We start from the raw sequence: 230,686 nt of genomic DNA, 5'->3' as shown, positions 1-230,686 counted from the left end.
AAAAACAACATTTATACGCCATTAACGACGAAGAATTGCGTCCATATTTTCCGGAAGAGCGCGTACTTAATGGCTTATTTGAATTAATTAAACGCATTTTCCATATTCGAGCAGTGGAACGCCATGGCGTAGAAACTTGGCATAAAGATGTGCGTTTTTTTGATTTAATTGATGACACAAACGAGGTGCGCGGCAGTTTCTATTTAGACTTATATGCCCGCGAACACAAACGGGGCGGCGCTTGGATGGATGATTGCATCGGTCGTCGCAAAACGATTGACGGCAATCTACAAAAACCGGTGGCCTATTTAACTTGCAACTTCAATCGCCCACTTGGCGATCAACCTGCATTATTTACTCATGATGAAGTCACCACCCTTTTCCACGAATTTGGCCACGGTTTACATCATATGTTGACTAAAATTGATGTAGCTGATGTTGCCGGTATTAACGGTGTGCCTTGGGACGCGGTGGAACTACCAAGTCAGTTTATGGAAAACTGGTGTTGGGAAGAAGAGGCTCTGCAATTTATCTCAGGGCATTATCAAACCAATGAGCCGTTGCCAAAAGAAAAATTAACCCAATTACTTAAAGCAAAAAATTTCCAAGCTGCAATGTTTGTATTGCGTCAGTTAGAGTTTGCACTGTTTGATTTCCGTTTGCATCATACCTTTGATGCCAATAAATCAAATCAAGTTCTAGACACGTTACACCAAGTCAAAGCCGAAGTTGCCGTAGTGCCAACGGTAGATTGGGGAAGAATGCCGCATAGTTTCAGTCATATCTTCGCCGGCGGTTATGCGGCGGGTTATTACAGCTACTTATGGGCAGAAGTGTTATCTGCCGATGCCTATTCCCGCTTTGAAGAAGAAGGCATTTTCAACGCCCAAACCGGTCAATCCTTCTTAGATGAGATTCTTACCAAAGGTGGTTCGGAAGAGCCAATGAAACTCTTTAAAAATTTCCGAGGTCGCGAGCCACAATTAGACGCGTTATTACGTCATAAAGGCATTGCGAACTAAAAAACGTTTGAAAAAATGACCGCACTTTCAGCCTTACGTTGGCCGAAAAAGTGCGGTCAGTATTAGAAATGTTTTTTTACGATAAATAAAAAAGGCTTACTTATTATAAGTAAGCCTTTTTCTTAACTAAATAGTTTATTTTTTCAAAACCAACACAACGGAATCACCGGCAACGACTTCACCGGATTTTTTCTCAATGTTGCTAATTTCGTCCATATTAGAAATCACTACCGGTGTCAAAACAGATTTCGCTTTTGCTTCTAACAATGGAAGATCCAATTCGATAATGGTGTCACCACGTTTTACACTTTGACCTTCCTGTGCAATACGGGTGAAACCCTCACCTTTTAACTCAACGGTATCAATACCGAAGTGAACGAACAATTCAACCCCTTCTTTGGATTCCATAGAAAACGCATGGTTGGTTTCAAAAATTTTACCTACCACACCGTCAACCGGGGCTACAAGTTTATTTCCTGTCGGACGAATAGCCACGCCATCACCAACAATTTTTTCAGAGAAAACAACATCCGGAACATCTTCAATATTCACGATTTCTCCGGAAAGCGGAGCATAGATTTCTACATCAACCGCTTTCTTATCTTTTGAGCCAAATAATTTATCAAATAAACCCATTTTCAATCTCCTGAAATATAAAATGTGGTCGTATTCTAGCCTAAAAATGAGAACTTGTATCTAATTTAATGCTTTTTCAGCTAAAAAATCAGAAATCAATTGTTCAATTTCCGCTGCGGTCGGCTGTTGTAATGCTTTTTCCGCTAATAATTTAGCATCTTGATAATTCACATTACGAATCAATTTCTTAATGCGTGGCACGGAAATCGCACTCATACTAAACTCATCCAATCCCATACCTAACAACAAGATTGTGGCGCGCTCGTCACCCGCCAACTCACCGCACATACTGGTCCATTTACCTTCGGCGTGAGATGCATCAATCACTTGCTTGATAAGATTTAGCACAGATGGGCTCATCGGGTTGTATAAGTGAGAAATTAATTCATTTCCCCGATCCACCGCCAACGTATATTGCGTTAAATCGTTGGTGCCGATACTAAAGAAATCCACTTCTTTTGCTAAGAATTTGGCATTTACGGCAGCTGACGGAGTTTCTACCATGACGCCGACTTGAATGTCTTCGTCAAACGCTTTACCTTCATTACGCAATTCAACTTTTAACTCTTCGATGACAGATTTCAATTCACGAATTTCTTCTACAGAAATAATCATTGGGAACATCACCGCCAATCTACCATATGCAGAAGCGCGTAACACCGCTCTTAACTGCGCGTTTAAAATTTCACGACGATCTAATGCGATACGAATGGCCCGCCAACCTAAAAACGGGTTCATTTCTTTCGGTAAATTCAAATATGGCAATTCTTTGTCACCACCAATATCCATGGTACGCAACACGACCAAATTGCCATTCATGGCTTCTACCACCTCTTTATAAGCAATAAATTGCTCTTCTTCACTTGGTAGCTGATCACGATCCATAAACAAGAATTCGGTACGATATAATCCGACACCTTCCGCCCCATTACGCTCTGCACCTTCCACATCACGAATCGTACCGATATTGGCAACAACATCAACTTGATGACCATCCAGCGTTAATGCCGGCAAATCTTTTAATTTTGCCAGTTCGGCTTTTTCTTCCGCCAATTTATCTTGCAACGTTTTTAAGCGTTGAATTTCTTGTTGGGAAGGATTGACATACACTGCATTATTGAGTGCATCAAGAATCAAGAAATCACCGGTTTTAACTTTTTCGGTGACGTTATTGGTCCCTACGATAGCCGGTAATTCAAGAGAGCGCGCCATAATAGAGGTATGAGACGTACGACCGCCGATATCCGTCACAAAACCTAATACTTTATCTAAATTCAACTGGGCAGTTTCTGACGGGGTTAAATCATAAGCCACTAAAATCGCTTCTTCATTGATCTCGCCTAAATCTACAATATGCATACCCAGAATATTTTTAATCAACCGATTACCAATATCACGAATATCTCCGGCACGCTCTTTTAAGTATTCATCATCAATTTCCGACAACATCGCTACTTGTTGGTCAATCACTACATTGGCTGCAACTGCCGCATTTACATGGTTTGAACGAAGGTAATCAATGATTTCTTCTTCCAACTCTTCATCTTCCAAAATCATTAAATGGCCTTCAAAGATAGCCGCTTTTTCTTCCCCTAAGGATTGATAAGCACGATCTTTAATTGAAGTTAGCTGCTCAACCGCAGCATCACGCCCCGCATAGAAACGCGCAATTTCGTTTTCGATTTGGCTGTCTTTAATTTTTTGTGTATCAAGTACAATTTTTTCTTCTTTAAGCACTAGTGCTTTACCAAAAACAATACCTGGTGAGGCTGGAATTCCTGAAATCATAGTAACCTTCTTGTAATAAAATTAACCGAAAATTCAAATTGATTAAAAATCAATCACTTATTAAATGGAATAAAAGCCATAATTTGTCACCTCAATTGCTTTAAACCAAAGCAATGCGCGTGCAAATTATGGCTATGTCATTATTCTAAGGTTGGAATTAACGCCACAAGATGTTCAACGGCTTTTTCCGCATCCTCACCTTCTGCTGAGATAGTAATTACTGTGCCTTGAGTTAACGCAAGCGTTTGCAACTTAAACAAACTTTTTGCACTGGCACTTTTACCCGCAGAAGACACGGTAATATCTGAGGCAAATGCCTTAGCTTCTTTGACAAATTGCGCAGCCGGACGAGTGTGCAAGCCATTAGGTGCTGTGATTTCAACATCTTTTGAATACATGTTACTTTCCTCTAAAAAGGTTAATCGAATTCAATTATTTCTCTTAGTATTTTGGTTAAATATTTATTTAAAACACTAAAATAAATAAGGTGCAGTATCCTGATAATAGCGTGGTTAAGCAAGGCAATTTAGCCAAAAATTTGAATCAGATCACAAAAAAAGAATGGAAAACTCGATTTCATTAACCTCTTTTTAACAAAACAGCCCTAAAAAATCAGAAATCCTCTCTATTCAGAAGAAAAATGACGCTGTGATTTCATCTCCTTACGACTTGCTAATAAACGATGATAATTTTCATAACGTACTGTGCTAATTTTGCCTTCCTCAACCGCTTGACGTAATGCGCAACCGGGATCACTCAAATGCTTACAATCACGGAATTTACAGGTACCAAGCACCGTTTGAAACTCTCGATAGCCTTTGGTAATTTGTTCCTCTTCCAAATGCCATAAGCCAAACTCGCGAATCCCCGGCGAGTCAATTAAACTTCCTCCTTGTGGCAAATGATATAAACAGGAGGAAGTGGTGGTGTGCTGCCCTAAACCGGAAGTCGCACTCACCTCCCCCACTTGCGCATCCACATGTGGCAAAACGGCATTAATTAAACTGGATTTTCCAACTCCTGACTGCCCTACAAAAATAGAGACACCATGGGATAAAAGTGCGGTCAATTTTTCCAGATTTTTTCCGCTCTGCGCAGACAACATTAAGGTTTGGTAACCAATTTTTCGATAAATCGCTAACAGCTCATCCGCCTCAAGCCACTGGGCTTCCGTCAACATATCTACCTTATTTAACACAATAATGGGTTCAATATTTGCTTCTTCACACACCACTAAATAGCGATCGATAATATTTAAAGACAGGCTGGGCAATACGGAAGAAATGATAATAATACGGTCAATATTGGCTGCGATAACTTTAATACCATCATAATAATCAGGGCGGGAAATCTCGTTTTTGCGCGGATGAATCCCTTCAATGACTCCGCTTACGCCTTGCAGTTGCTCATTGCCTTGACGCCAGATGACATGATCCCCCACCACAACGCCGGATAATGTGCGACGCAAGTTACACCGAAAAATCTCCCCCTGCGCATTTTCCACATCCGCATGGCGGGCATAGCGCGTCACGACTACCCCTTCTTGTGATTCGCCTAACATATCATCCCGCCACTCAATCTCCTTCTTTTGATGGCGATGTAACACCTTGTTATTATTAGATTGAATTCGACGTTTTTGATTTTGGGTTAATTTGGGTTTACTCATAAAAGTGCGGTCGTTTTTTATAGCGTTTTTCGCTAGAATAAGAAAAAATTTGCCATAGGATACCTTATATAATGGAATTAGATAAACAAAATCTGATCTGGATTGACCTTGAAATGACGGGGTTGGATCCGGAAAAAGAACGAATCATTGAGATCGCTACTATCGTTACCGATAAAAATTTAAATATCTTAGCTGAAGGGCCTGTACTAGCCGTACACCAACCTGATGAATTACTCAATAAAATGAGCGAATGGTGCGTAAAAACTCACACGGCAAACGGTTTAGTCGAGCGCGTAAAAGCGAGCAAATTAAATGAACGAGCTGCCGAATTGCAAACCCTCGATTTCCTCAAAAAATATGTTCCTAAAGGTACTTCCCCTATTTGCGGCAATAGCGTGGCACAAGACAAGCGTTTCCTGTTTAAATATATGCCTGAATTGGCTGATTATTTCCACTATCGTCACCTTGATGTCAGCACGCTTAAAGAATTGGCAGCCCGCTGGAAACCGGAAATTTTAAACGGTTTTACCAAACAAAATACCCATCTGGCGCTAGATGATATTCGAGAATCCATTAAAGAGTTAGCTTATTACAGAGAACATTTTTTGAACATTTAAGAGACATCAAATACGATTAAGATCGTTGAATATATAAGCAGGCATTTGATTTTCTCGATTTTATGCTTGCACTGCCTAAAAATATTCGTATAATTCCGTCTCGTTCATTTGATGTGAATGCGGGAATAGCTCAGTTGGTAGAGCACGACCTTGCCAAGGTCGGGGTCGCGAGTTCGAGCCTCGTTTCCCGCTCCATTCTCAACATCAAGCCATGCGGGAATAGCTCAGTTGGTAGAGCACAACCTTGCCAAGGTTGGGGTCGCGAGTTCGAGCCTCGTTTCCCGCTCCAAATTCATAATCCCTCGTTAAATAACGAGGGATTTTTTATCTATAATACTTATAAAGTGCGGTGAAAATTAGGCATGTTTTTTATAAGTAAAAACTGACAATTCTTTAATTTATCTTTACACAGATATACTCCTAACCTATTGAGATGCTAGATCGTTGAGTATAAAATTTGTGCTTTCATTTCTTCTATCTCATTTGATTCTCGAACCAATTATGTTTAAAAAATTTTTAAGTTATCTTAATAGCCGGATATTTTGGATTTGGCTATTATTTTTCTCTTTTATTACACTAATCATATCTCCTGAGAACAGCGCATATTATGGTATATTTGTAATATATATTATTTATTATTTAATATTTAGCTTTAACCAAAAAATATTTTGGTTATTTATTACTTTCGTTGTTATCACACTATCTCTTTATCAACCCATATATTCCTCCTACGGAAATTTAAATTCAGGTGTTGTCGCAGCTTTTTTTGAAACTAATCCTGCAGAATCTTTTGAGTTTTTAGGAAAACTCAAAATTGACCAGTTTATATTACCTTTTTTATTTTCACTATCAGCTTATATCTTATATAGATTAAGAGAGCAAGCAACCCCACAAGGGGAGATAACAGAAAAAGATATTAAATATAAAAAAATCCTAAATATCACTTTAATAATTGTTACAATATTTAGCATTATCTGGATACCCACAAAGTTCCATTTTGAAAATAGTTCTAAAGAGCAAATAGATTCACACTGGACATTAGCAAACAGTCCGGTAAATCTAATCTCATTTTATGCCAATATTATTGATAGTATTACTGATTATTATAATGATAAAAAAGATTTAGAAGCAGCAAAAGATATACTTCCTCCTTGGCATATCATTTCAACGCAACCTAAATATAAAAACTATATTTTGATTATCGGTGAAAGTGCGAGAAAAGATTATATGTCAAGTTATGGATTTAAGTTACCCACTACACCATTTTTAGATAAAACAAATGGATACATTAATGCAGGATATGTTTCTGCTGCACCGGCGACCTATCATTCATTGTTAAATACATTGCATTTCAAACCCAAAGATAAAGGCAAGAAAGATTATTCTTATAATATTATTAGTTTAGCTAAAGCAGCCGGCATTAAGACTTTCTGGTTATCAAATCAAGGTACTATTGGGAAATATGACACCTTGGCAAGTCGATTAGGCATAGGAGCAGATTTTCATTATTTTACAAAGAAAGGTGGATTTATTACAAATAATGCTGATGATTTTAAATTATTAGAGGAACTAAAGATAAAATTTAAAGAAAAAGCATATGAAAATGACACAAGATTATTTGTTATTCATCTAATGGGCTCACATCGTAATTTTTGTCAACGTATTACAGACAAAGAAAAGAAACTTGAATTTATTAATGAAAGTCTATCTTGTTATGTTAATACCATTTTAAAAACGGATAAGTTAATTGAAGAAATTGTTAATGTACTTAAAGAACAAAATGAGCCTTATTCATTAATTTACTTCTCAGATCATGGCTTATCCCATGTAAATAAAGAAAACAAAAAAGAAGTTGATTTAGATTTTGGTGAAGAACATAAACAAAACTTTGAAGTTCCTTTTGTAAAAATCTCTAGTGACGATACGTCTAGAGAAGTAGTCAATGTTAAACGAAGTGCATTTAACTTTATTTATGGTTTCTCTCAGTGGTTAGGAATAGAAACTAAAGAGTTAGATCAAGAATATAATTTCTTCTCAAATAAAAATGATGAAAATATTAAGGTATTTAATTTTAAAGAAAATATACCTTACAATACATTAAAAAATGATGATATTCCCAACCTTTAATTTATAACTAACTTAGGATGATACTATGAATAAATATGGTACTAAAACGGTAAAAACTGTCTTTTTTATGTCAGGATTTGCCGCATTAATCTATCAAATTGCATGGCAAAGGATGCTATTTACCGCCTTTGGTGTTGATTTAGAGTCAATCACTATTATTATTGCCGTGTTTATGGCAGGACTTGGAATCGGAGCTTATTTCGGAGGTCGAATTGCTGATAAATTTCCGAAGCATATTATTCTACTATTTGCTTTAACAGAGATAGGCATTGGTATTTTTGGCTTTGCAAGCCCAACACTTATTGAGTTAACAAAAAATCTATTCTTGCACTCAAGCATCATTACTATCGCTTTTTCTAATTTCGTATTATTACTCTTCCCTACTTTCCTTATGGGAAGTACGCTTCCATTATTGACTCAATATTTAAATCAACATTTTGATAATATTGGTAATAATATTGGTTGGTTATATTTTACAAATACGTTAGGCGCTGCTTTTGCTTGTATAACTACCGGTTTTTTCCTATTTAATTACTTAACCATCATACAAGTCATTTATCTGGCAGCAATTATTAATTGTCTTGTTGCTACAATTATTTTCTTAAAATATAGAAAAAGAGGAATGAATTATGACAATCACTAGAAAAGCAATGCTCTTGTCATTCCTGAGCGGTTTTTTAAGTTTAGGTCTTGAAGTTATCTGGATTAGACTTTTTAGTTTTTATGGAATTATATTACCACAAATATTTTCCTTAACACTTGCTTTATTTTTATTAGGGATAGCTTGTGGGTCGTTGATTGGAAAAAATCTCTGCCAATCGGGTAAAGGGAATATTTCCTATATTGGATATGCCTTTATTCTTTCTGCATTTTTTGACTGTTTGGCTATTACTATGATCATGTACTTTCCACTTGAAGGAATGCTTGGAATTTTTATTGTTTCCATATTCTTCTGTGCGTTAGTGCGCGGAATTGTATTCCCTATTGTTCATCACCTTGGCGCTGAACAAAAGAAAACAGGTGCAGCAATTTCGAATGTCTACTTTGCTAATGTACTAGGTTGTACAATTTCCCCAATCTTAATTGGTTTTTATCTTTTAGATACTTTTACCACACAACAAACTTATCTCATTATTATTTTAATTACGTTAATAACAGCAACATTTTGTGTACCAACAAAATGGTTGAAATCTGCAGTCTCTATTTTTGCAGTACTAGTTATGATGACAACATTCATATTACCGGAAAAAGTCATCCATGCACTGGCTCAAAAGAAAGATGAAAATGGGCAAGATCTTAAGTTAGAAAAACTCATTGAAAATAAACATGGCTTTATCCAAGTCTATTTAAATAGTAATAATGATGAACTTGTTTTTGGAAGTAATGTTTATGATGGAATGTTAAATACTAATCTCAATCATAGCCATAACGGTATTGAAAGAGCCTATTTATTACCTATAATTGCTCCTCATGCCAAAAATATCTTGGTTGTTGGTTTGAGTACCGCCTCATGGACCAAAGTTCTCACGTCAATGCCTGAACTAGAATCAATGACCGTTATAGAACTCAACCCAGGATATCCACAACTAGCGGGTATGTACCCTGAAATGCATAAGTTTTTACAAGACAAAAGAGTCAATCTTATTACCGATGATGGTCGTCGCTGGTTAAATAAAAACCCGGATAGAAAGTTTGATTTTATCCTAATGAACACGACTTTCCATTGGCGTAATTATGCAACCAATTTATTAAGTAAAGAGTTTTTAGAATTAACAAAATCTCATTTAAATCCTAATGGTTTTATCTATTTCAATACAACCAGTTCGTTTGATGCTTATTACACATCAAAAGATGTATTCCCACATGTTTATAGTTATGTAAACATGTCATTAGCATCATTATCACCAATACCGGAAATAACCAAAGAACAAGTTCTGCAAGGACTTGAGAAATTAAAATGGGAAGATGGAAATCGAGTATTTGACTCTTCTGAAGCATTGAATAAAGGTGTAAATAATATTCTTAATAGACCGTTTATATCCTATAAAAATATTGATTTTTCAAAATTAAGACGAAATGCTGAAGTTATTACTGATAACAACATGATTACCGAATATAAATACGGCTTTTTTAATCAGTAATCGCACCAAAGTGAATTAACTCACTACCTATAAGGAGCCTTGAAGGCTCCTTATTAGCTTAAAAACATAGCTAATTCTAACCGCACTTTAAGCATTCCCATCTAACCACTACATAAATCCCCCAAAGTGCGGTACAATTTGCCACTATTTTTTGCAAGCGAATACAGCGATGACAGAACGATTTACGCAATACATTCCTAATGAAAACGCTATGTGCGCCTTTGGTGAGAAGCTCATCAAGGCCATCTGCCAAATGTCGAACAATAAAAGTGTGATGCTTTATTTAAACGGAGATCTTGGTGCGGGCAAGACAACATTAAGCCGCGGAATGATTCAAGGATTGGGACACTCTGGCAATGTCAAAAGTCCGACTTATACCTTAGTGGAAGAATACAAAATCGGAGGGAAAATAATTTACCACTTCGATTTATATCGCTTAGCGGATCCGGAAGAATTGGAATTTATGGGAATTCGTGATTATTTTGCAGAGAATACCATTTGCCTCATTGAATGGGCCGAAAAAGGTGCCGGCCTGTTGGCATCAGCCGATCTGTTAGTCAACATTGCCTACGCCGAAAACGCCCGCAACATTGAATTACTTGCCGAATCCGAAACGGGTCGTCAAATTATCCAACAACTCAATTAGAATTCTATCGTACATGAAAGCCCAAAATATAATGAGATTTATCCTTATGCACGGACTTCTTTTTTTTGCCGTGCTCGCTTTTGCCGATAATACTTGGACGATTGCTATCGATCCCGGGCATGGCGGTAAAGACCCCGGAGCAATCGGGCGTAATCTCAAAATTTATGAAAAAAATGTCACCCTTTCTATCGCCAAAGAACTCAAAGCCTTATTGGATAAAGATCCACACTTTCGTGCGGTATTAACCCGCAATGGTGATTATTATATTTCCGTCCCTCAACGTTCGGAAATTGCGCGTAAATACAAAGCGAATTATTTAGTGTCTATTCATGCCGACTCCTCTGAAACCCCGAATTTACGCGGTGCTTCTGTATGGGTGTTGTCCAATCGCCGTGCCAATGACGAAATGGGACAATGGTTGGAAGATCATGAAAAACGTTCGGAATTATTAGGTGGTGCCGGCAGTGTGTTGGCTTCACATAATGAAAAATATTTAGATCAAACCGTCTTAGATTTACAATTTGGTCACAGCCAACGGGTAGGATATGAATTAGGCAATATTGTCTTACGACATTTCTCACAGATTGCGTCTTTAAGTCGCCCTACACCACGCCATGCAAGCCTTGGTGTTTTACGCTCCCCGGATATTCCTTCTATTTTAGTGGAAACCGGTTTTTTGTCTAACCAAGAAGAAGAACTAAAGCTGAGCACACCGGCTTACCGCAAACGGATTGCTAAAGCCATTTATAACGGCTTAGCGGAATATCGTCGTAAAAACGTCAAAGACGAACCTAAAGTCGCTATTGTCGACAAGAATGAAAAAACATCGGAAAAATCCACCGCACTTGAAGTGAAAGACAGTGGTATTCGCCATACGGTGAAATCCGGTGAAGGATTAGGTAAATTAGCAGAAAAATATCATGTTAGTACAGCTGATATTATTGCGTTAAATAAATTAAAACGAAAAGCATTATGGGTTGGGGAAACGATTAAAATTCCGGACAACGGAAAAAATATCCCGACAACTGAAGATAAATCTGTTAAAACTAAGGAAAACAACATAGTTGAAGTGAAAGACAGTGGTGTTCGCCATAAAGTAAAACGTGGTGAAACCTTAGGCAAATTAGCGGAAAAATATAAAGTTTCGGCAAACGACATTCTGACGTTAAATAAATTGAAACGAAAAGAGTTATTGATAGGTGAAAATCTTAAAATTCCGGCAATAGCTAAAGCGGAAACCTCTAATAAAACAGAAAAAGGAAAAGAGACCGAAACGCCTAAGCCAGTAGATAAATCGCCAAAAACACAAGGAAAAACCAAACCGGAAGTCAAAGAAGCGGTACCAAAATTCCACACGGTGAAGAAAAATGAAACCCTTTATTCCATTGCTCGCGAATATAAGATTGCGCCGAATAAACTGCTAAAATTGAATCCACAATTAAAAAATGGCAAAGTGTTGAGCGGACAAAAAATTAAGTTGACGGAAGACCAGGGTAAAAAATAATGACTATTCGCGTTTTATCACCTCAATTAGCTAACCAAATTGCTGCCGGAGAAGTAGTAGAACGCCCTGCATCGGTAGTAAAAGAACTGGTGGAAAATAGCCTAGATGCCGGCGCCGATAAAATTCAAATTGATATCGAAAATGGGGGGGCTGGTTTAATTCGTATTCGTGACAATGGCATCGGCATTGCTAAAGAAGAGTTGGCCCTTGCCCTTGCCCGCCATGCCACCAGTAAAATCGCCGATTTAGCCGATTTAGAAGCCATTTTAAGTTTAGGCTTTCGTGGCGAAGCTCTTGCCAGTATCAGCTCTGTTTCCCGTTTAACACTCACTTCCCGCACTGCCGAACAACATGAGGCTTGGCAAGTTTATGCTCAGGGGCGAGATATGGAAACCACCATTCAACCGGCCTCTCATCCTATTGGCACCACGGTTGAAGTAGCCAATTTGTTTTTTAACACGCCTGCCCGCCGTAAATTTTTACGTTCTGAAAAAACGGAATTTTCCCATATTGATGAAGTCATTCGCCGCATTGCCTTAGCCAAATTTAATATCAGCTTTACCCTCACCCATAATGGCAAAGTATTGCGGCAATATAAAAGTGCGGTAACAAATGAGCAAAAATTAAAACGCGTTGCGGCTATTTGTGGTGATGATTTTATCCAAAATGCGCTACAAATTGATTGGAAACACGATGATCTTCATTTATCCGGCTGGATCGCGTTACCACACTTTAACCGCCCACAAAATGATTTGAATTATTGTTATGTAAACGGTCGTATGGTGCGTGACAAAATTATTACTCATGCTATCCGTCAGGCCTATGCAGAATATTTAAGTAACGATCAATATCCTGCCTTTGTGTTGTTTATCGATCTCAATCCAAATGATGTCGATGTGAACGTGCATCCCACCAAACATGAAGTACGTTTTCATCAATCCCGTTTGGTGCATGATTTTATTACTCAAGGCATTAGCCATGCGCTAACCTCCGAATCATTAGATTTTTCCGCTACCGAAACAGAACGTAAAATTCAAGAACCGATGGGATTGTGGGAAGTATCAAGCAAACCGAATCGTTCTGCGGCAGGTCCGAATATGTTTACGCAACCAAGCACATATTCGACGGGTTACTGTGTTGAAAAACAGCCTTCTGAAGGCGCATATCATTCATCACAAAAACACCGACAAAATCCACCGCACTTTAACAGCGACAATATCACGCCAAGCGTGTTAGATGCGCATAAGTATTTGTGGATGGATTCAACCGCGCCGAGCCGATCGAAAATAACGATCAGCGAAGATAGCAAACCACGGTCCACTTGTTTACATGCCCTTGCATTAGTGGGCAATCATGCATTGTTATTACAGCAAGAGCGGCATTTTTATTTATTATCGTTGTCCCGCTTACAACGGTTAAAACTTGAGCTAAATTTAACCTTAACCGCAACGTCACAACCCTTGCTGATTCCGGTGATATTTCGCTTGTCGGAAACGCAATGGCAAGCTTGGCAACAGCAGAAAGCATGGTTTACGCAAGTCGGTTTTGATTTTTTGGCAGAGGACGCACAACGCAAAATCACCTTACAAAAGGTCTCTGCCCACTTACGTCGACAAAACTTACAACAGTTGATTATTGCCCTACTCAATGAGCCGGTTGAAAATCTATCGGAATTTTTGACCGCACTTTTAGCGCAATTAGATTTTCCACCGATTCAGGTTTTGGCGGATGCCGTCACAATGCTTACCGAAATAGAACAATTATTGAACAAACAAAGCCATATTCAGCTTTCCGACTTATTCTTAGAAATTAACTGGCAGCCTTATTTAACCCAATTAGCCGATTGATTATGATGCAACATTCCGAACATAAACCACCTGCAATTTTTTTAATGGGCCCGACAGCTTCCGGTAAAACGGATTTAGCCATCCAACTGCGCCAACAGTTACCCGTAGAAGTAATTAGCGTAGATTCTGCGTTAATTTATCGTGGCATGGATATTGGCACGGCGAAACCAACAGCGGAAGAATTGGCATTGGCGCCCCATCGTTTAATTGATATTTGCGATCCGGCAGAAAGTTATTCAGCCATGAACTTCTGTCATGATGCTCTTCGAGAAATGCAAGATATTACCGCGCAAGGTAAAATTCCATTGTTGGTAGGTGGCACCATGTTATATTACAAAGCCTTATTGGAAGGGCTTTCGCCATTGCCTTCTGCCGATGAAAAAGTGCGGTCGGAAATTGAAACAAAAGCCATGCAAATCGGTTGGAGCGGTTTGCATCAGGAATTAGCGAAAATTGATCCCATTTCGGCACAACGCATTAACCCCAATGACTCTCAGCGTATTAATCGCGCGTTGGAAGTATTTTATTTAACAGGTAAGACCTTAACAGAATTAACGGCACAAAAAGGCGAAGCCTTGCCTTATGACATTTTGCAATTTGCTATTGCACCGGAACAGCGAGAGGTCTTACATCTTCGAATTGAGCAGCGTTTTCATAAAATGATTGAACTTGGTTTTCAACAAGAGGTCGAAAAACTGTACCAACGTTCTGATTTAAAAGAGAATTTACCCTCCATTCGGAGTGTGGGTTATCGTCAAATGTGGGAATATTTACGCGGCGATTATGATCATAAAGAAATGATTTTCCGAGGAATTTGCGCCACCCGTCAATTAGCCAAACGTCAGATTACTTGGTTGCGAGGTTGGAAATCACCTATTCAATGGCTCGACAGCTTACATCCCACGCAAGCACTTGAAAAAGTTTTAGTTTCAGTAAATTCTTTGTCAGATAAACAATAAAAACACAAAGTACGCCTAGTGACTTTCTGCATAATTGTTGTTATATTGAATCTCGGAGGCACATACAGTTAGCTGTATTGTTTTAGTTAGTAAAATTTGTTTTTAAAAAATAGAAGGAAAGAAAAAATGGCAAAAGGACAATCTTTACAAGATCCTTATTTAAATGCGTTACGTCGTGAACGCATTCCCGTTTCAATTTATTTAGTAAACGGTATCAAATTACAAGGGCAAATCGAATCATTTGATCAGTTTGTGATTCTATTAAAAAACACAGTGAATCAAATGGTTTATAAACATGCAATTTCTACTGTTGTACCGGCGCGCTCCGTAGCACATCATAATGCAAACCAACAGCAGCAACACCAACAAGGTCAACAACAAGAAGCACCTTCTTCTGTAGAAACCAATACTGATGCTCAAACAGAATAATTAAGCAGAAAATATTGGATAATTTACTCGGTAATTTAACTCAAAGTGCGGTGGATTCCGGAAATGTTTCCACCGCATTTTCTATGCCTGAAAATTCAACTCAAACATCAGATCACACCATAAATAATGCCATTATTGTGCATTGTTTTTTTGAACAAAGTAAAAATACGGACGATTTAACCGAATTTCAATTACTCGCCAAATCTGCCAACGTACATATTCTCAATGTCATTACGGCAACCCGTAGTACACCACAAGCCAAATATTTCGTCGGCAGTGGAAAAGCGGAGGAAATTGCCGATGCAGTACGTCAATATAACGCTGCTCTAATTTTGGCCAATCACGGCCTCCCCCCCGCACAAGCGCGTAATTTAGAAACGCTGTGTGATTGTCGTGTTGTCGATAGGAACGGATTGATTCTCGATATTTTAGCTCAACGCGCTCGCTCTCATGAAGGGAAATTGCAGGTAGAACTGGCTCAATTAAAACATCTTTCCACACGATTGGTACGCCGTAAGACTGGGCTTGATCAACAAAAAGGTGCTGTGGGATTGCGTGGCCCTGGCGAAACGCAATTAGAAACCGATCGACGTTTAATTAAAGTGCGAATTAACCAATTACAAAGCCGCTTGGAAAAAGTCGCCAAGCAGCGTAATCAAAATCGTCAAACTCGACAAAAAGCCGATATTCCGACAATTTCCTTAGTCGGCTACACCAACGCAGGGAAATCCACCTTATTTAATTTAATTACCGATGCCAATGTTTACGCGGCGGATCAGTTATTTGCCACGCTCGATCCCACCTTACGACGTCTAACCTTACAAGATGTCGGCACAACTATCTTGGCTGACACTGTGGGCTTTTTGCGCGATTTGCCTCACGATTTAATTTCAGCCTTCAAATCGACTTTGCAGGAAACCACCGAAGCCTCTCTACTGCTTCATGTGATTGATTGTGCCGATAACCGAAAATTGGAAAATATTGAGGCGGTGAATCAGGTACTGGAAGAGATCGGTGCACAAGAGGTGCCACGATTGTTGGTTTATAACAAAATCGACCAACTGGAAAACGTTACGCCGTATATTGAATACGATGAAAAACACCTGCCAAGTGCGGTCTATATTTCCGCTAATTCCGGCAGTGGTCTTGATTTGTTGCTGGAGGCCATTCATCTCCGTTTAACGGAACACATTCTTAATTTACAGATCAGGCTACCGCCATCAGACGGTAAACTTCGCCATGCCTTTTATCAGTTAAACTGCGTGGAAAAAGAAGAGATTAATGAACAAGGCGAGTTTTTATTAAGCATTCGCCTTGAAAAGACAGAATGGCTGAAATTGGTAAAACGTTTTACGCAGTTAACGCCATTTAACCCAATTCAGCCCGACGAAAACTAAGATTTTCCAATGCCATATTGACGTAATTTATTGGCAATAGCAGTATGGGATACACCTAAACGGGTTGCCAGTTTTCTGGAACTTGGATATTTTGCATAAAATTTATTAAGCACCGCCGCCTCAAAACGCCCAACCATCTCATCCAAAGTGTCGCCTTCCGTTATAAACTGGTCAATGTCTTGAGAATGGGGTATTTGTGGTGCCAACCCTAAATCCTCAATCCTCAACTGATTGTTTTGACATAAAGAACAGGCACGATATAACGCATTATAAAGCTCACGAATATTGCCCGGCCAAGGATATTCTTGTAAATATCGCAAGACATTCTCATCAAAGTGCGGTGGAAAAACGCCGAGTTTTTCACTGATTTCTTGAATGAGTTGATAGCTTAAAAGCGCAAGATCTTCTTTACGCTCACGTAGCAAAGGCAAATTTAAACTCAATACATTCAGCCGATGAAACAAGTCACTGCGCATTTTGCCTTGCTCTACATAATGTTGTAACGGCTGTTGGGAGGTACAAATCACCCGCACGTTGGCATAACGTTCCTCTTCCTCCCCTACTCGACGAAAAGTGCCGTCACTCAAAAAACGCAACAACTTCGCCTGCAAGGTCAACGGCAACTCCTCTACCCCATCTAACAGCACGGTACCACCATCGGCATATTCAAAAAAACCGATAAATTCACCGTCTTTATTTCGACGCCCAAACATCTCCGTTTCTGCATCTTCCCCCGGAATGCCGGCACAATTGACAGCCAAAAACGCATGATCACGACGTTCGCTAAAATCATGACACGCTTTTGCAATGACATCTTTGCCCGTACCGGTTTCGCCTTGAATTAATAAGGGAACATTCAGCAAAGCAAACTTTTTAGCTTTCTCAATCATATCTTGCATTCGTGGATTTTTACTGACAATTTGTGCAAAAGGATCGGTGTTTTTTAACGTTGTCATATATGTCTCGGAAGTTGAAAAACTGCCTAATAATAACCTTATGAAGAAAAATCGCCAACGTCTTTGGCAACTTTTATTTACAGTTTGCTATATTATTTACACTTTATCTTTTTGCTTAAATTTTACTTGATCAAATACCGTGTTGCTTAAATGGCTTAGCAATTCTTTATGTAATTGTGATAAACGAGGCTTTTCATTTGATTGAAATGCAAGCGGGCGGCAAAACTCCATGGCTTTAATACCTAAACGGGCAGTCAATATGCCCACGCCAATACCTTGTGCGGCACGCGCTGACAATTTCGCCGTCAGATCTTGCGATAACCAATTCACGCCTAAATCCTGAATCAATTCCGTCGCTCCGGCAAACGCCATATTCACCAAGACCATGCGCAACAAACGAATGCGGCTAAAATAGCCCAACTCAATGCCATAAATCTGTGCAATTTGATTAATCAAACGGATGTTGCGCCAAGCAATGAAGAAAATATCCACCAACGCCAATGGACTAATTGCCACCAACGCAGCCGATTCCGTCGAGGCTTTGGTAATCAATTTTTTGGCTTGTTTATCTACAGGCTGTAGCACGTTTTGACTAAATAAATGCAAAATCTCACGGGCGGAATAGGCTTCATGAATTTGTTTTTGCCATTGCATAAAATCAGGGTTTTGCCCATCAATATGAACTAATTTGGTCACTTCTTGGCATAAGCTGACCGCCTGTTGATGTTCGGCAGATGAAAAAACATCTTTAAAATTGACCGCACTTTTCAGCAACTGTTGACTTTGCGTTTGGATTTCTGCCCGATGACGTAATTTCGCCAAACGTCGCCATTCGCCGACAATCGCCGATACGCCGAGTAAAATCACGGCACAAGCGACCAAGGAAAACGCAAAATAAATCCATTGATTTTGTTGCCAGGCATCCACCAGCCATTGCACCGATTGAGCCACAGAGGCGACAAAAAATAAGAGACTAACCCCACCTAATATTTTTTTCCACCAACGCGGTTTCGGTTGCAGACTTTGTTCAAATTGTTGTTCTAACAATTCGCCTTCAAAAATCCCATTCTGATCCTCTGTGTCAGGTACTGCCTGCTCTTCGTGAAATTCCTGTTTGGCGATAAATGCCGATTGCGCATTGAGATCCTCATTCATATCGCTTTCATTTTGTGTAAACACTTTTTTCTCCACGACCTGCCTCCTACAATTTATCGCCCAACAAAAATTGCAACACCGCATCCATTCGCAAGTGCGGTATATTTTCACCTTGTTCTAAACGGCGTGGTTCAAATTGGTCGAATTCAAATTTTTGATTTTGCCAAAAATCGGCACTCGGCAATCTTCCCGGCACACTGCCCGGATAAAGTGTCACTTTCTGCTTATCGGAAGAACGAATACCTTGCAACGCTTTAAATTGCTTACCGTTTTGATTCACCACCACTTGCTGTGTCGCACGGATAGACGCAATCGCGGTGTAATCCGTCACAATATCGGCAAATTCTACATAACGTCCGCCTTCTTGCACCAATTGACGCATCAAGCCGATTAAATTCGGCAGTTGGTCTGTAGTGATATGATCCGCCTTGGTCGCAATAAACATCAATTTATCAATTTTAGGTGAGAAAAGACGGTTTAAAAGATGCCGTTTGCCATAATGAAAATTACGAAATAGCTGCTGTAGCGCCTGCTGCATATCGTTAAAAGCTTGTCGGCTATGATTTAACGGTATCAAGCAATCCGCCAAAATGACTTGTCGATCAAAGGTCTCAAAGTAATTTTCGTAAAACCCTTTTACAATATGCTGACGATAATAGTCATAGCGTTTAGTCAGCACAGCAAAATAACTTTCACTTTTCGCTTCACGTTTCAGTTGTTGCCATTGTGACGCATTCAAATGCAATAACGGAAAGAATTGCAAGGCCGGAGCGCCTTCAAGCTCACCGGGTAACACAAATCTTCCCGGCTGAATAAAATGCAACCCTTGTTTCTTACATTGCCACAAATAATCGGTGTAATCTTTGGCCAACTGCGCCAAAATGTCTTCATCCGCCGAATCGGTCAGCTTAATTTTTTTCACTTTGTTTAACCAAGTCTGCGCCAACTCAGCGTGTGTACCGTTAAGTTGTCGTTGTAATTCCAACGACCACTGTTCAAACCCTAAATCCAATAACGGCAAATCCAACAACCACTCACCGGGATAATCAAAAATATCTAAATATAACGTGCCTTTTTCTTTCAAATGACGCAGCAAACCGTTGCTCCGTTGATAACGGATCGCTAAGCGGGTTTCACTCACGCCTCGAGTAGATTGCGGCCAAATCGGAGGTTCTTGAGACAAGGCGTTAAGATTACCTTCGTAATCAAAACGCGGGATCGATAAATCTAACTGGGGAACCCGTTGTACCGCCAGAATTCGGTGTTGACGGGCCGCATCAAATAGCGGCAAATGCCCGTTATCCACTCGATTAATGTGTAACATTTGATTCATTAAGCTAGTAATAAACGCAGTTTTCCCACTTCTACTCAACCCCGTCACGGCAATTCGTAAAGTACGATCTAAGCCACGATTAACCAGCTCGTTTAATTCTTTTTGCAGATGATTTAGCATACTCGTCTTCTTAATATATGACGTCAATAATTGGGGACATTATACCGAAAAAATGAAGATGGGCTTAATTTGCTTGGAAATAAAAGAAAAGTGCGGTCACAAAAAATATATTTTTGAGAATGGATTTTGCCAACAGCCCCCGAGGGGCGAATAAATCACATAAGTGATTTATGCATCATTTTCGTTACGTTTTTATTCTGCCAAAAAGCCATGTTGATACATAATGCGTTTTGCCGTATCGGACATTAAGAACTGGAAAAATAAACGGGTAATCACATTCTCGCTAAGTTGCGCGGCAGAATATGTCGCCTTGATATTAAATTCGGGTGGGAAATGATGAAAACGCAGATTCTCGTTTGCTAATTTGTGCATATAGTTAGCGTAACCAATCATCATGTCGGCATGATTATTCTGTAAGACATACTTGGAAGCAATTTCACCTTTAGGAATAACTACGGCACTATTTTCACCGCCGACCAACGGCATCGCACGCTGTTTTAATAAACTACCGGAAACGGGATAGGCTTGTTCTAACAGCTCAAACAGGTACCAAGTGTAATCCCCGCAAGGATCCGCAATAGGCGTGGAGGTTGCCAAACGCAATGATTCATCAAACAAAATATCTAACGTATTGCGATGTTGATAATGTTCGGTATTTAATGTGGTGAGAATAAGTTGATTAAAGGCGAGGATTTGCTGGTTATAAATACATTTCGTAGCAGATAAGATATTGATATTTTGCAAATTGGCACTAATAAAAATATCACAGTATTCATCGGCCTCAAGACGTTGTCGCAACAACCCCGCCGGCGCCAAATGTAAATGAACCTCCACCGGGTTTTTCTGCTTGAAAATCGTCACTAGCTCATTTAAGACATGACGAAAACTTCCTGCGCTAAAAATCGTTAAATTCAACATTTTTTGATCCTATGAAAGCCGCTTAATACGCTGTCGTACACGGGGACAAAATGCGTAAATCCATGGTTTTGATAGTGTGCTTCCTGCACCAACATGGGCAAATAAAATAACTGCGTAAGATTCTCGGCAGTCAACACGTCATCAGTGAGGCCAAATAAAACGTTTTGTTTATTCATTAACAAGACTTTGTTAGCCACTGCAACCGCATGATTAGGTTGATGCGTCGTAAATACAATGGTTAATTTATGTTCTTTCACCAACTGTTGCAATAACGATAATACAGTATTTTGATTCGCTAAATCCAAAGCGGAGGTCGGCTCATCCAACAGCATTAATTTGCATTCGGAAGCAATAGCGCGCGCAATTAAAATCAGTTGTCGCTGCCCGCCTGAAAGCGAAGCAAATTCGCGATTTGCCAAATGGGTCAAGTTCAAATAATCCAGTGCCTGCATGGCGATTTGATAATCATGCGGTTTTGGTTTGGCGAAAGTATTAATATGGATTAAGCGCCCCATTAACACGATATCCAACACAGAATAAGCAAAAGGCGAAGAAAAGAATTGCGGCACAAAACCGATAGATTGATACACCTCAATCTTGGATAAAAGATGAATTGGCCACAGGTAAATTGGTAGAAATGTTAAAAGTTCAGGCGATTGATTATGAGGGATATTACCTCTACTACCCAAGCCGCCGTCAAAACTCACCTCTCTTTAAAGCATTGGTTGATATGTTAAAACTTTAAGGTATTGCTTTTGCGCAAAGTGCGGTCATTTTCAGCGGAGAATTTGGATAAACGGCATATTTACTAGAATATGCATGGAATATATCTTACAATTCGGCATTATTATTTTAAGCATTCACCAATCTATTGTTATGTTGAATAAAAAAATCTTTGCGTCATTTTTTTTGCTCGCTGTTGCTGTCAATCAGGCAATAGCGGCACCGCGTGTGCCGGAAGAGCTAACCGACAATGGATTGATTTATTGCACCAACGCCACGGGCTTTTCTTTTAACCCGCAAACAGCTGATGCGGGAACCAGTATGAATGTGGTAACGGAGCAGATTTATAACAAACTTTTCGATATTTCCAACACTAGCGCTATTCCAACCCCCGTATTGGCACAATCTTATTCTGTTTCGCCCGATGGCACGGTAATTACCATTCATTTGCGTAAAGGGATTAAATTTCACCGCACTGACTGGTTTAAGCCGACCCGCGATTTCAACGCTGATGATGTGGTATTTTCGTTAAATCGCGTGCTAGGTTATGAAACCTATTTACCGACATTGGAACAAAGCTCGGTGGATTATAAAAATCCGCAGTATCGTATTTTCCATGAACAAGCGAAGAAAGTGCGCTTTCCTTATTTTGAAAGTATTAAACTGAACCAAAAAATCGAATCGGTGAAAGCATTGAATTCGCACACAGTGCAAATTACATTATTTAAACCTGACGCTTCCATTTTGTCTCACTTAGCCAGCCAATATGCCATTATTTTCTCGCAGGAATATGCTGTGCAACTTAATGCAGACGATAATTTGGTGCAATTAGATATATTACCGGTAGGTACCGGTCCGTATAAGGTCAAAAATTACTTCCGGAATCAATATGTACGGTTAGAAAAAAACGAGGATTATTGGAAAAAAGACGCGAAAATTAAAGATATTATTATTGATTTATCCACAGATCGTACCGGGCGTTTGGTGAAATTCTTTAATGGCGAATGCCAAATCGCCTCTTACCCGGAGGTGAGTCAATTAGGCCTATTGAAGGAAAATGACGAGCGTTATTATGTAAAAACCTCAGACGGCATGAATTTAGCGTATTTGGCCTTCAATTTTCAAAAAGTTGCTATTCAAGATGAACAATTGCGCCGTGCCATTGCTCAAGCCATTAATCGCCATCGAATTATTAAAACCATTTATCACAATACAGCAACCGTAGCCAACAACATTATTCCGAATATTTCTTGGGCATCGACTGTGAATACACCGGATTTTGCTTATGATTTTAATCCTGTAGAAGCGAAAAAAGTCTTACAGAATAAACAACTTAATTTGAATATGTGGGTAATAAACGAAGAGCAGGTTTACAACCCTGCGCCACTTAAAACTGCAGAGCTGATTAAAGAAGATTTAAATAACGTTGGGGTCAACGTGACAATTCGTTCGGTGACACGCACCTTTATCATTGATCAACTCAATAAAAAATCTGAAGACTACGACATGATTTTAACCGGCTGGCTCGCAGGTAACCTCGACCCCGATAGTTTTATGCGACCAATTTTGAGCTGCAGCTCCTCTAATGAGATTACGAATCTATCCAATTGGTGCAGCAAAAAATTCGATCAATTCATGGACGAGGCATTGGATAGTGCTAATTTGCGTGTACGCGCCAATGCATATAACCAAGCCCAAGAGCTGATTTTGTCAGAACTGCCGATTATCCCAATTGCCAACGTAAAACGGGTGTTGGTTGCCAGTTCAAGGGTACAGCACATTGAAATGAGCCCCTTCGGCAGTCTTAATTTTTCTACATTGTCGTTACGTAAAGGACAGAAATGATGCTTAATTCTTTAATTCGACAATGTATTTTCCTGCTTGTAACATGCTTTGTGTTGTCGCTGTTGAGCTACATTATTTTAATGCAGGATCCGTTGAATGCTGAGCTGGCTACGCCGCACTTTTATAATGGCTATATTTATTATTTAACTAGCCTCACCCAAGGTGATTTAGGTATTAGTTATAACGGTGGGCAACCTTTAAGATCGACAATTTTCACGGTATTACCACCCACCCTTGAATTATGTTTTTGTGCCATTTTACTAGCCGTAATTTTCGGTATTCCTTTGGGTTTAATCGGCGCCATTTACCAATCACATTTCATCGGGAAAGCCATCCGTACCTTATCTGCTGTCGGCATGGCATTGCCGGTTTTTTGGATTGCACCGATTTTGCTTTATGTCTCTGCTATTAATTCATGGGAAATTTCTGCTATCGGTCAATATAATTTACTCTACGAAATCAAGCCAATTACTGGTTTTCCAACTATCGACGTTTGGTTTGTAAACGTGCCTTATCGTCTCAAAATTATTCAGAACGTACTCCAACATCTGGCATTGCCAACATTAGTATTAACCATTTTACCAACAATGGAAATTGTACGTTTAGTACAACAACGGGCAGAAATAATTTTTCAACAAAATTATGTAAAAGTAGCCACCACCCGCGGTTGGTCAAAATTTAAAGTCTTACGCAAATATGTTCTGCGCAATACCTTACCATTATTAATTCCGCAAATGACTCGCCTCTTCACTTTAGTCATTACGCAATGTATGTTAGTTGAAAGTACTCTTGGTTGGCCGGGTATTGGTCGCTGGTTAATCGATGCGGTGACTCAGCAGGATTACAACAGTATTTCAGCTGGCATTATCATTATCGGACTTTGCATTATTTTTATTAAAATACTCTCCGAAGGACTGATCTTTATTTTAGATCCGTTAAATAAGAAGGGCTGGCATGCGAGATAGAGAACCTAAAGATTTTCGCGAAAGCGCGGCATTAAAGCAGATTTGGGACTTGTTCCGCAAAGATCGTATTGCGCTATTTAGTTTCTATGCACTTTTGTTGCTAATTTTGACCGCACTTTTTAGCCCGTTCATTGCGCCTTATTCCAGTGACACCCAATTTGTCGGACGGGAATTAATGCCGCCATCTTGGGCTAGTAATGGGGAAATAGCTTATTTCTTAGGCACGGACGATATCGGACGAGATGTACTTAGCCGAATTATTATTGGCACCAGTTACACGGTTGGAGCCGCTTTAATTGTTGTAGTTATTACAGCATTTATTGGTGGCGAATTAGGCATTTTAGCCGGAATGTCGCAGGGCATAAAGTCTCGTGTATTAGGTCATTTTTTAGACGCTTTTCTCACCATTCCTGTGTTGTTGGTCGCTATTATTATCGCCGCCTTAATGGAACCTAGCCTGTTTAATGCCATGCTTGCAATTACCTTGGCATTATTACCTTACTTTGTACATGAAATTTATCGCAGCATTCAGTTGGAATTAAAAAAAGAATATGTGTTAATGTTGCGCTTAGATGGGATTTCCAAATGGGTTCTGCTTAAAGACACTGTCTTGCCAAATATTGCTATTCAGTATATTCAAGAAATTTCACGGGCATTCACTATTGCGATTTTGGACATTAGCGCCTTAAGTTTTATTGAGTTAGGTGCACAGCGTCCTGCTCCAGAATGGGGAGCTATGATAAAAGATTCTTTGGAATTAATTTATTTGGCACCATGGACAGTGATTCTCCCCGGATTAGCGATTATTTTCAGCGTATTAATCGGTTTGGTTTTCAGCAACGGATTATGTCGCGCCATTACAAAATATTACGAGTAGGTAAACATGGCATTATTGGATATTCGCAATCTTCGCATCGATATTAAAACACCATCAGGTCTCATACGCATAGTTGATAATGTTAGCCTCACTCTCAACGAAGGTGAGATCTGCGGCCTTGTAGGAGAATCCGGTTCAGGCAAAAGTTTAATCGCCAAAGTAATTTGTAATGCCTTTAAAGATTCTTGGATTGTTACTGCTGATCGCTTCCGTTTTAACGATATTGAGCTGTTAAAGCTCACACCAACACAACGTCGTAAAATCGTAGGAAAAGAAATTTCCATGGTGTTTCAAGATCCGCTCACTTGTCTCGACCCTAGCCAAAAAATCGGCAAACAACTGATTCAAAGCATCCCGGGATGGACTTTTAAAGGACATTGGTGGCAACGTTTATTAGGCTGGAGAAAACGTCGTGCTATTGAATTGTTACATCGTGTAGGAATAAAAGAGCATAAAGATATTATGAGTAGCTATCCCCATGAACTCACCGAGGGGGAAGGGCAAAAAGTGATGATTGCCATTGCTGTAGCTAACCAACCGCGTTTATTAATTGCTGATGAGCCGGCCAATTCTGTGGAATCTATTACGCGCGTACAAATCTTTAAGCTATTATCCAGCATGAACCAAAACCAAGGTACATCCATCCTGCTTGCTAGCAATGACATTAACAGTATTAGCGAATGGTGCAATTCGTTTATTGTGCTTTACTGCGGACAAAACGCAGAATCCGGGCCAAAAGAAAGCATTCTGGAAAATCCACACCACCCATATACACAGGCTTTATTACATTCGATTCCGGATTTTACCCAACCCTTACCCTTTAAAGGCCATTTAGGCACATTAAAAGGTACGGTCCCTTTACTGGAACAAATGCCTATGGGTTGTCGCCTTGGACCGCGTTGCCCATTTGCTCAAAAAAAATGTATCGTGAAACCGACCGCACTTCGTATTAAACAACATGAATTTTTTTGCCATTTCCCAATAAATCTGCGGGAAAAGAAAATTAAAGAAAAAGAACTCATCCAACCGTTAATACTAAGTACTGATAAACCAGAATAAAGGAAAATAAACATGCCATTATTACAAGTAGAAGATCTGACAAAGTCTTTTAAAGACAGTTTCGGCTTGTTCAGTACCGGCCATTTTCATGCAGTGGAAGGAATTACTTTCACATTAGAAGCCGGCAAAACTCTTGCAATTATCGGTCGTAATGGCTCCGGAAAATCAACTCTGGCAAAAATGATCGTCGGTATAACTCAACCTACTTCAGGTAAAATTTTATTTAAAGACAAAGAATTAACATTCGGCGATTACAACTATCGAGCCAAACATATTCGTATGGTATTCCAAGATCCTAACACTGCATTTAATCCGCGCCTAAATGTAGGGCAAATATTAGATGCACCGTTACTGTTAACCACTCATCTGAATGAGCAACAACGCAATCAAAAAATTTTTGATATTTTAAAATTGGTTGGCATACATCCTGACCATGCGAATATCAAAATCAAAACGCTTTCTGTTAGCCAAAAACAACGTATTGCCCTCGCACGTGCATTGATTTTAGATCCGCAAATTATCATTGTTGACGACGCACTTGGCTCGCTAGATGCTACAGTTAAAACACAATTAACCAATTTAATGCTAGAACTACAGGAAAAATTTGGGTTAGCCTATATTTATGTAGGGCAACATTTGGGTATCATAAAACATATTGCCGATGACGTTTTAGTAATGGAAGACGGTAAAATGATTGAATATGGTAACACTTATTCCTTATTTACCACGCCTAAAACTGATGTCACCAAACGGTTGATCGAAAGCCATTTTGGTAAAATTTTAGACGAATCTTCATGGGGTGATAATCTCCTTGCAACACCATGACAGTGCAGTGAAAAATTTAGATTTTCTTTATCCGACTAAAACACTATACTTTAGCTCCATAAATTTCACCACTAGGAGCGAAATAATGAATCCCCTACCTAAGCCAATTAGCCAATTTCTAAAAGAAAAACATATCGTGAGCTTTACAGCACATTATCAAGAAGATTTTTGGCCAGCCAACTGTTTCTACGCTTTTGATGAGCAAAAAGTACGCTTAATTGTGATGACAAGAACGACAACCCGTCACGCACAACTTATGTTAAAGAATAGTCATATTGTGGGAACTATCGCCGGTCAACCGAACAAAATTAAGGATATGGAAGGCATTCAATTCACAGCCTTAGCGCACTTGTTGGAAAATCAAGAAGAACGCAAAAAAGCCTTTGATATTTACATAAAAAAACAGCCACTCGCCAAATTAGTCAATAGTGATATTTGGGAAATTTCATTTACCGAGATCAAACATACATCAAATAAATTGATTTTTGCCAACAAAACCCATTGGATAAGAGAAGAAATCAATAACCCACACTTATAAAAACATCTATAAAATCAACCGCACTTTGAATCTATTCCAAAGTGCGGTTTTCTTTTTCGCTAAATTCCCTTGTTATCTCTCCGTTATCTCTTTAATTGGTAACTTGTCATTCTCTTACTTTTTGCTCTCTTTCTTTGCCTTTAGTCTTTCTTCAACCTTTAACTTAATCCTGTTTATCCGCTTTGCCCAAAAACAAAACCCCCCGATGCATTCACATCAGAAGGCTACATTCAGCTTGGCGGTGACCTACTCTCACATGGGAACATCCCACACTACCATCGGCATTACGGCGTTTCACTTCTGAGTTCGGGATGGAGTCAGGTGGACCCACCGCATTATCGCCGCCAAAATTCGGTCGATGACTTAAAATCCGTCTTCTTTATCTTACTCTCTATCCTTCAAACCAAAACAAGCTGACTCTCAACTTTCTCTCTGTATCATCACCTCTATTCCCGGTGAATCACCTACAGTCTCTCTTTACTCTCTCTTAACTGCTACTCACCCAATTCCGCCCTCATGCCTCAGGTCTCCCCAAAAAACACTTGAGCGTTGTATGGCTAAGCCTCTCGGGCAATTAGTACATGTTAGCTCAATGGCTCGCACCACTTACACACCATGCCTATCTACGTCTTAGTCTTAAACAACCCTTACAGATTTATAATCTGGGAGAACTCATCTCTTGGCAAGTTTCGTGCTTAGATGCTTTCAGCACTTATCTCTTCCGCACTTAGCTACCCGGCAATGCGTCTGGCGACACAACCGGAACACCAGCGGTGCGTCCACTCCGGTCCTCTCGTACTAGGAGCAGCCCCAACCAATTCTCCAACGCCCACGGCAGATAGGGACCGAACTGTCTCACGACGTTCTAAACCCAGCTCGCGTACCACTTTAAATGGCGAACAGCCATACCCTTGGGACCTACTTCAGCCCCAGGATGTGATGAGCCGACATCGAGGTGCCAAACACCGCCGTCGATATGAACTCTTGGGCGGTATCAGCCTGTTATCCCCGGAGTACCTTTTATCCGTTGAGCGATGGCCCTTCCATGCAGAACCACCGGATCACTATGACCTACTTTCGTACCTGCTCGACTTGTCCGTCTCGCAGTTAAGCTTGCTTATACCATTGCACTAACCTGACGATGTCCGACCGTCATTAGCAAACCTTCGTGCTCCTCCGTTACTCTTTGGGAGGAGACCGCCCCAGTCAAACTACCCACCAGACACTGTCCGAGACCACGTTTCGTCATCTTCGTTAGAACATCAAACGTTAAAGGGTGGTATTTCAAGGTCGACTCCAACAATACTGGCGTATCATCTTCATAGTCTCCCACCTATCCTACACATCAAAATTCAATGTTCAGTGTCAAGCTATAGTAAAGGTTCACGGGGTCTTTCCGTCTAGCCGCGGGTACACCGCATCTTCACGGCGATTTCAATTTCACTGAGTCTCGGGTGGAGACAGCCTGGCCATCATTATGCCATTCGTGCAGGTCGGAACTTACCCGACAAGGAATTTCGCTACCTTAGGACCGTTATAGTTACGGCCGCCGTTTACTGGGGCTTCGATCAGGTGCTTCTCTTGCGATTACACCATCAATTAACCTTCCAGCACCGGGCAGGCATCACACCCTATACGTCCACTTTCGTGTTTGCAGAGTGCTGTGTTTTTAATAAACAGTTGCAGCCAGCGGGTCACTTCGACCGGTTCAACCTTCAGGGGTAAACCCTTACAATCTACGCCGGCGCACCTTCTCCCGAAGTTACGGTGCTATTTTGCCTAGTTCCTTCACCCGAGTTCTCTCAAGCGCCTGAGTATTCTCTACCTGACCACCTGTGTCGGTTTTCAGTACGGTTTAGATAAACCTGAAGCTTAGTGGCTTTTCCTGGAAGTGTGGTATCGGTTACTTCAGCTCCGTAGAGCCTCGTCATCATCTCTCAGTGTTAAGGAAGTCCGGATTTGCCTAAACTCCCCACCTACCAACTTAAACGTGCATATCCAACAGCACGCTAACCTAACCTGCTCCGTCCCCACATCGCAGTTTATCCAAGTACGGGAATATTAACCCGTTTCCCATCGACTACGCTTTTCAGCCTCGCCTTAGGGGCCGACTCACCCTGCCCCGATTAACGTTGGACAGGAACCCTTGGTCTTCCGGCGAACGGGTTTTTCACCCGTTTTATCGTTACTTATGTCAGCATTCGCACTTGTGATACGTCCAGCAGCCCTCTCGAGCCACCTTCTTCCGCTTACACAACGCTCCCCTACCCAACAGTATTGCTACTGATGCCGCAGCTTCGGTGCTATATTTGAGCCCCGTTACATCTTCCGCGCAGGCCGACTCGACTAGTGAGCTATTACGCTTTCTTTAAATGATGGCTGCTTCTAAGCCAACATCCTAGCTGTCTAAGCCTTCCCACTTCGTTTCCCACTTAATATAGACTTTGGGACCTTAGCTGGCGGTCTGGGTTGTTTCCCTCTCCACGACGAACGTTAGCACCCGCCGTGTGTCTCCTGAGTATCACTCTTCGGTATTCGCAGTTTGCATCGGGTTGGTAATCCGGGATGGACCCCTAGCCGAAACAGTGCTCTACCCCCGAAGGTGTCCACTCAAGGCTCTACCTAAATAGATTTCGGGGAGAACCAGCTATCTCCCGGTTTGATTGGCCTTTCACCCCCAGCCACAAGTCATCCGCTAATTTTTCAACATTAGTCGGTTCGGTCCTCCAGTTAGTGTTACCCAACCTTCAACCTGCCCATGGCTAGATCACCGGGTTTCGGGTCTATACCTTGCAACTACTCGCCCAGTTAAGACTCGGTTTCCCTTCGGCTCCCCTATTCGGTTAACCTCGCTACAAAATATAAGTCGCTGACCCATTATACAAAAGGTACGCAGTCACCCTTTCAGGCTCCCACTGCTTGTACGTACAAGGTTTCAGGTTCTATTTCACTCCCCTCACCGGGGTTCTTTTCGCCTTTCCTTCACAGTACTGGTTCACTATCGGTCAATCAGGAGTATTTAGCCTTGGAGGATGGTCCCCCCATCTTCAAACAGGATATCACGTGTCCCGCCTTACTTGTCGTTAGCTTAGTACCATAACCTGGACTTCGAGTACGGGGCTATCACCCTGTGTCGCCAAGCTTCCCAGCTTGTTCCTCTGCCTCTGTCATTATCACTAACAGGCTCCTTCGCGTTCGCTCGCCGCTACTAACGAAATCTCGGTTGATTTCTTTTCCTCGGGGTACTTAGATGTTTCAGTTCTCCCGGTTCGCCTCATTATCCTATGGATTCAGATAATGATAGTGGGTTCTTCACCCACTGGGTTTCCCCATTCGGACATCTTGGATTAAACGCCTCTTATCGACTCATCCAAGCTTTTCGCAGATTAGCACGTCCTTCTTCGCCTCTGATTGCCAAGGCATCCACCTTGTACGCTTTGTCACTTAACCATACAACCCCAAGTATTCTTATGATTAACTCAACCTTATGATTAACTCAACCTCATGAACTTAACATTAAATTGAAAATCCACTTAAAATCACAACATTGAATCGAAAAACACTTAACGCCGCTAAGCAGTAACAGTTAATTTATTAAGAGTAATCACCTTTTATCAATCACTCTCACTCAGACTTTCTTGAAAGTCTCGTTTTCAGCTTGTTTCCGGTTTGTTAAAGAACAGGTTTTATAAAGAAGATGAATAATCATCTTTATATGGCGTCCCCACGGGGATTCGAACCCCGGTTACCGCCGTGAAAGGGCGATGTCCTAGGCCTCTAGACGATGGGGACAACATATAAAGATGCTCTCTTTTCTTCCTTTGCTTTGTTCTCTCTTGTCTACAATCATCAGCCAAACTGTGTGGACACTTAAGTTCGTCTTTCGGTAAGGAGGTGATCCAACCGCAGGTTCCCCTACGGTTACCTTGTTACGACTTCACCCCAGTCATGAATCATACCGTGGTAAACGCCCCCCTTGCGGTTAAGCTATCTACTTCTGGTACAACCCACTCCCATGGTGTGACGGGCGGTGTGTACAAGGCCCGGGAACGTATTCACCGCGACATTCTGATTCGCGATTACTAGCGATTCCGACTTCATGGAGTCGAGTTGCAGACTCCAATCCGGACTTAGACGTACTTTCTGAGATTCACTCCACCTCGCGGCTTCGTCGCCCTCTGTATACGCCATTGTAGCACGTGTGTAGCCCTACTCGTAAGGGCCATGATGACTTGACGTCATCCCCACCTTCCTCCGGTTTATCACCGGCAGTCTCCTTTGAGTTCCCGACCAAATCGCTGGCAACAAAGGATAAGGGTTGCGCTCGTTGCGGGACTTAACCCAACATTTCACAACACGAGCTGACGACAGCCATGCAGCACCTGTCTCATGGTTCCCGAAGGCACTCTCATATCTCTACAAGATTCCATGGATGTCAAGAGTAGGTAAGGTTCTTCGCGTTGCATCGAATTAAACCACATGCTCCACCGCTTGTGCGGGCCCCCGTCAATTCATTTGAGTTTTAACCTTGCGGCCGTACTCCCCAGGCGGTCGATTTATCACGTTAGCTACGGGCACCAAGCTCAAAGCACAATCCCCAAATCGACAGCGTTTACAGCGTGGACTACCAGGGTATCTAATCCTGTTTGCTCCCCACGCTTTCGCACATGAGCGTCAGTACATTCCCAAGGGGCTGCCTTCGCCTTCGGTATTCCTCCACATCTCTACGCATTTCACCGCTACACGTGGAATTCTACCCCTCCCTAAAGTACTCTAGACCCCCAGTCTGAAATGCAATTCCCAGGTTAAGCCCGGGGATTTCACACCTCACTTAAAAGTCCGCCTGCGTGCCCTTTACGCCCAGTTATTCCGATTAACGCTCGCACCCTCCGTATTACCGCGGCTGCTGGCACGGAGTTAGCCGGTGCTTCTTCTGTGATTAACGTCAATTTGTTGCGCTATTAACACAACAACCTTCCTCGTCACCGAAAGAACTTTACAACCCGAAGGCCTTCTTCATTCACGCGGCATGGCTGCGTCAGGGTTGCCCCCATTGCGCAATATTCCCCACTGCTGCCTCCCGTAGGAGTCCGGGCCGTGTCTCAGTCCCGGTGTGGCTGGTCATCCTCTCAGACCAGCTAGAGATCGTCGGCTTGGTAGGCCATTACCCCACCAACTACCTAATCCCACTTGGGTTCATCCTATGGCATGTGGCCCGAAGGTCCCACACTTTCATCTCCCGATTCTACGCGGTATTAGCGACAGTTTCCCGTCGTTATCCCCCTCCATAAGCCAGATCCCCAAGCATTACTCACCCGTCCGCCACTCGTCAGCATAAGTACAAGTACTTACCTGTTACCGTTCGACTTGCATGTGTTAAGCCTGCCGCCAGCGTTCAATCTGAGCCATGATCAAACTCTTCAATTCAAAAAGTTTAATCGCTCAATACTGCTGACTTAATTAATCTATCTATAAATAAACGAATCTTCGTAGCACTATTCAGTTCAATTTTAAAATTCTTTTAAAAACGAATCTTCAAGTGCCCACACAGTTTGTCTGATTGATTGTTAAAGAACAAAAAACGACGCGCTGTTTAGTGCTTTACAACGGCGCGTCGTTGTGGGGGCGTATTATAGGCTTTTATCCAGACCTTGCAAGCACTTTTTTACAAAAAATTTAAAAATCTTTTCAATTGCTAATAAATTGAATTGACTAATAATTAACCACCCCATATTAGAACAAATCAATAATTTCGATTCTATTCAGACAAACCTATCGATTTCATTACATGAAACACAGGCTAATAAGGCATTTTAAGGTTGCTTTATCCACAAAGTGCGGTTATATTTTCAATAATTTTTTTGCTATACACAAAGATAGCTATCTTACTTAATAATCAACTTGTTTTTCCACTCTTTAAACAAAGGAATACATTATGACTAACCAGTTAAACTCTCTTCGCCAACTTACTGTTGTCGTTGCCGACACCGGCGACATTGATGCAATCAGACAATATAAACCGGAAGACGCCACTACTAATCCATCTTTAATTTTAAGTGCGGCCGCGCTTCCGCAATATGCATCATTAATTGATGAAGCCATCGCTTATGGTAAACAACAAAGCCAAGACAAAGCGCAACAATTGATTGATGCAGAAGACAAATTAGCAGTAAACATTGGTTTAGAAATTTTAAAATTAGTACCAGGTCGTGTTTCTACCGAAGTGGATGCCCGCCTTTCTTACGACACCAACGCCACCGTGGTGAAAGCCAGAAAACTTATTGCACTATATGAAGCGGCAGGCATCAATAAAAATCGTATTTTGATTAAAATCGCTGCTACATGGCAAGGTATTCGCGCAGCGGAAATCTTAGAAAAAGAAGGGATTAATTGTAACCTCACCTTATTGTTCTCCGAAGCTCAAGCGCGTGCTTGTGCGGAAGCCGGTGTTTACTTAATCTCGCCGTTTGTAGGTCGTATTTTAGACTGGTATAAAGCCAATTCCGATAAAAAAGAATACGCACCGGCAGAAGATCCTGGTGTGATTTCCGTCACCAAAATTTACAACTACTACAAACAATACGGTTACAAAACCGTGGTCATGGGTGCAAGTTTCCGCAATGTCGGTGAAATCATCGAATTAGCCGGTTGCGACCGTTTAACTATTGCTCCGCCATTGTTGAAAATCTTACACGAAACACCAAACGCCGTGGAGAGAAAACTCGATTTCCAAGGCGAGGTACAAGCCAAGCCACAACCGTTAACCGAAGCCGAGTTCTATTGGCAGCATAACACTGATGCCATGGCGGTGGAAAAACTGGCAGATGGTATTCGTAAATTTGCCATTGACCAAGGCAAATTAGAAGATATGTTACTTTCTAAATGGTAAAGGTTGGTACCCTATGAATTGAGCAAAAGTGCGGTGGAAATTTTCGGTATTTAAAAACACTGAAAAATCTGACCGCACTTTTTTATGAGCCCATCAAAATTATTGCAATATTGACATCTAATCAGGAGGCACAATGTCTAATCGTCAACAACTCGCTAATGTAATCCGTTTTTTAAGCATGGATGCCGTACAAAAAGCCAAATCCGGTCACCCGGGTGCACCAATGGGAATGGCAGATATCGCCGAAGTATTATGGCGTGATTTCCTACGCCATAATCCAACCAACCCACAGTGGGCCAACCGTGACCGTTTTGTATTGTCTAACGGCCACGGTTCCATGCTGATTTACAGCTTGTTGCATTTAAGCGGTTACGATGTATCCATTGAAGATTTAAAACAATTCCGTCAATTACATTCCAAAACACCGGGGCACCCTGAATTTGGTTACACACCGGGCGTTGAAACCACCACAGGCCCACTAGGTCAAGGTATTACTAACGCAGTCGGTATGGCGATTGCAGAAAAAACCCTTGCAGGTCAATTTAACCGTGACGGTCACAACATTGTAGATCACTATACTTATGCGTTCTTAGGTGACGGTTGCTTGATGGAAGGGGTTTCCCATGAAGCTTGCTCTTTAGCGGGCACCCTTGGTTTAGGCAAATTAATCGCTTTCTATGATGACAATAACATTTCTATCGATGGTCATGTTGACGGTTGGTTTACCGATGATACACAAAAACGCTTTGAAGCTTATGGCTGGCAAGTGATCCCGGCAATCGACGGCCATAACCCGGCGCAAATTATTGACGCCATCAAACAAGCGCAAGCGGAAACCAGCAAGCCGACATTAATTATCTGCAAAACCATTATCGGTTTCGGTTCACCAAACAAATCTAACTCTCACGATTGCCACGGCGCACCATTAGGCGACGAAGAAATTGCATTAACCCGCAAGGCACTCAACTGGGATTACGCACCGTTTGAAATTCCGGCAGACGTCTATGCGCAATGGGATGCGAAAGTAAAAGGTGCGGAGTTAGAAAAAGCATGGCATGAGAAATTTGCCGCGTATGCGAAAGCTTATCCGGAATTGGCTGCTGAATTTACCCGTCGCATAGAGAAAAAATTGCCGGCTGATTGGGCAAAAGAATCTCAAGCCTTCATTGACCATTTACAAGCTAACCCGGCAAGCATTGCAAGCCGTAAAGCATCACAAAATGCCATTGAAGCTTATGCTAAAGTGTTACCGGAATTACTCGGCGGTTCTGCCGACTTGGCAAGCTCCAACCTCACCCTTTGGTCCGGCTCCAAACCAATCCGCGCGACTCAAAACGTTGGCGGCAACTACCTCAACTACGGCGTACGTGAGTTCGGTATGGCGGCAATCATGAACGGTATTGCGCTTCACGGTGGTTTCATTCCTTATGGCGCAACCTTCCTCATGTTTATGGAATATGCCCACAACGCGATTCGTATGGCTTCATTAATGAAACAACGTAGCTTGTTTGTATTCACCCATGATTCCATCGGTTTAGGCGAAGACGGCCCAACCCACCAACCGGTTGAACAAACCGCAGCGCTACGCCTCATTCCGAACTTAGAAACATGGCGTCCTTGCGACCAAGTGGAGTCTGCGATTGCATGGAAAGCGGCGATTGAAAGAACCAATGGCCCAAGCGCGTTAATCTTCACCCGTCAAAATCTTCTTCAAATGGACCGCACTTCTGAGCAATTAGCTAACGTGGCACGCGGCGCTTACGTGTTAAAAGACTGTGCCGGCACGCCGGATCTAATTTTCATTGCGACCGGTTCTGAAGTGGAATTAGCCGTGAAAGCAGCTGAACAATTAACTGCGGAAGGCAAAAAAGTTCGTGTGGTTTCTATGCCAAGCACCAACGTGTTTGACAAACAAGATGAAACTTATCGTGAATCTGTTTTACCTGCGGCAGTGACAAAACGTGTAGCCATTGAAGCGGGCATTTCTGATGTCTGGTACAAATACGTTGGCTTCAGCGGTCGTATTGTTGGTATGAACAGCTTCGGTGAATCCGCACCGGCAGACCAATTGTTCAAACTCTTTGGCTTCACTGTAGATAACGTTGTTGCCAAAGCGAAAGAAATTCTCTAATTTCTGACCGCACTTTAACGTAAAAAAACCATCTCATAGGAGATGGTTTTTTATTACAGATTATTATTTGTAAGGCTCTTTGTATTTCGTAAATAAAAATTATTCAGCTGTGAACTCTTGGCAAATCAACTCTGTCTAAGAGCTGAATTTCATTTGTCATGGACAGGAGAATACTATGAAATTATTAAAAACCACTTTAATTACCACCTTGGCTTGCGCGTTAGCAACAATCTCACCTCAAGTCTTAGCAAAAAAAAAGCAAAGGTGCAGACGAAGTCACAAAAATTACTTATAGCTGTAAAGACGGCAAAAACTTGGAAGTTGTTTTTATCAATACGGGTAGCAGCTCTTATGCCGTTATTAATCAAATGGATGAAATGATTCCTATGGAATTGATGAAAATGGCTTCCGGCACAAATTATCAAGCAATCAGCAAAAATTATACCTATAAACTTTATACCAAAGGCAAAACTGCAGATTTAGTTGAAGGGGATGATAAACCGGTATTAAGTGAGTGTGTTGCAGGTTAAAAACACTAACGCACATTAACAATAAGCTCCCGTATTCGGGAGCTTATTTATTTCTGTTCAAACACGCTGAAAACTAGGCTCTTACAGCGATCGCTTCAATTTCCACACCAACGTCTTTTGGCAAACGAGCAACTTCCACGCAAGAACGTGCCGGGAAGCTCGGATGATTATTTTCTTTGAAAAAACGTTCATATTCTGCATTAACTGCAGCAAAGTCATTGAGATCTTTTACAAAAACCGTGGTTTTTACAATGTGGGCAACACTCAATCCCGCTTGTTCAACAATGGCTTTAATATTCTCTAAAGATTGACGGGCTTGTGCAACGATCTCTTTCGGCACTTCGCCGGTTGTCGGATTAACGGGAATTTGTCCGGACGTGAGAACCAAATTGCCTAAATCAACAGCTTGTACATAAGGACCAATGGCTGCAGGTGCTTTATCGGTATGAATTACTTTAGTCATTTTTTCTCCTTAATTTAACGTTATCTGATTGTCGGTAATTCTACGCCGAAATAAGGGGAATGTCAGTTTTCTCAGGTGCTATTTTAGTCAAATTCCTGAGATTCAGACCCCACATAATCGGCGAATTCATCAGAATGAAACCCATGCGATAACATATATTGCCAGATTTTCTGTTTCATCTTCGGCGGTTGTTTTTCCATGTAATTGGGAAATTTTTTGCGTAACACGTTTAACGCCAACGCTGACCAATCGATATCACATTGACTAAGCGCCACGTCAATGGTTGCACTTTCCACACCTTTCAGTTGACGTAATTCCTGTTTGATTCGCTGCAAACCATAGCCACGCTGTGAACGACTGTGCAAATAACTTTCGGTAAAACGCTGATCATTTTGCCAATTTTTTTGTTGGCAGTGGGCAATAACCTGTTCAATCTCCTCCTCGGTAAATGCCTTTTCTTGCATTTTGCAACGTAATTCAAATTCGCTATATTCTCGTCGTGACAGTAAATTCATCACATAACCTAATGCTAACGAAGACATATTCCGCCCCTTGTCTTTTTACCTCTGGAGATAACAAAAGTGCGGTCATTTTTGACCGCACTTTTTAGGATAACGCATTTATTCAAAATCACTCTCGATATTACCTTGCGCTTCGTTGTCAGAGTCAGCCGTAATCGCAGATTCCGGGTGAGCCAATAACTCATCACGCAACGTGCTTTCAATGATTTTCGCTTGTTCAGGGTTATCTTTTAACCATTTCATCGCATTGGTTTTGCCCTGACCGATTTTCTCATTCTGATAAGCATACCATGCGCCTGCTTTACTGATGAGCTTGTGTTTCACACCTAAATCAATCAGTTCGCTTTCTTTAGAAATACCTTCGCCATACAGAATTTGGAAGTCTACTTGACGGAACGGCGGTGCGACTTTGTTTTTCACCACTTTCACGCGGGTTTCGTTACCAATCACTTCATCGCCTTCTTTAATTGAACCGACACGACGAATATCCAAACGCACAGAGGCATAGAATTTCAGTGCATTACCACCGGTAGTGGTTTCCGGGTTACCAAACATCACGCCGATCTTCATACGGATTTGGTTGATGAAAATCACTAAACAGTTGGCATTTTTAATTTGTCCGGTTAATTTACGCAACGCTTGGGACATAAGACGTGCTTGCAAGCCCACATGAGAATCGCCCATGTCGCCTTCAATTTCTGCTTTCGGCGTTAAGGCTGCAACGGAGTCAACAATAATCACATCCACCGCACCGGAACGTACTAAGGCATCACAGATTTCTAACGCTTGCTCGCCGTTGTCCGGTTGAGAAACCAACAACTCTTTCACATCCACGCCCAGTTTAGAGGCATAAATTGGGTCTAAGGCATGTTCCGCATCAATAAAGGCACAGGTTTTACCCGCTTTTTGCGCTTCGGCAATAACAGAAAGCGTTAAAGTGGTTTTACCGGAAGATTCCGGTCCGAAAATTTCAACGATACGTCCCATTGGCAAACCGCCGATCCCTAACGCTAAGTCAAGACCGAAGGAACCGGTGGAAATCGCTTCAATATCCAATTTTTGGCTGTCGCCTAATTTCATGATAGCGCCTTTACCAAATTGTTTTTCGATTTGACCTAACGCGGCTTCGAGCGCTTTTTGTTTTTCTTCTTGAGTTGCCATGTTTATACCTCGGGGGAAAAATGCATTATCAAAATTTGCGCTTATAATAACTGTATCAATATACAGTATCAAGTGAAATTTTGATCTTTTTAAAAATAATGTGATACCGCTTCCAAAACACAATTATTTTTGCGTTTTATTCTGCTTGAGACATGATGTCTTCTATGCTTTCTTGTAGTGCCAACCAGTCGGCTTCTACGCTTTCCAATTGCTTTTTAACTAGCACTTGATCACTTAAAAGTGCGGTCAGTTTTGCTTTCATTTCTACGTCGTACAAACTCGGATCCGCTAAATCCATTTCAATCTGCTGTAATTGCGTACCCAGTTTTTCCATTTGATTTTCCAGCTGTGTGGCCTGTTTACGCAGTGGCGCCAGTTGTTGACGCAATTCTGCCTCTTTGCGTTTTTGCTCTTTACGGCTAGCGGCAGAATTTTCATTTTCGCTGAGCTCATTTTGTGCTTTTATCACTGCTGGCTGTGCATTCTGCTCGTTCAGCCACTTCTGATAATCCGCCAAATCACCTTTAAACTCTTCCACCTGTTTATCGTGCACCAAATAAAATTCATCCACGGTGCTGCGCAACAAATGACGATCGTGCGACACCAATACCAAAGAACCTTGATAATCCACCAACGCTTCGGTCAACGCCTGGCGCATATCCAAATCCAAGTGGTTGGTCGGTTCGTCCAGTAACAGTAAGTTCGGGCGTTGCCACACAATGAGCGCCAATACCAAGCGCGCTTTTTCGCCACCGGAAAAAGACGCCACTGGCTGATTGACTTTGTCGCCGTGAAAAGCAAATCCGCCTAAATAATCGCGCAGTTGTTGCTCCGTTTGTTGAGGCGCAATTTTTTGCAAATGCCACAAGGCGCTTTCATCCGCGCGTAACGTATCCAATTGATGTTGTGCGAAATAGCCTAACTGCACACCTTTTGCCAATTGAATCGTGCCGCCGGTCGGGGGGATTTCGCCTGCCAATAATTTAATTAAGGTAGATTTTCCTGCGCCATTTTTACCGAGCAAACCAATACGTGAACCGGGCACCAGATTCAGTTTAATTTTGCTTAAAATTTCCACCACACTTTCGCCCAAACCATACCCGGCAGAGACATTTTCCATCATTAACAAAGGGCTTGGCAGGGAGAGTGGCTCACGAAATTCAAAATGAAACGGATTATCCACATACGCCGGTGCAATTTTTTCCATGCGTTCCAATGCCTTAATACGGCTTTGCGCCTGTTTAGCCTTGGTGGCTTTGGCTTTGAAACGGTCAATATAACGCTGTAAGTGATCGATTTTCAGTTGTTGTTGGCGATACATAGCGCTCTGTTGAGCCAATTTGGTTGCCCGTTGCAATTCAAAAGAAGAATAATCGCCCGTGTATTCATTGAGTTTTTGTTGTTCAATATGCAAAATCTTGCCGACAATCGGATCTAAAAAGTCGCGATCGTGCGAGATCAGAATTAATGTGCCCTGATATTGTTTTAACCAACGCTCCAACCAAATCACGGCGTCTAAATCCAAGTGGTTGGTCGGTTCATCAAGCAATAACAAATCAGAACGGCAAATCAAGGCTTGAGCCAAATTCAAGCGCATCCGCCAACCGCCGGAAAACGCCCTGACCGGCTGCTCCAATTCCGCTTGAGTAAAGCCTAAACCGTGTAATAACTCGCCGGCACGGGCTTCTATCGTCCATGCATCAATGGTATCTAACCGGCTGTGTAAAGTAGCAATGGCATTGCCGTCATTCTCGGCATTCGCTTGCTGTAACGCCTGTTGTAAACGGGTATATTCGCGATCACCCTGAATGACATAATCAATGGCGCGACAATCTAGCGCAGGCGTTTCTTGATTCACCCACGCCAACGCCCAATTTGACGGAAAAGACACCTCGCCGCCTTCGGCGCTCATTTCATTTTTCAATAAAGCGAATAAGGAAGATTTTCCGCAGCCATTTTTACCGACTAAGCCGACTTTCTGGCCCGGATTAATGGTCGCATTGGCGTTTTCGAGGAGCGTAGTCAAGCCCCGTTTTAAGGTTAAATTTGTGAAAAAAAGCATTGGTTTATAACGAATTTAATATAAGATATCAGTTCATAAAAATACGCGCGTTATTTTCCACTTTTTTATCGGAGTTGCCAATGTTTGATTCTCTCGTCGTTCAATTTGTAGTGCTATGGGCGGTTATTGACCCAATCGGCTCCATCCCTGTCTATTTAACCAAGACAGTTGGATTATCAGTGGAAGATCGTCACAAAATCGCACGTAAAGCCGTTATGATTTCCGCCGGCATTTTGATTTTCTTCCTGCTTGCCGGGCAAGCTTTATTAGAAGCCATGCAAATCCCTCTCACCGCCTTCCAAATCGCCGGCGGATTGGTGTTATTGCTGTTTGCCTTAACCATGATTTTCGGCGAAGGCAAACCGGAACAGGAAATGAGACTCTCGTCCAATCTAAACGAACTGGCGGTTTACCCGTTGGCTGTGCCGTCCATTGCCTCACCCGGCGCCATGATGGCCATTGTATTGCTCACCGATAATCACCGCTTCAGCCTGTTCGACCAAACCATGACAACGCTAATCATGTTGTCCGTCTTGCTGATCACCTATTTCTTATTCCTCGCGGCCAACCGCATTCAACGCTGGATCAGCAATACCGGCGCGGCGGTTATCAGCCGTGTAATGGGGCTAATTTTAGCGGCGGTTGCGATTAATAATATGCTAGTGGGGATTCGCGATTTCTTTACGCAGATGAGTTAATTAATCGATTTGTTTTCTATAAAGTGCGGTCGAAATTTAAAATGAATTTTCACCGCACTTTTTGTTTGTATCCGGCTTTTAGTTTGAAATAAAAAGCGGCTTTAACGCCGCTTTTGTTTTTATCTGGAATCACTTACTTCGCACCAATAAACCCAATGGCATCATACACTTTTGCTAAAGTAGCCTGTGCGCGAGCTTTCGCTTTTTCGGCACCTTCTTTGGCGATTTGGAGAAGTAATTCCTCGTTGTTGCGGAAGTGGTAGTAACGTTCCTGCAAGGTAGTCAACATGGCGGAAACTTCGTCGGCGACAGCACCTTTCAAGTGACCGTACATTTTGCCTTCAAATTCCTGCTCAAGTTCTGCGATGGTTTTGCCGCTTACGCCGGAAAGAATGTCGAGAAGATTGGACACGCCCGCTTTGTTTTTCACGTCATAACGAATCACCGGCGGCTCATCGGAGTCGGTTACCGCGCGTTTAATTTTCTTCGCGACCGCTTTCGGGTCTTCCAATAAGCCGATAACATTGTTGCGATTTTCATCGGATTTGGACATTTTCTTTTCCGGCTCTAGCAAGGACATTACGCGCGCACCTGCTTTCGGGATGAACACTTCCGGCACAGCAAAGTGCGGTCCGTATAAGGAATTAAAACGTTGCGCGATGTCGCGGGTGATTTCCAAATGTTGTTTTTGGTCTTCGCCTACCGGCACTTGGTTGGCTTGATAAAGCAAGATGTCCGACGCCATTAACACCGGATAAGTGAACAAACCTACGTTGATGTTTTCTGCATAACGGGCGGATTTGTCTTTAAACTGGGTCATACGACCCATTTCGCCGAAATACGTATAGCAGTTTAACACCCAAGCCAGTTGCGCGTGTTCCGGCACATGAGATTGAATGAAAATCGTGGATTTTGCCGGGTCGATACCGCAGGCTAAATATAACGCCAACACGTCCAATGTGGCTTTGCGTAATGCCGCCGGATCTTGGCGTACGGTGATGGCGTGTTGATCCACGATACAGAACAGGCATTCGTAGTCATCCTGCATTTTCACCCACTGACGCAACGCACCGAGGTAGTTACCGATAGTCAATTCACCTGATGGCTGTACGCCGCTGAACACGATAGGTTTGGTCATTTTTACATCCTTAATTTTTAAATCTTATTATTGATAGCGCAAGCGTCCACGCTTGTGCTGTAGCCAAAATTAAATAAAGGCACAAACGTGGACGTTTGCGCCATCCATTCAGAAGAATCAATCAAACAATCGTCAATAACTCCGCAAAATCCTCAAACACCCAATCCGGATGGGATTCAGAGATTGGAATATTGTAGTTGTAACCGTAAGTCAACCCCACCACCGGGCAACCGGCATTATGGGCGGCAATAATATCGTTGCGGGAATCGCCGACAAACAGCACTTGTTTCGGGTATAAACCGAATTTACCGCATAAATAGAACAGCGGGCCCGGGTGCGGTTTGATGGCCGGTAACGATTGTCCGCCTAACACTTCATCGAATAAGTCTTCAATGCCGAAAGCCTTCAACACGGGGCGGGTGTGTTGGGTCGGTTTGTTGGTAACAACAGCCAAACGATAGCCTTTAGCTTTAAGTTTCTGCAAAGTCTCTTTCACGTGAGGGAATAAACGGCTGCGATTGCAGATGTTTTCACCGTAAAAGACATTAAAATGTTCCTTTAATGTGGCAATTTGAGCGTCCGTCAAGGTTTTGCCTGATTGTGCCGTTGCCCATTCTAACGCGCGGGCAATTAAAATCTGCGCGCCATTGCCAATCCAAGTAAGCACCAACGCTTCAGGCGCTTGTGGCAAATCGAATTCTGCTAACGCTGAATTCACGGATAGCGCCAAATCAGGCAGGCTGTCTACCAAGGTGCCATCCAAATCAAAACCGATTAATTTAAACTGTCCTGTCATGCTTATTTTCCTACTGCGGCTAACTGTTGACGCATTTCATCAATGACTTTTTTGTAGTCCGGTTGATCGAAAATCGCCGATCCGGCAACGAACATATCCGCACCGGCGCGAGCGATTTCTGCAATGTTGCTGACTTTCACGCCGCCGTCCACTTCTAAGCGAATATCCAATCCGCTCTCATCAATGCATTTTCTTGCCTGTTTGAGTTTATCCAAGGTCGCAGGAATAAAGGATTGCCCACCAAAGCCCGGATTCACGGACATTAGCAAAATGACATCCACTTTGTCCATCACATAATCCAGGTAACTTAACGGTGTTGCCGGGTTGAACACCAAACCGGATTTACAGCCGTTGTCGCGGATAAGTTGCAAAGTGCGGTCGATATGCTCGGAGGCTTCAGGGTGAAAGGTAATGTAGTTGGCGCCGGCTTTGGCGAAATCAGGGATAATGCGATCTACAGGCTTCACCATTAAATGCACGTCAATCGGCGCAGTGATACCGTAATTACGCAACGCCTTACACACGGCAGGGCCGAAGGTCAGATTCGGCACATAGTGGTTATCCATTACATCAAAATGAATCACATCACCACCGCACTTTAAGACATTTTCCACATCTTCGCCCAAACGCGCCAAGTCAGCGGAAAGAATGGAAGGAGCAATTAAATAGGGTTTCATAGGCACCTCACTGGCTGTTAAAAATTGCCTTATCTTACTACGATACAGCCCGATTTTTAAGAAATTATTCGGCGCAGAACGGCGCAATATCGCATTTTGACGCGATTCAAGGTAAACTAAGCACAATTTTTCTCGATTTATTATTTTTTATGCGTTTATTTATTTCTTTACTCATTGCGGTGTTATTGCTGTTCCAATATGATTTTTGGTTCGGTAAAAACGGTTATTGGGATTACAAAAACACCACCAAAGAAATTGCCGTACATCAACAGGAAAACGAAAAACTTTCCCAGCGAAATCAAATCATTGCCGCAGAAATCAAAGATCTCAAAGAAGGGGTGGATGCCATTGAAGAACGGGCGCGTTCGCAACATGAAATGGTGAAACCAAACGAAACTTTCTATCACATCGTCAAAGAACACAAATAATGATCTCAAATCGCAAGATTATCGCCGTTGTGCCGGCGGCCGGCGTTGGCAGTCGGATGCAGGCGGACAAACCGAAACAATACCTTCCTATTCACGGACAACCCATTTTGCAGCACACCTTAAACGTGTTGCTTTCTTATCCGCACATCAGCCAAATCGTGTTGGCAGTGGCTGCCGATGATCCTTACATTGCTCAACTTAATCTGACACAAAACCCGAAAATCACCTTAGTAGAAGGCGGTGAAACCCGCGCTGATTCGGTGTTAAACGGATTAAAAGCGATACAAAATGCCGGCACGGATGTTTGGGTAATGGTGCATGATGCGGCACGTCCTTGCTTAACGCATGGCGATTTAGACAAATTACTTGAAATTACTGATGACAACGGCGCGATTTTGGCGATTCCGGCGACGGATACCATCAAGCGTGCGCTGCCTTCACAACAAATTGCCCACACCGAAGATCGCAGCCAACTTTGGTTGGCGCAGACGCCGCAGTTTTTCCGCGCGGAGCTATTACGAAACGCGTTAATCCACGCCCAACAGCAACAGCTTGCCGTGACTGATGAAGCCTCTGCCATGGAACTTGCGGGATTTCAACCGCACTTGGTGGCGGGACGTAGCGACAATATTAAAGTTACCCGTCCGGAAGATTTGGCGCTGGCGGAATTTTATTTAATGAGGAAGACAAAATGATACGAATCGGCCATGGTTTTGATGTTCACGCTTTCGGCACCGACAATCCGCTCATTATCGGCGGCGTCACCATCCCCTTTGATAAAGGCTTTATCGCCCATTCCGACGGGGATGTGGCGCTCCATGCGCTAACCGATGCCTTACTCGGCGCTGTAGCTTTGGGTGACATTGGCAAATTATTTCCCGACACGGACATGCAATACAAAGGCGCAGACAGCCGCGTGTTACTACGGGAAGCGTACCGTCAAGTACAGGAAAAAGGCTATATCGTAGGCAACGTGGATGTGACCATTATCGCCCAAGCACCGAAAATGCGCCCGCATATTGATGCCATGCGCGCCCTGATCGCACAGGATTTGTCTGTTGACATCGAACAAGTCAACGTCAAAGCCACCACCTCAGAAAAGCTTGGCTTTACCGGTCGCGGTGAAGGCATTGCCTGCGAAGCAGTCGCCTTATTGGTACGCAAATCATGATGGATTTAGCCTATCTGCAAAAAACACCGCCAAAACAGACCGCACTTTTAAAAGCGGAATGTGCAGATTTTGTGGTCAAAGAACAGCTTGGCTACGACATGAGTGGCGACGGCGAATTTGTTGTCGTGAAAGTACGCAAAACCGATTGCAACACCTTGTTTGTAGGCGAGCAACTGGCAAAATTCGCCGGTATTTCTGCCCGCAATATGAGCTACGCCGGTTTGAAAGATCGCAAAGCCGTTACCGAGCAATGGTTCAGTCTGCAAATGCCCGGACAGCCAACGCCGGATTTCAGTCAATTTTCCCTCGAAGGGGTAGAAATTCTGGAAGTCACCCGCCACCAACGGAAAATTCGTATCGGTAGCCTACAAGGCAATCATTTTGAGATTTTGCTCCGCAACGCCGAAGAAACCGATGAACTCAAAGTGCGGTTAGATTTTCTGGTAAAAAACGGTTTCCCAAATTATTTCACCGAACAACGTTTTGGCCGAGATGGCAATAACTTAACGCAGGCGTTACGCTGGGCAAATGGCGAAATTAAAGTAAAAGATCGCAATAAACGTAGCTTCTATCTTTCTGCTGCACGCAGTGAGGTTTTCAACCTTATTGTGGCCAAGCGTATTGAACTTGGCTTGGCTCAGCAGGTCTTAAATGGAGATGTTTTGCAACTTAACGGCTCGCACAGTTGGTTTGTGGCGGACGCATCGGAAGATTTAACACAACTGCAACAACGCTTGATACAGCAGGATATTTTACTCACCGCGCCACTTATCGGCGAAGAAGATAAAAGTGCGGTCGATTTTGAAAATGAAATTTTCGCCCAACATCAAGCATTGTTTGATTTAATGCGACAAGAACGCATGAAAGCGGCACGGCGCCCAATATTAATGCAGCCACAGCAATTCCAATGGCAATTTGAACCAAACGGCTTACGTTTGAAATTTTATTTACCAGCAGGCAGTTATGCCACCGCTTTAGCGCGCGAGCTGGTAAACATCGCCGACGAATAACAAGAAGAAAAATAGGAAAAACATGAATATTTTATTAAGTAACGATGACGGCATTCACGCGCCGGGTATCCGTGTAATGGCACAAGCACTACGCAATATCGCCAATGTCACTATTGTGGCACCGGACAGCAATCGCAGCGCGGCTTCCAGCTCACTAACCTTAATTAAGCCACTCCAACCGTTACGTTTGGAAAGCGGCGACTATTGCGTCAACGGCACGCCGGCCGATTGCGTGCATATTGCGCTCAACGGTTTTCTTTCCGGACGCATGGATTTAGTGGTTTCCGGCATTAACGCCGGAGCCAATTTAGGCGATGACGTTTTGTACTCCGGCACCGTAGCTGCTGCCTTTGAAGGGCGCCATTTAGGCTTACCGGCCATTGCTGTGTCGCTCGATGGCCGCCAGCACTTTGAAACGGCGGCCCGCGTGGTGTGCGATTTAGTCCCTAAATTGCATTCGCAATTATTGGGTAAACATCAAATTTTGAACATTAACGTGCCGGATGTGCCTTACGAAGAACTCAAAGGTATCAAAGTCTGCCACTTGGGCTATCGCTCCTCAGCTGCTGAAGTGATTAAACAAAAAAGCCCACGTGATGAAGATATTTATTGGATAGGCCTAAGCGGATTGCCTGAATATGAAAGCGAAGGCACCGATTTTCATGCGGTAAAAAACGGCTATGTTTCCATCACGCCGATTCAAGTAGACATGACTGCACACCAGTCAATCAGCGCTTTACAACATTGGTTAGAAAGTGAATAATGCAGATTTTTGAAATTAGGGAAGCGAAATGAACCTGTTTGGTGCAATGTATGATAAAACCATGATTTGGTCGAAACATCGTTTCGCACCTTTTTGGTTATCTTTCGTGAGTTTTATCGAAGCCATTTTTTTCCCCATTCCACCCGACGTGATGTTAATTCCAATGTCTATGTCAAAGCCACAAAGCGCAATGAAATTCGCCTGGTTAACAGCTATTGCCTCCGTCTTGGGTGGCATGATTGGCTACGCATTGGGTTATTACGCCTTTGACTTGGTAGAACAATACATTACGCAATGGGGTTATCAAGAACATTGGCAAACGGCGATTCACTGGTTTGAAAAATGGGGCATTTTGGTAGTGTTTGTGGCAGGGTTTTCGCCAATTCCTTATAAGGTATTTACCATTTGCGCCGGCGTGATGCACATGGCATTTCTGCCGTTTGTTCTCACCGCCTTTATCTCTCGCGCAGCACGATTTATCTTAGTCGCGAAATTAGCCGCTTGGGGTGGTGAAAAATTTGCGGCGAAATTACGCAAATCTATTGAAATTATTGGATGGGCGGTGGTTGTTTTAGCCGTCATCGCTTATTTAATTCTACGTTAAGCAAGGTGATCAAATGAATAAACTGATTTTGTTATTGTCTATGATGTTAACGCTCGCGGCCTGTTCTTCGCAAGACGCGCCAAAAGATGAAAATGAACTTCCACCGGGGATTATGCAACCGGTAGAAGGCACAGGTGCAATCGCAGGGGGGAGCTGGATGCCTGAAATCCAACAACATAGTATGCCAACGAATATGAAATAATTAAGGAATCAAAAAAATGAAAAAATCTTTTTTACTTTTACCAATAACGCTCGCTGTACTTGCAGCTTGTAGCTCAAACTCACCGGCACCGGTAGAAAACGCCGACGGCACACTTTCTCCGGGCATGATGCAGGCAGTGGACGGTAGTTCCGATGGTGGCAATGCCACCTGGGAACCGCAAATTACTCAAAGTAATGTACCGAATTCCATGAATGGCCCAATGCAACAAGGTGGCAATATGCAAGGTACCGGTGCACAATCCACACCACAACCAAATTTCCAGCCGACCTATCAACAACCACAACCGGTACAACAGCCAGTGCAACAGATGCAACCACAACCTGTGGCACAAACACACCCTCAGCAGGCTTCACAGGATTTTACCATCCCGCGTAACCCAACCACTAACGCGCCGGATTATACCCAAATTAACAAAGGCTTCTATAAAGGGGAAACTTATACCGTACGTAAAGGCGATACCATGTTCCTCATTGCTTATATTTCCGGCTTAGATGTAAAAGAGTTGGCCGCGTTAAATAACATGAAAGAGCCATATAGTCTAAGCGTGGGGCAAACCTTAAAGGTGTCTAACGGACGCTCTGCCACCCCACAACCGACGGCAAAAACCACGCCGGTTCAGCCTATGCAAGCAACGACTCAACCGGGCGCAACCGAACCAACGATTACCTATACTCCAGGCGCTAACGGTACACAATATGGCTCTGATGGTACCATTACCGGTCCGATCAAAGCCGGTGTAGGCGGTACATCGCCGTCTAATGCGCCATTGACGACACAGGTGCAACAACCGACCACAGGCCAAGTAACACCAACAGAAACCGCGCCGGCCGTCTCTAACGTCGCTTGGCGTTGGCCGACCAACGGTAACGTTATCCAAGGTTTCTCAAACTCTGATGGCGGCAATAAAGGTATCGACATCAGCGGTTCACGCGGACAAGCGGTTAACGCGGCTGCCGGCGGTCGTGTAGTTTACGCGGGCAATGCGTTACGTGGCTACGGAAATCTGATCATCATCAAACACAACGATGACTTCCTCAGTGCCTACGCCCACAATGACAGCATCTTAGTGAAAGACCAACAGGAAGTGAAAGCCGGTCAACAAATTGCCAAAATGGGCAGCACCGGTACCAACGGCGTAAAACTTCACTTTGAAATTCGCTACAAAGGTAAATCGGTCGATCCAACCCGTTATTTACCTCGTCGTTAATCCATATAAAGGAAAAAGTGCGGTCAGAAATTTAAGTGTTTTTCTGACCGCACTTTTGTTTAAAGCACTTGTTCTTCCTCACCCAGCCACATAACGGAATTAGACAAATCCACAAAGCGTTTTTCGTCTTCCTTAAGAATAGCTAAAACCCTTCTGCCTTCCTCTGAATCTCTGGTACGCAAAAAATCATCTTTGCAACCATACCATAATTCGCCCATAGCATCGAACTTAAAAGGTAGCGTTTCCCTTTGCGTACTCAGTTGATTCCCACCGGTTAATGGAACGGTTTTACAATAACGCTGAATTCTCAATACTTCCTTAAAATCCTCGACTTTTTGGGAATGTAATCGCCATAACCGAGTAAATTCAGTTGTCGATAGAGACGCTTTTTTAGTAATTAGCATAATGATCTTAAACATCATCCCTCCTATGAAATTATTGTATGCATTGTTTAAGTGCCAACCATGCTTGTGGTAATTGAGTAAAGCCATCCGTCGCCAAAAAGTGTCCGCCCTTTTCCACATTAATAATTTGCGCGTGTAGTTGTTGTGCCAATAAATGGCTACTTTTCGGCACCACAATGTAATCATCGTCACTAATAACGCAGTAAATTTTCGACGTCATGGTTTGAATTGCAGCAAAATCAATTGTTGTTCGATCAACGTAGGCATCAATATTAAAATCATTAATTGTTGCCAGTCCCGGAATCCGCCCGGCAAAACCGGCTACTAGAATCATTCCTCCAATTCGCTTAGGACACATCACGCTCAAATAATGCAATAAACTAATCGTTCCCAAGCTATGAGCAACAAAAATACAACGCTCATCAGGCATACCGACATAATCTCGTAACGTTTGCTGCCAACGCTCAAAATCGGGATGTTCGCTATTTGGGAAAGGAATCATAACGGTCGAAATCTCGTATTGTGATGTTTGCTGTTTCAACCAAGGAAACCAATGATCCTGCGGCGTCGCGCCATAACCATGAATAATAAAAACTTTATACTGTTGCGTCGCTGAGGAACTCTGGCCAAATGCCATACTACTTACTACCGCCCCTGCACCAAGACTTAAATAACAAAATTGTCGTCTATTCATAAATCCTCCTTGTGTACTTAAACCGCTATAATATAAAGTGTGACACAATGTTAGGGTCAAGCAGGAGGAACAATGAAAATCGGAGAATTCGCCAAAGCCTGTGGCAGTAGCGTTCGCATGATACGTTTTTATGAAAAATTTAACTTAATCAATCCATTACGCAATGCTAATGGATACCGAAGTTATGACAAGCAAGATATTGATTATGTGAAAAAAGTAATTTTACTCAATCACGCAGGATTGGCGTTGAAAGATATTGCGCTGTTACGAACTTGCCTCAACGAAAAACCACAACATTTTTGTGATAGCTTGCGAAGCAAACTAAAAACTAGACTCACGGATATCCATGAACAAATAACATCCCTCAATCAATCCAAAAGGCTTATTGAACAATTACTGAACATGGAAGAGAAATAAAGTTGGGTTTAAAAACTGCTTATTTACAACAAAAGTGCGGTGATTTTTTTTATTATTTTGATTAGAAAGGATTTACTGGCGGAAGATCGTAGGAGTTGAACCTACCCGAGACTGCTGGCAGCCTCAACAGGATTTGAAGTCCTGCCGCCTCACCGGAAACGACGATCTTCCTTTTGGAAATTGATGCGAACTTTAGCGCAAAAGCTGGAGCGATTCAAGTAAGACAGCAAAATAATCGATTCATTTTATGTGGAATATTACATCTTTAGATGTTTGAGATAACGTTGATAAATCTATTTATACAGTATTTCCCATAATGGGATACTCGTTACTTTATTTAAGAAAGGATGAACAAATAATATCAAGGCATTTAATAGAGGAATAACCTTTCCCTAATTCTTTATTTTTCAGCAACCTATCACGATAACTTTTGTACCTATTTTCGATGAAAATTTCCCGCACCATCTTCCTTTTTAAGATAGCTCAGAACCCATAACAACAGGATGCCAAATAGCGCAGAGGTGAGGAAAGTGTAGTTGAAGGCTTGTTGTAATTGGTCACCTTGTTGGCCGATAACATGACGGTAAATATCGAGAATCACGGCAGAGACAGCGATACCCACGCTAATACCGACTTGTTGGATTACACTGAGGTAGGTGGAGCCGGCACTCGCATTTTGGTCACTTAACTCACTGATAGTCAAGGTATTGACGGCGGTGAAGATAATAGACATACAACTACCGTACCATGCCAAGATGCAGATAAGCAGCAATAATGACGTTTGTTGATTAAGCAGACTCATGGTCGCAATAGCAATTGTCATAGAAAGTGCGGTGAAAATTAGCGTTGTTTTGTAGCCAAAACGCGACAAAATTTTGCTGGCAAAGGATTTAGTGACAATGGAGCTAAGTGCAATAGGTGCCAATAACCAACCGGCAATTTCGGCACTGTAATGAAATACAAGTTGTAACATTAAGGGCATGAGAAAGGGGATACCGGAGCCGGTTAAACGAATAAAAACATTAGCAATAATACCTACGCGAAAGGTTCGAACAGTAAATAAATTTAGTGGTAATAAGGGGGTTTGTACGCGCTGTGCATAGAAACAATAAACAACAAAACTGAGAACCCCAATGAGCAAAATAAGAGCGGTGCTCCATTGACTAACCCTATCTTCCGAAAGTAAATCCAAACCAAGAGTAACGCCTGCCAATCCGCTAGCAAACAATACGAAACCAAACCAATCCAATTTATTAATTTTGCCTGTGCTGTTCGGCATATAACGCCCCGCAAACCAGATGCCTAGTAAGCCAATAGGAATATTAATTAAGAAAATCCAATGCCAAGTGGCATGTGTCACTAACCAGCCACCAACAATAGGCCCCATCACCGGGCCGATAAGCCCAGCCATTGCCATGGCGTTCCATGCAGCGACTAATTGAGTTTTCGGCACATGACGAATAATTGCCAAACGCGCCACAGGCATCATTAATGCACCACCGAAGCCTTGCAAAATACGAGACAAAATCAAAGCATTTAATGAATTTGCCATAGCGCAGGCAACAGAACCCAACACAAAAATGCCGACAGCAACACGAAAGACGTTTAGTGTGCCATATTTGTCCGCCACCCAGCCGGTAAGTGGAATGAATAACGCGACGGTGAGAGCATAACTGATAATTGTCATTTGCATTTCTAATGGCGATTCATTCAGGCTGGCGGAGATAGCAGGCAAGGCAGTGTTTAGAATAGTGGCATCAAGAGATTGCATAAATAACGCTATAGCAGCAATCCAAGCTAAGTTACGATAATTCTGACGCTCACTCATAAAAATACTCTTAATTTTAACCGCACTTTTGTTGATACCAAGTCACGATAAACTCAGCAACTTGGTCGATATGATTTATATCTAAAACTGGTTTGTCGCAGTCTAACGGATAATCAGTTGCCACTGCTAATACATGATCATCAATCACAGGCAATGGCTTCGTCATATCTCGGCGGTGCAGTAGAATTTTTTCAATCGGTTCCTGCTTAAAGCCTTCGACCAACACAAAATCGGTTAACGTGGCATCAAATTGTTGTGCCAAATAAGCTAGAGACGCACTTTGCGGTGTTTCTGTCATCAACGCCCAACGTTGATCACACGTCATAATCACTTGTGCAGATCCCGCCTCTTTCATACGCCAACTATCCTTGCCTTCTTTGTCAATTTGCGCGTTATGATGGCTATGTTTAATGACCGCAGGGCGTAAATTTCGCTGTTGTAATGCAGGTAAAAGCTTTTCTAATAATGTGGTTTTGCCACTACCACTGTGGCCGGTAATGCCGAGCATGGGGAGCATAAATGATCCTTAGAGAGGGTTGAATGGGTCTGATTATATACCAACCTAAACCAGAAAAGGAATCCGTTGTCGAAGTTATAAAACCCGTAATAATACGGGTTGATAAGTGGATTTATGATTAAGTTTTTTGGCATACCAACGCACCGCAAAAAATGAAAGTGCAGTCGCCAAAAAGATAAAAATAACGCTGACTAACTCGTGATCAAACACCCCGTCAAATAACCATGTGCTAAACAACAAAGTAAATAACGGCACGCAATACACCACCAACGCAGATTTAATCAACGAATGTTCCGATAATCCGATTTCTACCCGTTGTCCCACTTTCAGCGGCGTGATGGTTTCAACGGTAAAAATATGCTCACCACGGGCACCTGTACCAGCAAGGTCCGACAAGGCAGAAGTGCCACAGGCAGACTTTGCCGAGCAGGCTCCGCAAGCACTCTGAGCTTGGCATTTTACTTTTGCCCGACCGGACTCATATTCAATAACCACCGCACTTTCTGTCAACATGGCAACCTGCTTACTATTTTCTCAGCTTAATATCCTGCACTATACGTTTTGCTGTGGAAATTGGTACCTGACCGATAATCGTCACTTCTTTGTTATCCACACTTTCGCTATAAATCGTGTAAGCGCCCTGACGCCAAGTGCTATCTTGTTTATCAGTATCAGCAATTTTTGCAGAAACATATAGGGTGAAAGAAAATAAACCATCACTATAAAGCTGTGACTCGATTTTCTCTCCTGAATCAGTTTCAATGCTATGATTAACTAACTTGAATCCATTCGGCAACCAACCGGGCTGCCAACTAAATGAAGGCGTTTTATTGGCTTTTTTATCCAACAGTAATGGCGGTATAGTAACATGATTCAAATATTCAACCAAACCGGACAAACCATCACCGATATATAAATTCACTACACGGAACTGATCTAATAAATTACCATCACTATCCAACATATCGCTGCGAAGTAACAAATGGTTTTCTTCATCAATAAAAACTAAGTATTGATAACGAAAGTCATCTTTCGGCAAAATTCGAATAGTTTGTACAACACGATCTGCCACACGATTACGGCCGATATACACAAAGTCATAATATTTTTCTAGTGCGCTGAAATTGCTCTGCAACAATGGCGGCAAATTATCAATAATACCTTCGCCATTAATAGTAAAAGGCTGATAGTTCGCCTGGAAATAGCTGATTAAATCATCCCGCTGAACAATTTCCTGTTGTGCACCATCAAGCGTCACCAACTGAGCATAGGTTTTTCCATCTGCTTTAAAGTGGCGATAACGCAAAGAATCCATATTGGAAGGCGTGGTTTGAATGAAAGAAAATTCATAATTTAATTGATCGGAGGCTTTTTTCATCTCCTGTAAAAGCTGTTTTGGCGAGAGTGTTTCTTCCGCCAAAGAGGAAAATGAACAGATCAACAATAAGAAAAGTGCGGTGTTTTTTAGAAATGTTTTTAACATTGGCAAACTCTCAATAAACAAATTCACCACCAAAAGATGGTGGTGAATTCTACGAAAAACAGTCATACCGAAGTATATATCATTTATTGTGGTCTTGTCCCAAATTTATGGAATCCGCGTAAACTCGACGTTGTAATTCATAACTTTGCAACATAGCACCAATTCGTTTATTTTTTTGTTCAAGCTGTTCGGCTGTCATTACATCTTTGCTAGGTGCGTTATAGCTCACTTCTTGCACACCATTGTTAAAAGGTAATGTTTGCAATACCGGCGTATCTGTAGAGGCCGGAGAAACAGACTTAGTGTTAAAGGATTGAACACCTAAAACGGCCACTAAGCACACACTCGCAGCAACAGCGACTTGTGTCATAGGCACAAACCAAGCTTTAAGTTTCTTCATAAATGGAGATTTTTCAACCTCTTGTGGCAACGGCTGGGAAACCACCGGGTGTGCCACATGAATTTCTTCTTCAGCAATCAGACTTTCCATCTTAGTTGAGAAGTCTGCGCCTAAGAAAATACCAGTTTCTTGACGCATTACAGCGCGAATTGTGTGGAAATTCGCCCAACTTTCTTGCAAATCCGCATCTTGGCATAATTGGTCGGTGAATTCAGTACTAACTTCTTCACCATCAATGTATGCTGAAAGTAATTCTTTTTGCATTTTTATACTCCGACTAACCGTAGTTGTATTCCTGTTTTAAATTAACGCTGCAAAAGCGGCTTGACTTTGCTTTCAATGATTTCACGCGCCCGGAAAATCCGTGATCTTACGGTACCTACTGGACAATCCATTATTTCTGCGATCTCTTCATAACTTAATCCCTCGAGTTCACGTAACGTAATGGCTGTACGTAAATCTTCTTGTAAACCTTTGATGGTATCAAACACTATCTTCTTCAACTCATTGGATAACATTTCATTTTCGGGAGTATCCACATCCCGTAAATTTGTTCCCACATCATAGGATTCTGCATCTTCAGCCAAAATATCTTCATTTGGCGGGCGACGACCCTGTGCAGTTAAATAATTTTTTGCGGTATTAACCGCGATTCTATACAGCCAAGTGTAGAAAGCACTATCACCACGAAAAGAATCTATTGAACGATATGCTTTTATAAACGATTCTTGTACAACATCAGGAATATCATTCGGTGAAATATACCGAGTAAGTAATCCAGCCACTTTATTTTGATAACGTATTACTAATAAATTAAAGGCCTTCTTATCCCCTTGCTGCACTCTCTCTACCAAAGCCTGATCTGTTAGCTGTTCAGCCATATAACCTCATATATCACGTCTAACAGGCTTTCATTGCAAAGCCAGCAAGCTCTCGTACTGCGTTAGACGAAGTGAATGAAAAAAAGTTCATAAAATTAAGGGAAAATGAAATAAAATTTATGAACATTAAAAATCAAAGAGTTAAGTTTAACTTTTGTTGAATTTCCGCCACCATTTCAGCTAGTTCCGGATCATCGATTTTGCCATTATTAAAAAACCAAGAAAACAACTGCAAATCGGTACAAGTCAACAAGCGAACAAAAATCGCTTTTTTATACTCATTTAACTGCTCGAAATGCTGTTTGTAAAAGGGCATAATTACCTTATCCAACTCCAGCATTCCACGCCGACAATCCCACTCAACACGCAATGGATCATAATGTTTCATTCTGATCTCCAATTAACAAAAATCGGCCAGATTATATAAGTTAGTGTGCACTTTGTGAAAACAAATTAATCACCAAAACACCGAAAATAATCAATCCCATACCAATTAAGCCGGCAGTGTCGATTTTCTGACCAAATGCAAAATAAGCCACCACCGCCGTCAACACAATCCCTACCCCGGACCAAATAGCATACACTAAGCCGACGGAAAGTGTCCGAAATACGATAGACACACAATAAAAGGAAATTGCATAAAGCGTTAACGACGCAACGGTCGGTACCACCTTAGTAAAACCGTCACTGACTTTCAATAAATTAGTGGCAACAATTTCCAACGCAATGGAAAAAGCCAGAAGAATCCAAGGGTTCATGAGTTCACACATAAAAAGTGCGGTCGAAAATCCAACTAAAATTCCAACCGCACTTTATAACAATTACGCCTTAACCTGACTCTTCAAGAAATCCAATAACTGATCTTTGGCGATCATTTGTTTTTCACCCGTGCGGCGGTTTTTATATTCGATTTCGCCGTTGGCTAAATTTTTCTCACCAATCACCACCATGTGTGGTACACCGATAAGTTCCATATCGGCAAACATCACGCCCGGGCGTTCTTTACGGTCATCAAAAATCACTTCCACACCTTGCGCCAATAAAGTGCGGTATAAATCCTCAGCGAATTCTTGCACGCTTTCCGATTTGTGCATATTCATCGGCACGATAGCCACGGTGAACGGAGCCATTTCGTCGCAAGGCCAAATGATGCCGCGCTCGTCATGATGTTGTTCAATAGCGGCAGCCACCACGCGGGTAACGCCAATGCCGTAACAGCCCATGGTCAACACCATAGGACGGCCGTCTTCACCTTGCACGGTAGCGTTCATGGCTTTGGAATATTTGTCGCCCAATTGGAAAATGTGTCCCACTTCAATACCACGTTTAATTAATAACGTACCTTTGCCATCCGGACTTGGGTCGCCTTCAACAACGTTACGAATATCCGCTACTTTTGGCAATGCCACATCGCGTTCCCAGTTAATATTGAAATAATGTTTACCGTCTATATTGGCACCTGCACTGAAATCAGACATGATTGCCACACTGCGGTCAATGATCACCGGAATGTTTAAATTTACCGGCCCAAGTGAGCCCACGCCTGCGCCAATTTTAGCTTTAATTGCCGCTTCATCGGCAAATTCAAGCGGAGAAGCCACTTCTGCTAGTTTTTCCGCTTTGACTTCATTTAATTCATGATCGCCGCGAATGATTAACGCCACTAACGGTTGTTCTTCATTTGCACCTTTTACAATCAGCGTCTTCACGGTTTTCTCAATCGGCAAATTAAATTGCGCAACCAATTCTGCGATAGTTTTCGCGTTTGGCGTATCCACCAATTCCATCGCTTTAGTCGGTTGTGCTCGTTCACCTACGGCAACGGCTTCGGCAAGTTCGATATTCGCCGCATAATCGGACTCGGTGGAGAAAATCACATCATCTTCGCCGCTATTGGCCAACACTTGGAACTCATGAGACGCGCTACCGCCGATAGAACCGGTATCTGCCTGCACCGCACGGAAATCTAAGCCTAAGCGACTGAAAATATTGCTATAAGTTTGATACATCACTTCATAGGTTTCTTGCAGACTTTCTTTGGATGTATGGAAAGAATAGGCATCTTTCATCAAAAACTCACGACCGCGCATCACGCCGAAACGCGGACGCACTTCATCGCGGAATTTGGTTTGAATTTGATACAAATTAAGGGGAAGTTGGCGATAAGAACTCACTTCACGACGCACTAAATCGGTAATCACTTCTTCGTGAGTCGGGCCTAAAACAAAATTACGATTGCCGCGATCTTCAAAACGCAATAATTCCGGACCATATTGCTCCCAACGGCCGGATTCCTGCCACAATTCCGCGGGTTGCACTACCGGCATTTCCACTTCGATGGCGCCGCTTTTATTCATTTCATCGCGAATAATATTTTCCACTTTTTTCAGCACGCGCAAACCGGTCGGCAGCCAGTTATAAAGACCTGACGCAAGAGGACGAATCATACCGGCACGCAACATTAATTGGTGGCTCACCACCGCCGCTTCCGCCGGGGTTTCCTTTAAGGTGGAGAATAAATATTTACTTGTACGCATTGAATTACCTATAATTCTTAGAATTTGAAACTTGAGAAAAAAATTGGCGATAGTGTATCTAATGCGCAAGCAAAAGCAAGAAAGAAATCAGTTTTTGCACGCCATAACAGCGCATTGACACGGACAATTTAAGCTAAAGAAAAGGAATCATCATGTCAGCCCTTTATCAAGCCCTTCCCGCCGTTGACAAATTGCTCAAAACCCCGCAAGGCGAGCAATTTATCGCAGAATTTGGCCACACCGCCACCGTTAATGTTTGCCGTGACTTGTTGCAACAAGCACGCGAACACATAAAACACCATGAAAACCTACCGCACTTTTTGCAAACAACCGACGCCACCTTTCAACATATCCACCAACAATTATTGTTACAACAACAGGTGAACATTAAGAGCGTACATAATTTAACCGGCACGGTATTGCACACCAATCTTGGGCGCGCGTTGTGGTCACCGGCGGCACAACAGGCGGCGTTGGATGCCATGCAGGACAATGTGGCATTAGAATATGATTTAGCGGCTGGCGAGCGGAACCATCGGGACAACTACATCAGCGACTTACTGCAACAACTCACGGGCGCAGAGGCGGCCTGTGTAGTGAACAACAACGCAGCGGCGGTATTACTGATGTTGGCGACTTTCGCGCAGGGTAAAGAGGTGATCATCTCCCGTGGTGAATTGATTGAAATCGGCGGTGCTTTCCGCATTCCCGACATCATGGCGCAGGCCGGTTGCGAACTGGTGGAAGTGGGCACCACTAATCGCACCCATTTAAAAGATTATCGCAACGCAATTAACGAAAACACCGCCTTTTTAATGAAAGTTCACAGCAGCAACTACCAAATTTGCGGTTTCACGCATTCTGTTGATGAACAAGAACTGGCAGAATTAGGCAAAGAGTTTAGCATTCCGGTCATCACGGATTTAGGTAGCGGCGCGTTAATTGATCTGAAACAATTCAATTTGCCGGAAGAACCGACGGTACAAGAAAAATTGCAACAGGGTCTGGATTTGATTTCCTTCTCCGGCGACAAACTGCTTGGCGGGCCACAAGCGGGCATTATCGTGGGTAAAAAAGCATTGATTCAACAGCTACAAGCCCATCCGCTCAAACGTGTGCTACGTTGCGACAAAGTCACCCTTGCCGGACTGGAAGCCACTTTACGTTTATATTTGCAACCGGAAAAAATTACCGAAAAACTGACCGCACTTCATCTGCTTACTCAGCCAGTAGCCCAATTACAAGCACAAGCAGAACAATTGAAAGTGCGGTTGGAAAATCGCTTAAATACAGACTACCTTGTTGCTATCGAACCAAGCGAAGCGCAGGTTGGTAGCGGCTCCCAACCGTTGGCACGGATTCCGTCTGTCGCGGTAACCATTGCGCCGGCAACAGAAAAAATGCCGACAAAAACCACCGCACTTTTCGCCCGTTTATTGGCGCTACCACAACCGGTTATCGGGCGTATTGAACGGGATAAAATTTGGTTGGATTTACGCAGTTTGGCCAATCTCGAACGCTTGCTCAACACGTTGGAGGCACTATGATTATTGTCACATCCGGACACGTTGACCACGGCAAAACCGCGCTATTACAAGCCCTCACTGGCACGCATACGGCGCATTTACCGGAAGAAAAAAAACGCGGCATGACCATTGATTTGGGCTACGCCTATTTGCCGTTAAAAGATCAAATCCTCGGCTTTATCGACGTACCGGGGCACGAACGTTTTCTTGCCAATATGTTGGCAGGCTTGGGCGGCATTCATTACGCCATGCTTATCGTTGCCGCAGACGAAGGCGTGCAAGCGCAAACCATCGAGCACTTAAACATTTTGAGCTTGTTGCAATTGCAGGAAATCATGGTGGTGATCACCAAAGCCGACCGCGCCGATGCGCAACAAATTGACGCATTAGAACAACAGTTATGCGAACAATATGCCATCTTGGCGAACAGTAAATTCTTCGTGACCTCTGCCACCAGCGGTCAGGGTATTGAAACATTACGCGATTATTTGGCGCAGTTGCCGGAATTATCGGACACAGAAAAACCGTTCCGTTATGCCATCGACCGTATTTTTACCATTAAAGGTGCCGGCACCGTGGTGACGGGCACTGCATTTGCGGGCAAAGTTGCCATTGACGACGAATTGTATTTAAGCAATGGACAAAAAGTGCGGGTGAAAAATATCCACGCACAAAACGAACAAAGCACAGAAGGCTTGGCAGGGCAACGCCTCGCGTTAAATATTAACTTGGATTTCGACCGCACGTTAATTGAGCGCGGCGATTGGTTGTTCTCCCAACCGCCTGCTAAAGCGACAGATCGCGTCACCGTTTGGCTAGAAAACCAGATTCCACTGAACGAAAGCCAACCGGTGCATATTTATCACGCCGCCTCACACACCACGGGCAAGCTGACGTTATTACAACAACCCAAACTCGTACCTCAGCAACACGCGCTGGCAGAACTGATTTTAGAACAACCGTTGTTTTTGGCGCATGGTGACAAAATCATCTTACGCAACAGCAACTCGACCGCCGTACTCGGTGGCGCAAAAGTGATTGAAATCCATTCCCCGAAACGCCATAAGCGCACAGAAGCCCGTTTCGATTATTTACGCCAACTGATTCAAGCAGAAACAGCCGAAAAACGCACCGCACTTTATCTGCAAAATCATGCGGTGGAAGCCGAGCAGTTGATGTGGATTGAACAGCTGACAAACGCCCAACTGAACAAGATTCTTGAAAAAAACGGCGACATTCGCTTCCAAAGCTGGTGCTTTAATGCCGATTATCGCACGCAACAAACGTCAAAATTATTGACCGCACTTGCGCAATATCACGAACAACATCCCGACCAACTCGGCTTAGGTAAAGCCCGTTTATATCGCATTGCGGCACTGAACCAGCCGGAAAAACTGATTTATCATTTTATTGATGAATTATTAGCCGAAAATCAACTACAGCAAACCCGTGGCTGGCTACACACCGCCGATCATAAAATTCAATTTAATGAACAAGAACGCGCATTATGGCAGCAAGTTCTTGAACAATTTGAGCAACATAACGGACAAGCGTTGTGGGTGCGTGATCTTGCCGGCTTATTAGGACAGGAAGAAAGCGCTATGCGCAACTTCCTCTACAAAGCCGGTAAATTAGGCTATCTCACCGCCGTGGTAAAAGACCGTTTCTTCCTGACCGAGAACATTTATGCCACCGCACGCTTAATCAAACAGCTTGTCGCCGGGAAAGAAGGCTTTTCGGTCAACGAATTGCGAGACGTCTTACAATTCGGACGCAAAATGACCGTCCAACTGGTGGAATATTTCGACCGCTGTGGCTTCCTGCGTCGCAAAGGCAATATTCACGTATTGCGCGATGCGGACGTGTTTGATCTATAAAGTGCGGTCATTTTTGACAACGTTTTTTTAACACATAGGAGTTTCCATGAAAAAATTACTCATCGCCGCGTTAATCACCGGCAGCCTAACGCTCACCGCCTGTGACGATAAAGAAAAAAACGCGCTCATTGAGCAAACCCAAAAGCAAGCGCAGACGATCGAGCAGCTCAATACACAAGTGGATACGCTACAAAAACAAGTGGTAGATTTGGCTGAGAACCAAACGATTCGGGTGGAGCCGGAGGTATTGTTTGAAAAATCCGAAACCATCAAGTTTGATAAGACCCCTTCCAAATCCTCCGATGATTATGCGCCAGAAAGCGCCGAGGCGAAAGTCAGTGTGAAAGCCTTAAAAACCAACATGGATTGGTTAACAGATTTACTGGTAAACGAGTTAATCCGCCAGTTCACGGCAGAAGGTCAAATTAAAATTGAGAATAAACAACAACTCGTTGACTACTTACAAACCCTTTATGCCGATAGCCTCAAAGAGGTGAAAGAGAACAAACTGATTGGCATGACTACCAATTTCAACATGAAATACCTCGGGCAGCGGGAAAATATCGCGACTTTCACCATTGGTTATTATGGCTATTCCGGTGGTGCCCACGGCATGTATTCTACCCAATTCCTCAACATTGATTTAACGAAAAAAACCTTGTTGGATATTGATGATGTCATCAATCCGGATCAGCACGATAAATTAAAAGAACTGTTATGGGAGACTTACAGCAACGCGTCGAACAATGAAACATTTACGTCAAAAGCCGAGTTTTATGTGGAAAAAGATTTTTACTTCTCGCACGATGGCATTACCTTCGTTTATCCGCCTTATGCCATCGGCAGCTTTGCGGAAGGGGAAAAAGAACTGACAGTTTATTGGTGGCAGCTTAAAGAAAACAAATTGCTTAGCCCGCAATTTCAAAATTTAACGCAGTATATGATGGATATTGATTAATCAAGCTAGCACCCCACCAAGCTATCTATATCTACAAAAACAGGAGAAAAAATGACCGCACTTTTTCAATCTTATCGTTTAAATAACGGTGTTGAACTCAAAAACCGCTTGGTTGTGGCACCCATGACCCATTTTGGTTCCAATCCTGACGGCACCTTTAGCACACAAGAAAATGCTTTTTTGCAAGGGCGTGCAGAGGGCTTTGCGATGTTTATCAGCGCAGCGACTTTGGTTTCACGGGAAGGTAAGGCCTTTAACGGACAGCCTTACGCCTTAGATGAACGTTATTTGGACAGTCTAAAATCCGTCGCACAAAGCATTAAATCTCAAGGCGCCAAAGCCATTTTACAAATTCATCATGGTGGCAAATTAGCCATGAGTGAATTGTTAGAGGGTTTGGATAAAGTCGCGCCATCCGCTGACGAGGCAACCGGTGCACGCGCATTAACCGAAGCGGAAATTGAAAAATTGATTCATGCCTTTGCCAATGCGACGGAGTTAGCCATTCAGGCTGGCTTTGACGGCGTAGAAATTCACGGTGCTAACAGCTATTTAATTCAACAATTTGTCTCCGGTCACAGCAACCATCGCAACGACCAATGGGGTGGTTCCATTGAAAATCGTCTGCGTTTTTCACTCGCCGTCATCGACGCAGCAAATGCAGTGAAAGAAAAATATCAACGTGACGATTTTATTCTTGGCTATCGTTTCTCTCCGGAAGAACCGGAAGAGGACGGACTCACCATGGCAGATACTTTCGCCCTAATTGATGCCTTGGTGCAGAAGCCACTGCAATATTTGCACGTTTCTTTATGGGATTTTTATAAACTTGCCCGCCGTGGCGCCGACACCCACAAAACACGCATGGAACTCATCCACCAGCGCATTAATGGCAAACTTCCACTTATCGGTGTCGGTAATTTAATTACCGCCGAGCAAATGGAAGAGGCTTTCGCCACCGGCTGGGCGGAGTTTATCGCCGTGGGCAAAACGGTGTTGTTAAATCCAAATATTGTGGAATTAATTCAATCGGGAAAAACGCAAGAAATTTCCACCGCACTTGACCCCGAGCGCAAAGCGTTCTACCGCTTCCCGGATTATTTATGGGACCTGAACATGAAAGAATTAGCATTTTTGCCACCGGTGAAGAAGTAAAACCGTAGGTGACGGTCGCATTATGCGGCCGTCTCTCCCGTTCTCAGCAAAACAAAAGGGTAGATACCTCGATCTGCCCCTACACAAAAATTCTCTAATTTTCTTAGTTCAAATGCTTTAATTTTCCAACTCCAAACTCACCACATTCGGGTCGTTTTTTAATAATAAATACAACTCATGAATAGTGTCTTTATCGCTGATAGCACAACGAATATTGAGCTTGGTTTCGCCGTTAGCTTGATCTTTCATATTGATATTTTCAATAAAATGATTGTTGCTATGTAACAGTTGCACAAACTGTCCAACAGCCTCCGCCGAGGTCAATGTAGCATTAATTTTGGTCTTTTTCTTCTTATCGTGGCGACGAACCCAACGATGCACATAAGGACTAAGACGAATAGCGATGAGAATCATGACGGTAGCGATAATGGCATCAAAATAAAACCCAGCACCGGAAGCAATACCAATACCGGCGGCCGCCCAAATGATAGCAGCGGTGGTCAAACCAGAAATGGCGTCGTTGTGCTTACGTAAAATCACGCCGGCACCAAGAAAACCGATACCGCTGATGACTTGCGCCGCCAAACGCATTGGATCGGTGCGGATGTTTTCCGACACTTGAGCATAATGTTCAGCCGATTGAATGGAAACAATGGTGAGTACGCAAGTGGTCACCGCAATAATCATGCAGGTTTTTACACCTACGGGTTTGGCTTTTAACTCGCGCTCTAAGCCGATGATGCCACCCAGCACCATGGCAAATGCCATTTTAACGAAAATAAAGAAATGGCTGTCACGCGCCAAGGTTTCAAATAAAACAGATAGGTTACTCATAATATTAAATGGTTAATCCAAGTGATTGATAAAGTTGTTTTAGTTCATCTTGTGTTAAAGTGCGGTAAGTTTTCGGCGCCAAATGTTGCAGGCTAAACCCCGCCTGTTGATAACGAATCAAACGCAATGTCGGAAACCCGATATGTGCCGTCATGCGGCGAACTTGTCGATTGCGTCCTTCATAAATTTTAATTTCCAGCCACGCGGTAGGAATATTTTTACGTTCTCGAATAGGCGGAACCCGCGGCCACAGAAAATTCGGCTCGGAAATCAACCGCACTTTAGCAGGCAACGTCATGCCATCGTTTAATTCTACTCCGCGCCGTAACCGTTCCAAAGCGATTTCATCCGGCACGCCTTCCACTTGCACCCAATACGTTTTTTCCATTTTAAACTTGGGTTCCGCCAAGCGATGTTGAATGTCGCCGTTATTGGTTAATAACAGCAACCCTTCACTATCGCGATCCAACCTGCCTATGGGGTAAACCCCCGCCACATTAATAAAATCTTTTAACGTGCTGCGTCCTGCCTCATCGGTGAACTGGCATAACACGTCAAACGGTTTATTAAATAAAATAACCTTCGTTTGGGAAAAAGTGGTTTTAGATTTAGAAACGTTGCGAAAATTAAATGCTCGATTACGTGTTTTCGCCTTGTTCTTCATACAATGAAAAGACATGAATTGTATAAGAGTTAGGTAATTCAAAATTTATGAATACTTTACACCAATTGGATGAAAGTTTAAATTTTTCCCTTTTGATTCTGACGATTTAAGGAAAAATTTTTTATCTAGCTTTTTATTCGGCACTTTTCCCTATTTTTTAGCAGTTAAATTTAGTTTTATTTTAAATTCATCTTTTTATTCTAAAAACAAACAATAAAAACAGAACAAAAATCTACAAAACAATATTTATTTGCAGAAAAATAACGTAAATTTTATATAAATAGTGATTTATCTCTATTGACTAGCGTTTTTATTGATTTATATTGGCTCCCTAACATTTTTTAACTTTAACAGGTTGTTCCATGACTCAAACACATAAACGTGAAACATTCTCCGGACGCAGAGCCTTTATTTTTGCGGCGATCGGTTCGGCAGTCGGCTTGGGAAACATTTGGCGTTTCCCTTATGTTACTTATGAAAACGGCGGTGGTGCCTTTATTATCCCTTACATCGTGGCATTACTAACTGCCGGTATTCCATTAGTTTTCTTAGATTATGCCTTAGGCCATAAATTTCGTGCGTCCCCGCCATTAGCTTATCGCAAACTCAAAACCGCCTTTGAAACCTTCGGTTGGTGGCAAGTGATGATCAACGTGATTATTGGTCTTTACTATGCGGTTATTCTTGGCTGGGCTGCGAGCTACGCTTATTATTCCTTCAGATCCGCTTGGGGTAGCAACCCGGTAGATTTCTTCTTACATGAACACATTAAGATGGCAAGCGATGTGGCATTAAGCTTGGATTTCGTTGACACAGTTGTCGGTCCGTTACTTGCCGTGTGGATTATCACTTTGTTGATTCTTTCTTTTGGCGTACAAAAAGGCGTGGCGCGTTCTTCCGTTATCTTCATGCCAATTTTGGTGATCATGTTCATTACCTTAGTGGTCTATTCCTTGTTCTTACCGGGTGCAGAAAAAGGTCTTGATGCTTTATTCTCACCAAACTGGGAAAAATTAGCCGACCCAAGCGTTTGGATTGCCGCATATGGTCAAATCTTCTTCTCGCTTTCCATTTGCTTCGGCATCATGTTGACTTATGCCTCTTACTTGAAAAAAGAATCGGATTTAACCGGTGTAGGCTTAGTGGTTGGCTTTGCTAACAGTAGCTTTGAAGTCTTAGCGGGTATCGGCGTGTTCTCTGCGCTAGGTTTCATTGCTGTCGCGAACGGACAAGATGTCAGCGAAGTGGCCAAAGGTGGTATCGGCTTAGCGTTCTTTGCGTTCCCAACCATCATTAACCAAGCGCCGTTAGGTCAATTATTGGGCGTGTTATTCTTTGGTTCTTTAGTTTTCGCCGGCTTAACTTCTTTTATTTCCGTATTAGAAGTTATCATTGCGGCAGTACAAGATAAATTACGCTTACGTCGTGCACATGCCACATTCTTGGTTGGCTTACCAATGATGGTCGCATCTACCTTATTGTTTGGTACGGCAGCCGGCTTACCAATGCTTGATACCATGGACAACTTCGTCAACATGTTCGGTATCGTTGCCGTAGCGTTCTTCTCTTTACTCTCCATTATCGTTACCGGAAGATTAAAAGAACTTGGTGAACACTTGAACGAAACCAGTTCTTTCAAAGTCGGCGCAATCTGGAAAGCCTGCATTGTGATCACCACCGGCGTATTAGCGTTCATGCTTTACAAAGAAGCCTCCAAAGTATTAACAAACGGCTACGAAGGATATCCGGAATGGTTCGTTAACACCTTCGGCTGGGGCATGGCGATCGGCTTAGTGATCATCAGTTTCTTACTTTCCCGTTTACCGTGGAAAAATCTCACACAAACACAAGGAGAAAAATAAGATGTCAACCAACGCAATTTTCATGATGGCTATCGCGCTCATCATCATCTGGGGCGGATTATTGATTTCCGTAATCAGATTACCGAAAGAATAATTTAAGCAATTCAAAAGAAAATCCCATTGGTCATCCTGTGGGATTTTTGTTTGTATCGAAAAGTGCGGTGGGTTTTCTAATTGTTTTAAAAACATGCTGAAAATCTACCGCACTTTTCTCAAACAGAACCAATCGGTGAGAATACCTTCTAAAACTACATTAGGTTTGTTAGTCAAAAGAAGATAGCAATGAAAAAATACCTTACGTTAATCTATTTTTTTATTTTACTTAACGCCTTGTCTCCAGCCAACGCAGATACGCCAAAAAACCATTTTCAGCATACACAAATTTATGGCATTACCGTGGATGACAGCTGGGAAGGGGAAGAAAAAACCGTGCAAATTATAGAAGCCATCAAGGCAATGAAGGCAAAGCCAACAGTGCGAATTGTGATGTCAAAAGATGTCTCACCGAAAGAATATCAATCGCTATTTCAGCAAATTCATGACGTTGCTTACATTATGGCCACGCCGGTGGATTCTTATGACATGAAAAAATATAGCAAGGCCGGTTATTTAAAACGCTTTCAAGAGTCTTATGCCGCCCTCGCTGATTATGTGGATATTTGGGAAATCGGTAATGAAGTAAACGGCGACTGGCTTGGTAATGACGCCTTAGTTGCTGCAAAGATTTATGACGCCTATAAATTTATTCAATCCAAACAGGCGGAAAGCGCGCTTACTAGTTATTATTTCGCACCGGAAAAGCAGAAAGGCACTATGGAGGAATGGCTTAAACGGTACATTCCACAAGATATGAAAGAAAACTTGAATTATGTCTTGGTTAGCTATTACGAAGATGACAATGATGGTTACCAACCGAACTGGCAGGAAATCTTTGAAGGTCTTACAAAAATATTCCCTCACTCAGGGCTAGGCATTGGCGAATGTGGCAATACCAAAGAAAATGCCACGATCCAAAGCAAAGTCAAAATGGCGACACGTTATTATTCCATGCCGAAATATGTGGAAAATTATGTCGGCGGCTATTTTTGGTGGTATTGGGTACAAGATGCCGTGCCACATGAAGACAATAAAGTTTGGCAGGCGATAAATAATGCCATAACGGTAGATGAATAAAAAAGTACGGTGGATTTTCCTAGCGTTTTAAAACACCGCGAAAACCCACCGCTCTTTTATGTTCAAAAAGCCTTAACTATGACATTCGTCCGTTGGCGATAGGAATAACCTGATCACAAATTGCCATGGTAGAGGCGCGATGGCTCACTAGGATGATCAGTTTTTCTGCTTTCACGTTTAGCAAGGATTGCAAAATAATGGCTTCGTTTAAGCTATCCAGATTACTGGTCGGTTCGTCCAACAAAATAATCGGCGCATTGTGCAAGAAGGCGCGGGCGATACCGATACGTTGTTTTTCACCGTCGGAAAGGTTGTTCCCCATTTCAGTGATTTTGGTGTCGTAGCCTTCCGGTAAGCTCATGATAAATTCATGAATGGAGGCTTTTTTCGCCGCTTCAATCACTTGCTCTTTCGTTGCCTTGCGGTTTGCCAACACAATATTTTCATACACCGTTTCATTGAAAATATAGGTTTGTTGGGTGATGTAAGCGATATTGTCGCGCAAATTCACCGTATTAATGTTTTTTAAGTCCGTATCGTTAATGCGAATACGGCCTTGTTGCGGATCGTAAAAACGCATAATTAATTTCAAAAGGGTACTTTTACCGCTGCCGCTGCGACCATGAATACCGAGAATTTCGCCTTTATTGAGCTGCAAATTCACATCAGACAAAATTTGTTCGTCCGCATAAGCAAAGCTGACGTTTTCTACGTTAATTTGCTGCACATCAGCAATGTTCACGCCATTTTCTACGTCTTTTAATTCCGGTTGTTCTGCCAATAATGCCAAGACACGTTCGCCGCTGGCGAGGGTTTGCAATAAGTTGTTGGACAGGTTACTTAAAGCAATCACCGGGCCGTAACTAGACATCAATAAAATCACACCAATGAGCAAGCCGGCAAAATCAATGTAGTCGTAAGCAAAGAGGGTTAAACCCACCAATAAAATCAGGATATTGAAGAAAGACACCGCGATTTCGGTGAACGAACGCACGTTGCCTTCTTGTTGTTTGATTTTTAAAAAGGCTTGGTCGATTTTTTCACTGCGTTGGTGGATTTCCTGTAAGCGTTTTTCCTCGTTGCCGAAAAGTTGAATTTCTTTCATACCGCGAATGCTGTCGAGGAAGAAATCGTTCATTTCGCCGACCAGCTCACGGTATTTACGACCATCTTCACGCGCCATTTGGGTGGTGACGATAGGCAAAATAATGCCGATGGTGACATACGCTAAAAATGCCACTAACACAAACCACCAAGAAATATGAGCGAACACTGCCAACAAGATACCTGAGGTTAAAAAGGCAATGGCGATCGGCGCGATGGTGTGAGCATAAAACACTTCCAACAATTCAATGTCGTTGGTAACCAAAGAAAGCAATTGACCGGATTGTTTGTCCTGCAATTTCACAAACGCCAAACGACGCAATGCGCTGAATACTTTGTCGCGCAACAACGCCAATAATTTGAAGGCGATGTAATGGCCGGACATTTGTTCCAAATAACGCAAAATGCCACGCGCTACCGCAAGCACAATAAGTGTGGTCAAAATTTGCGATAAATTTAAATGGGAGTGGAAATTAAGCAATTCCGACAAACCCATCGCACCCAGCACCATAATGAAAATAGCGCTGAGGAAACCGAGGGTACCCATAATAATGGTGAAACTCATGATATGCGCCAATGGCGTCACCAATTTCATGAGCTGCCACATGACGACAAATCCATTCTTACGCATGATTTGCCCCCGTTCTGATATTTTCTAAATTCTTTTGTTGATTAAACATTTCTGCATAAATTCCGTTTTCAGTCATTAAAGAAGCATGATCGCCCGATTCTGCCAAGTGACCGCTTTGTAACACATAAATTTGATCGGCATTCACCGCATTCGCCAGACGGTGAGAAATCATGACGATGGTTTTTTCGTGTTTAAGCTGTTGAATAAATTGCAGAATGATTTCTTCACTTTCTACGTCGATGTTACTGGTGGCTTCATCGAAAACGTATAAGTCGGTATTGTGCAACAACGCTCGCGCCAACGCTAAACGTTGAATTTGACCGCCGGACAAGTTAGTTCCGCGACTTAATAAGGTCATATCCAACCCGCCGTTTTCACGGACGAAATTCGCCAAATTCACTTGTTCTAAGCATTGATAAATAGCGTCATCAGAAGCATCGGACAATGCCATTAACATATTTTCTCTGAGGCTGCCTTTGAAAATGTAACTGCTGTGGCTCACCAACGAAACATGACGATATAAGGAATGACGGTTAATTTGTTTAATATCGACACCGTTAAACAAAATTTCCCCTTGCTGTACTTGATAAAAGCCCATAAGCAAGGAAACCAGCGTCGATTTACCACAACCGCTTTTACCCACAAAAACCGTTAATTTCTTCGGTTGAATATTAAGGTTTAGGCCATTGATGGCCGGTTTTTCTACAGAATAGGCAAAATGTAAATCCTTAATTTGCACGGTGACTTCATTTTTAGCCGGAAAATCCACCGCACTTTTGTTTTCTTCCACCGGGGTATCCAACAAGGTAAAGATTTTTTCTGAAGCCGCCTTACCGTTCATTGCCACATGGAAGAAAGAACCCAGTAAGCGTAACGGAATGAAAAATTCGGAAGAAAGCAAAATGAATAAAATAACACCAAAAATGCTTAAATTGCCGTCTTGGTATTGTAAAAGTGCCGTCAAAATCCCTAGTGCCGCACCCCCGTAAGCCAATAAATCCATTAAAGAAACAGAGTTTAGCTGCATGGTCAGCACTTTCATGGTGATGGTACGGAAATTCTCCGCTTCGATATCCATTTGTTTGGCTTTGTAATCGTCATCTTGATAGATTTTTAAGGTAATCAAGCCTTGTAGGTTATCCAAAAAGCTACTGCCTAACCCGACATAAATAGACCAATATTTCGCCAATAAACGTTTCGCAATTTTATTTACCGTAATGATGGACATTGGAATTAACGGTACGCAAACCAAAAGAATTAACGAGGTCGGTGCGCTAAAAAAGACCAGGAAAACAAACAATGTAAGCGGCGCAAGCAGGCTATAAAACAACTGCGGAAGATAACGGCCGAAATAAATTTCCAGTTGTTCCACCCCTTCAGATGCCACTTGGATCACAGAAGAAGTAGATTGTTGGTTGACCTGATTTAGCGGCATGGAAGACAGTTTTTGATAAATCAGCGTGCGCAATTTATGCTTCACTTGCGTACTCGCTTTATAGGAGGCTTTCACCGCCATTTTTCCTGCCCAAGCACGCAACGCCAAACAAGCAACCAAAACGACAGTAAAAATGACCGCACTTTGTAGCGTAAGTGTGCGCTCAAACGCCCATTGCAAACAAATGGCAAATACCACCGCACTTATAATCCCGCCAATTAAGGCAACCCAGTTCCATAACACATTAATAGCAATCCATTTTTTGCTATCCTCGACTGTGTTTATCAGCCGTTTATCAATCATCATAACGTTTATTTGTCCTTAAAAATCACTTTAATGAAAGTGCTATATCATAACATCCTTATAACAAATGATAATTAATTTTATTCTAATTTTTAGTGATTTTATATTTGCTGTTTAAATTTAAAACAAAAAAAATAGCACCTTAAGAAAGGTGCTATTTGTATAAAATTCAAATTGGTTTATAGCAAGATATTGGCAAATAACAAACCAAAACCTAAGCAAAATGCCATACTTAATAAACCCGGTAGCATGAAACTGTGGTTGAAAATGTATTTACCGATTCGAGTAGTACCCGTGGTATCAAAGTCAAGTGAAGCGATGATTGGACCGTAGTTCGGGATAAAGAAATAGCCGTTTACCGCAACAAACACACCAATCAAGATTGCCGGTGGAATACCAAGAGCAATACCCAATGGGAACAAGGTCGCTACGGTAGCGCCTTGACTGTTTACGAGTACAGAAAGTACGAACAAGGCGAAGGCAAATGTCCAAGGTGCAGTTTCAACTAAACCTTTTACTAAACCTTTAACTTCGTCCATATGCGCTTGCATTAAGGTGTCACCTAACCACGCAATACCGAAGATAGCGATAACCGCACGCATACCCGCATGGAAAACAGAACCTTTGGTGATTTCTGTGCCATCCGGCTTACACGTTAAGATAATTAATGCACCGATAGCTAACATAATGATTTCAATGGTGTGCGCCATACCCATCGGTTTGCCGTCAAACACCGGGCGAAGAGAAGGCATTGCACCCATTAACACAACAAGCAATGCACCGAATAAGAAAAGAGAAACAGAAATTTTCGCTGTTTTGCTGATTTCAAGCTCTTTGCCGCTAACAGTTGAATTAAAGGCTTCAGCATATTTTGGGTCATTTAAACGACGTTGGTATTCTGGATCATCTTTTAATTCTTTACCCATTTTGTTCACAAATAAACAAGCACAGAAAAGACCAAGAACAGTCGATGGAATGGTGACCATTAACACGTCACCCAAGTGAACACCTTGTGGTTCAAGATAAGCCACAACAGCAACTACCGCAGCTGCAATCGGGCTGGCAACAATCGCAAATTGAGACGCGATAACCGCCATAGACATTGGACGTTCCGGACGAACACCGTTTTGACGACTCACTTCAGCGATAACCGGCAACACAGAATAAGCAACGTGACCTGTACCTGCTAATAAGGTAAACGTCCAAGTTACTGTCGGCGCCATAAAGGTAATGTATTTTGGATTACGACGTAAAATGTTGGTAGCGATTTTAATCATGTAGTCCAAGCCACCGGCTGCTTGCATTGCTGCTGCAGCGGCAACTACGGCCATAATCATAAACATAACGTCAATTGGCAAGCCTGCCGGTTTTAAACCAAAACCGAAAGACAAAATAGCAAGCCCCAAGCCACCAAAAACACCCAAACCGATACCGCCAACACGTGCACCGACCAAAATACAGAGCAACACGATGGCGAATTGAAGTAAAAACATAGCAGACATACTGCCTCCTTAGAGAATGAAAATAAAATCTGTGTAACGTATAAGAAATTATACTCAGTTATATTTTGATAGAGATGCCTTCCCAAGGCAATCGGGATTTAACAGCCCAAAATTCAGCTTAATTATATAAGAATGTTGTAACACTGAGTATGGCTGATTTCAAATGTTCTCATTAAATTATGATCCATATCAGGTTTTAAACAAAAATTTGATGATTATTTCAACAAAATCAACACCCTCCATAGAAACAATAACTTTTGATAAATAGTCAAAGTAAAGTTATACTTGAGCCCTTATTTTTAAACCTAATTATTGAGAAATATATGGAAGAATTTATGCCAATGGTAATTGAATTTGCCAAAAATCATTCTTTAATTGTTGTTGCTTGGGTCGCTATTTTTCTAATGGTTATCTACCACTTCATCAAATCAGCCACCAGCAAAACCAAAGTAATTGAAAATACTGAAGCTATTGCGTTAATCAACAACCAAAATGCTGTTGTTATTGATTTACGCTCAATGGATGACTTTAATAAAGGCCATATCATTAACAGTTTAAACCTGCTTCCTACCGAAATAAAAAATCACAATGTTGGCAAAATCGAACAACATAAAGAAACGCCTGTTATTTTAGTTTGTGCCAACGGCGTGACTTCTGCTTCTTCTGCTGAAATTTTGGCAAAACAAGGAGTTAGTCACGTTTATTCCTTGAAAGAAGGCATTGCAGGCTGGCGAGCAGCAAATTTACCTTTAGTTAAAAAATAAATAAGGACACAAAAATGACCGAAGAAAACAAAGATGTTGTAAACAACGAGGAACAAGAAGTCCAAGCAGTACTTCAAATTCAACGTATTTATGTAAAAGACGTTTCTTTTGAAGCACCTAATTTACCACACATTTTCAATCAAGAATGGAAACCAAAACTGGCTTTTGATTTATCCACCGAAACCGTTAAATTAGCCGATGATTTATACGAAGTTTGCTTAAATATTTCTGTGGAAACCACTTTAGAAGATTCCGGTGACGTAGCCTTCATTTGTGAAGTTAAACAAGCGGGTGTGTTCACCATTAGCGGTTTGGACGATATGCAAATGGCGCACTGCTTAACATCACAATGCCCAAATATGTTATTTCCATATGCCCGTGAATTAGTGTCCAACTTAGTCAATCGCGGTACATTCCCGGCATTAAATCTTTCTCCGGTAAACTTTGACGCTTTATTTGTTGAATATTTACAACGTCAGCAACAAGAGCAAGAATCTGCCGAACAACCAAGTGTTAATTAATCTCAAAAACCCGCTTTTCATTAAACCGTAAAGCGGGTTTTATCCTTTCGTTGTTACCGTCTTTTTCACCATTCAAGGAGTAAATGATGAATACGACCTTAACCCATTCTTCTATCACCGTATTAGGCGCAGGTTCTTTTGGTACCGCTTTGGCTATCACATTTTCGCGCAATGGGCACCCCACTTATCTTTGGGGACATAATCCGCAAAAAATGCAAAAACTGAACGCCGAACGACAAAATGCGGAATTTTTATCTGATATTATTTTCCCGGATGCGTTACACATAGAAGCAGATTTGGGAAATGCAATTCAAGCTTCACGGGATTTGTTATTGGCTGTGCCAAGCCATTGTTTCGGTGAAATTCTCTCGCAAATTCGACCGCACTTACGCCCCGATAGTCGAATTGTTTGGGCTACCAAAGGGCTAGAACGGAATACCGGGCGCTTGCTGGAAGAGGTGATTAAGGAAACATTAGGCAACACTTACCCGTTGGCCGTTCTTTCCGGCCCAACCTTTGCCAAAGAATTGGCTTCCGGTTTACCTACTGCCATTACGTTAGCCTCCGATAACGAAGAATTTGCGCGTGAATTTCAAGCACGAATCCATTGCAGTAAGCATTTTCGGGTTTATATTAATGACGATATGCTCGGCGTGCAGCTGGGGGGGGCGATTAAAAACGTTATTGCTATCGGCGCAGGGATTTCCGATGGCATGGGATTTGGCGCGAATGCCAGAACAGCATTGATTACCCGTGGTATTGCAGAAATATCCCGTTTGGGCACAGCATTAGGTGCCAATCCAAACACCTTTATGGGCATGTCAGGCTTAGGTGATTTAGTGCTTACCTGTACTGATAACCAATCCCGTAACCGTCGTTTCGGTATTATGCTTGGACAAGGTTTTTCCGCCCAAACTGCCATGGATAATATCGGACAAGTGGTGGAAGGTTTTTACAACACCAAAGAAGCTCATTTATTAGCTCAGCGTTATGGCGTTGAAATGCCTATTACGGAACAAATTTATCAAGTGTTGTTCTGTGGTAAAAATGCAAAAGAGGCTGCAGTCAATTTATTAGGCAGAGAACGTAAAGAGGAATAATCCATGTTGTTAGAAGTTTGGCAAAATATTCGTCAAGAAGCGAAAAAATTGGTAGATAACGAACCTATGCTTGCCAGTTTTTTTCATTCGACCATTTTAAAACATCATGATTTAGGCAGTGCACTAAGCTATATTTTAGCCAATAAATTAGCTAACACCATTATGCCGGCCATTGCCTTACGTGAAATTATCGAAGAAACCTATTTGGCAAAACCAAGTATTATCGAATGTGCCGCGTACGATATTTCAGCCGTACGTCAACGGGATCCGGCAGTAGAATTACTCTCCACACCATTGCTATATTTAAAAGGCTTTCATGCCTTGCAAAGCTATCGAATCACTCATTATTTATGGCAACAAAATCGCAAAGCTTTGGCGATTTACCTACAAAACCAAATTTCCGTGGCTTTTGATGTCGATATTCACCCCGCCGCCAACATTGGGCATGGAATTATGTTTGACCATGCCGCCGGCATCGTGGTAGGTGAAACTTCGGTAATCGAAAATAATGTGTCTATTTTACAAGGTGTTACTCTCGGCGGTACAGGCAAAGAATGTGGTGATCGACACCCAAAAATTCGCGAAGGCGTCATGATTGGTGCAGGTGCGAAAATTTTAGGTAACATTGAGGTGGGTAAATATGCTAAAATTGGCGCCAATTCGGTGGTGTTACAACCGGTTCCTGAATACGCCACCGCAGCCGGAGTGCCTGCACGCATTATCGGCAAAGACAGAGATGCCAAACCGGCATTCGATATGAACCAAAACTTTATTGATCTCGGCATGGAATTAAATATCTAGCCGCTATCATTAAATAAAAAGCATCATAAAAACCGACCGCACTTTATATTACGTTTTAAAGTGCGGTTAGTTTTTTTGTTATTTTTATAACCTAACACTAATTTTTAAAACGGATAAACCATGATACTTACATTAAAATTAAACAACCCTTTATTTTCAACTATCAAAAAACTTGGTATGTTTCTTATTGGCCTATTATTTCTGGCAGCTTGTGGAAACAATATCAATAAGTTAGCCGATGAATCTCTTGGTGAAATTAAATTAAACCAAGAATATGGCTATGTGATCGATTTAGATAAATTAGCTAATGGCAAATCCATTGAAACCTCTGTACGAGTTGTTATAAACCCAATAAACAATGGAATCAAAGCAGGTTATCAACTAACCGAAAATGCCGATGAAGCTAAAAATCAGGTAATCATTAGCGGAAAACCTATGGTTAAAGGTAATATTTCTGTGGATGTACAATGGGGAATTTATGGCAATATGTCGTATTCGCCAAAATTATTTAAGAAAAGATTTATTATTAACGTCGTTGAATAATCACATATAAAAAGCCGGTTATGTAAACCGGCTTTATTTTTGAACTTAAGCTTTAATTAAACGGGAAAGTGCGGTGTCTTTTCGGTCTAAATAATGGGTAGATTGAATGCGGCGAATGGTTCTAGATTTGCCACGAATTAATAAGGTTTCCGTGGTAGCTAAATTGCCTTTACGGTGAACACCTTTTAATAAATCACCGTTAGTAATACCGGTGGCGGCAAACACCAAATTGTCATCCCGCACTAACTGTTCCAATTGTAATACGGTATTCACTTCCACGCCCATGTCTGCACAACGGCGAATTTCTTCTGCGGCTAATGCCTTATTTTCCGGCGTATCGCCTTTTACCTGATCTCGCAGTAATAGACGGGATTGCATATCACCACCCAAGGCTCGAATAGCCGCTGCCGCCACAACACCTTCCGGCGCACCGCCAATGCCATAAACCATGTCAATTTCCGCTTCCGGCAAGCAACATAACACTGAGGCTGCTACATCACCATCAGGAATCGTAAATACGCGCACACCCAGTTGATGCATTTTTTCAATCACGGCTTCATGACGAGGTTTATCTAAAATCATCACCGTTAAATCGGATAATAGTTTGCCTAGCTTTGAGGCGACACGGCGCAAATTTTGTTCAAGTGGTAAATTTAAATCTATGATGCCTTTTGCTTCTGGACCAACTACCAATTTTTCCATATACATGTCCGGTGCTTTCAAAAAGGTATTTTTACCACCTGCCGCCAATACGGAAATGGCATTAGCTTGCCCCATTGCTGTCATACGCGTACCATCAATAGGATCCACGGCAATAGACACCAATTCGCCCATACCCGAACCTACTTTTTCACCGATATATAACATCGGCGCTTGGTCAATTTCACCTTCGCCAATGACAATTTCCGCATCCATATGAATCAAATTTAGCATATAACGCATGGCCTTCACGGCAGCATCATCAGCCGAATTTTTATCCCCACGCCCTAACCAAGCAAACCCAGCAAGGGCAGCAACTTCAGTTACTCTTGAAAACTCAATGGCTAATGATCTATTCATGACATAATCCTTAAAAAATGAGAAATAAAATTAGCTTATTTTAGCATTAAGCAAACGTTTGCTATAGAAAAAAAATACAAAGAAATTTTTAACAAAAAATCACGAATTCACAGATAATTTGATTCTTTGCTTTAATAAATCCGATTAACTATGTAGAATAGCCCACACTTTTATCCATTTGTTTTAGAGGAAATCACTATGTCATTCGAAGTTTTAGATCAGTTAGAAAACAAAATTAAGCAAGCTGTTGAGACCATTCAACTCCTTCAATTAGAAGTGGATGAATTAAGAGAGAAAAACGGCAGAGCACAACAAGAAAATGATGCATTACGTGGTGAAAATGAACAATTAAGAGGTGAACACCAAAATATCCAAGAGCGCTTACGTTCACTTTTAGGTATTACCGACAGCATCTAATACATATTATAAAACAAAGGCTTAGTTAATCTAAGCCTTCTTTTTAGGAGAAAAAATGCAACCTAAAATTTGCTTAATTACCGGCAGCACCTTAGGCAGTGCTGAATATGTTGCCGAACATTTGGAAAGTGTATTACAACAGCAAGGTTTTACTACCGAATTACATCATGGTCCGGCATTAGACGATGTTATCAATGAAAAATTATGGTTAGTTGTTACTTCCACACATGGCGCAGGGGAATTACCGGATAATTTAAAACCGTTATTTGAAACATTGAAAGACAGCAACGCAGATCTCTCAGATTTAAGATTTGCCGTGATTGGTTTAGGAAATTCCGATTACGACACATTCTGTTTTGCTGTAGATACCGTAGAAGAAGCACTACAAACTAAAAGTGCGGTTAAAATTGCCGATGCTTTACGCATTGATGTGTTAAATGATGCCGATCATGATCAATGTGCAGAAGATTGGTTACCCACCTTCATACAAAAAATTTAGTCCAGTCTTCTTAATAAAAATCTCTTTTATGATGAAAATTTAATCAAACTTATCAATTTATTCCTGTGTATAACTTTAGATTAAAACTGTTAAAAATCTGTTTTTATCACTATAACAACTTTTATGTATAGCTATTATGTGGATAACTAACGAAGATATACACAGGAATTAAGGTATAGGATCAGTAAGATCTTAACAGTTTGATCAATCTTTTATCTCTTTCATTTCATTATAAAAAAGGATCTTATTCAGAACAAAATAGGATCTTAATAATAGTAATAATAAACTTATTTATATATAAAGATCTTATAACTTATTAAACAGGGATCTTTCACATTGATCCTTGCCATCAATTCTCATAATCTTATCTTTCAAGCCCCTTCGTTTTTCAGTAGAATAGCACGCAATTTTTTTAAGGGATCAAGGGATCTCTTTTGCATTAGATCAGTACATCAGAGATAAATATTATTATGTTTTATATGGATACTTATGACGTCATTGTCATTGGTGGCGGGCATGCAGGAACTGAAGCTGCGCTTGCGCCTGCCCGTATGGGATTAAAAACCCTGTTACTTACGCATAATGTTGATACGTTAGGGCAAATGTCTTGTAACCCTGCAATTGGCGGGATAGGAAAAGGCCATTTGGTTAGAGAAATTGATGCCATGGGCGGTTTAATGGCGACAGCTGCGGATCAGGCCGGTATTCAATTTCGTACCTTAAACAGTAGCAAAGGCCCGGCCGTACGGGCTACCCGTGCGCAAGCAGACCGTGTGTTATATCGTCAGGCAGTTCGCATTGCCCTTGAAAATCAACCTAATTTAGATATTTTTCAGCAAGAAGTCAGCGATATTTTAATTGAGCAGGATCGTGCTACCGGTGTCGTGACGAAAATGGGGCTGAAATTTCATGCTAAATCCGTGATTTTAACTTTAGGTACATTTTTAGACGGCAAGATCCACATTGGTTTAGAAAATTACACCGGTGGACGCGCCGGTGATCCCGCTTCCATTACATTAGCGCAACGTTTACGTGATTTGAACTTACGGGTGGATCGCTTAAAAACCGGTACGCCGCCACGCATTGATGCACGCACTATTGATTTTTCCGTGCTTGCCGAACAGCATGGCGATGCACAGTTGCCAGTATTTTCTTTCATGGGATCGGTTGATCAGCATCCTCGTCAAATTCCTTGTTTTATTACACATACGAATGAAAAAACCCATGAAGTGATCCGTAATAATTTAGATCGTAGCCCAATGTACACAGGTGTGATCGAAGGGATCGGTCCGCGTTATTGTCCGTCCATTGAAGATAAAGTTATGCGTTTCGCCGATCGCAATTCTCATCAAATTTATTTGGAACCGGAAGGCTTAACCACAAATGAAATTTATCCAAACGGGATTTCTACCAGCCTACCATTTGACGTGCAAATGGGAATCGTCAATTCCATGAAAGGTTTGGAAAATGCCCGTATTATCAAACCGGGCTACGCTATCGAATATGATTATTTTGATCCGCGCGATTTAAAACCAACGTTAGAAACCAAATCCATTCAAGGTTTATTCTTTGCCGGTCAAATTAACGGTACTACCGGTTATGAAGAGGCCGCCTCTCAAGGTTTGTTAGCAGGAATTAACGCCGGTCTTTATGTGCAGGAAAAAGAGGCTTGGTTCCCACGCCGTGATCAGGCCTACATGGGTGTGTTGGTGGATGATCTTTGCACGCTTGGCACCAAAGAGCCTTATCGCGTATTCACGTCCCGCGCGGAATATCGCTTATTATTACGTGAAGATAATGCCGACATTCGTTTGACTCCGATTGCCCATGAATTAGGCTTAATTGATGAAGCCCGTTGGGCGCGTTTTAATCGGAAAATGGAAAATATTGAACAAGAACGTCAGCGTTTGCGCAGTATTTGGTTACACCCGCGTTCAGAATATTTAGAAGAAGCTAACCAAGTATTGGGCAGTCCGTTAGTGCGTGAAGCCAGTGGTGAAGATTTATTGCGTCGTCCGGAAATAAATTATCAAATTTTGACCGCACTTACGCCGTTTCAACCGCCGATGGCCGATAAAGAAGCTATTGAACAAGTGGAAATTGCCATTAAATATCAAGGTTACATCGAACATCAGCAAGAAGAAATCGAAAAGCAAAAACGCCATGAAAATACGGCAATTCCGCCACATTTTGATTATTCCAAAGTTGCGGGATTATCTAACGAAGTTCGTATCAAACTGGAACAACATCGTCCCGTATCTATCGGACAAGCCAGTCGTATTTCCGGTATTACGCCGGCGGCCATTTCCATTATTTTAGTAAACTTAAAAAAACAAGGCATGTTAAAGCGGGGTGAATAATGGCTAACCTTGATATGCAACTGGCAGATAAACTAAAAACATTATTAAAACAGACCGCACTTTCTGTTACAGAACAACAGCAACAACAATTAGTTAAGTTGGTTTCATTGCTCAATAAATGGAATAAGGCATATAACCTGACTTCTGTGCGTGATCCACAGGAAATGTTGGTTAAACATATTTTAGATAGCTTGGTAGTTAGCCCTTATTTACAAGGTGATCGTTTTATTGATGTGGGTACAGGTCCGGGCTTACCGGGCTTGCCATTAGCCATTATTAATCCGGATAAACATTTTGTGCTCCTAGATAGTCTTGGAAAACGCATTAGTTTTATTCGACATGCAGTGCGTGAGCTAGGACTAACCAATGTAGAACCAGTACTTAAGCGGGTGGAAGAATATCAACCCGATCACCAATTTGATGGTGTGTTAAGCCGTGCTTTTGCCTCTCTTAAAGATATGACTGATTGGTGTAGTCATTTGCCTACGGAAAATGGACTTTTTTATGCGCTAAAAGGGCTTTGTCGTGATGAGGAAGTGCAAGAATTAGACGGTAAATTCGCCATAAAAGATATTATAAAACTTCATGTTCCTGAGCTCGTTGGTGAACGGCATTTGGTCATTTTGAAATAAAGTTTACATGTTTGTTAAATATTTTTTTAAAAGTGTAATTTATTTAACATTTTTTATGTCTTTTTAAGTTGAAACTGTTTGCTGCAACGGTATAATTAAAACGTTTTTGTATTTTAAAAATAAAGTAATGTCTCAGGTTCTAACGCAAGCTAAAAATCGTTATCAAAAAGCTATATTGCTTGAAATGGGATTTATCCTCATTTTTGGTGCGTTAGTATCCATTTGGCAATGGAAAAGTGCGGTTGATTTTTGTCTTGGATTTTTTAGTGCTTTTTTGCCTTTTTGTGCCTTTACTTACCTTATTTTTTATCGTAAACAGAATTTATCAGCAAAACTGACCGCACTTTATCGTGGTGAAGCGATAAAGTTTATACTAACAATTCTTTTTATCGCGGTATCTTTCAAGTGGTTAGGCGTGAGTCGGTTTTTTTTGTTTTTTGCAGGTTTTTTTATTGCATTAGTGTTGAACAATTTAGTTCCATTTTTGCTAAACAGGTCTTAAGTTTTTCTATTTTTCAAAGGGTTAACTATGTCTGAACTCACTACTTCAGAATATATTAGTCACCATTTATCGTTTCTTAAAACAGGCGATGGTTTCTGGAATATTCACGTTGATACGCTCTTTTTCTCAATTCTATCAGCCATTATTTTCCTTTTTGTTTTTTCGCGTGTTGCGAAAAAAGCAACGCCAGGTGTACCGGGTAAGCTGCAATGTTTCGTTGAAATGGTAGTTGATTGGGTGAATGGTATTGTAAAAGAAAACTTTCATGGTCCGCGTAACGTGGTAGCGCCTATCGCACTAACCATTTTCTGTTGGGTGTTCATTATGAACGCTATCGATTTAATCCCTGTTGATTTTCTTCCTCAATTTGCCGGTCTCTTTGGTATTCATTATTTAAGAGCCGTGCCAACCGCAGATATCAGTGCGACTCTAGGTATGTCAATCTGCGTATTCTTTCTTATCCTTTTTTACACAGTTAAATCAAAAGGTCTTGGTGGTTTGGTGAAAGAATATACGCTCCACCCTTTTAATCACTGGGCATTTATTCCGGTAAACTTTATTCTTGAAACCGTAACCTTATTGGCAAAACCGATTTCTCTTGCTTTCCGTCTATTCGGTAATATGTATGCAGGGGAATTAATCTTTATTCTTATCGCTGTGATGTATTCTGCCAATATGGCTATCGCAGCATTGGGAATTCCATTACATCTCGCTTGGGCAATTTTCCATATTTTGGTTATTACGTTACAAGCATTCATCTTTATGATGTTGACGGTGGTTTACTTAAGTATTGCTTATAACAAAGCAGAACACTAATTTTTATTAACCGGCTCTAGGGCTAAACTTAACTTCTATTGGAGAACATTATGGAAACTGTAATTACAGCAACTATCATTGGTGCATCAATTCTTCTTGCATTTGCTGCATTAGGTACTGCAATTGGCTTTGCGATCTTAGGTGGTAAATTCTTAGAATCGTCAGCACGTCAACCGGAACTTGCATCTAGCCTATTAACTAAAATGTTTATTGTGGCAGGTTTATTGGATGCTATTGCAATGATTGCTGTTGGTATTTCATTACTTTTCATTTTCGCAAACCCATTCATCGGCTTATTACAATAATTGCCTTATTTGCTTATCAACGTAAAACAAGCATAGTAAGGAGGACGTTGTGAATTTAAATGCAACATTGATTGGTCAACTTATAGCATTCGCAATTTTCGTGTGGTTCTGCATGAAATTTGTTTGGCCGCCAATTATTAATGCGATTGAAACACGTCAAAGCCAGATTGCGAACGCTTTAGCATCGGCAGAAGAAGCTAAAAAAGAGCAAGCAGATAACAAAGCGCTTGCTGAGCAAGAAATTTCTAACGCTAAAATTAAAGCACAAGAAATTTTAGATGCTGCCAATAAACGTCGTAATGAAGTGCTAGACGAAGTGAAGATAGAAGCAGAAGAGCTAAAAGCGAAAATTATTGAGCAAGGCTATGCCGAAGTGGAAGCCGAGCGTAAACGTGTTCAAGAAGAATTACGTGTGAAAGTCGCCTCTTTAGCGATTGCTGGCGCAGAAAAAATTGTTGGGCGTACTGTGGATGAAGCAGCCAACAACGACATTATTGATAAACTAGTTGCAGAACTATAAGAAGGTTGAGCTTATGTCAGAATTAACTACCATAGCTCGCCCTTATGCTAAAGCAGCATTTGATTTTGCCGTAGAACAGAGTTCATCTGATAAAAGTGCGGTGGAAAAATGGAATAAAATGTTGGGTTTTCTTGCTGAAGTGGTAAAAAACGAAACCATGCAGGCTTTCTTAACAGGATCATTTTCCGCACAAAAATTAGCAGACACGGTGATTTCAATTTGTGGCGAACAATTAGATCAATATGGGCAAAACTTAGTTCGGTTAATGGCTGAAAATAAGCGTTTAACTGTGCTTCCGGCAGTTTTAAAAGAATTTCAACGCTATGTTGAAGAACATCAGGCTATTACGGAAGTTCAAGTCACTTCGGCTCAACCATTAAGTGTCGCGCAACAAGAAAAAATTGTTGCCGCAATGGAAAAAAGATTAGCTCAGAAAGTTAAGTTAAATTGCAACGTGGATAAGGCGCTGATTGCCGGCGTTATTATTCGTACTGAAGATTTTGTGATTGATGGAAGTAGCCGTGGGCAACTTGCCCGTCTCGCAGATGAGTTGCAATTATAAGAGGATTAGAAGATGCAACTAAATTCAACTGAAATTAGTGAATTAATAAAAAAACGCATTGCCCAGTTTAATGTGGAAAGCGAAGCGCGTAATACGGGTACAATCGTTTCAGTAAGTGATGGTATTATTCGTATTCACGGTTTAAGCGAAGTAATGCAAGGTGAAATGATTGCATTGCCGGGAAATCGCTATGCAATGGCATTAAACTTAGAAAGAGATTCTGTCGGTGCAGTGGTTATGGGCCCTTATGCAGACCTTGCGGAAGGGGTTGAAGTTCAATGTACCGGTCGTATTCTTGAAGTACCGGTTGGTCGTGGTCTATTAGGTCGTGTGGTTAATACCTTAGGACAGCCGATTGATGGTAAAGGCGAAATTAAAAATGACGGTTTTTCTCCCGTTGAAGTGATTGCTCCGGGTGTAATTGAACGTAAGTCCGTTGATCAGCCCGTACAAACCGGTTATAAGGCTGTTGACTCCATGGTGCCAATAGGCCGTGGTCAACGTGAGTTGATTATCGGTGACCGTCAAACCGGTAAAACAGCTCTTGCCATTGATGCGATTATCAACCAACGTAATTCAGGTATTAAATGTATCTATGTAGCGATTGGTCAAAAAGCTTCTACTATTGCAAACGTTGTTCGTAAATTAGAAGAACATGGTGCACTTGCCAATACTATCGTTGTTGCTGCATCAGCATCCGAATCTGCAGCATTACAATATTTAGCACCTTATGCCGGTTGTGCCATGGGTGAATATTTCCGTGATCGCGGTGAAGATGCGTTAATCGTTTACGATGATCTTTCTAAACAAGCCGTTGCTTATCGTCAAATTTCTTTATTATTACGTCGCCCACCGGGTCGTGAAGCTTATCCGGGAGATGTTTTCTATTTACACTCACGTTTACTTGAACGTGCTTCTCGTGTAAACGAAGAATATGTAGAAAAATTCACCAATGGTGAAGTTAAAGGAAAAACAGGTTCTTTAACTGCACTTCCGATTATTGAAACACAAGCGGGTGACGTTTCTGCTTTCGTTCCAACTAACGTAATTTCTATTACCGATGGTCAGATTTTCTTAGAATCTAACTTGTTTAACTCCGGTATTCGTCCAGCAGTAAACCCGGGTATTTCGGTTTCTCGTGTAGGTGGTGCGGCACAGACTAAAGTTATTAAGAAATTAGCCGGTGGTATTCGTACCGCACTTGCACAATACCGTGAATTAGCTGCGTTTGCGCAATTTGCCTCAGATCTTGATGATGCAACCCGTAAACAACTTTCTCATGGTGAAAAAGTAACCGAATTACTAAAACAAAAACAATATGCGCCACTTTCAGTTTCTGAACAGGCTGTTGTATTGTTTGCCGTAGAATTTGGTTATTTAGAAGATGTGGAATTGGCAAAAATTGGAAGTTTTGAATCCGCACTTTTAGATTATGCAAACCGTGAACATGCTGAATTTATGCAAGATCTCAACAAATCCGGTAATTATAATGATGAGATTAAAAATACATTAAAAGGCATTTTGGGTAGTTTCAAAGCCAACAATGCGTGGTAGTAACGGAGATACAAGATGGCAGGTGCAAAAGAAATAAAAACCAAAATTGCCAGTGTACAAAGTACACAAAAAATTACCAAGGCAATGGAAATGGTGGCTACGTCGAAAATGCGTAAAACGCAAGATCGAATGGCGGCATCTCGTCCGTATTCTGAAACTATTCGCAATGTTATCAGTCATGTGTCAAAAGCAAGTATCGGTTATAAACATCCGTTCTTAGTAGAGCGTGAAGTTAAAAAAGTAGGTATTTTAGTCATTTCAACCGATCGGGGAATGTGTGGCGGTTTAAATATTAATTTATTTAAAACCGTGTTAAATGAAATTAAAGCACGAAAAGAAAAAAGTATTACCGTTGAGTTAGGTTTAATCGGCTTAAAAGGTATCGGTTTTTTCCGTTCCCTCGGTTTAAATATTAAAGGCCAACACTCCGGTTTGGGTGACAATCCAACTTTGGAAGAATTAATTGGTGTGGCAAATACCATGTTTGATGCTTATCGTAATGGTGAAATTGATGCAATTTATATTGCATACAATAAATTTGTTAATACGATGTCGCAAAAACCAACCTTCCAACAATTGGTGCCTTTACCTGAATTGGAAAACGATCACTTAAGCGAAAGACAACAAGCTTGGGATTATATTTATGAACCTGATCCTAAAATGCTATTAGATAGCCTTTTAGTTCGTTATTTAGAATCTCAGGTTTACCAAGCCGTGGTGGATAATTTGGCTTCAGAACAAGCGGCTCGAATGGTAGCAATGAAAGCAGCAACAGATAACGCAGGTAATTTAATTAAAGACTTGCAGTTGGTGTATAACAAAGCTCGTCAAGCAAGTATCACAAATGAATTAAATGAAATTGTTGCCGGCGCGGCTGCAATTTAATAGAAGAGGAACGGTAATGGCAACAGGTAAAATTGTGCAAATCATCGGTGCGGTGATTGACGTCGAATTTCCACAAGATGCAGTACCAAAAGTTTATGATGCATTAAAAGTTGAATCGGGTTTAACCCTTGAAGTTCAACAACAATTAGGTGGTGGTGTGGTACGCTGTATCGCACTAGGTGCTTCAGACGGTTTAAAACGTGGTTTAAGTGTTGAAAATACCGATAAACCAATTTCAGTACCGGTTGGTGTAAAAACCCTTGGTCGTATTATGAACGTATTGGGTGAACCGATTGATGAAAGAGGTCCTATCGGCGCGGAAGAAGAATGGGCAATTCACCGCTCTGCACCAAGTTATGAAGAGCAGTCCAACAGCACCGAATTATTAGAAACCGGTATCAAAGTTATCGACTTAATTTGTCCATTCGCGAAGGGTGGTAAAGTCGGTTTATTCGGTGGTGCGGGTGTTGGTAAAACCGTAAATATGATGGAATTAATCCGTAATATTGCGATTGAGCACTCAGGTTACTCTGTATTCGCCGGTGTAGGTGAGCGTACCCGTGAAGGTAACGACTTCTACCACGAAATGACAGAATCTAACGTATTAGACAAAGTATCCTTGGTTTACGGACAAATGAATGAGCCGCCGGGTAACCGTTTACGTGTTGCTTTAACCGGTTTAACAATGGCAGAAAAATTCCGTGACGAAGGTCGAGATGTATTATTCTTCGTAGATAATATCTATCGTTATACCCTTGCAGGGACTGAAGTATCGGCACTTTTAGGCCGTATGCCATCTGCGGTAGGTTATCAGCCGACACTTGCAGAAGAAATGGGTGTGTTACAAGAACGTATTACATCAACCAAAACCGGTTCTATCACCTCCGTACAAGCCGTTTATGTACCTGCGGATGACTTAACCGACCCATCTCCGGCAACGACCTTTGCGCACTTAGACTCCACAGTAGTATTAAGCCGTCAAATTGCGTCTTTAGGTATTTACCCTGCGGTTGACCCATTGGATTCCACTTCACGTCAATTAGACCCGTTAGTAGTAGGCCAAGAGCACTATGATGTTGCTCGTGGCGTACAAGGTATTTTACAACGCTATAAAGAATTAAAAGATATCATCGCCATTCTTGGTATGGATGAGTTATCCGAAGATGACAAACTTGTGGTGGCACGTGCGCGTAAAATCGAACGTTTCCTATCACAACCGTTCTTCGTAGCGGAAGTCTTTACCGGTTCTCCGGGTAAATATGTACCATTAAAAGAAACTATTCGTGGTTTCAAAGGTATTTTAGACGGTGAATATGACCATGTTCCTGAACAAGCGTTCTATATGGTTGGTTCTATTGAAGAAGTGCTAGAAAAAGCCAAAAATATGTAATCACTTCAAGCTGATTCATCTCAATCTTGAAGGAGAAAAATATGGCAACGTTTAATTTAACCGTAGTAAGTGCAGAAGAAAAAATCTTTTCCGGCGATGTGAAAAGTATTCAAGCAACAGGAATTGAGGGTGAACTCGGTGTTTTACCGGGCCACACCCCGTTGCTTACTGCCATTAAACCGGGCATTGTTAAACTAACTTTAGAAGACGATAACGAAGAAGTTATCTATGTTTCTGGTGGTTTTTTAGAAGTTCAACCGACCATTGTTACCGTGTTGGCCGATGTTGCCATTCGTGGTAATGAATTGGATAGCGAACGTATTTTAGCCGCTAAAAAACGTGCTGAAGACAATATTCGTGAACATCATTCCGATGCTAACTACGAAGTGTTAACAGCGAAACTTTCTAAAGAGTTGGCAAAATTACGCGCTTACGAACTTACAGAAAAACTAGTGAAATCAAAACGCTAATTTTTTTGACCGCACTTTTAATCTGCACCTTAATCTCAGAAACTTTCTGATTATTAAAGTGCAGATTTTTTATATTCCACTTTCTATAAAATTAGGCACCAATCGGTGCCTAATTTATTTCTGTTAATGAGCTATCTTGCTTTCCAATAATGCTTTAAATTCATCACGTTGTGTAGAATCGCTAAAAGCATGGTCTGGTATGGCTAAAAATAAACCGGTACTAATTCGAATTGTTAAGTAGCCATATTTATTTTCAATGTTATGAATACACTGATAATTATACAAAGTTTGGCAGGTGTTTATTCCAATATACAGCCCATCGTCTTGAATACGTACGGTTGTCTTTTCTTTCTCTATTCTATTAAGTACTTGGCTTTGAATTGCTCGATTATTTAAATAAGGTCGAATTAAAACTGCATATATAAATGCTAATAGAGAAATGACAAGTAATATATATCCCACATAACAAGCCAAAATATTTTCATAATAATCATAAAAATATTCAGCCCAATCCATCATTACAAAGGCAATAAAACAGCTTGGAATCAAAAATAATAAATACAATAGGAAATCACCAATATGCATTATCTTACAAAATTTATTATGTTTATAAATATCACGACTTACTTTCCTAGCTACTTTAGAATAACTTTTATCTAATACAGGTTGATATGTAATTTCCATTTTATATTCTCATTTTGTTAGCACTTAAAAGTACGGTCAATTTTTCCAATACTTTTTCCGGCGTAATATCGATCAAACTTTGATGATATCCTTCAGTGCTGTCGGTACTTTTACGCACTTTAATCAAATCGCCTTCAATTAAACGGATGATTTCCGCTTTATCTGACAGTGGCGGCGTATACGTTGGGCTGGTTGGGCCGTAAAGCGCCACCAATGGGCGATCAGTAGCAGCGGCAATGTGCATTAAACCACTGTCGTTACTCACGATCGCCGTGCAGTGAGCAATTAAATCTACTGCCTGATTCAAGTTAGTTTGTCCCGCTAAATTTAAACAAAACGGTTGTAGCTCGGCAGGCAATGTGTTGCGAATTTGTTCGCCGGCTTCTACGTCTTTCGGTGAACCAAACAATTCCACGGCATAGCCTTTTTCAATCAGTATTTCCGCCAATTTAGCGTAATGATAATGCGGCCAACGTTTTGCCGGGCCAAATTCCGCCCCCGGACAAAAACCAATAATCGGGCGATTGCCTAAAAGTACGGTCTGTTTTTCAAATGTTTTTAAGGTTTCCGCCTGTTGGGCTGGTTCAACGGTTAAGTAAGGTTTTAAGACGGGGATATCTGCCGCTTTTGGCACCGCATTTTTTTCAAACGCCAATGCCACATAACGCTGCACCATCATTGGGTAATCCCGCTTATTGTTACGTAAGTCATTGAGTAAAAAATAACGACTCTCCCCTTTCCAACCACGACGCACGGCAATTTTCGCAAATAAAGGAATAAAAGCGGATTTTAAGGAGTTCGGCAAAACAATCGCCATGTCATACTGATGACGTAATGCTTTGCCTAAACGATAACGCTCACACAGCGCAAATTTGCCGTGTCCGAGCGGCATTTCAATGGCGTTACGCACTTCCGGCATGCGTGCCAGCAACGGCTTACACCAATTCGGTGCCATCACATCAATTTGGCAAGTTGGATATTGCAGTTTAAGTTGTTGATACAAACTGTGCGACATCATCATATCGCCGACCCAAGAGGGGCCGATAATTAGGATATTCATGTTTTGCCTTATGCTAAAAGTGCGGTTAAAAAACGTAATGAATTTTAACCGCACTTTATTTTTGTTTTGAATAGAGATGTGTAATTATTTATTCAACCACGCCATATATTCCGCCACCCCTTCTGCCACGGTTTTAAACGGTTTATCGTAGCCGGTAGCACGGAGTTTGGTTAAATCCGCTTGCGTGTATTCTTGATAGCGGGATTTTAAATGTTCCGGGAATGGGATGGTTTCTACTTCGCCTTTGCCGTGGAATTTAATCACGGCTTTCGCTACTTCAGCAAAAGATTCCGCGTTTCCGCTACCACAGTTGAAAATACCGGAAATGCCATTTTGCCAACACCAAATGTTCACCGCGGCGACATCGCCCACATAGACGAAATCACGGCGGAAGTTCTCACTGCCGGCAAATAATTTTGGATTTTCACCTTTCAGGATTTGGTTGTTTAAATGGAAGGCTACGCTTGCCATGGAACCTTTGTGCCCTTCACGCGGACCGTACACGTTGAAATAACGGAAGCCACACACCGGTGATTGGGCTTCCGGCAGAATGGCCCGTACATATTGGTCGAATAAGAATTTGGAATAGCCGTACACATTCAATGGACCTTCAAATTCACGTTCTTCGCGGAATTCGGTTTTGTCGCCGTAAGTGGCGGCACTGGACGCGTAGAGGAACGGAATTTGGCGATCTAAGCAGTAATGCAACAACTCTTTGGAATATTCGTAGTTGTTATGCATGATGTATTTACCGTCCCATTCGGTGGTGGCGGAACACGCACCTTCATGGAAAACGGCATCGATGTCACCTAAATCATCACCGGCGATAATGGAGGCGATGAAATCTTCTTTGTCGCAATAATCGGCAATATCAAGATCCACTAAGTTAATGAATTTTGTGCCGTCTTTTAAATTATCTACCACTAAAATGTCTTTGCGACCCATGTCATTTAATGCTTTGACGATGTTGCTGCCGATAAAGCCTGCGCCGCCTGTTACGATAATCATAGTTCTGTCCTTTTACTAAATAAAAAATTGTGATTCATTGTAATAGATTTTCACTCTCGCTAAAAGGTAAGGATAAAAGTGTAGTTAAAATTTTTACACCGTTGAAAGTTGTATTAGGTTTATAATTATTATGTTTTCTCATCACTTTAAATTACAATTTAATTTGTAGTATTTTTACGCTAGACTACCTCCTAAAGAGGTAGTTAAAATAACCTATCATTTCGGGTTATTGTTAAAACGTGAGGTTCATTCATGATTAAAAAAGGGATTCATTCAGCGTTATTTTTGTTCACATTTTTTTTGAGTATTCAAGGACAAACTATGCAAAATATCGAACACACAGACCAAAACCAATCTATACATGATGTAAAACAACAATTAGTCACTGCACTTGCCAGACAAGAGCAAAAACAAATTACCATTTTACAAGAAAGATTAACGTCGTTATCTTCCTTACCCCCACAACGACTTGCACAACAAATTCGTACCACAGAAAAAATTCTGACCCGCATTTTTAAAACCGAGAAAAATCTAACCCCGAAATTTATTGATTACCTATATTTTGAACCGATTGAAACGACCGATGATATACTAATGAAGGAGATGAAAAAAAATCTTCTGATCTCCTTCTTGGCAAATGAACACGCTCGAATCTATATTAAAGACATGCCAAACACCAATCAATTTGTTCAGCTTTTAACAGAAAAAGGAGCAAAGACTACACAAATATCTGTGTTGGCAGAACCTGCTAAAACCATTTTCCGGCGAATCCGCGAACAAATGCACCAAGACTTTCCTAATAAAATACAGTTTACTATCACTGAAAATCGAGTAAGTGTTATTGCCCCTTCTTCCGTTATTAAGCCGCGCCTTGCCTTAGCGGCTGCAATTTTTGATCAGCAGTTTAAAGGGGTTGAAGTTGATGATTTTTCTTACTTGGATCAACCGCGTGAAAATTTGCAACACAATAATGATACAACCCGTTATAAAACCTTTCAGGCGATGTTGGAAGGCTTAGAATAAGCTATTTAATAATCATAGGAGTTCTTATGTTTACACTTAAAAAAACACTTACTCACATTCTTAGTACTACGTTTGTATTTTGTTCAACCTCCGGTTTGGCGGCAAATCCGCCGGAAGATAACCACAAAGCTGTTGAATTGAGCATTCTGCATATTAATGATCATCATTCTTATTTAGAGCCCCACGAAGCCCGCATTTTATTAAACGGTAAAGAAACTAAAGTAAATATTGGCGGTTTTTCCGCAGTTAACAGCAAGCTTAATGAATTACGCAAAAAATATAAAAACCCGCTAGTATTACATGCAGGCGATGCTATTACAGGAACACTTTATTTTACCCTTTTTGGTGGTTCGGCCGATGCAGCGGTAATGAATGCAGGTAATTTTCATTATTTTACATTGGGCAATCATGAGTTTGATGCGGGAAATGAAGGTTTATTAAAATTACTTGAACCACTAAAAATCCCTGTTTTATCTGCTAATGTCATTCCTGATAAAGGTTCTATTTTGTACAATAAATGGAAACCTTATGATATTTTCTCGGTGAATGGAGAAAATATTGGCATTATTGGGTTAGATACAGTAAATAAAACCGTTAATTCATCTTCCCCCGGGAAAGATGTTAAATTTTATGATGAAATTGCAACAGCCCAAATTATGGCGAATGCTTTAAAAGCACAGGGTGTTAACAAAATTATCTTACTTTCTCATGCGGGTAGTGAAAAGAATATAGAAATTGCGCAAAAAGTGAATGATATTGATATTATTGTTACCGGAGATTCCCACTATTTATATGGTAATGACGAGTTGCGTGAATTGAAATTACCAGTGGTATATGAATATCCCTTAGAATTTAAAAGCTCGAATGGTGAACCTGTTTTTGTGATGGAAGCTTGGGCTTATTCCGCTGTAGTGGGCGATTTAGGCGTTAAATTCAGCAAAGATGGGATCGCTTCCATAATCCGAAAAACTCCACATGTATTAATGAGCACAAATAAATTAAAAGTTAAAAACAATGACGGTAATTGGCAGGAACTTAGTGGAGAAGAACGTCAAAAAGCAATTCAAAGTTTACAAAAGATGAAAAGCGTTTCATTGGATTATCATGATAAGAAAACGGATAAACTGATTAGTAAATATCGATATGAAAAGGATCAACTGGCAAAAGAAGTCATCGGCTCAATCGTTGGGCAAGCGATGCCGGGCGGCTCGGATAATCGCATTCCGAATAAAGCGGGTTCTAACCCTGAAGGTTCGGTTGCAACCCGTTTTGTGGCAGAAACAATGTATAACGAATTGAAAAATGTAGATTTAGTTATTCAAAATGCCGGAGGTGTGCGTTCAGATATTTTACCTGGTGACGTCACCTTTAATGATGCCTATACCTTTTTACCATTTGGGAATACTTTATTTACTTATAAAATGGAAGGTTCATTGATTAAACAAGCTTTGGAAGATGCTCTGCAATTTGCGTTAGTTGACGGTTCTACCGGGGGTTTCCCTTACGGGGCGGGTGTTCGTTATGAGGCCAATGAAACGCCAAATGCCGATGGTAAACGCTTAGTAAGCGTTGAGGTCTTCAATAAACAAAAACAACAATGGGAAGATATTGACGATAATAAACGTTATCTAGTGGGAACCAATTCCTATATTGCCAGCGGTAAAGACGGATATAAAACCTTTGGTCATCTTTTCAATGACCCGAAATATGAAGGTACAGATACCTATCTTCCGGATGCAGAAAGCTTCATTAAATTTATGAAGAAAAATCCGCGTTTTGAAGCGTTTACAACATCAAATGTGAAGTTTAATGCTGCCAGCGAAGCATTGCCGAAAAAATAACAAAAAATCGACCGTACTTTTATTTCTTTATGTAGAGTCGGACTTCGGAAAAACTGTAATTCATTGGTAAAGTGCTACGAGTCCGATCCTTGTATAAAATAGGGAGTATTATGCGGTTAGCTTGATAAGTTCAGTCGTGAAGTCAGGTTATTTTTTGCCTTTACGAAAGTAGTTGATGTTCTTTCGTAGGTTTTTAAAATAAGTGGGACTTATACTTATCCTTAGTTTCATATTTAGCTCCCTTCGCTAACATTCTTAGTTGTAAAATCAACCGATCTTTTAGATGTTCCCGCTCTAACCTGCTCATATCTAAGGCATTTGCACCAGCAGTAAAAACAATGGTTACCATTCCTTCCGCCTGCACATAAGCGATGTATTGGGAGTAATTGTTTTTACGCGCAATGTATTCCGAAAGTTCATCGGTAAAATGTTTAATTTCCCGTGCAGCTGCCGTACGGAAGGCTTGCGAGGTACCGGAACTTTCCCGTAATAACAGACGGAATACGTTTGGGCTGTTATTAATAAATTCAAAGAACGTTTCCACCGAAATCACAATCACGCTGCCACCGTTGGCAATGCGTTTACGCGCCTGACGCATGAGCTGACGGAGAGTTAAACCTGCTTCGTCCACCATAGTTAAGCCTAATTCGTCCATATCTCGGAAATGACGATAAAACGAGGTCGGCGCAATACCGGCTTCGCGGGATACCTCCCTTAAACTTAGATTGGAAAAACTTTTTTCCGCCGTAAGTTGGTTAAAAGCCGCATTAATTAATGCGCGACGGGTTTTTTCTTTTTGTTGCGCGCGAATACCGACCATGGAATACTCCGTTAAGATAAAATAGATCTAATCAAATTTGATATAGCGTCTGCAATACGTTCATAACGCTTACGTAAAGGAGAACCTGGGCGATAGACTAAAATTATGTCGCGTAATGGTTCTGGCGAATGGCATGGAAGGTATTTTACCCCAGTACGTGCACCTTCGCTTAATACTGCTAATTCAGGCATTAATGTGATTCCAGCATTAACTGCTACCATATTACGCAAGGTTTCTAAACTTGTGGCTTGGAAATGGGAATTTTCTTTTGCACCAGCGGTAAAGCAGTAACCAAGAGCTTGGTTACGTAAACAATGACCATCATCTAGCATTAAAACTTCGCGATCTTTTAGCATAGATATTGGCATTGAAATTTCTTTAGCCCAAGGGTGTTTTTCGGAAATAGCTAATAGCATTTTTTCTTTAAATAAGGGTACTTCTATAAATAGTTCAGTTTCACGTACGGATGCTACTATGGCGCAATCTAGGTGACCAGTTTCAAGGTGCTCCAACAATTGATGGGTTTGTGCTTCATAGAGAAACAATTCCAAATCCGGAAAGGCTTTTTGTAATGCTGGTACAATGTGTGGCATTAAATAAGGCCCTATGGTTGGGATTACACCGATGTGTAATGGACCAGCCATTTCTTTGCCTTGGTTGCTTGCCATTTCTTTTAATAACTTTACTTCACGCAATATGGTTTTAGCTTGCTCGACCAATAATAAACCCGATTGGGTGAATAGCACTTTACGACTGGTACGTTCTAACAGAATAATGCCAAGCTCTTCTTCCAATTTGCGAATTTGACCACTTAGAGTTGGCTGGCTGACGTGGCAGGAGTCTGCTGCACGTCGAAAATGCTTGTATTCTGCAAGGGCAACAAGGTATTCTAAGTCACGGATATTCATATGTCCTCATTATAGAAAGTAGCAATTAAAAAAATAGAATTAATTGATTGTGACTATATCACAAAATTACCTATAATTCATCGCATCTTTAGAGAGAGACAGCCTGTAATTTAAGCGAAGTTTCTAATTCACAGCAACACTTATAGATAGGAGAAAAATCTATGTCTACTATGGAAGGAAAAAAAGTTCCTCAGGTTACATTCCGTACCCGTCAAGGTGACAAATGGGTTGACGTAACAACATCTGAATTATTTGATAACAAAACCGTCATCGTATTCTCATTACCGGGCGCATTCACACCAACTTGTTCTTCTTCTCACTTACCACGTTATAATGAATTAGCACCAGTATTCAAAAAATACGGCGTTGATGACATTCTTGTTATTTCCGTGAACGATACTTTCGTAATGAACGCATGGAAAGAAGATGAAAAATCCGACAACATCACTTTTGTTCCGGACGGTAACGGTGAATTCACCGAAGGCATGGGTATGTTGGTAGGTAAAGAAGATTTAGGTTTTGGTAAACGTTCATGGCGTTATTCTATGCTTGTGAAAAACGGTGTAGTAGAAAAAATGTTTATCGAACCAAACGAGCCGGGCGATCCGTTCAAAGTGTCTGATGCAGACACTATGTTGAAATATCTTGCACCACAACACCAAGTTCAAGAATCCATTACGATCTTCACAAAACCTGGTTGTCCGTTCTGTGCGAAAGCAAAACAAATGTTACATGAAAAAGGCTTAAGCTTTGAAGAAATCGTTTTAGGTCATGATGCAACTATCGTGAGCGTACGTGCGGTTTCTGGTCGTGCGACTGTGCCACAAGTCTTCATCGGTGGTAAACACATTGGTGGTAGCGATGATTTAGAAGCGTATTTCGCAAAATAATCCAATAATCATAACTATAAAACTTTTCTTTTGGGGCGCTAATTTAGCGCCCTTTTTTCTTTTTGTTTAAAAATTAATTTCAACAAAATCTTTCTATAAATCCTTTGGGGGCAATGTCTTAAAAGATCTATACTATTGTCCTGATTTACTTTTTCGGAGTTGTTATGCCGGATCGTTCACCTAATATCACAACACATGATCCTTTCGGTAGCCTGTTGGGTTATGCACCCGGCGGCGTTGCCATTTATTCTTCGGACTACAACACGGCAGATGCGAAGGAATACCCTGACGACGCGGCTTTTCGTAGCTACCTTGGTGGTGAATATATGGGTTACAAATGGCAGTGTGTGGAGTTCGCCCGTCGCTATCTTTATCTTAATTACGGCATGGTGTTCACTGATGTGGGTATGGCTTATGAAATTTTTTCCTTACGTTTCTTACGCCAAGTGGTAAATGATGCTTTATTACCGTTACAAGCCTTTGCCAATGGCGGAAAGCGAGCGCCAGAATGTGGCGCATTGCTAATTTGGCAGGAAGGTGGTGAATTCAAACATACTGGTCATGTAGCTATTATTACTGAAGTGCTGACGGACAGAGTGCGCATCGCTGAGCAAAATGTAATTCATTCCCGTCTACCAAGCGGTCAACAATGGACCCGTGAATTGCCGATGACAGCTACAGAAGATGGTTATCGCTTACAGGATACTTTTGATGATACCCAAATTCTTGGTTGGATGATTCAAACGGATAATGAGGAATTTAGCCTGCCGCAACCCATGCCGGAACCGGATAAACTCAAAATTTATGCGGAACACATTGAAAATCAAGGACAGTTTTCAACAAACTGGCTTGATGAAACAAAACCGTTAGAGGCTGCTTACGTTAACGCAATGCAAGGACATATTGTGAATCATGGTGATCAATATCGTTATTTTACGCTTTCTGAAAGCGCACAACATGAACTGATTCGTGCCACCAATGAGTTACATTTAATGTATTTGCATGCCACCGATAAGGTGCTCAAAGACGATAGTTTATTACAATATTTCAATATTCCGAAACTGCTTTGGCCTCGCCTACGGTTATCTTGGCAAAATAGTCGTTATCAGACCATCAGTGGAAGATTGGATTTCTGTCTGGATGAACGTGGTTTGAAAGTGTATGAATACAATGCCGATTCTGCTTCTTGTCATGCCGAAGCAGGTGCAATCTTGTCACGTTGGGCAAAACAAGCAGGCCTTAGCGCAGGGCATGATCCGAGCGAAGGCTTACGCAATGCGTTAGCAGATAGTTGGAAACACAGCTGTGCCACGCCGTTAGTACACATTATGCAGGACCATGATGCAGAGGAAGAGTACCACGCTCTGCTTATGCGTGATGCGCTAACTCAAGCTGGCTTTAAAACGAAGATTATTCACGGTACAGAAGGACTACATTGGGATACGCGTGGACAATTATTAGACGATGAAACTCAACGAGTTCAAAGCGTATGGAAAACCTGGGCGTGGGAAACTGTGCTGGAACAATTACGCGAAGATACCACGGGTCGTGAAGTTGCTCCACCGATTCGTACTGGTTATCCGGAAGATAAAGTGCGGTTAATTGACGTGTTACTTCGGCCGGAAGTGTTGGTTTATGAGCCCTTGTGGACGGCGATTCCGAGTAACAAAGCCATTTTACCGGTGTTGTGGTCACTGTTCCCGAATCACCGTTATCTGCTAGAAGCAGGATTTGAAGTCACACAGGAATTAATAGCCAATGGATATGCTCAAAAACCGATTGCCGGTCGGCGCGGAGACAATGTGAAACTTATCGGTGAATGTAAAAGCGTGCTAGACAGTACAAATGGGCGTTTTAGTAAACAAGAGAACATTTATCAACAGTTATGGTGCTTGCCTAAAGTTGAAGAGCAGTATGTGCAAGTGTGCACTTTCACCGTAGGTGGGCATTATGCCGGCAGCTGTTTACGTTCCGATCCAACCCGTGTGATTGTCGGTAATAGCGATATGCAACCATTGCGTATATTAAGTGATAAGGCATTTACACAGAAGATAAAATAGATTTATAGAAGATCAAAATAGGCACCTTCAAGGTGCCTATTTTTATTTTAAAGTGCGGTGAAAAAATTTAACGTTTTTCAACCGATTTATTTTTTGTCTTTTGACTCAGCCGGCTCAACCTCAGCACCTTGCAACCAACCCGGAGCAACTTTACTCATATCCGGTAAGTTGTGTGCAATACCTTTATGGCAGTCAATACAGGTTTTGCCGTTTTCTTGAGCAAATTTATGCATTTTTTGCGCCACGGTTTTTTGTTGAGAGAAGTCCATGTGATCCATTTTATGGCAGTTACGACATTCTTGAGAATTGTTAGCTTTCATACGCGCCCATTCATTTTCCGCCATGTGCGGACGACGTGCGTTAAATTTCTCAAGCGTATCGGTTAAGCCCATATAATGTGCGTAAACCTCTTTAGCTGCGACCATTTTTCGCCACATTTTGGGACCAAATTCATGAGGAACGTGGCAATCCGGGCAACTAGCTCCTACGCCTGTACGAGTTTGATAGTGTACGCTGTGTAAGTATTCCGGGTATGCGTCATTGGTATGGCAACTGGAACAGAATTGTTCGGTATTGGTTTGTTCTAAACCGTAGTTGAAGCCGACCCAAGATAAAATTCCGCCGATAAAGGATAGAACGATAATAGTTCCAACCGCAATGCGACTAGGCGATCTGAACCAACACCAAAATCGCATTAAAAAGTTAGGCATTTTCACTGACATAATGACCTCTTATTATTGTCCGTAACCTTTCATTGGTTTGAATTCGTTTGGCACGATTGGCTCAACATCAGATTGAGAAACGTGACATTGCAAACAGAAATAACGACGTGGTGATGAACTGGAGCCGATATTACCATCGCGATCCGCAAAGTGGGTCGGGCTGATACGGGTTGCACCGGTGATACGAGATGCTTCAACACTGTGGCAGTTTAAGCATTGGTTAACATTTTTAGTGACCTGATAGCTTTTTACGCTATGTGGCACCATTGGTGGTTGGTTAACATAATTTAATGCGGATAATTCACTTTGTTTCGGCGCATCGTGGAATGCCGGTGCCACACTTTCCGGTGAATTATTGAAAAAGTCTCCGGCACCTTTGTTTGATTGTTCTGCCATGACAGATGTTGCAAACAATGCCGCGAATACAGCACCGCTAAAAGTAAAGAGGTTCTTTCTAATCATTTTTAATCACTCCCCCGAATGATGGAAATTTTTTATCGGTTTAAATTCACGACAGGAATATCGTTATTAAACCTATGGCTAAAGGTGAATACTTTTTCAGCGCAGACATCAATACAACGCCCACAACTGATACAATCTTGAGAAAGCACAAGTAGGCTTTCATTATTTTTTCCGTGTAACGGTGAACGTAACACTTGAGGTTCCGGACAAACGTTGTAGCAATCCATGCAATTATCGCATCTTGCCCGATCAATCACTTTAATCCGAAGCAGACTTTTTGCACCGATAACACCATACGTCGCACCAATTGGGCAAAGGTGTCCGCACCATCCATGTTCAACAATGAATAAATCAAAGAAGAAAACAACCAAGACTAACCAAGTTGTTGCGCCAAAGCTATAAATTAAGGCTCTTCCTAATGCGGCAACAGGATTCACCCATTCCCATAATAACAAGCCACTTACCGCACTGCCGACTAAAATCATCACTAAGATAGCGTAACGTAAACTGCGAGGAATTTTTGCCGTTTGGCGAATACCCAGTTTACGACGAATCCAAGCGGCACAATCGGTCACAACATTTAACGGACAAACCCAGCCGCAGAAAACCTTACTACCTAGCAATGCATAGGTTACAAAGATAATCAATGCACCACTGAGAGTTAGAATCCCCGGCAAATGACCGCCAGCCAGGCTTTCTAAGGTAATCAACGGATCGCTTAACGGAATTATGTCGAAAAGCATGCTTCCGCTATAATTGCCTTTTAAAATCCAGACGCCAAAATAAGGTCCGCTTAAAAACATCAACAAAATGCTTAACTGGCTTACACGTCGCCAAAATAAAAAGCGATTAGCATACCACCATCCTAGTTTTTCTTTGGCTTCCCGCCCGGCAAGTTTCGGTGAATTAGCCATTACTTACCTCCTAATACCGGTGCTAGAATCAGCTCTGGAATCTCTTCCACACCTGTTGCCGGAATGGCTCCGGCTGGTGGCGCTATACCATCCGGCAATCGGGTCGGCATGGAAATCAAATCGTCCGGAGCAAGAGAATGTCCTGCTTTCGATTTTTCTTCCCAACCCAAACGATAATGTTTACCCAACATACCTTTAGCAAGAGACATCGGTAATACTTTGATTGCCGCTTCTTCCAATACGCAAGCTTTCTCACATTTACCACAACCGGTACAAGCATCAGAATGCACAGTCGGAATAAACACGGCGTGTTTACCGGTACGCTCGTTACGATGGCTTTCTAATGTAATCGCTTTGTCGATTAATGGGCAAACACGATAACATACATCACAGCGCAAGCCTTGCCAGTTAAGACAGGTTTCATGATCCAGCAATACGGAAAGACCCATGCTGGATGCATTAATATCTTGCGCATCACGATCTAACGCACCGCTTGGACAGGCGTGAGCACAAGGGATGTCCGGACACATTTCGCAAGGTTTATCTCGTGCAATAAAATATGGCGTGCCGGCCTCCATAGGTGAAAGTAACGATGCCAAATGCAACATATCATATGGACAAGCTTGCACACATTGACCGCAACGAATACAGGCAGCAGCAAACTTTTCATCATCTTCAATGGCAAACGGCGGACGTAATGCCACCCCTTCACGGGCTAAGCTTTGTTTCTGTTGTAAACCTAATAAGAGACCGAGTCCAACTAAACCACCCGCAGTTCGGGTTGCTTCTTTGAGGAATTTTCGGCGCTCAGGCGTTACTGTTGGTTTTTTCATTGTCTTAGTGACCGCACCATAAAGTGCGGTCTTTTTTCTCACCGTTTTTTTAAGCTTTTTCCACTTTTACCGCACATTTCTTAAAGTCGGTTTCTTTAGAAATTGGGTCAGTTGCATCCAATGTTAATTTATTGGCTAGCTGTCCTGCATCAAAGAAAGTGGTATAAACCAAGCCCTCCGGCACTTTATTACGACCACGTGTATCTAGGTAAGAAATCACTTCACCGCGACGTGAGGCAATTTTAATCTTGTCACCATGACGTAATCCGCGTTTTTGTGCATCGTTCGGGTGCATCCAAACAACGTTATTCGGGAAGGAACGATGCAATTCCGGTACACGACGGGTCATTGTGCCTGTGTGCCAGTGTTCTAATACACGGCCGGTACATAGCCATAAATCGTATTCAGCATCCGGTGACTCTGCAGGTGGTTCATAAGGCACAGCAAGAATAATCGCTTTTTTATCCGGGTAACCGTAGAACGCCACGCCTTCACCTTCTTTAACGTATGGGTCGTAACCTTCACGATAACGCCATAAGGTTTCTTTGCCGTCCACTACAGGCCAGCGTAAGCCACGTGCTTTGTGATAGGTGTCGAACGGTGCTAAGTCATGTCCGTGACCACGACCGAATGACGCGTATTCTTCAAATAAGCCTTTGTGCAAATAGAAACCGAAGTGATGGGATTCGTCGTTTAATTGACCTTCGGCAAGATCGCTTAGTGGGAATTGATCCACTTGGCCATTACGATATAGCACCTCATATAAAGTTTTACCTTTATATTCAGGGTTTTTCTCTAGAATTTCTGCCGGCCACATTTCATCAGTGGTGAAATATTTAGAGAACTCCACTAACTGCCATACATCAGATTTCGCTTCACCTGGTGCTTTTACTTGTTGGCGCCAAAACTGCGTACGACGTTCTGCGTTACCGTAAGCCCCCTCTTTTTCTACCCACATTGCTGTCGGAAGCATTAAGTCTGCGGCTAAACAGGAAACGGTTGGGTATGGGTCGGACACCACGATAAAGTTGTCCGGATTACGCCAGCCCGGGAAAGTTTCTTCATTAATATTTGGACCGCCTTGCATATTGTTGGTACACATTTGCCATAACACACGCATTTTACCGTCTTTTAATGCACGGCTTTGAGCAACGGCATGGAAACCTAATACATCCGTAATAAGTCCTGCAGGTAATTTCCAGATTTTTTCTGCAATTTCACGGTGTTTTGGATTGGTAACCACTAAGTCTGCCGGCAAGCGGTGAATAAAGGTACCTACTTCACGGGCTGTACCACACGCAGATGGTTGACCGGTTAAGGAGAACGGACCACAACCCGGAATAGAAATTTTTCCAGTTAATAGATGGATGTTATAGATTAAGTGGTTTGCCCACACACCGCGAGTATGTTGGTTGAAACCCATGGTCCAATAAGACACCACTTTACGTTTTGGATCAGCATATAATTTCGCCAAGTTTTCCAACACATCTTTTGGTACGCCGGACATTTCATGAGCTTTGTCTAAGGTGTATTCAGCAACTAAGGCTTTTAATTCCTCAAAGTTGCTGTCATACATTTTGCCGCTGTTCGGATTTTTTGCTGCTTTTTGCAATGGGTGATTATCACGTAAGCCGTAACCGATATCGGTTTCACCACGTTTAAATTTAGTATGTTTATTGACGAAATTCCAGTTAATTGCATCGTTTTGGATTAGATAATTAATAATGTAGTTCAAAATTACCAAGTCGGTGTGCGGTTTGAAGATTAAACTGTAATCCGCCAATTCAAAACTACGGTGTTCAAAAGTAGAAAGTACGGCGACTTTCACATCTGGGTTGGATAAGCGACGATCGGTAATACGAGACCACAAAATTGGGTGCATTTCCGCCATGTTGGAACCCCAAAGCACAAAGGCTTCGGCATTTTCAATGTCATCATAACAGCCCATCGGTTCGTCCATACCAAAGGTGCGTATAAAGGCAACCGCTGCAGACGCCATACAGTGACGCGCATTCGGGTCGATATTATTAGAACGGAAACCGGCTTTCCAAAGTTTGGCTTTGGCATAACCTTCAAAGATGGTGGTTTGACCGGAACTGAACATTCCCACACCGTTTGGACCTAATTCTTTTACGGCAGCTTTGAATTTTTCTGCCATAGTTTTAAATGCTACATCCCAACTAACTGGTGTGAAATCGCCGTTCTTATCATATTTGCCGTCTTTCATACGCAACATCGGCTGGGTTAAACGGTCTTTACCGTACATAATTTTCGGTAAGAAGTAACCTTTGATACAGTTTAAACCACGGTTTACTTCTGCATCTGGGTCACCTTGAGAAGCAACAATACGACCATCTTTCGTACCTACTAATACAGAACAACCGGTTCCGCAAAAGCGGCATGGTGCTTTATCCCATTTAATTTCGGATTCGGCAGCTTCTACATTTTTCACCGGAATCGTTAATCCGGCAGCCGTTGCTGCAGCCATGGCAGCATTGGCTTTCATAAAGTCTCTACGACTTAAATTCATAGTGTTTTCCCCCCACTATATGATTTTTGAGTTATTCAGGCTGTTCATCTTGTTGATGATAAATCAGCGAAACGGTAATAACGCCGTCAATATCTTTCACAGATTCCATGTTTTTAAGCAAGATATGCTGATCGTGAGATTGCATAACAGCAACAATCTTTCCTATTTTTTCATCAAAGGTCGGAACTTCTGTGTGCGGAATAGCTAAAAGTGCAGTACGAATTGCAGGTATTTTTGGGGGTTTTCCATGCACCACCAAACCGACTACGTGCCAGTCTTTCGCTTCTTCCATGGTTAAAATATCTGTTTTATTCATTTTTATTTGAATTGGTTATTTTCACTGTGCCAATTAGGCGACACTGAATGTAATCACTGCAACAGGTGTTTCAATAAATGATGTTATTGGTAACCTATTTTTAGGCCTTGCATATTAATTGGTTGCAGGGTAATTCATATCACTATAACAGGGTATTTTGGACTAAATTTTCATCTACTTTGCTTTAGATCAAATTTGCCTTCAACCGTTTATTCTCAGGGAAGATCAAAATATTCCGCTAAAATCCACCGCACTTTTTTGCTACACTAACTCAGTTTGTATTAGAAAGGTTTTCTATGGTTAAAATTAAACATTCCGTTTCCACCCGCATTGCCAACTATCTTATTGTTATTATTATCTTTGTTGGCGTGATTGCATCTTTAAGCTTCGCTTTAATGGCGGGCAATAAATCGTATGCGGAAGCCATTAATGTGTCCGGCTCGTTGCGTATGCAGAGTTATCGCTTGCTGTATGAAATGGAACATGAACTGGAATCAGTAGAAAAAAGTTTGCGACAATATCGTGAAAGTCTGCATTCACAATCGCTGTTAGATATTCACCATCAGTTTTTTGTTTCTGAGGATGTGAAATCTTCTTATAACAATCTCATTAAGCGTTGGGAGAAGATGGAATCGTTGGCAAAACAAAAAAATCTTGTTGAGTATCAACATCATATTGCCAACTATGTGGCGCAAGTAGATCAGTTTGTGTCAGCGTTGCAATATTCTGCCGAGCAACGTTGGATTTTGGCGGTGTGGGTGATCTCCTTGTCATTATTATTGATTTTTGTGATGGTTTCGTATGTGAATTGGTACACCCGCAAGGCAGTGGCGCGTCCGTTGGAACAACTGACTAAGGCCAGTATTCAAGTGCAAATGGGGCAATTTAAACATATCCCGTTAGATGTGAATAAAGAAGATGAAATTGGCAATTTGGCGCGTACGTTTACCAAAATGTCTTCCGAATTGGGTAAGCTATATTCCAGCCTAGAAGCGACTGTGAATGAAAAAACACAAAAGTTGCAACAAACCAACCGTTCTTTAACCACCTTGTACCATTGCTCACAACTGGTTACCACCAATAATATTAACGGTAAGATTTTACAAATGGTGATGCAAAATATTATGAGCAGCGAACACTTGCGTTATTTAGAATTAAAAGTGTTGGATGCGGAGCATTGGAACATTTGCCTTGGTACGAAACAACCGTTAATCGAATGTCAGCAAACCGAAGTGAGTATGGAAGGCGAAACTTTGGCTGTTTTACACTGGCAGGCGGGGTTGCCTTGCCCGGATTTGCGCACCATGAACAACTTGGCGCAAATGCTTAGTCGTTCTCTCTATTTCCATAAAACCCAACGTCAGCAAGAGCAATTGTTGTTAATGGAAGAGCGTTCTATTATTGCACGTGAGCTACATGATTCTTTGGCACAAGTGTTGGCTTTTTTACAAATTCAATTAACCTTGTTAAAACATAATTTGAATAAAGATGAACCGGACTCTAAAAATAAGAGTTTGTCGATTATTCGTCAATTTGAACGCGCGCTTAGCGATGGTTATAGCCAATTGCGCGAGCTGTTGGCGACCTTCAGTTTAACCATTCAGGAGGCGAATTTAAAACTGGCATTGGAGCAAGTGATTGATTCCTTACGCAATCAAACCGACATGCAAATGAGTGTGGATTGCACGTTGCCATCGCAAAGTTTTAATGCGCCACAGTTAGTGAATGCGTTGCAAATTGTGCGTGAAGCGGTATTAAATGCCATTAAACATTCGCAGGGCACCTTAATTGAGGTGATTGCGCACACAAACGAAGATGGCGAATACGAACTCATTGTGCGCGATAACGGTGTGGGTATTCCAAGTTTGGAAGAACCTGACGGGCATTACGGCTTAAACATTATGCAAGAGCGCAGTGCACAACTTAATGCCAAATTAACAATTTCTCCTCGAGCAAGTGGCGGCACGGAAGTGAAAGTCACTTTGGCTCACGTGTTATATTAAAAGGACGGATACATGCAAAATTTACAACCTTTTCATACGTTTTCTCTTCCTGCGAAAGCCAAAAAGATCATTGAGATTCACTCTATTCCGCAATTGCAACAGGCTTGGCAAGACTGCTTGGCGGAGCAGTTGCCTGTGCTTTTTTTAGGGCAAGGTAGCAATGTGTTATTTGTAGAGGATTTTGACGGCGCCGTCTTACTTAATCGCATGCTTGGCATTGAACATCGGGAAGATGCGGATTTTCATTATTTACACGTTAATGGTGGCGAAGTCTGGCATGACTTGGTGAGATGGAGCATCGAGCGGGGTTATTATGGCTTGGAAAATTTGGCGCTCATTCCTGGCTGTGCGGGGTCTGCGCCGATTCAAAATATCGGTGCCTATGGCGTAGAATTTAAAGATGTATGTGATTATGTGGAAGTGATTAACCTTCACTCCGGTGAGCTGTTTCGCCTAACCAATGCTGAATGTGAATTTGGTTATCGGGAGAGCGTATTTAAGCATAAATATGCTCAAGGTTATGTGGTGACTGCCGTTGGGTTGAAGTTAGCGAAGGCATGGAAACCGGTGTTGAAATACGGCAATTTAGCCAATCTGGATAAAAGTGCGGTCACTTCTGCGGACGTTTTTGCCGAAATTTGTGCCGTGCGTCAAAGTAAATTGCCGGATCCGAAAGAGTTTGGCAACGCAGGGAGTTTCTTTAAGAACCCGGTGATTCCTGCACAACAATTTGAGCGATTACAACAAGAATATGCGACGATCCCACATTTTCCGCAACCTGACGGCAACATAAAATTAGCCGCAGGTTGGCTTATCGATCAATGTGGCTTGAAAGGCTTCCAAATCGGTGGCGCGGCAGTGCATCAGCAACAGGCATTAGTTTTGATTAATAAAGGCAATGCCACGGCTTCTGATGTTGTAGAGCTTGCCCATCATATTTATCAGCTTGTGGCATTGCGTTTTGATGTTCGCCTGCAACCGGAAGTGCGCTTTATCGGAAAACGGGGCGAAGTCGATAGCCAACAAACTATTCGTTAGTTTTTCAACCTCTTACCGAAGGAAACCTTATGGATTTTAAAACAATATTAGATACATTACCTTCTATTGATCATCTTTCCGGATTAACCGTTTTGGACAACGGAACGATGGTTCATCATATTCCTGCCGTCGCAGGTAAGTTGGGCTCGCTGCGGGTGTACAATGCTTTAGCCCAAGAATTTAACGGAAAATTAGACCGCACTTCGGCACAAAAAGGATTGCAACTCTTCGCCGAACACACGCAAGATGCCCGCAAAAATACAGGAAAACACCCGAATATTGATTTGTTGTTGCGCGTTATTGAACAAGACTTGTGTTATCAAATTGAGGCAAATTAATGGAACAGCAAAAACCTTTTCCTATTCCGGTCAGTTATTTCAGTATCGTTTTAGGTTTATCCGCATTAGGCTTGGCTTGGCGTTATGGCGCTCATGCTGTAGCACTGCCAACGATTGTTGGTGAAACGTTACTTGGTTTGGCAACCGTCATTTGGTTGATATTTATTGTCGCTTATGGCGTGAAATGGTTGCGTTTCCGACATCAGGCCAAAGCAGAATTGCAGAATTTAATTCAGTGCTGTTTTATCAGCTTGATTCCGATTACTACTATTTTAATGGGCTTGGCAGCATTGCCATATGGGTTCCCATTGTCTGTTGGGTTAATTACATTGGGTATCATCGGGCAGTTGGTTTTTGCTGCTTACCGTGCTGCCGGGTTGTGGCGTGGTATTCATAAAGTGGAAGCCACAACACCGATTATGTACTTGCCGACAGTGGCAACCAATTTTGTTAGCGGCACCGCATTAGGCTATTTGGGTTACAGCGAGGTCGGCATGCTCTTTTTTGGCGCCGGCGTGTTTTCATGGCTCAGTCTTGAGCCGGCAATTTTGCATCGATTACGCAATTTAGAACCTGTTGCGCCTGCCGTTCGTCCGGCGATTGGCATTCAACTTGCTCCGGCCTTTGTGGGTTGTTCCACTTACTTGGTGTTAAATGGCGGCGAAATAGATTTGTTGGTTAAGCTACTTATCGGTTATGGTGTATTGCAATTATTGTTCTTAATTCGCTTGCTACCTTGGCTATTCCAAAATGGTTTCACGGTTTCATTTTGGGCATTCTCTTTTGGACTGGCGTCTATGGCAAACGTGGGATTACATTTATACCAAGGTACATCTAATATGATTCTAGGAATTTTGGGTTTATCCCTGTTTTGGTTTGCGTCAATAATAATTGGACTATTGATTTTTGGGACGCTTTACCTCATTATGCGCGGACGTTTTTTTGTGAAGTAAAAGAACTTTTAGGCTAAAATTTGGTCATATAAACTATGAAAAAACGGATTCCAATCGCTAAAACCGATTGAATTTCTCATAGATTGTGTTATAACTAGATTTAATTTGATCCAGTGACTTTAGTAAGAAGGAAGATGATGGATAAAGAAACTCAAACAATGATGTTGGTTCCCCAAGGAAGTTTAGAAGCCTATATTCGCGCGGCGAATGAATACCCGATGTTAACGGCGGAAGAAGAAAAGGAATTGGCAGAACGTTTGTATTACCAAGAAGATATTGAGGCGGCAAAAAAACTCGTGTTATCTCACTTGCGCTTTGTGATCCATGTTGCCCGTGGTTATTCCGGTTATGGTTTGCCACAAGCGGATTTAATTCAAGAAGGCAATATTGGCTTAATGAAAGCGGTTAAGCGTTTTAATCCGGAAGTAGGCGTTCGCTTGGTATCTTTTGCGGTGCATTGGATTAAAGCGGAAATTCACGAATACGTTTTGCGTAACTGGCGTATTGTGAAAGTCGCCACAACCAAAGCACAACGTAAGTTATTCTTTAATCTACGTAAAACGAAACAACGTTTGGGTTGGTTTAACGAAAATGAAGTAGACATGGTGGCCAATGAGTTAGGTGTTTCTCCGCAAGACGTGGTGGAAATGGAGTCTCGCATGACCGGGGCGGATGTTGCCTTTGATTTACCAACAGATGATCACGATGAAGAAACCTATGCGCCGGCATTATACTTGGAAGATAAAGGTTCCAATTTTGCTGCCGAGTTAGAAAATGAAAACTACGAAGCGCAAGCCACTGACCAACTCGCTGTTGCGTTGGATAATTTGGATGCCCGTAGCCAAGACATTATCAAAGCCCGTTGGTTGGATGAAACCAAAGCCACCTTGCAAGACTTGGCGGAAAAATACAACATTTCTGCCGAACGCGTACGTCAATTAGAAACCAACGCACTGAAGAAATTAAAAAGTGCGGTCAGTTTTTAATGTGTTTTTAAAGTTTATAAAAAGAAACCCGCTCCATTGAGAGCGGGTTTTTGTTTCCTTAAAAAACAGTTTATTTTGCTGGAATTTCCGCCAATAATTTCGTGATTAACGACCAATAAATTTGCACTGCCGGGATATGCACTTTTTCATCCGGTGAGTGCGCGTTTTTAATCGTTGGCCCGATGGAAACCATATCCATATTCGGATAGCTTTTTTTCAGCAAGCCACATTCTAGACCGGCGTGAATCACTTTGATTGTCGGCTCATAACCTAGCACTTGGGCATAAATTTTATGGGTTAAATCAACAATTGGTGAATGCGCTTGTGGCTCCCAACCCGGATAGGAACCGGAGAATTCGGCGCACGCGCCACTTAATGAAGCAAGAGATTGCAACATCTCTGTGACATATTCTTTGCCGCTATCAATGAGCGAACGCACTAAAATTGTGGCTTTAATTTGATTTTCTTCTGTTTTTAATACACCGACGCTGAGGGAGGTTTCCACGGTGTTTTCTAATACGTCGCTGTTACGAATCACACCATTTGGCAGTACGTTCAATAAATTAATCACACGTTGCGTAGTGGAAGCTGTAAAGGTTTTTTCCGGCTTATTAATTGGTTGTAAATCACAGGTAAGATTCGGTTCAACTAATGCCAGTTCGGTTTTTAACAAAATACCAAAATTTTCCACCGCACTTTTTAGTTGAGTCACATCACCGTTGAAGTTTAACGTCGCAAAAGCTTCGCGCGGAATAGCGTTACGAATAGAACCGCCGCGAATGTCACTTAAAAGGAAGTCAAAGTGCGGTTGATTTTGCGTGAGTTTTGCTAAGAAACGAGCTAACACTTTAATCGCATTGGCGCGTCCGGTGTGGATGTCGCAACCGGAATGTCCGCCGCGTAAACCCTTAAGAATGATTTGGTAACTGTGAGAGAAGAGGTTATTTTGGTATTCAACAGGCAACGTGATATTAGCATTTTCGCCACCGGCGCAGCCTACATAAATTTCGCCATTTTCTTCCGTATCGGTGTTAATCATGATTTCACTTTGTAACCAATTTGGACGTAAACCAATGGCGCCTTCCATGCCACGTTCTTCGGTCATGGTGAGCAATACTTCCAAATCCGGATGAGCAATATCCTCGCTGTCTAAAATAGCTAAAGTCGATGCCATACCGATGCCGTTATCGGCACCTAAAGTGGTGTTGGTGGCATGAACCCATTCGCCGTCAATGTAAGGCAAAATCGGGTCGGTGGCGAAGTTATGGCTACTGTCTTCGTTGGCTTGCGGCACCATGTCCAAATGTGCCTGCAAGGCAACTTTTTTGCGATTTTCCATGCCTTTGGTGGCCGGTTTGCGGATTAACACATTGCCTACTTCGTCGCGTGCTGCGTAGAACCCTTTACCTTTTGCCCAGTTGACTATGAATTCCGCAAGTTCGTTTTCTTGATAGGACGGATGCGGAATTGCGCAGATTTGATCAAACCATTTCCATAATAAATTTGGGCTTAATTGTTGTATTTCTGACATAGTTCCTCCTTAAAAAATTGGGGAAAATAATAGCATAAAATGCCATTTCGGGTTATCCTAACGCAATTTTATTTCTTGGGCTACGCGCCACAAAAATTCCTGAAAGGTGACATTATGAGTGAAAAATATGTTGTGACGTGGGATATGTTTCATATGCACGCACGTAAATTATCTGAGCGTTTGCTTCCCGCTTCTCAATGGAAAGGTGTTATTGCTGTAAGCCGTGGCGGGTTATTTCCATCAGCAGTGATTGCCCGTGAATTGGGCCTTCGTCATGTGGAAACCGTGTGTATCGCCAGCTATAACCACGATTCCCAGGGTGAGTTGCAAGTCCTTCATGCTGCGGATGTGCCGAATGGCGGTGAAGGTTTTATCGTGGTGGATGATTTGGTAGATACCGGTAATACGGCCAGAGCCATTCGCAAAATGTATCCGAAAGCCCGTTTTGTGACGGTTTTTGCCAAACCTGCCGGCGCTGAGTTAGTGGATGATTATGTGGTAGATATTCCGCAAAATACCTGGATTGAGCAGCCTTGGGATATGGGTATTTGTTTTGTTCCGCCATTATCCAGAAAATAATAGAAAAAATGACCGCACTTTTGATAATAAAATGAACGTCGGTTCTTTTATGAGAAGATTAAGCCCACCTTTTTAACTATAAGTAACCTCTATTCTTGCCTTAAGTTAAAAGGATTTTGTGATCCCTTCCACATTTTTAAACAAACTTGAAACATTTTGTACATTTCTTTTAAAATTTTGATTACAATAAGAACAAATGATAATAATTGTTAATTAAAAAGAGGTAAAAATGATCATTTCATCAGCTAATGACTATCGCGCAGCAGCCCGTCGTCGTGTTCCCCCGTTTATGTTTCACTATGCGGACGGTGGTTCTTACACTGAATATACTTTAGCGCGCAATGTGAGTGATTTATCTGAAATTGCATTAAGACAGCGTGTGTTAAACGATATGTCGCAACTAAACACCGAAATTGAATTATTCGGTGAAAAATTATCAATGCCGGTTATTTTGGCGCCGGTGGGAGCATGTGGAATGTATGCCAGCCGTGGCGAAGTGCAGGCGGCAAAAGCGGCGGCGGCAAAAGGGTTGCCATTTACGTTATCAACTGTGTCCATTTGTCCTATTGAAGAAGTTGTTCCGGCAATTAATCGCCCAATGTGGTTCCAGTTATATGTGCTCAAAGATCGCGGTTTTATGAAAAATGCCCTTGAGCGTGCAAAAGCCGCCGGTTGTTCAACCCTCGTGTTCACTGTTGATATGCCGACTCCGGGGGCTCGTTATCGTGATATGCATTCTGGCATGAGCGGCGATTACAAATGGTTGCGTCGTGTGATTCAAGGAGCAACTCATCCGTTCTGGTCATACGATATGATGACAAAAGGCCGTCCGTTTACCTTGGGTAATGTGTCAAAATACATGGGTAAACCGGTGGCATTAGATGATTATATCGGTTGGCTTACAGAAAACTTTGACCCATCTATTTCTTGGAAAGACTTGGAATGGATTCGTGATTTCTGGGATGGCCCAATGGTGATTAAAGGCATTTTGGATCCTGAAGATGCCAAAGATGCCGTACATTTCGGGGCTGACGGTATTGTGGTGTCTAACCATGGTGGTCGTCAGTTAGACGGCGTGTTATCAAGCGCTCGTGCTTTACCGCCGATTGCCGACGCTGTAAAAGGCGACATCAAAATCTTGGTTGACGGCGGTATTCGCAACGGTTTGGATGTGGTGCGTATGATGGCTTTAGGTGCGGATGCGACGATGATTGGTCGCCCATTTGTATATGCCTTGGGCGCTGACGGACAACGTGGTGTTGAAAACTTGCTCGATATCTTCAAGAAAGAAATGCGCGTGGCGTTAACCTTAACCAGCACGAAGGACATTTCCAATATCACTGCTGATGCGTTGGTGAGTTCCAACAAAGCCTAATGTAATGTTCAATCACAAAAACGTGAGTCATTTGGCTCACGTTTTTGTGATAATGAATAAATTTTTGTTAGCGTGCTGCTTGCTGAAAAACAATGGAAAAACTCACCTCACTTTAGTCTCTTTAGTACAAACTAAATGCTTTTAAATAAGGCAATTTTCCTTGTTTCATCATTTCTTCAATACCGCTCTTATGATCGTTACTGAAACCACGTAATTCAAGAGTCACACCTACGCTGTTGTCATAAAAAATCTCGTCATTCCGTTGATTTTGACGGCTGGTCACATAACGTCTTGCGCCGACACCAACGCTCCAGCAGCAGGTGTTATATTGCACACCAAGATATTGTTCTACCGGTTTTTTGAGGGCAAGGTCTTGATAATAACGGCCAACTACCGCCCAGTTATCGGTGAGTTCCCAACCTAATTGAAGGCCAAGTTGATTAATGTCCTGATTATAACGGTTGGCGTTGGAGGTTAAGTTTTGATTAATATATTCCTTACTGACGTAGCGGTAATTCAATTGAACAATATTATTTTTGGTCGGGTTAAACTCCAACCCGGTGTTTCCCAAAGACACTTGTTTGAGTTGCGGATCATATTGGAAACTTGCACGCCAGTGCCATTGTTCGCTGATTTTCCAGTTCGATTCGAGGGCCCAAGAAGAAGATAAACCGGACGTTTTGTTGCGCGAGTTGTTGTCAATGCGTGAAGGTTCCAAATAATAGGTTTGGCCGGCGGCGATGTTAAAGCGCTCTTCTTTGGTTTCATCAAAGAAACGCATGGTACCACCCACAGTGACTTGGTTGGTGGAAGCAATACGGTCTAGCCCGCTATAGCGGCGGTCGCGGAATAATGAGAAATAATCTTGTTGTAACAGGGAGGAATCGTAACCGAAACCGAGGTATTCTGTATTCCGTTTAGAGCCGATATTACTTTGGTTTTTATACGGACGGTATAAATATTGCACGTGTGGCTCAAGGGTTTGAGTGTAACCTTCCAAGAAACTTTTTGCACTGGCCAACACCGTTTGGAAATCTACTTTAAATTGTGGCAACACGCGAGTAACGCTGCGTTCAACCTCTTCCGCATCAGTTGCTTTGCCTTTCCGTTGCAAGTAGTGGGTAGCGTACAATTTGGTCTCAAAATTCACACTGCCATAGCGATTGGACAAGGTACTGTTCAAACTCGGTTCTAAGTGGAAACGCCAAGCTTTTGGCATTTGGGTGCTATCATTGTCAAAGCGTACCGCTTGGGAGAAGAGTTTGAAATCGACTTTATTATCTAACAAACCGTTTTTGTAGTAGTTAAAGTCAATTTGTGGCAACGCGCGGTATGGTCCGATTGCCACTTCATCAAAGATTTGGAATTGTTTAGCGGAGATTGCCAAATTGTAGTTTGGTTGATAGTAGGTCAAACGGGCTTTTTGGTCGGCGTAGCCATCGGTACTGCTACCGTATTCGGAATCAAAATCGGTAAAATAACGTTTATCGCTGACTTTGGTGTAATCTACATCTAAGCGCCAATTTTGGGCGAATGCGGCGTTATGTTTCCAATGCAACAAATGGCGTTTACGGTTCTCGCTGGTGTAATCTTCCAAACGATCATTGCCCAAATATTCACCGGCAATTCGTCCTTCACCTAAGAGGGTTAAATAACGAAATTCACCATTGAGTTGCCAACCACGATGGGACATATATTTTGGTGTCACGGTGGCGTCAAGATTTGGTGCAATATTCCAATATACCGGTTGGGCGTAGAAATAACCGTCACGGCTGGAATGCCCGGCTGACGGCACGAGCAAACCGGAACGACGACGATCGCCAATCGGTAGTTGCAAATACGGTGTGTAGAATATCGGTACACCATGCACTTTCAAACGGGCGTGCCACATTTCCGCATATTCTTCTTTAATGTTTTGACGCATTTCGCTGGCATAAATTGACCACGAATTATCATCCGGCAAGCAGGAGGTGAAAGTGGCGTTTTTCATTAAACGATAATTATCGCGTAGTTCCACATTTTCTGCTGAGCCACGTCCTTGGCGATCCACTAATTGATAATTAGCGTTGTGAATATCGGTGTCTTTGGTATTTAAATGAATTTTGGCATCGTCACCTAACAGATTGATTTGGTTGTCTCGGTAATCAAATCCGCCACGGGCAAAGGCATAACGCTGGACATTATTGTTGTCACCCTGTTGCTGCACTTCTACTTCGGCAGATTGCAAATGGCGATTGCCTTGTCTTACATCTACATTGCCTTTGTAAATACCGCCACTAGGTTGTGTCACTTCGACTTGATCCGCTTCAATATAAACTGGCAGATCATTTGGATTTTCAGTAACGACTTCACCGGTAAAATGCGGAACGCCGTATAAGCACTGTTTTGCTAAATCGGCTGCGCTCTCGGCGCTGTAAAGTGCGGTCAAAATTGACAACGAAATTAATTTGTAAGTATTTTTCTTCATTAGATTAGACAACCATTTTTCTAGCCAAAGATGGCGTGATTATACTGTAAAACGTGCTAAATCGCATGGTTTAATCAGCGTTATTTACGCCTTATTTGCCGTTTTACTGTGGCATTGATTCCAGTGATCGTTGACCAACCCCATGGATTGCATGAAGGCGTAACAGGTAGTTGGACCGACGAACACAAAACCGCGTTTTTTTAACGCCTTTGATAGTGCCGTGGAAACAGCCGTTTGTACGGGAACCTTAGTTAAGTCGGGCACATCATTGATCTGTGGTTGATGATTCACAAATGACCAAATAAAACGACTGAAATTTTCACCGCACTTTTCCATGGCTAAATATGCCTTGGCGTTCTTTACAATAGCTTCCAATTTTGCCCGATGGCGAATCAGTCCTGGATTTTGCATACATTGATCAATGTCCTTGTCAGTCATTTGCGCGATTTTTTGCGGATCAAAATGACAAAACGCCTGCCGATAATTTTCCCGTTTTTGTAGCACGGTAATCCACGACAACCCTGCTTGTTGCCCTTCTAAGCAGAGTTTTTCAAATAATTTATGACTATCGAATTGTGGCTTACCCCATTCGTTATCATGATAATCCCGATACAATTGTGAGCTTTCCGCCCATGCACAACGCCTTGCCATTGTTATTCCTTTTCACTTAATTTTATTGGGTAATATTTTTTGACAGAATAATTGCCTATTTGTCACAAAATGTGGCTAAGTTAATGAAAAAGAAATGGTAATACCTTTTTGGGAGTAATGGAACTTGACTAACATAAAAAAATGCTGAAAGATTGTTCACAGCTCACAAAAGGCGATTTATTCACCTTTATAGCGTTGTTGATAAAGTCAAAAACGTTATTTTTTGTGACCGCACTTTATTCATTTATTTTAAATTGGAGAGCATATTATGTCAGGACTATTTGAGCGAACTGATCCATCTCGTCGTCATTACAGTGTCGCCGTGTTCGTTGGTATTATCGCAGGTCTTATTTCCGCCTTTGTGAAATGGGGAGCTGAGCATCCTTTCCCACCGCGCAGCCCATTAGATTTATTCACTGCAGCCTGTAAAGATCCAAGCCAAGCCCTCGAGGTTTGTTCCCGTGCGTTTTTAAATCCGCCACACGTTTTCCTACGTGATTATATCGGTATTGACCCGACTGAAGCTGTGTTCACGTTTGCCGATCATGGGTTTAACTGGATTGGTGTTACCCATATTACCTTCTCCATTGTGTTCGCCGTGTTTTATTGTGTCGTGGCGGAACGCTTCCCGAAAATTAAATTATGGCAAGGTGTGTTATTCGGTATTATTTGTAATATCGGCGTGCATTACATTACTTTCCCGTTACTCGGTTTAACTCCGCCGGTTGCTGAGTGGCCTTTGTATGAACATATTTCCGAATTAGTCGGTCATATTTTCTGGTTCTGGACCATTGAGCTTATTCGTCGTGATTTGCGTAATCGTATTACTCACGAGCCGGATCCTGAAGTGCCGTTAGGTCAGTATCGTTAATCAAACGAAAAATCCCGCAAATTAACTTGCGGGATTTTTTAATCGTTATGGTAACAAACTTTCCAGTTGCCATAATTCATTTAAGGTTTCACGGCGGCGAATCAGATACGCCTTATCGCCGTCTACCATGACTTCGGCCGTTCTCGGACGGGAATTGTAGTTGGAGGACATGCTTGCGCCATAAGCACCGGCAGAACGTTGTGCTAAGTAATCGCCTTGTGCAATAGCCAGTTTACGTTGTTTGCCGAGGAAGTCGGAGGTTTCGCAAATGGGGCCGACGACATCATAAATTTTTTCTTCGCGCGTTAAAGCGCGGTCGATTTCCAGAATGTTCATGTAAGCCTGATACAGCGCCGGACGAATCATATCGTTCATGCCAGCATCCACAATGGCGAAATTGCGGCTTTCGTTAGATTTTAAGTATTCCACTTTGGTGACTAAAATCCCTGCATTAGCGGTAATGGCACGCCCCGGTTCGACGATGATTTCCAACTCGCTAAAAGCATTTAATTTTTCCCATAGCGCTTTGGCATATTCCGTTGGGTGTGGCGGCGTTTCATCGGTGTAAGTCACGCCCAAGCCACCGCCCAAATCTAAATGTTTTAAAGCAATGCCGTCTTGTTTTAATTGTTCCATGAGCACAATTAACCGATCTACCGCATCTAAAAACGGTTGTAATTCCGTGAGTTGAGAGCCGATGTGGCAATCCATACCGACGATTTCAATATTCGGTAAGGTGGCGGCTAATTTATAGACTTCCCGAGCCTGTTCCACGCTCACGCCGAATTTATTTTCTTTCAAACCGGTGGAGATATAAGGGTGGGTGTGGGCGTCCACGTCGGGATTAACGCGTAGCGAAATCGGAGCGGTTTTACCTAATCGACCGGCGACTTCGTTAATGCGGAGTAGCTCCGCCTCCGATTCCACGTTGAAACACCGAATACCAACCTCTAGCGTACGGGTGATTTCCGGCTCGGATTTCGCCACACCGGAAAAGACCACTTTCGCCGGTTCGCCACCAGCGGCTAGCACGCGTTCCAACTCTCCTTGTGACACAATATCAAATCCCGAGCCGAGCTTTGCCATCACGTTCAAAATAGCAATATTCGGGTTAGATTTCACAGCGTAGCAAACCAGGTGAGGATGCTCACCAAAGGCTTTGTCAAAGGCATGCCAGTGGCGTTCAAGCGTGGCTTTGGAATAAATATATAAAGGTGTGCCGAATTGTTCGGCAAGTTGTTTCACCGGCAGATTTTCCGCCATAAGTTGATGGTGTTGATATTGGAAAAAATCCATTGGAAATCCTTGTAGAGAGCGACTTTGTGTTTAGATTAGTTGTTTGACGCTTGTTCCTGTTCCGGAAAATAAAGTGGGCCTTTGACGCCACAACCGGTGCTTAATACGCAAATAGCGCCGAGTAACAGAAGGGAAATGAATTTTTTCATGGGATATTCCTTGTTCATAACATTGACTGCTCTTTTTACCACTAAACCCGGCTTTGTGCTATCACAAAGCACAGAAAATCTTTATAATCGCCATTTTAACAGGATTTACGAGGAGTGGTTTTATGAATGTTGTGGAATTTCATCAAAATATTGAACAAATTTGGAATCAAATCGAGGAACAATTAGAAGCGCAAGATTGTGATATGGATTGTGATCGCCAAGGTTCCGTGTTCACCATTACCTTTGAAAATCGCAGCCAAGTGGTGATTAATAAACAGGAACCGTTATTAGAATTGTGGTTGGCAAGCCAGAATGGCGGTTTCCATTTTGCTTACAAAGATGGGCGTTGGGTGAATCATGAGGGCTTGGATTTCTGGCAAGCTTTAACCGAAGCCTGTGCCAAACATGGTGAACAAGTACATTTCGCTTAATGTCCGTTTCAGCCCCATCTTCATCCCTTCAACAAAGTGCGGTGGATTTTTCCGATAAATCGCCGGAAAATCTCACCGCACTTTCTTCCACCACATTGGATGTTTTACATTCCGTTTTCGGTTATCAATCTTTCCGCAAAGGTCAACAAGAGATTATTCATGCAGCCCTAAGCGGACAGGATTGTCTAGTGATTATGGCCACCGGCACGGGCAAATCGCTGTGTTATCAAATCCCTGCGTTGTGTTTTGACGGCATGACGTTAGTGGTTTCGCCGTTGATTTCTTTAATGAAAGACCAGGTGGATCAGCTTCGCACCAACGGCATTGAAGCGGATTATCTTAACTCCACACAAACTTTTGAAGAACAGCAACAGGTGCAAAATAGGGCGATTTCCGGGCAACTAAAATTATTGTATTTGTCGCCGGAAAAAGTCATGACGAACAGCTTTTTCCAATTTATTTCTCATTGCAACGTCAGCTTTATTGCTATCGACGAGGCACATTGCATTTCCCAATGGGGCCATGATTTTCGTCCTGAATATACCCAACTGGGCGGGCTAAAAGGTTGTTTCCCTAAGGTGCCAATTATGGCGCTTACCGCCACGGCGGATCAGACGACGCAACAAGATATTCTGCAAAATCTCCGACTAAATCGACCGCACTTTCACGTGGGCAGTTTTGACCGCCCGAACATTCGCTACACCTTAGTGGAGAAATTTAAGCCGATGGAACAGCTTTGTCGTTTCGTGCTCGCCCAAAAAGGCAAAAGCGGTATTGTTTATTGCAACAGTCGCAATAAGGTGGAACGCATTGCGGAAACGCTGTGTAACAAAGGCGTGCGTGCAGCGGCATATCATGCGGGCATGGAAAACACCTTGCGGGAAAAGGTGCAACGGGATTTTCAGCGGGATAACATTCAAGTGGTGGTGGCGACTATTGCCTTCGGCATGGGGATCAATAAATCCAATGTACGCTTTGTGGCGCATTTTGATTTGCCGCGTAGCATTGAATCCTACTATCAAGAAACCGGCCGTGCAGGGCGGGACGATTTGCCGGCAGAAGCGGTGTTATTTTACGATCCGGCGGATTATGTGTGGTTGAACAAAATGCTCATGGAAAAGCCGGAAACGCCACAACGCCAAATCGAACAACATAAATTGCAAGCTATCGGCGAATTTGCCGAGAGTCAAACCTGTCGCCGTTTGGTCTTATTGAATTATTTCGGCGAACATCGCCAAATACCCTGCCAAAATTGCGACATTTGTCTCGATCCTCCGAAAAAATATGACGGTTTATTGGACGCACAAAAAATCATGTCGGCGATTTATCGCACCGGCCAATGTTATGGCGCCCATTATGTCATTGCCGTATTGCGCGGCATGAATAACCAGAAGATTCGCGATCAGCAGCACGATCAACTTAGCGTGTACGGTATCGGCAAAGAACACAGCGCGGAATATTGGCAGTCAGTATTACGCCAGTTAATTCACTTGGGCTTGGTGCGTCAAATTATCGGCGAATACGGTAACACTTTGCAGTTGACGGAAAATGCTAAGCCGATTTTGCGTGGTGAAACCCCGTTAGAATTGGCAACACCACGTTTATCTTCCATTGTCACTACCGCGATGACACAGAAAAGTGCGGTCAGTTTTTACGACAAAGATCTGTTTGCCCGTCTGCGTTTTTTACGCAAACAAATTGCCGACAAAGAAAACATTCCACCGTATATCGTATTTAATGATGCGACCTTGCAGGAAATGGCGCAGTATCAACCCGTCAGTAACATTGAAATGTTGCAAATTAACGGCGTGGGAAGCATTAAACTGGAACGTTTTGGTCAACCCTTTATGGCATTAATTCGTGAACACAAAAATGCCCGTAAAGCAGAATGATAAAACACGTTGTTGTGATTGATTTTACCCCTTTTTATGCGCGTTATCTCACTTATTTTTAGCTAATGACGCAAAATTTTGCTATAATCCCGCCCAATTTTTTATGAATAAAACAGAGAAAGATTATGTCAACAAATACCCCTGAAAATTATGGTGCAAACAGTATTAAAGTACTTAAAGGTCTTGATGCGGTGCGTAAACGTCCCGGTATGTATATCGGTGATACAGACGATGGAACCGGTTTACACCATATGGTTTTCGAGGTCGTGGATAACGCCATTGATGAAGCCTTGGCCGGGTATTGTGATGACATCGTGGTGACTATTCACTCTGACAATTCCGTTTCTGTGCAAGATGACGGGCGAGGTATTCCGGTAGATATTCACCCGGAAGAAGGCGTTTCCGCCGCCGAAGTGATCATGACAGTTTTGCACGCGGGCGGTAAATTTGACGACAACTCCTATAAAGTGTCCGGCGGTTTGCATGGCGTGGGTGTGTCCGTGGTAAATGCGTTGTCCGATAAGTTACAGCTCACTATTCGCCGTCAGGGCAAAGTGCATGAGCAATTTTACAGCCTTGGTGACCCCAAAGCGCCTTTAGCCGTCATCGGCGAAACTAACCAAACCGGTACTACGGTGCGCTTTTGGCCAAGCCCGACAATTTTTACGAACATTGAATTTGAATACGATATTTTAGCTAAACGTTTAAGAGAATTATCTTTCTTAAATTCCGGCGTATCTATCCGCTTAGTGGATGAACGTAATGGCAAAGAAGATCACTTCCATTACGAAGGCGGTATTCAGGCATTCGTTGAATATATTAACCGTGGCAAAACCCCGATTCATCCGAAACCATTCTATTTTTCTGCCGAAAAAGACGGTATTGGCGTGGAAATTGCGTTGCAATGGAACGACGGTTATGCGGAAAATATTTACTGTTTTACCAACAATATTCCGCAACGGGATGGTGGTACGCACTTGGCGGGGTTCCGTGGTGCGATGACCCGTACCTTGAATAACTACATGGAAAACGAAGGTTACACCAAGAAATCTAAAGTGGCGACTTCCGGTGATGATGCCCGTGAAGGCTTGGTCGCCGTGATTTCCGTGAAAGTGCCGGATCCGAAGTTCTCTTCTCAAACTAAAGACAAACTGGTTTCCTCCGAAGTGAAAAGTGCGGTGGAATCTTTGATGAACGAGTATTTGCAAACCTATTTGTTGGAAAATCCAAACGATGTAAAAATCATCGTGAGCAAAATTATTGATGCTGCGCGCGCGCGTGAAGCGGTACGTAAAGCCCGTGAAATGACCCGTCGTAAAGGCGCATTAGACTTGGGCGGGTTGCCGGGTAAATTGGCGGATTGTCAGGAGCGAGACCCGGCGTTATCCGAACTTTATATCGTGGAGGGTGACTCTGCGGGCGGTTCGGCAAAACAAGGGCGTAATCGTAAAAACCAAGCGATTTTGCCGTTAAAAGGGAAAATTCTGAATGTAGAAAAAGCCCGTTTTGACAAAATGTTGTCTTCCGCGGAAGTCGGCACATTGATTACCGCGCTAGGTTGCGGTATCGGTCGTGATGAATATAACCCGGATAAATTGCGTTATCACAGCATTATTATCATGACCGATGCGGACGTGGATGGCTCGCACATTCGTACTTTATTGTTGACTTTCTTCTATCGTCAAATGCCTGAATTAATTGAGCGCGGCTATGTGTATATTGCCCAGCCACCGTTGTATAAAGTGAAAAAAGGCAAACAAGAACAATATATTAAAGACGATGAAGCGATGGCGGAATTTGAATTGGCAATCGCCTTAGAAAATGCCGCGTTATACGTCAGTGAGCACGCGCCGGCAATGCAGGGTTTACCATTAGAAAATCTAGCCTCCGACTACCTTGGTATTCAAAAATTAATTGCCCGCCTTAACCGTTATTACCCGGAAAGCTTGTTGAAAGAATTAATTTATCAACCGGCATTAAATGTACAATTCATGCAAGATGAAAGTGCGGTCAATTCTTGGGCCGGTTCTTTAGTTGCCTCTTTAACTGCCAAAGAAACTGACGGCAAGCATTATAGCTATCGTCTGCAGTTTAATGGGGAACGTCATATTCACGAAGTGGTGTTGACGGTAAGAACTCATGGTATTGATATCGATTATTTCTTAAACTTCCCATTCATTACCGGCAACGAGTACGCACGCTTAACCGCCCTGGGTGCGAAATTGGTCGGTTTATTGGAAACCAATGCTTATGTCATGCGCGGTGAACGCAAACAAGCGGTCACGTCATTTGAGCAGGCTATTGACTGGTTGATGAAAGAATCTCGTCGTGGCTTGATGATTCAGCGTTATAAAGGGTTGGGCGAAATGAATCCGGAACAACTGTGGGAAACCACTATGGATCCGAACTCCCGTCGCATGTTGAAAGTGTCGATTAAAGATGCCGTGGCTGCCGATCAATTGTTTACCACCCTGATGGGCGACGAAGTGGAGCCACGTCGTGACTTCATTGAAAGCAATGCATTAAGAGCGAATTTGGATATTTAAAATTCATCATAAAAAACGACCGCACTTGGATTTCTCTATTCTATTTAAAGTGTGGTCTTTTTTTATTTATTTTCTCAGTTTCACTAATTCCACTTCATGATTAGCGCCTTTCCTTAAGATTAAATTAGCGCGTTCACGGGTTGGCAAAATATTTTCTTTTAAATTTAATCCGTTAATTTCATCCCAAATGTGACTGGCGGTGGCAATCGCTTCTTGTTCGGAAAGATTTGCGTAATGTTTAAAATAGGAATTCGGGTTAGAAAACGCACTTTGGCGGAATTTCAAAAACCGACGGATATACCATTCTTTCAGTAAAGCTTCATCTGCATCCACATAAATGGAAAAATCCACAAAATCTGAGACGAAAATTTGGTTGGCGTGATTGTCATTCGGTTGTAGGACGTTGAGTCCTTCTAATATCAGAATATCCGGCTGATCAATAACATTAAATTGATCGGGAGTAATGTCGTAAGTCAAATGAGAATAAATCGGCGCTTTCACATGATGCTTACCGGATTTTATATCGGCCAAAAAACGAATTAATTTCGGCGTATCATAGGAAATCGGGAACCCCTTCTTTTGTAATAATTGATGCTTTTGTAAATAAGAGAGCGGATGTAAAAAACCATCGGTAGTAATTAAATCTACTTTCCGATCGATTGGCCAATGACTCAGCAGTGATTGCAAAATACGCGCCGAGGTGCTTTTGCCCACTGCGACACTACCCGCGATGCTAATAATGTATGGCACTTTAGGACTTTCGCCACCAAGGAAACGGTGGAGTACATCCTGCCGACGAATGTTTTCATCTATATAGTAGTTAATTAAACGGGTGAGCGGCAGATAAATCGTGCGTACTTCATTAAGCGACAATTCTTCATTAAATCCTAATAATGGTTTGAGATCTTGTTCGGTTAATTTTAACGGCACGGATTTACGTAATTCTGCCCAATGTTGCCGTTCAAAAGACAAAAATGGCGTTAGTTGGGCTGAAATTGCATCAGAAATAGGAAATTCCACGATTAAATTACACTTATTTGACTAAAATTAGTTGCGAAATATACCTTATAAATAGGCGATTGAGCAGTAAAAATTTTAGATAAGCGTATAAATTAAACGAATTGGTTTTATTTTTGCTTGATAATTAAACGAATAGTGGAAAAAAAGTTTATTTGCTAAAAAAAAACTTGTCAGTCATAAAAAAATCCCTATAATACGCGTCACTTGTTTACGACGCCGACTTAGCTCAGTAGGTAGAGCAACTGACTTGTAATCAGTAGGTCATCAGTTCGATTCCGATAGTCGGCACCATTTCTCGTATACAAGTTCAAACTTAGAGTGGAGGGATTCCCGAGCGGCCAAAGGGAGCAGACTGTAAATCTGCCGGCTCAGCCTTCGAAGGTTCGAATCCTTCTCCCTCCACCATTTCTAAGAGCAACCAATGGGACAGATGAATTAAGAACGGCGGGCATCGTATAATGGCTATTACCTTAGCCTTCCAAGCTAATGACGCGGGTTCGATTCCCGCTGCCCGCTCCAAGCGCTGATATAGCTCAGTTGGTAGAGCGCACCCTTGGTAAGGGTGAGGTCGGCAGTTCGAATCTGCCTATCAGCACCACTTCTTAATCAATCTCTCCATTACAAATTTTAATACTTTGGTTAATCTGGTAAGTTGAACCATCGATAACCGTGTTTGTTTAGAGGGACTCTCAATGTCTAAAGAAAAATTTGAACGTACAAAACCGCACGTTAACGTGGGTACAATCGGCCACGTTGACCATGGTAAAACCACTTTAACAGCAGCTATCACAACCGTATTAGCAAAACACTACGGCGGTGCGGCTCGTGCATTCGACCAAATCGATAACGCGCCGGAAGAAAAAGCGCGTGGTATCACCATCAACACATCCCACGTTGAATACGACACTCCAACACGTCACTACGCACACGTTGACTGTCCGGGACACGCCGACTATGTTAAAAACATGATTACCGGTGCGGCGCAAATGGATGGTGCTATCTTAGTAGTAGCAGCAACTGATGGTCCTATGCCACAAACTCGTGAGCACATCTTATTAGGTCGCCAAGTAGGTGTTCCTTACATCATCGTATTCTTAAACAAATGCGACATGGTAGATGACGAAGAGTTATTAGAATTAGTTGAAATGGAAGTTCGTGAACTTCTTTCTCAATATGACTTCCCGGGTGATGATACACCAATCGTACGTGGTTCTGCATTACAAGCGTTAAACGGCGTTGCAGAATGGGAAGAAAAAATCCTTGAATTAGCAAACCACTTAGATACTTACATTCCTGAGCCACAACGTGCTATCGACCAACCGTTCCTTCTTCCAATTGAAGACGTGTTCTCTATCTCCGGTCGTGGTACTGTAGTAACAGGTCGTGTTGAGCGTGGTATCATCCGTACCGGTGATGAAGTTGAAATCGTAGGTATCAAACCGACTGCGAAAACTACCGTAACCGGTGTTGAAATGTTCCGTAAATTACTTGACGAAGGTCGTGCAGGTGAAAACATCGGTGCATTATTACGTGGCACTAAACGTGAAGAAATCGAACGTGGTCAAGTATTGGCTAAACCGGGCTCAATCACTCCGCACACTGATTTCGAATCTGAAGTGTACGTATTATCCAAAGAAGAAGGTGGTCGTCATACTCCATTCTTCAAAGGTTACCGTCCACAATTCTATTTCCGTACAACTGACGTAACCGGTACTATCGAGTTACCGGAAGGCGTGGAAATGGTTATGCCTGGCGATAACATCAAAATGACTGTATCCTTAATCCACCCAATCGCGATGGACCAAGGTTTACGTTTCGCTATCCGTGAAGGTGGCCGTACAGTAGGTGCTGGCGTGGTAGCTAAAATTATCAAATAATTGATAAAGCCGAATTGAAAAGGCGTATCGAATGATACGCCTTTTTGTTTGGTTGGAATTTAGAAATAATAAAAGGAAGAATAATGATTAAAAGTGCGGTAAAAATTTTAACTGTTTTATTTATATAAAAAACATCCACAAAATTGACCGCACTTTGCAGGGTAATGGCCTTGGTTTTCATCGCTCACACACATTCGAAACGTTAGATTCTCCCTATTTTCTGTAGAGGTGAATCGACTAAATCTGATATTCCACACACACCGGTATTTTGGCCTGTAACAAGAATTGTTTGGTGCGTTCATGTTGCGGATTTTCAAAAAACTCACGGGCGCTGTTTTGTTCTACAACGTTGCCGTTTGCCATCAAAATTACACGATCTGCTACATCGCGGGCAAATTGCATTTCATGGGTGACGATAATCATTGTCCAGCCTTCTTGTGCCAGCAGTTTTAGGGTTTGTAGCACTTCACCTACCAATTCCGGATCTAATGCTGAGGTGGGTTCATCCAGTAGAATAATGTCCGGTTGTACTGCCAAAGCTCGGGCAATTCCTACTCGTTGTTGTTGACCGCCGGAGAGTTGTGACGGATATAAGTGCATTTTGTCTTTTAAACCGACTTTAGTCAGCAATTCCATCGCGCGTTGTTTCGCTTCTACTTTGCTTTTCTTTTGTACTACAACCATGCCTTCCATCACATTTTCAAGTGCGGTGCGATGAGGGAACAAATTGTATTGCTGAAACACCATAGATGAGCGACGACGCAATGCCAGTTCGTCTGCTTTGCTGATTCTGTGAGAGAAATCTAGCGTTAAACTGCCGTCACAAAAGCGTAACGTGCCAAGCTCAGGATGCTCTAATAAGTTTAAACAGCGCAAAAAGGTGGTTTTGCCCGAGCCGGAAGGGCCGAGAATCGCCACCACTTCACCTTTTTGAATATCGAAATCCACACTCTTCAACACAGGGTTGCCGTTGAAAGTTTTGTGAAGATTACGTACTTCTAACATGCTACCTCCTGTTTATAAATGGCGGGAAAGCCGTTTTTCCAAACGGTCTTGGGCGAAGGATAAAATCAAACAAATGCACCAGTAAATCAGCGCTGCCTCGCTATAAATCATAATAAATTCATAGTTCTCCGCGGTGATGTTTTGCGCTACGCGAAACATTTCCGTCACCAACACCAACGACGCCAAAGAAGTATCTTTCACGTTGCTGATAAAAGTATTTGCCAACGGTGGCACGGATACGCGCAAGGCCTGTGGCATGATAGTGCGGGTGAAGGTTTGATAATAATTCATGCCAATGGAATAGGATGCTTCCCACTGTCCTTTCGGAATGGATAAAATCGCCGCACGAATGGTTTCCGAAGCATAAGCGCCGATGTTAATGGAAAAGGCGATAACCGCCGTTGGGAAGGGATCGAGTTTAATGCCTACTTCCGGTAACCCGTAGAAAATAATGAAAATCTGTACCAACATCGGCGTGCCGCGAATGGTGGAGACATAAATGCGGCAAAGAATTTGCAATAAGCGAATACCGATATTCGGCTTTTCCACAATGCGAATCAAGGCTACTATTAACGCGATAAACACCCCGGCAAAGAAAGAAATCACCGCCAGCGGAATAGTTTTATCAATTGCGGCTTCCATCATAGGCCAAAAAGAGCTGATGATTTCATCAGCTCTTTCTGCATTCATAAAAGGAAGGGAGGCAAGGAAATTATTGAGTAATGTCATCGCCAAACCATTTGATTGAAATTTGTTTTAAGGTACCGTCTTTTCTTAATTCTTCCAACGCTTGGTTAATTTTTTCTACCAAAGGTTCTTCACCTTTTAATACTGCAAAGCCGGAAGGCACTTTTTCCTCACGTTTTACGGCTATTTTCAAACCGGAATTTGGTTGTTTTTTGAAATAATCTAACACTGCAAGTTGGTCGTTTACTGTCGTTTCGGCGCGATCTTGCGTAATTAATTTTAAGGCTTGTGCTAAACCGTCCACCACGATTAATTCTGCACCATTGGCTTTGGCGATTTTGCCGTAGTTGCTGGTTAAGGATTGTGCCGCTTTTTTGCCTTTTAAATCTTCAAAGGTTTTAATGCTGTCGTCGCCTTCTTTGGTCACGATAACGGCGGTGGAATAGTTATACGGCGCGGTGTAAAGGTATTTTTTCAAACGTTCCGGGCTTGGATTGGTTTGGTTGGCGATTAAGTCGAAACGCTTGGCGTTTAAACCCGCGTACATGGAATCCCACTGGGTTTCGTTAAATTGAATTGTTAAGCCTAAACGTTGTGCCACTGCTTCAATCACTTCCACGTCAAAGCCGGTTAATTTACCACTGTCATCGTGGAAGGTGAACGGTGCATAAGTGCCTTCCGTACCCACTAACAAGGTTTTAGTTTTTTCTACACGATCAGAAATTTCACCTGCCATGGCTTGAGTAGCAATACCTAAAGCTAAGCCGGATAACAATAAAGCTTTCGCCAAAAGAGATTTTTTCATAAAGTTTCCTTTTGTTTAACAAAGTTAAAAGTGCGGTGGATTATTGCAGTAAATTTTTAGGAAACAAAATAATTGTTTTCTCTAGTTTATAACTAAAAGAAATAAAATTTGATGGTTTCTTAATCAACGATATTTATCTAAAAAACGATAATAGTTAACGCCGATTTTTAATGCGAGGCTCTTCACTAATTTACCGCCGAACACTGAAGGCACTTTTAATTTACTGAAGGTTGCTAAGCGTTCGTCGTTGCCTAAAATAGCTTCTGCGACAACCCTCCCAGCCAAACCGGTGAGTGCCACACCGTGCCCGGAATAACCATGGGCGAAATAAATATGCGGTGAAATCCGTCCAAAGTGCGGGTTGGAGTTGATCGTCATGTCGATAGGGCCGCCCCAGCCGTAATCAATTTTAACATTTTCCAACTGTGGAAAAACGCGCAACATATTGTAGCGCATCACCTCAATCATATTTTTCTTTGAGCTAGAATCGCTACCAAACAGTAAACGATTGTCGGCGCTTAAACGATAATAATCCAGTAGATAATTGCTGTCGCATACGGACATACCGTTGTTAATTACTGAATCGGCGGTAGCTTGATCCAGCGGTTCGGTGGCAATTATAAAACTTTCTACCGGTAGAATTTTGCGTGCAATGCCATGATGAATGCTTTTCGGCATTGAAGCAATATAGGCGTTGGTCGCCAACACCACATCTTTGGCGACAACCATGCTCTTATCCGTAATGACTTCAATTTCTGTCGCTTTTTCACGTAAATCTATGACGGGCGATTGTTCATAAATGCGTACCCCAAAATCCAAACAAGCTTTTGCTAAACCTAAGCAATAATTGAGCGGATGCAAATGTCCGGAATTGCTGTCATACAAGGCGCCACAATAAATTTTGCTGCCAAGGTGTTGCTCTAGCTTTGCCTTGTCCCATAGTTGCATATTTTTATAGCCAAAAATCTCGTGGCTTGCCTTCTCAATAGCGATTAAATCTTCCATGCGGCGCGCATTTAACGCCAACGTCGCATAGCCTTTCTTCCAATCGCATTGAATGCCATATTTCGTAATGCGCTCGTCGATAATATCAATAGCTTCCAGTGACATTTGCCACAGCTTGCGAGCAGTTTCTAAGCCCACTTGTTCAACATATTCATCAATGCCGTCTTCAAATCCATTAATTGCTTGACCACCGCTGCGTCCAGATGCGCCGAAGCCTACCCTCGCGCCTTCCAGCACAATCACGCTTTTGCCTTGTTCAGCAAGTTCTAACGCGGTAGATAAACCGAAGAAGCCCGCCCCGACGACACATACATCGGCAGATTCTTTTTGATTTAATGGAGGTAACTCGAAATGTTGATTACGGGTGACGAAATAATAGGATTCAATATGTTCCTGATGTGAAAACGCTAGCATAAAAAAGGCCTGTAATTAAACGTGTGAGCATATTACTACGCAAGCGGAAGAAGTCAATATTCAAGGCTTTTGACAACGAAATCTCCATAGATTTTCATTGAGCGATCTTGTTTCTATGAAAGGATATGAGTGTCATAATTTATTGTTTTTTTATTACTAATTCTGACCGTACTTTTTGATTAATAATGCGGAGGTGGGGTTTCTTCGGCTTGGCTGGCGATGTTGGAAGGTTGCATATCTTTGAGCTTGTTGACCAAATAACGCAGCTGCACCTGCATTTTGTCGATCAGAAATTGTTGTTCTATAAGTGATTGATTTAATTCTTCTATCGCCATTTCTTGAAAGGCGGATTTCATTTCCAATTCGGCAATTCGTTGCTCTAAATTTTGTTGAATTGACATAATAATTCCTAAATAACTGTTGTGAATTTGTTGAATCCGTTTTACCCTATCCAACGCTTGTTTCACTCATTATAAAGGATCGAACACAATGTTAAAAATTCAGAAAATTTCTACTGTTGCACTGATGTTAAGTGCGGTTGTTTCTACAAACGTTTTTGCAGAAGGTAAAACCGACGCAAAATTCAATGAAGACTCTTCTTACGCAGTAGGCGTGCTATTCGGTACGGATTTACAAGGCTTAATTAAAGCGCAAAAAGGCGTAATTGATTATGACAATGCCAAAGTTATTGCAGGAATTTCCGATGTGCTAAACGGCAAAGTGCAATTGGAAGGCAATAAGGAAGTTGCAACTGCGCTACAAGGTATCGACAATAAATTAAGAGCGGAAAGCGAAAAAAGAGCGGCCGCCGCAGTGAAAAAAGCGGAAGAAGAAGGCAGTAAATTTGCCGCTGAATTCGCTAAAAAAGATGGCGTGAAGAAAACCGCATCAGGTTTGTTGTATCGTGTTGAGAAAGCCGGTTCCGGTGACCCGATTAAAGCTACCGATACGGTGAAAGTGCATTACACCGGTAAATTGCCGGATGGCACGGTGTTTGATAGCTCACGTGAGCGCGGCACACCGGCTGAATTCCCATTGAATCAAGTGATTAAAGGCTGGACCGAAGGCCTGCAATTGGTGAAAAAAGGCGGCAAAATTGAATTGGTTCTGCCGGCGGATTTAGCTTACGGTGAAGACGGCGCAGGCGATAAAATCCCTCCTCACTCTACGTTGTATTTCGATGTTGAAGTATTAGACGTGGTTCCGGCGAAAAAATAATAGAAAAAACGACCGCACTTTATGACTTCGTGGCGAAAGTGCGGTCATTTATATGAATAAAAATAAATATGCTCTTTCATGTTAACGGATAAACGACCTTTTACCGATGAAGATCGCACGATTTTAAATTCGTATATTGCCGTGGTTGACGGCGTCAGTGCGCTTATCGGTCAACATTGCGAGATTGTTCTGCATTCCTTTGAAGATTTAGAGCATTCCGCCATTTATATTGCCAACGGACACAATACCAATCGACAAGTGGGTTCGCCCATGACGGATTTCGCTTTACGTTCATTACACAATATGAAATCGGAAAGCGTTAGCAAACCTTATTTTACCCGTGCGAAAAAAAGCAGCGGCTTGATGAAGTCGGTGACGATCGCCATTCGTAACAGCACTCAACGCATTATCGGCCTGCTTTGTATTAACATTAATTTGGACGTGCCGGTGTCGCAATTCTTGCAAAATTTTATGCCTGCAACCGATCATGGCGAGACATCCGCAGTGAATTTTGCCAGCTCGGTGGAAGATCTGGTGGTGCAAACGGTAGAAAAAACCATTGAGGAAATCACCTCCGATCGGATGGTGGCGAACAATAACAAAAATCGCCAAATCGTGATGTCTTTATATGAAAAAGGCATTTTTGACATTAAAGACGCGATTAATTTGGTGGCAGAGCGTTTGGATATTTCACGCCATACCGTGTATTTATACATTCGCCAAATTAAACAAGATCAAGACGAGTAACTCATGGATTATGTGTTGGTGGTAAAGCAGCCGGTGTACGGTAGCCAAGGGGCGTTTCTGGCGTATCAATTGGCGCAGGAACTGGTGCAAAAACACCGAATTTGCCAAATCTTTTTTTATCAAGAAGGAATCAGTAACGGCAACGCTTTGGCGTATCCCGCCAACGATGAATTTAATTTGGTAAACGCATGGCAGGATTTTGCCCGCCGACACAATGTGCCGTTGCATTTATGCGTTGCTGCCGCGCAACGACGTGGTGTGGTGGATGAAGCCTCTGCCGCCGATAAAAGTGCGGTCAATTTAGCGAACGTTTTTCAGCTGGCCGGTTTGGGCGAATTTAGCCAAGCCTTGCTCCGCGCCGATCGAGTAATTACCCTATGAGTAAACTGGCATTTATTTTTCGCCATCCGCCTTATGGCAGCGCTTCCGCCCGCGAGGGATTGGATGCGTTATTGGCGGCCACGGCATTTTGTGAAGAAGAGGAAATCGCCGTATTTTTCTTCGATGACGGCCTGTTAAATCTGCTTCGTGAACAACAGCCTGAGCAAATTCTGCAAAAAGACACCGCCAGTGCTTTCAAGCTATTAGATTTATACGACATTGAGCAGCGTTATGTGTGTGCCGATTCATTACAACGTTTTAGCCTCACCCCGCAAGATCTCTTAGTAGACTGCCGGCCGTTGCCACGCGCGCAACTGTTGGCGATGTTGCAACAAAGTGAAAAAATTCTGACTTTTTGATTATGCTTTATACCTTCTCACAAGCCGATTACGATCAACAAACGCTGGAAATTTATGTGCGTAACGCCAACGCTACAGATGCTATTGTGTTATGGCAAGATGGCGTGTTATTGGCGATAAAACAGGCGGATGTATTGGCGCGTTGTCAGGCGCCTTGTTTTGTGTTGGAAAATGATCTTTTGGCCAGAAATTTAACTGCACTTTTACCTGAAAACGCAAAAGTGCGGTCGATTTCTTTGGCGGATTTTGTGGCAATCAGCGAGCAATATTCTCCGCAGATTGCGTTGTAATCGACACTCTCTTCACGTGCTTTAATCCTTTCTTAATCCTCTGCAAACCAATCTGCAGTTAAGGTTTCCGCATCAAATACTTGTCCCATTAACGGCGTCAGCGGGTTAACTTCCAGCTTGCGGGCAATAGGCAGGCTTTGTAATACCGGTTCGTTCCATTTATGTAATGCCAACGGATAGGCTGCCCAGTGAATTGGCATGAAACGTTTCGGTTTTAGCTTGGCGGCCAACTCAGCGGTTTGGTGTGGAAACAGGTGGTTATTAGGCCAGCGTTCGTTATATTGGCCATTCTCGATAAACGCAATATCAAACCCGTTAAAACGCTCGGCGATGGCATCGAAATGTTTGCCGTAAGACGAATCGCCATGAAAATAGAAACTTTCGTCCTGATGTTGAATCACAAAGCCCGACCACAGGCTTTTGTTATGATCCAACAAACTACGCCCCGAATCGTGCCGTGCCGGCAACGCGGTGTAACGGACGCCATGGCGTTCAGTGGATTGCCACCAATCCAGCTCGGTAATACGTTCTGCCGGTACGCCCCATTTTTGCAAAATTACCCCCAAGCCAAGCGACACCACAAAATGGCTTTGCGTTTTCGCGAGTTTCTCAACGCTCGCTTGTTCCAAATGATCGTAATGATTATGGGAAATCAGCACTACATCAATGGGCGGTAGCTCTTCCAACCAGGCCGGCGGGTCTTGAAAGCGAGTCATCATTAGCGGCACAGGCGAGGCGCTTTTGCCGAACAGCGGGTCGGTAATAATGGTTTGCGTGCCCACCCGCATCATCAACGTGGAATGCCCGAACCACATAAAACGACTTTTTTCCGCCGGGGCGAGAAATTTTGCCCAATCCGGTTTTAACATAGGCAATGGTTTGGGCGGGTGCAATGATTGTTCATCAAATACCAGCGTCCACATGGCGCGCACAATGTCGGATACGGGTTGTTGTGGTTCGGCATTAAAAAAAGTTTGCGTTTTGGGATCATAGTGATCGCTTTCCGGATAAACAGGATAACGGTCGGGGTACAACCAATAACCTACCATCGCCATACCTGCCAAAGTAAACAGTTTCTTCTTGTGTCTCATGGTGAATTAAAATTTTATGATATTACGACGAAGGCCACATTATATGTCAAATTTGCCACGCTGTTGAATCGACGGCAACGGCATGTGTGGATACAAAGACATCCTATCAGCTTAAATATAAAATGATAATTATTTACATATGTCGAATGGTGCTGTATTTTAAACGTCCTTTCAGGAAAGAAAGTTTAGGTATGTAAGAAACCCTTACAAAATATGAGATTAATTAATAGCTAGGAGCTTAACCATGACAGAGCAAATCATTCCTTCCGATGATGTAATTCTTAAAGCCGTCCACGACACCCTCGTGATTTCCACCACCGATTTACAAGGTGTGATCACCTACGCAAATGACCTTTTCTGCAAATTAACCGGCTATTCTCGTGAAGAATTGGTGGGCAAACCGCATAATTTGGTGCGTCACCCGTCTGTGCCAAAAGAGGTGTACAAAGACATGTGGGACACTATCCAAGCCGGTAAAATCTGGACCGGCGTTATTCCGAACGTAGGTAAAGGCGGTGTGATTTATGTGGTTGATACCACGGTACAACCGATTTTTGATGACGCAGGAAAAATTACCGGCTACATCAGCGTGCGTCGCGTTATCAATGATTTAATGGAAAACTTCGACGCCGTTGAATTATCCAAAGAAGTATTCGACGACTACTACGACAAATAAGGTCTCCAAGCGTGTCGTCACCGGCACGCTTTCTCTTTTCTGCAGCTTTTCTCACATATTCAAAGGTAATGCTATGAGCAACAATCCTCTTTCACGCGTTCATATCGCGTACGGCTCGGATTCCGGCAATGCCCAAGCTTTGGCTACGGAATTGTCCAATCAGCCGTTCTTGCAGGCTTATACCGTTTCGGTAAGCAGTTTAAATGAAACCCATCCGTCCATGTTGGATAGCCAAACGTTGTTATTGGTCATCACCAGTTCGTTTGGTGACGGTGAGCCGCCGGCCAACGCCGATGATTTCTTAGAAACGTTAGAAAATCTGACCGCACTTTCCTGCCGTTATTGCGTATTTGGCTTGGGGGATGTGACGTATGAACATTTTTGCGGATTTAGCCAAAAGGTGGATGAAGCCTTGCAGAGCAAGCAGGCACAGCCGTTGATCGAGCGCGTGGATGCCGATCTCAATTACCGTGAAATTTTCAAACAATGGCTGCCTCTTTTACAGCAAGCGTTAAACGATCTCCCGCAACAACCGCTGAGCCACCAACTATCGGTGCAGGTGTATAACGAAAACACCGTTTATTACGCCGAGGTGTTGGACATTCAGCATCTCGCACAGTCGGATCCGGCGGTTTATCACTTGCGTTTATCCCTGAAAGACAGCGGTATTTTTTATCAAGCAGGCGATTTGCTGTATGTGCAAATTGAACAGCCGGATGAGGTGTTGGCGCATTATGTAAACTGGTTTGAGGATCAAAGTGCGGTGGAAATTTTGCGTAAAAAAGAGCTTCGTCTGCTAAGCAAAAACGTATTGCGTGACGTAAGTAAAATTACCGGCAACGCCGCCTTAAAAGATCTCACTAAAATCTCCAATAAAAAAGCCTTGGAAAGTTATTTATATGGTCATGATTTGCTTGATGTTCTGCGCGATTTTGACCCCGAGAAAAAGGTACGCCTTGCGGATTTAACGACGATCCTCGCTAACCTCACCGCGCGGGCTTATTCCATCGGTTCCTGCGGCAAAACGCACCCCGATTACACAGATTTATGTATTCGCCACGTTTACTACAGCCTCGGAGAGCGTCATTATCAAGGTACCGCCAGTAATCAACTGGCGCAGCTCAAGGTGGGACAAAAAGTTGCCGTATTCGTCAAATCCAACTCCACTTTCCACTTGCCGTCAAGCCTTGACGCGCCATTGGTCATGATTGGCTCCGGCACCGGTATTGCGCCTTATATCGGCTTCTTGCAACATTTGGAAAGCCAAAAACCGACGGTGGAAAGCTATTTATTCTTCGGCGAGCGTTATCGAGCCAAAGATTTCCTTTATCAAACCGAACTGGAAAACTACCTCGCCAACGGCACCTTAACACGTCTTTTCACCGCCTTTTCCCGTGATCAAGCGGAAAAATACTACGTACAGGACGCCTTAGCCGAACAAGCGGAATTGATTTGGTCGCTTATCCAACAAGGGGCATATTTCTACATTTGTGGCAGCAAATCTATGAGTAAAGCCATTGACGACGCCCTTATTAACATTGCTTCCACCATTGGTCATCGCCCTTATGTCGATGCCTTCGACAATATTGTCGCCGAACTGGTCGCCGCCGGCCGTTTACAACGCGATGTTTATTAGCCTCTTCGTCGGATAGCATTATCCGACGAATGCCTTTTCTTTCTACGCGATATGCCCAAAAAACATTATTTTTTCTGACCGCACTTTTTTGATATTTTCTATAAAGCCCCTTTAAATATAGTGGATTTATTCAAAATAAATATTGTGTTTATTTTCATGAGCGGATAAATTACCTTCCCTTTTTCCGAAAAGACCGAATGAACTTATTCAAACGGTCTTTTTTATATCATTTTTAAATTGTCGTTATTTCGCTACAATGTTGCCTGCGTGAAGAAATTTTTTGTCCTTTTGGCGGTCTTAAAACCGTCTTTAACAGTGAATGGTAAAATAATATGAAACGGTGGTTGTACGCCTTATTAGGATTGATTGTATTGTTGGTAGCGATAGTTTGCTTGCTGCCATGGTGGATCATGCCTAAACAGGTGGAAAACCTTGCCAATCGTTTTTTAGCACCTGATTATGAGTTGCAACTGCCCGAGCGATGGCATTTACAAACCACAGGTCTACAACTGCCCGAGTTAGAAGTTCGGACTGCTCAATGCACTATCGCTACGTTAGCCGATGTTCACGTAAACTGGTGGGAACCCCGTCGGCTGGAGGTAGCGAACGCTAGCTTAGATTATGAATGTCTAAATAGCTTGCCTTCCAATGACGATGCAAAAACATCGCTAAATTTGACCGCACTTTTTTCTGCCATCCCATCCTCTGAAGTGAGTATTCAGCATTTTCAATTGGTAAACAGCAAGGAATTAAATGTACCGCCGCTGGTGCGTGAGCTTTTAGACGCCAATGTTGCGGCGACAGCGTATTATAATGGTAGTCGTCTGCAATTGACGGCCAATGCCAAGGTGAATGACGATAACTTAATTTTGCACCACCAGTCTACCCTTACCCGTGAAAATGATATGTTCCAATGGCAGGGACATACGGATTACCAACCGCTTGATGGACAAACCTATCACCTGCATTTTTCCACTCAACTTAAGGATGAGATGCCACAATTGCCACACCAAGGCGAACTGCGTTTTGATTGGCAAAATGCTGATTTCAGCGTGAGTAAAGGAACGCTTCAATTCAATTGGAACGGTGAACAAGGGCAAATCAGTGCGCAGGATTTAAGCCGTAATAAACCGTTATTGGATGTGCCTTTTACGTTCACCTCCGACGGTTTGGCGATTAACTGGGGAACATTTTATTGGACGTTTGACGGTTACCAACCGATTAAAGGCTTCTTCGGTTTGGCGTTACGCAAACCGCAAGAAGGCTGGCTACCGTTGGGAGCGGATGTGGATGTTATCGTGCAAACCTTCGGTGAGCTGGGCAAAGGCGAAATTGTTGTGTCAGGCAAAAATGGCGAAATTGGTGGCGGCAATGATAAAAACCGACTGTATTTTGACCTGAAAACCCGTGGTGATTTGCGTTATAACACTACCGTGGCGCAAACCAACTTGGAATATCATATCGGCGGTGTCTTTGATGATCCGATTTTGCGTTTCCGAACCGGATCAATTTTTAAAATGGATAACGTGCAACCGACTTCCAAAATCCATGTGCGTTTGCCGTTAGATAATGTGCAGATTGGGCGTTATGGTTTGGAAGGACGCCTACAAGCTACCCTGCAAGGCTTCACACCACAATTTGAGAAGCTAAATTTAAAACTTGACGGGCAAGCACAGGAATTTATTGCCGGGATTAAAACAGTATTTGATTTGCGTAGCGAACATCAAGATCTGCGTGAGGCGGAAATGCGCGCGGCGAACCGTTGGGATTGGACGATTGACGGTGATGCGCTGTGGAAATCTCTAAATACGCCGGTGAATATGAAAGGGATCGGGTTTTGGGAAGCCGATCATATTGAACTAAACCAACTTGCTGCCCATTCCGGCAATGTGCATACCAGCGGTGTGAAAATGGCGCCTTTGGCTTTGGAGTTGAAAGACCGTTTGCGTTGGGATTATGAAGCGGAGCATATTCGCGGGCTGTTACAGGCACAAACCGAGTGGATTGAATTCGATTATGGCGGACGCTTTGTGCGCCCGGTGTTTGGTGTGGGCATTGATGGCAAAAGCATCGGTGATTTCAATTTGGCGGGCGATTTAAAAGCGGGTTCGCTCGGCCCGATTGATGTGACCGCCCGTTATGAAAATCAAGCGCTAAAGGGCAAAATTAGTTGGAAAGAACAATCCGCCAAAGTGTTCCAATCCTTATTTCCGCAACAATGGGAATGGATTATTCGTCATGGTAGCATTCAAGGCGCCAGTGATTTTGAGATTGACGGCGAGGGCGTGGCATTGAACGGCGAGTTTAATTTGCGCGGTGCCGAAATCACTTTCCCCGATGGCGAAATTCAAGCGCTGAATATTCGTTTTCCGTTGAATTATCAAAATCTTGCGCTACAAACTGCGCGAACCAAACCGGTGCGGGTATCGGCGAAAAATATTCGCATGGGGGCACTTGCCGTGAGCGATGCGTCTTTTGATATGTTCGGCACTTATCCTAATTCGGCCAAGCAACCGCTCACCTTGCAAAAGGTGAAAGTCGGCGTGTTTGATGGCTCGCTGAGCGTGCCGAGTTTGAGTTTTCCACAACGTAAAATGGCGGAGTTGAGCTTTAATAATATCGATTTGGCGCAAGTGATGGAATTGGCGCAATATAATCAACTGGTGCTGAACGGACGGGTCAACGCGACATTGCCGTTTTGGTTAGGGCATAAAGAATGCTTAATTTGTAACGGACGTCTTGAACAAGTCGGCAAATTGAATATTAAACTTAATGATAGTGTGGTGGACGGCTTGAAAAAAGGCGGTTGGACCGAAAGCACTTTGGTGGATTTGATGAAAGAAATGGAATTAGAAAAATTCCACGCGAATGTCAATTTGACGCCGGATGGAAAAATGGCGTTAAAAGCGACGATTGCGGGCTTTAATCCGACTAAGCGCACCCACAATCCGATTACCTTGAATTACACACACCAAGAGAATATGTTTGAGCTATGGAATATGATTGACTACGGCTCTCAATTTGAACAGAATTTACAATATCGACTTTACCGACAGTTAGAACAATGAAAAAACATCTGAAAAAACCACCGCACTTTTTTTGTTTGGCCGCCGCTTCCCTCATGCTTGCCGGTTGCACTCCCACCATTCAACTGGACACCCCAAAAGAAGGCATTACCATTAATATGAACGTGGTGGTGGATCATAATATCAGCGTAAAAATGGACGAAAAAACCAAAGCTGCTGCCGGGGAAAATAGCAAAGAAAAACCGCTGAAAAAAGCGGCAAAATAGCACTGGATCCTGTTTGAAGCGGGCGTCGGTAACAGTGAATTTGAATCGGAAAAAGAGGAGACATCATGTCACTTTTAGATTTATTACAATACCGACGTTCCGTTCGTTATTACGATCCCGATAAACCGCTCGACAGCGAAAAAGTCCGTCATTGCTTACAACAGGCCACTTTGTCGCCAAGCAGTTCCAATATGCAACTCTACGAGTTCTATCACATCACTGACAAATCCACATTACAACAACTCGCCCATGCCTGTTTCAACCAACAACCTGCTACAACTGCACAGCAAATGGTGGTTTTCGTTGTTCGTCAGGATTTATATCGTCAGCGGGCGACCGAGGTGATGGCGATGGAACAAGAAAATGTGAAACGCACCAGCCCACCGGAGAAACAGGCATCCTGGCTAAAAGCCAAAGAACGTTATTACGGTTGGTTAATGCCGTTTATTTATGCCCGTTGCTGTGGTTTGTTGGGCGTATTTCGTAGAACAATTGCGTTGCTTGTGCATTACTTCCGTCCGATTCAAGTGGATGCATCGGAAGCCGATATGCGCATTGTTAGCCATAAAAGTTGCGGCTTGGCGGCGCAAACATTTATGTTAGCCATGGCGGAAAACGGTTATGACACCTGCCCAATGGAAGGACTGGACAGTTTACGGGTGAAAAATATCCTGAAACTGCCACGGGGCGCAGAAATCAATATGATCGTTGCCTGCGGCATCCGCAAAGACGGACGCGGCATCTGGGGCGAGCGCACCCGTTTGCCGTTCGATAAGATTTATAAGCACATTTAATCCCAATGTGCGGGAGCCAAAAACACGGCGAACATTACTTACAATCGAATCAAGTTCGATTATTCGCGCCAATGGGATCGTTGACAAAGTGAATGTTCAAAATCCGTTGGATGTTGTGACCGCACTTGATTGTCTTTCTACGTCTTTTGCTCCTGACCATTAATGGCTGTTTTATAATATGGAGAATCATTATTCGGAGTGTCTATGTTTTTTATTTATATCATTATTGCACTGACGGCAGGCATTGCGCTGGCCATTCAGTCTGCCATTAATACCCAACTGGCTAAAGCCATGAGTGGTGAGCCGATTTTGGCGGCATTGATTTCTTTTGCTGTCGGGACGCTTCTTCTGTTGATTATTGCCGGTGTAAAAACGGATTTGTGGGGCAATTTAAGCACCCTGCCCGAGCAGCCTTGGTGGAAATTATTGGGAGGAATACTAGGTGCCGGTTTCGTGTTCACCACCGTTTTACTTGCGCCGAAATTAGGCATTACGGCCATGTTGTTTTTTATCATTATTGGGCAACTGCTCAGCGCGGCAACTATCGATCATTTCGGTTTAATCGGGATGCCTGTGCGGGAGGTCAATGGCATCAAATTAATCGGGTTGGCTATTGTGGCACTCGGTTTGGTGTTTTATTTCTTTGGCGATAAATTTATTCAAATTGTGGTGCGAGGCAGTTAACCCGTACAAAAAGTGCGGTGAGTTTTAGACGCGTTTTTTCAGATAAAAAAATATTTTTAAATTCCACCGCACTTTGCGGAAGAAAAGCGCCATGTTCTCCGTAAAACTAGGGGACAAGCGGTTAAAATCTGCTATACTGCCCGCCGAGTTTTTACTCAATTCTTTTATGAAAATTAACCACCCGCTATTGTTAGCTTTGGAGGACAATAAATTGAAAAATTTGTTTGTAAAAACGCTTAAATCCCTCGGCTTGATGCTGACTCTCCTTTCCACCACCGCCTTTGCGCAAGAAAAACTTTACGTTTATAACTGGACCGATTATGTCCCTTCCAGTCTCGTTGCTGAATTTACCAAAGAAACCGGTATTGAAGTGATTTATTCCACGTTTGAAAGCAACGAAGAAATGTATGCCAAACTCAAACTGATTTCCGATAACGCCGGTTATGACTTGGTTTTTCCGTCCAGCTATTATGTGAACAAAATGGCAAAAGACGGCATGCTGCAAAAGCTCGATCATCGTAAGTTAAGCAATTTCAAACAAATTCCGGACAATTTATTGCATAAAGACTTCGATCCGAACAACGATTATTCCTTGCCTTATGTGTACGGCTTGACAGGGTTGGCGGTGAATTCCGAAGATATTGACCCGAGCAAAATCACCAGTTGGGCAGATTTGTGGAATCCGGAATACAAAGGCAAAGTGTTGTTGACCAGTGACGCGCGCGAAGTGTTTCATATTGCGTTGTTGTTAGACGGCAAATCCCCAAACACCACCAGTGAAGATGACATCAAAGCGGCTTATGAGCGCTTAGTTAAACTTTTGCCGAATGTGGCGGTGTTTAACTCCGATTCGCCGGAAGTGCCTTATGTTCAGGGCGAAGTGGCATTAGGCATGATTTGGAACGGTTCCGGTTATTTAGCGCATAAAGAGAATGACAAAATTGCCTTTGTTTATCCGAAAGAAGGTGCGATTTTCTGGATGGATAATTACGCCATTCCAAAAGGTGCAAAAAATGTTGAAAATGCCTATAAGTTCATCGACTTCCTATTGCGTCCGGAAAACGCCAAAGTGGTGTTGGAACGATTGGGTTATTCTATGCCAAATAATGGCGTGAAAGCCTTGTTAGATCCGGCTATGGCCGAAAATCCAACTATATTCCCTCCGGCAGCGGAAGTGGAGAAAGGTATTATCCAAAGTGATGTGGGCGAAGCGATAGATATTTATGAAAAATATTGGAGCAAATTGAAAACTCATTAATCGCTTCACACCAAGTGCGGTCAAAATTCACGGTAAATTTTGACCGCACTTTTTTCTGTCTGTATCCTTATCTCGTCAACAGTTTTTGATAAATCTCCCAATCCACCTCTTTAAACACATTAAACACCACCTTCATTTTTGGATTTTCGTTCAAAAATATTCGCACAGTTTCTACCGCAATTTCTGCTGCTAATTGATTTGGAAAACGAAATTCGCCTGTGCTAATACAACAAAATGCGACAGAGTTTAGATCGTTTGTTTTGGCGAGTTTTAAGCAAGAACGGTAGCAATCGGCAAGTAAAGTGCGGTCAGTTTCGTTGACGTTTTCGTAGATAATCGGCCCGACGGTGTGTAACACAAATTTAGACGGTAAATTAAACGCCGGCGTGATTTTCGCTTTGCCCGTGGCTTCCGGTTGACCTTGTTTTTCCATTAATTCAAAACAAGCTTGGCGAAGTTGTAAGCCTGCGGCAGAGTGAATAGCATTGTCGATACAGGCGTGCAAAGGATGAAAACAACCCAATAATTGGCTATTCGCCGCGTTCACAATGGCGTCTGTTTGCAAACGGGTAATATCCCCTTGCCAAAGGTAAATTTGTGGCGCGATGGGCGTGAGATCATCCAACGTCACGACGCCTTTTTGCCGCGTTTCTGCTTGTAATAATTCATCTTGTACCGCCCAATATGCTTCTGGAATCGGGTCGTTTGGGTTATGTACATTCATCACAGCGCGTAAGAGTTGGCGTTGTTCGATGGGATCTTTAGGAATAGCCAAATCGTGGCGTAAGCAATGGATTAAGAAAGGGATTTGATTCATTTTAGCCTCCTGTAGGGACAAAATTTATGTCTGTCCTTTTTGTTTGGGTTATCTACAATAATGCGTGTAGGACTTTATTGGGATCTTCCGCAAATGCTACGGTTTTATCCATTGTTTCTGCAAAACCTTCGGGATAATCGCGATTTAAGCGTACAAGTAAAGCATTTGGATTGTGGTAAACCATCTGCTCAAAAGGGTAACGGATAATGGCCGGTGTGTTGAAGCCAACGCCAAGTTCCAGATAAACGCTCTTGCCGTGTAAGGCTTTTTCTGCAAATTTGGCATAACGTGCTTGGACTGTGTGCCAATCAGCGTTTTCCACAAAATTGCCGTCCACCCGCAAATGCATTGTCATTTCACCGCCGCATTTGGGGCAATGAGGCACAAGTGCGGTCGGAATTTCCAACGTTTTTTCATCTGTTTCCGCCAGCCATTGTTTAACCAAAGATTCATTGCTATATAACGTATCATGGCAGGCATTTTTGCATTGCAACTTACCGTAATCTCCTTGTATTACAAATAGGCGGTTTGGGTCAAAACCTGCTTTTTCAAATTGCGCATCCACGTTGGTGATTAGCACAAAATAATTTTTATCTTTCACCAAATCAAACAATTCGCAATACAACGGCAAGGCATTAGGTTGCCAGCGATTATGCCAAACATGCTTTGCCCAGTATGCCCATTTTTGCTCAGGCTTGGTGAAAGGGTAAAAGGCCGCGGAATACATATCTGTCATGCCATATTTTTTGATAAACGGCTGAAAATTATTGGTAAAGCGTGAGCCGCTATAAGTCAGCCCTGCTGCCGCAGAAAAACCGGCGCCGGCACCAATCAAGACAAAATCTGCGGTTTCAAGAGCAGATTTAACTGCTTTCAATCGGGTTTCAAAGGTCATTTGGGTTTCCTTAAAGACTAAAAAAACCTAGAGTAACAAGTTACCCTAGGTTAGGCATCATGCAACCCCGTTAGGGTTGGGGCGTTACAAATACCCTAGCGGGGTATGCTTATGCCGTAACCGCGGGTATTTATACCCACGGTTCAAGCGGTTAAAGCGCCTGTTTCACCGCCACATCCAATCCTGCTGTTGGACGGCCAAGCAATTTCTCAAGGGTTTTGTCTTCTGAGAATAATGCACCGTTTGCAACATATATTTCACATTCAGCAGAGAATGCTGCAATTTCTTTTGGCAAACCCATTTTTACTAATTCATTAGCATAGTCAGTAGTTGGAATATCTACGTAAGGAATGTTCTTACCGGTTTGTTTGCTGATTTCTGCAGCTAAGTCAGCCAAGGTGTAGCTGGTTGAGCCGGAAAGTTCGTACGTTTGGTTATCGTGACCTTCACCTAGTGCGACGTTTACGGCTGCTTCTGCAAGTTCTGCGCGAAGTGCGGATGCAATACGCGCATTTTGTGCCGAACCATAAAATGCATTGTTTGCTATCGAGGCTGGGATAAGGTCTGTGTAATTTTCCGTGTACCACGTGTTACGCAAAATGGTGTAAGTGATGCCGGAGGCTTTTAATGCAGCTTCGGTTTCAACATGTTCACTGGCAAGGCATTGCACGGTATTGTCGTTGGTAGCACCCAGTAAACTGGTGTAAATAATGTGTTTCACTCCTGCCTTTTTCGCCGATCCAATTACGTTATTGTGTTGTATGAAGCAACGTTTTCCAATTTCGTTGCTTGATACCAAAATTAACGTATCCACGCCTTGTAATGCCTCTACTTGCCCTTCTGTTTTTGAATAATCAAATTTGCGGGCTTCTACACCGGAAATTTTTTCCGGAGAACGCACAAGTGCGATGACGTTGGCATTTTTGGCTTTTAATAAATTTAACGCGATTGCGCCAAATTGACCTGTTGCACCGGTAATTGCGATAGTTTTCGTTGTCATGATGTTTTCCTTCTCGTTAAGTTGAAATGATGTTTGAACATTTGCTTGTTCGCTTGATGTGACGTATTATATTTCAACACTTACTTTTGGGAAGTACTTACATAAACGTAAGTTTTGAAATTTTTTGAAAATAATTTTTAATCTATTGATTTTTAAGGAAATAAAAATGGAAAAAAGTGTTGAGCGTGGCAATGTGTTGGCTTCTGCCTGTCCTTCCCGACAAATTTTGCAGCATTTAACCAGTCGCTGGGGGGCATTGGTGTTGGTGAGTTTGCATTCCGGCACCAAGCGTTTTAGTGAACTTCGCCGTGCGATTGATGGTGTAAGCGAACGTATGTTGACTAAAACCCTGCAGGAACTGGAGGCCGATGGCATGTTAATCCGTAAATCCTATAATACCGTGCCACCGCAAGTGGATTATACATTAACAGAATTTGGAGCAGAGGCTTCTAATAAGATGTTTGAGTTGGTGGATTGGTTAGAAACAAATCTTGACGGGATTTTGGCAAAAAAGCAGGCGGCTAATCCGTAGGATTTACTACACGATGACTCCTAAAGTGCGGTTAAAAATCTAAGTGTTTTTTCCACCGCACTTTTTTCCGCCTTTCCTTTATCCCGCCTTGTGTTTTCAGTATAATGACACACATTTTCTCCACCTAAATAGACAGAACATATTATGACAAAATTTAATAGAAAAACTTTCCAAGGCATGATTCTTGCTTTACAAGAATACTGGGCGAACCAAGGCTGTACCATTGTGCAACCCTTTGATATGGAAGTGGGCGCGGGGACCTCTCACCCGATGACCGCGTTACGCGCGTTAGGCCCGGAGCCGATGGCGTTTGCTTATGTACAACCTTCACGCCGTCCGACCGATGGTCGCTATGGCGAAAACCCAAACCGTTTACAGCATTACTACCAATTCCAAGTGGTGATTAAACCCTCTCCGGACAATATTCAAGAATTGTATTTAGGTTCCCTTGAAATGCTTGGTTTTGACCCGACCAAAAACGACATTCGTTTCGTGGAAGATAACTGGGAAAACCCAACCTTAGGCGCATGGGGCTTGGGCTGGGAAGTGTGGTTAAACGGCATGGAAGTGACTCAATTTACCTATTTCCAACAAGTGGGCGGCTTAGAATGTAAACCGGTTACCGGCGAAGTGACTTACGGTTTAGAGCGTTTGGCGATGTACATTCAAGGCGTGGATTCCGTGTATGACTTAGTTTGGTCTGATGGCCCGCTGGGTAAAACCACTTACGGTGACGTATTCCACCAAAACGAAGTGGAACAATCCACCTACAACTTTGAATATGCTGACACCGATTTCTTATTCCATTGTTTCGATCAATATGAAAAAGAAGCGAAAAGCTTATTGGAATTAGAGCGTCCGTTACCATTGCCGGCTTACGAGCGCATCTTAAAAGCGGCACACAGCTTTAACTTGTTAGACGCGCGCAAAGCGATTTCCGTTACTGAGCGTCAACGCTACATTTTACGCATTCGCTCGCTTACTAAAGGTGTGGCAGAAGCCTATTATGCTAGTCGTAAAGCCTTAGGCTTCCCAGGTTGTAAAAGATAAGATGTAACTATAATTTACAAAAGTGCGGTTAAATTTCCCTGTACTTTAGTAGAGAAAAATGAGCAAACAAATTTTTTATGCTGAAAAATACCCAGATACTGTTCCTTTTGTGGCAGAGTTAGTGCGTTTAGACGTGGATTATGAAGAAATAGCAATTCTTACTTCGTTATCAAATCTAAAACAATTTATACGCTTACGTGATAACAATAGTGCACTTTATGTCGTTAAAGTGAATGGCTATTTAGGATTTCTGCCTTGTTGTTAGAAAATGGTGATGTGATTTTAGAACAAGCAAAATTAAAAGCGATTTTTTTTAAGATGATGAAAAGAATAACTACATTTTTACTCGGTTGTACTCTGGCAAGCAGTATATTTGCAACAGAAAATAGCCAAAACACACCGAATGCAGATTATGAATTAGAGAAAGTATTGATTTTTAGCCGACACGGTCTACGCTCACCTGTGGAAAAAAATCCGCAAGAAATGGCTAAATATTCCCCGTATGCTTGGGCGAAATGGGATGTACCATCAGGTTATCTCACCGCAAAAGGCACAGTATTGGAAATTTACTTTGGGCAATATTTAGGCCAATGGCTTGCAGACAAAGGGTTATTAACCACAGAACGTTGTGCATCAGGTGAAGGCATTTTTGCTTATGCCAATGGTGTGCAACGAACCATTGCAACAGGGCAAGCAATTGTAGCAGGCGCTTTTGCAGGTTGTAATGTGCAATTACAACATCACGGTAAAATTGGTTCAGAGAAAGATCCCATTTTCAATATACAAGCACATAACCCAAGTAAAGACTTAATTGAATCTGCAAAAAATAACGTAGATTTAAATGCATTACAGAAGAAACTTGCACCGAATTATGCGTTATTAAGTGAGCTAATTGATTACAAAAACTCGCCAAATTGTTTGCAAAAAGGTGAATGTGATTTAGGTGGGAAAACCGGTGATTACAGTATTGGAAACGGTAAATCGGTGAAAATTACCGGCTCAATTAGTACTTCGAAAAAAATTATCAATGCGCTATTGCTTGCATATTACGTTGGTAAACCGTCTTCTGAAATTGCTAACGGTAAAGTAGATAGCAAAGAAAAATGGCGTGCGATTAATGAAATTAAAAATGAATATTACCGTACTTTATTTAAAAATAACAAAGCGTTAGCACAAAATGCTTCGTATCCATTATTGGAATTTATTCAACGACAATTAAACAGCGAAAATAAAATTAGTTTATTAGTCGGACATGATTCCAATGTTGTTGCTTTGCTGGCCTCACTGGGTGTTGCGCCCTATGAATTAGAGGATTCATTGGAAAATATCCCAATTGGCGGAAAACTGATGTTTGAAGTGTGGAAACATAAGCCAAGTGGCAAATTGAAATTTAAGTTGGATTATGTGTATCAAAGTACTGAGCAACTCGTTAAACTAACGCCGTTAAGCCTTGCTACACCACCAAAACAAACGGCATTAACGCTTGAGGCTTGTACAAAAGACGAAAGTGGTTTCTGTGATTATGAACGTTTTCAGCAGGTGTTGAGTGAGGGGATTGAGAACGGCAAGAAGTAACTTTCATGCAATCCTATGAAAAATATCTAAAATAAAATTCGCAAAAACTTCGTTGAGAAAAAATATATGCAGAATGATGATTTAGATGAAAATAATACAGATAAACTAATTTCAGTTGCAAATTCTATTTTAGGAGAATTTCCTGGTGGTTCTGTTGTGAGTGGAATTATTAAAAAATTAGTAGGAAAGCCACGTGAAGACAGAATAACTAACTATATTAGAGAACTAGCAAAAAGAATATCTAATTTAGAATGTTTGATAGGTTCAGAAGCTGAAAAATTATCTAATACAGCATTGTTTGAAGATGGTTTATTCTACGCTTTTCGAGCTACTAGTGAAAAGCGTCTTGAGCATATTGCCTCTTATAGTGGCGAATGGATTAAATAAAGAACAAGTACAAATATCTCAATCTATCTATTTACTAAATTTATTGTCAGAGCTAAATGATGAAGAGATTATTTGGTTAAGGTTTTATTTATACCCAACACTAGGTGGTGATGAAGAATTTAGAAGTAAACATCAAAGTACCTTAACTTTAGCTAGGAATTATATTGGTGCTTCAGAAGAGCAGATGGATAAATCTGCTATTCAAGAGAGCTATAAAGAGTACTTAGAACGATTAGGTTTAATAAAAACTAAATTCAATATAGATAGAAATACGAATATGCCTATTTATGATAAATCATCAGGAAAACCAAAAGGTTCTAGATATATAACTCATTTAGGAAAAATGCTACTTAAAGAGATTGGTTTTTCTGAAGTATCATAGTTCGTAGTTGTGCGTGTAAACGCATTACAAAATTTAAAATTAAGTGGTGGAATCATGCACACCTTACAAGAGAAAATAAAATGACAACCCAAAACTTCCTAGTAGAAATCGGCACAGAAGAGCTGCCACCAAAAGCTCTCAAAACATTAGCAACCTCTTTTGCGGATAACGTTGAAGCGGAATTAAACCAAGCGGGTTTAACCTTTGACAAAATCGAATGGTTTGCGGCGCCGCGCCGTTTGGCGGTGAAAGTGTTGAACTTAGCTACACAGCAACCAAGCAAAGAAATCGAAAAACGCGGGCCGGCAGTATCAGCCGCCTTCGATGCAGAAGGCAAACCAACGAAAGCGGCAGAAGGCTGGGCGCGTGGTTGTGGGATTACCGTTGAGCAAGCAGAACGCATTGCGACTGATAAAGGCGAATGGCTCGTTCACCGTGCGAAAATTGAAGGTCAGCCGACTAAAAACTTGCTTAACGGCATTGTGGCAAACGCGTTAGCAAAATTGCCAATTCCAAAACCAATGCGTTGGGCAGATAAAACCGTGCAATTTATCCGTCCGGTTCACACGGTAACTATGCTGTTAGGTGATGAGTTAATCGAAGGCGAAATCTTAGGTGTAGTAAGCGCACGCACCATTCGAGGTCACCGTTTCTTAGGCGAGAAAGAATTTGAAATTCAACATGCAGACCAATATCCGCAATTATTGCGTGAAAAAGGTTCTGTGGTAGCCGATTTCAACGAGCGTAAAGCAGAAATTCTTGCAAAATCTCAAGCAAAAGCGACCGTACTTGGCGGCGTAGCGGATATTGAAGAAAGCTTACTTGAAGAAGTGACTTCATTGGTGGAATATCCAAACGTATTAGCGGCAAAATTCGAAGAACGTTTCTTAGCCGTGCCTGCGGAAGCCTTGGTTTACACCATGAAAGGCGACCAAAAATATTTCCCAATTTATGATAAAAATGGCAAATTATTACCGCACTTTATTTTCGTATCGAACATCAACCCGGAAGATCCAACCGCGATTATCGAAGGTAACGAAAAAGTGGTTCGCCCACGTTTAACCGATGCGGAATTCTTCTTCAAAACCGACTTAAAACAAAAACTGGTTGATCGTTTACCACGCTTAGAAACCGTGTTATTCCAACAACAACTGGGTACATTGAAAGACAAAACTGACCGCATTGAGCAACTAGCAGGCGAAATTGCAAAACAAATCGGCGCAGACGAAGCGAAAGCAAAACGCGCCGGCTTACTGTCAAAATGTGACTTGATGACCAACATGGTATTTGAATTCACTGACACCCAAGGCGTGATGGGGATGCACTATGCCCGTCATGACGGTGAGGACGAAGAAGTTGCGGTGGCGTTAAATGAACAATATATGCCACGCTTTGCCGGCGATGAATTACCAAAATCTCTAGTGGCAAGTGCGGTTGCTTTAGCGGATAAATTTGACACCTTAACAGGTATTTTCGGTATCGGACAAGCACCGAAAGGCAGTGCCGACCCATTTGCATTACGCCGCGCAGCGTTAGGCGCATTACGTATTATCGTTGAGAAAAACTTACCACTGGATTTAGAAGATTTAGTGAAAAAATCCACCGCACTTTTCGGCGATAAACTCACTAATCAAAACGTGGTCGCCGATGTGGTGGACTTCATGCTCGGTCGTTTCCGTGCATGGTATCAAGATGAAGGCATTGCGGTGGATGTGATTCAAGCGGTATTGGCGCGTCGACCAACTCGTCCTGCTGATTTTGATGCGCGCGTGCGTGCGGTTTCACACTTCCGTACACTTGATTCTGCGGAGGCCTTGGCAGCCGCCAATAAACGTGTGGCGAATATTTTGGCGAAAGCGGAAGACGACATTGGCACAATTGATGTGGCGTTATGCGTTGAACCGGCAGAACAAGTGCTTGCGCAAAGCGTGTTAAGTCTGGCGAAAGAAGTTCAGCCATTAATCGCACAAGGCGAATACACCGCGGTGTTGGATAAACTCGCCGGCTTGCGTCAACCGGTGGATAACTTCTTTGATAATGTGATGGTGAATGCGGAGGATGCCAAATTGCGTCAAAACCGCCTAGCCATTTTGAACACGTTGCAAGGGTTATTCTTACAGGTGGCGGATATTTCGTTGTTGCAATAAAAGATAAAAGTGCGGTCACAAAATCATGTGTTTTTCCACCGCACTTTCCGTATAAAAAAAGCCGAATAGGATTATTCGGCTTTTTCTTTAGATCTTCTATCTGGAAATTATTTATTCTTTCCTTCCTTCCAAATACAACCACTCTGCCACTTGTTTGGCGAAGTAAGTCAAAATACCGTCAGCGCCGGCACGTTTGAAGCAAAGTAAAGATTCCATGATACATTCTTTTTCTTTCAACCAGCCGTTTTGAATGGCGGCCATATGCATGGCGTATTCACCGGACACTTGGTAGGCAAAGGTTGGTATGCCGAATTGTTGTTTTACGCGATAGACTAAATCTAAATATGGCATACCCGGTTTCACCATCACCATATCGGCGCCTTCTTCCAAGTCTAATGCTACTTCTTGTAAGCCTTCGTCGCTGTTAGCCGGATCTAATTGATAGGTCTTTTTATCACCGCCTTTTAAGTTGCCGGAAGAGCCCACAGCGTCACGGAACGGGCCGTAATAGTTGGAGGCATATTTAGCGGAGTAAGCCATGATGAGGGTGTTAATAAAGCCTTTTTCTTCCAAGGCGTTGCGGATTCTGCCGATGCGGCCGTCCATCATGTCGCTTGGCGCGACCACATCTGCGCCGGCTTCTGCGTGGGAAAGGGCTTGTTTGATTAATACGTCGGTGGTGATGTCGTTCAGCACGTAGCCCTCTTCGTCGATAATGCCGTCTTGTCCGTGTAGGGTGTAAGGGTCAAGCGCCACATCGGTTAACACGCCAAGGTCAGGATAGGCGGCTTTAAGCGCTTTCACTGCGCGTTGCACCAAGCCGTTCGGGTTATAGGCTTCTTCCGCCATTAAGGATTTTTTCGCCTGTTCTACCACAGGAAACAGCGCAATCACCGGCACGCCGTATTTCACCAATAAACCTGCTTCAATTAACAGTTGATCGATGGTTAAACGTTCTACGTTTGGCATGGAAGGCACGGCTTCACGATGATTTTCACCTTCAATAATAAATACGGGATAAATCAGATCATCAACAGTCAGTTTATGTTCCGCCATCAAGCGGCGACTAAAATCCTGTTTACGCATACGGCGTAAACGACGGGTTGGAAAACCGGTAAAAATTTGTTGTGTCATATTATCTCCCGAATTGAATTAGTGATTAGATGTGTTGTTTTCTTTTTGAGCGGTTTCATTTTCTTCACGCGGACGGTAAAAACGTGCGCAGAAGACACCTACTTCAAATAACAAACACATTGGAATGGCAAGCAGGGTTTGTGAGAACACATCCGGCGGGGTTAAAAGCATGCCGATAAAGAATGCACCCACAATAATATAAGGGCGTTTGGCTTTTAAATCTTCCGGCGTAGTGACACCTGTCCAGCACAGCAGAATGATGGCGACAGGCACTTCAAAGCAGATACCAAAAGCCAAGAAAAGGGTGAGAACAAAATCTAAGTAGCTACTGATGTCGGTGGCGATAGCCACGCCTTCCGGTGCAGTTTTGGTTAAAAAGCCAAACACTAGTGGGAATACCACATAGTAAGCAAAGGCCACGCCTAAATAAAACAACAGTGTGCTGGAAAATAACAGCGGATAAATCAGGCGTTTTTCATGTTGATATAACGCCGGTGCTACAAACGCCCAGATTTGGTAGAGCAAATAAGGTACGGAAATAAAAATCGCGACAACGCCGGTCAGTTTGATTGGGGTGAAAAACGGCGTGGCGATGTTGGTGGCAATCATGCTGGAACCGTTCGGTAGGTTAGCCGTTAAAGGGGCTGCCACAAAGTTATAAATTTCATTAGAAAAGTAAACGAGCGCCACAAATATCACGGCAACGAAAATAATGCTGCGTAATAAACGGTTGCGCAGTTCTACCAGATGAGTGATGAGGGGTTGAGTGTCGTCAACGCTGGTCATAAATTGTCCTAATTGAGGGTTGCGCCCTAGCTTTTATTTGAGGATTGTTCGGTTTTCTCCGAATGGGCATCTTCTGAATTGGCCGGCAAAGGATTATCCGGATCGTATTGATTGATGTAATAAGCCAGTTTTTCATCCAGCTCGATTTCTTCTTGCTCCGCTTGTTCTGCCGGGGAAAGTGCGGTCGAATTACGCGACATTTCTGCGACAGCCAAAGCTTCCGTGTTTTGCTCGGAAAAATCTTCGACATCGAGAATGTCGTAGTTGGCCATCGGGTTGTGGTCATTTGAGCCGGGATGGATGTCGTTGTTTTCATCAGGATTTTCCACCGCACTTTTCATTTGCTTGATTTGATCTTGCAAGGTGGTGTTGCTGTCGCTCGCCTTTTGTTCTAGATCAGCACGTAATTTATCGGCGGAGGCTTTCAACTCTTCAACCGTTTTGCCTAATTCCGGCGACAGGGCTTTGAGATTTAAAGTTTCCGCTTTTTTAATGCTTTCTTGTAATTCCTGCAATTTTAATTCTTGTTTCAACTCGTTTTGTACATTCGCAGCCAAACCACGAATGGTGCGCACCCAAGACATTACAGTGCGAATTGCCACCGGTAAACGTTGTGGGCCTAGTACCACTAAGCCCACAATGCAAACTAATAGAATTTCGGAAAAACCAATATCAAACACGAATTAAGCCTGTTCTTTGTCTTTGTTTTTTTGTTGTTCCGGCTGCGCGTTTTGTTTTTGTTCTACTTGATTAAAACCCGCATCTTCCGCTTTATTTTCTTCGTTCATTGCTTTTTTGAAGCCTTTTACCGATTCGCCTAAATCTGTGCCTAAAGTACGTAATTTTTTCGTACCGAATAGCAATACAATGATTAAGACTAAAATCGCTAATTGCCAAATGCTAATACCGCCCATAAAAACCTCGTTAATAGATGAAATTTGTAAGTTAAAAACGTGTCTGACTATACCCGTTTTGCCCTCGTTGAACAATAGCTAAGCCTGATTATTTTTGGATTTATTGATTTAGTTCGTATTGTGTCGAAGCCTGTGGCGACACGCGTTAACGCACCAATAGACCCAACAACCAAATGATAAAACTGAGCGTAAAAAACACCGCACTTAACCACCCCGGCAATTGCTGAAATTGCAACAGGGTGGAAATGAAAACCAATGCGCCAATCAACAGAGCGTAGTATTTGCTTACGGTATGCTGTTTTTTCTGTATTTTACGATTTAATTCAATCAGCTGATGTGCAATAACCCGTTGTTGTTGCAACGCATCCATAACATTTTCCGGTAATTCGGCAAAATGCTCACGCCAGTAAGGCAGTTTTTGTTTGACGGTTTTCAATACGGCTTTCACACCCATTTGTTCATCCAACCAATTTTGTAAGAATGGCTTCGCGGTGTCCCATAAATCCAGCTGCGGATAAAGTTGACGCCCTAACCCTTCAATATAGAGCAGCGTTTTTTGCAACAACACTAATTGAGGTTGCACCTGCATATTAAATTCGCGTGCCACGTTAAAGAGATTTAACAGCACATGACCGAAAGAAATTTCCGACAGGGGTTTGGCGAAAATCGGTTCGCATACTTCGCGGAATGCCTGTTCAAATTCGTCAATATTAGTGTCGGCGGGCGTCCAACCGGATTCCACGTGCATTTGCGCCACGCGGCGATAATCGCGGTTAAAAAACGCCACGAAACTTTCCGCCAAATAGCGTTTATCGTGATCGTTCATGCGTCCCACAATGCCGCAGTCGATGCCGATGTATTGCGGATCTTCAGGGTGTTGCGGATTGACAAAAATATTGCCGGGATGCATGTCGGCATGGAAAAAACTGTCACGAAACACCTGTGTGAAAAACACCTGCACGCCACGCTCCGCCAACAATTTCATATTCGTGCCGTTTTGTTCCAAGGTGGCAACATCAGACACCGGAATGCCGTAAATGCGTTCCATAACAATGACATTTTTATGGCAAAAATCCGAATACATTTGCGGAACGTATAACATCGGGCTGTTTTCAAAATTGGCGCGTAACTGTATAGCGTTAGCCATTTCACGGCGCAAATCCAATTCGTCCCGTAAGGTTTTTTCGTATTCACGTACCACTTCTACCGGGCGCAGGCGGTGACCTTCCGCCGATAAACGGGGAATCCAACCGGCAAGGCGATACATCAGCGCCAAATCCGCATCAATCACCTGTTGAATATTCGGACGAATAACCTTCAACACCACTTCTTGCCCCGCTAACGGCTGTGAAGCATTGAATTTTGCCGTGTGTACTTGGGCAATAGAGGCGGATGCCAGGGCGTTCTCGTCAAAGTCATCAAACCAAGTTTCTAATTGACCGCCTAATGCCCGTTCAATTTCGGCGCGTGCCAGTTTGCCGTCAAAGGGATCTACCTGATCTTGCAATAGTGCCAGTTCATCTGCGATTTCCGGCGGGAACAAATCCCGTCGGGTGGAGAGCATCTGCCCCAGCTTAATCCACACCGGCCCAAGTTCCTGCAGAGCCAAACGCAAACGTACACCAAAGGCAAGCCCCTTGTGTTTATTGCGTAGCCAAAATAGCGTTTTACGCCAACAGCGCAACGGGCGGATGTAACCATTATGTGGCAACACCTCGTCAAGACCATAGACGAGAAAGGTATGAATAATTTTGTACAGCCGTTTCAGATTTGCCAAATTCATTTGGATTCCGTTAATTGATTTATTTTTTGTTCTAAAAGTGCGGTCTGTTTTTCCAACATTTTTACTTCATCGGCAAAGTCCGCAAGGGCTAAGGCGGGAGAAATCAGTTGCCATTCTTCTGTTAGGCGTTCGCCCCAATAACGTTGGCTTTGGCTCAATTTCTGCCGACCGATAGCGGTAATTTTGCGTAAAAAATTGACCGCACTTTGCGCCGCAATGTCGCCCACATAAGGAGATAACAGTTCGGCAGGATCTTTTTCCAAAAACTCCACCAACGTGGCAAAATCCTGCAACACCTGCAAATCGCCTTCCAAGACGATAGATTTATCATTAATCCATTGGCTGATTTGCGATTTTTTTAATGGCGTAAATAACAACTTCAAACTGACGGTAACGGCGCAATCGGGCGTAGTTTCGTATTGCTGTAATATATCGACACGGCTTTCCGAAAATAGAAAGAACAGCGTAATATCCATGTTTTTTACGTTAACTTGTAAACTTTTGCCTGCCAGTTTGCGTAAATATGGTGCGCAATAGGCGGTTCGACCGATGAGATAATTTAGCACCGACTCTAAACCGCTATTGAGTAATTGGGGCAACATCAATTGTTGTTTTAGTGTCGCAATGTCTAAATTCATAGCTTTTCCTTAGAATTTATAACCGCGATGTAACGCCACAATGCCGGCGGTGAGGTTGTAATAACTGACTTCCTCAAAGCCTGCTTGAAGCATCATCTCTTTTAGCGGTTCTTGTGCGGGATGCATACGAATAGATTCTGCTAAATAGCGATAACTTTCGCCGTCATTCACTACCATTTCACCGATTTTCGGCAGAATATTGAAAGAGTAAAAATTGTAGGCTTTGCTGAGCGGGTCTAAAATCGGCTTGGAAAATTCCAAAACTAACAAGCGACCGCCCGGTTTTAATACGCGATACATGGAGCGCAGGGCTTTGTCTTTATCCGTCACATTGCGTAAGCCAAAGCTGATAATGACACAATCGAAAGTATTGTCGGGAAACGGCAGAGCTTCCGCATTGGCTTGCACATAATTCACATTATCTACCACACCGAGATTGCGCAATTTCTCGCGCTCTACCTGCAACATGGAGTCGTTAATGTCTGCCAACACCACTTCACCGCTTTGGCCCACTAAACGGGAAAATTTCGCTGTAAAATCCCCTGTGCCACCTGCCAAATCCAATACTTTTTGTCCTTTGCGCACACCGCTGCAATCAATCGTAAAGCGTTTCCACAGGCGATGAATGCCGAAAGAAAGCAAGTCATTCATTAAATCGTATTTGTCGGCCACCGAATGAAACACATTCGCCACCAGTTTTTGCTTTTCTTCTTTCGCCACGGTTTTGAACCCGAAGTGGGTCGTTTCCTGCTGATCGGCTGGGTTAAAGTGCGGTTGATTTTCAGCGTGTTTTTCTGAAGGTTGTGAATCGGAGATGTGTTCGGTCATGGTCGGCTCGGGCAAGTTAAAAATAAGCTCTAGCATAGCAAAAAAAGCGCAAGCTTTCTTGGGGAATTTGGGCAAATAATGGGAATGTTAAAAATTCATTGGATTTATTGGCGTCTTTAGTGCTGTTGGCAAAGCCGACTTTCAAAATTCTTCAGATTTTGTGACCGCACTTTTTGTTTAGCGTTGCGCTCATGATGTTTGCGAGAGTGGGGAATTTCGTTGTAGAGACTGACGTTATGTCTGTCCGAGAATCCGGGGATATGAATAGGACAGGTATAAAGCCTGTCCCTATGGTATTTTTGGATTATTCCTTTGACTGCTTCAACTTCTCAATCGCTTCTTTATTGAAGAAATAATGAGTGCCGCAGCGTTCGCATTGCATATCGATGCTGCCATTGTGTTCGGCGAGGATTTGCTCGATTTCTTCATCGGAAATGAGCAATAACGCTGCGCCGGAACGGTCTTGGGAGCAACCGCAATAGAAATGGACTGCCTGCGCCGGGAAGAGTTCGACGATTTCTTCGTGGTATAAGCGATAAAGCAGTTCTTCGGCGGTTAAGCCAAAAATTTCTTCGTCTTTGATCGTGGCGGTTAAAGTTGCCAAATGCTCAAAATCTTCCGGTGAGCCGGAACCATCCGGTACAATTTGTAATAGCATGCCTGCCGCTACCGGTTGGCCTTGGTATTCGCCGGTGCGAATGATGAGCTGGGTTTGTAGTTGTTCGGAGCGAATGAAATAGTCTTCCAAACATTCGGTAATGGTCGGTTTATCTAAAGGCACAACCCCTTGATAACGCTCGCCTTCTTGCGGGGCGATGGTTATGACTAAAACACCTTTGCCGATCATTTCATGTAGGCTCATGCCGTCTTGGATATCACCTTGCAGGCGGGCAAGGGCGCGTAGGCGTTGTTGGTCGTCGCCGTTAACGAGAGCCAGTTTTAACGGGCCATCGCCTTGAATTTGCACGGTAATGTTGCCGTTAAATTTTAAGGTGGCAGTGAGTAGGCTGGTGGCGACCATCATTTCGCCCAATAAATTGCGTACGGCTTGTGGATAATGATGGGTGTTTAACGTGTCGTTGAAGGTTTGATTTAGGCGAACCCATTCACCGCGCACGGCGCGATCTTTAAAGAGATAACGATAAAGTTGGTCATTGTCTTGTGTGTAATTTGTCATTGTGTTGTTCCTAATAAATACTGTTCGCTCAAATATAAGGGCGTTTGCGGCCATTACAAGGCGTGCGGTTAATCTTGCTGTTGATGTTTAAATTTGAGTAAATCGCGACGTTCTTTTTTATCGGGGCGACGATCGGGATGTGGCATCGAAAGGGCGTTCATTTTACGTGCCATTGCAAGTTTTTCACGATTGGTAAGGCTTTGTTCCGTTTCGCGATAAAGCAACTGGGCTTCCGGTGCACTACGACGTTGGGCGGATAAGGCTAAAATCACCACTTCTTTTTCTTCGTTGCCTTGACGTAATTTGAGGGTGGCACCTACTTCCACTATTTTGTTCAGTTTGGTACGTTGCCCGTTGTAATGCACTTTACCGCCGTCAATCATCTCTTTAGCGAGCGTACGGGTTTTGTAAAAACGCGCCGCCCAAAGCCATTTGTCCAGACGAACCGGGTCTTTTTCTTCAGTGGGTTGATGTTTTGCCATGTGTGCCGTTCCGTTAAATCAAAGTGCGGTAGTTTTTTACCGAGCAATGACGGGCGAAGGTTTTATCTGATAACGTGCTGTCGGGGTTTTCCACGCCGATGGTATAAGCGATGCCGAATTGTTTAGCGCTATCCAACACGGGTTCCGTATCGTCAATAAATAAGGTGCGTTGCGGATCAAACGGCGAGAATTGTTGCAAGCTGTGCCACAGGGATTGCTCCACTTTCGGTGCGTTAAACTGATGGCTGGAAAGCAACAAGTCAAAGTGCGGTGCTAAATCGCAGTGTTTTAATTTTTCTTCTAAACTGAATGGGTGACTGTCGGTCAGCAGAATCAATTTTTTGCGGCGCTCGCGGGCGGCTTGTAAAAACGGATAAACATCCGACCGCACTTTGATGTATTCACGCTGTTGTTGCATCAATTCCCGCAAGGGTAAATTCAGGCTTTCTTCCCAAAAATCAATGCAATACCATTGCATACTGAATTCCACTTGTTGATAACGATGGTGAATCAATTCGCGACTTTGCTCTACCGAGAGATTAAATTTTTGTGCATAGGCCTGTGGCACCACGTTTTTCCAAAAACGATGGTCGAAATAAAGATCAATTAGCGTACCGTCTAAGTCCAAAATTACGGTATCAATTGCCTGCCAATTTAATTTTTTTCGATTCATTCGTGCCGTTCCTTTTCTTTGTGCAAATAGTGGGGTATGGTATCGCCATTTTAGATGTTTGTAAAATCAGGAATGTAGTATGAGCGACTTAATAAAACCGCAGCTTTTAAATATAAAAACCATAGCAAAATCAACTATTTTTGAGATTCAATCGGTGGATTTGAAATTCGCCAATGGTGAGTGTCGTACTTATGAACGATTTCGTCCCGGTAAGTACGCGGCGGTGATGGTTGTTGCCATTGATGGTGACGATTTATTGCTGGTACGTGAATATGCCGTAGGGACGGAAAATTATGAACTGGGTTTTGTGAAAGGACGAATGGATGCGGGCGAAACGCCGGAGCAAAGCGCCAATCGGGAATTGCAGGAAGAAATTGGGTTGGGCGCAAGGAAATGGGTGCATTTACGTACTATTAATACGTCTGTCAGTTTTATGAATAACCCGATGCACATTTTACTTGCCACGGATTTTTATCTGAGCAAATTGGAGGGTGATGAGCCTGAACCCTTGCAATTAGTGCGTTTCCCTGTAGCGAAAATAGACGAATTACTTGCCGACTCTACGTTTAATGAAGCGAGAAATCTGACCGCACTTTATTGCCTCAGAGATTATTTGCAACGAAAAGCGTGAGTTAACAAATAAATCGGCGGTTATATTAATCGGTATTTCCCCGGGGAAATGCCGTAATACGATTTGAAGACTTTGGTAAAGTGGGTGTCTGATTGGTAGCCTACTTCCGATGCAATGACGGAAATGGGGTTTTGGGTGTTTTTCAGTAATACGCCGGCAATGTTCATTCTTATAATACTCATAAATTTACCGGGTGGAATCCCGGTTTTTTGTTTGAATGCGCGGATGAAGTTGGCGCGCGACATAGCACAACTTTCCGCTAAAGCTTCCATGCTCCAGCTTTTTTTAGGTGCTTCCACAATGGCATTTACTGCATTTTTTAAGCGTTTATCCTGTAAGGCGCCAAGAATGCCTTTATTGACTTGATGATGTTGCAGATAATCTCTGATCAAGTAAGTAAAGAGAATATTGCATAGCGCATTAACAACCACTTTGTTGCCCAAATTTTCTTCGGTTTCTTTACGCAGTAATTCCAGTAGTGCCATGATGGCGGCGTTATTACTGGAAAGATACCAATGGGGCAAGTTAAAAAGCAGGTTTTGGGCAAGATTGAGATAACGGAAATAACCGCAGAACATTTCAAAATCATCGGATTCGCTTGTGCTGTTACGATGCAATGTGAATGCGCCCTGTGTGGTTTCGGTAATCAGGCTTTCTGTTTCCTCGCCGTGATGAAGGCTATGTTCCTCACCATAAGGCAGGAAGATCACATCGCCTGGTTTGAGGTGGCAGGTTTGATTTTTCAGCCGAATTTGACATTCACCACGTGACACAATGTGAAATTTACCGATTAAATTGGGTTCCTGCTTGTGATGAACCAGCCAGTCTCCCCAGAAACGGCAGAGGATATTGATTTCTCCTTCAATTCCCGATAATCGAATTAGCTGATCTAAATAGTCCATATTTCAATGTTTGCCCTGATTAAACGAAGAAGCCTATCACAGCGTGGTAAGCTTCATATCGGTTTTTTAATTAGACGGATTTTTTCTCCTTTAACCATCGATTAGCACATTCAGCCGCAGCAACCAATCCTCCTGCCATCATGATGATATCTTTAATAACCAGCCGCCCTGCCGCAGATAAATAAGGGAAACCATAATTCGGCGTTGGTAAATCACCGCCCAAATTAGGCACCCAGGTTTCCGGTGTGAAAATCAGGAACGACAAGGTGACGATGGACATACCGAACGTGAGCAAACCGCCAAACAGCCCCAATGTAGGTGACCAGATGCCGGCTAAGGTTAATAAGCCGATGGTTACAATCATTGCACCGATAATATAAGAGGCTGTGTAAGTGCCGTTCGCTTTATGCCATTCAATATTTTTCGCCACCATTTTACCCTCCGGATTTTTATAAAGGGTATATTCTTTCACCAGCTCGCCTTTGTCATTTTGTACTAAATTCGATCCGTTTTTGTACAAGAAACTTAAAAACGGACTATTAGATACAAAATGCGCAATGCCGTCAGCTTCATATTGACAGACTTTTAAGCCCCCAATCCAGACCATTACGATACAAATGGCAATGCGTACAAAATTAATAAATTGGCGTTGCATCGGTGCAACAATTTTAGCAAGTAATTCAATGAATGCGTTCATTCTTAGCCTCACGGAAACTCATAATTAATTGGATGATACGAAACCTTTAGCGGTTAATTTACCTAAGTAGAATTAGGTTTGATGAACTATATCGTATATTTAAGATAAATAAATTGATATGCTCCAAGATTCCTTACTATTGATACTAAAACAGATGAATTTAAGATTATAACGATATCCTGCAGCTATTTATTTTGCTACCGAGTAGACGCCAATGAAAGACTAATAATTAAAAATATATTAAAAAATTTTATATAAATTTAAATAAAATTCAATTTAAGCAAAATAAACCGAATGAATCTTGATTGTTTTATGATTTTTTGCCAAGGTATCGTCATTTTTTATAAAAATTAATGAATGGGTATGTTATGCAATCGACAAATTTAAAAGAACTGACCTTTCGGGGAATACTGCTTGGGGCGCTGATTACGGTGCTGTTCACCGCATCTAATGTTTATTTAGGTTTAAAAGTGGGGGTAACTTTTGCTTCCTCTATTCCGGCAGCCGTGATATCCATGGCAGTACTGAAATTCTACAAGGATTCCAGTATTTTAGAAAATAATATGGTGCAAACCCAAGCCTCTTCTGCGGGGACACTTTCTTCCGTGATTTTCGTATTGCCGGGTTTGTTAATGATGGGCTATTGGCAGGATTTTCCGTTCTGGCAAACCATGTTGATTTGTGCGGCGGGCGGTACTTTGGGAGTGTTATTTACCATTCCGTTGCGTCGTGCCATGGTGGTAAATAGTGACTTGCCTTATCCTGAGGGCGTCGCTGCTGCTGAAATTTTAAAAGCCGGGAATCATACCTATGGTGAAAGTGGTGTCAAAGATATTGCTTACGGTGGTATTTTTGCCAGCATAGTGGCTTTCTTAACCAATGGCTTACGTGTTATGGCAGATGGAGCCAGCGCTTGGTTTACCGGTCCAGGCGGAAAAGCCGTCTTCCAAATTCCGATGGGCTTTTCTTTAGCATTGTTAGGCGCCGGTTATTTAATCGGTATCGTGGGCGGTATTGCGATGTTGTTGGGTACCTTTTTCGCTTGGGGCTTGGCTGTGCCATTCTTTACTATGTCCGGTGATATGCCGACCGATGCGACCATCGTCAGCTACGCCATGAGTATGTGGAAAACGAAAGTGCGTTTTATCGGCGTAGGAACGATCGGGATTGCGGCCATTTGGACCTTATTGATTTTGATGAAACCAATGGTACAAGGTATGGCGCATTCTTTCCGTATGTTGAAGGGACATCAGGCAGAATACGAACATCGTATTGATATTGACCTAGCGCCGAAAACCATGATTTATATTTTGATCGCGACTGTTATCTTGATTGTGATCTCTTTACATCACTTTATCGCTGCCGCGCCAATTTCACCTGAATTAACACTCTTATTGGTGGTGGTTTGTACATTCCTTGCAGTTTTTATCGGTTTTTTCATAGCGGCGGCGTCCGGTTACATGGCCGGGCTTGTAGGGGCCTCTTCCAGCCCGATTTCCGGTATTGGGATTATTTCCGTGATCGTGATTTCCTTGGTGTTGGTTTCTATCGGCAATGCTTCCGGCTTATTTGAAACGGCCGATGGACAGAAATTTTTGACCGCACTTACCTTGTTTACGGCGTCTATCGTGTTAACGACAGCGACTATTTCTAACGATAACTTGCAAGATTTAAAAACCGGTTTATTGGTGGAAGCTACCCCTTGGCGTCAACAGGTGGCATTGATTATCGGTTGTTTTGTGGGGGCATTAGTGATTGCACCGGTATTGGAAATTCTTTATCACGCATACGGCTTCACCGGTGCCTTACCGCGCCCGGATATGGATCCGTCACAAGCCTTATCCGCACCACAAGCCACCCTGATGACCACCATTTCACAAGGGATTTTCTCTAACAAATTGGAGTGGACTTACATCTTAACCGGCGTGGGTCTAGGTGCTGTGTTAATTATCATTGACAGCTTCTTGAAAAGAATGAGCAACAAAACCTTCGCTTTGCCGGTATTGGCTGTGGGAATTGGTATTTACTTACCGCCTTCTATTAATATGCCGGTAGTGACTGGTGCATTCTTGGCTTGGTTAATTAACCGTCACATTACCAAATACGTAGCGCGTAGTGGCGACAAAGACGCGAACAAACGGGCAGAGCGTTTCGGCACCTTGTTTGCTGCAGGCTTAATTGTGGGCGAAAGTTTAATGGGTGTTGTACTAGCTTTTATTATTGCCGCCTCCGTTACCTCCGGTGGTTCTGAGGCTCCGTTAGCCTTGAATTTAGAAAACTGGGGCACAATTGGTGAAGTGCTTGGTTTGGTTGTCTTTGTCATCGGCATAGCGATTTTCACTTCTCGCGTATTGAGAGCAAAAAAATCTGCGTGATCTCGTAATTTCATCTAAAATAGGCTATCTTCTGATAGCCTATTTTTTTAACTCGGGGAAATTATGCAGTCTAATTATCCTTATCTAAAAGCATTAATTATATTTCCTTTAATCATGCAAATTCTGGGAACCATCATTGCGATTTGTATTGGCGACAATACTGACGAGATGTTTGGCATTGTGGATTTGGTGCTGTTCTATATGTATGTCACTTTTTTTGTCGCTACCATTCCGGCATTTCTGATTGCATTGTGGGCAAAAGCATATCGTTACATTCGTTACAATGTACTTGCTATTGTTCTGATTTCGGCGATTATCGCGTTTTGTTATAGCAATGTGGCAGGTTTTATTTACATGATGTTGTTTGAAAAAACGATGACTTTCGGCATTTGGTTGCGTAGCGGCGCTTTAGATGTTGCGCTGCTACTCAGTTGCGGTATGGCGTTATATTCCGTACTGACATTACCTTTGTTGTTACCGAAGGAGAGATAATTCAGCAAAGACAAGGAGAGACGCTATGCCTATACTCACGACGCATTTATTGCAGGATGTAATAGATATCGCCCAACAGGCGGGTGAGCATTTACGTCGCTTTTATCAAGATTCCGTCGTAGTTCATATGAAAGAGGATAATACCCCGGTGACAGAAGCGGATATGTTTGTTAGTCAGTTTTTAACGGAAAAACTGACCGCACTTACACCCGATATTCCTATTTTGTCTGAAGAAAATTGTCAAATTCCGCTGGAAGAGCGTAGTCGGTGGCAATCTTATTGGCTTATTGATCCCCTTGATGGCACGCAGCAATTTATTAATCGTACCGATCAATTCTCTATTTTAATTAGCTTGGTAAAGAACGGCCAACCGGTGTTAGGCGTTATTTATGCGCCAATATTGGAGTGCACATACTATGCTATGCAAGGTTTCGGCGCGTATAAAAAAACGGCAGAACAGCACATTAAACTGACATTTCGCGATATCAAACCGAATCGTGCCTTACGCATTGCCGTAGGCTCTTCCTCCGCGGCGGAAAAAGTGCGGTCGATTTTGAACAAGAATTTTGACTATGAATTTCATATTTTCGGCTCCAGTGGACTGAAAAGCACCATGGTGGCCGATGGGCAATGTGATTGCTACATCCGTCTGGGTTTAACCGGCGAATGGGACACCGCGGCGGCAGAAATTTTATTGTCGGAAATGGGCGGCGTGGTTTTTGATTTGAATTATCAAGCCTTAACCTATAATCAACGCGAATCTTTTGTGAATCCGAATTTTATTATGGCGGCGACGCAGGATTTTGCTTGGGAAAAAATCTTTCGCTCCGATTCATAAGAGCGATTGGAAATAAAACATCATCTTACCTATCATAAACACGAATTATTAAAACAAATGTGGTTTAACAAATGAAAGCAGAAAATAATTGTATTGTAATTTTTGGAGCCTCCGGTGATTTGACTCACCGCAAACTGATTCCGGCGCTGTATAACCTGTATAAAATCGGACGTTTGACGGAGAATTTCTCTGTGTTGGGCGTGGCTCGCAGCGAGCTAAATGATGAAACATTTCGTGAGAAGATGCGTCAGGCACTCATTAAACATGAAAAAGCCAACGGCGATATGCTGGAGAAATTTTGTTCTCATCTTTATTATCAAGCGGTTAACACCTCTGATGCGCGTGATTATGGCAAATTGGTGCCGCGTATTGATGAGTTACATGACAAATATCAAACCTGCGGCAACACCTTATACTATATGTCTACGCCACCGAGTTTGTATGGCGTGATTCCCGAATGCCTCGCCGCACACGGCTTGAACACCGAAGAATACGGTTGGAAGCGGATTATCGTGGAAAAACCTTTCGGTTACGATTTAAAAACCGCTCATGCACTGGATATTCAAATCCACCGTTTCTTTGAAGAACATCAAATTTACCGTATCGACCATTATCTCGGCAAAGAGACCGTGCAAAATTTGTTGGTTTTGCGCTTCTCCAACGGGTTGTTTGAGCCGTTATGGAATCGTAACTACATTGAATATGTGGAAATTACCGGCGCGGAATCTATTGGCGTAGAAGAGCGTGGCGGTTATTACGACGGCTCCGGTGCGATGCGCGATATGTTCCAAAATCACTTATTACAAGTGTTGGCAATGGTGGCCATGGAACCGCCGGCAATTATCAATGCGAATTCCATGCGTGACGAAGTGGCGAAAGTATTGCACTGTTTGCACCCGTTAACTCAGGAAGATTTAAAAAATAATCTCGTGTTGGGTCAATATGTTAAAGCTGAAATCAACGGCGAAACAGTAGCGGGTTATTTACAGGAAAAAGGCGTGCCTGAAGATTCTAACACGGAAACGTATATGGCATTACGCTGTGAGATTGATAACTGGCGTTGGGCGGGCGTGCCGTTTTATGTGCGTACCGGAAAACGCTTGCCGGTGCGGGTTACAGAAGTGGTGATTCACTTTAAAACCACGCCACATCCTGTGTTCAGTAAAAGCGCGCCGGAGAATAAACTGATCATCCGCATTCAACCGGATGAGGGCATTTCTATGCGTTTCGGCTTGAAAAAACCGGGCGCCGGGTTTGAATCCAAGGAAGTTTCGATGGATTTCCGTTATGCGGATTTAGCCTCTCCGAGCCTGTTAACCGCTTATGAGCGTTTGTTATTGGATGCAATGAAAGGTGATGCGACCTTGTTCGCCCGTACCGATGCGGTTCATGCCTGCTGGAAATTTGTACAACCTATTCTGGATTACAAGGCCGAACGCGGCAGAGTGTATGAATATGAAGCAGGCACTTGGGGGCCGACAGAGGCGGATAAACTCATTGCTAAAGCGGGTCGCGTCTGGCGCAAACCGTCGGGTGCGATGAAGAAAAAAGTGTAATTATTTGATGGCGCACGCGTTATCGCGTGCGTTAGTGAATAAGGCTCGCGTTAGAAAACGCTCACCATCATTTTAGGAAGAGAAAACATGAACTACATCACCTTCCCCACCGCGCAAAGTGCGGTGGAAAAAATCGCCCAAGAATTTGTGATTTATAGCCAAGTAAACCACCCCGTACACATTTCCCTGTCCGGCGGTTCCACGCCGAAATTATTGTTTAAAACCTTGGCGCAAGCCCCTTACGCCGATCAAATTAATTGGAAAAACCTCCATTTCTGGTGGGGCGATGATCGCATGGTGCCGCCATCTGATTCCGAAAGTAATTACGGCGAAGTACAAAAACTGTTGTTCGACTACATCAACATTCCGGCAGAAAACATTCACCGAATTCGTGGCGAAAACGAACCGCACTTAGAGCTTAAACGCTTTGAAGAGGAATTAAGTGCGGTCATTTCTGACGGCGTTTTTGATTGGATTATCCTCGGCATGGGCGCAGACGGGCATACCGCTTCCTTGTTCCCGAATCAAACCAATTTCGCGGATGAAAACCTCGCAGTGATTGCTAAACATCCGGAAAGCGGACAGCTCCGCATTTCCAAAACCGCCAAATTAATTGAACAAGCCAAACGAATTACCTATTTGGTGACAGGCGAAGGCAAAGCGGAAATCCTCAAAGAAATTCAAACCACGCCAGCAGAAAACTTGCCTTATCCCGCTGCAAAAATCAAAGCAAAAAATGGCGTGACGGAATGGTATTTGGATAAAGCGGCGGCAAAATTGCTATAACGGATGGCATATCAGACATCACGGGGTTCACAATATGATCGAATACAAAACCAACGTTCCCATTTCAGTAGAACAATTTATTGAACTGCTTAATAAAACCTCGTTAGGCGTGCGTCGTCCATTAGAAGATGAAAAACGTGTGGCGGCGATGTTACATCATGCTGATTTATTGGTGACCGCTTGGGATGGCGAGTTATTGGTGGGTGTCGCCCGTTCGGTGACAGATTTTGCATATTGTTGTTATTTGTCTGATTTGGCGGTGGACGAACAATATCAAAAACAAGGTATTGGTTTGCAGTTAATTGAACACACCAAACAGGCATTGCATCCACAAGCCAAAATTGTGCTTTTATCTGCTCCGCAAGCGGTGGATTATTATCCGCATATTGGGTTTACGCAGCACATGAGTGCATGGACGAAGAGTTAAAAAACGCTTGAAAAAGTAACCGCACTTTTGCGTAGCAAGAAGATTGATTACTGATAGCGTACGATTCATAGCGTGTGCTTGTAGATAAAGGCCCCCCCCTTTGATAGCGCGTGTCTCCTGACGCGTGCTGATAACTTACTAAATTTGTAAGGCACGCGTCGGGAGACGCGCGCCAGCGTAAATAAAAAACAATTGAAAAAACGACCGCACTTTTTGCGTGTAGTCATGTGGTGCAACTTATTGCACCAAAGTATTCAAATCGGTACAGCAACTTGTACCCTACAAACAGGAGAAAACAATGTCAGTAAAAGGCGACATCGGTGTTATCGGCTTAGCCGTGATGGGGCAAAACCTCATTTTAAATATGAACGACCACGGATTTAAAGTGGTGGCGTATAACCGTACCACATCCAAAGTGGATGAATTTTTACAAGGTGCGGCAAAAGGCACGAACATTATCGGTGCTTATTCTTTGGAAGATTTGGCGAGCAAATTAGAAAAACCGCGCAAAGTGATGTTAATGGTGCGTGCGGGTGAGGTGGTGGATCAATTCATTGACGCATTACTACCGCACTTAGAAGAAGGCGACATCATCATTGATGGCGGTAACTCAAACTATCCGGACACCAACCGTCGTGTGGCGGCGTTGCGTGAAAAAGGCATTCGCTTTATCGGTACCGGCGTTTCCGGCGGTGAAGAGGGCGCACGCCACGGGCCATCCATTATGCCGGGCGGTAACGAAGAAGCATGGCCATTCGTGAAACCGGTATTACAAGCAATTTCAGCTAAAACCGACAAAGGCGAAGCGTGCTGTGATTGGGTGGGCAAAGATGGCGCAGGCCATTTCGTAAAAATGGTACATAACGGCATCGAATACGGCGACATGCAATTAATTTGCGAAGCCTACCAATTCTTAAAAGAGGGCGTGGGCTTATCTGATGATGAGTTGGAAGCGACTTTCAAAGCATGGCGTAACACCGAATTAGACAGCTACTTAATCGACATCACCGCCGATATTCTTGGCTATAAAGATGAAGACGGTAACCGTTTAGTGGATAAAATTTTAGATACGGCAGGGCAAAAAGGTACGGGCAAATGGACGGGGATCAATGCCCTTGATTTCGGTATTCCATTGACCTTAATCACCGAGTCCGTGTTCGCCCGTTGCGTATCTGCTTTTAAAGATCAACGCGTTGCCGCAAGCCAATTATTCGGCAAAACCGTTGGCAAAGTGGAAGGCGATAAAAATGAATGGATTGAAGCGGTGCGCAAAGCTCTGTTGGCGTCAAAAATCATTTCTTACGCACAAGGCTTTATGTTGATTCGTGAAGCGTCTGAAAACTTCAACTGGAACATCAACTACGGCAACACTGCCTTGTTATGGCGTGAAGGTTGTATTATTCGCAGCCGTTTCTTAGGCAACATTCGTGATGCGTATGAAGCGAACCCGGATTTAATCTTCTTAGGTTCCGACAGCTACTTCAAAGGCATTTTAGAAAACGCCATGGGCGAATGGCGCAAAGTGGTGGCGAGATCCATTCAAGTGGGTATTCCAATGCCATGTATGGCGTCTGCGATTACCTTCTTAGACGGCTATACGTCAGCCCGCTTGCCGGCAAATCTTTTGCAAGCGCAACGTGACTACTTCGGCGCGCACACTTACGAACGTACCGACAAACCACGCGGCGAATTTTTCCACACGAACTGGACGGGTCGCGGCGGCAATACCGCTTCTACCACTTATGATGTGTAGTTTTTTTGAACTAATCAAATATCCTATTGCTCTAAAAAAACGGACGTTACGTCCGTTTTTTATTTTTATAAGGAGATTTTTATGATGAAAAAACTACTCGGAATGACCGTTTTATCAATGATTTTGGCCGCTTGTTCACAGCAAAGTGATCGCCCTGAGCCACCGCCACAAGAACCTATGGGAGCACAACAGGAAGTGATGGGCGCACCGCAGATGGCACAAAATAGCCAAATGGAAGCAGCCTTAAAAGCCTGTGATCAAAAAGTGGGTAAGACAAAAGATCAGGCTAAATTTGATGCTTGTATGAAAACCAAAGGTTTTGAACGGGCACCAGGTCCGCAGCCACAAGGTGCGCCTGTTAAATAATTCAAAAGCGCTTATAATGAACCGCATTTTAGTGATAAAGTGCGGTTTATTTTTTCAGAGTTTTTGGAGTTCAAATGTTATCAAAAGAACGTTTACAACACATTGCCGAGATGGAAGATATTTTGAATCAGTCGGAAGTATTCCTTGCCGAAGCAGAACAATTTTTACAAAAATGGCAAGACTTTCTGCCGAAAATGGAGGCCTTGGAGCGTTATTATTTTGACGGCAATTGGAGTGAGGATTATGTGGCTTATGAACAAGGCGAGATTCCGCCTGATTTTCCTTGCGGCGTATTGGGCGAAGACCCGGTGTTTAATGCGAGCGTTATGCAACGGGAGTTGGCGGTGCAATGGCTGAAATTAATCTGTCGGATTTTAGATAACAACAAATAACTTGTTAAAAAAATGTTACCCTGAATACGAAATTACCGTAAAATGAGTACATTCATTTTGTTATCTGATTTTTATGTTTTCTAAAGAAAAGCTGATTGCTTATATCCAACTCATGCGTTTAGACCGCCCTATCGGCACATTATTGTTATTGTGGCTGACATTGTGGGCGCTGTTCTTGTCGGTGAAGGGGATTCCTCCATTTTCAATTCTGATGATTTTCATCCTCGGTGTGATTTTTATGCGCGCTGCGGGTTGCGTGATTAATGATTACGCCGATCGAAATATTGACGGACAGGTGAAGCGAACGCTCAACCGCCCGTTGGCAACAGGTCGAGCGACGCCGAAAGAAGCGAAAATCTTGTTTATTGCATTGCTTGCTTGTTCGTTGGTTTTGGTGTTATTCCTGAATTTTTATGCCATTGTTTTGTCTTTTATCGGCGCCTTATTAACGCTGATTTATCCTTTCATGAAACGCTACACCCACTTGCCGCAACTGTTTTTGGGCATGGCATTCGGTTGGTCGATTCCCATGGCGTATGGCGTAACTATCGGGCAGTTACCCTTAGAGTGTTGGATTTTGTTTATAGCCAATTTGGCGTGGACAGTAGCTTACGATACGCAATATGCCATGGTGGATCGTGATGATGATTTACGCATCGGAGTCAAATCTACTGCTATTTTATTTGCGCAATACGATAATAAAATCATTACCTTGCTACAGCTTATTACCTTGGGGCTGCTTTGCTGGCTTGGTAATCTGAACTATTTCCACGTGAGTTATTTCCTCATGCTTGGCGTTGTCACTCTATTTTTCATATATCAATGTCGCTTAATCAAACACCGCAAACGGGAAGATTGTTTCAGTGCTTTCTTGAATAATAATTACTTCGGCATGATGGTGTTTGTCGCCATGCTGTGCGGTTTATTTATTCTCTAACTTCTCTTTATTTCCCGATATTTTTGTGTTAGTTCATAAAATAAAAATAATTCTCAATTGCATCTATTTTTTGTATTACTTTTTTTTTATAATCCCTTCTCTAATTTTTTTAATTTTAAGGAAGTGAAATATGAAAAAAAATAAACTCCTGGTGACAGCCTACAGCCTATTGCCGATAACGATAAGTTTGTCAACGGCCAATGTGGCACTTGCCGATGAAAAATTAGATGAAATTCAAGTGCAAGGGGAGGTTGATGTGACTCGCCAAACACAATCAGCGGTTGTTCATAAAAATGCCGAAACCATTCAAAAGGAACTCATTCGAGATACTCGCGATTTAGTTCGCTATACCACTGATGTTGGGATTAGTGACAATGGACGATTCTTAAAAGGATTTTCTATTCGTGGCGTGGAAGGAAACCGAGTTGGTATTAGTGTAGATGGTGTGAATTTGCCTGATAGTGAGGAAAATACATTGTATTCACGTTATGGCAATTTTAATCCTTCTCGCTTGAGTATTGATTCAGAGTTAGTCAGAGATATTGATATTGTTCGAGGATCAGATGCCTTTAATTCTGGTAGCGGTGCTTTAGGTGGTGGAGTTAATTATCATACTTTAGATGCGCAAGATATTGTTAAACCTAATAATAAATTTGGTGCCTTATTACGTGGTGGATATGCCAGCAAAAATAGTGAGTGGATCAGAACACTAGGTGTTGGGTATGTTGGTGATAAAGTGGATGCTATTTTTATGTATTCACAACGCACAGGCCATCAAATGAAGAGTAAGGGAGAAGGGCCTGAATTTAATTATTCGAAAAGCCAACATCCGGATCCGGCTACTCACCGTTTTCATAGTTATTTAGCCAAGGTTGGCTATCAAATCACTCCGCATCATAAGGTTGGCGTTGGTGTTAATGGCCAAAAAGGTAACCGATATGTAGATGAACGTAGCTACACTCTTTTCGGAAGTGCTTGGCGTGAAGCGGATGATCAGAATAAACGTATCAATGTAAACGCGTATTACCTTTATACACCGGAGTCTAATTACTTAGCGTTTGGTAAATTGAATTTTGATTATCAAAAAACAGATTTGGCAGCGGTCAACTATAAAGGACTACGCGATTGGCAAACAAACGAGAAAAAATTGGGTGAAGTTTTTGATCGTCGAATGAAAACCGAATTTAAACGAGTTTCTGCCGAGTTAGAAAGTATGCCGTTTAATTGGGGGGGAGAACATGTCTTCTCTTTTAAAACGTATGTAAGCGAACGGAAATTTAAAAATATTAACCATGATACCAACGAATATGGATTAGACGAATGGTACACCATTCAAAGACCTGTAAAAACGAGAATGTATGGAGCTTCATTAAAAGATCAAATCACATGGAATCCTCATTTTGAAAGCGGTTGGCAACCAACATTCTCTGCAAATATTGGTACTCGTTATGATTACGCCAAACTTTCTCCTAAAGGTTTAAATGCTGCTTGTAGTAAGGCTTGTTTGGCTGAAGGAGAGCCTGCTCAAAGTAGTTTCTCAAATTGGAGCGGCTTTCTAGGTTTAGATGCTCAAACAACAGATACTTGGAAATTTGGCTATCAGTTAAGTACAGGCTATCGCATCCCTACTGCCACCGAATTATATTTCAGTTTTACCAATGCTTATGGTACATGGAAATCTAATCCGGGATTAAAGTCAGAACGTAGTATCAATCATACGCTTTTTGCTAAGGCACAGAATGAAAAAGGTATGTTTGATATTCATTTATATCAAACCCGTTATCGTAATTTCTTGTTTGAACAAGAAAGTATTATTGAGCAAACTCAATATGGACGGACTTACCAAACACCAATGCAACAAATGGTCAATGTCGATAATGCACGTGTCAATGGTGTAGAAGTGAAAGGAAGTCTCAATTTGGATACCGTTCTTTCTGTCCCGAAAGGTTTAAAACTATATGGTGCATTAGGTTATAGTAAAGGTAAATTATCAAATTCAACTAGCTTACTTTCTATTCAGCCAGTGAAAGCTGTTTTAGGATTTGATTATGAAGATCCAAACGGTAAATGGGGTATTTTTAGCCGATTAACCTATTTAGGTGGTAAAAAAGCAAAAGATGCAAAAACGCTTGAAATTAAAACACGTTGTCTAGCGTGGACTGATGACCCTTGGCTAGGTAGATACTGTTCAAAAGAAGAGTTATATCAATCTGTTGAGAACTATAAGTATCTTAATAAATCCGCCTATTTAGTGGATTTATTCGGTTTTTATAAGGTTACGGAAGATATTACATTAAGAGTAGGAGTATATAACTTGTTTGATAAAAAATATCACACTTGGGATGCTTTGCGCGGCATTAATGCACACAGCACGACAAATAATATTGATAGAAACGGGGTCGGTCTAGAACGTTTTTATGCTCCAGGCCGCAACTATTCCGCTTCCATCGAAATCCGCTTCTAACCCAAGCTGAAATTCATCGTAAAAACAGATCGCACTTTGAAAGAACATTTCAAAGTGCGGTCAATTTTTTGTGTGTTTTTAAAAATTAATAGCTTGAGTTAATCAACACTTCTTCGTCATAACCACCGAGGGTTGGCATCGGTTGGTAAGTAGAGTTGGCGGCGCGCATGAGGCGGATGCCGCGAATGCCTGCTTCTTTGGCTGCAAGAATATCATCATCACTATCGCCATAGTGAATGCTGACTTTGTGTTCAATAATGCCCGGGGTTTTGTTGTATTTGGTGGTACGTTCCCGTCCGCCCATAAATTCTACCGGGTGCATATCTTTAATATTAAAGGCTTTTTGTAATACCGGGGTAACGCCGTCTTTATCGCCGGCGGTGCGTCCGGTGATGAAATAAATTTGGTCACCGCGAGCTTGGTGCATATTAATTAAATCCACAGCAATTTGTTTCGGAATGGAATATTGGTCACAACCCGCATTCACTTCGTTCCAGAAATCTTGATTTTTTAAGTAATCATGCTTGCCCGGTGAATATTTTTGTTGTCCATGATAAAAGCAAGGACTACTGAATAGGACGGTGTCGTCAATATCAAAACTTACATTAATCGGTGCTTTGCCTTCCAACTCTTTTTTCAGTTGGTCAACGGAAATCCAGTGAATCGGTTGTTCCACCAGCATTTCACGGGCGTTTGTGCCCGGGTTGGTGTAAGGTTCGGTTTTAGCCGCCATGGCGGGAATTGCTGTCGCGGTTAAGAGGGCGACAAGAGAAAGTTTAACGATATTTTTCATTTTGACTCCTAATAGGGTTGTTATTGTGTCGTAGCTATCCTACCCTTTTTGTTCTGTTGTGCAATTTTGAGCAATCGTTTGCTATGAAAAATTCTGATGGCGATCACATTTTGTGTGTATGATTGGTGAATAAACAATCAATATTATTTTATCCCTTGAATTCTCTTAATTGACCTCAATATAACCCCATATTTTCTATTTTTAAAAGGACAACATTATGACTACGATTGTAAGTGTACGTCGCAACGGCAAAGTAGTTGTTGGCGGTGATGGACAGGTTTCGCTTGGCAATACGGTGATGAAAGGTAACGCGCGCAAGGTGCGTCGTTTGTATAACGGCAAAGTGTTGGCAGGTTTTGCGGGCGGCACGGCAGATGCGTTTACATTATTTGAGTTATTTGAGCGTAAATTGGAAATGCACCAAGGGCATTTACTGAAAAGTGCGGTGGAATTGGCGAAAGATTGGCGCACTGACCGTGCGTTGCGTAAATTGGAAGCGATGTTAATTGTGGCAGACGAAAAAGAAAGCCTGATCATTACCGGTATCGGTGATGTGGTACAACCGGAAGAAGATCAGATTCTTGCTATCGGTTCTGGCGGCAACTATGCCTTATCTGCTGCCCGTGCGTTGGTGGAAAACACCGAGTTGTCGGCGCGTGAAATTGTGGAAAAATCTCTCAAAATCGCCGGTGAAATTTGTGTGTTCACCAACACCAATTTCACCATTGAAGAATTACCGAATTAAGAAATCATAAGGAATAAACTATGTCTGAGATGACTCCGCGCGAAATAGTGTCAGAATTAGATCAACATATTATCGGGCAAAGTGAAGCGAAAAGAGCGGTGGCAATTGCCTTACGCAATCGCTGGCGCAGAATGCAGTTGCAGGAGCCGATGCGTTATGAAGTGACACCGAAAAATATTTTAATGATTGGTCCTACCGGAGTGGGAAAAACCGAAATCGCCCGCCGTTTGGCAAAATTAGCCAATGCGCCTTTTATTAAAGTGGAAGCCACCAAATTTACCGAAGTGGGTTATGTGGGTAAAGAAGTGGATTCCATTATTCGCGATTTAACCGACAGCGCCATGAAATTAGTGCGTCAACGTGAAATCGTGAAAAACCGTGCCAAAGCGGAAGAAGCGGCGGAAGAGCGAATTTTAGATGCCTTATTGCCTACGGCGAAGAACCAATGGGGCGAAACAGAGAACAGCGATAGCCAAAGCAACACACGCCAGATTTTCCGTAAGAAATTGCGTGAAGGCCAACTAGATGATAAAGAAGTAGAAATTGATGTGGCAGGCGTGCCGATGGGCGTGGAAATTATGGCGCCTCCAGGCATGGAAGATATGACCAGTCAGTTGCAATCCATGTTCCAAAATCTGTCTAGTGGGCAAACTAAAAAGCGCAAAATGAAAATCAAAGAGGCGTTGAAAACCTTAATTGACGATGAAGCAGCAAAATTGGTGAATCCGGAAGAGTTGAAACAAAAAGCCATTGATGCCGTGGAACAAAACGGCATCGTGTTTATCGATGAAATCGACAAAATTTGTAAAAAAGGCGAATACAGCGGTGCGGATGTCTCCCGTGAAGGCGTGCAGCGCGACTTGCTACCGCTGGTGGAAGGTTCTACCGTCAACACCAAGCACGGCATGGTGAAAACCGATCATATTCTGTTTATCGCTTCCGGTGCATTCCAAGTGGCGCGTCCGTCAGATTTAATCCCGGAATTACAAGGCCGTTTGCCGATTCGTGTGGAACTTTCTGCACTCACTGCTGAGGATTTTGAGCGTATTCTAACTGAGCCGAACGCCTCTTTAACTGAGCAATACAAAGCCTTAATGGCAACAGAAGGCGTGAATATTGAATTCACTCAAGACGCTATTAAGAAAATCGCCGAAGCGGCATTTCGTGTAAACGAAAAAACCGAAAACATTGGTGCACGCCGTTTGCACACGGTGATGGAGCGTTTAATGGATAAAATCTCCTTCAACGCCAGCGACATGGATGGACAAACCGTTAATATTGATGCTGCTTATGTAAGCGAGGCATTAGACGATGTGGTTGAAAATGAAGATTTGAGTCGCTTTATTCTTTAATCTTTCTTTTTTCATTAAGGGTACGATAAATATCGTGCCTTTTTGTTTATCAAGTGCGGTGATTTTTTCTGTCGTTTTAAAAAAACCGCTAATAACGACCGCACTTATTCTTTGATATTGCTCAATATTTCTTGTTATTTTGCTTGAGATTAAAGTTGCTTTATCATTTTATGATGCACACCAATTTAGCATTAGTCAGGAGACACAACCTCTCTAAGATTAAGCTAAGCGAATATTGATGAGCCGGATTGTTACAAGCCGCCGGTTTGGCTAGAAGTGATTTTATCTCATGCGTTGAACCATCTGCAGAAGCTAAAGGTCTTAGATGTCGGCATAAGATCGGGTTTTTTGCTATCACTATGACTTTGACTAGGTATCCGGTGACGTTTATTGATGCGATGTCGAGTATGCCGCAGCAATCATGGCAAGGGGATATGTAAACCTTGCGTGAACTGCTTTGTCCCCAGGTTGTGGGGGGCCGCAAATTGGCGAACGATTATAGAATGATGAAGAAAAAATCAATTATTACTCTACCCCTATGTTTATGTTGATGGCATACAAATAAGCGTTGCGCGTACAGGAGAAATTTATGAAAAAAACGCTTTATTTTTTGACCGCACTTTTGGTCGCGTTTCCCGGTTGGGCGAATATGCAAAATAACGAGTTGGACTATGCTAGCACTAAAGATATTCGTGACATTAACCCGCATTTGTACAGTGGCGAAATGGCAGCGCAAAATATGGTGTTTGAACCGTTAGTGTTAAATACTGAGTTTGGCCCCCAGCCTCATTTAGCCGAGCGTTGGAGCATTTCTCCCGACGGTAAAACCTATATTTTTAAGCTACGTACAGATGTGACTTTTAGCGATGGAGAACCGTTTAACGCGCAGGCGGTGAAATTGAATATTGATGCGGTGTTGGACAATTATACCCGCCACGGTTGGCTTGAATTGGTACAACAAATTGACAGTGTACGCGTGATCGATGATTACACGATTGAACTGAAATTGAAAAACGCCTATTACCCAACGCTAACGGAGCTCAGTTTCACCCGTCCGTTCCGCTTTATCTCTCCACGTGCTTTCATTGCTGGCAAAACCAAAGATGGCGTACAGGGCTATGTGGGCACTGGCCCGTGGGTGTTGGAGGAACATGAACCTGAACAATATGCCCGTTTCACGGCAAATCCGAATTATTGGAGCAAAAAACCGAAGTTAAATGCCGTAGTATGGAATGTGATTCCGGATCGTCAAGCGATGTTGCTAGCCTTACAAAAAGGCGATATTCAACTGATTTTCGGTGCTGATGGCGACATGGTGAGTATGGATGCTTTTGATAAACTGAAATCGTCTAAAACCGTTTCTACCTTATTAAGTGAGCCCACTTCTACCCGTTCCATTGTGTTGAATAGTGGTCGTGAAATTACCGGTGATTTAGCCGTGCGTGAGGCATTGGAATCGGCCGTGAATAAACAAGGTATTGCGCAAGGTGTGTTTGCTAATTCGGAAAGCGTGGCACAAACCTTGATGGCAAAAAATGTGCCTTATAGCGATGTGGATGTGAAAGTATATGATTATGATGTGGCGAAAGCCCGCCAATTATTGGATTTTGCCGGTTGGAAATTAACTGCTGGCAAAGCTATTCGGGAAAAACAGGGCAAACCGTTGTCCTTGTTGCTTTCCTATAATATTAACAATGCGGGAGAAAAAGAAATTGCCGAACTGTTACAGGCGGATTTTAAAGAAATCGGTGTGGAATTACGTATTTTAGGCGAAGAAAAACAAGCCTATTTGGATCGCCAAAAGAGCGGTGATTTCGATTTGCAATATTCCCTTTCTTGGGGTAAGCCTTATGATCCCGCATCTTATATTTCGTCTTTCCGTGTTCCGACGCATGCAGATTATCAAGCTCAAAAGGGCTTGAGAAATAAACCGGAAATCAATTTGATTATTGGTGAATTATTGATTACGCCTGATGAAACCTTACGTAAAAAACTCTATGTGAATTTGTGGAAAACCTTGGCGGAGCAAGCGGTATATATTCCGTTGACCTATGCCCGTACCAAAGCCGTGTTTTCCAATGAATTGAAGGGCGTAGGATTTAATCAATCACAATATGAGATTCCTTTTGAGCGGATGTACTTCTCGTCAAAATAATGAAGAAGTTCCGTTCTTTACTCCGACTATGCTAAAGTGTGGTCGATTTTTAGAAAATTTTTGTAGTTAGAGGTTAAGTTGTTTAAAATGGCCTCATCTTTCATCAGCTTGAGTGTAATTATGCAGACACAGAAACTATTAGCCACGTTATTATTGGGTTCCGTGGTGTTAACTGGTTGCTCATCAACCATCGATCCGGAAACCGGTGAGCGTAAAGATGCCTTGGAAGGGTTCAACCGTAAAATGTGGGATTTCAACTATAAGGTTGCCGATCCTTATATATTGAAACCGTTGGCCAAAGGCTGGAAAGAGTATGTGCCAAGCCCAGTACGTACGGGGATCATTAATGTGGCTGACAATTTGGATGAGCCAGCCAGTTTTGCTAACCGCTTAGTGCAAGGCGAATTTAAACAGGCGTTAGTCCATTTCAACCGCTTTTGGATTAATACTATCTTCGGTTTGGGCGGTTTAATTGATGTGGCAAGTTACAGTGATCCGCTGAAAAAACAAGGCGATAATCGCTTTGGCGACACATTGGGCAGTTATGGTGTCGGCACCGGGCCTTATGTGATGCTTCCGTTATACGGTGCTGCGACACCGCGTCAGGATATTGGCAATTTGGCCGACACGACCTATCCGATGCTTTCCCTGTTAGGTCCTTGGAGTTTTTTAAAGTCCGGCCTGCAAGGCATAGATACCCGCGCAAAATTAATAGATAAAGAAGCGCTGCTTGATCAAGCACAAGATCCGTATGTCACTTTCCGTGAAGCCTATTTCCAAAACCTGGAACAACGCATTGGCAATAAAGAGAAAAAAGCGGAGCAGGCGTTATCAGACGATATACTCAATCAAATTGATTAACAGGAGATAGATTATGGAAATGTCATCCACACAACGCTTAATTTTAGCCAACCAATATAAATTAATGGGGTTATTGGACCCGAATAATGCAGCTAAATATCAACGTTTGGAAATCATCGTCAAAGGTGGCTTTGCTTTGGAATTGCGCGAACTGGACAGCGAGTTTTCTGCCATGTCAGAAGAAGAATGTCGCACTGTATTAAACACGTTAGAAATGTACAAGGCGTTGCAAATTTCTTACAACAATCTGGAAGATAAATCTGATTTAAGCGAGCACCGCTTGCAGTTTGTGGGTTATTGCGCCATACGTGAGAAAAAATTTCTCAGCTATCTTCGCTTTATCACCGGCGTGGAAGGACAATATCAAGAATTCATGCGTTGCGAACACGGTTGTGATTCCCAAACCCCAATGTGGGATAAATATTCCCGTATGTTGGAAGCCTGGAAAGCCTGCCCACATGAATATCATTTAAGTATGGTAGAAATTCAAAATATCCTGAACGCTTAAGAAAACGTTAAAAAAAAATCACCGCACTTTAGGTTTCAAAGTGCGGTGTTTTTTTATAGTGAATGGGTAACGATTACAAATAGAATTTCTCAACCACTTTTAGGTTGTCGTCTAATTTGTAAACCAACGGCTGACCGGTTGGGATTTCTAAATCCATGATATCTGCATCGGAAATGCCCTCAATGTGTTTTGCCAAGGCGCGTAGAGAGTTACCGTGCGCGACCACTAAAATACGTTTTCCGCTTAATAATGCAGGGGCGATTTGGTCATCCCAGAATGGAAGTACGCGTTCTAAGGTGACTTTTAAGTTTTCACCATCCGGAATGACATCGTCCGGTAAGTGTGCGTAGCGACGGTCATTGTGAGCGGAATTTGGGTCTTTCGGATCTAATAATGGTGGTAAGGTGTCATAAGAACGGCGCCAAATATGAACTTGTTCGTCACCGTATTTTTCGGCGGTAGCTTTTTTGTCTAAACCTTGTAATTCACCGTAGTGACGTTCGTTCAAACGCCAGTTTTTCACTTGCGGAATCCATAATTGGTGGGATTCTTCCAACACGATGTTACAGGTTTTGATCGCGCGGGTTAAAACGGAAGTGAAAGCAATGTCGAATTCAAAGCCGGCATCCAATAATTTTTTGCCTGCCGCTTTCGCTTCTTCCACACCGCGTTCGGTTAAATTTACATCACGCCAGCCGGTAAATAAGTTTTTTGCATTCCATTCACTGAAGCCGTGACGAATAAAAACTAATTCCATGATAGATCTCCTAAGATTAATTAAAAAAACTACGTCATTTATAGCAAAAAAACGCTTTTTTTGAAAGGGAAAACTCTGTTAATTTCCACCGCACTTGGGCTTAAAAATGGCTCATGCGATTGGTGTTTGTCATTGTTTGGTGATTGGCTATTTTTATGAGCAATCGATTGCCTTTGGGAGAACTGTGAAATAGATCAAATTGTTGCAAATTAATCTGAAATAAACATTTTAATTTCAGTGTTTTTTAGATAGGCTAGGGAGAGTTTTTGGTGTTTTATTTTTCTAGAAGGAGGACATTATGACAACACTTTTTGATATTGCACAAAATTGGTTAAACCAAGATCCGGACGCTGAAACACACGCAGAATTGACCGCACTTTTAACTGCGGCGAAAGGTGGCGATACAAAAGCTGAAGCCGAACTTGCTGCGCGTTTTGACGGACGTTTGCAATTCGGTACCGCCGGTTTGCGTGGTCCTCTGCAAGCGGGCTCCATGGGCATGAATCGCGTATTGGTCGCACAAGCGGCGGGCGGTTTGGCAGATTATTTAAAAGATTATGACAAACAACCTTCTATTGTGATTGGTTACGACGGTCGTAAAAATTCCGATGTTTTCGCTCGCGACACCGCTGAAATCATGGCAGGTGCCGGTATTAAAGCCTATTTATTGCCTCGCAAACTGCCGACTCCGGTATTGGCTTATGCCATTCAATATTTTGACACCACGGCAGGTGTCATGGTTACCGCCAGCCATAACCCGCCGGAAGATAATGGCTATAAAGTCTATTTAGGCAAAGCCAACGGTGGCGGACAAATCGTTTCTCCTGCCGATAAAGACATTGCCGCATTAATCGACAAGGTTGCCGCCGGTAGTATTAACAACTTACCGCGTAGCCAAGATTATATTGTGTTGGACGACACCATCGTTGATGCTTACATTGCGAAAACAGCCTCACTCGCCAAAGAGCCGCAAACTGACATTAACTACGTCTATACCGCCATGCACGGCGTAGGCTATGAAGTATTAAGTAAAACGTTAACCAAAGCTGGTTTGCCACAACCACATGTTGTAGCTGAGCAAGTTTGGCCGGACGGCACCTTCCCAACTGTGAACTTCCCGAATCCGGAAGAAAAAGGCGCATTAGATTTGGCAATTCAAGTGGCAAAAGAAAAGAATGCCGAATTCATCATTGCCAATGACCCGGATGCCGACCGTTTAGCGGTTGCCGTGCCTGACGCACAAGGCAATTGGAAACCATTACACGGCAACGTGGTTGGTTGTTTCTTGGGCTGGTATTTAGCAAAACAATATCAAGCACAAGGCAAAAAAGGCGTCTTAGCCTGCTCTTTAGTGTCTTCTCCGGCCTTGGCTGAAATTGCCAAACGTTATGGATTTGATTCTGAAGAAACCTTAACCGGCTTCAAATATATCGGCAAAGTGCAAGGCTTGTTATTCGGCTTTGAAGAAGCCTTGGGTTATTTAGTTGACCCGGACAAAGTGCGCGATAAAGACGGTATTTCTGCTGCTATTGTGTTCTTGGATTTAGTCCGTAGCTTGAAAAAACAAGGCAAAACGTTGGCAGATTACGCTGATGAATTCACAAAAGAATTCGGTGCTTATGTGAGCGGACAAATTTCTATTCGCGTTAGCGATCTTTCTGAAATAGGCAAATTAATGACCGCACTTCGCAACAACCCACCAAGCGAAATCGGCGGTTTCAAAGTGGCACAATTTATTGACCACACCAAAACCGAACGTCAAAATGACATTCTTGTCTTTATTTTAGAAAACGGCAGTCGCCTCATCGCCCGCCCATCCGGTACTGAACCGAAAATCAAGTTCTACCTCGATTCCCGTGGTACTGATGCTAAAGATGCAGAACAAGTCCTGGCTAACTTTGACAGTGCCGTTCGTTCTCTTCTACGCCAAGAGGCTTATGGGAAACAGGCGTGTTAATGAATTAGTTTCCATAAAATAAAAAAACGGTAGGTTAATCGCCTACCGTTTTTTATTAAGTTGAGATACTGTTTTAGCTATCACTGTAAGATTAAAACGGCAATGCAATCTCATTGGATTTCTTTTACTTGGGAGGAGTAAAGTGCAGCTAATTTTATGTGTGTTTTTATAGGCCACTGATAAGATTAAAGAAACACACATCAGAAAAAAATAAAGTCTAATCAATACCTGCGATTTTCTTATTTAAGGCAGACATTGTTTTTGTTACACCCCAAATGCCCAATAAACCGGCAGGAATAAAAGGAATGAAACTGATCAGTAGAACAACTAATGCCCACTTTTTCTGCGTATAAATAAACGCAATAGAAGAGATTATTCCTACAATCCAAGGCACAACAACAAGTGAGATGAGAATATTATTATCAAAATAATTAGAATAGTCCTTCCAGGCAAAAATATTTAGAATAAGATTAATGATTAAACTTGCCCATACAGCGTTATGTAATTTAATTTTAGATTCCACTGTTTTGTTCCTTTTGAAATTTATTATTCATCGATATTAATCGTGTGATAAGTTCGTTTCGAGTGTCTTTTTGTACAAGGTTAATTGGAAAAGAAACTTTCTTGTTTGTTGTAAGATGAAAGACTAATTTCTTATCTTTTTGATTCTCAATAGATTTAATATCACTATTTTTTATATACTGAGTTGCGCTAAGTGGTGCTAATTTTATTTCAATATGATTATTCATTAGTGAAATAATAGGTTTGTCGACTGCGTTTATTAATAAAATACCTAGAATAAGGTTCAGTATGCCAAAAAATAAGAACATGGCGTCCATCGAAAATCCGAAGATGATCAAAAATAACCCACTCAGCATAACTAACCATGCATTAATTTTTATTGATGATGTTCTATAAAAATGTTTTTCTAATAATGTTTCCATGTAATCCTCTGATAATAATGATTTGGGCGACGGAGTTATAACATATAAAATAAATATTACAGCAGTAAGTTTAGTTCTTTGACAGAATTAATTGAAAATATAGTGTGAGCATTCAACCGTGTCTGAAGGTGTGTCTAATTTTTCTCCGCCTAATCTAACTCTTTTGAATTCTTCACTATTTTTATCCTTGTTTGGTATATTTACATACAGCATAGGGAAGTAATAAGCAGCAGTCTTTATGCTCCGCTCTATTGTTTTATTATAAAAGGGTAAATAAGATGAACCTATTTCTCCTTTTGGGTAACGATAAATATAGAATTTCCCAAAATATGAGAAATAAATTAATCTTCTTTTTCGAGCAATACGTATTGGTCTGGCTTTTGGTATGTTTGCCAATATAAAAAATGGAAAAATATATATAAATCAGAATATGAAAAAGATCTGTATCTCTCACTATCAAACAAATATAAAAGACAATTGAAGCCGGCGATTAATAACATTAGAATCACACCAGCCCAAATAGATGGTTTTATATCATCAACCCATCCTCGTCTAACCTCAATAACATCATCCTCAACAAAATTAATTGCTTCGTGTAAAAGGTAAGGTAGCTCGCCTTCTAGTTCATATTTTTACATTTTGATTCTTATTATTGATATATGATTAATTAATATATGTATCTTAGAAAGATTACAATCAATCTTTGATTAAATGCTAAAAGTAATTGAAGATAGATTTTTGCTAATATTGTGACTTCGGTTAGCTTTATCATGCTGTAAAAACACCACTAAAAACAACCGCACTTTTAGATGGTATATGATTATTTCTTATTCTTTAATTTCAGTTTCCGACTTTTCCATTTGCCCAGTGGTTTCGGAAACTGTTCTACATCTCCAGCCTCATTTCCCCAAGCAATCCCAAATCGGTTGTAATGTAATGAACGAATCGGGTAGTCATATAAGTTTGGGCAGGGCATTACGCCATAACCGGCCTTGATATTATCTTCTACCGAAATAATCTTCATATTCTTGAATTTCCATTTCAACTCCATTCCTTCTTCATAGGTTCCCATTGAAAAAGAGGGGAGGGCTGTAATATGAGGTGCCTGTTCGGCAAAGTATTTTTCAATCTCTTTTTCTAACACCTCGTCTTTCGGCAATTTACGGCAATATAAACCGCCATCTATCCAACCGAATAAAACTTTCCCCAAACATTCAAAAATACCGGGGCGGGTTTCCAGTGCTTTCATCATGCTTGCGATGCGTTCCGGTGGAGTATTAGGATTCATAAAGTCCACTAAAAAGCGTTTAAGCACAGCCCCTTTACTGCGCTGATACATCCCGGGGAATACCATACCAAGCATGATAGCAAGCATCGGTAGCCACATGGTGTAATCCGAGACTATCATTTGTGAGCCTCGTCTAAAATTAGCAAAGTGTTTTGCTTGTTGATATGGATGAACCCAGAAAAATATCGCACCACCAACAAATGCAAAATATTCAGGCAAGGGACGCATCAATTTATTTACCTCCGTTAAATAAAACTTGTTATTAACGTAGGTATAAATAATCCCGCGCTTGCGGTCAAAACGCACTCGGCGTTTGGTTGGCCAAAGGCAGTAGATAAGAAAAAGAACATATTTCCCTGCAATAAAATAGCCAATCCAGGCATATCCACTCAGGTATTCATCCCAATTTTCCTTCATAAAATCTTCTTTGCTTTGACCTGCTTTGGTTATATTAGGATTATCGTAATCCTGGTAAAACTCCCAACTTTTTTCAAAGGCCTGCATGGGTTGAAAACTATACTGTAACTCTCTCCAAGTCATATTTTGGTAACGAGGATCAATAAAATCATAATAAACAGCAATTACTGTAAATATAATTAAGACAATTTTCACTGCCGCCCAACGCTTTTCCTTTAACTCAATGGTATTTTCACTGGTTTTTTTAAACCAATGACGCATTAAACGTTGCTCTTTTTTCGTTAACTCATTTTGCATCACTTACTCCGAATAGCCATCATTTATTGCCGCTTCCATTGCAGCCTGTCCTTTCTGTTGAATTTCCTTCGTTTTAGCTTGAAACTCTTCGCTGAGATAAACATCATCAAAAGTACCACCTTCTTTATCCGTAAACTTCGCAATAATACGAACGTCTTTTATATGAATATTATTCTCGGCAAGATAGAAGGTGACATCACCGGAAGCTCCGGCATAAAACCGCTTAATAGGCTGCGCTTGAGAAGAACCCCATTGAAACAGGTTAATCACCAGATTCTGTGTTGTCGGTTCCGTGTGTCTAAATTCGGCACAGCTAATACGATAATAGCCTTGACTGATTTTGCTGTTCATTTAAAAAAAGTGCGGTTATTTTTCTAGGTGTTTTTTGCTCTACCAAAACACTTAAAATTTTAACCGCACTTTTATCAATTAATTTAATAAATCATATTTACCTGAAGACTTACCGTAATGACCCAAATTAAGCGATAAAGCAAGTCTTTCAGCTCTACGCAAGCCTAAATGCTCGGAGCAAATGGAAAATCGCATAAATTAACATAATGATACCCAGTATTATTTTGAGATTGCTCATTTTGTTTTGGAGCTTTTCTTGCATATCTTGATAAAGCTTTTCAGCTCGCACTTTTTGTTCTTCAAAAGATAAATTTACCCAATTTTTTTGATAATTTTCTATCGCTTTTTCAATTTCTTCCGACGTATATTTATCAGAATAAAAAGCTTTCCCTAATAAAAGATCAAGTATATTCCATGATTTAGTTGGGGGAGTATGAGCAAAATGGATATACTTGCCAGAAAGGAAATCCTGAATAAACATTTGTAATCCTTGTATATTTATCAAGCCTAGACGGCCGACTTTAACTAGATATAATTCCTTCATTTTTGAATCTGGTAAAACGAAATGTAGCCCTTCGTGTGATAAGAATAAAGGTAAATTGACTTGTTCTATATCATCATACACGGTCCATTCTGGTAGTTGATGAATATAAAATTGGTCGTCTTTAACATAAATCATGCGACGACGTCGATCAATGCGAATAAGTCGTTGGTTAGGTAAAAGTAAGCTAATAAAGAATGCAGCAAGTGGGAAACCAATAAGACTAAGGGCAACCTTACGTTTGACTTCAAAGGTATAACGTTCGTAAGATTGATAGTATTCTTGTTCTGATTGAACAGAATTTTTTGCTAATTTTTGTTGTAATTCTAAATAATTATTCCATTTTGTTTGGGCGCTGAAATAATCAAGATCGGCGTGATGTTTTCTAAATTCAATGAAACTAGTCGGTAATGTTGAGCCTTTTGCTAATTCCTTAAGTTGGGCTTCAAGCGCTTGGTTTTCTTTTATTTGTTCTTCAGCATATTGTAGGTATGCCTTGTGCCTTTCGGTAGAAGGTTGAATAAACCACTTCACATAAGTCACAAAAGTATCATCACGTGTATATATTGTATCAGCGTGTTTTACCCAACCGATAAAAGCCAACAACAAACCAATGGCAATAATTATAAGTCGCCATATCTGCATCATGGGACGATGGATCTCGATCAGATCAGGATTTAAAAATCTCACATGACGGGCTAAAAGTTTTTCGGTATAAGCGGGTTTCATCCATTTTCCTCAAAAAGTAATGCGTTAAGTTTATCACTGCCGTATAAAAGTGCGGTTAAAAATGTGTAAATTTTTCCTTAAGTAGTTGTCTATTATGATAAATTCAAACTGTTTATATCTTCTTTAAATATTAACATGAAACATACCATTACTAAATTATCTCTCCCGCTCTTTTGCTTTTGTCTTGTTGCCTGTGACACAAACTCCAATTCGAATACCACAGCAGAACCCTCACTGGATCAACAAAAAGCCGATGTACTCACTCAGTTTGAACAGTGTCATCAGTTGCAAGCACCTAGGATCTCTCAACAAAAGAAACTCATTGAAGAATGCAGAAATCCTTTGATTTCCAAACTGGCGGATATCGAAAATCAACTGTATCGCAAAGCCTATGGTACAAACTATAGTCAGTTAGAGCCTTATGAAAAAGGGTATTGGTATGGGATAAAAAATAATCATATTGGGATATTAGATAACCAAGGTCAGGTAGTGATTGAGCCGAAATATAAAGATATGGGTATTCTTCATACGGTGCCTAATTATAGTTCTTACTTATATTATTCAGAAAATGCCTTACCAGACCTGGTACGTCACTATCTTAATATTTCATCAAAGCCGGAAGTAAATTATTTTTATCCCGTTGTTTATTTTTTAGATGTACAGGCTAACTGGGGAGCAATTAATATTGAAACAAAGGAAGTTGTTGTACCCTTTAAATATCAAGAGGCAGGCTATGTGGGTAAAGGGTATGTTGAATTAATCGAACGCGATCTCAAAACCGATGAGGTAATATCTCGTGTTGTAGTTAATCAACGAGGTGAAATTGTATTAGATGCAGAGTTATATGATCAATATTCTCTCCTTGATGAAGGTTATATTCAAGTTCAGAAAGACCAAAAATATGGCATAGTGAAAAATAATCGTGAGATTATTCCAGTTATTTCAGAAAATGAGTTTTCATTAGATGGTGGACTTCTTATTGCAGGACGTTGGAAAAGCGAAGAGCGGCAATTTTACTCATTGGATGGAAAATTAATTGTACTGCCGAAGGGCTATCAAGTTGTCGATGGATTATCAAAAGATAGTCAAGTCATGTCTGTAATTAATGATAAGAATAAACAATATTCTATATGGACAAAATCAGGTAAGAAACTTTTTGATCATCTACTTAAGGTAAAATTTATTGAAGATCAATACATTCAAATTTCTAAAGGAAAAAATTTGTCATCTTTTGAAAACTATGAGAGTGCATTGATTGATCTTAATGGAAATATAGTGTTGGATTATAAATATACTGAGTTCGATGCTATAAAAACTCAAAATCATTCGACGTTAATTGAAACCCGTCTTATTGATAATTTGGGGATGTTAAATAGTGATTTGAAAGAACTTATTCCCGCAAAGTTCCAGAGTATATCTTATAATTCATATGATGAAATTAATGTTACCACGTTTGACAATCTGCACGGAATATATAGTGTTGCAGGAAAAGTGATTTTTGAGCCTATCTATAAAGACCTCTATGATGATTATTTTGCCCCAATTATGATAGCAACTAAAGGGGAAAAAATAGCATTATTCTCACTCACGGGTAAACCAATAACAGACTTTACCTATGAAAGTAATAAAATAAAAATGCTCAATAATGATAAATTAAAAGAATTCTTCCCGAACGGAGCAATTATTGCCAAACAAGACGGAATGGTAGGAATTATTGATTATGCTGGGCAGGCAGTATTACCTTTTGAGTATCAGGACTTGGATTTTGTTGAGCAATATCAGGTATTTCGGTTCAAACAAAAAGATAAATGGGGGATCATCGCCCCAACTGGTGAAGTGATTATTGCGGCGCAATATGATGATCTCGCAATGCATAATACTAATCAGTATTTAGTTCGTATAGATAAGAAATCTGGCATGATTAATCTGAAAGGGGAGATTATTATTCCGATTGATTATGGCAGGGTCTATTCTTTAAATAATGGTGATTATTTGGGAGAATCAGAAAAGGGGGAAAGTCGATTCTTTTCTGTGAAGAAAAATGAACTTTGGGGAGTATGGGATGTAGTTGAAAATAAACAAATTATTAGCAGCATTTTTCCCAGCGAGAATTTTCGTATAGAACAAAATGACTTTACCAATATTTATCACGATCGAAACATTATTGTGAACCGAGATGGTCATGATTCTGTAATATATGCACAACGCCAACATGATAATCAAGAACAATATGGCATAGTTCCAACCGAGCCGATTGCTATTAGTGAAAACATCCTAGCTTCAGGAAAGAAAGATTATAAAAAACTGGTTAATTATTTTTATCAAGTAGAGTCTACTAACCTACAAAAAAGTGCTCAATTAAAAAATAAACTTACAGAGTTTTATTTAGGTGATGATACATCACCTTTAATCGTTTTATTTGATGATTATATTGATCATTTAAAAAGAATGAAAAATGAAATTGAAGATTTAAAGATTACTGACCCTGAGGTAAAATATTTGGCAGATCAGTTCTTAGCTTATAATTTTATGCGAGTGCAATATCAAGAGGAATATAAGAAATTTGTCATTGAAGCAAGTAATAGTGATGAAAATTTGGGAACTAGATTAATCTCTTTAGAGAAAAATTATAAGTCACCGACTGATACTGCTGAATGGGAAATGAATAAAACTTATATCCTATTGAAACAAAAATATAATAATTTTTATCAAGCCAATATAGGACAACCTTACACCTATTATCATTATGATGGTCAGAATTATATGCAATATTATACGACTTGGCTTTTTGAAGATATAAGATCAATGTGGTACTGAATTTATTAACGCACAATTTTACTGCGACAAAGCTTAATGAAAAGTGGGTGACCGAATTTCGGGGAGGTGCGGAGAAGCTATATCTCTTGCTGATGATGAGCTAAGTCAACCAGGAGATTATTGCCTTTGAAACCCATAGACGCTCGACTTTCGGTTTGGTTATCTGTCCAAGTTTTGGGGAGTAGAGCACTTTAAAGCGTTATCTCTAAAGTGCGGTTAGATTTCTAGATGTTTTACTGCCCATCACCATATTTTTCAAGCCAGGCCTGTATTTTGGCTTCGGTTTTCTTTTCGTTATAGCCCCGTGCGGGAAAGAGGCTAAAGCGATAGAACCACCCAAAATAGTCCAACCAAATGCGTTTCTCTTTCTTGAAGTAACGGGCATATTCTTTGTCGCCATCATCACTACACATATAGTCCAACAGAAAATCCCGCAATAGGTAATTTTGATATTCGCATACCGGGCGGTATGTGCCTATCGGCACGGCGACTTTCTTTTGATTTTCCGGATTTTCATGAGGAATATGGAGAATCAAGCTGCCCATGGCTTCACGGTGCATCCAAGATTTAAACATTTCCGCTTCTAAAAACCAGCATAGGCCATCGGGATTATCTTTTAAATGTATCGGATATTGTGCAATGTAAAACTTACCCCAGCTCCAAAAATAAATTAAGCGACGTTTGCTATCAATGCGCAACGGGCGCCAATTAGGTGAAATCAGCAAGCAGAACCAGAAAAGTGGGAAAAGGATATAGAACCAGCCCCAGTATATAATATCTGAGTGCATTTCTAGCATTTCATTTCTAAAAGTATCATACTCGCCATTTGGAATTTCTTTGCCTTGCGCTAATAAACTTGATGTATAAAATTGCCAATTATCTTCCAGCCCCCAATCAATAGAAATTGCCCATTTTATGGGACCTAATATTTCTTGTGTGGTAAAAAAATCATAGATAGTTATACCCATTACACCTAAAAACCATACCCAAGCCATATTAGCTTTCATATGTCCAAAATTATAACGGGCAATTTCAATCACCCCATTACCCCGTTGTTTCACATTACGTGCCACCATATCCGGTGTGTAATTTGGTGTATTCATTGGTCTTGGTTCTTCTATAAATGACATATTTTTATAAGGTACTTAGTTTATAAAAAATCATGCTAAAAACAACCGTACTTTAGCATTAGTTCTCTAAAGTGCGGTTAGATTTCTAGATGTTTTTATTGTCCATCGCCATATTTCTCAAGCCAGGCCTGTATTTTGGCTTCGGTTTTCTTTTCGTTATGGCCCCGTGCAGGAAAGAGACTAAAACGATAGAACCACCCCAAATAGTCTAACCAAATGCGTTTTTCTTTCTTGAAGTAACGGGCATATTCTTTGTCGCCATCGTCACTACACATGTAATCCAACAGAAAATCCCGCAATAGGTAATTTTGATATTCGCATACCGGGCGGTATGTGCCTATCGGTACGGCGACTTTCTTTTGAACTTCCGGATTTTCATAAGGAATATGCAAAATTAGACTGCCCATGGTTTCACGGTGCATCCAAGATTTAAACATCTCAGCTTCTAAAAACCAGCATAGACCATCGGGATTATCTTTTAAATGTACCGGATATTGTGCAATGTAAAACTTACCCCAACTCCAAAAATAAATTAAGCGACGTTTGCTATCAATACGCAACGGGCGCCAATTAGGTGAAATCAGCAAGCAGAACCAAAAAAGTGGGAAAAGGATATAGAACCAGCCCCAATATATGGCATCTGGGTGTTTATTTAACATCCTCATCTTAAATTCTAGATATGCATCTGAAGTTATGGGGATTCCAGATACTTCCATTCCGCCCTTGACTAATCTCCAAGAGTCTTCCAAAGCCCAATCAACGGAAATAGCCCACTGAATATCGTTAAACATCCCTTGTTGAAAATAAATATCATATAAGGTCATACCTGCCACAATTAAGAACCACGGCCATGCCATATTGGCTTTCATGTGCCCCTCATTGTAACGGGCAATTTCAATCACGCCGTTACCCCGTTGTTTCACATTGCGTGCTACCATATCCGGTGTGTATTGTTTTTCTCTCATTACTTAATTCCCTCAAAAGTAATACTGCCTTCAAAATACTCGGCAAACATCTTATCCCAAAATGTTTTGGTTTTTTCTCCCAGTTTTGGGTAATTTACGGTAACAATCAGGATATCTTTATTCTTATCCGGCACGGCATTTCCTTCTACCACCCGAATTCGCTTATAGCCTTTTAAAAGATTGACATTTGAAAGATCCTGGGTATAGCACCGTTGGCGCGCGTTTTCTAACGCGTGTCGATGACTGGTAAAAACACCACCAAAAACAACCGCACTTTAAAGTGTTATCTCTAAAGTGCGGTTAGATTTCTAGATGTTTTTACTGCCCATCACCATATTTTTCAAGCCAGGCTTGAATTTTGGCTTCGGTTTTCTTTTCGTTGTAGCCGATTGGTGGGAAGAGGCTAAATTGATAGAACCAGTTGAAGTAGTCACTCGTGATACGTTTTTCTTTTTTAAAGAACTTGCCGTATTCTTCATCGGGATTTTCGCTGCCTAAATAATCCAAAATAAAGTTCAGTAAGGCATGATTTTGATATTCGCACGCCGGGCGGTAAATGCCGAGTGGTACGCGGCAGGCGGATTTTTTATCAGGGTTTTCGTGCGGAATGTTAAACACCAAACTGCCAAAGTGTTTTGGGCGGATCCACGGGGTAAAATATTCCGGGCTTAAAAAGCTGAGCAACTGTTCCCGATCTCGTTGTACGGATTTAGGATAGTGCATAATATAAAGCTGATCCCACGACCAAAAATAGACTAAACGCCGTTTGGCATCAAAGCGCACTGGACGCCATTTCGGGGAGATCACCATAAAGAACCAAAACAGCGGGAAAAGGATGTAAAACCAGCCCCAGTAGATATTTGAACTGTGCATTTCAAGCATTTCGGCTTTAAACTCATTATAGTAATTAGGTGGAGGTGCTTTATCATACCAAGAAAAAGAAAGATGTTGATTCCAACTTTTTTCTAAGCCCCAATCCACCGAGATAGCCCATTTCATATCATTAATCATACTTTGAGTCGTAAAGTAGTCATAAAGCATAAAACCTATTGTACATAAAAACCATACCCAAGAAAGGTCGGCACGGATATACCCGTCGTTATAGCGACGGACTTCAATGACACCATTGCCCAGCTGTTTCACATTGCGGGCAATCACATCAGGATTATAGTTGGATATGCACATTTACTTGGCTCCCACATAAGTTATTTGACTTTCAAAATAATCAGCATGAGTTTTACGCCACAAGGTGGAAACATCTTCGCCTAATTTCGGGTGTTTTATCGTGACAGTTAAGGTATTGAGCATATCACTTCCTTTCGTATTTTTTGTATAACGGTAGCTCTTTGCTGACGTATATTTCCTAACGCGTGCCAATAATTTATAAAACATTCTCAAAAAACAACCGCACTTTAGCATTAGTTCTCTCAAGTACGGTGAGATTTTTCCGTGTTTTTAATGGTTTTTATCCAGCCATGCCTGAATTCTTGCTTCAATTTTCTTTTCGTTGTAGCCGATTTGTGGGAAGAGGCTAAATTGATAGAACCAGTTGAAGTAGTCACTCGTGATACGTTTTTCTTTTTTAAAGAACTTGCCGTATTCTTCGTCCGGATTTTCGCTGCCTAAATAATCCAAAATAAAGTTCAGTAAGGCATGATTTTGATATTTGCACGCCGGGCGATAAATGCCGAGTGGCACACGGCGGGAGGATTTTTTATTAGGGTTTTCATGCGGAATGTTAAACACCAAACTGCCGAAATGTTTTGGGCGGATCCACGGGGTGAAAAATTCCGGACTTAAAAAGCTGAGCAACTGTTCCCGATCTCGTTGTACGGATTTGGGGTATTGCATAATATACAGTTGCCCCCATGACCAAAAGTACACTAAACGCCTTTTTGTATCGAACCGCACAGGACGCCATTTTGGCGAAGCGACCATAAAGAACCAGAACAGCGGGAAAAGGATATAGAACCAGCCCCAATAAATTCTTGACCAGTGCATTTCGAGCATTTCAGCCTTATATAAATCATACTCATTTGAAGGTATGTTCTTTCCTAAGGACGAAGCTATATCAAAATATCTTAGCCATCCTTCTTCTAGTGCCCAATCGACAGAGATAGCCCATTGCACATCCCTAAACAGGGTTTGGGTGGTAAAATAGTCGTAAAGTATAAAACCTATCGAACACAAAAACCACACCCAAGAGAGGTCTGCCCTAATATGCCCGTCGTTATAACGGCGGATTTCAATTACGCCATCCCCCAGTTGTTTTACGTTACGGGCAATTACATCGGGTGTGTAGTTAAACATAGACATTTTATTTCCCCCCCACGTAAGTAATCTGACTTTCAAAGTAATCTGCAAAATGTTTGCGCCAAAGCGTACTCACGTTTTCACCTAATTTAGGGTGTTTTACAGTGACAGTCAAAGTATCCAGCATATTACTTCCTTTCGTATTTTTGCTATAACGGTAACCTTTCAGCATATTAATCTGTGTCATATCAATCAAAATTTCACCTTGGGATAAAAATTGCTTTCTAACCTTATGAGTCGGTATCGACACCGGTGCCGGCACACCTCCGCCCAACATTGGATCTGTATTGCTATAATCTTCAATACTGATTTCTACCGTTAGTTTATCCGCACTGCTTCTATCCTTAAATACTGGACAATAAACTTTTAACTGATACTGATTTGCCAAAGTGGTGTCAATACCGATACCCCAGATCAGGTTATAAAATCCATCCATTTCTTGTTCAAAGAAATTCTTAATTTTCTTGAATTGTTCAGGATTACTTTCTGGAGAAGCTAAAACCTCCGCTTGAGTAAGTCGTCTAGAAAAATTGTCCCTTGAGGCTTTCCAATAATCACTCGAATTTCCCCAGAACCCGGTTCTCACCCATTTCTCAAATTCATTATCCGCTACCAAGGAAGTCAGCACCGAGCCGATTGCCAACACCACCCCGATACCCACAAACGCACCGGTGTAAGCAAAGGTGGAAATAAAGAAGCTGATTTCCGCTATGCCTGCCAAAATCGCCGAATTACGCGCGGCGGTGTCGCCGGTGCGTACAGCTTGCTGTGCCTGTGCCAAAGCGATAACCACGCCCAAGACATTAGCAAACCGCCCCGCATTTTGCAGTGTCAGGTGCTTGGCGATTTGTGTCCCTCTACCGGCTGCTGCTTTTATCCCAATCGGTTCTTTAAACCTGGTCAATGCCTGAATTTGTTTCACCGCCGCTTTATCTAAACGGTTATAAAATGTTCCCAACGCCTTCGTACCAAAGCCTCTGCTTCGCTCAAAACTTGCTACCAAAGCGGCAAAATCATTCGCCAAACGAACAGCCGGATGTAAAAACCATGCTGATAAGGAACCGGAATTGTCTTCCTTATATTTTGCCCATTCACGTAAGTTCACGATTAACGCACCGCCGGCAAAGAATGTTCCCACCGATTCTGTGATGTTTACCACCCGTAATGCCGGATTATATTCATTTTTTACGACCACATGAACGTTCATATTAATATAATGGGATGTGCCCGCTCGCACGCCTTTGGTTAATTCTGCTTGATAATGCGCTGCATTTAATCCTTTAAAGAGCTCATCGGCATTGTGAATGAGAGTATGCATTTGCTTATTTACAATATCCGCTCCTACATTCAGACTGCTTACATGATCCATGGAAATCATCTGCAATTTTAACCCTGCTGCCGCTAAAAAACGTGAATAAGGAATGGCTTCTTTCACCTCTTCTTTCCACAGTAACATCTGTGCAGCCATTACCGATTCAATCATGAGTTCAAAGCGCAGCGATTTTACAGTGAGTTTTTTAGCCGCTTCTTTGCTGATTTGGGTGAGCTTATCGCCGACTGAAAGCAGATTCGATAAACTGTCACCCCATGAGCTTCCTGTAACAAGCGTATTTTTCTGATATTCCATACCCTTTGGCGTATCACCAAACCCCGCCATCGCTGTGCCATAAAATGCCATGGCGTAGTCCGCAATAGAGGCTAATTTTTCCAATTGTTGTTTATTGGCTTTACAAAGGCCGTCTAAAAATTTCATATGCTCATGAGGGGTTCCGTTGCCAACTTGATTAAGCAAGTTAAACTGTGCCACAGCCAAGTTTTTCATGGTTTGTTCTGCCATTAGCGGTGACTTTTTCGCATAGATTTTTATTTGCTCTCGCATTCCTTTATCTAACGGGTCGGAACTCATGAGGCGCTTAAACCAGTTGGGGTTTTTAAACACATGTTGTTCTATCTGTTCAATTGCCTTGGCGGTGGTGACCGGATAAAGAATGTTGGAAAATTCTTTCAGGTTATTCGCTAAAATCCGCTGATGATAAGCCGATACGTCTTTAATGTCGCCGATACGATCAAACAAGGCAATGACCACCGTTTTTTAGCCGAACAACTATCAAACACTTGATGTTGCTTGTTATAACCCAATCCGGTTGCACGTCGGTAGCTGTCAAATGCATCATTAATCAGTTTCTCTATCTTAAAATCTGCGACTTTTTCCGTCAGTAACGCACCGGGGAAAATAAACTCAGACGTGCCACCGGTTAGGGAAATTTTCTGCATGATTTGCTCCCGTTTTTTCGGATCACGTTCTAATTCTTCAAACATTTCCGGCGCCCAACGCACTTCACTATAAGCACATTCGATGGAACCGACTTGCGCATGAACATAAGCATAAGGAAAGGAACGTGGCAATTTTTTCCATTCGCCACGCGCCGTACCATCCGTCCAGACATATTGAGTAAAGTGATAAGGCGAAACACCGGAATCATTAAGCTTTGGGGCATTGCTGTCATCTTTGGCTACCGTATATTCAAAAATTAGCCAACGCTTCTTTTCGTCAGTCGCATTTTCCACGTGTTTTGCGTGGGCAAGAATATATAAATATCCTTGACGTAAACGGCGTAAATCATATTCCTTATCGCTAATTCCAGTTGGCATTGGTGGAACAGACCCTGTTTTAGCTGCATTATTTAACGTTTCCGAACTCATACTAAAACGCACAGGGAAGATTGGCACGATATCCAATTGACACGCAAGAGGCTGACCTACAGCCTTAGCATTGGGGTCTAAACGACCATCGGTTTTCTTTGTTGACATAGTCATTCCTAAGTATTCATCGAAGGTTTATTTTTTCACATAATAGTTCACCGAGTTCAATTTCGGTAAGGTCATTGCCATACTCTTTTTCAAGCTCAAGCCAATATCTTTTGAGTTTCGTCAAATCTCCAGAAAGATAACAAAGTGTTTTCACTACATTGGTTATACTTCCTTCAATTTTAAACCCTAATTCAAGAGTCTGATTAAAATATTTAGCAATATCCGCCTCTGCAATTTTTTGTTCCGGAAATTCGGCCGGGATAATTTCTGTCTGTAGCTTTTCAAGTAATTGGCGTTTGTCGTATTCTTCTAAAAAGCGTTCCATTTCATTATCAAAAGCGACCGCACTTGGTTGTGTCTCGGGTGGTAACTCTTTCAAGTTAAAAATATAAAACCGATTTTCTATTCTTGCCGCAAAATACTCAATGATACATTCTCCATTGCGAAACCCGAAAAATGCAGCTAAGCGCGTTGGGTCATATTCAATATGATGCAAATAAGCCACCAATACCTGTGGGTCGTAGAATCGGAAAAAGTACCATTTCTCCGTCTCTTCTTTATAGAGATGGATAAATTTACGCAAATGATAATGTACTTCCTCAAAGGAATGCTTAGTGCGAATAAAGATGGCCGGATTGATATCCCAACAACCGAACCATTCCTGTTCGGCTTGTGTAAATAAAATTTGGGTAAACCACCCACTGATGCCTTCATCATTGACGGTAAGCTGGGTGAGATAAGGTGCATTTGTGTCCATGCGATTTTTTAAATCGCCTTTATATAAAGAATCTGTTTGTCCTTCCCGTTCACAAAGCTGGGGCAAGATAAAAGATTTCACCCCATCGACAACCGTATAATAACGATAGCTATCGGGATTCGGGATGAAATCGGGATTTGGATAAACCAAACCTTCTTTGGGATTCTCCTGTGAATTTAGCTGCGCAAAAAACGGATGATTGACTAATGCCTCCGGCAAATAGGGCGGTTGATATGAATGCGTTTCAAATATTGACTGCAGAGGCGAAATCGTTAAACTTTCTTGCGATAAATAAGATTGGGTGCCTTGTTGAGTTTCTTGTTGTACAAGTAAAAAACGAAGCTCTTGTTCCTTTAATTGTTGTGCTGCTGCCCAAACAGCGGCTTCATAGCCATGACGTTGAAACCATGTAGTGGCAGGTAAAGGGGCAAGTTGGCTACTCAGTTTACATTGATAATGTGTTTTATAGTCTTCAATTCTTTGTTGGAAAATATCGCGATTTTCGGCAAAACCAATCAGGTGACCAAAATAAAGGGTATTAGGTTGATTAAGGTAAGTGAGCTGGTAATAACCCACCCAAAGTTGTTGGTCTGTCATACAAGGCATATTCCTATATAAAAGTGCGGTCAAATTTAGCGATGTTTTTTTGAATATTGGTTTTGCCAACAGTCCGGTTAGGAGGCTTCTTTGTGAGTAAACGACATTTTTGAGGTTCTTATGAATAAAAGAGAGGCGATTAATTAACCACCTCTCTTTTTCTATACGTTTACTGTTTGTTTTTCATTGCTTCGCAAACCTCACAAATCGGTTTAGCGCCATTTGCCGCAAAGGACAAAACTCTCGGTGATTCCGGAGCCCCTCCGATAATGGAAAGATTACCTTTTACAGTGACTTTCCCCTTCAGAGTGATGCCGCTTCCGTCTATGATGATAGTACCGGCTTTTCCTAAGACCTTAAACAGTGATGAACCGGTCATTTGCACTGTTTTACTATGATGTTTAATCTCCGAATCTACTTTGAAAGACGCATTTCCATTACTTTGGTGTTTGTAGTCGCGTCCTGTATGGATTTTGGTATCTGCAACGACATCAACACTCAAATGATTACCGATATTTAAAATATCGTCTTTCTCAATTTTGGTCATACGATTGCGGTTGACTAAATTAGTTTGATCACGTCCAACAGTTAGGCTTTCATCTTGTCCGACTGTTTCAGTACGGTTGTTACCGATGTTAATGGTTTCATCGTGTCCAACTTGCTCAGTACGGTCATGCCCGATTTGTGTCGTTTCATCATTATTCACCACATTGTTTTGGTCTTTCTCAGCATGAATAAAGATTTCTTCACGGTCTTTTTCATCCTCAAAACGCAATTCATTAAAACCATTACCTTTATGCGTCTTAGACTTAATCGTCATCCGCGTTTTGTGTTCAGGAAGGTTATAAGGCGGCTCGGTGGTGCTGTGATAAGTTCGACCGGTAATAATCGGTTGGTCCGGGTCACCTTCTAAGAAATCGACAATCACTTCATGCCCGATTCGCGGTATCATCATGGCACCAAATTGCGCGCCCGCCCAACCTTGACTAACGCGCACCCAACACGAACTATGTTCGTCATTGTTGCCCAATCTATCCCAAGGGAATTGAATCTTCACCCGCCCCCATTCATCACAATAGATTTCTTCATCTGCCGGACCGACAACATGCGCCACCTGAGGACCATCGACCACAGGACGGGGTTGTGGTGTCGGGCGCCATTGTCTTCCATGCGGTATCAGCTTCATTTCATTTTCGTAACGATTGCCCTCAGCCCCCGCCTCTTCTTCCAATACGCCACTTTGCCAACCACGATGAACGACTCCAACAACAAGCCAATCTTGGTTGAAGTTTGAGCGTGTATGACCGCTTAAGCTAAAGCAATAGCCCGGGATGATACGTAAATCATCACTGTTTGCCATCGCCATTTCCGCTTCACGTTGTTCATATTCCAAACGGTATTGGCTGAAAGGTTTGCCTTGCGCATCACGTTTATAACGTCCCGGATAATCATATAGCTCATACTGACCATGACGGTTTTCACCCAATACGTTGGCACGGTTATGGGTGGACTGATGTTCTTGGTTATAACGTGGATTGGTAAACGTGTAATCACGCAAGGTTTGCAGGGTCGGCTTTAACTTTTCTTCATACGCAAAACGCCACACCGCGGCTTGTGGACGCTCGCCTGACGGCATCGCGTTGTAAAGCAAATCACCTTTTAACTCCGCCAATTCCGTACTATTGGAAAAATGTAACGTGTGCCCGTCATTTGTGTGTTCAAAATAATAATAAGTGCCTTCTTCCGCCGCTAAGCGTTTGATAAACTCAAGGTCGGTTTCACGATATTGCACACAGTATTCACGCGTCCAGTATCTGTCTTTTAAATGAAATTGGTGTTTTGCGACCTGATTTTTACTTAACAGCGTTTCAATAATCTTTTGGCTGTCCTGTTGTTGGAAAATACGTAAATCTGCTTGTAAATCTGCACGGGATAATGCCGGCTCAATCACCATGCTATAACGGGTGCGGGAAAAACCGCTTTCACCTTGTTTTAGTCCGGTCACAATACCGTTGAGATGTCGTACGGCAGCGTTGTCTTGCCAAAAGGTTAACGTGGCGGGGTGGTCTAAGATATCGGAGAATTTTGGCGAATCATCGAAACTTGCTAATTCAAGCTCTGCACGAAATAATTCGGATAAGTGTTCGGTTACAACAAAACTCACTACTTCAAATTGGGTTGAGCCATTTACGGTTAAACTATAACGATAATCGGATTGAACTGCCATTGGTATTCCTATGAAAATAAGTGGGTTATAAATAATAAATGATAAGAAGCAGGCTGTTTTAGTGTCGGTTCTTATTCATCTGCACTAACTGAAGATTGAGAGGCAATAAGCTCTGCTCCACAGGCGGTTTTCATTCCTTCTAAAGCAACACCACGGCCATTTTCTCGCATTCTAGAAGAGCCTTCAGCAATGGGATAATTTCCTTTGCATTGTGGGCAAGAAACCATATCGCCTATTAACGCCACATTTTTACCGCCGATCACCATGGAATGAGAACCTTGTAACACGACTCCACCATGAGATGTACGGTCTCCGACTAAGATGATTTTGCGTGACATAAATATTCCTTTTACTGTTGATAAAGCTGATTAAATTATAGCAGTTTAATGGAGTTATTCGATAAACTTAATTTATATTTTTCTTCGGGTTCTTGAGATACTTTGAATACTCAATGACTACACAGACAATGGTGCTCAGTAAATTACTTAGAAAATTATCGATAAGTCACAGAAGTGATTTATAACCCCTTCGGTGTCTGAGTAAAGGCGATATTTAAAAAACGTTATTTTTTGTGACCGCACTTTAATCTTCTTTATAACTACATACCTGCATTGATTGGTTGATGATTTATTCCAATTTGACAGCGCCTATTAGAATTCTAGGCGCGTCGGAACAACATGTATTTCACAGAGTTATTCAATACAAGTGTGGTATTCACCTTCTTCAAAATTAAGGACGATTTTCGTCATCTTTTCTCCACTAGCAATACGTTGTAGTAATGCAAGTGATAATGGAGGAAGTAGTTGCCCTTCTAAGATTGCATCGACTAATCGTGCGCCATTTGCATCGGCTTCGCATTGTTGCTCAATATGTTCAAGAATATTAGGCGCGATCGTAAATTGTGCTTTGTAGCGTTCTGTTACAAGTTTTTCCAATTTTGCTAGTTTCGCTTTTACAATTTGTTGCATTACGTCAGTTGTTAGATAGTTATATTGAACGATTTGCATACGGGCAAGGAGAGCAGGTTTAAAGAATGTTAAAAGTGATTGACGTAATTGCTCATTTGTTTTGACGGCAAACTTATCATTTGCTGCATCAAAACCACAGTTAGATGTAAGCATGAATAAAATGTTTTTACAATCAATCAAGCGTCCTTCGCCATCAGCCAATTCACCTTTATCAAAAGCTTGGTAGAACAGATTTAATACATCAGGATGTGCTTTTTCTACTTCATCAAGCAGTACGATAGAGTAAGGCTTTTGGCGAATAGCTTCGGTCAGCAAACCACCTTCACCGTAACCTACATAGCCGGGAGGGGAACCAATTAAGCGTGAAATCGTATGTTTTTCTTGATATTCAGACATATTAATAGTGGTTAAAAATTGTTTTCCACCAAAAATATGTTCAGCAATTTGAATGGCGGTCTCTGTTTTCCCCACACCACTCGGACCAACAAGCAATAATGCGCCTAAAGGAGTGCCTGCACGACGAAGATCGGCCATGGCGGTAAGTAAATTCTTGTGAATTTGTTCTATCGCTTGTTCTTGACCTTTAATATTATCATTTAGGATGATTGGTAATTCAGTGAGTTTGGTTAATTCATCACCAGTCATGCTATTTACCGGAATGCCTGTTAAATCAGCAATAACGGCAGTGATTTGTTTACTACCAACTTCTGCGTGAACAAGACACTCTTCCGGTTTAATGGCTTCGTATTGTGCTTTTTTATTTTGCAATGTGGCAATTAATTCCGGTTTTTCTTCCTCATTACATTCAGTATCAGAGATTTTTTCTCGTAATGCTAAGATTTCTTCAATAAGTGCTTTTTGTTGTTCAAAGGTTTCTGAAAGTTTCGCTTTTTCTGTTTGTAGTTCATCAAGTTGATTTTTCAGTTTTGTTTTAACAGATTCATCGACAATTTCGCCTAATTGATGATCTCGTTCGACTTCCTCAATAGCGACATTAATTTCGTGAATTTTATTGGTTAAATAGCTTAAGCGTTTTGGTGGTGTGTCTTTTGCTGTCGCAACACGTGCGCAAGCTGTATCTAAAATATCAATAGCTTTATCAGGCAATTTTTTGGCGGCAATATAACGTGCAGAAAGTTTCGTTACTGTTTCAAGCGCTTCACCTGTAATGTAAACACCGTGTGCTTTTTCATAAAGCGGTTTTAATCCTCGTAAGATGACAATGCTTTCTTCAATTGTCGGTTCATCAACTTTCACTAACTGAAAACGACGGGAAAGTGCGGGATCTTTTTCCACATATTTTTTGTATTCAGACCAAGTCGTTGCTGCAATAGTACGCAATTCACCACGCGCAAGCGCAGGTTTTAATAGATTTGCGGCATCGTTACCACCTGTCTCACCGCCGGCACCGATAAGTGTATGCGCTTCATCAATAAACAGAACAATAGGTGTTGTGCTATTTTTAACAAAATCAATTACGGATTTTAATCGTTTCTCAAATTCCCCTTTGATTGATGCGCCGGATTGTAAGGCAGCAAGATCAAGGTTCCACAATTCAACATTTTGTAAGTGTGGTGGAACCTGTTTATTGACTATTCGCAAAGCTAACCCTTCGATTAGTGCGCTTTTACCTACGCCTGCGTCACCAACAACAATCGGGTTATTTTTTCTTCTACGAGAAAGAATATCAATCATTAAATCAATTTCTTCATCACGGGCGAGAACAGGATCAATATTTCCGGCTAAGGCTTTTTCTGTCAAATTTTCTGCAAAGCGGGATAAAACAGATTTATCCGCATCATTTGTTATTTGCGTCGGAGTTGTTTGTTTTGCTTGTGATTCAGTAGATCCTTCAGCCAATGTAATTAATGATTGGCGTAAATTCTCTTTATTAATTTGATTAAGATAATTTGCTGCAGATGTTGGTAGGTAGCGGGTCGCATTTAATACGAGAGAGAGAAATATTGTTGCGGTGCGAAGTTGAATTTGATTATGTTCTAATGAACCAAGTAACCACGCTTCTTGCAACATCTCAATTAAAAGTGGGGAAAAACTAGGTACCGAACCAATATTCATATTTTCACTTTGGTTGCTACGGATTAAAAGTGAACTTAATTCCTCATGCTCAAGTTTTAATTTATTCAGGATAAAACGTACATCAGAAAATGGGTTGTCTAAAGATTTTAATAAGAAATGAGAAGGCAATACCTCAGACTCTCCGGCGCCGATAGCATAGGCGGCAGCTTCTTCCAATACTAATTTTGAGGTGTCGTTTAAAGCCCCTAAAGTCGAGGATAGATTAATTCTAATCATAGTCTTTTCCTGTTTAATCCTGTCTTTAATTTATAGATAAATTGGTTTTATTAATATATTCATTTTATAGTCATTAAGCATATAACGCGCTAATTATACTGACTTACGCACTAAAGTATAGTGAGATATGAGTGTTTAGATGGATGATGTTTATTTAAAAATAACCAGTATCACTTAGAATGAATATTTTATCACTTTTAGGCTTTTTCATTGCGTAATATCTTTAAAGTGCGGTTGAAAATAAATGTATTTTTGTACTTATAAAAATATAGTATTGATTATTCCTATCATATTTTATCAATTCAGATCGCAAATAATCACGTAAAATTTGAGGCAAACCAACTATCTAATTTAGCGGCGAGGCGGTCGATGCCCGTGCGTTTTAGGGCAGAGAAGGCTTCCACTTGAATATCGCCTTGAAACGGCAAAATAGCTTCGCGTACCATTTTGACTTGTTTGCTACGTTCGCTTTGGCTGAGTTTATCGGCTTTGGTGAGGAGCAATAAAATCGGTAGATCGGCAGACACGGCCCATTCAATCATTTGCTGATCCAAATCTTTTAACGGATGACGGATATCCATTAAAACAATGATGCCCGCAAGGCATTCGCGTTTTTGCAAATATTCACCCAAGGCGTGTTGCCATTGCTGTTTCATTTGCTCCGGTACGGCAGCATAGCCATAGCCGGGTAAATCCACCAATTTGCATTGCGGTTCCACTTCAAAAAGATTAATTAATTGAGTGCGTCCCGGCGTTTTGGAGGTTCTGGCTAAGTTTTTTTGGTTAGTGAGCGCATTTAGTGCAGTGGATTTTCCTGCGTTGGAGCGTCCGGCAAAGGCGATTTCAATACCGCTGTCTTCTGGTAGGCTTTTTAGATTTGGCGCGCTGGTAAGAAAATGGGTTTTATGATAATTCAGTTTGATATCCGACATTTTTCCGTCTCATAAGTGATTGGTCAATGAAATTGGCGGCTAGCATACTTTATCAAGCCTAAAAAAACGATAAAAAAATGCAAAAAAGTATCGATTATGCGAAAATACGCGCCAATTTTTTATTCATTTTTTGACTTAAATAATACCAATGACCGAACAGAGCCTTTATCAATGGCCTAATCCGTTGTTTTTATATCCGGATCAGGGAAAAAAATCTTATCGTATGAAGCGGTTTCGCTATCATTTACGTTCGCTTTTACATTGGCGAATCATCAAAAAATTTGAGCATTTTGTGAATCAAGATCCGTCATTAGCCACTTTGCTCAATGCTCACCCGAATTTTAGTTATCCGTTGGTACATCGTTTTTTGGATAAGCGTTTTAACACGAAACAACGCTTTGATGAAATGTGCGACAACTTGACGTTTTTACCGAAAAAATTGACCGCACTTGGTTTGCCGCCACTTTGGCAACAGCCGATTTCCTTTGGCGAGGTGATTCCGGAGTTTGAGTTGACGTTGAAACTGAGCGAGCATCAGCCTATGGAAGGGTTTTGGACATTGGAATTAACCCATGTGCCAACAGGGGAATTGATTTATTTATTAACCTTCGGGAAAGTGCAGCATGCGCTCTTGATCGCCGTGATTCAAGGTCCGAACTTTGAAGGTTCAAAAGAGATGGTGAAATTGCTCACTAAAAAATGCCACGGTTTGCGTCCAGCCTATTTAATGGTAGAGGCAATGAAAGCCTTAACCGTCACCTTGGGATATTCCGCGCTTTGGGGCATTCCACATAAATATCAAAACAAATCCCGTTTCGTGCAAAGCAAGCGGTATGTGGTGGACTATGATGCGATCTTTGCCGAATCCGCAGGGAAACTTGGTGAATATTGGGAGTTGCCGCTACATTTTGAAACCAAGAATATGGATGATATTCCCAGTAACAAACGTTCTATGTATCGCAAACGTTATGCTATGTTGGAACAGTTACAGGAAAATATGGCGACAGCGTTAAAAGTGCGGTAGGAATTTGCCGTAAAAAAGGCGAGGAAAAACGACCGCACTTTAGAGAAAATAAGCCCATCACATGATGGGCTTTTTGCTATCGGTTTAAATTTACCGCACCTTGATACCCCAGCTGGCGCCAGGCTTCATACACGGTGACGGCAACGGAATTGGAGAGATTCATGCTGCGGCTATTCGCTGTCATTGGAATGCGGATTTTTTGTTCCGCCGGCATGCTGTTTAAAATGTCCATTGGAATGCCGCGGGTTTCCGGGCCGAACATTAAATAGTCACCTAATTCAAACTTCACTTCACTATGTGCCGGCGTGCCTTTTGTCGTTAAGGCAAATAAGCGCTTCGGTTGTTCGCTTTGCAAAAATGCCTCGAAGGTTTTGTGCTTTTTTATGTCGGCAAATTCGTGGTAATCCAAGCCGGAGCGACGCAATTTCTTGTCATCCCACGTAAAACCCAATGGTTCGATTAAATGTAACCGAAAGCCGGTGTTGGCGCATAAGCGAATGATATTTCCGGTGTTTTGGGGAATTTCCGGTTCGTATAAAACAATATCTAACATGATGTTCCTGATGGTAAAAATAAACGGCCTATTATAGGCGCAAAAAATGGCATCTAAAAGCGCTCATAAAAAAATCCTCGTCAATGTCGCGAGGATTTTTCTTAAACGATTCATTAAACGTTATACCAACCCACTAAATAGGCTTGGTCTAAAATATGGCCTTGCATTGCATAATGCAGGTCATTAAAACGGAAACCTTGTGGCAAGTTGAGTTTGGTATCTAATGCATAAACATAAAGTTCATAGCGATGGTTTGAATTCGGTGGCGCCATGCCGCCGTAAGCGGAGGCTTCTTTGATATCAAACTTGCCTAATACACTTGCCCAACTGTTTGCACCTTGCACGAAATCCGTGGCGCTTTGGCTTTCGTTTTCCTTAATGGAGGTGCGCTCCAAGTCGGCAATCAGCCAGTGGATCCAAACAAAACCTGAGGCGGTGATGGCATCTTTATCTTCTAGCACTACTGCGAAGGATTTTGTACCGGCAGGGGCGTCGGTGATCTCAAAAGGAATGGAGTACGTTGGCATGCCGTTTGGGCTAAATTGATCGCCCCGTTTGCCGTATTTGTCAGCGAAATGTCCATTTTCAATGGCTGAACTGGTGACTTTCATTTTAATTTCCTCCGTAAAAAACGTGTAAAAAAATGACCGCACTTTTTTACCTCATATTGGCTGAAAGTGCGGTCTCATTTTACGGTGTTTTTACAGTGGCTTCAAATTACCAACCTTTAACCACGCCGTCTTTAAAGTGTTTTTTCGCTTCTTGTTCCACTTCCGGAGTTTGGTAGGCTTTCACGAAATCTTGTACCGCTTTGCTATCTTTGTTATCAGTGCGCGATACGATAATGTTTACATACGGGGAATCTTTATCTTCCACGAACACGCCGTGATCTTGCGCATTCAAGCCAACCTGACCGGCATAGTTGTTATTCACTACAGCCAAATCAACATCGTCTAAGGCGCGTGCCGCAACGGAGGTATCTACTTCTTTCACTTGTAAATGTTTTGGATTTTCAACGATATCCATTGAAGTAGAGAACAGATTGGTTGAATCTTTTAATTTAATGAGTCCTTGTTTTTCCAATAAAATCAATGCACGAGCAAGGTTGCTTGGGTCATTTGGTACGGCGACTACAGCACCATCTTGCAAGTCATTTATGCTTTTGATCTTTTTAGAATAACCCGCTAACGGATAAACAAAGGTATTGCCCACGATAACAAGGTTATTCAAACCTTTCGCTTGGGAATCTTTGTCTAAATATGGTTTGTGTTGCATGGCGTTAGCATCTAAATCGCCTTTGGAAACGGCAGTGTTTGGTAAGGCATAATCGTTGAATAAAACATATTCTACGTCTAAGTTATATTTTTCTTTTGCGACTTTGGCAGCAATTTCGGCCACTTCGTGCTCAGGACCCGCCATCACGCCGACTTTAATTTTTGCCGGTGCTTCTGCTGCCGGTTTGTCTGCCGGCGCAGCTTCTGGTTTCTTCTCTTCGTTACATGCTGTTAGGGCGAAAACAGAGGCTAATGTTGCTACGCCTAATAATTTTTTTAAGTTCATAAAGAATCCTCTTATTTATGATGCTATGTTTGCTTGGTTGATTAACGATGATCTACGCGTTTTGCTAAATCATCGCCCAGTTTTTGTGAAATCATAACGAATACCACGATGATAATCGTGGCTATCCACTTGACATAAACCATATTGCGATATTCGCCGTAGTTGATGGCAAGACTGCCTAAACCGCCGCCGCCGACAATGCCCGCCATAGCGGAATAACCCACCAAGGTGACTAACGTTAAGGTAATTCCGTTAATTAAGGTTGGTAGCGCTTCCGGTAAATAGAATTTTCGAATAATTTGCCAGTTGGTTGCTCCCATAGCTTTTGCCGCTTCCGTTAAACCTTTTGGAATTTCAACTAATGCATTCGCGGTGAGCCTTGCGACAAACGGCATGGCGCAAATGCTTAACGGGATAATTGCTGCAGTTGTCCCCAATGTAGTATTTAACACAAAACGGGTGAACGGCAATAAGATAATTAACAAAATAATAAACGGGATTGAACGTCCGATGTTAATGATGATATTTAGCATCAGATTGAGACGTGAATTCTGCAGAATTTCACCTTTGCCGGTTAAAAAGGTCAGCACGCCAAAAGGTAAACCGACGAGGACCGCTAGAAGGGTTGAGGCGAAACTGATATATACGGTTTCATAGGTGGAAACCCACACCGCTTGCCACATTTGAGGCGTAAGTTGCGTTAAAAAATCATTCCACATAGCCTAATACCTCAACGCGTACATTGTTTTCCATTAAATAAATTTTGGTTTGTGTGATGGCGTCTTCATCACCCTCTACTTCAGCCACTGTGAACCCAAATTTTACGCCGCCGGCATATTCAATTTGCGAGGTTAAGATGCTTAATTCCACACCGAATTTTTTGGAAGCTTGGGATAATAATGGCGCATCCACGGAGCGTCCGGTAAATTCAAATTTGATAATCGGGTAGGACTTAGCGTGTTTCGGCGTTTGTAACAGATTATCGAGATATTCATCCGGCAAATTGACATTAAAGGTAGAACGAATAAATTGTTGCGCCAGTTCGGTTTTCGGATTAGAGAAAATGTCGCTCACCGAACCTTGCTCCACCAGTTTGCCGTGATCGATAATGGCGACTAAATCACAAATGCGTTTGACAACATCCATTTCGTGGGTGATTAAGAGAATGGTGATACCTAAAGTGCGGTTGATTTCTTTTAATAATTTTAAGATGGAATGTGTGGTGGCCGGATCCAAGGCACTGGTAGCCTCGTCGCATAACAACACTTTAGGATCGCTTGCTAGTGCACGTGCAATGGCAACGCGCTGTTTTTGTCCGCCGGATAAATTAGCGGGGTAAACATTTTTTTTGTCACTTAAACCGACTAAGGACAGTAATTCATTTACTTTGGCTTCAATTTCTTTTTTGTGTACGCCATCTAATTCTAAGGGGAGCGCCACATTCCCGAAAACGGTGCGTGAGCTTAATAAATTAAAATGCTGGAAAATCATGCCGATATTACGACGTTCTAATACTAATTCGGCATCACTTAATTGGGTAAGATCGTTGCCATCAATGATGATTGAACCCTCAGAGGGTTTTTCCAATAGGTTTACACAACGAATTAGGGTGCTTTTGCCCGCACCGGACGCACCGATAACACCACAGATGTGGCCTTTCGGAATCTCTAAGGAAACATTATCAAGTGCGGTCAGTTTTTTGCCTGAAACGTCGAAAATTTTGCCTACATTTTTTAGCTTAATCATATAAGCCCTTTGATTCTTTACTTATTTATGAAAATTAAGTTTGTATTCTAGACGTCTAGAATGCCGTGTCAACATTTTATCCGCCATATTATTATAATTGTTTGTTCTTAGCTAGAATAAAATGGCAGGTGGTTTGCATGGTGCGAAAATAAAGAAGATAATCGTCAAGAAACTTAACTATAGGAAGAATAAAATGAACAAAGCGGTGTTTTTAGATCGTGACGGCACATTAAATATTGATTATGGATATGTACATAAAATCGATGATTTTCACTTTATTGAAGGAAGTATTGAAGCACTTAAAAAATTAAAGGAAATGGGATATTTATTAGTATTAGTGACGAATCAATCAGGTATTGCCCGAGGTTATTTTTCCGAACAGGAATTTTTGCAATTAACGGAGTGGATGGATTGGTCATTGGCAGATCGTGATGTGGATTTGGACGGCATCTATTACTGCCCGCATCATCCGGAGGCAAAACTTGCGGAATTTAAACAGGATTGTGATTGTCGCAAGCCTAAATCGGGGATGTTGTTACAGGCGATTGAAGAATTGAATATTGATCCGGCAAGGTCGATTATGATTGGAGATAAAATCGAGGATCTATTTGCAGGCCAAGGCGCAAAGATCAGAACGAATATTTTAGTAAGAACTGGCAAAGATCTGACCGCAAAAGGTGAGGATGAAGCAGACTATATTCTGGATTCTATTGCGGATCTGCCAAGTTTAATTTTTAATCAAAAGATCTGAAAAATAATCAATCGAAAAATATTTTGCAAAAAATCACAAAAAGGGGTTGCAAGGTCTGGATAAAAGCCTATAATACGCCCCCACAACGACGCGCCGTTGTAAAGCACTAAACAGCGCGTCGTTTTTTGTTCTTTAACAATCAATCAGACAAACTGTGTGGGCACTTGAAGATTCGTTTTTAAAAGAATTTTAAAATTGAACTGAATAGTGCTACGAAGATTCGTTTATTTATAGATAGATTAATTAAGTCAGCAGTATTGAGCGATTAAACTTTTTGAATTGAAGAGTTTGATCATGGCTCAGATTGAACGCTGGCGGCAGGCTTAACACATGCAAGTCGAACGGTAACAGGTAAGTACTTGTACTTATGCTGACGAGTGGCGGACGGGTGAGTAATGCTTGGGGATCTGGCTTATGGAGGGGGATAACGACGGGAAACTGTCGCTAATACCGCGTAGAATCGGGAGATGAAAGTGTGGGACCTTCGGGCCACATGCCATAGGATGAACCCAAGTGGGATTAGGTAGTTGGTGGGGTAATGGCCTACCAAGCCGACGATCTCTAGCTGGTCTGAGAGGATGACCAGCCACACCGGGACTGAGACACGGCCCGGACTCCTACGGGAGGCAGCAGTGGGGAATATTGCGCAATGGGGGCAACCCTGACGCAGCCATGCCGCGTGAATGAAGAAGGCCTTCGGGTTGTAAAGTTCTTTCGGTGACGAGGAAGGTTGTTGTGTTAATAGCGCAACAAATTGACGTTAATCACAGAAGAAGCACCGGCTAACTCCGTGCCAGCAGCCGCGGTAATACGGAGGGTGCGAGCGTTAATCGGAATAACTGGGCGTAAAGGGCACGCAGGCGGACTTTTAAGTGAGGTGTGAAATCCCCGGGCTTAACCTGGGAATTGCATTTCAGACTGGGGGTCTAGAGTACTTTAGGGAGGGGTAGAATTCCACGTGTAGCGGTGAAATGCGTAGAGATGTGGAGGAATACCGAAGGCGAAGGCAGCCCCTTGGGAATGTACTGACGCTCATGTGCGAAAGCGTGGGGAGCAAACAGGATTAGATACCCTGGTAGTCCACGCTGTAAACGCTGTCGATTTGGGGATTGTGCTTTGAGCTTGGTGCCCGTAGCTAACGTGATAAATCGACCGCCTGGGGAGTACGGCCGCAAGGTTAAAACTCAAATGAATTGACGGGGGCCCGCACAAGCGGTGGAGCATGTGGTTTAATTCGATGCAACGCGAAGAACCTTACCTACTCTTGACATCCATGGAATCTTGTAGAGATATGAGAGTGCCTTCGGGAACCATGAGACAGGTGCTGCATGGCTGTCGTCAGCTCGTGTTGTGAAATGTTGGGTTAAGTCCCGCAACGAGCGCAACCCTTATCCTTTGTTGCCAGCGATTTGGTCGGGAACTCAAAGGAGACTGCCGGTGATAAACCGGAGGAAGGTGGGGATGACGTCAAGTCATCATGGCCCTTACGAGTAGGGCTACACACGTGCTACAATGGCGTATACAGAGGGCGACGAAGCCGCGAGGTGGAGTGAATCTCAGAAAGTACGTCTAAGTCCGGATTGGAGTCTGCAACTCGACTCCATGAAGTCGGAATCGCTAGTAATCGCGAATCAGAATGTCGCGGTGAATACGTTCCCGGGCCTTGTACACACCGCCCGTCACACCATGGGAGTGGGTTGTACCAGAAGTAGATAGCTTAACCGCAAGGGGGGCGTTTACCACGGTATGATTCATGACTGGGGTGAAGTCGTAACAAGGTAACCGTAGGGGAACCTGCGGTTGGATCACCTCCTTACCGAAAGACGAACTTAAGTGTCCACACAGTTTGGCTGATGATTGTAGACAAGAGAGAACAAAGCAAAGGAAGAAAAGAGAGCATCTTTATATGTTGTCCCCATCGTCTAGAGGCCTAGGACATCGCCCTTTCACGGCGGTAACCGGGGTTCGAATCCCCGTGGGGACGCCATATAAAGATGATTATTCATCTTCTTTATAAAACCTGTTCTTTAACAAACCGGAAACAAGCTGAAAACGAGACTTTCAAGAAAGTCTGAGTGAGAGTGATTGATAAAAGGTGATTACTCTTAATAAATTAACTGTTACTGCTTAGCGGCGTTAAGTGTTTTTCGATTCAATGTTGTGATTTTAAGTGGATTTTCAATTTAATGTTAAGTTCATGAGGTTGAGTTAATCATAAGGTTGAGTTAATCATAAGAATACTTGGGGTTGTATGGTTAAGTGACAAAGCGTACAAGGTGGATGCCTTGGCAATCAGAGGCGAAGAAGGACGTGCTAATCTGCGAAAAGCTTGGATGAGTCGATAAGAGGCGTTTAATCCAAGATGTCCGAATGGGGAAACCCAGTGGGTGAAGAACCCACTATCATTATCTGAATCCATAGGATAATGAGGCGAACCGGGAGAACTGAAACATCTAAGTACCCCGAGGAAAAGAAATCAACCGAGATTTCGTTAGTAGCGGCGAGCGAACGCGAAGGAGCCTGTTAGTGATAATGACAGAGGCAGAGGAACAAGCTGGGAAGCTTGGCGACACAGGGTGATAGCCCCGTACTCGAAGTCCAGGTTATGGTACTAAGCTAACGACAAGTAAGGCGGGACACGTGATATCCTGTTTGAAGATGGGGGGACCATCCTCCAAGGCTAAATACTCCTGATTGACCGATAGTGAACCAGTACTGTGAAGGAAAGGCGAAAAGAACCCCGGTGAGGGGAGTGAAATAGAACCTGAAACCTTGTACGTACAAGCAGTGGGAGCCTGAAAGGGTGACTGCGTACCTTTTGTATAATGGGTCAGCGACTTATATTTTGTAGCGAGGTTAACCGAATAGGGGAGCCGAAGGGAAACCGAGTCTTAACTGGGCGAGTAGTTGCAAGGTATAGACCCGAAACCCGGTGATCTAGCCATGGGCAGGTTGAAGGTTGGGTAACACTAACTGGAGGACCGAACCGACTAATGTTGAAAAATTAGCGGATGACTTGTGGCTGGGGGTGAAAGGCCAATCAAACCGGGAGATAGCTGGTTCTCCCCGAAATCTATTTAGGTAGAGCCTTGAGTGGACACCTTCGGGGGTAGAGCACTGTTTCGGCTAGGGGTCCATCCCGGATTACCAACCCGATGCAAACTGCGAATACCGAAGAGTGATACTCAGGAGACACACGGCGGGTGCTAACGTTCGTCGTGGAGAGGGAAACAACCCAGACCGCCAGCTAAGGTCCCAAAGTCTATATTAAGTGGGAAACGAAGTGGGAAGGCTTAGACAGCTAGGATGTTGGCTTAGAAGCAGCCATCATTTAAAGAAAGCGTAATAGCTCACTAGTCGAGTCGGCCTGCGCGGAAGATGTAACGGGGCTCAAATATAGCACCGAAGCTGCGGCATCAGTAGCAATACTGTTGGGTAGGGGAGCGTTGTGTAAGCGGAAGAAGGTGGCTCGAGAGGGCTGCTGGACGTATCACAAGTGCGAATGCTGACATAAGTAACGATAAAACGGGTGAAAAACCCGTTCGCCGGAAGACCAAGGGTTCCTGTCCAACGTTAATCGGGGCAGGGTGAGTCGGCCCCTAAGGCGAGGCTGAAAAGCGTAGTCGATGGGAAACGGGTTAATATTCCCGTACTTGGATAAACTGCGATGTGGGGACGGAGCAGGTTAGGTTAGCGTGCTGTTGGATATGCACGTTTAAGTTGGTAGGTGGGGAGTTTAGGCAAATCCGGACTTCCTTAACACTGAGAGATGATGACGAGGCTCTACGGAGCTGAAGTAACCGATACCACACTTCCAGGAAAAGCCACTAAGCTTCAGGTTTATCTAAACCGTACTGAAAACCGACACAGGTGGTCAGGTAGAGAATACTTAGGCGCTTGAGAGAACTCGGGTGAAGGAACTAGGCAAAATAGCACCGTAACTTCGGGAGAAGGTGCGCCGGCGTAGATTGTAAGGGTTTACCCCTGAAGGTTGAACCGGTCGAAGTGACCCGCTGGCTGCAACTGTTTATTAAAAACACAGCACTCTGCAAACACGAAAGTGGACGTATAGGGTGTGATGCCTGCCCGGTGCTGGAAGGTTAATTGATGGTGTAATCGCAAGAGAAGCACCTGATCGAAGCCCCAGTAAACGGCGGCCGTAACTATAACGGTCCTAAGGTAGCGAAATTCCTTGTCGGGTAAGTTCCGACCTGCACGAATGGCATAATGATGGCCAGGCTGTCTCCACCCGAGACTCAGTGAAATTGAAATCGCCGTGAAGATGCGGTGTACCCGCGGCTAGACGGAAAGACCCCGTGAACCTTTACTATAGCTTGACACTGAACATTGAATTTTGATGTGTAGGATAGGTGGGAGACTATGAAGATGATACGCCAGTATTGTTGGAGTCGACCTTGAAATACCACCCTTTAACGTTTGATGTTCTAACGAAGATGACGAAACGTGGTCTCGGACAGTGTCTGGTGGGTAGTTTGACTGGGGCGGTCTCCTCCCAAAGAGTAACGGAGGAGCACGAAGGTTTGCTAATGACGGTCGGACATCGTCAGGTTAGTGCAATGGTATAAGCAAGCTTAACTGCGAGACGGACAAGTCGAGCAGGTACGAAAGTAGGTCATAGTGATCCGGTGGTTCTGCATGGAAGGGCCATCGCTCAACGGATAAAAGGTACTCCGGGGATAACAGGCTGATACCGCCCAAGAGTTCATATCGACGGCGGTGTTTGGCACCTCGATGTCGGCTCATCACATCCTGGGGCTGAAGTAGGTCCCAAGGGTATGGCTGTTCGCCATTTAAAGTGGTACGCGAGCTGGGTTTAGAACGTCGTGAGACAGTTCGGTCCCTATCTGCCGTGGGCGTTGGAGAATTGGTTGGGGCTGCTCCTAGTACGAGAGGACCGGAGTGGACGCACCGCTGGTGTTCCGGTTGTGTCGCCAGACGCATTGCCGGGTAGCTAAGTGCGGAAGAGATAAGTGCTGAAAGCATCTAAGCACGAAACTTGCCAAGAGATGAGTTCTCCCAGATTATAAATCTGTAAGGGTTGTTTAAGACTAAGACGTAGATAGGCATGGTGTGTAAGTGGTGCGAGCCATTGAGCTAACATGTACTAATTGCCCGAGAGGCTTAGCCATACAACGCTCAAGTGTTTTTTGGGGAGACCTGAGGCATGAGGGCGGAATTGGGTGAGTAGCAGTTAAGAGAGAGTAAAGAGAGACTGTAGGTGATTCACCGGGAATAGAGGTGATGATACAGAGAGAAAGTTGAGAGTCAGCTTGTTTTGGTTTGAAGGATAGAGAGTAAGATAAAGAAGACGGATTTTAAGTCATCGACCGAATTTTGGCGGCGATAATGCGGTGGGTCCACCTGACTCCATCCCGAACTCAGAAGTGAAACGCCGTAATGCCGATGGTAGTGTGGGATGTTCCCATGTGAGAGTAGGTCACCGCCAAGCTGAATGTAGCCCCCTGATGTGAATGCATCGGGGGGTTTTGTTTTTTATAACGTAGAAATTCCATTGAAAAAACGCTACAATGTCGCACGTATTTTAAATTTCAAGAAAAATTATGACAGCTTTAAACGTACTTATTTACCCGGAAGAGCACCTTAAGGTGGTTTGCGATCCGGTCGTGGAAGTCAATAATAACACGCGTAAAATTATTGATAATATGTTCGATACTATGTATCAAGAAGAAGGTATCGGTTTAGCTGCACCTCAAGTCGATATTTTACAACGTATTATCACGATTGATATTGAGGGCGACAAACAAAACCAGTTGGTATTGATTAACCCTGAAATTTTAGAGTCCGAAGGGAAAACCGGTATTGAAGAAGGTTGTTTATCAATTCCGGGTTTTCGAGCCTGGGTTCCGCGTAAGGAAAAAGTCACGATAAGGGCTCTTGATCGTGATGGCAAGGAATTTACGTTAAAAGCAGACGGCTTGTTGGCAATTTGTATTCAACATGAAATTGATCATTTAAACGGTATTCTTTTTGTTGATTATCTTTCTCCGTTGAAACGTCAGCGCATTAAAGAAAAATTAATTAAACTGAAAAAGCAGCGAGAAAAGCAAAAATAATTGTGAATCCATGAAAAGTGCGGTAATTTTTGACCGCACTTTGTTTATTTATCCATAACGTAGAACATTATGAAACCATTAAATATCATCTTCGCCGGCACGCCGGACTTTGCCGCACAGCATTTACAGGCTTTAATTGACTCTCCGCATAATGTGATTGCGGTGTACACCCAACCTGATAAACCCGCTGGTCGTGGCAAGAAATTACAAGCCAGTTCCGTGAAACAATTGGCTGAGCAACATCAGATTCCTGTCTATCAACCGAAATCCTTACGCAAGCCTGAAACGCAAGCGGAATTGACCGCACTTCAGGCCGATGTCATGGTTGTGGTCGCTTATGGCTTAATTTTGCCACAAGCCGTGTTAGATGCGCCGACCTATGGTTGTTTGAATGTGCATGGTTCGCTACTGCCACGTTGGCGTGGTGCGGCGCCGATTCAACGGGCGATTTGGGCGGGAGATAAACAAACCGGCGTCACTATTATGCAGATGGATGCCGGATTGGATACCGGCGATATGCTGCATAAAGTCTTTTGTGATATTGATCCGCAAGACACGTCGGCTGATTTGTACCATAAATTAGCTGAAATCGCGCTGAATGCGTTGATTGAGGTGCTGAACCATTTAACCGATGGTACTTTCACTGCCGAACCTCAAGATGATATGCAAAGTAATTACGCCGAGAAATTATCAAAAGAGGAAGCAAAACTGGATTGGCAATTGTCGGCAGCACAGTTGGAACGCAATATTCGTGCCTTTAACCCTTGGCCGATGGCATATTTGCAGTTAACTGATGAGCAAGGCAATCCGCAAACATTAAAAGTATATCAAGCTACCGTGTTGCCATCGGTCTCTCAAACACCGGGGACGATTATCAGCGCCGATAAAAACGGTATTCAAATTGCCACAGCAGACGGCGTATTGAATTTATTACAGCTGCAACCGGCAAGCAAGAAACCTATGTCGGCACAAGATTTATTGAACGGTCGCGCCGATTGGTTTGCCGTGGGTAAGGTGTTGGCGTAATGAATAAGGGCGTAAAAAAAACATCGCAAAAAAGCACCGCACTTTCAGTACGAACCGTTGCCGTACAGATTATTTTTCAGGTCTTGACGCAAGGTAAATCCTTATCTGTTTTATTGCCTGAAGCCCAATCTTCTGTGAAAGCTCAAGACTTGCCTTTATTGCAGGAAATCTGTTTTGGTGTGTGTCGTGTGTTGCCGCGTTTGGAACAGATTGTGGCGCAGTTAGTGGACAAGCCGTTGCGTGGCAAAAAACGTATTGTGCATTGTTTGTTATTGGTCGGTTTGTATCAGATTCTATATACGCGCATTCCGGCTTATGCGGCTGTGGATGAAGTAGTAAGTACTGCCAAATCTCTTCAATTACAAAGTTTTCAAGGCCTGGTGAATGCTGTACTACGTCGTTTCTTGCGTGAACAAGATGGTATTTTGGCTAAAGTGGACAAACATTGGCAGACGCTCCACCCCGATTGGTTGGTGAATAAATTAAAGAAAGTGTATGCAAACTGGCGTGACATTATCGACGCCAATAACCAAAAGCCACCTATGTGGTTACGCGTGAATTTACAAAAAAACACGTTGGAAACTTACCGCACTTTATTGACGGAGCAACAAATTGACTCGCAAGTCACATCTCATCCGCAAGCACTGGGATTGGCTCAACCGACAGCGGTGCAACATTTGCCTTGTTTCGCTGATGGCGGTGTAACGGTACAGGATTTGCATGCGCAATGGGCCGCTTTATTGCTACAACCGCAAAATGGTGAGTTGATTTTAGATGCTTGCGCTGCACCGGGGGGCAAAACCACGCATATTTTAGAACTGGCGCCACAGGCTGAGGTGATCGCTTTAGATGTGGAAGAAAGCCGTTTGCAGCGGGTAAAAGAAAATTTAGCCCGTATGCAACAGCAAGCCACCGTAATTTGTGGTGATGCTGTACAACCGCAGGAATGGTTGGCGAAATTAGGCAAAAGTGCGGTGCGTTTTGACCGTATTTTATTAGATGCACCTTGTTCTGCCACTGGGGTCATTCGCCGTCATCCTGACATTAAATGGTTGCGAAAAGAAACGGATATCGATCAGTTAGTGGCGTTACAAGAGCAGATTCTGCACGGATTATGGCAATATTTAAAACCCAACGGCGTGTTGTTGTATGCCACTTGTTCTGTGTTAGCGGAAGAAAATAGCCGACAAATTAGCCGTTTCTTGCAACAAACACCGGATGCGGAATTGGTCGAATTGGTCTTACCTGCAGAGGTGTTAGCGCAAAATCAAAGTGCGGTGGGGTTTCAGTTTATTCCGCAAGCAGACGGCGGTGACGGTTTTTATTATGCGAAATTGGTTAAGCGTCAAAGTTAACTTTTCGCTATGGAGAGAATCGAATGAAAATAATTATTTTGGGTGTAGGACAAGTGGGTTCCACGCTTGCGGCAAATTTGGTAAGCGAAGATAACGATATTACTTTGGTGGATAATGAGTCCGTACGTTTGGAACATTTGCAGGATAAGCATGATTTGCGCGTTATGAAGGGCTCTGCTTCATCGCCGAAAGTATTGCGTGATGCGGGCGCACCAGATGCAGATTTATTAATTGCGGTCACCAGTTCTGATGAAATTAACATGGTGGCTTGCCAGATTAGTTATACGTTGTTTAACACCCCCACAAAAATTGCGCGGATTCGCAATAGCGAATATTTGAAAGAGAAAGATAAGTTATTTAATCAGGATGTGATTCCTATTGATCATATTATTTCGCCGGAAAATTTGGTTACGCAAGATATTGTGCGTTTGGTCGAGTATCCCGGCGCGTTACAAGTGGCCCATTTAGCTAAAGATAAAATCAGTTTGGTTGTGGTAAAAGCCTACTACGGTGGGCCGTTAGTGGGGTATTCGATTTCAACCTTGAAGGAACACCTTCCTCATGTTGATTGCCGTATTGTGTCTATTTTGCGACAAGATAAAGTGATTCGTCCGCAAGGTTCTACGATTATTGAAGCCGGTGATGAAATTACCTTTATTTGTGCCACGGTGCATATTAAAGCGGTGATGAGCGAGCTTCAGCGTTTAGAAAAACCATATAAACGCGTAATGATTGTCAGTGGCGGGAATATTGGCGCCGGCGTGGCAAAGCATTTGGAAGAGCATTGCACGGTAAAATTAATCGAGCGCAATGCTGAGCGTGCAGCGACATTAGCAGAGAAATTGTCAAAGACCTTAGTGTTTCACGGTGATGCGTCCGATCAAGGTTTATTATTTGAAGAACATATTGAAAATATTGATGTGTTTTTGTCTCTGTCCAGTGATGACGAAGCCAATATTATGTCAGCCTTGTTAGCCAAGCGCTTAGGCGCGAAGAAAGCCATGGTGTTGATTCAACGCATGGCGTATATCAACCTAATTCAAGGCGGTACTATTGATATTGCAATTTCGCCGCAACAAGCGACGATTTCTGCTTTACTTGGACATGTGCGTAAAGGTGATGTGGCCAATGTGGTGTCTTTGCGTCATGGCTTGGCAGAAGCCTTAGAAATTATTGTCCATGGTGATGAAAACACCTCCAATGTGATTGGTCGCGAAATTGGCGAATTGAAATTACCTACCGGTGCGCTAATCGGTGCTGTTTTGCGTGGCAACGATGTGATTATCGGTAATAACCAAATGACCATTCAAGAAGGCGATCATGTAGTGGTGTATTTAAGTGATAAGAAATACATTTCTGACTTAGAGAAATTATTTCAACCAAGTGCATTCTTTATTTAAGAAGCAAGAAAAAATTGTGCTTCTTGCATAAACTGTCTATAATGTACGGTCGTTTTAATCAGTAATGCATTTTATGTATTATCTAACAAGTCTATCTTAACTTTTCATTAGGAGAACTTTATGAGTTTCATTAAAGAATTTCGCGAATTTGCCATGCGTGGTAATGTTGTTGACATGGCAGTCGGTGTGATCATCGGTGGTGCATTCGGTAAAATTGTTAGCTCATTGGTAGCAGACGTTTTTATGCCGGTATTAGGTATTTTAACCGGCGGTGTTGATTTCAAAGATTTGAAAATCACGCTAGCTCAAGCCGTAGGCGAAACTCCGGCAGTGACCTTAAATTATGGTGTATTTATCCAAAACGTATTTGATTTCATCATTATTGCTTTTGCAATTTTCATGATGATTAAAGCGTTAAACAAATTGAAAAAACCGGTAGAAGAAGCGCCGGCAGAACCTTCAGTAGAAGAAAAATTATTAGCTGAAATTCGTGACTTATTGAAAAAATAATATCGATTAAGTAAAAATCTTCTCCTTGTGAGAAGATTTTTCTTTTTATTCCTGTATCATATCCGCACTTGTCCCTTCCTACTTTTTGCAAGGAAACATTATGAGTCATTTAGACGAATTAAAAGCTGAAACCCGTGAAATTATTACCGATTTGTTAAATGACGGTAGCGATCCGGATGCGTTGTATATTATTGAACATCACATTTCTCATCATAATTTTGATAAATTAGAAAAAATTGCTATGGACGCATTTAAAGTCGGTTATGAGGTTTCTGAGGCGGAAGAATTTGAAGAGGAAAATGGCAGCGTATTGTTCTGCTGCGATATTATTAGTGAAGTGGAACTCAAACCATCAATTATTGATGCCCAACAAAAAGAATTACTGCCGTTAGTAGAAAAATATCAAGGCAGTTATGACGGTTGGGGAACCTATTTTGAAGATCCGAATGCGGATGACGATGAATATGGTGGTGACAGTGAATTTTTTGACGAAGATGATGCCTTAGATGATGACGATTAATTCGTTGAACATTAAAAAACACTCGTAGAAACAATTGCACTTTTTAATCTTTATAGGAGATACTTATGAAATTTAAAAACTTAGCCTTATTACTTTTGCCTTTAAGCATGGCTTTGACTGCCAATGCAGAAATAAAACCCGCTGATGAGCCGGAAAAAAATGTGATTTCTTTTAGTACGGAAGTTACTAAGGACGTGGATTATGATGTCATGGAAGTGACGCTTTTCGTTAAAGAAGAAAATAAAAACTTAAAAGAATTAAATCAAACTATTAATCAGAAAGTGAATGCCGCGCTAGAGGTGCTTAAAAAACAAAGTGCGGTGGAAGCTAAGAAAAATACGCGTAGCACACAAGCGCGTTATGACAGCAAAGGTAAGCAGTCCGGATGGATTGAACGTGCTGATTTAGTGTTGGAAAGTAAGGATTTTGTGGTGTTGTCTCAAGTGATTTCCGACTTAAATGACACTTTTGCCATTACTGATGTGGTTCAGAAGCTATCTAAAGAAGCTGCAGCGAAATTTGAAGATGAAATGATTAAAAGTGCTTTGGTACAATTCCAGCACAAAGCACAGTTGATCCAAACTTCACTGAATGCCAAAGGTTATGAAGTGGTGAGTTTAAATCTAGATAGCCAAAATGAAGTGCCATATTTTGACCGACGTATGATACCGGTTGCCAAAATGAACTCTTTCTCTTCAGAGGAGGCGGCTGATGAAGTGAATCTGGGTAATAACGGTAAAGCAGAATTAAAAGCCTCGGTAAGTGCGCAAATTAAGTTATTAAAATAATCACTTTTTCACAAATAAGATTTTTATAAAATGACAACGTTTTTCTGCGGTTAAGGTTGACGCAGAAATTCTTTTTTGAATAATGAGGTAAACAATGAAAGTTGCAAAAAATGTGGTGGTAAGTATCGCTTATCAAGTTCGTACCGAAGATGGTGTATTGGTGGATGAAGCACCGTCGAATCAGCCGTTACAATATTTACAAGGTCATAATAACCTTGTGATCGGTTTGGAAAATGCCTTAGAAGGTAAATCTGTGGGCGACAAATTTGAAGTTCGCGTAAAACCGGAAGAAGGTTACGGCGAATATAACGAAAATATGGTGCAACGTGTGCCAAAAGATGTGTTTGTCGGCGTAGATGAATTAACAGTGGGGATGCGTTTTATCGCTGATACTGATATGGGGCCGTTACCTGTGGTGATTACCGAAGTGGGTGACAATGATGTGGTAGTTGACGGTAACCATATGTTGGCCGGCCAAGAATTACACTTCACTGTGGAAGTGGTGGATACGCGTGAAGCAACGCTCGAAGAAATTGCACACGGCCATTTACATCAAGAAGGCGGCTGTTGTAGCGGTCATGACCATGACAGCGATGAAGCAGGACACTCTTGCTGTGGTGGTCATCACCATCATTATGACCACGATCACCACCATGAGGGTTGCTGTAGCGGTCATCATCATGATCATGAGGACGACCATCATCACGGAGGGAGTTGCGGCTGCAAACACTAAAAAACGCTCATAAAAAAGACCGCACTGAAGTACGGTCTTTTATTTTTATACACTTTATTTATTTTACACTTGCCTTTTTCAGTACATCATACATCGCATCTTTTAAACGTAACTTTTCCTTTTTTAACATTTCCACTTCATTGTGTGTCCTCAATTCAATATTGGATTCAATGTTTTTAATACGTTGGTCCAGTTCGTTATGTCTGTAAAATAAATTGGCGAAGTAAGCATCTTCAATTTTAAGTTTGGTAATTAGGTCTTTAAATTCGGGAAACATGGAAACACCTCATAATAAGATAATGACAGTATAACGAAAGTTATACTGTCATTATCTTATCGAATTTTCACCAAAATAAATGTGCGGGAGATCACAAAATACATCCATAAAACTTAACATTTATGTTACAGGCCGTGTTCTTGTTTGATTTTGTTTAATAACGCATCGCAGCATGTATCCAATAACGCGTAAGTTTGATTGAAGTCTTTGGTATACCATGGATCAGGAATGTGATCGATGCCTAAATCGGGACAAAGCTCGGTGATTTGAAATAACTTTTTCGGATGACAACCAAACAGCCGTTCTAAATCCCGTAAGTTTTCATTGTCCATGGCGATGATATAATCAAAATCTGTCCAATCTTTTGACTGCACTTTTCGGCTAACAAAATCGTTAGAGGCAATACGGTGTTGGTCTAACATGTCGGCAGTGCCACAGTGCATTCCTTCGCCATCATGCCATCCTGACGTGCCTGCACTGTCGGTGCGTATGCGGTTTTGTAAGCCTGCCAGTTTGATTTTTTCCCGCATTAAATATTCTGCCATCGGGGAGCGGCAAATATTGCCTAAACAAACAAAAAGGATGTTAATAGATTGCATGATTTTTCCTCATATGAAATAAAAAATCCTCATAACGAGGATTTTCGTTTAAATTCCGTTAGTTTGTCGCCATTCTGTTAATTTGGCAAAGAGCATTTTGCCCATTGGGCTTGGATCTCCACTGAATAAGGTTTTTAACCCGTTATTTTCAATAATATGACGACGTAATGCCAGGCGTTCTTGGTGATTTTCCGCTAAACGAATAGCGCGTTCGATATAATCCTCCACACTGTCGGCAATAAGCCATTCCGGTAGCCCTAAGCGTTTAAACAGGCCTTCATCGATGTGTTCGTGTACTTCCGGGCCGGTTTTACATACGCCCACCAAGCCGAGCGTGACCATGTCGATAATGCCATTAGTGTTGCCGAATGGGAACGGATTGAGCATCATGTCGCAGTTGTGCAGAATGTCTAAATACCGATTGTAAGGTGAATGAGGATGTGCCGTTGCATCATCGCCCAAATAGGTGCGAATAAAACGCGCTATATAAGGATGCGTGATGCCGCTGGATTGACCAAGCGCGAAGTGGAAATGGATTTTCACTTTGGCGCGATCACGAATAACTTTGAGTGCTTCCAAGAAATACGGATTCAGTTTCATGGTGGTGGCCGCAATACCAATATTCACAACTTCGGGGTTTTCCCGTAAGACATATTGCACATCGGTTGGCGCTAATGAAGATGGTACATAAGGTAAAGCATCTTTCGGTAAACGGAGTAGGGTTTCGCTAAAGCAAGACACTGAACCTACATAATCATCTTCCACAATCACATATTCAATAAATTCTGAATGGGTGGTGGCGGGGTGACCTAAGGCGATGACTTGAATAGGGGCAAAGCGGGCATTACTTACAAAGATGGTAGCTAAATCCATGCCAATGCTTGGCATATATAAAACGGCAGCATCGTTTTTTTCACACATCTCTTTTAAGAAAGCTAATTTTTTTAAAATATTGGAATCGTCAAATTCATGAAATTCATCAAACACATCCCGCCCGGCTTGATCTACGGCATTATTGCCCAAGCCAATTAAATAAAATTGCTCCCGTGCGGCGATCATGGATGTGGAGTGAGTACGATAGATGGAGTGAGAAGAGTGGAAATGCTCCAAGACAACCACCATCACAGGTTTGCCGTTACGCATGCCGATTTGTGTAATTTGTCTGTCCTGCCAACCGCACTTTAGGAGGTGGCTACGAATAACTTGATTTAGCGCCTTCTTCACGTTGTGTTTATTTTCTGCCGTGTCATAGCTGCAATGCATATACACATCATGCGAAATATTGCTCGGCAGGTCATCTAAGACGTGAAATTGCTCAAGTTTCGCAGGGAACCATTGCAAAATCGCACTACGCTTAGAGAATGCTGCCGGAGTGCCAATAAAACGTGGTGATTGCAAGGCAAAACATAAGGAACCACAAATGTTTTTATCGGCCTCCCACATAGTATCTAAGTTAAGGTTTACGTTGCTTTCCGGAAGATAAAGCACGGCGAATTTCATCAGCACGTTCTTATTCGGTTCCAAGTAAATATCATAAATGGAGTCACGTTCCGGGTTGCAATTATAGGTTTGTAAAATATGGTCGGCATTAATGTAAGGTGAGCTAGCGAAAATTAAGTTTAACCAGCGTTGTACCACGAAGAAACGATTGGCACCGGATTCTGATAAAGAAAACTGCGGGTCGCAAAAGAGCTGTGTGATAGCATTGGCCATGCGAGTACAAAAATACACAATGCGATCTTGCATTAGCGTTTCCAATTGTTGCGGATAATCAAAGTCAATGCCCTCGATGTCACCGAAGTTGGTATCGATTTTATTTAAAATATCTAGTAACTCGGTGCAGGCCGCTTCATAATTTTTTTCCGTAATGGCTTTTTCAAATTGTATTACGCTTGGATTTTTCTTTTCGGACATAAGTCCTCTCCTCTTGCTTTAACAGGTTCCCCACAAGTCGTATTCGTCTGCTTCAGTGATGGTGACGGAAATAATGTCGCCAATATTGACCGCACTTTGGCTTTGATTGTCCACATACACCAGACCGTCGATTTCCGGCGCATCTGCCATGGAGCGGGCAATAATGCCTTCCTCATTGACTTCATCCACAATCACCCTGAGGGTTTTGCCGATTTTTTGTTGTAAACCGGCTGCAGAGATTTCTTGTTGCACTTGCATGAAACGGTGGTACCGTTCTTCTTTCACCTCTTCCGGCACTTGACCCGGCATATCCGTTGCCGGCGCGCCTTCCACCGGGCTGAATTTGAAACAACCCACACGATCCAATTGCGCTTCTTTTAAGAAATCCAACAACATTTGGAAATCGTCTTCCGTTTCGCCCGGGAAGCCAACGATAAAGGTTGAACGCAATGTCAATTCAGGGCAAATTTCACGCCATTGTTTAATACGCTCTAAAGTGCGGTCGATTTTGCCGGGTCTTTTCATGGCCTTAAGGATTTTCGGACTGGCGTGCTGCAATGGAATGTCTAAATAAGGCAACAACTTGCCTGCTGCCATAAGTGGAATGAGTTCATCCACGTGCGGATACGGATAAACATAATGCAAACGTACCCAAACACCCAGATTACCTAATTGTTGGCACAGGCTGATTAAATTATTTTTAATCGGCATACCGTTCCAGAACACGGTTTTGTTTTGGTTTTCTTTCGTTTGATCTAAGGCGTAAGCGGAAGTGTCTTGCGATACGATTAACAGCTCTTTCACGCCGGCATCTACAAGGCGTTTGGCTTCGTCTAACACTTGGGTAATCGGACGGCTATCCAAATCACCGCGCATAGACGGAATAATACAGAAAGTGCAACGATGATCGCACCCTTCGGAAATTTTTAAATAGGCATAATGTTTTGGCGTGAGTTTCACACCTTGCGCCGGCATTAAACTTTCATACGGATTATAAGCCGGTTTTGGCACATATTTATGCACTTGCGTCATCACGGTTTCGTAGCTATGTGGGCCGGAGACTTCCAACACTTTCGGGTGTACTTGGCGGATTTGATCTTCTTTGGCGCCAAGGCAACCGGTGACAATGACTTTGCCGTTTTCTTCCAACGCTTCACCAATAGCTTCCAAGGATTCTTGTACGGCGCTATCAATAAAGCCGCACGTATTAACAATAACCAAATCAGCGTTTTCATAGCTTGGAATAATGTTGTATCCGTTAGCGCGTAATTCCGTCAAAATACGTTCGGAATCGACCAAGTTTTTAGGGCAGCCAAGGCTGACAAAACCAATGTTTGGGGTAGCACTCATAAATTTTCTCAAAAAGTAAATCGTGGGTAATAAAAGTGGCTAATTTTACCCGTTTTGCTACGAAAATGCGATAAACAATTGGTTAAATTTTGTCTGTTTTATGTCAAGGAAAATTCGTTGGAAAAGGCAATTGGTTGCCCTTTATCCCCGCATGAAACTTTCAATTTCAGCAAATATGTATATAATGTGTGCGATTTTTCGTGTATGAAAAATCTACTTATTTATTCAATTCATCATGAGAGGACAACATGGCAAAACACAAAAACGCCTTGCAAACA

General features: G+C 42.2%; 219 protein-coding genes, 9 tRNA genes, 6 rRNA genes and 1 pseudogene (2 of these 235 running past the window's edge). 130 read left to right on the top strand and 105 right to left on the bottom strand.

Going from position 1 to position 230,686, the window contains the following annotated elements:
* A protein-coding gene (gene prlC / locus EL144_RS07115; RefSeq protein ID WP_050332653.1) for an oligopeptidase A crosses the window boundary here: on the top strand, positions 1 to 1,022 show its 3' portion. 1,018 nt of this gene lie to the left of the window's left edge; the window shows 1,022 of its 2,040 coding nt (coding positions 1,019–2,040); its start codon lies beyond the left edge, outside the window; it ends in the stop codon at positions 1,020 to 1,022.
* Positions 1,023 to 1,157: 135 nt separating this feature from the next.
* On the opposite strand, the gene crr is transcribed toward prlC, so the two are convergent.
* From crr to rsgA, 4 genes are all read right to left on the bottom strand, one after another.
* Positions 1,158 to 1,658: a PTS glucose transporter subunit IIA gene (gene crr, locus EL144_RS07110; protein WP_005702996.1), complete on the bottom strand. Its 501-nt coding sequence runs from the start codon at positions 1,656 to 1,658 to the stop codon at positions 1,158 to 1,160.
* 60 nt (positions 1,659 to 1,718) lie between these two features.
* Positions 1,719 to 3,446 (bottom strand): phosphoenolpyruvate-protein phosphotransferase PtsI, encoded by a 1,728-nt coding sequence (gene ptsI / locus EL144_RS07105; protein WP_005702995.1) that lies wholly within the window; start codon positions 3,444 to 3,446, stop codon positions 1,719 to 1,721.
* 140 nt (positions 3,447 to 3,586) lie between these two features.
* A complete protein-coding gene (gene ptsH / locus EL144_RS07100) occupies positions 3,587 to 3,844 on the bottom strand; it encodes a phosphocarrier protein Hpr (protein WP_005700304.1) in 258 nt (85 codons plus the stop codon).
* A 227-nt stretch (positions 3,845 to 4,071) separates the two neighbouring features.
* The gene (gene rsgA, locus EL144_RS07095) at positions 4,072 to 5,112 is read right to left on the bottom strand and encodes a small ribosomal subunit biogenesis GTPase RsgA (protein ID WP_005702993.1); all 1,041 of its coding nucleotides are present in this window, start codon (positions 5,110 to 5,112) and stop codon (positions 4,072 to 4,074) included.
* A 71-nt stretch (positions 5,113 to 5,183) separates the two neighbouring features.
* Here rsgA and orn point away from each other — a divergent pair, with 71 nt between their 5' ends.
* From orn to hflX, 12 genes are all read left to right on the top strand, one after another.
* On the top strand, positions 5,184 to 5,729 hold the full coding sequence (gene orn / locus EL144_RS07090; protein ID WP_005702992.1) for an oligoribonuclease: 546 nt from the start codon (positions 5,184 to 5,186) through the stop codon (positions 5,727 to 5,729).
* A gap of 119 nt (positions 5,730 to 5,848) precedes the next feature.
* Positions 5,849 to 5,924 (top strand) — tRNA-Gly (locus EL144_RS07085).
* Between the two features lie 18 nt (positions 5,925 to 5,942).
* Positions 5,943 to 6,018: transfer RNA gene (locus EL144_RS07080), tRNA-Gly, on the top strand.
* A gap of 212 nt (positions 6,019 to 6,230) precedes the next feature.
* Positions 6,231 to 7,856 carry a sulfatase-like hydrolase/transferase gene (locus EL144_RS07075; protein ID WP_005702991.1) on the top strand — a complete coding sequence of 542 codons (1,626 nt, stop codon included), beginning with the start codon at positions 6,231 to 6,233 and terminating at the stop codon, positions 7,854 to 7,856.
* 25 nt (positions 7,857 to 7,881) lie between these two features.
* Positions 7,882 to 8,499, top strand: a complete 618-nt coding sequence (locus EL144_RS07070; RefSeq protein WP_005702990.1) for a fused MFS/spermidine synthase — start codon at positions 7,882 to 7,884, stop codon at positions 8,497 to 8,499.
* Positions 8,486 to 9,997 (top strand): fused MFS/spermidine synthase, encoded by a 1,512-nt coding sequence (locus EL144_RS07065; RefSeq protein ID WP_005702989.1) that lies wholly within the window; start codon positions 8,486 to 8,488, stop codon positions 9,995 to 9,997. The genes EL144_RS07070 and EL144_RS07065 overlap by 14 nt, the downstream gene beginning before the upstream one ends.
* 169 nt (positions 9,998 to 10,166) lie before the next feature.
* Positions 10,167 to 10,643: a tRNA (adenosine(37)-N6)-threonylcarbamoyltransferase complex ATPase subunit type 1 TsaE gene (tsaE, locus tag EL144_RS07060; protein WP_032994774.1), complete on the top strand. Its 477-nt coding sequence runs from the start codon at positions 10,167 to 10,169 to the stop codon at positions 10,641 to 10,643.
* Positions 10,644 to 10,656: 13 nt separating this feature from the next.
* The gene (locus EL144_RS07055) at positions 10,657 to 12,147 is read left to right on the top strand and encodes an N-acetylmuramoyl-L-alanine amidase (RefSeq protein ID WP_044055221.1); all 1,491 of its coding nucleotides are present in this window, start codon (positions 10,657 to 10,659) and stop codon (positions 12,145 to 12,147) included.
* Positions 12,147 to 13,994, top strand: coding sequence for a DNA mismatch repair endonuclease MutL (mutL, locus tag EL144_RS07050; protein ID WP_005702984.1), 1,848 nt, complete (start codon positions 12,147 to 12,149; stop codon positions 13,992 to 13,994). The genes EL144_RS07055 and mutL overlap by 1 nt, the downstream gene beginning before the upstream one ends.
* A 5-nt stretch (positions 13,995 to 13,999) precedes the next feature.
* The gene (gene miaA / locus EL144_RS07045; RefSeq protein ID WP_032994865.1) at positions 14,000 to 14,953 is read left to right on the top strand and encodes a tRNA (adenosine(37)-N6)-dimethylallyltransferase MiaA; all 954 of its coding nucleotides are present in this window, start codon (positions 14,000 to 14,002) and stop codon (positions 14,951 to 14,953) included.
* 126 nt (positions 14,954 to 15,079) lie between these two features.
* Positions 15,080 to 15,382 carry an RNA chaperone Hfq gene (gene hfq, locus EL144_RS07040; RefSeq protein WP_005702982.1) on the top strand — a complete coding sequence of 101 codons (303 nt, stop codon included), beginning with the start codon at positions 15,080 to 15,082 and terminating at the stop codon, positions 15,380 to 15,382.
* 83 nt (positions 15,383 to 15,465) lie between these two features.
* Positions 15,466 to 16,779, top strand: coding sequence for a ribosome rescue GTPase HflX (gene hflX, locus EL144_RS07035; RefSeq protein ID WP_050332697.1), 1,314 nt, complete (start codon positions 15,466 to 15,468; stop codon positions 16,777 to 16,779).
* Here hflX and EL144_RS07030 read toward each other — a convergent pair.
* From EL144_RS07030 to EL144_RS07010, 5 genes are all read right to left on the bottom strand, one after another.
* Positions 16,776 to 17,735, bottom strand: coding sequence for a sigma 54-interacting transcriptional regulator (locus EL144_RS07030; RefSeq protein WP_005702979.1), 960 nt, complete (start codon positions 17,733 to 17,735; stop codon positions 16,776 to 16,778). The genes hflX and EL144_RS07030 overlap by 4 nt on opposite strands.
* 96 nt (positions 17,736 to 17,831) lie before the next feature.
* A complete protein-coding gene (locus tag EL144_RS07025) occupies positions 17,832 to 18,926 on the bottom strand; it encodes a TIGR01620 family protein (RefSeq protein ID WP_005702978.1) in 1,095 nt (364 codons plus the stop codon).
* A gap of 10 nt (positions 18,927 to 18,936) precedes the next feature.
* A complete protein-coding gene (locus EL144_RS07020) occupies positions 18,937 to 20,343 on the bottom strand; it encodes a YcjX family GTP-binding protein (protein WP_005702977.1) in 1,407 nt (468 codons plus the stop codon).
* Between the two features lie 192 nt (positions 20,344 to 20,535).
* Positions 20,536 to 21,261 (bottom strand): substrate-binding domain-containing protein, encoded by a 726-nt coding sequence (locus tag EL144_RS07015; RefSeq protein ID WP_005702976.1) that lies wholly within the window; start codon positions 21,259 to 21,261, stop codon positions 20,536 to 20,538.
* Positions 21,255 to 21,851, bottom strand: a complete 597-nt coding sequence (locus EL144_RS07010; RefSeq protein ID WP_005702975.1) for an ABC transporter ATP-binding protein — start codon at positions 21,849 to 21,851, stop codon at positions 21,255 to 21,257. Before EL144_RS07010 ends, EL144_RS07015 begins: the two co-directional genes overlap by 7 nt.
* A gap of 286 nt (positions 21,852 to 22,137) precedes the next feature.
* Between EL144_RS07010 and EL144_RS07000 the strand changes: the two genes are divergently transcribed.
* The 6 genes from EL144_RS07000 to EL144_RS06975 all read left to right on the top strand — a co-directional run bounded on the left by EL144_RS07000 (position 22,138) and on the right by EL144_RS06975 (position 28,093).
* A complete protein-coding gene (locus EL144_RS07000; protein ID WP_032994860.1) occupies positions 22,138 to 23,829 on the top strand; it encodes an ABC transporter substrate-binding protein in 1,692 nt (563 codons plus the stop codon).
* Positions 23,829 to 24,794 carry an ABC transporter permease gene (locus tag EL144_RS06995; protein ID WP_032994859.1) on the top strand — a complete coding sequence of 322 codons (966 nt, stop codon included), beginning with the start codon at positions 23,829 to 23,831 and terminating at the stop codon, positions 24,792 to 24,794. Before EL144_RS07000 ends, EL144_RS06995 begins: the two co-directional genes overlap by 1 nt.
* Complete coding sequence (locus tag EL144_RS06990; RefSeq protein ID WP_005702971.1) at positions 24,784 to 25,671, top strand: ABC transporter permease subunit; 888 nt, start codon at positions 24,784 to 24,786, stop codon at positions 25,669 to 25,671. Before EL144_RS06995 ends, EL144_RS06990 begins: the two co-directional genes overlap by 11 nt.
* A 6-nt stretch (positions 25,672 to 25,677) precedes the next feature.
* On the top strand, positions 25,678 to 26,730 hold the full coding sequence (locus EL144_RS06985; protein WP_005702969.1) for a peptide ABC transporter ATP-binding protein: 1,053 nt from the start codon (positions 25,678 to 25,680) through the stop codon (positions 26,728 to 26,730).
* A gap of 12 nt (positions 26,731 to 26,742) precedes the next feature.
* On the top strand, positions 26,743 to 27,555 hold the full coding sequence (locus EL144_RS06980) for a peptide ABC transporter ATP-binding protein (protein WP_005702968.1): 813 nt from the start codon (positions 26,743 to 26,745) through the stop codon (positions 27,553 to 27,555).
* An 85-nt stretch (positions 27,556 to 27,640) separates the two neighbouring features.
* Positions 27,641 to 28,093, top strand: a complete 453-nt coding sequence (locus EL144_RS06975) for a PNPOx family protein (RefSeq protein WP_005700275.1) — start codon at positions 27,641 to 27,643, stop codon at positions 28,091 to 28,093.
* 233 nt (positions 28,094 to 28,326) lie between these two features.
* On the opposite strand, the gene rrf (EL144_RS06970) is transcribed toward EL144_RS06975, so the two are convergent.
* The 4 genes from rrf (EL144_RS06970) to EL144_RS06955 all read right to left on the bottom strand — a co-directional run bounded on the left by rrf (EL144_RS06970) (position 28,327) and on the right by EL144_RS06955 (position 33,520).
* Positions 28,327 to 28,442, bottom strand: a 5S ribosomal RNA gene (rrf, locus tag EL144_RS06970).
* A gap of 204 nt (positions 28,443 to 28,646) precedes the next feature.
* Positions 28,647 to 31,543, bottom strand: a 23S ribosomal RNA gene (locus EL144_RS06965).
* A 266-nt stretch (positions 31,544 to 31,809) separates the two neighbouring features.
* Positions 31,810 to 31,885, bottom strand: a tRNA-Glu gene (locus EL144_RS06960).
* A gap of 95 nt (positions 31,886 to 31,980) precedes the next feature.
* Positions 31,981 to 33,520: ribosomal RNA gene (locus EL144_RS06955) — 16S ribosomal RNA — on the bottom strand.
* Positions 33,521 to 34,028: 508 nt separating this feature from the next.
* On the opposite strand from EL144_RS06955, the gene tal reads away from it, so the two are divergent.
* From tal to EL144_RS11585, 3 genes are all read left to right on the top strand, one after another.
* Positions 34,029 to 34,982 (top strand): transaldolase, encoded by a 954-nt coding sequence (gene tal, locus EL144_RS06950; protein ID WP_005704791.1) that lies wholly within the window; start codon positions 34,029 to 34,031, stop codon positions 34,980 to 34,982.
* A gap of 133 nt (positions 34,983 to 35,115) precedes the next feature.
* On the top strand, positions 35,116 to 37,113 hold the full coding sequence (tkt, locus tag EL144_RS06945) for a transketolase (RefSeq protein ID WP_005704793.1): 1,998 nt from the start codon (positions 35,116 to 35,118) through the stop codon (positions 37,111 to 37,113).
* 314 nt (positions 37,114 to 37,427) lie between these two features.
* Positions 37,428 to 37,643, top strand: coding sequence for a c-type lysozyme inhibitor (locus EL144_RS11585; RefSeq protein ID WP_232010615.1), 216 nt, complete (start codon positions 37,428 to 37,430; stop codon positions 37,641 to 37,643).
* A 73-nt stretch (positions 37,644 to 37,716) separates the two neighbouring features.
* On the opposite strand, the gene EL144_RS06935 is transcribed toward EL144_RS11585, so the two are convergent.
* The 4 genes from EL144_RS06935 to EL144_RS06920 form a co-directional block, all read right to left on the bottom strand.
* Positions 37,717 to 38,106, bottom strand: a complete 390-nt coding sequence (locus tag EL144_RS06935) for a RidA family protein (RefSeq protein WP_005704798.1) — start codon at positions 38,104 to 38,106, stop codon at positions 37,717 to 37,719.
* 83 nt (positions 38,107 to 38,189) lie between these two features.
* Complete coding sequence (gene recX, locus EL144_RS06930) at positions 38,190 to 38,648, bottom strand: recombination regulator RecX (protein ID WP_005704799.1); 459 nt, start codon at positions 38,646 to 38,648, stop codon at positions 38,190 to 38,192.
* A gap of 78 nt (positions 38,649 to 38,726) precedes the next feature.
* On the bottom strand, positions 38,727 to 39,788 hold the full coding sequence (gene recA, locus EL144_RS06925; RefSeq protein WP_005704800.1) for a recombinase RecA: 1,062 nt from the start codon (positions 39,786 to 39,788) through the stop codon (positions 38,727 to 38,729).
* A gap of 136 nt (positions 39,789 to 39,924) precedes the next feature.
* On the bottom strand, positions 39,925 to 41,850 hold the full coding sequence (locus tag EL144_RS06920; RefSeq protein WP_005704802.1) for an ABC transporter ATP-binding protein: 1,926 nt from the start codon (positions 41,848 to 41,850) through the stop codon (positions 39,925 to 39,927).
* A gap of 80 nt (positions 41,851 to 41,930) precedes the next feature.
* Here EL144_RS06920 and EL144_RS06915 point away from each other — a divergent pair, with 80 nt between their 5' ends.
* Positions 41,931 to 42,548 carry a MarC family protein gene (locus EL144_RS06915; RefSeq protein ID WP_005704803.1) on the top strand — a complete coding sequence of 206 codons (618 nt, stop codon included), beginning with the start codon at positions 41,931 to 41,933 and terminating at the stop codon, positions 42,546 to 42,548.
* Positions 42,549 to 42,681: 133 nt separating this feature from the next.
* On the opposite strand, the gene trpS is transcribed toward EL144_RS06915, so the two are convergent.
* The 3 genes from trpS to rpe all read right to left on the bottom strand — a co-directional run bounded on the left by trpS (position 42,682) and on the right by rpe (position 45,159).
* Positions 42,682 to 43,686, bottom strand: coding sequence for a tryptophan--tRNA ligase (gene trpS, locus EL144_RS06910; protein WP_005704804.1), 1,005 nt, complete (start codon positions 43,684 to 43,686; stop codon positions 42,682 to 42,684).
* Between the two features lie 121 nt (positions 43,687 to 43,807).
* Entirely contained in the window at positions 43,808 to 44,482 is a 675-nt protein-coding gene (locus EL144_RS06905; RefSeq protein ID WP_005704805.1) for a phosphoglycolate phosphatase, read from the bottom strand.
* Between the two features lie 2 nt (positions 44,483 to 44,484).
* Positions 44,485 to 45,159, bottom strand: coding sequence for a ribulose-phosphate 3-epimerase (rpe, locus tag EL144_RS06900; RefSeq protein WP_032995381.1), 675 nt, complete (start codon positions 45,157 to 45,159; stop codon positions 44,485 to 44,487).
* Positions 45,160 to 45,308: 149 nt separating this feature from the next.
* Here rpe and ftsB point away from each other — a divergent pair, with 149 nt between their 5' ends.
* The 8 genes from ftsB to nlpD are packed head-to-tail and all read left to right on the top strand — an operon-like array spanning position 45,309 to position 50,565.
* Positions 45,309 to 45,587, top strand: a complete 279-nt coding sequence (ftsB, locus tag EL144_RS06895; RefSeq protein WP_005702369.1) for a cell division protein FtsB — start codon at positions 45,309 to 45,311, stop codon at positions 45,585 to 45,587.
* Positions 45,587 to 46,282: a 2-C-methyl-D-erythritol 4-phosphate cytidylyltransferase gene (gene ispD, locus EL144_RS06890; RefSeq protein ID WP_005704808.1), complete on the top strand. Its 696-nt coding sequence runs from the start codon at positions 45,587 to 45,589 to the stop codon at positions 46,280 to 46,282. The genes ftsB and ispD overlap by 1 nt, the downstream gene beginning before the upstream one ends.
* Positions 46,279 to 46,758 (top strand): 2-C-methyl-D-erythritol 2,4-cyclodiphosphate synthase, encoded by a 480-nt coding sequence (gene ispF, locus EL144_RS06885; RefSeq protein WP_032995383.1) that lies wholly within the window; start codon positions 46,279 to 46,281, stop codon positions 46,756 to 46,758. Before ispD ends, ispF begins: the two co-directional genes overlap by 4 nt.
* A complete protein-coding gene (gene truD / locus EL144_RS06880) occupies positions 46,755 to 47,768 on the top strand; it encodes a tRNA pseudouridine(13) synthase TruD (protein WP_005704812.1) in 1,014 nt (337 codons plus the stop codon). The genes ispF and truD overlap by 4 nt, the downstream gene beginning before the upstream one ends.
* A 22-nt stretch (positions 47,769 to 47,790) precedes the next feature.
* Positions 47,791 to 48,531 (top strand): 5'/3'-nucleotidase SurE, encoded by a 741-nt coding sequence (surE, locus tag EL144_RS06875; protein ID WP_005702374.1) that lies wholly within the window; start codon positions 47,791 to 47,793, stop codon positions 48,529 to 48,531.
* A 28-nt stretch (positions 48,532 to 48,559) separates the two neighbouring features.
* The gene (locus EL144_RS06870) at positions 48,560 to 49,135 is read left to right on the top strand and encodes a YqaA family protein (RefSeq protein ID WP_005702375.1); all 576 of its coding nucleotides are present in this window, start codon (positions 48,560 to 48,562) and stop codon (positions 49,133 to 49,135) included.
* A gap of 13 nt (positions 49,136 to 49,148) precedes the next feature.
* Entirely contained in the window at positions 49,149 to 49,337 is a 189-nt protein-coding gene (locus EL144_RS06865; protein ID WP_005704813.1) for a hypothetical protein, read from the top strand.
* 16 nt (positions 49,338 to 49,353) lie between these two features.
* A complete protein-coding gene (gene nlpD / locus EL144_RS06860; RefSeq protein ID WP_005704814.1) occupies positions 49,354 to 50,565 on the top strand; it encodes a murein hydrolase activator NlpD in 1,212 nt (403 codons plus the stop codon).
* A gap of 59 nt (positions 50,566 to 50,624) precedes the next feature.
* On the opposite strand, the gene EL144_RS06855 is transcribed toward nlpD, so the two are convergent.
* Positions 50,625 to 50,984, bottom strand: a complete 360-nt coding sequence (locus EL144_RS06855) for an EthD domain-containing protein (RefSeq protein WP_032995384.1) — start codon at positions 50,982 to 50,984, stop codon at positions 50,625 to 50,627.
* Between the two features lie 16 nt (positions 50,985 to 51,000).
* Entirely contained in the window at positions 51,001 to 51,663 is a 663-nt protein-coding gene (locus tag EL144_RS06850) for an RBBP9/YdeN family alpha/beta hydrolase (RefSeq protein WP_032995385.1), read from the bottom strand.
* Positions 51,664 to 51,735: 72 nt separating this feature from the next.
* On the opposite strand from EL144_RS06850, the gene EL144_RS06845 reads away from it, so the two are divergent.
* Positions 51,736 to 52,080, top strand: coding sequence for a MerR family transcriptional regulator (locus EL144_RS06845; protein ID WP_005704818.1), 345 nt, complete (start codon positions 51,736 to 51,738; stop codon positions 52,078 to 52,080).
* A gap of 76 nt (positions 52,081 to 52,156) precedes the next feature.
* On the opposite strand, the gene EL144_RS11265 is transcribed toward EL144_RS06845, so the two are convergent.
* The 10 genes from EL144_RS11265 to proS all read right to left on the bottom strand — a co-directional run bounded on the left by EL144_RS11265 (position 52,157) and on the right by proS (position 59,726).
* Positions 52,157 to 52,251 (bottom strand) — tRNA-Sec (locus EL144_RS11265).
* A 265-nt stretch (positions 52,252 to 52,516) separates the two neighbouring features.
* On the bottom strand, positions 52,517 to 53,908 hold the full coding sequence (locus EL144_RS06840) for a DHA2 family efflux MFS transporter permease subunit (protein ID WP_005704819.1): 1,392 nt from the start codon (positions 53,906 to 53,908) through the stop codon (positions 52,517 to 52,519).
* 16 nt (positions 53,909 to 53,924) lie between these two features.
* Positions 53,925 to 54,425, bottom strand: a complete 501-nt coding sequence (gene mobB, locus EL144_RS06835; protein ID WP_032995386.1) for a molybdopterin-guanine dinucleotide biosynthesis protein MobB — start codon at positions 54,423 to 54,425, stop codon at positions 53,925 to 53,927.
* 75 nt (positions 54,426 to 54,500) lie between these two features.
* The gene (locus tag EL144_RS06830) at positions 54,501 to 54,938 is read right to left on the bottom strand and encodes a SoxR reducing system RseC family protein (protein WP_005704821.1); all 438 of its coding nucleotides are present in this window, start codon (positions 54,936 to 54,938) and stop codon (positions 54,501 to 54,503) included.
* A 13-nt stretch (positions 54,939 to 54,951) separates the two neighbouring features.
* Positions 54,952 to 55,908, bottom strand: a complete 957-nt coding sequence (rseB, locus tag EL144_RS06825; protein ID WP_005702386.1) for a sigma-E factor regulatory protein RseB — start codon at positions 55,906 to 55,908, stop codon at positions 54,952 to 54,954.
* A 79-nt stretch (positions 55,909 to 55,987) separates the two neighbouring features.
* Positions 55,988 to 56,572: a sigma-E factor negative regulatory protein gene (locus EL144_RS06820; protein ID WP_050332935.1), complete on the bottom strand. Its 585-nt coding sequence runs from the start codon at positions 56,570 to 56,572 to the stop codon at positions 55,988 to 55,990.
* Positions 56,573 to 56,613: 41 nt separating this feature from the next.
* Positions 56,614 to 57,189, bottom strand: coding sequence for an RNA polymerase sigma factor RpoE (gene rpoE, locus EL144_RS06815; RefSeq protein WP_005702388.1), 576 nt, complete (start codon positions 57,187 to 57,189; stop codon positions 56,614 to 56,616).
* Positions 57,190 to 57,322: 133 nt separating this feature from the next.
* Positions 57,323 to 57,577, bottom strand: a complete 255-nt coding sequence (locus EL144_RS06810; RefSeq protein ID WP_005704826.1) for an FAD assembly factor SdhE — start codon at positions 57,575 to 57,577, stop codon at positions 57,323 to 57,325.
* A gap of 40 nt (positions 57,578 to 57,617) precedes the next feature.
* A complete protein-coding gene (locus tag EL144_RS06805) occupies positions 57,618 to 57,947 on the bottom strand; it encodes a DMT family transporter (protein ID WP_032995398.1) in 330 nt (109 codons plus the stop codon).
* 63 nt (positions 57,948 to 58,010) lie between these two features.
* Entirely contained in the window at positions 58,011 to 59,726 is a 1,716-nt protein-coding gene (proS, locus tag EL144_RS06800; protein ID WP_005704828.1) for a proline--tRNA ligase, read from the bottom strand.
* Positions 59,727 to 59,878: 152 nt separating this feature from the next.
* Here proS and selA point away from each other — a divergent pair, with 152 nt between their 5' ends.
* From selA to EL144_RS06780, 4 genes are read left to right on the top strand one after another with little or no spacing between them, the layout of a single operon-like run.
* Positions 59,879 to 61,273 (top strand): L-seryl-tRNA(Sec) selenium transferase, encoded by a 1,395-nt coding sequence (gene selA / locus EL144_RS06795; protein WP_005704829.1) that lies wholly within the window; start codon positions 59,879 to 59,881, stop codon positions 61,271 to 61,273.
* A complete protein-coding gene (gene selB, locus EL144_RS06790; RefSeq protein ID WP_065336538.1) occupies positions 61,270 to 63,129 on the top strand; it encodes a selenocysteine-specific translation elongation factor in 1,860 nt (619 codons plus the stop codon). The genes selA and selB overlap by 4 nt, the downstream gene beginning before the upstream one ends.
* Positions 63,130 to 63,175: 46 nt before the next feature.
* Positions 63,176 to 64,087, top strand: a complete 912-nt coding sequence (locus tag EL144_RS06785; RefSeq protein WP_050332937.1) for a DUF3298 domain-containing protein — start codon at positions 63,176 to 63,178, stop codon at positions 64,085 to 64,087.
* A 51-nt stretch (positions 64,088 to 64,138) separates the two neighbouring features.
* Positions 64,139 to 65,242, top strand: coding sequence for an NADH-dependent flavin oxidoreductase (locus EL144_RS06780; protein ID WP_005704832.1), 1,104 nt, complete (start codon positions 64,139 to 64,141; stop codon positions 65,240 to 65,242).
* Between the two features lie 117 nt (positions 65,243 to 65,359).
* Here the strand turns inward: EL144_RS06780 and EL144_RS06775 are convergent, their stop codons facing one another.
* Entirely contained in the window at positions 65,360 to 66,076 is a 717-nt protein-coding gene (locus EL144_RS06775; RefSeq protein ID WP_005704834.1) for an MgtC/SapB family protein, read from the bottom strand.
* 4 nt (positions 66,077 to 66,080) lie between these two features.
* Positions 66,081 to 66,740, bottom strand: a complete 660-nt coding sequence (locus tag EL144_RS06770; RefSeq protein ID WP_005704835.1) for an rRNA large subunit pseudouridine synthase E — start codon at positions 66,738 to 66,740, stop codon at positions 66,081 to 66,083.
* Positions 66,741 to 67,102: 362 nt separating this feature from the next.
* Between EL144_RS06770 and EL144_RS06765 the strand changes: the two genes are divergently transcribed.
* The 3 genes from EL144_RS06765 to EL144_RS06755 all read left to right on the top strand — a co-directional run bounded on the left by EL144_RS06765 (position 67,103) and on the right by EL144_RS06755 (position 69,775).
* Positions 67,103 to 68,602: a sodium-dependent transporter gene (locus EL144_RS06765; RefSeq protein ID WP_005704836.1), complete on the top strand. Its 1,500-nt coding sequence runs from the start codon at positions 67,103 to 67,105 to the stop codon at positions 68,600 to 68,602.
* A 1-nt stretch (position 68,603) separates the two neighbouring features.
* The gene (locus EL144_RS06760; RefSeq protein ID WP_032995388.1) at positions 68,604 to 68,696 is read left to right on the top strand and encodes a methionine/alanine import family NSS transporter small subunit; all 93 of its coding nucleotides are present in this window, start codon (positions 68,604 to 68,606) and stop codon (positions 68,694 to 68,696) included.
* Positions 68,697 to 68,884: 188 nt separating this feature from the next.
* The gene (locus EL144_RS06755; protein ID WP_005704837.1) at positions 68,885 to 69,775 is read left to right on the top strand and encodes a hypothetical protein; all 891 of its coding nucleotides are present in this window, start codon (positions 68,885 to 68,887) and stop codon (positions 69,773 to 69,775) included.
* A 76-nt stretch (positions 69,776 to 69,851) separates the two neighbouring features.
* Here EL144_RS06755 and cydC read toward each other — a convergent pair whose 3' ends face one another.
* The 3 genes from cydC to EL144_RS06740 form a co-directional block, all read right to left on the bottom strand.
* Positions 69,852 to 71,510 carry a thiol reductant ABC exporter subunit CydC gene (gene cydC / locus EL144_RS06750; protein WP_032995389.1) on the bottom strand — a complete coding sequence of 553 codons (1,659 nt, stop codon included), beginning with the start codon at positions 71,508 to 71,510 and terminating at the stop codon, positions 69,852 to 69,854.
* Positions 71,503 to 73,251, bottom strand: coding sequence for an ABC transporter ATP-binding protein/permease (locus EL144_RS06745; protein ID WP_005704839.1), 1,749 nt, complete (start codon positions 73,249 to 73,251; stop codon positions 71,503 to 71,505). The genes cydC and EL144_RS06745 overlap by 8 nt, the downstream gene beginning before the upstream one ends.
* Before the next feature lie 176 nt (positions 73,252 to 73,427).
* Positions 73,428 to 74,750 (bottom strand): anaerobic C4-dicarboxylate transporter, encoded by a 1,323-nt coding sequence (locus EL144_RS06740; RefSeq protein ID WP_032995391.1) that lies wholly within the window; start codon positions 74,748 to 74,750, stop codon positions 73,428 to 73,430.
* 323 nt (positions 74,751 to 75,073) lie between these two features.
* On the opposite strand from EL144_RS06740, the gene EL144_RS06735 reads away from it, so the two are divergent.
* The 5 genes from EL144_RS06735 to EL144_RS06715 all read left to right on the top strand — a co-directional run bounded on the left by EL144_RS06735 (position 75,074) and on the right by EL144_RS06715 (position 78,479).
* Positions 75,074 to 75,514: a rhodanese-like domain-containing protein gene (locus EL144_RS06735; RefSeq protein ID WP_005704842.1), complete on the top strand. Its 441-nt coding sequence runs from the start codon at positions 75,074 to 75,076 to the stop codon at positions 75,512 to 75,514.
* 14 nt (positions 75,515 to 75,528) lie between these two features.
* Positions 75,529 to 76,035: a protein-export chaperone SecB gene (gene secB, locus EL144_RS06730; RefSeq protein ID WP_005704843.1), complete on the top strand. Its 507-nt coding sequence runs from the start codon at positions 75,529 to 75,531 to the stop codon at positions 76,033 to 76,035.
* Between the two features lie 86 nt (positions 76,036 to 76,121).
* Positions 76,122 to 77,135, top strand: coding sequence for an NAD(P)H-dependent glycerol-3-phosphate dehydrogenase (gene gpsA, locus EL144_RS06725; protein WP_005702410.1), 1,014 nt, complete (start codon positions 76,122 to 76,124; stop codon positions 77,133 to 77,135).
* 3 nt (positions 77,136 to 77,138) lie between these two features.
* The gene (gene cysE, locus EL144_RS06720; protein ID WP_005704846.1) at positions 77,139 to 77,936 is read left to right on the top strand and encodes a serine O-acetyltransferase; all 798 of its coding nucleotides are present in this window, start codon (positions 77,139 to 77,141) and stop codon (positions 77,934 to 77,936) included.
* A gap of 120 nt (positions 77,937 to 78,056) precedes the next feature.
* Positions 78,057 to 78,479, top strand: a complete 423-nt coding sequence (locus EL144_RS06715; protein WP_005704847.1) for a hypothetical protein — start codon at positions 78,057 to 78,059, stop codon at positions 78,477 to 78,479.
* Positions 78,480 to 78,524: 45 nt separating this feature from the next.
* Here the strand turns inward: EL144_RS06715 and glpX are convergent, their stop codons facing one another.
* On the bottom strand, positions 78,525 to 79,538 hold the full coding sequence (gene glpX, locus EL144_RS06710) for a class II fructose-bisphosphatase (RefSeq protein ID WP_005704848.1): 1,014 nt from the start codon (positions 79,536 to 79,538) through the stop codon (positions 78,525 to 78,527).
* A gap of 198 nt (positions 79,539 to 79,736) precedes the next feature.
* Here glpX and zapB point away from each other — a divergent pair, with 198 nt between their 5' ends.
* The 13 genes from zapB to EL144_RS06645 all read left to right on the top strand — a co-directional run bounded on the left by zapB (position 79,737) and on the right by EL144_RS06645 (position 90,450).
* Complete coding sequence (zapB, locus tag EL144_RS06705; RefSeq protein ID WP_005702415.1) at positions 79,737 to 79,955, top strand: cell division protein ZapB; 219 nt, start codon at positions 79,737 to 79,739, stop codon at positions 79,953 to 79,955.
* A gap of 55 nt (positions 79,956 to 80,010) precedes the next feature.
* Entirely contained in the window at positions 80,011 to 80,454 is a 444-nt protein-coding gene (mioC, locus tag EL144_RS06700) for an FMN-binding protein MioC (RefSeq protein ID WP_005704849.1), read from the top strand.
* A gap of 470 nt (positions 80,455 to 80,924) precedes the next feature.
* Entirely contained in the window at positions 80,925 to 82,814 is a 1,890-nt protein-coding gene (mnmG, locus tag EL144_RS06695) for a tRNA uridine-5-carboxymethylaminomethyl(34) synthesis enzyme MnmG (RefSeq protein ID WP_005704851.1), read from the top strand.
* Complete coding sequence (gene rsmG / locus EL144_RS06690) at positions 82,814 to 83,446, top strand: 16S rRNA (guanine(527)-N(7))-methyltransferase RsmG (protein WP_005704853.1); 633 nt, start codon at positions 82,814 to 82,816, stop codon at positions 83,444 to 83,446. The genes mnmG and rsmG overlap by 1 nt, the downstream gene beginning before the upstream one ends.
* Positions 83,447 to 83,573: 127 nt before the next feature.
* On the top strand, positions 83,574 to 83,948 hold the full coding sequence (locus tag EL144_RS06685) for an ATP synthase subunit I (protein ID WP_065336539.1): 375 nt from the start codon (positions 83,574 to 83,576) through the stop codon (positions 83,946 to 83,948).
* Positions 83,949 to 83,975: 27 nt separating this feature from the next.
* Positions 83,976 to 84,764 carry a F0F1 ATP synthase subunit A gene (atpB, locus tag EL144_RS06680; RefSeq protein ID WP_005704855.1) on the top strand — a complete coding sequence of 263 codons (789 nt, stop codon included), beginning with the start codon at positions 83,976 to 83,978 and terminating at the stop codon, positions 84,762 to 84,764.
* Positions 84,765 to 84,814: 50 nt separating this feature from the next.
* Entirely contained in the window at positions 84,815 to 85,069 is a 255-nt protein-coding gene (gene atpE, locus EL144_RS06675) for a F0F1 ATP synthase subunit C (protein WP_005702422.1), read from the top strand.
* 49 nt (positions 85,070 to 85,118) lie between these two features.
* Entirely contained in the window at positions 85,119 to 85,589 is a 471-nt protein-coding gene (gene atpF, locus EL144_RS06670; RefSeq protein ID WP_005704856.1) for a F0F1 ATP synthase subunit B, read from the top strand.
* 13 nt (positions 85,590 to 85,602) lie between these two features.
* Positions 85,603 to 86,151, top strand: a complete 549-nt coding sequence (atpH, locus tag EL144_RS06665) for a F0F1 ATP synthase subunit delta (RefSeq protein WP_005704857.1) — start codon at positions 85,603 to 85,605, stop codon at positions 86,149 to 86,151.
* A gap of 12 nt (positions 86,152 to 86,163) precedes the next feature.
* Complete coding sequence (atpA, locus tag EL144_RS06660; RefSeq protein ID WP_005704858.1) at positions 86,164 to 87,705, top strand: F0F1 ATP synthase subunit alpha; 1,542 nt, start codon at positions 86,164 to 86,166, stop codon at positions 87,703 to 87,705.
* Positions 87,706 to 87,720: 15 nt separating this feature from the next.
* Positions 87,721 to 88,590: a F0F1 ATP synthase subunit gamma gene (gene atpG, locus EL144_RS06655; RefSeq protein WP_005704860.1), complete on the top strand. Its 870-nt coding sequence runs from the start codon at positions 87,721 to 87,723 to the stop codon at positions 88,588 to 88,590.
* 16 nt (positions 88,591 to 88,606) lie between these two features.
* Positions 88,607 to 89,980, top strand: a complete 1,374-nt coding sequence (gene atpD, locus EL144_RS06650) for a F0F1 ATP synthase subunit beta (RefSeq protein ID WP_005704861.1) — start codon at positions 88,607 to 88,609, stop codon at positions 89,978 to 89,980.
* Positions 89,981 to 90,021: 41 nt separating this feature from the next.
* The gene (locus EL144_RS06645; protein ID WP_005702428.1) at positions 90,022 to 90,450 is read left to right on the top strand and encodes a F0F1 ATP synthase subunit epsilon; all 429 of its coding nucleotides are present in this window, start codon (positions 90,022 to 90,024) and stop codon (positions 90,448 to 90,450) included.
* A 123-nt stretch (positions 90,451 to 90,573) separates the two neighbouring features.
* Here the strand turns inward: EL144_RS06645 and EL144_RS06640 are convergent, their stop codons facing one another.
* From EL144_RS06640 to rfaD, 3 genes are all read right to left on the bottom strand, one after another.
* Positions 90,574 to 91,134 (bottom strand): hypothetical protein, encoded by a 561-nt coding sequence (locus EL144_RS06640; RefSeq protein ID WP_005704862.1) that lies wholly within the window; start codon positions 91,132 to 91,134, stop codon positions 90,574 to 90,576.
* A gap of 1 nt (position 91,135) precedes the next feature.
* Positions 91,136 to 92,194 carry a lipopolysaccharide heptosyltransferase II gene (waaF, locus tag EL144_RS06635; protein WP_065336540.1) on the bottom strand — a complete coding sequence of 353 codons (1,059 nt, stop codon included), beginning with the start codon at positions 92,192 to 92,194 and terminating at the stop codon, positions 91,136 to 91,138.
* 84 nt (positions 92,195 to 92,278) lie between these two features.
* Positions 92,279 to 93,202, bottom strand: a complete 924-nt coding sequence (gene rfaD / locus EL144_RS06630; protein ID WP_005704865.1) for an ADP-glyceromanno-heptose 6-epimerase — start codon at positions 93,200 to 93,202, stop codon at positions 92,279 to 92,281.
* A gap of 255 nt (positions 93,203 to 93,457) precedes the next feature.
* Here rfaD and EL144_RS06625 point away from each other — a divergent pair, with 255 nt between their 5' ends.
* A complete protein-coding gene (locus tag EL144_RS06625; RefSeq protein WP_032995400.1) occupies positions 93,458 to 94,225 on the top strand; it encodes a hypothetical protein in 768 nt (255 codons plus the stop codon).
* Positions 94,226 to 94,251: 26 nt separating this feature from the next.
* Complete coding sequence (gene nadN / locus EL144_RS06620; RefSeq protein WP_032995392.1) at positions 94,252 to 96,066, top strand: NAD nucleotidase; 1,815 nt, start codon at positions 94,252 to 94,254, stop codon at positions 96,064 to 96,066.
* Between the two features lie 193 nt (positions 96,067 to 96,259).
* Here the strand turns inward: nadN and fabR are convergent, their stop codons facing one another.
* Complete coding sequence (gene fabR, locus EL144_RS06615) at positions 96,260 to 96,886, bottom strand: HTH-type transcriptional repressor FabR (protein WP_005704869.1); 627 nt, start codon at positions 96,884 to 96,886, stop codon at positions 96,260 to 96,262.
* Between the two features lie 11 nt (positions 96,887 to 96,897).
* The gene (gene oxyR, locus EL144_RS06610) at positions 96,898 to 97,794 is read right to left on the bottom strand and encodes a DNA-binding transcriptional regulator OxyR (RefSeq protein ID WP_005704870.1); all 897 of its coding nucleotides are present in this window, start codon (positions 97,792 to 97,794) and stop codon (positions 96,898 to 96,900) included.
* Between the two features lie 161 nt (positions 97,795 to 97,955).
* Between oxyR and pgdx the strand changes: the two genes are divergently transcribed.
* Complete coding sequence (pgdx, locus tag EL144_RS06605; protein WP_032995393.1) at positions 97,956 to 98,684, top strand: hybrid peroxiredoxin PGdx; 729 nt, start codon at positions 97,956 to 97,958, stop codon at positions 98,682 to 98,684.
* Between the two features lie 164 nt (positions 98,685 to 98,848).
* Positions 98,849 to 100,744 (top strand): bifunctional glutathionylspermidine amidase/synthase, encoded by a 1,896-nt coding sequence (gene gss, locus EL144_RS06600; RefSeq protein ID WP_005704872.1) that lies wholly within the window; start codon positions 98,849 to 98,851, stop codon positions 100,742 to 100,744.
* 86 nt (positions 100,745 to 100,830) lie between these two features.
* Here the strand turns inward: gss and EL144_RS06595 are convergent, their stop codons facing one another.
* From EL144_RS06595 to EL144_RS06570, 6 genes are read right to left on the bottom strand one after another with little or no spacing between them, the layout of a single operon-like run.
* Positions 100,831 to 101,466, bottom strand: coding sequence for a NapC/NirT family cytochrome c (locus EL144_RS06595; RefSeq protein ID WP_005704873.1), 636 nt, complete (start codon positions 101,464 to 101,466; stop codon positions 100,831 to 100,833).
* Positions 101,467 to 101,478: 12 nt separating this feature from the next.
* A complete protein-coding gene (locus EL144_RS06590; RefSeq protein WP_032995394.1) occupies positions 101,479 to 101,928 on the bottom strand; it encodes a nitrate reductase cytochrome c-type subunit in 450 nt (149 codons plus the stop codon).
* A 32-nt stretch (positions 101,929 to 101,960) separates the two neighbouring features.
* Positions 101,961 to 102,842, bottom strand: a complete 882-nt coding sequence (gene napH, locus EL144_RS06585; RefSeq protein WP_005704875.1) for a quinol dehydrogenase ferredoxin subunit NapH — start codon at positions 102,840 to 102,842, stop codon at positions 101,961 to 101,963.
* Positions 102,842 to 103,675: a ferredoxin-type protein NapG gene (napG, locus tag EL144_RS06580; RefSeq protein WP_005702443.1), complete on the bottom strand. Its 834-nt coding sequence runs from the start codon at positions 103,673 to 103,675 to the stop codon at positions 102,842 to 102,844. The genes napH and napG overlap by 1 nt, the downstream gene beginning before the upstream one ends.
* 49 nt (positions 103,676 to 103,724) lie before the next feature.
* Entirely contained in the window at positions 103,725 to 106,205 is a 2,481-nt protein-coding gene (gene napA / locus EL144_RS06575) for a nitrate reductase catalytic subunit NapA (RefSeq protein ID WP_005704877.1), read from the bottom strand.
* Positions 106,206 to 106,236: 31 nt separating this feature from the next.
* Positions 106,237 to 106,521, bottom strand: a complete 285-nt coding sequence (locus EL144_RS06570; RefSeq protein WP_005702445.1) for a chaperone NapD — start codon at positions 106,519 to 106,521, stop codon at positions 106,237 to 106,239.
* A 296-nt stretch (positions 106,522 to 106,817) separates the two neighbouring features.
* Between EL144_RS06570 and narQ the strand changes: the two genes are divergently transcribed.
* The 5 genes from narQ to rpoH all read left to right on the top strand — a co-directional run bounded on the left by narQ (position 106,818) and on the right by rpoH (position 111,839).
* Positions 106,818 to 108,524, top strand: a complete 1,707-nt coding sequence (gene narQ / locus EL144_RS06565) for a nitrate/nitrite two-component system sensor histidine kinase NarQ (protein WP_126379410.1) — start codon at positions 106,818 to 106,820, stop codon at positions 108,522 to 108,524.
* A 12-nt stretch (positions 108,525 to 108,536) separates the two neighbouring features.
* Positions 108,537 to 109,562 carry a UDP-N-acetylmuramate dehydrogenase gene (gene murB / locus EL144_RS06560; RefSeq protein ID WP_005704879.1) on the top strand — a complete coding sequence of 342 codons (1,026 nt, stop codon included), beginning with the start codon at positions 108,537 to 108,539 and terminating at the stop codon, positions 109,560 to 109,562.
* A 29-nt stretch (positions 109,563 to 109,591) separates the two neighbouring features.
* Positions 109,592 to 109,900: a DUF2322 family protein gene (locus EL144_RS06555; protein ID WP_005704880.1), complete on the top strand. Its 309-nt coding sequence runs from the start codon at positions 109,592 to 109,594 to the stop codon at positions 109,898 to 109,900.
* Positions 109,900 to 110,853 carry a dicarboxylate transporter/tellurite-resistance protein TehA gene (gene tehA / locus EL144_RS06550; RefSeq protein WP_050332940.1) on the top strand — a complete coding sequence of 318 codons (954 nt, stop codon included), beginning with the start codon at positions 109,900 to 109,902 and terminating at the stop codon, positions 110,851 to 110,853. Before EL144_RS06555 ends, tehA begins: the two co-directional genes overlap by 1 nt.
* A 137-nt stretch (positions 110,854 to 110,990) precedes the next feature.
* A complete protein-coding gene (gene rpoH / locus EL144_RS06545) occupies positions 110,991 to 111,839 on the top strand; it encodes an RNA polymerase sigma factor RpoH (protein WP_032995395.1) in 849 nt (282 codons plus the stop codon).
* Positions 111,840 to 111,909: 70 nt separating this feature from the next.
* Here the strand turns inward: rpoH and EL144_RS06540 are convergent, their stop codons facing one another.
* Complete coding sequence (locus EL144_RS06540) at positions 111,910 to 113,370, bottom strand: aminoacyl-histidine dipeptidase (protein WP_005704884.1); 1,461 nt, start codon at positions 113,368 to 113,370, stop codon at positions 111,910 to 111,912.
* Positions 113,371 to 113,484: 114 nt separating this feature from the next.
* On the opposite strand from EL144_RS06540, the gene gpt reads away from it, so the two are divergent.
* Positions 113,485 to 113,949 carry a xanthine phosphoribosyltransferase gene (gene gpt / locus EL144_RS06535; RefSeq protein WP_032995396.1) on the top strand — a complete coding sequence of 155 codons (465 nt, stop codon included), beginning with the start codon at positions 113,485 to 113,487 and terminating at the stop codon, positions 113,947 to 113,949.
* Positions 113,950 to 114,178: 229 nt separating this feature from the next.
* Entirely contained in the window at positions 114,179 to 115,324 is a 1,146-nt protein-coding gene (lldD, locus tag EL144_RS06530; protein ID WP_005704886.1) for an FMN-dependent L-lactate dehydrogenase LldD, read from the top strand.
* Between the two features lie 121 nt (positions 115,325 to 115,445).
* On the opposite strand, the gene lptD is transcribed toward lldD, so the two are convergent.
* On the bottom strand, positions 115,446 to 117,791 hold the full coding sequence (gene lptD, locus EL144_RS06525) for an LPS assembly protein LptD (RefSeq protein WP_005704887.1): 2,346 nt from the start codon (positions 117,789 to 117,791) through the stop codon (positions 115,446 to 115,448).
* A gap of 84 nt (positions 117,792 to 117,875) precedes the next feature.
* Positions 117,876 to 118,442, bottom strand: a complete 567-nt coding sequence (locus EL144_RS06520) for a DNA-3-methyladenine glycosylase I (protein WP_050332942.1) — start codon at positions 118,440 to 118,442, stop codon at positions 117,876 to 117,878.
* A 268-nt stretch (positions 118,443 to 118,710) separates the two neighbouring features.
* Between EL144_RS06520 and EL144_RS06515 the strand changes: the two genes are divergently transcribed.
* Entirely contained in the window at positions 118,711 to 119,313 is a 603-nt protein-coding gene (locus EL144_RS06515; RefSeq protein ID WP_005702458.1) for a YagU family protein, read from the top strand.
* 45 nt (positions 119,314 to 119,358) lie between these two features.
* Here EL144_RS06515 and lysA read toward each other — a convergent pair whose 3' ends face one another.
* Together lysA and lptM are read right to left on the bottom strand one after the other, a co-directional pair.
* Positions 119,359 to 120,609, bottom strand: a complete 1,251-nt coding sequence (gene lysA / locus EL144_RS06510; RefSeq protein ID WP_005704890.1) for a diaminopimelate decarboxylase — start codon at positions 120,607 to 120,609, stop codon at positions 119,359 to 119,361.
* 35 nt (positions 120,610 to 120,644) lie between these two features.
* Entirely contained in the window at positions 120,645 to 120,758 is a 114-nt protein-coding gene (lptM, locus tag EL144_RS11580) for an LPS translocon maturation chaperone LptM (protein ID WP_005702460.1), read from the bottom strand.
* Between the two features lie 122 nt (positions 120,759 to 120,880).
* On the opposite strand from lptM, the gene cyaY reads away from it, so the two are divergent.
* From cyaY to gyrB, 3 genes are all read left to right on the top strand, one after another.
* Positions 120,881 to 121,189: an iron donor protein CyaY gene (gene cyaY, locus EL144_RS06500; protein ID WP_005704891.1), complete on the top strand. Its 309-nt coding sequence runs from the start codon at positions 120,881 to 120,883 to the stop codon at positions 121,187 to 121,189.
* On the top strand, positions 121,189 to 123,081 hold the full coding sequence (gene recQ / locus EL144_RS06495; RefSeq protein WP_005704893.1) for a DNA helicase RecQ: 1,893 nt from the start codon (positions 121,189 to 121,191) through the stop codon (positions 123,079 to 123,081). Before cyaY ends, recQ begins: the two co-directional genes overlap by 1 nt.
* A gap of 125 nt (positions 123,082 to 123,206) precedes the next feature.
* The gene (gene gyrB / locus EL144_RS06490) at positions 123,207 to 125,627 is read left to right on the top strand and encodes a DNA topoisomerase (ATP-hydrolyzing) subunit B (RefSeq protein ID WP_005704894.1); all 2,421 of its coding nucleotides are present in this window, start codon (positions 123,207 to 123,209) and stop codon (positions 125,625 to 125,627) included.
* A 66-nt stretch (positions 125,628 to 125,693) separates the two neighbouring features.
* On the opposite strand, the gene coaA is transcribed toward gyrB, so the two are convergent.
* Positions 125,694 to 126,647 (bottom strand): type I pantothenate kinase, encoded by a 954-nt coding sequence (coaA, locus tag EL144_RS06485; protein ID WP_005704895.1) that lies wholly within the window; start codon positions 126,645 to 126,647, stop codon positions 125,694 to 125,696.
* Between the two features lie 215 nt (positions 126,648 to 126,862).
* On the opposite strand from coaA, the gene EL144_RS06480 reads away from it, so the two are divergent.
* The 5 genes from EL144_RS06480 (at position 126,863) to tuf (ending at position 128,524) form a co-directional block, all read left to right on the top strand.
* Positions 126,863 to 126,938: transfer RNA gene (locus tag EL144_RS06480), tRNA-Thr, on the top strand.
* A gap of 29 nt (positions 126,939 to 126,967) precedes the next feature.
* Positions 126,968 to 127,052 (top strand) — tRNA-Tyr (locus EL144_RS06475).
* 39 nt (positions 127,053 to 127,091) lie between these two features.
* Positions 127,092 to 127,166, top strand: a tRNA-Gly gene (locus EL144_RS06470).
* Between the two features lie 3 nt (positions 127,167 to 127,169).
* Positions 127,170 to 127,245: transfer RNA gene (locus tag EL144_RS06465), tRNA-Thr, on the top strand.
* 94 nt (positions 127,246 to 127,339) lie between these two features.
* A complete protein-coding gene (gene tuf / locus EL144_RS06460; protein WP_005702465.1) occupies positions 127,340 to 128,524 on the top strand; it encodes an elongation factor Tu in 1,185 nt (394 codons plus the stop codon).
* A 237-nt stretch (positions 128,525 to 128,761) separates the two neighbouring features.
* On the opposite strand, the gene EL144_RS06455 is transcribed toward tuf, so the two are convergent.
* The 5 genes from EL144_RS06455 to EL144_RS06435 all read right to left on the bottom strand — a co-directional run bounded on the left by EL144_RS06455 (position 128,762) and on the right by EL144_RS06435 (position 132,841).
* Positions 128,762 to 129,529: an amino acid ABC transporter ATP-binding protein gene (locus tag EL144_RS06455; RefSeq protein ID WP_005704628.1), complete on the bottom strand. Its 768-nt coding sequence runs from the start codon at positions 129,527 to 129,529 to the stop codon at positions 128,762 to 128,764.
* 12 nt (positions 129,530 to 129,541) lie between these two features.
* Positions 129,542 to 130,258 carry an amino acid ABC transporter permease gene (locus EL144_RS06450; protein ID WP_032995340.1) on the bottom strand — a complete coding sequence of 239 codons (717 nt, stop codon included), beginning with the start codon at positions 130,256 to 130,258 and terminating at the stop codon, positions 129,542 to 129,544.
* Positions 130,242 to 131,021: an amino acid ABC transporter substrate-binding protein gene (locus EL144_RS06445; RefSeq protein ID WP_005704631.1), complete on the bottom strand. Its 780-nt coding sequence runs from the start codon at positions 131,019 to 131,021 to the stop codon at positions 130,242 to 130,244. Before EL144_RS06445 ends, EL144_RS06450 begins: the two co-directional genes overlap by 17 nt.
* Positions 131,022 to 131,144: 123 nt before the next feature.
* Positions 131,145 to 132,440 (bottom strand): NAD(P)/FAD-dependent oxidoreductase, encoded by a 1,296-nt coding sequence (locus EL144_RS06440; RefSeq protein WP_005704632.1) that lies wholly within the window; start codon positions 132,438 to 132,440, stop codon positions 131,145 to 131,147.
* 179 nt (positions 132,441 to 132,619) lie between these two features.
* A complete protein-coding gene (locus EL144_RS06435; RefSeq protein WP_032995341.1) occupies positions 132,620 to 132,841 on the bottom strand; it encodes a SlyX family protein in 222 nt (73 codons plus the stop codon).
* Positions 132,842 to 132,929: 88 nt separating this feature from the next.
* On the opposite strand from EL144_RS06435, the gene EL144_RS06430 reads away from it, so the two are divergent.
* From EL144_RS06430 to EL144_RS06410, 5 genes are all read left to right on the top strand, one after another.
* On the top strand, positions 132,930 to 133,658 hold the full coding sequence (locus EL144_RS06430; protein WP_005704634.1) for an FKBP-type peptidyl-prolyl cis-trans isomerase: 729 nt from the start codon (positions 132,930 to 132,932) through the stop codon (positions 133,656 to 133,658).
* Between the two features lie 78 nt (positions 133,659 to 133,736).
* Positions 133,737 to 134,405, top strand: coding sequence for a helix-turn-helix transcriptional regulator (locus EL144_RS06425; protein ID WP_005704636.1), 669 nt, complete (start codon positions 133,737 to 133,739; stop codon positions 134,403 to 134,405).
* A gap of 3 nt (positions 134,406 to 134,408) precedes the next feature.
* Positions 134,409 to 134,786, top strand: coding sequence for a sulfurtransferase complex subunit TusD (tusD, locus tag EL144_RS06420; protein WP_005704637.1), 378 nt, complete (start codon positions 134,409 to 134,411; stop codon positions 134,784 to 134,786).
* Entirely contained in the window at positions 134,783 to 135,145 is a 363-nt protein-coding gene (gene tusC / locus EL144_RS06415) for a sulfurtransferase complex subunit TusC (protein WP_005704638.1), read from the top strand. The genes tusD and tusC overlap by 4 nt, the downstream gene beginning before the upstream one ends.
* Positions 135,146 to 135,147: 2 nt before the next feature.
* On the top strand, positions 135,148 to 135,435 hold the full coding sequence (locus EL144_RS06410; protein WP_005704639.1) for a DsrH/TusB family sulfur relay protein: 288 nt from the start codon (positions 135,148 to 135,150) through the stop codon (positions 135,433 to 135,435).
* 32 nt (positions 135,436 to 135,467) lie between these two features.
* On the opposite strand, the gene EL144_RS06405 is transcribed toward EL144_RS06410, so the two are convergent.
* The gene (locus tag EL144_RS06405; protein WP_232010614.1) at positions 135,468 to 136,484 is read right to left on the bottom strand and encodes an MBL fold metallo-hydrolase; all 1,017 of its coding nucleotides are present in this window, start codon (positions 136,482 to 136,484) and stop codon (positions 135,468 to 135,470) included.
* A 286-nt stretch (positions 136,485 to 136,770) separates the two neighbouring features.
* On the opposite strand from EL144_RS06405, the gene EL144_RS06400 reads away from it, so the two are divergent.
* The 7 genes from EL144_RS06400 to EL144_RS06360 all read left to right on the top strand — a co-directional run bounded on the left by EL144_RS06400 (position 136,771) and on the right by EL144_RS06360 (position 144,866).
* Complete coding sequence (locus EL144_RS06400; RefSeq protein WP_005704641.1) at positions 136,771 to 137,202, top strand: PAS domain-containing protein; 432 nt, start codon at positions 136,771 to 136,773, stop codon at positions 137,200 to 137,202.
* 73 nt (positions 137,203 to 137,275) lie between these two features.
* Positions 137,276 to 138,838, top strand: a complete 1,563-nt coding sequence (locus EL144_RS06395; RefSeq protein ID WP_005704642.1) for a diflavin oxidoreductase — start codon at positions 137,276 to 137,278, stop codon at positions 138,836 to 138,838.
* Between the two features lie 332 nt (positions 138,839 to 139,170).
* A complete protein-coding gene (locus EL144_RS06390; protein WP_005704643.1) occupies positions 139,171 to 141,906 on the top strand; it encodes a YdbH family protein in 2,736 nt (911 codons plus the stop codon).
* Positions 141,903 to 142,130 carry a YnbE family lipoprotein gene (locus EL144_RS06385; RefSeq protein WP_050332913.1) on the top strand — a complete coding sequence of 76 codons (228 nt, stop codon included), beginning with the start codon at positions 141,903 to 141,905 and terminating at the stop codon, positions 142,128 to 142,130. The genes EL144_RS06390 and EL144_RS06385 overlap by 4 nt, the downstream gene beginning before the upstream one ends.
* Before the next feature lie 65 nt (positions 142,131 to 142,195).
* Positions 142,196 to 142,924: a nitroreductase family protein gene (locus EL144_RS06380; RefSeq protein ID WP_005704645.1), complete on the top strand. Its 729-nt coding sequence runs from the start codon at positions 142,196 to 142,198 to the stop codon at positions 142,922 to 142,924.
* A gap of 204 nt (positions 142,925 to 143,128) precedes the next feature.
* Entirely contained in the window at positions 143,129 to 143,608 is a 480-nt protein-coding gene (locus tag EL144_RS06370) for a DMT family transporter (protein ID WP_005704647.1), read from the top strand.
* Positions 143,609 to 143,861: 253 nt separating this feature from the next.
* Positions 143,862 to 144,866, top strand: a complete 1,005-nt coding sequence (locus EL144_RS06360; RefSeq protein WP_207932926.1) for an extracellular solute-binding protein — start codon at positions 143,862 to 143,864, stop codon at positions 144,864 to 144,866.
* A 67-nt stretch (positions 144,867 to 144,933) separates the two neighbouring features.
* Here the strand turns inward: EL144_RS06360 and EL144_RS06355 are convergent, their stop codons facing one another.
* From EL144_RS06355 to EL144_RS06345, 3 genes are all read right to left on the bottom strand, one after another.
* Positions 144,934 to 145,683, bottom strand: coding sequence for a protein-ADP-ribose hydrolase (locus EL144_RS06355; protein ID WP_005702489.1), 750 nt, complete (start codon positions 145,681 to 145,683; stop codon positions 144,934 to 144,936).
* Positions 145,684 to 145,735: 52 nt separating this feature from the next.
* Positions 145,736 to 146,578 (bottom strand): SIR2 family NAD-dependent protein deacylase, encoded by an 843-nt coding sequence (locus EL144_RS06350; RefSeq protein ID WP_005704650.1) that lies wholly within the window; start codon positions 146,576 to 146,578, stop codon positions 145,736 to 145,738.
* Between the two features lie 151 nt (positions 146,579 to 146,729).
* The gene (locus tag EL144_RS06345) at positions 146,730 to 147,578 is read right to left on the bottom strand and encodes an SDR family oxidoreductase (RefSeq protein WP_005704651.1); all 849 of its coding nucleotides are present in this window, start codon (positions 147,576 to 147,578) and stop codon (positions 146,730 to 146,732) included.
* A 166-nt stretch (positions 147,579 to 147,744) separates the two neighbouring features.
* On the opposite strand from EL144_RS06345, the gene EL144_RS06340 reads away from it, so the two are divergent.
* From EL144_RS06340 to glyS, 7 genes and pseudogenes are all read left to right on the top strand, one after another.
* Positions 147,745 to 148,110, top strand: a complete 366-nt coding sequence (locus EL144_RS06340; protein ID WP_032995344.1) for a winged helix-turn-helix transcriptional regulator — start codon at positions 147,745 to 147,747, stop codon at positions 148,108 to 148,110.
* Between the two features lie 141 nt (positions 148,111 to 148,251).
* The gene (gene glyQ / locus EL144_RS06335; RefSeq protein ID WP_032995346.1) at positions 148,252 to 149,160 is read left to right on the top strand and encodes a glycine--tRNA ligase subunit alpha; all 909 of its coding nucleotides are present in this window, start codon (positions 148,252 to 148,254) and stop codon (positions 149,158 to 149,160) included.
* Between the two features lie 58 nt (positions 149,161 to 149,218).
* Positions 149,219 to 149,472: pseudogene (locus tag EL144_RS06330) on the top strand (hypothetical protein); the annotation flags it as partial.
* Between the two features lie 6 nt (positions 149,473 to 149,478).
* Positions 149,479 to 150,735 (top strand): histidine-type phosphatase, encoded by a 1,257-nt coding sequence (locus tag EL144_RS06325; protein ID WP_032995356.1) that lies wholly within the window; start codon positions 149,479 to 149,481, stop codon positions 150,733 to 150,735.
* Between the two features lie 66 nt (positions 150,736 to 150,801).
* Positions 150,802 to 151,122 carry a hypothetical protein gene (locus EL144_RS11575; RefSeq protein ID WP_032995347.1) on the top strand — a complete coding sequence of 107 codons (321 nt, stop codon included), beginning with the start codon at positions 150,802 to 150,804 and terminating at the stop codon, positions 151,120 to 151,122.
* Positions 151,103 to 151,504: a hypothetical protein gene (locus EL144_RS11570; protein WP_005704656.1), complete on the top strand. Its 402-nt coding sequence runs from the start codon at positions 151,103 to 151,105 to the stop codon at positions 151,502 to 151,504. The genes EL144_RS11575 and EL144_RS11570 overlap by 20 nt, the downstream gene beginning before the upstream one ends.
* A gap of 80 nt (positions 151,505 to 151,584) precedes the next feature.
* Positions 151,585 to 153,651: a glycine--tRNA ligase subunit beta gene (gene glyS / locus EL144_RS06315; RefSeq protein ID WP_005704657.1), complete on the top strand. Its 2,067-nt coding sequence runs from the start codon at positions 151,585 to 151,587 to the stop codon at positions 153,649 to 153,651.
* Between the two features lie 111 nt (positions 153,652 to 153,762).
* Here glyS and hemB read toward each other — a convergent pair whose 3' ends face one another.
* The 10 genes from hemB to yrfG all read right to left on the bottom strand — a co-directional run bounded on the left by hemB (position 153,763) and on the right by yrfG (position 162,066).
* A complete protein-coding gene (gene hemB, locus EL144_RS06310) occupies positions 153,763 to 154,785 on the bottom strand; it encodes a porphobilinogen synthase (RefSeq protein WP_005704658.1) in 1,023 nt (340 codons plus the stop codon).
* 18 nt (positions 154,786 to 154,803) lie between these two features.
* On the bottom strand, positions 154,804 to 155,571 hold the full coding sequence (gene tatC / locus EL144_RS06305; protein WP_005704659.1) for a Sec-independent protein translocase subunit TatC: 768 nt from the start codon (positions 155,569 to 155,571) through the stop codon (positions 154,804 to 154,806).
* A gap of 26 nt (positions 155,572 to 155,597) precedes the next feature.
* The gene (gene tatB / locus EL144_RS06300; protein ID WP_032995348.1) at positions 155,598 to 156,251 is read right to left on the bottom strand and encodes a Sec-independent protein translocase protein TatB; all 654 of its coding nucleotides are present in this window, start codon (positions 156,249 to 156,251) and stop codon (positions 155,598 to 155,600) included.
* Between the two features lie 3 nt (positions 156,252 to 156,254).
* Complete coding sequence (gene tatA / locus EL144_RS06295; protein ID WP_005702504.1) at positions 156,255 to 156,485, bottom strand: Sec-independent protein translocase subunit TatA; 231 nt, start codon at positions 156,483 to 156,485, stop codon at positions 156,255 to 156,257.
* A 145-nt stretch (positions 156,486 to 156,630) separates the two neighbouring features.
* Positions 156,631 to 158,268 (bottom strand): ubiquinone biosynthesis regulatory protein kinase UbiB, encoded by a 1,638-nt coding sequence (gene ubiB / locus EL144_RS06290; protein WP_005704662.1) that lies wholly within the window; start codon positions 158,266 to 158,268, stop codon positions 156,631 to 156,633.
* Positions 158,265 to 158,906 (bottom strand): ubiquinone biosynthesis accessory factor UbiJ, encoded by a 642-nt coding sequence (locus EL144_RS06285; RefSeq protein WP_005704663.1) that lies wholly within the window; start codon positions 158,904 to 158,906, stop codon positions 158,265 to 158,267. Before EL144_RS06285 ends, ubiB begins: the two co-directional genes overlap by 4 nt.
* A gap of 9 nt (positions 158,907 to 158,915) precedes the next feature.
* Entirely contained in the window at positions 158,916 to 159,734 is an 819-nt protein-coding gene (ubiE, locus tag EL144_RS06280; protein ID WP_032995357.1) for a bifunctional demethylmenaquinone methyltransferase/2-methoxy-6-polyprenyl-1,4-benzoquinol methylase UbiE, read from the bottom strand.
* A 304-nt stretch (positions 159,735 to 160,038) separates the two neighbouring features.
* Positions 160,039 to 160,911 (bottom strand): Hsp33 family molecular chaperone HslO, encoded by an 873-nt coding sequence (gene hslO / locus EL144_RS06275; protein ID WP_005704666.1) that lies wholly within the window; start codon positions 160,909 to 160,911, stop codon positions 160,039 to 160,041.
* Between the two features lie 68 nt (positions 160,912 to 160,979).
* Positions 160,980 to 161,393: a ribosome-associated heat shock protein Hsp15 gene (gene hslR / locus EL144_RS06270; protein WP_005704667.1), complete on the bottom strand. Its 414-nt coding sequence runs from the start codon at positions 161,391 to 161,393 to the stop codon at positions 160,980 to 160,982.
* A 13-nt stretch (positions 161,394 to 161,406) separates the two neighbouring features.
* Positions 161,407 to 162,066 carry a GMP/IMP nucleotidase gene (gene yrfG, locus EL144_RS06265; protein WP_005704669.1) on the bottom strand — a complete coding sequence of 220 codons (660 nt, stop codon included), beginning with the start codon at positions 162,064 to 162,066 and terminating at the stop codon, positions 161,407 to 161,409.
* 79 nt (positions 162,067 to 162,145) lie between these two features.
* Between yrfG and nudE the strand changes: the two genes are divergently transcribed.
* The gene (gene nudE, locus EL144_RS06260; protein ID WP_005702513.1) at positions 162,146 to 162,697 is read left to right on the top strand and encodes an ADP compounds hydrolase NudE; all 552 of its coding nucleotides are present in this window, start codon (positions 162,146 to 162,148) and stop codon (positions 162,695 to 162,697) included.
* 20 nt (positions 162,698 to 162,717) lie between these two features.
* Here the strand turns inward: nudE and EL144_RS06255 are convergent, their stop codons facing one another.
* Both EL144_RS06255 and EL144_RS06250 read right to left on the bottom strand, forming a co-directional pair.
* On the bottom strand, positions 162,718 to 163,599 hold the full coding sequence (locus EL144_RS06255; protein ID WP_005704670.1) for an AraC family transcriptional regulator: 882 nt from the start codon (positions 163,597 to 163,599) through the stop codon (positions 162,718 to 162,720).
* Between the two features lie 70 nt (positions 163,600 to 163,669).
* Complete coding sequence (locus EL144_RS06250) at positions 163,670 to 164,296, bottom strand: YkgB family protein (protein WP_005702517.1); 627 nt, start codon at positions 164,294 to 164,296, stop codon at positions 163,670 to 163,672.
* 368 nt (positions 164,297 to 164,664) lie between these two features.
* Between EL144_RS06250 and EL144_RS06245 the strand changes: the two genes are divergently transcribed.
* The 11 genes from EL144_RS06245 to EL144_RS06195 all read left to right on the top strand — a co-directional run bounded on the left by EL144_RS06245 (position 164,665) and on the right by EL144_RS06195 (position 176,682).
* Positions 164,665 to 166,671, top strand: coding sequence for an OPT family oligopeptide transporter (locus tag EL144_RS06245; RefSeq protein ID WP_005704671.1), 2,007 nt, complete (start codon positions 164,665 to 164,667; stop codon positions 166,669 to 166,671).
* Between the two features lie 63 nt (positions 166,672 to 166,734).
* On the top strand, positions 166,735 to 167,163 hold the full coding sequence (locus EL144_RS06240) for a hypothetical protein (protein WP_005702519.1): 429 nt from the start codon (positions 166,735 to 166,737) through the stop codon (positions 167,161 to 167,163).
* A gap of 25 nt (positions 167,164 to 167,188) precedes the next feature.
* On the top strand, positions 167,189 to 168,001 hold the full coding sequence (gene cysQ / locus EL144_RS06235) for a 3'(2'),5'-bisphosphate nucleotidase CysQ (RefSeq protein WP_005704672.1): 813 nt from the start codon (positions 167,189 to 167,191) through the stop codon (positions 167,999 to 168,001).
* A gap of 71 nt (positions 168,002 to 168,072) precedes the next feature.
* Positions 168,073 to 169,557, top strand: coding sequence for a glucose-6-phosphate dehydrogenase (zwf, locus tag EL144_RS06230; protein ID WP_005704674.1), 1,485 nt, complete (start codon positions 168,073 to 168,075; stop codon positions 169,555 to 169,557).
* An 87-nt stretch (positions 169,558 to 169,644) separates the two neighbouring features.
* Complete coding sequence (gene pgl, locus EL144_RS06225) at positions 169,645 to 170,343, top strand: 6-phosphogluconolactonase (RefSeq protein ID WP_005704676.1); 699 nt, start codon at positions 169,645 to 169,647, stop codon at positions 170,341 to 170,343.
* 34 nt (positions 170,344 to 170,377) lie between these two features.
* Positions 170,378 to 170,770: a GNAT family N-acetyltransferase gene (locus EL144_RS06220; RefSeq protein ID WP_005702523.1), complete on the top strand. Its 393-nt coding sequence runs from the start codon at positions 170,378 to 170,380 to the stop codon at positions 170,768 to 170,770.
* Positions 170,771 to 171,068: 298 nt separating this feature from the next.
* Complete coding sequence (gnd, locus tag EL144_RS06215) at positions 171,069 to 172,523, top strand: decarboxylating NADP(+)-dependent phosphogluconate dehydrogenase (protein WP_005704677.1); 1,455 nt, start codon at positions 171,069 to 171,071, stop codon at positions 172,521 to 172,523.
* 81 nt (positions 172,524 to 172,604) lie between these two features.
* Positions 172,605 to 172,889 (top strand): hypothetical protein, encoded by a 285-nt coding sequence (locus tag EL144_RS06210; RefSeq protein ID WP_050332914.1) that lies wholly within the window; start codon positions 172,605 to 172,607, stop codon positions 172,887 to 172,889.
* A 74-nt stretch (positions 172,890 to 172,963) separates the two neighbouring features.
* Positions 172,964 to 173,281 carry a DUF4298 domain-containing protein gene (locus tag EL144_RS06205; RefSeq protein ID WP_005704679.1) on the top strand — a complete coding sequence of 106 codons (318 nt, stop codon included), beginning with the start codon at positions 172,964 to 172,966 and terminating at the stop codon, positions 173,279 to 173,281.
* 67 nt (positions 173,282 to 173,348) lie between these two features.
* On the top strand, positions 173,349 to 174,218 hold the full coding sequence (ubiA, locus tag EL144_RS06200; RefSeq protein ID WP_197718137.1) for a 4-hydroxybenzoate octaprenyltransferase: 870 nt from the start codon (positions 173,349 to 173,351) through the stop codon (positions 174,216 to 174,218).
* Positions 174,219 to 174,348: 130 nt separating this feature from the next.
* A complete protein-coding gene (locus tag EL144_RS06195; RefSeq protein WP_005704682.1) occupies positions 174,349 to 176,682 on the top strand; it encodes a TonB-dependent hemoglobin/transferrin/lactoferrin family receptor in 2,334 nt (777 codons plus the stop codon).
* Positions 176,683 to 176,767: 85 nt separating this feature from the next.
* Here the strand turns inward: EL144_RS06195 and aphA are convergent, their stop codons facing one another.
* Entirely contained in the window at positions 176,768 to 177,475 is a 708-nt protein-coding gene (gene aphA, locus EL144_RS06190) for an acid phosphatase AphA (RefSeq protein ID WP_005702531.1), read from the bottom strand.
* Positions 177,476 to 177,692: 217 nt separating this feature from the next.
* Here aphA and hslV point away from each other — a divergent pair, with 217 nt between their 5' ends.
* The 5 genes from hslV to EL144_RS06165 all read left to right on the top strand — a co-directional run bounded on the left by hslV (position 177,693) and on the right by EL144_RS06165 (position 183,096).
* Positions 177,693 to 178,220, top strand: a complete 528-nt coding sequence (gene hslV / locus EL144_RS06185) for an ATP-dependent protease subunit HslV (RefSeq protein WP_005704683.1) — start codon at positions 177,693 to 177,695, stop codon at positions 178,218 to 178,220.
* A gap of 20 nt (positions 178,221 to 178,240) precedes the next feature.
* On the top strand, positions 178,241 to 179,572 hold the full coding sequence (gene hslU, locus EL144_RS06180; RefSeq protein ID WP_005704684.1) for an HslU--HslV peptidase ATPase subunit: 1,332 nt from the start codon (positions 178,241 to 178,243) through the stop codon (positions 179,570 to 179,572).
* Between the two features lie 589 nt (positions 179,573 to 180,161).
* On the top strand, positions 180,162 to 181,727 hold the full coding sequence (gene nikA / locus EL144_RS06175; protein ID WP_032995350.1) for a nickel ABC transporter substrate-binding protein: 1,566 nt from the start codon (positions 180,162 to 180,164) through the stop codon (positions 181,725 to 181,727).
* Between the two features lie 120 nt (positions 181,728 to 181,847).
* Positions 181,848 to 182,588 (top strand): MlaA family lipoprotein, encoded by a 741-nt coding sequence (locus EL144_RS06170; RefSeq protein ID WP_005704686.1) that lies wholly within the window; start codon positions 181,848 to 181,850, stop codon positions 182,586 to 182,588.
* Between the two features lie 13 nt (positions 182,589 to 182,601).
* Positions 182,602 to 183,096 carry a YfbU family protein gene (locus EL144_RS06165; protein WP_005704687.1) on the top strand — a complete coding sequence of 165 codons (495 nt, stop codon included), beginning with the start codon at positions 182,602 to 182,604 and terminating at the stop codon, positions 183,094 to 183,096.
* Positions 183,097 to 183,169: 73 nt separating this feature from the next.
* Here EL144_RS06165 and EL144_RS06160 read toward each other — a convergent pair whose 3' ends face one another.
* A complete protein-coding gene (locus tag EL144_RS06160; RefSeq protein WP_005704688.1) occupies positions 183,170 to 183,853 on the bottom strand; it encodes a 2,3-diphosphoglycerate-dependent phosphoglycerate mutase in 684 nt (227 codons plus the stop codon).
* A 298-nt stretch (positions 183,854 to 184,151) separates the two neighbouring features.
* On the opposite strand from EL144_RS06160, the gene EL144_RS06155 reads away from it, so the two are divergent.
* A complete protein-coding gene (locus tag EL144_RS06155; protein ID WP_005704689.1) occupies positions 184,152 to 185,810 on the top strand; it encodes a phospho-sugar mutase in 1,659 nt (552 codons plus the stop codon).
* A gap of 217 nt (positions 185,811 to 186,027) precedes the next feature.
* On the opposite strand, the gene EL144_RS06150 is transcribed toward EL144_RS06155, so the two are convergent.
* The 5 genes from EL144_RS06150 to EL144_RS06125 form a co-directional block, all read right to left on the bottom strand.
* Positions 186,028 to 186,333, bottom strand: coding sequence for a hypothetical protein (locus EL144_RS06150; RefSeq protein WP_032995351.1), 306 nt, complete (start codon positions 186,331 to 186,333; stop codon positions 186,028 to 186,030).
* A complete protein-coding gene (locus EL144_RS06145) occupies positions 186,323 to 186,754 on the bottom strand; it encodes a hypothetical protein (RefSeq protein ID WP_032995352.1) in 432 nt (143 codons plus the stop codon). Before EL144_RS06145 ends, EL144_RS06150 begins: the two co-directional genes overlap by 11 nt.
* Before the next feature lie 820 nt (positions 186,755 to 187,574).
* On the bottom strand, positions 187,575 to 188,756 hold the full coding sequence (locus tag EL144_RS11350; RefSeq protein WP_005704694.1) for a hypothetical protein: 1,182 nt from the start codon (positions 188,754 to 188,756) through the stop codon (positions 187,575 to 187,577).
* Between the two features lie 3 nt (positions 188,757 to 188,759).
* Positions 188,760 to 189,107, bottom strand: a complete 348-nt coding sequence (locus tag EL144_RS06130) for a hypothetical protein (RefSeq protein ID WP_005704695.1) — start codon at positions 189,105 to 189,107, stop codon at positions 188,760 to 188,762.
* A gap of 154 nt (positions 189,108 to 189,261) precedes the next feature.
* Positions 189,262 to 190,377, bottom strand: a complete 1,116-nt coding sequence (locus EL144_RS06125) for a hypothetical protein (protein WP_005704696.1) — start codon at positions 190,375 to 190,377, stop codon at positions 189,262 to 189,264.
* Positions 190,378 to 190,512: 135 nt separating this feature from the next.
* On the opposite strand from EL144_RS06125, the gene EL144_RS06120 reads away from it, so the two are divergent.
* On the top strand, positions 190,513 to 193,194 hold the full coding sequence (locus EL144_RS06120) for a WG repeat-containing protein (RefSeq protein WP_005704697.1): 2,682 nt from the start codon (positions 190,513 to 190,515) through the stop codon (positions 193,192 to 193,194).
* A gap of 233 nt (positions 193,195 to 193,427) precedes the next feature.
* Here EL144_RS06120 and EL144_RS06115 read toward each other — a convergent pair whose 3' ends face one another.
* From EL144_RS06115 to yihA, 13 genes are all read right to left on the bottom strand, one after another.
* The gene (locus EL144_RS06115) at positions 193,428 to 194,297 is read right to left on the bottom strand and encodes a hypothetical protein (protein WP_005704699.1); all 870 of its coding nucleotides are present in this window, start codon (positions 194,295 to 194,297) and stop codon (positions 193,428 to 193,430) included.
* A 122-nt stretch (positions 194,298 to 194,419) separates the two neighbouring features.
* A complete protein-coding gene (locus EL144_RS06110) occupies positions 194,420 to 195,289 on the bottom strand; it encodes a hypothetical protein (RefSeq protein ID WP_005704701.1) in 870 nt (289 codons plus the stop codon).
* Complete coding sequence (locus tag EL144_RS11700; protein ID WP_269149051.1) at positions 195,289 to 195,423, bottom strand: hypothetical protein; 135 nt, start codon at positions 195,421 to 195,423, stop codon at positions 195,289 to 195,291. Before EL144_RS11700 ends, EL144_RS06110 begins: the two co-directional genes overlap by 1 nt.
* Before the next feature lie 184 nt (positions 195,424 to 195,607).
* A complete protein-coding gene (locus EL144_RS06105) occupies positions 195,608 to 196,474 on the bottom strand; it encodes a hypothetical protein (protein ID WP_032995353.1) in 867 nt (288 codons plus the stop codon).
* Complete coding sequence (locus EL144_RS11695) at positions 196,475 to 196,597, bottom strand: hypothetical protein (RefSeq protein ID WP_005704704.1); 123 nt, start codon at positions 196,595 to 196,597, stop codon at positions 196,475 to 196,477.
* A gap of 147 nt (positions 196,598 to 196,744) precedes the next feature.
* Positions 196,745 to 197,605 (bottom strand): hypothetical protein, encoded by an 861-nt coding sequence (locus EL144_RS06100; protein ID WP_032995354.1) that lies wholly within the window; start codon positions 197,603 to 197,605, stop codon positions 196,745 to 196,747.
* A 1-nt stretch (position 197,606) separates the two neighbouring features.
* Entirely contained in the window at positions 197,607 to 199,676 is a 2,070-nt protein-coding gene (locus EL144_RS11565) for a hypothetical protein (protein WP_232010613.1), read from the bottom strand.
* A complete protein-coding gene (locus EL144_RS11560; protein WP_232010612.1) occupies positions 199,619 to 200,413 on the bottom strand; it encodes a toxin VasX in 795 nt (264 codons plus the stop codon). The genes EL144_RS11565 and EL144_RS11560 overlap by 58 nt, the downstream gene beginning before the upstream one ends.
* 16 nt (positions 200,414 to 200,429) lie before the next feature.
* Positions 200,430 to 201,767, bottom strand: coding sequence for a DUF4123 domain-containing protein (locus EL144_RS06085; protein ID WP_050332916.1), 1,338 nt, complete (start codon positions 201,765 to 201,767; stop codon positions 200,430 to 200,432).
* A 169-nt stretch (positions 201,768 to 201,936) separates the two neighbouring features.
* On the bottom strand, positions 201,937 to 203,994 hold the full coding sequence (locus EL144_RS06080; RefSeq protein ID WP_126379407.1) for a type VI secretion system Vgr family protein: 2,058 nt from the start codon (positions 203,992 to 203,994) through the stop codon (positions 201,937 to 201,939).
* A 71-nt stretch (positions 203,995 to 204,065) separates the two neighbouring features.
* Positions 204,066 to 204,332 carry a PAAR domain-containing protein gene (locus EL144_RS06075; protein ID WP_005702555.1) on the bottom strand — a complete coding sequence of 89 codons (267 nt, stop codon included), beginning with the start codon at positions 204,330 to 204,332 and terminating at the stop codon, positions 204,066 to 204,068.
* Between the two features lie 354 nt (positions 204,333 to 204,686).
* Positions 204,687 to 207,275: a type VI secretion system ATPase TssH gene (tssH, locus tag EL144_RS06070; RefSeq protein WP_005704906.1), complete on the bottom strand. Its 2,589-nt coding sequence runs from the start codon at positions 207,273 to 207,275 to the stop codon at positions 204,687 to 204,689.
* Between the two features lie 317 nt (positions 207,276 to 207,592).
* Complete coding sequence (gene yihA, locus EL144_RS06065) at positions 207,593 to 208,207, bottom strand: ribosome biogenesis GTP-binding protein YihA/YsxC (protein ID WP_005704905.1); 615 nt, start codon at positions 208,205 to 208,207, stop codon at positions 207,593 to 207,595.
* 148 nt (positions 208,208 to 208,355) lie between these two features.
* Between yihA and EL144_RS06060 the strand changes: the two genes are divergently transcribed.
* Complete coding sequence (locus EL144_RS06060; RefSeq protein WP_005704904.1) at positions 208,356 to 209,231, top strand: VirK/YbjX family protein; 876 nt, start codon at positions 208,356 to 208,358, stop codon at positions 209,229 to 209,231.
* 76 nt (positions 209,232 to 209,307) lie between these two features.
* Here the strand turns inward: EL144_RS06060 and trmL are convergent, their stop codons facing one another.
* From trmL to metN, 5 genes are all read right to left on the bottom strand, one after another.
* Positions 209,308 to 209,784 carry a tRNA (uridine(34)/cytosine(34)/5-carboxymethylaminomethyluridine(34)-2'-O)-methyltransferase TrmL gene (gene trmL, locus EL144_RS06055; protein ID WP_005704903.1) on the bottom strand — a complete coding sequence of 159 codons (477 nt, stop codon included), beginning with the start codon at positions 209,782 to 209,784 and terminating at the stop codon, positions 209,308 to 209,310.
* 113 nt (positions 209,785 to 209,897) lie between these two features.
* Positions 209,898 to 210,395 carry a YbhB/YbcL family Raf kinase inhibitor-like protein gene (locus EL144_RS06050; protein WP_005702560.1) on the bottom strand — a complete coding sequence of 166 codons (498 nt, stop codon included), beginning with the start codon at positions 210,393 to 210,395 and terminating at the stop codon, positions 209,898 to 209,900.
* 106 nt (positions 210,396 to 210,501) lie between these two features.
* Complete coding sequence (locus tag EL144_RS06045; RefSeq protein ID WP_050332943.1) at positions 210,502 to 211,344, bottom strand: MetQ/NlpA family lipoprotein; 843 nt, start codon at positions 211,342 to 211,344, stop codon at positions 210,502 to 210,504.
* Between the two features lie 41 nt (positions 211,345 to 211,385).
* Complete coding sequence (locus EL144_RS06040) at positions 211,386 to 212,063, bottom strand: methionine ABC transporter permease (protein ID WP_005704899.1); 678 nt, start codon at positions 212,061 to 212,063, stop codon at positions 211,386 to 211,388.
* A complete protein-coding gene (gene metN / locus EL144_RS06035) occupies positions 212,053 to 213,090 on the bottom strand; it encodes a methionine ABC transporter ATP-binding protein MetN (protein WP_005702563.1) in 1,038 nt (345 codons plus the stop codon). The genes EL144_RS06040 and metN overlap by 11 nt, the downstream gene beginning before the upstream one ends.
* A 193-nt stretch (positions 213,091 to 213,283) precedes the next feature.
* On the opposite strand from metN, the gene gmhB reads away from it, so the two are divergent.
* From gmhB to slyD, 13 genes are all read left to right on the top strand, one after another.
* Positions 213,284 to 213,841, top strand: a complete 558-nt coding sequence (gene gmhB, locus EL144_RS06030; protein WP_032995402.1) for a D-glycero-beta-D-manno-heptose 1,7-bisphosphate 7-phosphatase — start codon at positions 213,284 to 213,286, stop codon at positions 213,839 to 213,841.
* Between the two features lie 276 nt (positions 213,842 to 214,117).
* Positions 214,118 to 215,657, top strand: a 16S ribosomal RNA gene (locus EL144_RS06025).
* A gap of 95 nt (positions 215,658 to 215,752) precedes the next feature.
* Positions 215,753 to 215,828 (top strand) — tRNA-Glu (locus EL144_RS06020).
* Positions 215,829 to 216,094: 266 nt separating this feature from the next.
* Positions 216,095 to 218,991 (top strand): 23S ribosomal RNA (locus EL144_RS06015).
* A gap of 204 nt (positions 218,992 to 219,195) precedes the next feature.
* Positions 219,196 to 219,311, top strand: a 5S ribosomal RNA gene (gene rrf, locus EL144_RS06010).
* Between the two features lie 112 nt (positions 219,312 to 219,423).
* A complete protein-coding gene (gene def, locus EL144_RS06005) occupies positions 219,424 to 219,936 on the top strand; it encodes a peptide deformylase (protein ID WP_005704416.1) in 513 nt (170 codons plus the stop codon).
* A gap of 69 nt (positions 219,937 to 220,005) precedes the next feature.
* Positions 220,006 to 220,962 carry a methionyl-tRNA formyltransferase gene (fmt, locus tag EL144_RS06000; RefSeq protein ID WP_005704418.1) on the top strand — a complete coding sequence of 319 codons (957 nt, stop codon included), beginning with the start codon at positions 220,006 to 220,008 and terminating at the stop codon, positions 220,960 to 220,962.
* Positions 220,962 to 222,317: a 16S rRNA (cytosine(967)-C(5))-methyltransferase RsmB gene (rsmB, locus tag EL144_RS05995; RefSeq protein ID WP_050332885.1), complete on the top strand. Its 1,356-nt coding sequence runs from the start codon at positions 220,962 to 220,964 to the stop codon at positions 222,315 to 222,317. The genes fmt and rsmB overlap by 1 nt, the downstream gene beginning before the upstream one ends.
* Before the next feature lie 23 nt (positions 222,318 to 222,340).
* Complete coding sequence (trkA, locus tag EL144_RS05990; protein ID WP_005704421.1) at positions 222,341 to 223,717, top strand: Trk system potassium transporter TrkA; 1,377 nt, start codon at positions 222,341 to 222,343, stop codon at positions 223,715 to 223,717.
* Between the two features lie 120 nt (positions 223,718 to 223,837).
* Entirely contained in the window at positions 223,838 to 224,227 is a 390-nt protein-coding gene (mscL, locus tag EL144_RS05985; RefSeq protein ID WP_005701911.1) for a large-conductance mechanosensitive channel protein MscL, read from the top strand.
* Between the two features lie 100 nt (positions 224,228 to 224,327).
* Entirely contained in the window at positions 224,328 to 224,747 is a 420-nt protein-coding gene (rraB, locus tag EL144_RS05980; protein WP_005701910.1) for a ribonuclease E inhibitor RraB, read from the top strand.
* A 65-nt stretch (positions 224,748 to 224,812) separates the two neighbouring features.
* Positions 224,813 to 225,535, top strand: coding sequence for an SIMPL domain-containing protein (locus EL144_RS05975; protein WP_005701909.1), 723 nt, complete (start codon positions 224,813 to 224,815; stop codon positions 225,533 to 225,535).
* A gap of 94 nt (positions 225,536 to 225,629) precedes the next feature.
* Positions 225,630 to 226,268, top strand: coding sequence for a peptidylprolyl isomerase (gene slyD, locus EL144_RS05970; protein ID WP_005701908.1), 639 nt, complete (start codon positions 225,630 to 225,632; stop codon positions 226,266 to 226,268).
* 58 nt (positions 226,269 to 226,326) lie between these two features.
* On the opposite strand, the gene EL144_RS05965 is transcribed toward slyD, so the two are convergent.
* The 4 genes from EL144_RS05965 to rimO all read right to left on the bottom strand — a co-directional run bounded on the left by EL144_RS05965 (position 226,327) and on the right by rimO (position 230,408).
* Entirely contained in the window at positions 226,327 to 226,545 is a 219-nt protein-coding gene (locus EL144_RS05965) for a YdcH family protein (protein WP_005701907.1), read from the bottom strand.
* Positions 226,546 to 226,670: 125 nt separating this feature from the next.
* On the bottom strand, positions 226,671 to 227,144 hold the full coding sequence (locus EL144_RS05960) for a low molecular weight protein-tyrosine-phosphatase (protein WP_005704422.1): 474 nt from the start codon (positions 227,142 to 227,144) through the stop codon (positions 226,671 to 226,673).
* A gap of 48 nt (positions 227,145 to 227,192) precedes the next feature.
* Positions 227,193 to 229,058, bottom strand: coding sequence for a UDP-glucose:protein N-beta-glucosyltransferase (locus EL144_RS05955; RefSeq protein WP_050332886.1), 1,866 nt, complete (start codon positions 229,056 to 229,058; stop codon positions 227,193 to 227,195).
* A gap of 18 nt (positions 229,059 to 229,076) precedes the next feature.
* Positions 229,077 to 230,408 (bottom strand): 30S ribosomal protein S12 methylthiotransferase RimO, encoded by a 1,332-nt coding sequence (gene rimO / locus EL144_RS05950; protein WP_005704426.1) that lies wholly within the window; start codon positions 230,406 to 230,408, stop codon positions 229,077 to 229,079.
* A gap of 248 nt (positions 230,409 to 230,656) precedes the next feature.
* Here rimO and EL144_RS05945 point away from each other — a divergent pair, with 248 nt between their 5' ends.
* Positions 230,657 to 230,686: the beginning of an alternative ribosome-rescue factor A gene (locus EL144_RS05945; protein ID WP_005704427.1), read on the top strand. Its footprint extends 267 nt past the window's final position; 30 of the gene's 297 nt are visible here — the first part of the coding sequence; it begins with the start codon at positions 230,657 to 230,659; the stop codon falls past the right edge of the window.

The organism is Aggregatibacter aphrophilus ATCC 33389, from assembly GCF_900636915.1.
Taxonomy (GTDB): domain Bacteria; phylum Pseudomonadota; class Gammaproteobacteria; order Enterobacterales; family Pasteurellaceae; genus Aggregatibacter; species Aggregatibacter aphrophilus.
The sequence above is the reverse complement of the archived record's forward strand: the minus strand, read 5'-3'. Positions and strand labels throughout refer to the sequence as shown.

What these genes read in the sequence shown, in the direction of transcription:
- atpH (WP_005704857.1), top strand. Translation starts at nt 85,603, where the DNA reads ATGTCAGAATTAACTACCATAGCTCGCCCTTATGCTAAAGCAGCATTT.
- EL144_RS06165 (WP_005704687.1), top strand. Translation starts at nt 182,602, where the DNA reads ATGGAAATGTCATCCACACAACGCTTAATTTTAGCCAACCAATATAAA.
- EL144_RS06785 (WP_050332937.1), top strand. Translation starts at nt 63,176, where the DNA reads ATGAAAAAATTACTCATCGCCGCGTTAATCACCGGCAGCCTAACGCTC.
- oxyR (WP_005704870.1), bottom strand. Translation starts at nt 97,794, where the DNA reads ATGAATATCCGTGACTTAGAATACCTTGTTGCCCTTGCAGAATACAAG.
- rsmB (WP_050332885.1), top strand. Translation starts at nt 220,962, where the DNA reads ATGAATAAGGGCGTAAAAAAAACATCGCAAAAAAGCACCGCACTTTCA.
- atpE (WP_005702422.1), top strand. Translation starts at nt 84,815, where the DNA reads ATGGAAACTGTAATTACAGCAACTATCATTGGTGCATCAATTCTTCTT.
- EL144_RS06250 (WP_005702517.1), bottom strand. Translation starts at nt 164,296, where the DNA reads ATGAACGCATTCATTGAATTACTTGCTAAAATTGTTGCACCGATGCAA.
- EL144_RS06040 (WP_005704899.1), bottom strand. Translation starts at nt 212,063, where the DNA reads ATGTGGAATGATTTTTTAACGCAACTTACGCCTCAAATGTGGCAAGCG.
- mscL (WP_005701911.1), top strand. Translation starts at nt 223,838, where the DNA reads ATGAGTTTCATTAAAGAATTTCGCGAATTTGCCATGCGTGGTAATGTT.
- rraB (WP_005701910.1), top strand. Translation starts at nt 224,328, where the DNA reads ATGAGTCATTTAGACGAATTAAAAGCTGAAACCCGTGAAATTATTACC.
- ubiB (WP_005704662.1), bottom strand. Translation starts at nt 158,268, where the DNA reads ATGAATTTGGCAAATCTGAAACGGCTGTACAAAATTATTCATACCTTT.
- ispF (WP_032995383.1), top strand. Translation starts at nt 46,279, where the DNA reads ATGATACGAATCGGCCATGGTTTTGATGTTCACGCTTTCGGCACCGAC.
- mobB (WP_032995386.1), bottom strand. Translation starts at nt 54,425, where the DNA reads ATGCTCCCCATGCTCGGCATTACCGGCCACAGTGGTAGTGGCAAAACC.
- tsaE (WP_032994774.1), top strand. Translation starts at nt 10,167, where the DNA reads ATGACAGAACGATTTACGCAATACATTCCTAATGAAAACGCTATGTGC.
- gyrB (WP_005704894.1), top strand. Translation starts at nt 123,207, where the DNA reads ATGTCAACAAATACCCCTGAAAATTATGGTGCAAACAGTATTAAAGTA.
- rsmG (WP_005704853.1), top strand. Translation starts at nt 82,814, where the DNA reads ATGGCTAACCTTGATATGCAACTGGCAGATAAACTAAAAACATTATTA.
- EL144_RS05955 (WP_050332886.1), bottom strand. Translation starts at nt 229,058, where the DNA reads ATGTCCGAAAAGAAAAATCCAAGCGTAATACAATTTGAAAAAGCCATT.
- cysE (WP_005704846.1), top strand. Translation starts at nt 77,139, where the DNA reads ATGTTGTTAGAAGTTTGGCAAAATATTCGTCAAGAAGCGAAAAAATTG.
- EL144_RS06205 (WP_005704679.1), top strand. Translation starts at nt 172,964, where the DNA reads ATGTTATCAAAAGAACGTTTACAACACATTGCCGAGATGGAAGATATT.
- rimO (WP_005704426.1), bottom strand. Translation starts at nt 230,408, where the DNA reads ATGAGTGCTACCCCAAACATTGGTTTTGTCAGCCTTGGCTGCCCTAAA.
- yrfG (WP_005704669.1), bottom strand. Translation starts at nt 162,066, where the DNA reads ATGAATCGAAAAAAATTAAATTGGCAGGCAATTGATACCGTAATTTTG.
- EL144_RS06445 (WP_005704631.1), bottom strand. Translation starts at nt 131,021, where the DNA reads ATGAAAAAATCTCTTTTGGCGAAAGCTTTATTGTTATCCGGCTTAGCT.
- EL144_RS06385 (WP_050332913.1), top strand. Translation starts at nt 141,903, where the DNA reads ATGAAAAAACATCTGAAAAAACCACCGCACTTTTTTTGTTTGGCCGCC.
- tkt (WP_005704793.1), top strand. Translation starts at nt 35,116, where the DNA reads ATGTCTAATCGTCAACAACTCGCTAATGTAATCCGTTTTTTAAGCATG.
- tuf (WP_005702465.1), top strand. Translation starts at nt 127,340, where the DNA reads ATGTCTAAAGAAAAATTTGAACGTACAAAACCGCACGTTAACGTGGGT.
- EL144_RS06370 (WP_005704647.1), top strand. Translation starts at nt 143,129, where the DNA reads ATGTTTTTTATTTATATCATTATTGCACTGACGGCAGGCATTGCGCTG.
- tehA (WP_050332940.1), top strand. Translation starts at nt 109,900, where the DNA reads ATGGAACAGCAAAAACCTTTTCCTATTCCGGTCAGTTATTTCAGTATC.
- hslU (WP_005704684.1), top strand. Translation starts at nt 178,241, where the DNA reads ATGTCTGAGATGACTCCGCGCGAAATAGTGTCAGAATTAGATCAACAT.
- EL144_RS07000 (WP_032994860.1), top strand. Translation starts at nt 22,138, where the DNA reads ATGTTGAATAAAAAAATCTTTGCGTCATTTTTTTTGCTCGCTGTTGCT.
- EL144_RS11560 (WP_232010612.1), bottom strand. Translation starts at nt 200,413, where the DNA reads ATGTCAACAAAGAAAACCGATGGTCGTTTAGACCCCAATGCTAAGGCT.
- EL144_RS06870 (WP_005702375.1), top strand. Translation starts at nt 48,560, where the DNA reads ATGAACCTGTTTGGTGCAATGTATGATAAAACCATGATTTGGTCGAAA.
- tusC (WP_005704638.1), top strand. Translation starts at nt 134,783, where the DNA reads ATGAGTAAACTGGCATTTATTTTTCGCCATCCGCCTTATGGCAGCGCT.
- EL144_RS06285 (WP_005704663.1), bottom strand. Translation starts at nt 158,906, where the DNA reads ATGAATTTAGACATTGCGACACTAAAACAACAATTGATGTTGCCCCAA.
- EL144_RS06765 (WP_005704836.1), top strand. Translation starts at nt 67,103, where the DNA reads ATGACTCAAACACATAAACGTGAAACATTCTCCGGACGCAGAGCCTTT.
- hfq (WP_005702982.1), top strand. Translation starts at nt 15,080, where the DNA reads ATGGCAAAAGGACAATCTTTACAAGATCCTTATTTAAATGCGTTACGT.
- crr (WP_005702996.1), bottom strand. Translation starts at nt 1,658, where the DNA reads ATGGGTTTATTTGATAAATTATTTGGCTCAAAAGATAAGAAAGCGGTT.
- metN (WP_005702563.1), bottom strand. Translation starts at nt 213,090, where the DNA reads ATGATTAAGCTAAAAAATGTAGGCAAAATTTTCGACGTTTCAGGCAAA.
- EL144_RS06975 (WP_005700275.1), top strand. Translation starts at nt 27,641, where the DNA reads ATGAATCCCCTACCTAAGCCAATTAGCCAATTTCTAAAAGAAAAACAT.
- ubiE (WP_032995357.1), bottom strand. Translation starts at nt 159,734, where the DNA reads ATGACCGAACACATCTCCGATTCACAACCTTCAGAAAAACACGCTGAA.
- glyS (WP_005704657.1), top strand. Translation starts at nt 151,585, where the DNA reads ATGACAACCCAAAACTTCCTAGTAGAAATCGGCACAGAAGAGCTGCCA.
- EL144_RS06645 (WP_005702428.1), top strand. Translation starts at nt 90,022, where the DNA reads ATGGCAACGTTTAATTTAACCGTAGTAAGTGCAGAAGAAAAAATCTTT.
- hslV (WP_005704683.1), top strand. Translation starts at nt 177,693, where the DNA reads ATGACTACGATTGTAAGTGTACGTCGCAACGGCAAAGTAGTTGTTGGC.
- trkA (WP_005704421.1), top strand. Translation starts at nt 222,341, where the DNA reads ATGAAAATAATTATTTTGGGTGTAGGACAAGTGGGTTCCACGCTTGCG.
- EL144_RS06515 (WP_005702458.1), top strand. Translation starts at nt 118,711, where the DNA reads ATGTCAGGACTATTTGAGCGAACTGATCCATCTCGTCGTCATTACAGT.
- EL144_RS06455 (WP_005704628.1), bottom strand. Translation starts at nt 129,529, where the DNA reads ATGTTAGAAGTACGTAATCTTCACAAAACTTTCAACGGCAACCCTGTG.
- EL144_RS06395 (WP_005704642.1), top strand. Translation starts at nt 137,276, where the DNA reads ATGAGCAACAATCCTCTTTCACGCGTTCATATCGCGTACGGCTCGGAT.
- rfaD (WP_005704865.1), bottom strand. Translation starts at nt 93,202, where the DNA reads ATGATTATCGTAACAGGCGGCGCAGGCTTTATCGGCAGCAACATCGTC.
- lptM (WP_005702460.1), bottom strand. Translation starts at nt 120,758, where the DNA reads ATGAAAAAATTCATTTCCCTTCTGTTACTCGGCGCTATTTGCGTATTA.
- napA (WP_005704877.1), bottom strand. Translation starts at nt 106,205, where the DNA reads ATGAATTTAAGTCGTAGAGACTTTATGAAAGCCAATGCTGCCATGGCT.
- fabR (WP_005704869.1), bottom strand. Translation starts at nt 96,886, where the DNA reads ATGGTCGGTATTCGCGCGCAACAAAAAGAAAAAACCCGTCGCGCATTA.
- EL144_RS06160 (WP_005704688.1), bottom strand. Translation starts at nt 183,853, where the DNA reads ATGGAATTAGTTTTTATTCGTCACGGCTTCAGTGAATGGAATGCAAAA.
- atpA (WP_005704858.1), top strand. Translation starts at nt 86,164, where the DNA reads ATGCAACTAAATTCAACTGAAATTAGTGAATTAATAAAAAAACGCATT.
- EL144_RS05965 (WP_005701907.1), bottom strand. Translation starts at nt 226,545, where the DNA reads ATGTTTCCCGAATTTAAAGACCTAATTACCAAACTTAAAATTGAAGAT.
- atpB (WP_005704855.1), top strand. Translation starts at nt 83,976, where the DNA reads ATGTCTGAACTCACTACTTCAGAATATATTAGTCACCATTTATCGTTT.
- gnd (WP_005704677.1), top strand. Translation starts at nt 171,069, where the DNA reads ATGTCAGTAAAAGGCGACATCGGTGTTATCGGCTTAGCCGTGATGGGG.
- trpS (WP_005704804.1), bottom strand. Translation starts at nt 43,686, where the DNA reads ATGACCAAACCTATCGTGTTCAGCGGCGTACAGCCATCAGGTGAATTG.
- narQ (WP_126379410.1), top strand. Translation starts at nt 106,818, where the DNA reads ATGGTTAAAATTAAACATTCCGTTTCCACCCGCATTGCCAACTATCTT.
- EL144_RS06775 (WP_005704834.1), bottom strand. Translation starts at nt 66,076, where the DNA reads ATGAGTAACCTATCTGTTTTATTTGAAACCTTGGCGCGTGACAGCCAT.
- EL144_RS06740 (WP_032995391.1), bottom strand. Translation starts at nt 74,750, where the DNA reads ATGTCTGCTATGTTTTTACTTCAATTCGCCATCGTGTTGCTCTGTATT.
- EL144_RS06595 (WP_005704873.1), bottom strand. Translation starts at nt 101,466, where the DNA reads ATGTCAGTGAAAATGCCTAACTTTTTAATGCGATTTTGGTGTTGGTTC.
- EL144_RS06570 (WP_005702445.1), bottom strand. Translation starts at nt 106,521, where the DNA reads ATGAATAAAACAGATATTTTAACCATGGAAGAAGCGAAAGACTGGCAC.
- EL144_RS06820 (WP_050332935.1), bottom strand. Translation starts at nt 56,572, where the DNA reads ATGCAAAAAGAATTACTTTCAGCATACATTGATGGTGAAGAAGTTAGT.
- EL144_RS06760 (WP_032995388.1), top strand. Translation starts at nt 68,604, where the DNA reads ATGTCAACCAACGCAATTTTCATGATGGCTATCGCGCTCATCATCATC.
- recX (WP_005704799.1), bottom strand. Translation starts at nt 38,648, where the DNA reads ATGTCTTCGTTAGCATTAGGTTATGTGATGAATTTACTGTCACGACGA.
- lysA (WP_005704890.1), bottom strand. Translation starts at nt 120,609, where the DNA reads ATGGATTTTTTCCAATATCAACACCATCAACTTATGGCGGAAAATCTG.
- EL144_RS06345 (WP_005704651.1), bottom strand. Translation starts at nt 147,578, where the DNA reads ATGACAACGAAAACTATCGCAATTACCGGTGCAACAGGTCAATTTGGC.
- EL144_RS06450 (WP_032995340.1), bottom strand. Translation starts at nt 130,258, where the DNA reads ATGACATTACTCAATAATTTCCTTGCCTCCCTTCCTTTTATGAATGCA.
- gmhB (WP_032995402.1), top strand. Translation starts at nt 213,284, where the DNA reads ATGAACAAAGCGGTGTTTTTAGATCGTGACGGCACATTAAATATTGAT.
- glpX (WP_005704848.1), bottom strand. Translation starts at nt 79,538, where the DNA reads ATGAATAGATCATTAGCCATTGAGTTTTCAAGAGTAACTGAAGTTGCT.
- EL144_RS06920 (WP_005704802.1), bottom strand. Translation starts at nt 41,850, where the DNA reads ATGCTTTTTTTCACAAATTTAACCTTAAAACGGGGCTTGACTACGCTC.
- waaF (WP_065336540.1), bottom strand. Translation starts at nt 92,194, where the DNA reads ATGAATATCCTAATTATCGGCCCCTCTTGGGTCGGCGATATGATGATG.
- EL144_RS06990 (WP_005702971.1), top strand. Translation starts at nt 24,784, where the DNA reads ATGCGAGATAGAGAACCTAAAGATTTTCGCGAAAGCGCGGCATTAAAG.
- EL144_RS06410 (WP_005704639.1), top strand. Translation starts at nt 135,148, where the DNA reads ATGCTTTATACCTTCTCACAAGCCGATTACGATCAACAAACGCTGGAA.
- EL144_RS06195 (WP_005704682.1), top strand. Translation starts at nt 174,349, where the DNA reads ATGAAAAAAAATAAACTCCTGGTGACAGCCTACAGCCTATTGCCGATA.
- napG (WP_005702443.1), bottom strand. Translation starts at nt 103,675, where the DNA reads ATGAAAAAACCAACAGTAACGCCTGAGCGCCGAAAATTCCTCAAAGAA.
- EL144_RS07055 (WP_044055221.1), top strand. Translation starts at nt 10,657, where the DNA reads ATGAAAGCCCAAAATATAATGAGATTTATCCTTATGCACGGACTTCTT.
- nlpD (WP_005704814.1), top strand. Translation starts at nt 49,354, where the DNA reads ATGAAAAAATCTTTTTTACTTTTACCAATAACGCTCGCTGTACTTGCA.
- trmL (WP_005704903.1), bottom strand. Translation starts at nt 209,784, where the DNA reads ATGTTAGATATTGTTTTATACGAACCGGAAATTCCCCAAAACACCGGA.
- EL144_RS06520 (WP_050332942.1), bottom strand. Translation starts at nt 118,442, where the DNA reads ATGGCAAGGCGTTGTGCATGGGCGGAAAGCTCACAATTGTATCGGGAT.
- EL144_RS06255 (WP_005704670.1), bottom strand. Translation starts at nt 163,599, where the DNA reads ATGGACTATTTAGATCAGCTAATTCGATTATCGGGAATTGAAGGAGAA.
- hslO (WP_005704666.1), bottom strand. Translation starts at nt 160,911, where the DNA reads ATGACAAATTACACACAAGACAATGACCAACTTTATCGTTATCTCTTT.
- secB (WP_005704843.1), top strand. Translation starts at nt 75,529, where the DNA reads ATGACCGAAGAAAACAAAGATGTTGTAAACAACGAGGAACAAGAAGTC.
- EL144_RS06685 (WP_065336539.1), top strand. Translation starts at nt 83,574, where the DNA reads ATGTCTCAGGTTCTAACGCAAGCTAAAAATCGTTATCAAAAAGCTATA.
- EL144_RS06080 (WP_126379407.1), bottom strand. Translation starts at nt 203,994, where the DNA reads ATGGCAGTTCAATCCGATTATCGTTATAGTTTAACCGTAAATGGCTCA.
- tatC (WP_005704659.1), bottom strand. Translation starts at nt 155,571, where the DNA reads ATGACCAGCGTTGACGACACTCAACCCCTCATCACTCATCTGGTAGAA.
- EL144_RS06780 (WP_005704832.1), top strand. Translation starts at nt 64,139, where the DNA reads ATGACCGCACTTTTTCAATCTTATCGTTTAAATAACGGTGTTGAACTC.
- zwf (WP_005704674.1), top strand. Translation starts at nt 168,073, where the DNA reads ATGAAAGCAGAAAATAATTGTATTGTAATTTTTGGAGCCTCCGGTGAT.
- EL144_RS06075 (WP_005702555.1), bottom strand. Translation starts at nt 204,332, where the DNA reads ATGTCACGCAAAATCATCTTAGTCGGAGACCGTACATCTCATGGTGGA.
- EL144_RS06745 (WP_005704839.1), bottom strand. Translation starts at nt 73,251, where the DNA reads ATGATGATTGATAAACGGCTGATAAACACAGTCGAGGATAGCAAAAAA.
- EL144_RS06050 (WP_005702560.1), bottom strand. Translation starts at nt 210,395, where the DNA reads ATGAAAGTCACCAGTTCAGCCATTGAAAATGGACATTTCGCTGACAAA.
- mutL (WP_005702984.1), top strand. Translation starts at nt 12,147, where the DNA reads ATGACTATTCGCGTTTTATCACCTCAATTAGCTAACCAAATTGCTGCC.
- miaA (WP_032994865.1), top strand. Translation starts at nt 14,000, where the DNA reads ATGCAACATTCCGAACATAAACCACCTGCAATTTTTTTAATGGGCCCG.
- murB (WP_005704879.1), top strand. Translation starts at nt 108,537, where the DNA reads ATGCAAAATTTACAACCTTTTCATACGTTTTCTCTTCCTGCGAAAGCC.
- fmt (WP_005704418.1), top strand. Translation starts at nt 220,006, where the DNA reads ATGAAACCATTAAATATCATCTTCGCCGGCACGCCGGACTTTGCCGCA.
- EL144_RS07030 (WP_005702979.1), bottom strand. Translation starts at nt 17,735, where the DNA reads ATGACAACGTTAAAAAACACCGATCCTTTTGCACAAATTGTCAGTAAA.
- EL144_RS06045 (WP_050332943.1), bottom strand. Translation starts at nt 211,344, where the DNA reads ATGAACTTAAAAAAATTATTAGGCGTAGCAACATTAGCCTCTGTTTTC.
- selA (WP_005704829.1), top strand. Translation starts at nt 59,879, where the DNA reads ATGTCAGCCCTTTATCAAGCCCTTCCCGCCGTTGACAAATTGCTCAAA.
- EL144_RS06590 (WP_032995394.1), bottom strand. Translation starts at nt 101,928, where the DNA reads ATGATTAGAAAGAACCTCTTTACTTTTAGCGGTGCTGTATTCGCGGCA.
- EL144_RS06170 (WP_005704686.1), top strand. Translation starts at nt 181,848, where the DNA reads ATGCAGACACAGAAACTATTAGCCACGTTATTATTGGGTTCCGTGGTG.
- nikA (WP_032995350.1), top strand. Translation starts at nt 180,162, where the DNA reads ATGAAAAAAACGCTTTATTTTTTGACCGCACTTTTGGTCGCGTTTCCC.
- EL144_RS06770 (WP_005704835.1), bottom strand. Translation starts at nt 66,740, where the DNA reads ATGAAGAACAAGGCGAAAACACGTAATCGAGCATTTAATTTTCGCAAC.
- EL144_RS06735 (WP_005704842.1), top strand. Translation starts at nt 75,074, where the DNA reads ATGGAAGAATTTATGCCAATGGTAATTGAATTTGCCAAAAATCATTCT.
- gpt (WP_032995396.1), top strand. Translation starts at nt 113,485, where the DNA reads ATGAGTGAAAAATATGTTGTGACGTGGGATATGTTTCATATGCACGCA.
- ptsH (WP_005700304.1), bottom strand. Translation starts at nt 3,844, where the DNA reads ATGTATTCAAAAGATGTTGAAATCACAGCACCTAATGGCTTGCACACT.
- rseB (WP_005702386.1), bottom strand. Translation starts at nt 55,908, where the DNA reads ATGTTAAAAACATTTCTAAAAAACACCGCACTTTTCTTATTGTTGATC.
- EL144_RS06355 (WP_005702489.1), bottom strand. Translation starts at nt 145,683, where the DNA reads ATGAATCAAATCCCTTTCTTAATCCATTGCTTACGCCACGATTTGGCT.
- orn (WP_005702992.1), top strand. Translation starts at nt 5,184, where the DNA reads ATGGAATTAGATAAACAAAATCTGATCTGGATTGACCTTGAAATGACG.
- EL144_RS06350 (WP_005704650.1), bottom strand. Translation starts at nt 146,578, where the DNA reads ATGACCTTTGAAACCCGATTGAAAGCAGTTAAATCTGCTCTTGAAACC.
- gss (WP_005704872.1), top strand. Translation starts at nt 98,849, where the DNA reads ATGCCGGATCGTTCACCTAATATCACAACACATGATCCTTTCGGTAGC.
- EL144_RS06995 (WP_032994859.1), top strand. Translation starts at nt 23,829, where the DNA reads ATGCTTAATTCTTTAATTCGACAATGTATTTTCCTGCTTGTAACATGC.
- pgdx (WP_032995393.1), top strand. Translation starts at nt 97,956, where the DNA reads ATGTCTACTATGGAAGGAAAAAAAGTTCCTCAGGTTACATTCCGTACC.
- EL144_RS05960 (WP_005704422.1), bottom strand. Translation starts at nt 227,144, where the DNA reads ATGCAATCTATTAACATCCTTTTTGTTTGTTTAGGCAATATTTGCCGC.
- EL144_RS06100 (WP_032995354.1), bottom strand. Translation starts at nt 197,605, where the DNA reads ATGTCTATGTTTAACTACACACCCGATGTAATTGCCCGTAACGTAAAA.
- EL144_RS06105 (WP_032995353.1), bottom strand. Translation starts at nt 196,474, where the DNA reads ATGTGCATATCCAACTATAATCCTGATGTGATTGCCCGCAATGTGAAA.
- cydC (WP_032995389.1), bottom strand. Translation starts at nt 71,510, where the DNA reads ATGCGTAAGAATGGATTTGTCGTCATGTGGCAGCTCATGAAATTGGTG.
- EL144_RS06220 (WP_005702523.1), top strand. Translation starts at nt 170,378, where the DNA reads ATGATCGAATACAAAACCAACGTTCCCATTTCAGTAGAACAATTTATT.
- EL144_RS07020 (WP_005702977.1), bottom strand. Translation starts at nt 20,343, where the DNA reads ATGCTAAATCATCTGCAAAAAGAATTAAACGAGCTGGTTAATCGTGGC.
- EL144_RS06855 (WP_032995384.1), bottom strand. Translation starts at nt 50,984, where the DNA reads ATGTTTAAGATCATTATGCTAATTACTAAAAAAGCGTCTCTATCGACA.
- EL144_RS06360 (WP_207932926.1), top strand. Translation starts at nt 143,862, where the DNA reads ATGCTGACTCTCCTTTCCACCACCGCCTTTGCGCAAGAAAAACTTTAC.
- nudE (WP_005702513.1), top strand. Translation starts at nt 162,146, where the DNA reads ATGAGCGACTTAATAAAACCGCAGCTTTTAAATATAAAAACCATAGCA.
- EL144_RS06845 (WP_005704818.1), top strand. Translation starts at nt 51,736, where the DNA reads ATGAAAATCGGAGAATTCGCCAAAGCCTGTGGCAGTAGCGTTCGCATG.
- EL144_RS06115 (WP_005704699.1), bottom strand. Translation starts at nt 194,297, where the DNA reads ATGAATACACCAAATTACACACCGGATATGGTGGCACGTAATGTGAAA.
- atpD (WP_005704861.1), top strand. Translation starts at nt 88,607, where the DNA reads ATGGCAACAGGTAAAATTGTGCAAATCATCGGTGCGGTGATTGACGTC.
- napH (WP_005704875.1), bottom strand. Translation starts at nt 102,842, where the DNA reads ATGGCTAATTCACCGAAACTTGCCGGGCGGGAAGCCAAAGAAAAACTA.
- EL144_RS06245 (WP_005704671.1), top strand. Translation starts at nt 164,665, where the DNA reads ATGCAATCGACAAATTTAAAAGAACTGACCTTTCGGGGAATACTGCTT.
- ispD (WP_005704808.1), top strand. Translation starts at nt 45,587, where the DNA reads ATGATCTCAAATCGCAAGATTATCGCCGTTGTGCCGGCGGCCGGCGTT.
- EL144_RS06060 (WP_005704904.1), top strand. Translation starts at nt 208,356, where the DNA reads ATGACCGAACAGAGCCTTTATCAATGGCCTAATCCGTTGTTTTTATAT.
- rpe (WP_032995381.1), bottom strand. Translation starts at nt 45,159, where the DNA reads ATGAAACCCTATTTAATTGCTCCTTCCATTCTTTCCGCTGACTTGGCG.
- rsgA (WP_005702993.1), bottom strand. Translation starts at nt 5,112, where the DNA reads ATGAGTAAACCCAAATTAACCCAAAATCAAAAACGTCGAATTCAATCT.
- EL144_RS06810 (WP_005704826.1), bottom strand. Translation starts at nt 57,577, where the DNA reads ATGAAACATTATGATCCATTGCGTGTTGAGTGGGATTGTCGGCGTGGA.
- proS (WP_005704828.1), bottom strand. Translation starts at nt 59,726, where the DNA reads ATGCGTACAAGTAAATATTTATTCTCCACCTTAAAGGAAACCCCGGCG.
- ptsI (WP_005702995.1), bottom strand. Translation starts at nt 3,446, where the DNA reads ATGATTTCAGGAATTCCAGCCTCACCAGGTATTGTTTTTGGTAAAGCA.
- EL144_RS06240 (WP_005702519.1), top strand. Translation starts at nt 166,735, where the DNA reads ATGCAGTCTAATTATCCTTATCTAAAAGCATTAATTATATTTCCTTTA.
- EL144_RS06325 (WP_032995356.1), top strand. Translation starts at nt 149,479, where the DNA reads ATGATGAAAAGAATAACTACATTTTTACTCGGTTGTACTCTGGCAAGC.
- EL144_RS06425 (WP_005704636.1), top strand. Translation starts at nt 133,737, where the DNA reads ATGTTAACGGATAAACGACCTTTTACCGATGAAGATCGCACGATTTTA.
- surE (WP_005702374.1), top strand. Translation starts at nt 47,791, where the DNA reads ATGAATATTTTATTAAGTAACGATGACGGCATTCACGCGCCGGGTATC.
- EL144_RS06120 (WP_005704697.1), top strand. Translation starts at nt 190,513, where the DNA reads ATGAAACATACCATTACTAAATTATCTCTCCCGCTCTTTTGCTTTTGT.
- EL144_RS06430 (WP_005704634.1), top strand. Translation starts at nt 132,930, where the DNA reads ATGTTAAAAATTCAGAAAATTTCTACTGTTGCACTGATGTTAAGTGCG.
- EL144_RS06145 (WP_032995352.1), bottom strand. Translation starts at nt 186,754, where the DNA reads ATGGAAACATTATTAGAAAAACATTTTTATAGAACATCATCAATAAAA.
- def (WP_005704416.1), top strand. Translation starts at nt 219,424, where the DNA reads ATGACAGCTTTAAACGTACTTATTTACCCGGAAGAGCACCTTAAGGTG.
- EL144_RS06850 (WP_032995385.1), bottom strand. Translation starts at nt 51,663, where the DNA reads ATGAATAGACGACAATTTTGTTATTTAAGTCTTGGTGCAGGGGCGGTA.
- rpoH (WP_032995395.1), top strand. Translation starts at nt 110,991, where the DNA reads ATGGATAAAGAAACTCAAACAATGATGTTGGTTCCCCAAGGAAGTTTA.
- tatA (WP_005702504.1), bottom strand. Translation starts at nt 156,485, where the DNA reads ATGGGCGGTATTAGCATTTGGCAATTAGCGATTTTAGTCTTAATCATT.
- recA (WP_005704800.1), bottom strand. Translation starts at nt 39,788, where the DNA reads ATGGCAACTCAAGAAGAAAAACAAAAAGCGCTCGAAGCCGCGTTAGGT.
- EL144_RS06085 (WP_050332916.1), bottom strand. Translation starts at nt 201,767, where the DNA reads ATGACAGACCAACAACTTTGGGTGGGTTATTACCAGCTCACTTACCTT.
- tssH (WP_005704906.1), bottom strand. Translation starts at nt 207,275, where the DNA reads ATGATTAGAATTAATCTATCCTCGACTTTAGGGGCTTTAAACGACACC.
- EL144_RS06755 (WP_005704837.1), top strand. Translation starts at nt 68,885, where the DNA reads ATGAAAAAATACCTTACGTTAATCTATTTTTTTATTTTACTTAACGCC.
- EL144_RS06400 (WP_005704641.1), top strand. Translation starts at nt 136,771, where the DNA reads ATGACAGAGCAAATCATTCCTTCCGATGATGTAATTCTTAAAGCCGTC.
- EL144_RS06715 (WP_005704847.1), top strand. Translation starts at nt 78,057, where the DNA reads ATGATACTTACATTAAAATTAAACAACCCTTTATTTTCAACTATCAAA.
- tusD (WP_005704637.1), top strand. Translation starts at nt 134,409, where the DNA reads ATGGATTATGTGTTGGTGGTAAAGCAGCCGGTGTACGGTAGCCAAGGG.
- hemB (WP_005704658.1), bottom strand. Translation starts at nt 154,785, where the DNA reads ATGACACAACAAATTTTTACCGGTTTTCCAACCCGTCGTTTACGCCGT.
- EL144_RS06125 (WP_005704696.1), bottom strand. Translation starts at nt 190,377, where the DNA reads ATGAAACCCGCTTATACCGAAAAACTTTTAGCCCGTCATGTGAGATTT.
- tal (WP_005704791.1), top strand. Translation starts at nt 34,029, where the DNA reads ATGACTAACCAGTTAAACTCTCTTCGCCAACTTACTGTTGTCGTTGCC.
- truD (WP_005704812.1), top strand. Translation starts at nt 46,755, where the DNA reads ATGATGGATTTAGCCTATCTGCAAAAAACACCGCCAAAACAGACCGCA.
- EL144_RS06640 (WP_005704862.1), bottom strand. Translation starts at nt 91,134, where the DNA reads ATGGAAATTACATATCAACCTGTATTAGATAAAAGTTATTCTAAAGTA.
- EL144_RS06905 (WP_005704805.1), bottom strand. Translation starts at nt 44,482, where the DNA reads ATGACAGGACAGTTTAAATTAATCGGTTTTGATTTGGATGGCACCTTG.
- gpsA (WP_005702410.1), top strand. Translation starts at nt 76,122, where the DNA reads ATGAATACGACCTTAACCCATTCTTCTATCACCGTATTAGGCGCAGGT.
- EL144_RS06155 (WP_005704689.1), top strand. Translation starts at nt 184,152, where the DNA reads ATGACAACACTTTTTGATATTGCACAAAATTGGTTAAACCAAGATCCG.
- mioC (WP_005704849.1), top strand. Translation starts at nt 80,011, where the DNA reads ATGCAACCTAAAATTTGCTTAATTACCGGCAGCACCTTAGGCAGTGCT.
- nadN (WP_032995392.1), top strand. Translation starts at nt 94,252, where the DNA reads ATGTTTACACTTAAAAAAACACTTACTCACATTCTTAGTACTACGTTT.
- EL144_RS11350 (WP_005704694.1), bottom strand. Translation starts at nt 188,756, where the DNA reads ATGCAAAATGAGTTAACGAAAAAAGAGCAACGTTTAATGCGTCATTGG.
- EL144_RS07015 (WP_005702976.1), bottom strand. Translation starts at nt 21,261, where the DNA reads ATGTTGAATTTAACGATTTTTAGCGCAGGAAGTTTTCGTCATGTCTTA.
- zapB (WP_005702415.1), top strand. Translation starts at nt 79,737, where the DNA reads ATGTCATTCGAAGTTTTAGATCAGTTAGAAAACAAAATTAAGCAAGCT.
- EL144_RS06380 (WP_005704645.1), top strand. Translation starts at nt 142,196, where the DNA reads ATGTCACTTTTAGATTTATTACAATACCGACGTTCCGTTCGTTATTAC.
- ftsB (WP_005702369.1), top strand. Translation starts at nt 45,309, where the DNA reads ATGCGTTTATTTATTTCTTTACTCATTGCGGTGTTATTGCTGTTCCAA.
- EL144_RS06390 (WP_005704643.1), top strand. Translation starts at nt 139,171, where the DNA reads ATGAAACGGTGGTTGTACGCCTTATTAGGATTGATTGTATTGTTGGTA.
- EL144_RS06915 (WP_005704803.1), top strand. Translation starts at nt 41,931, where the DNA reads ATGTTTGATTCTCTCGTCGTTCAATTTGTAGTGCTATGGGCGGTTATT.
- EL144_RS06805 (WP_032995398.1), bottom strand. Translation starts at nt 57,947, where the DNA reads ATGAACCCTTGGATTCTTCTGGCTTTTTCCATTGCGTTGGAAATTGTT.
- EL144_RS06840 (WP_005704819.1), bottom strand. Translation starts at nt 53,908, where the DNA reads ATGAGTGAGCGTCAGAATTATCGTAACTTAGCTTGGATTGCTGCTATA.
- slyD (WP_005701908.1), top strand. Translation starts at nt 225,630, where the DNA reads ATGAAAGTTGCAAAAAATGTGGTGGTAAGTATCGCTTATCAAGTTCGT.
- rpoE (WP_005702388.1), bottom strand. Translation starts at nt 57,189, where the DNA reads ATGGCTGAACAGCTAACAGATCAGGCTTTGGTAGAGAGAGTGCAGCAA.
- EL144_RS06555 (WP_005704880.1), top strand. Translation starts at nt 109,592, where the DNA reads ATGGATTTTAAAACAATATTAGATACATTACCTTCTATTGATCATCTT.
- EL144_RS05975 (WP_005701909.1), top strand. Translation starts at nt 224,813, where the DNA reads ATGAAATTTAAAAACTTAGCCTTATTACTTTTGCCTTTAAGCATGGCT.
- EL144_RS06130 (WP_005704695.1), bottom strand. Translation starts at nt 189,107, where the DNA reads ATGAACAGCAAAATCAGTCAAGGCTATTATCGTATTAGCTGTGCCGAA.
- recQ (WP_005704893.1), top strand. Translation starts at nt 121,189, where the DNA reads ATGTCCGTTTCAGCCCCATCTTCATCCCTTCAACAAAGTGCGGTGGAT.
- atpG (WP_005704860.1), top strand. Translation starts at nt 87,721, where the DNA reads ATGGCAGGTGCAAAAGAAATAAAAACCAAAATTGCCAGTGTACAAAGT.
- EL144_RS06440 (WP_005704632.1), bottom strand. Translation starts at nt 132,440, where the DNA reads ATGCTAGCGTTTTCACATCAGGAACATATTGAATCCTATTATTTCGTC.
- pgl (WP_005704676.1), top strand. Translation starts at nt 169,645, where the DNA reads ATGAACTACATCACCTTCCCCACCGCGCAAAGTGCGGTGGAAAAAATC.
- EL144_RS06985 (WP_005702969.1), top strand. Translation starts at nt 25,678, where the DNA reads ATGGCATTATTGGATATTCGCAATCTTCGCATCGATATTAAAACACCA.
- EL144_RS06405 (WP_232010614.1), bottom strand. Translation starts at nt 136,484, where the DNA reads ATGGTAGGTTATTGGTTGTACCCCGACCGTTATCCTGTTTATCCGGAA.
- EL144_RS11695 (WP_005704704.1), bottom strand. Translation starts at nt 196,597, where the DNA reads ATGCTCAATACCTTAACTGTCACGATAAAACACCCGAAATTAGGCGAA.
- hflX (WP_050332697.1), top strand. Translation starts at nt 15,466, where the DNA reads ATGCCTGAAAATTCAACTCAAACATCAGATCACACCATAAATAATGCC.
- yihA (WP_005704905.1), bottom strand. Translation starts at nt 208,207, where the DNA reads ATGTCGGATATCAAACTGAATTATCATAAAACCCATTTTCTTACCAGC.
- lldD (WP_005704886.1), top strand. Translation starts at nt 114,179, where the DNA reads ATGATCATTTCATCAGCTAATGACTATCGCGCAGCAGCCCGTCGTCGT.
- EL144_RS06865 (WP_005704813.1), top strand. Translation starts at nt 49,149, where the DNA reads ATGAATAAACTGATTTTGTTATTGTCTATGATGTTAACGCTCGCGGCC.
- EL144_RS06540 (WP_005704884.1), bottom strand. Translation starts at nt 113,370, where the DNA reads ATGTCAGAAATACAACAATTAAGCCCAAATTTATTATGGAAATGGTTT.
- EL144_RS06935 (WP_005704798.1), bottom strand. Translation starts at nt 38,106, where the DNA reads ATGACTAAAGTAATTCATACCGATAAAGCACCTGCAGCCATTGGTCCT.
- EL144_RS06980 (WP_005702968.1), top strand. Translation starts at nt 26,743, where the DNA reads ATGCCATTATTACAAGTAGAAGATCTGACAAAGTCTTTTAAAGACAGT.
- EL144_RS06110 (WP_005704701.1), bottom strand. Translation starts at nt 195,289, where the DNA reads ATGAGAGAAAAACAATACACACCGGATATGGTAGCACGCAATGTGAAA.
- mnmG (WP_005704851.1), top strand. Translation starts at nt 80,925, where the DNA reads ATGTTTTATATGGATACTTATGACGTCATTGTCATTGGTGGCGGGCAT.
- EL144_RS07065 (WP_005702989.1), top strand. Translation starts at nt 8,486, where the DNA reads ATGACAATCACTAGAAAAGCAATGCTCTTGTCATTCCTGAGCGGTTTT.
- cyaY (WP_005704891.1), top strand. Translation starts at nt 120,881, where the DNA reads ATGAATGTTGTGGAATTTCATCAAAATATTGAACAAATTTGGAATCAA.
- lptD (WP_005704887.1), bottom strand. Translation starts at nt 117,791, where the DNA reads ATGAAGAAAAATACTTACAAATTAATTTCGTTGTCAATTTTGACCGCA.
- hslR (WP_005704667.1), bottom strand. Translation starts at nt 161,393, where the DNA reads ATGGCAAAACATCAACCCACTGAAGAAAAAGACCCGGTTCGTCTGGAC.
- EL144_RS07070 (WP_005702990.1), top strand. Translation starts at nt 7,882, where the DNA reads ATGAATAAATATGGTACTAAAACGGTAAAAACTGTCTTTTTTATGTCA.
- EL144_RS06340 (WP_032995344.1), top strand. Translation starts at nt 147,745, where the DNA reads ATGGAAAAAAGTGTTGAGCGTGGCAATGTGTTGGCTTCTGCCTGTCCT.
- cysQ (WP_005704672.1), top strand. Translation starts at nt 167,189, where the DNA reads ATGCCTATACTCACGACGCATTTATTGCAGGATGTAATAGATATCGCC.
- selB (WP_065336538.1), top strand. Translation starts at nt 61,270, where the DNA reads ATGATTATTGTCACATCCGGACACGTTGACCACGGCAAAACCGCGCTA.
- EL144_RS11575 (WP_032995347.1), top strand. Translation starts at nt 150,802, where the DNA reads ATGCAGAATGATGATTTAGATGAAAATAATACAGATAAACTAATTTCA.
- EL144_RS06210 (WP_050332914.1), top strand. Translation starts at nt 172,605, where the DNA reads ATGATGAAAAAACTACTCGGAATGACCGTTTTATCAATGATTTTGGCC.
- EL144_RS07075 (WP_005702991.1), top strand. Translation starts at nt 6,231, where the DNA reads ATGTTTAAAAAATTTTTAAGTTATCTTAATAGCCGGATATTTTGGATT.
- EL144_RS06830 (WP_005704821.1), bottom strand. Translation starts at nt 54,938, where the DNA reads ATGTTGACAGAAAGTGCGGTGGTTATTGAATATGAGTCCGGTCGGGCA.
- EL144_RS06435 (WP_032995341.1), bottom strand. Translation starts at nt 132,841, where the DNA reads ATGTCAATTCAACAAAATTTAGAGCAACGAATTGCCGAATTGGAAATG.
- aphA (WP_005702531.1), bottom strand. Translation starts at nt 177,475, where the DNA reads ATGAAAAATATCGTTAAACTTTCTCTTGTCGCCCTCTTAACCGCGACA.